This window comes from Micromonospora sp. 050-3 (assembly GCF_046549335.1).
GTDB classification, from domain to species: Bacteria; Actinomycetota; Actinomycetes; order Mycobacteriales; family Micromonosporaceae; genus Micromonospora; species Micromonospora trifolii.
In genome coordinates, this window is record NZ_JAJPVX010000001.1 from 2,232,161 (window position 1) to 2,458,650 (window position 226,490).

General features: G+C 71.3%; 217 protein-coding genes, 1 tRNA gene, 4 pseudogenes and 1 riboswitch (2 of these 223 running past the window's edge). Of the genes and pseudogenes, 83 read left to right on the top strand and 139 right to left on the bottom strand.

Going from position 1 to position 226,490, the window contains the following annotated elements; translation table 11 throughout:
• A protein-coding gene (locus ACLJOK_RS10020; RefSeq protein ID WP_410817819.1) for an FxsA family protein crosses the window boundary here: on the top strand, positions 1-64 show its end. The gene continues 467 nt to the left of window position 1, outside the view; the window shows 64 of its 531 coding nt (coding positions 468-531); its start codon lies beyond the left edge, outside the window; the stop codon is at positions 62-64.
• 86 nt (positions 65-150) lie between these two features.
• Here ACLJOK_RS10020 and ACLJOK_RS10025 read toward each other — a convergent pair whose 3' ends face one another.
• The 3 genes from ACLJOK_RS10025 to ACLJOK_RS10035 all read right to left on the bottom strand — a co-directional run bounded on the left by ACLJOK_RS10025 (position 151) and on the right by ACLJOK_RS10035 (position 3,263).
• The gene (locus tag ACLJOK_RS10025) at positions 151-492 is read right to left on the bottom strand and encodes an RNA polymerase-binding protein RbpA (protein WP_030489777.1); all 342 of its coding nucleotides are present in this window, start codon (positions 490-492) and stop codon (positions 151-153) included.
• Positions 493-723: 231 nt separating this feature from the next.
• On the bottom strand, positions 724-1,878 hold the full coding sequence (locus tag ACLJOK_RS10030; protein WP_410817821.1) for a hypothetical protein: 1,155 nt from the start codon (positions 1,876-1,878) through the stop codon (positions 724-726).
• A gap of 26 nt (positions 1,879-1,904) precedes the next feature.
• The gene (locus ACLJOK_RS10035; protein WP_410817823.1) at positions 1,905-3,263 is read right to left on the bottom strand and encodes an MFS transporter; all 1,359 of its coding nucleotides are present in this window, start codon (positions 3,261-3,263) and stop codon (positions 1,905-1,907) included.
• 57 nt (positions 3,264-3,320) lie between these two features.
• Here ACLJOK_RS10035 and ACLJOK_RS10040 point away from each other — a divergent pair, with 57 nt between their 5' ends.
• Genes ACLJOK_RS10040 through ACLJOK_RS10050 form a run of 3 tightly spaced genes read left to right on the top strand, consistent with a single transcriptional unit; the run spans position 3,321 to position 6,185 of the window.
• Positions 3,321-3,968, top strand: coding sequence for a TetR/AcrR family transcriptional regulator (locus tag ACLJOK_RS10040; RefSeq protein WP_410817824.1), 648 nt, complete (start codon positions 3,321-3,323; stop codon positions 3,966-3,968).
• Positions 3,969-4,023: 55 nt separating this feature from the next.
• Entirely contained in the window at positions 4,024-5,364 is a 1,341-nt protein-coding gene (locus ACLJOK_RS10045; RefSeq protein ID WP_410817826.1) for a flavin-containing monooxygenase, read from the top strand.
• Positions 5,361-6,185, top strand: a complete 825-nt coding sequence (locus ACLJOK_RS10050) for an SDR family NAD(P)-dependent oxidoreductase (RefSeq protein ID WP_410817828.1) — start codon at positions 5,361-5,363, stop codon at positions 6,183-6,185. Before ACLJOK_RS10045 ends, ACLJOK_RS10050 begins: the two co-directional genes overlap by 4 nt.
• A 9-nt stretch (positions 6,186-6,194) precedes the next feature.
• Here ACLJOK_RS10050 and ACLJOK_RS10055 read toward each other — a convergent pair.
• Positions 6,195-6,844 (bottom strand): annotated as a pseudogene (locus ACLJOK_RS10055) (LysE family translocator).
• A 229-nt stretch (positions 6,845-7,073) separates the two neighbouring features.
• Here ACLJOK_RS10055 and ACLJOK_RS10060 point away from each other — a divergent pair.
• From ACLJOK_RS10060 to ACLJOK_RS10070, 3 genes are all read left to right on the top strand, one after another.
• On the top strand, positions 7,074-7,565 hold the full coding sequence (locus ACLJOK_RS10060) for a DUF1992 domain-containing protein (protein ID WP_410817829.1): 492 nt from the start codon (positions 7,074-7,076) through the stop codon (positions 7,563-7,565).
• A 32-nt stretch (positions 7,566-7,597) separates the two neighbouring features.
• A complete protein-coding gene (locus tag ACLJOK_RS10065; protein ID WP_410817830.1) occupies positions 7,598-8,140 on the top strand; it encodes a GNAT family N-acetyltransferase in 543 nt (180 codons plus the stop codon).
• Positions 8,141-8,297: 157 nt separating this feature from the next.
• Positions 8,298-9,587 (top strand): MFS transporter, encoded by a 1,290-nt coding sequence (locus ACLJOK_RS10070; RefSeq protein WP_410817832.1) that lies wholly within the window; start codon positions 8,298-8,300, stop codon positions 9,585-9,587.
• A 156-nt stretch (positions 9,588-9,743) separates the two neighbouring features.
• On the opposite strand, the gene ACLJOK_RS10075 is transcribed toward ACLJOK_RS10070, so the two are convergent.
• The gene (locus tag ACLJOK_RS10075) at positions 9,744-10,319 is read right to left on the bottom strand and encodes a maleylpyruvate isomerase N-terminal domain-containing protein (protein WP_410817833.1); all 576 of its coding nucleotides are present in this window, start codon (positions 10,317-10,319) and stop codon (positions 9,744-9,746) included.
• Positions 10,320-10,422: 103 nt separating this feature from the next.
• On the opposite strand from ACLJOK_RS10075, the gene ACLJOK_RS10080 reads away from it, so the two are divergent.
• Positions 10,423-11,406, top strand: a complete 984-nt coding sequence (locus ACLJOK_RS10080) for a helix-turn-helix domain-containing protein (protein WP_410817834.1) — start codon at positions 10,423-10,425, stop codon at positions 11,404-11,406.
• Positions 11,407-11,422: 16 nt separating this feature from the next.
• Here the strand turns inward: ACLJOK_RS10080 and ACLJOK_RS10085 are convergent, their stop codons facing one another.
• The 4 genes from ACLJOK_RS10085 to ACLJOK_RS10100 form a co-directional block, all read right to left on the bottom strand.
• Positions 11,423-11,899 (bottom strand): hypothetical protein, encoded by a 477-nt coding sequence (locus ACLJOK_RS10085; RefSeq protein ID WP_410817836.1) that lies wholly within the window; start codon positions 11,897-11,899, stop codon positions 11,423-11,425.
• 90 nt (positions 11,900-11,989) lie between these two features.
• Positions 11,990-13,789 carry a serine hydrolase gene (locus ACLJOK_RS10090; protein WP_410817837.1) on the bottom strand — a complete coding sequence of 600 codons (1,800 nt, stop codon included), beginning with the start codon at positions 13,787-13,789 and terminating at the stop codon, positions 11,990-11,992.
• Positions 13,790-13,800: 11 nt separating this feature from the next.
• A complete protein-coding gene (locus ACLJOK_RS10095) occupies positions 13,801-15,090 on the bottom strand; it encodes an exo-beta-N-acetylmuramidase NamZ domain-containing protein (RefSeq protein ID WP_410817839.1) in 1,290 nt (429 codons plus the stop codon).
• 9 nt (positions 15,091-15,099) lie between these two features.
• A complete protein-coding gene (locus ACLJOK_RS10100) occupies positions 15,100-16,917 on the bottom strand; it encodes a glycoside hydrolase family 3 protein (protein WP_410817840.1) in 1,818 nt (605 codons plus the stop codon).
• Between the two features lie 203 nt (positions 16,918-17,120).
• Here ACLJOK_RS10100 and ACLJOK_RS10105 point away from each other — a divergent pair, with 203 nt between their 5' ends.
• From ACLJOK_RS10105 to ACLJOK_RS10115, 3 genes are read left to right on the top strand one after another with little or no spacing between them, the layout of a single operon-like run.
• A complete protein-coding gene (locus tag ACLJOK_RS10105) occupies positions 17,121-18,098 on the top strand; it encodes an ABC transporter ATP-binding protein (protein ID WP_410817842.1) in 978 nt (325 codons plus the stop codon).
• A 15-nt stretch (positions 18,099-18,113) separates the two neighbouring features.
• Positions 18,114-18,872, top strand: a complete 759-nt coding sequence (locus ACLJOK_RS10110) for an ABC transporter permease (RefSeq protein WP_410817843.1) — start codon at positions 18,114-18,116, stop codon at positions 18,870-18,872.
• Positions 18,873-18,903: 31 nt separating this feature from the next.
• Complete coding sequence (locus ACLJOK_RS10115; protein WP_410817845.1) at positions 18,904-19,686, top strand: ABC transporter permease; 783 nt, start codon at positions 18,904-18,906, stop codon at positions 19,684-19,686.
• Positions 19,687-19,755: 69 nt separating this feature from the next.
• Here ACLJOK_RS10115 and ACLJOK_RS10120 read toward each other — a convergent pair whose 3' ends face one another.
• Positions 19,756-20,202, bottom strand: coding sequence for an STAS domain-containing protein (locus ACLJOK_RS10120; protein WP_410817847.1), 447 nt, complete (start codon positions 20,200-20,202; stop codon positions 19,756-19,758).
• A gap of 306 nt (positions 20,203-20,508) precedes the next feature.
• Between ACLJOK_RS10120 and ACLJOK_RS10125 the strand changes: the two genes are divergently transcribed.
• The gene (locus tag ACLJOK_RS10125) at positions 20,509-21,234 is read left to right on the top strand and encodes a GAF and ANTAR domain-containing protein (RefSeq protein WP_410817848.1); all 726 of its coding nucleotides are present in this window, start codon (positions 20,509-20,511) and stop codon (positions 21,232-21,234) included.
• A gap of 52 nt (positions 21,235-21,286) precedes the next feature.
• On the top strand, positions 21,287-22,018 hold the full coding sequence (locus ACLJOK_RS10130) for a GAF and ANTAR domain-containing protein (RefSeq protein ID WP_410817850.1): 732 nt from the start codon (positions 21,287-21,289) through the stop codon (positions 22,016-22,018).
• Positions 22,019-22,036: 18 nt separating this feature from the next.
• Here the strand turns inward: ACLJOK_RS10130 and ACLJOK_RS10135 are convergent, their stop codons facing one another.
• Entirely contained in the window at positions 22,037-22,900 is an 864-nt protein-coding gene (locus ACLJOK_RS10135; protein ID WP_410817851.1) for an NAD(P)H-binding protein, read from the bottom strand.
• 84 nt (positions 22,901-22,984) lie between these two features.
• On the opposite strand from ACLJOK_RS10135, the gene ACLJOK_RS10140 reads away from it, so the two are divergent.
• From ACLJOK_RS10140 to ACLJOK_RS10175, 8 genes are all read left to right on the top strand, one after another.
• Positions 22,985-23,698: a TetR/AcrR family transcriptional regulator gene (locus ACLJOK_RS10140; RefSeq protein ID WP_410817852.1), complete on the top strand. Its 714-nt coding sequence runs from the start codon at positions 22,985-22,987 to the stop codon at positions 23,696-23,698.
• Between the two features lie 197 nt (positions 23,699-23,895).
• Entirely contained in the window at positions 23,896-25,374 is a 1,479-nt protein-coding gene (gene rox / locus ACLJOK_RS10145; RefSeq protein ID WP_410817853.1) for a rifampin monooxygenase, read from the top strand.
• 156 nt (positions 25,375-25,530) lie between these two features.
• Complete coding sequence (locus ACLJOK_RS10150) at positions 25,531-27,474, top strand: S9 family peptidase (RefSeq protein WP_410817854.1); 1,944 nt, start codon at positions 25,531-25,533, stop codon at positions 27,472-27,474.
• 384 nt (positions 27,475-27,858) lie between these two features.
• Positions 27,859-28,182, top strand: a complete 324-nt coding sequence (locus ACLJOK_RS10155) for a WXG100 family type VII secretion target (RefSeq protein ID WP_410817856.1) — start codon at positions 27,859-27,861, stop codon at positions 28,180-28,182.
• Between the two features lie 4 nt (positions 28,183-28,186).
• Positions 28,187-28,681: a hypothetical protein gene (locus tag ACLJOK_RS10160; RefSeq protein WP_410817858.1), complete on the top strand. Its 495-nt coding sequence runs from the start codon at positions 28,187-28,189 to the stop codon at positions 28,679-28,681.
• On the top strand, positions 28,674-29,243 hold the full coding sequence (locus tag ACLJOK_RS10165) for an endonuclease (RefSeq protein WP_410817859.1): 570 nt from the start codon (positions 28,674-28,676) through the stop codon (positions 29,241-29,243). The genes ACLJOK_RS10160 and ACLJOK_RS10165 overlap by 8 nt, the downstream gene beginning before the upstream one ends.
• A complete protein-coding gene (locus tag ACLJOK_RS10170; protein WP_410817861.1) occupies positions 29,240-29,779 on the top strand; it encodes a hypothetical protein in 540 nt (179 codons plus the stop codon). Before ACLJOK_RS10165 ends, ACLJOK_RS10170 begins: the two co-directional genes overlap by 4 nt.
• Positions 29,776-30,315, top strand: a complete 540-nt coding sequence (locus tag ACLJOK_RS10175; protein ID WP_410817863.1) for an SUKH-4 family immunity protein — start codon at positions 29,776-29,778, stop codon at positions 30,313-30,315. The genes ACLJOK_RS10170 and ACLJOK_RS10175 overlap by 4 nt, the downstream gene beginning before the upstream one ends.
• 650 nt (positions 30,316-30,965) lie before the next feature.
• Here ACLJOK_RS10175 and ACLJOK_RS10180 read toward each other — a convergent pair.
• A complete protein-coding gene (locus ACLJOK_RS10180; protein WP_410817864.1) occupies positions 30,966-31,433 on the bottom strand; it encodes an HNH endonuclease in 468 nt (155 codons plus the stop codon).
• A 134-nt stretch (positions 31,434-31,567) separates the two neighbouring features.
• Positions 31,568-32,533 carry a helix-turn-helix transcriptional regulator gene (locus ACLJOK_RS10185; RefSeq protein WP_410817866.1) on the bottom strand — a complete coding sequence of 322 codons (966 nt, stop codon included), beginning with the start codon at positions 32,531-32,533 and terminating at the stop codon, positions 31,568-31,570.
• A gap of 60 nt (positions 32,534-32,593) precedes the next feature.
• On the opposite strand from ACLJOK_RS10185, the gene ACLJOK_RS10190 reads away from it, so the two are divergent.
• The gene (locus tag ACLJOK_RS10190) at positions 32,594-32,995 is read left to right on the top strand and encodes a VOC family protein (RefSeq protein ID WP_410817867.1); all 402 of its coding nucleotides are present in this window, start codon (positions 32,594-32,596) and stop codon (positions 32,993-32,995) included.
• A 202-nt stretch (positions 32,996-33,197) separates the two neighbouring features.
• Here ACLJOK_RS10190 and ACLJOK_RS10195 read toward each other — a convergent pair whose 3' ends face one another.
• Both ACLJOK_RS10195 and ACLJOK_RS10200 read right to left on the bottom strand, forming a co-directional pair.
• Positions 33,198-33,812 carry a dihydrofolate reductase family protein gene (locus ACLJOK_RS10195; RefSeq protein ID WP_410817869.1) on the bottom strand — a complete coding sequence of 205 codons (615 nt, stop codon included), beginning with the start codon at positions 33,810-33,812 and terminating at the stop codon, positions 33,198-33,200.
• A gap of 66 nt (positions 33,813-33,878) precedes the next feature.
• Positions 33,879-34,163: pseudogene (locus ACLJOK_RS10200) on the bottom strand (helix-turn-helix domain-containing protein); the annotation flags it as partial.
• A gap of 88 nt (positions 34,164-34,251) precedes the next feature.
• On the opposite strand from ACLJOK_RS10200, the gene ACLJOK_RS10205 reads away from it, so the two are divergent.
• A complete protein-coding gene (locus ACLJOK_RS10205) occupies positions 34,252-34,644 on the top strand; it encodes a hypothetical protein (protein WP_410817871.1) in 393 nt (130 codons plus the stop codon).
• Positions 34,645-34,733: 89 nt separating this feature from the next.
• On the opposite strand, the gene ACLJOK_RS10210 is transcribed toward ACLJOK_RS10205, so the two are convergent.
• The 7 genes from ACLJOK_RS10210 to ACLJOK_RS10240 all read right to left on the bottom strand — a co-directional run bounded on the left by ACLJOK_RS10210 (position 34,734) and on the right by ACLJOK_RS10240 (position 39,682).
• Positions 34,734-35,294 carry a dihydrofolate reductase family protein gene (locus ACLJOK_RS10210; protein ID WP_410817873.1) on the bottom strand — a complete coding sequence of 187 codons (561 nt, stop codon included), beginning with the start codon at positions 35,292-35,294 and terminating at the stop codon, positions 34,734-34,736.
• A gap of 4 nt (positions 35,295-35,298) precedes the next feature.
• On the bottom strand, positions 35,299-35,787 hold the full coding sequence (locus tag ACLJOK_RS10215) for an SRPBCC family protein (protein WP_410817874.1): 489 nt from the start codon (positions 35,785-35,787) through the stop codon (positions 35,299-35,301).
• The gene (locus ACLJOK_RS10220) at positions 35,787-36,197 is read right to left on the bottom strand and encodes an ArsR/SmtB family transcription factor (RefSeq protein WP_410817875.1); all 411 of its coding nucleotides are present in this window, start codon (positions 36,195-36,197) and stop codon (positions 35,787-35,789) included. Before ACLJOK_RS10220 ends, ACLJOK_RS10215 begins: the two co-directional genes overlap by 1 nt.
• A gap of 184 nt (positions 36,198-36,381) precedes the next feature.
• Positions 36,382-37,995, bottom strand: a complete 1,614-nt coding sequence (locus ACLJOK_RS10225) for a serine hydrolase domain-containing protein (protein ID WP_410817876.1) — start codon at positions 37,993-37,995, stop codon at positions 36,382-36,384.
• 28 nt (positions 37,996-38,023) lie between these two features.
• The gene (locus ACLJOK_RS10230; RefSeq protein ID WP_410817877.1) at positions 38,024-38,299 is read right to left on the bottom strand and encodes a hypothetical protein; all 276 of its coding nucleotides are present in this window, start codon (positions 38,297-38,299) and stop codon (positions 38,024-38,026) included.
• A 3-nt stretch (positions 38,300-38,302) separates the two neighbouring features.
• A complete protein-coding gene (locus ACLJOK_RS10235) occupies positions 38,303-38,641 on the bottom strand; it encodes an ArsR/SmtB family transcription factor (RefSeq protein ID WP_410817878.1) in 339 nt (112 codons plus the stop codon).
• 108 nt (positions 38,642-38,749) lie between these two features.
• On the bottom strand, positions 38,750-39,682 hold the full coding sequence (locus tag ACLJOK_RS10240) for a LysR family transcriptional regulator (RefSeq protein ID WP_410817880.1): 933 nt from the start codon (positions 39,680-39,682) through the stop codon (positions 38,750-38,752).
• Positions 39,683-39,808: 126 nt separating this feature from the next.
• On the opposite strand from ACLJOK_RS10240, the gene ACLJOK_RS10245 reads away from it, so the two are divergent.
• Together ACLJOK_RS10245 and ACLJOK_RS10250 are read left to right on the top strand one after the other, a co-directional pair.
• Positions 39,809-41,206, top strand: a complete 1,398-nt coding sequence (locus ACLJOK_RS10245) for an MFS transporter (protein ID WP_410817882.1) — start codon at positions 39,809-39,811, stop codon at positions 41,204-41,206.
• The gene (locus tag ACLJOK_RS10250; RefSeq protein WP_410819302.1) at positions 41,121-41,636 is read left to right on the top strand and encodes a GNAT family N-acetyltransferase; all 516 of its coding nucleotides are present in this window, start codon (positions 41,121-41,123) and stop codon (positions 41,634-41,636) included. The genes ACLJOK_RS10245 and ACLJOK_RS10250 overlap by 86 nt, the downstream gene beginning before the upstream one ends.
• Positions 41,637-41,673: 37 nt before the next feature.
• Here the strand turns inward: ACLJOK_RS10250 and ACLJOK_RS10255 are convergent, their stop codons facing one another.
• Positions 41,674-42,414, bottom strand: coding sequence for an SDR family oxidoreductase (locus tag ACLJOK_RS10255; RefSeq protein WP_410817883.1), 741 nt, complete (start codon positions 42,412-42,414; stop codon positions 41,674-41,676).
• Between the two features lie 126 nt (positions 42,415-42,540).
• Here ACLJOK_RS10255 and ACLJOK_RS10260 point away from each other — a divergent pair, with 126 nt between their 5' ends.
• Positions 42,541-43,020: an RrF2 family transcriptional regulator gene (locus ACLJOK_RS10260; RefSeq protein ID WP_410817885.1), complete on the top strand. Its 480-nt coding sequence runs from the start codon at positions 42,541-42,543 to the stop codon at positions 43,018-43,020.
• A 29-nt stretch (positions 43,021-43,049) separates the two neighbouring features.
• Here ACLJOK_RS10260 and ACLJOK_RS10265 read toward each other — a convergent pair whose 3' ends face one another.
• Positions 43,050-44,603, bottom strand: coding sequence for an ArnT family glycosyltransferase (locus tag ACLJOK_RS10265; protein WP_410817886.1), 1,554 nt, complete (start codon positions 44,601-44,603; stop codon positions 43,050-43,052).
• A gap of 122 nt (positions 44,604-44,725) precedes the next feature.
• On the opposite strand from ACLJOK_RS10265, the gene ACLJOK_RS10270 reads away from it, so the two are divergent.
• Genes ACLJOK_RS10270 through ACLJOK_RS10280 form a run of 3 tightly spaced genes read left to right on the top strand, consistent with a single transcriptional unit; the run spans position 44,726 to position 46,866 of the window.
• Positions 44,726-45,757, top strand: coding sequence for an aldo/keto reductase (locus ACLJOK_RS10270; protein ID WP_410817887.1), 1,032 nt, complete (start codon positions 44,726-44,728; stop codon positions 45,755-45,757).
• The gene (locus tag ACLJOK_RS10275) at positions 45,754-46,260 is read left to right on the top strand and encodes a DUF664 domain-containing protein (RefSeq protein WP_410817889.1); all 507 of its coding nucleotides are present in this window, start codon (positions 45,754-45,756) and stop codon (positions 46,258-46,260) included. Before ACLJOK_RS10270 ends, ACLJOK_RS10275 begins: the two co-directional genes overlap by 4 nt.
• Positions 46,261-46,284: 24 nt before the next feature.
• Positions 46,285-46,866 carry a GNAT family N-acetyltransferase gene (locus ACLJOK_RS10280; protein WP_410817890.1) on the top strand — a complete coding sequence of 194 codons (582 nt, stop codon included), beginning with the start codon at positions 46,285-46,287 and terminating at the stop codon, positions 46,864-46,866.
• Between the two features lie 5 nt (positions 46,867-46,871).
• On the opposite strand, the gene ACLJOK_RS10285 is transcribed toward ACLJOK_RS10280, so the two are convergent.
• The 4 genes from ACLJOK_RS10285 to ACLJOK_RS10300 form a co-directional block, all read right to left on the bottom strand.
• The gene (locus tag ACLJOK_RS10285) at positions 46,872-48,113 is read right to left on the bottom strand and encodes an MFS transporter (RefSeq protein ID WP_410817892.1); all 1,242 of its coding nucleotides are present in this window, start codon (positions 48,111-48,113) and stop codon (positions 46,872-46,874) included.
• Positions 48,114-48,340: 227 nt separating this feature from the next.
• The gene (locus ACLJOK_RS10290; RefSeq protein WP_410817893.1) at positions 48,341-48,706 is read right to left on the bottom strand and encodes a hypothetical protein; all 366 of its coding nucleotides are present in this window, start codon (positions 48,704-48,706) and stop codon (positions 48,341-48,343) included.
• A gap of 26 nt (positions 48,707-48,732) precedes the next feature.
• Complete coding sequence (locus tag ACLJOK_RS10295; RefSeq protein WP_410817894.1) at positions 48,733-49,236, bottom strand: hypothetical protein; 504 nt, start codon at positions 49,234-49,236, stop codon at positions 48,733-48,735.
• The gene (locus ACLJOK_RS10300) at positions 49,223-49,354 is read right to left on the bottom strand and encodes a hypothetical protein (protein WP_410819377.1); all 132 of its coding nucleotides are present in this window, start codon (positions 49,352-49,354) and stop codon (positions 49,223-49,225) included. The genes ACLJOK_RS10295 and ACLJOK_RS10300 overlap by 14 nt, the downstream gene beginning before the upstream one ends.
• 88 nt (positions 49,355-49,442) lie before the next feature.
• Between ACLJOK_RS10300 and ACLJOK_RS10305 the strand changes: the two are divergent.
• Positions 49,443-49,595: pseudogene (locus ACLJOK_RS10305) on the top strand (XRE family transcriptional regulator); the annotation flags it as partial.
• Positions 49,586-49,777 (top strand): DUF397 domain-containing protein, encoded by a 192-nt coding sequence (locus tag ACLJOK_RS10310; RefSeq protein WP_410817896.1) that lies wholly within the window; start codon positions 49,586-49,588, stop codon positions 49,775-49,777. The pseudogene ACLJOK_RS10305 and the gene ACLJOK_RS10310, both read left to right, overlap by 10 nt.
• 134 nt (positions 49,778-49,911) lie before the next feature.
• Here ACLJOK_RS10310 and ACLJOK_RS10315 read toward each other — a convergent pair whose 3' ends face one another.
• Positions 49,912-51,396, bottom strand: coding sequence for a serine hydrolase domain-containing protein (locus ACLJOK_RS10315; protein WP_410817897.1), 1,485 nt, complete (start codon positions 51,394-51,396; stop codon positions 49,912-49,914).
• 178 nt (positions 51,397-51,574) lie between these two features.
• A complete protein-coding gene (locus tag ACLJOK_RS10320; RefSeq protein WP_410817899.1) occupies positions 51,575-52,807 on the bottom strand; it encodes an MFS transporter in 1,233 nt (410 codons plus the stop codon).
• A gap of 68 nt (positions 52,808-52,875) precedes the next feature.
• On the opposite strand from ACLJOK_RS10320, the gene ACLJOK_RS10325 reads away from it, so the two are divergent.
• The 8 genes from ACLJOK_RS10325 to ACLJOK_RS10360 all read left to right on the top strand — a co-directional run bounded on the left by ACLJOK_RS10325 (position 52,876) and on the right by ACLJOK_RS10360 (position 58,664).
• Entirely contained in the window at positions 52,876-53,391 is a 516-nt protein-coding gene (locus tag ACLJOK_RS10325) for a MarR family winged helix-turn-helix transcriptional regulator (RefSeq protein ID WP_410817900.1), read from the top strand.
• A gap of 74 nt (positions 53,392-53,465) precedes the next feature.
• Entirely contained in the window at positions 53,466-53,981 is a 516-nt protein-coding gene (locus tag ACLJOK_RS10330) for a DUF2087 domain-containing protein (protein ID WP_410817902.1), read from the top strand.
• Positions 53,982-54,033: 52 nt separating this feature from the next.
• Positions 54,034-54,510, top strand: coding sequence for a MarR family winged helix-turn-helix transcriptional regulator (locus ACLJOK_RS10335; RefSeq protein ID WP_410817903.1), 477 nt, complete (start codon positions 54,034-54,036; stop codon positions 54,508-54,510).
• 76 nt (positions 54,511-54,586) lie between these two features.
• A complete protein-coding gene (locus tag ACLJOK_RS10340; RefSeq protein ID WP_410817905.1) occupies positions 54,587-55,000 on the top strand; it encodes a DUF6069 family protein in 414 nt (137 codons plus the stop codon).
• Positions 55,001-55,241: 241 nt separating this feature from the next.
• Positions 55,242-56,927 carry an ABC-F family ATP-binding cassette domain-containing protein gene (locus ACLJOK_RS10345; protein ID WP_410817907.1) on the top strand — a complete coding sequence of 562 codons (1,686 nt, stop codon included), beginning with the start codon at positions 55,242-55,244 and terminating at the stop codon, positions 56,925-56,927.
• A 30-nt stretch (positions 56,928-56,957) separates the two neighbouring features.
• On the top strand, positions 56,958-57,452 hold the full coding sequence (locus ACLJOK_RS10350) for a GNAT family N-acetyltransferase (RefSeq protein WP_410817908.1): 495 nt from the start codon (positions 56,958-56,960) through the stop codon (positions 57,450-57,452).
• A gap of 4 nt (positions 57,453-57,456) precedes the next feature.
• Positions 57,457-57,594: a hypothetical protein gene (locus tag ACLJOK_RS10355; protein WP_410817909.1), complete on the top strand. Its 138-nt coding sequence runs from the start codon at positions 57,457-57,459 to the stop codon at positions 57,592-57,594.
• A 71-nt stretch (positions 57,595-57,665) separates the two neighbouring features.
• Positions 57,666-58,664, top strand: a complete 999-nt coding sequence (locus tag ACLJOK_RS10360) for a tyrosine-type recombinase/integrase (RefSeq protein ID WP_410817911.1) — start codon at positions 57,666-57,668, stop codon at positions 58,662-58,664.
• Between the two features lie 29 nt (positions 58,665-58,693).
• Here ACLJOK_RS10360 and ACLJOK_RS10365 read toward each other — a convergent pair whose 3' ends face one another.
• The gene (locus ACLJOK_RS10365) at positions 58,694-59,101 is read right to left on the bottom strand and encodes a RidA family protein (protein WP_410817913.1); all 408 of its coding nucleotides are present in this window, start codon (positions 59,099-59,101) and stop codon (positions 58,694-58,696) included.
• Positions 59,102-59,133: 32 nt separating this feature from the next.
• Positions 59,134-59,505: a VOC family protein gene (locus ACLJOK_RS10370; RefSeq protein WP_410817915.1), complete on the bottom strand. Its 372-nt coding sequence runs from the start codon at positions 59,503-59,505 to the stop codon at positions 59,134-59,136.
• An 88-nt stretch (positions 59,506-59,593) separates the two neighbouring features.
• Between ACLJOK_RS10370 and ACLJOK_RS10375 the strand changes: the two genes are divergently transcribed.
• The gene (locus ACLJOK_RS10375; protein WP_410817917.1) at positions 59,594-60,439 is read left to right on the top strand and encodes an LLM class flavin-dependent oxidoreductase; all 846 of its coding nucleotides are present in this window, start codon (positions 59,594-59,596) and stop codon (positions 60,437-60,439) included.
• A gap of 7 nt (positions 60,440-60,446) precedes the next feature.
• Here ACLJOK_RS10375 and ACLJOK_RS10380 read toward each other — a convergent pair whose 3' ends face one another.
• Positions 60,447-61,619: a PQQ-binding-like beta-propeller repeat protein gene (locus tag ACLJOK_RS10380; RefSeq protein ID WP_410817919.1), complete on the bottom strand. Its 1,173-nt coding sequence runs from the start codon at positions 61,617-61,619 to the stop codon at positions 60,447-60,449.
• A 31-nt stretch (positions 61,620-61,650) separates the two neighbouring features.
• Positions 61,651-63,354, bottom strand: coding sequence for an acyl-CoA dehydrogenase family protein (locus tag ACLJOK_RS10385; protein ID WP_410817921.1), 1,704 nt, complete (start codon positions 63,352-63,354; stop codon positions 61,651-61,653).
• A gap of 146 nt (positions 63,355-63,500) precedes the next feature.
• On the opposite strand from ACLJOK_RS10385, the gene ACLJOK_RS10390 reads away from it, so the two are divergent.
• The 3 genes from ACLJOK_RS10390 (at position 63,501) to ACLJOK_RS10400 (ending at position 68,380) form a co-directional block, all read left to right on the top strand.
• Positions 63,501-63,959, top strand: a complete 459-nt coding sequence (locus ACLJOK_RS10390; RefSeq protein WP_410817923.1) for a hypothetical protein — start codon at positions 63,501-63,503, stop codon at positions 63,957-63,959.
• Positions 63,946-65,148, top strand: a complete 1,203-nt coding sequence (locus tag ACLJOK_RS10395; RefSeq protein ID WP_410817925.1) for a low temperature requirement protein A — start codon at positions 63,946-63,948, stop codon at positions 65,146-65,148. The genes ACLJOK_RS10390 and ACLJOK_RS10395 overlap by 14 nt, the downstream gene beginning before the upstream one ends.
• A gap of 124 nt (positions 65,149-65,272) precedes the next feature.
• Positions 65,273-68,380 carry an AfsR/SARP family transcriptional regulator gene (locus ACLJOK_RS10400; RefSeq protein WP_410817926.1) on the top strand — a complete coding sequence of 1,036 codons (3,108 nt, stop codon included), beginning with the start codon at positions 65,273-65,275 and terminating at the stop codon, positions 68,378-68,380.
• Here the strand turns inward: ACLJOK_RS10400 and ACLJOK_RS10405 are convergent.
• Entirely contained in the window at positions 68,368-68,904 is a 537-nt protein-coding gene (locus tag ACLJOK_RS10405) for a calcium-binding protein (protein ID WP_410817927.1), read from the bottom strand. The two genes, ACLJOK_RS10400 and ACLJOK_RS10405, sit on opposite strands and share 13 nt — an antisense overlap.
• 190 nt (positions 68,905-69,094) lie before the next feature.
• Between ACLJOK_RS10405 and ACLJOK_RS10410 the strand changes: the two genes are divergently transcribed.
• Positions 69,095-69,943 carry a hypothetical protein gene (locus ACLJOK_RS10410; RefSeq protein ID WP_410817929.1) on the top strand — a complete coding sequence of 283 codons (849 nt, stop codon included), beginning with the start codon at positions 69,095-69,097 and terminating at the stop codon, positions 69,941-69,943.
• A gap of 63 nt (positions 69,944-70,006) precedes the next feature.
• Here ACLJOK_RS10410 and ACLJOK_RS10415 read toward each other — a convergent pair whose 3' ends face one another.
• From ACLJOK_RS10415 to ACLJOK_RS10445, 7 genes and pseudogenes are all read right to left on the bottom strand, one after another.
• Positions 70,007-70,723: a thymidine kinase gene (locus tag ACLJOK_RS10415; RefSeq protein ID WP_112586966.1), complete on the bottom strand. Its 717-nt coding sequence runs from the start codon at positions 70,721-70,723 to the stop codon at positions 70,007-70,009.
• 56 nt (positions 70,724-70,779) lie between these two features.
• Positions 70,780-72,174, bottom strand: coding sequence for an MFS transporter (locus ACLJOK_RS10420; protein WP_410817930.1), 1,395 nt, complete (start codon positions 72,172-72,174; stop codon positions 70,780-70,782).
• 17 nt (positions 72,175-72,191) lie between these two features.
• The gene (locus ACLJOK_RS10425; protein WP_238677996.1) at positions 72,192-72,959 is read right to left on the bottom strand and encodes a glycerophosphodiester phosphodiesterase; all 768 of its coding nucleotides are present in this window, start codon (positions 72,957-72,959) and stop codon (positions 72,192-72,194) included.
• 220 nt (positions 72,960-73,179) lie between these two features.
• A complete protein-coding gene (locus tag ACLJOK_RS10430) occupies positions 73,180-74,022 on the bottom strand; it encodes an SDR family NAD(P)-dependent oxidoreductase (protein ID WP_410817932.1) in 843 nt (280 codons plus the stop codon).
• 118 nt (positions 74,023-74,140) lie between these two features.
• Positions 74,141-74,518: pseudogene (locus ACLJOK_RS10435) on the bottom strand (serine hydrolase); the annotation flags it as partial.
• Positions 74,409-74,864 carry a serine hydrolase gene (locus tag ACLJOK_RS10440; protein WP_410817933.1) on the bottom strand — a complete coding sequence of 152 codons (456 nt, stop codon included), beginning with the start codon at positions 74,862-74,864 and terminating at the stop codon, positions 74,409-74,411. The pseudogene ACLJOK_RS10435 and the gene ACLJOK_RS10440, both read right to left, overlap by 110 nt.
• A 17-nt stretch (positions 74,865-74,881) precedes the next feature.
• Positions 74,882-75,655, bottom strand: coding sequence for a lysophospholipid acyltransferase family protein (locus ACLJOK_RS10445; protein ID WP_410819304.1), 774 nt, complete (start codon positions 75,653-75,655; stop codon positions 74,882-74,884).
• A 152-nt stretch (positions 75,656-75,807) separates the two neighbouring features.
• Between ACLJOK_RS10445 and ACLJOK_RS10450 the strand changes: the two genes are divergently transcribed.
• From ACLJOK_RS10450 to eis, 3 genes are all read left to right on the top strand, one after another.
• Positions 75,808-77,220, top strand: a complete 1,413-nt coding sequence (locus ACLJOK_RS10450) for a cytochrome ubiquinol oxidase subunit I (protein WP_410817934.1) — start codon at positions 75,808-75,810, stop codon at positions 77,218-77,220.
• Positions 77,221-77,234: 14 nt separating this feature from the next.
• Positions 77,235-78,233 carry a cytochrome d ubiquinol oxidase subunit II gene (cydB, locus tag ACLJOK_RS10455; RefSeq protein WP_410817935.1) on the top strand — a complete coding sequence of 333 codons (999 nt, stop codon included), beginning with the start codon at positions 77,235-77,237 and terminating at the stop codon, positions 78,231-78,233.
• 163 nt (positions 78,234-78,396) lie between these two features.
• Positions 78,397-79,584 carry an enhanced intracellular survival protein Eis gene (gene eis / locus ACLJOK_RS10460; RefSeq protein WP_410817937.1) on the top strand — a complete coding sequence of 396 codons (1,188 nt, stop codon included), beginning with the start codon at positions 78,397-78,399 and terminating at the stop codon, positions 79,582-79,584.
• Between the two features lie 148 nt (positions 79,585-79,732).
• On the opposite strand, the gene ACLJOK_RS10465 is transcribed toward eis, so the two are convergent.
• Positions 79,733-80,179 (bottom strand): hypothetical protein, encoded by a 447-nt coding sequence (locus ACLJOK_RS10465; RefSeq protein WP_410817938.1) that lies wholly within the window; start codon positions 80,177-80,179, stop codon positions 79,733-79,735.
• 97 nt (positions 80,180-80,276) lie between these two features.
• On the opposite strand from ACLJOK_RS10465, the gene ACLJOK_RS10470 reads away from it, so the two are divergent.
• Complete coding sequence (locus ACLJOK_RS10470) at positions 80,277-80,729, top strand: MarR family winged helix-turn-helix transcriptional regulator (protein WP_410817939.1); 453 nt, start codon at positions 80,277-80,279, stop codon at positions 80,727-80,729.
• A gap of 6 nt (positions 80,730-80,735) precedes the next feature.
• On the opposite strand, the gene ACLJOK_RS10475 is transcribed toward ACLJOK_RS10470, so the two are convergent.
• From ACLJOK_RS10475 to ACLJOK_RS10485, 3 genes are all read right to left on the bottom strand, one after another.
• The gene (locus ACLJOK_RS10475; RefSeq protein WP_410817941.1) at positions 80,736-81,419 is read right to left on the bottom strand and encodes a hypothetical protein; all 684 of its coding nucleotides are present in this window, start codon (positions 81,417-81,419) and stop codon (positions 80,736-80,738) included.
• 83 nt (positions 81,420-81,502) lie between these two features.
• Positions 81,503-81,964 (bottom strand): peroxiredoxin, encoded by a 462-nt coding sequence (locus ACLJOK_RS10480; protein ID WP_279636263.1) that lies wholly within the window; start codon positions 81,962-81,964, stop codon positions 81,503-81,505.
• 45 nt (positions 81,965-82,009) lie between these two features.
• Positions 82,010-82,843 carry a patatin-like phospholipase family protein gene (locus ACLJOK_RS10485; RefSeq protein ID WP_410817943.1) on the bottom strand — a complete coding sequence of 278 codons (834 nt, stop codon included), beginning with the start codon at positions 82,841-82,843 and terminating at the stop codon, positions 82,010-82,012.
• Positions 82,844-82,931: 88 nt separating this feature from the next.
• Here ACLJOK_RS10485 and ACLJOK_RS10490 point away from each other — a divergent pair, with 88 nt between their 5' ends.
• A complete protein-coding gene (locus tag ACLJOK_RS10490) occupies positions 82,932-83,660 on the top strand; it encodes an SDR family oxidoreductase (protein WP_410817945.1) in 729 nt (242 codons plus the stop codon).
• A 64-nt stretch (positions 83,661-83,724) separates the two neighbouring features.
• Here ACLJOK_RS10490 and ACLJOK_RS10495 read toward each other — a convergent pair whose 3' ends face one another.
• The 3 genes from ACLJOK_RS10495 to ACLJOK_RS10505 form a co-directional block, all read right to left on the bottom strand.
• The gene (locus ACLJOK_RS10495; protein WP_410817947.1) at positions 83,725-83,850 is read right to left on the bottom strand and encodes a hypothetical protein; all 126 of its coding nucleotides are present in this window, start codon (positions 83,848-83,850) and stop codon (positions 83,725-83,727) included.
• Complete coding sequence (locus ACLJOK_RS10500; protein ID WP_410817949.1) at positions 83,847-85,277, bottom strand: OFA family MFS transporter; 1,431 nt, start codon at positions 85,275-85,277, stop codon at positions 83,847-83,849. The genes ACLJOK_RS10495 and ACLJOK_RS10500 overlap by 4 nt, the downstream gene beginning before the upstream one ends.
• Before the next feature lie 184 nt (positions 85,278-85,461).
• Entirely contained in the window at positions 85,462-86,889 is a 1,428-nt protein-coding gene (locus ACLJOK_RS10505; protein WP_410817951.1) for a DHA2 family efflux MFS transporter permease subunit, read from the bottom strand.
• 92 nt (positions 86,890-86,981) lie between these two features.
• Between ACLJOK_RS10505 and ACLJOK_RS10510 the strand changes: the two genes are divergently transcribed.
• Positions 86,982-87,668, top strand: a complete 687-nt coding sequence (locus ACLJOK_RS10510) for a TetR/AcrR family transcriptional regulator (protein WP_410817953.1) — start codon at positions 86,982-86,984, stop codon at positions 87,666-87,668.
• 79 nt (positions 87,669-87,747) lie between these two features.
• Here the strand turns inward: ACLJOK_RS10510 and zwf are convergent, their stop codons facing one another.
• Positions 87,748-89,127 (bottom strand): glucose-6-phosphate dehydrogenase, encoded by a 1,380-nt coding sequence (zwf, locus tag ACLJOK_RS10515; protein ID WP_410817954.1) that lies wholly within the window; start codon positions 89,125-89,127, stop codon positions 87,748-87,750.
• Between the two features lie 213 nt (positions 89,128-89,340).
• On the opposite strand from zwf, the gene ACLJOK_RS10520 reads away from it, so the two are divergent.
• A complete protein-coding gene (locus tag ACLJOK_RS10520; RefSeq protein ID WP_410817955.1) occupies positions 89,341-90,939 on the top strand; it encodes a beta-N-acetylhexosaminidase in 1,599 nt (532 codons plus the stop codon).
• A gap of 177 nt (positions 90,940-91,116) precedes the next feature.
• Positions 91,117-91,842, top strand: a complete 726-nt coding sequence (locus tag ACLJOK_RS10525) for an alpha/beta fold hydrolase (RefSeq protein ID WP_410817957.1) — start codon at positions 91,117-91,119, stop codon at positions 91,840-91,842.
• Positions 91,843-91,963: 121 nt separating this feature from the next.
• On the opposite strand, the gene ACLJOK_RS10530 is transcribed toward ACLJOK_RS10525, so the two are convergent.
• Together ACLJOK_RS10530 and ACLJOK_RS10535 are read right to left on the bottom strand one after the other, a co-directional pair.
• Positions 91,964-95,230, bottom strand: a complete 3,267-nt coding sequence (locus ACLJOK_RS10530; protein WP_410819305.1) for an NACHT domain-containing protein — start codon at positions 95,228-95,230, stop codon at positions 91,964-91,966.
• A 227-nt stretch (positions 95,231-95,457) separates the two neighbouring features.
• Positions 95,458-96,015, bottom strand: coding sequence for a hypothetical protein (locus ACLJOK_RS10535; RefSeq protein WP_410817959.1), 558 nt, complete (start codon positions 96,013-96,015; stop codon positions 95,458-95,460).
• A 119-nt stretch (positions 96,016-96,134) separates the two neighbouring features.
• Between ACLJOK_RS10535 and ACLJOK_RS10540 the strand changes: the two genes are divergently transcribed.
• Positions 96,135-97,130: a tyrosine-type recombinase/integrase gene (locus tag ACLJOK_RS10540; RefSeq protein ID WP_410817960.1), complete on the top strand. Its 996-nt coding sequence runs from the start codon at positions 96,135-96,137 to the stop codon at positions 97,128-97,130.
• 6 nt (positions 97,131-97,136) lie between these two features.
• Here the strand turns inward: ACLJOK_RS10540 and ACLJOK_RS10545 are convergent, their stop codons facing one another.
• The 4 genes from ACLJOK_RS10545 to ACLJOK_RS10560 all read right to left on the bottom strand — a co-directional run bounded on the left by ACLJOK_RS10545 (position 97,137) and on the right by ACLJOK_RS10560 (position 101,914).
• Positions 97,137-97,826 (bottom strand): fasciclin domain-containing protein, encoded by a 690-nt coding sequence (locus ACLJOK_RS10545; RefSeq protein ID WP_410817962.1) that lies wholly within the window; start codon positions 97,824-97,826, stop codon positions 97,137-97,139.
• Between the two features lie 92 nt (positions 97,827-97,918).
• Positions 97,919-100,021, bottom strand: coding sequence for a M14 family zinc carboxypeptidase (locus ACLJOK_RS10550; RefSeq protein ID WP_410817964.1), 2,103 nt, complete (start codon positions 100,019-100,021; stop codon positions 97,919-97,921).
• A 205-nt stretch (positions 100,022-100,226) separates the two neighbouring features.
• Positions 100,227-101,027, bottom strand: coding sequence for an alpha/beta hydrolase (locus tag ACLJOK_RS10555; protein WP_410817965.1), 801 nt, complete (start codon positions 101,025-101,027; stop codon positions 100,227-100,229).
• 107 nt (positions 101,028-101,134) lie between these two features.
• The gene (locus tag ACLJOK_RS10560) at positions 101,135-101,914 is read right to left on the bottom strand and encodes an endonuclease/exonuclease/phosphatase family protein (protein WP_410817966.1); all 780 of its coding nucleotides are present in this window, start codon (positions 101,912-101,914) and stop codon (positions 101,135-101,137) included.
• A 183-nt stretch (positions 101,915-102,097) separates the two neighbouring features.
• On the opposite strand from ACLJOK_RS10560, the gene ACLJOK_RS10565 reads away from it, so the two are divergent.
• Positions 102,098-102,868 carry a sulfite exporter TauE/SafE family protein gene (locus ACLJOK_RS10565; protein WP_354942621.1) on the top strand — a complete coding sequence of 257 codons (771 nt, stop codon included), beginning with the start codon at positions 102,098-102,100 and terminating at the stop codon, positions 102,866-102,868.
• Here ACLJOK_RS10565 and ACLJOK_RS10570 read toward each other — a convergent pair.
• Together ACLJOK_RS10570 and ACLJOK_RS10575 are read right to left on the bottom strand one after the other, a co-directional pair.
• Entirely contained in the window at positions 102,865-103,374 is a 510-nt protein-coding gene (locus ACLJOK_RS10570) for a peptide deformylase (RefSeq protein WP_410817967.1), read from the bottom strand. The two genes, ACLJOK_RS10565 and ACLJOK_RS10570, sit on opposite strands and share 4 nt — an antisense overlap.
• 32 nt (positions 103,375-103,406) lie before the next feature.
• On the bottom strand, positions 103,407-104,627 hold the full coding sequence (locus ACLJOK_RS10575) for a chorismate-binding protein (protein WP_410817969.1): 1,221 nt from the start codon (positions 104,625-104,627) through the stop codon (positions 103,407-103,409).
• A gap of 123 nt (positions 104,628-104,750) precedes the next feature.
• Here ACLJOK_RS10575 and ACLJOK_RS10580 point away from each other — a divergent pair, with 123 nt between their 5' ends.
• On the top strand, positions 104,751-104,951 hold the full coding sequence (locus ACLJOK_RS10580) for a DUF5999 family protein (protein WP_007460326.1): 201 nt from the start codon (positions 104,751-104,753) through the stop codon (positions 104,949-104,951).
• A 149-nt stretch (positions 104,952-105,100) separates the two neighbouring features.
• On the opposite strand, the gene gcvP is transcribed toward ACLJOK_RS10580, so the two are convergent.
• The 3 genes from gcvP to ACLJOK_RS10595 form a co-directional block, all read right to left on the bottom strand.
• A complete protein-coding gene (gcvP, locus tag ACLJOK_RS10585) occupies positions 105,101-107,923 on the bottom strand; it encodes an aminomethyl-transferring glycine dehydrogenase (RefSeq protein ID WP_410817971.1) in 2,823 nt (940 codons plus the stop codon).
• A gap of 73 nt (positions 107,924-107,996) precedes the next feature.
• Positions 107,997-108,095, bottom strand: a riboswitch (glycine riboswitch).
• 75 nt (positions 108,096-108,170) lie between these two features.
• Positions 108,171-109,016: an NAD-dependent protein deacetylase gene (locus ACLJOK_RS10590; protein ID WP_410817973.1), complete on the bottom strand. Its 846-nt coding sequence runs from the start codon at positions 109,014-109,016 to the stop codon at positions 108,171-108,173.
• Between the two features lie 97 nt (positions 109,017-109,113).
• On the bottom strand, positions 109,114-110,181 hold the full coding sequence (locus ACLJOK_RS10595) for a MerR family transcriptional regulator (protein ID WP_410817975.1): 1,068 nt from the start codon (positions 110,179-110,181) through the stop codon (positions 109,114-109,116).
• Between the two features lie 120 nt (positions 110,182-110,301).
• Here ACLJOK_RS10595 and ACLJOK_RS10600 point away from each other — a divergent pair, with 120 nt between their 5' ends.
• Positions 110,302-110,958, top strand: coding sequence for an NAD(P)-binding oxidoreductase (locus ACLJOK_RS10600; protein WP_410817977.1), 657 nt, complete (start codon positions 110,302-110,304; stop codon positions 110,956-110,958).
• A 27-nt stretch (positions 110,959-110,985) separates the two neighbouring features.
• Positions 110,986-111,264, top strand: coding sequence for a DUF1905 domain-containing protein (locus tag ACLJOK_RS10605; protein ID WP_410817978.1), 279 nt, complete (start codon positions 110,986-110,988; stop codon positions 111,262-111,264).
• A 25-nt stretch (positions 111,265-111,289) separates the two neighbouring features.
• On the opposite strand, the gene ACLJOK_RS10610 is transcribed toward ACLJOK_RS10605, so the two are convergent.
• The 16 genes from ACLJOK_RS10610 to ACLJOK_RS10685 form a co-directional block, all read right to left on the bottom strand.
• Positions 111,290-112,156 carry an SAM-dependent methyltransferase gene (locus tag ACLJOK_RS10610; RefSeq protein WP_410817980.1) on the bottom strand — a complete coding sequence of 289 codons (867 nt, stop codon included), beginning with the start codon at positions 112,154-112,156 and terminating at the stop codon, positions 111,290-111,292.
• Between the two features lie 211 nt (positions 112,157-112,367).
• Positions 112,368-113,063, bottom strand: coding sequence for a DivIVA domain-containing protein (locus ACLJOK_RS10615; RefSeq protein WP_112587029.1), 696 nt, complete (start codon positions 113,061-113,063; stop codon positions 112,368-112,370).
• Positions 113,064-113,115: 52 nt separating this feature from the next.
• A complete protein-coding gene (locus tag ACLJOK_RS10620; protein WP_410817981.1) occupies positions 113,116-114,297 on the bottom strand; it encodes a globin domain-containing protein in 1,182 nt (393 codons plus the stop codon).
• A gap of 2 nt (positions 114,298-114,299) precedes the next feature.
• On the bottom strand, positions 114,300-114,698 hold the full coding sequence (locus ACLJOK_RS10625; RefSeq protein WP_410817982.1) for a group I truncated hemoglobin: 399 nt from the start codon (positions 114,696-114,698) through the stop codon (positions 114,300-114,302).
• 259 nt (positions 114,699-114,957) lie between these two features.
• Positions 114,958-115,554 (bottom strand): MerR family transcriptional regulator, encoded by a 597-nt coding sequence (locus ACLJOK_RS10630; protein WP_354942613.1) that lies wholly within the window; start codon positions 115,552-115,554, stop codon positions 114,958-114,960.
• 159 nt (positions 115,555-115,713) lie between these two features.
• On the bottom strand, positions 115,714-116,178 hold the full coding sequence (locus ACLJOK_RS10635; RefSeq protein ID WP_030327706.1) for a bifunctional nuclease family protein: 465 nt from the start codon (positions 116,176-116,178) through the stop codon (positions 115,714-115,716).
• 185 nt (positions 116,179-116,363) lie between these two features.
• Positions 116,364-117,065, bottom strand: a complete 702-nt coding sequence (locus ACLJOK_RS10640) for a MerR family transcriptional regulator (RefSeq protein ID WP_410817985.1) — start codon at positions 117,063-117,065, stop codon at positions 116,364-116,366.
• A 50-nt stretch (positions 117,066-117,115) separates the two neighbouring features.
• Entirely contained in the window at positions 117,116-117,568 is a 453-nt protein-coding gene (locus tag ACLJOK_RS10645; protein ID WP_007071101.1) for an FHA domain-containing protein, read from the bottom strand.
• A gap of 214 nt (positions 117,569-117,782) precedes the next feature.
• On the bottom strand, positions 117,783-118,163 hold the full coding sequence (gene gcvH / locus ACLJOK_RS10650) for a glycine cleavage system protein GcvH (RefSeq protein ID WP_091397961.1): 381 nt from the start codon (positions 118,161-118,163) through the stop codon (positions 117,783-117,785).
• A 60-nt stretch (positions 118,164-118,223) separates the two neighbouring features.
• Entirely contained in the window at positions 118,224-119,231 is a 1,008-nt protein-coding gene (locus ACLJOK_RS10655; RefSeq protein WP_410817988.1) for a DUF881 domain-containing protein, read from the bottom strand.
• 11 nt (positions 119,232-119,242) lie between these two features.
• Positions 119,243-119,575, bottom strand: coding sequence for a small basic family protein (locus ACLJOK_RS10660; RefSeq protein WP_030327710.1), 333 nt, complete (start codon positions 119,573-119,575; stop codon positions 119,243-119,245).
• Positions 119,572-120,516, bottom strand: coding sequence for a DUF881 domain-containing protein (locus tag ACLJOK_RS10665; protein WP_410817990.1), 945 nt, complete (start codon positions 120,514-120,516; stop codon positions 119,572-119,574). Before ACLJOK_RS10665 ends, ACLJOK_RS10660 begins: the two co-directional genes overlap by 4 nt.
• Entirely contained in the window at positions 120,513-121,145 is a 633-nt protein-coding gene (locus ACLJOK_RS10670; RefSeq protein WP_410817991.1) for a CDP-alcohol phosphatidyltransferase family protein, read from the bottom strand. The genes ACLJOK_RS10665 and ACLJOK_RS10670 overlap by 4 nt, the downstream gene beginning before the upstream one ends.
• Positions 121,146-121,441: 296 nt before the next feature.
• Positions 121,442-121,903: a MarR family winged helix-turn-helix transcriptional regulator gene (locus tag ACLJOK_RS10675; RefSeq protein ID WP_410819307.1), complete on the bottom strand. Its 462-nt coding sequence runs from the start codon at positions 121,901-121,903 to the stop codon at positions 121,442-121,444.
• 56 nt (positions 121,904-121,959) lie between these two features.
• On the bottom strand, positions 121,960-123,132 hold the full coding sequence (locus tag ACLJOK_RS10680) for a PP2C family protein-serine/threonine phosphatase (RefSeq protein ID WP_410817992.1): 1,173 nt from the start codon (positions 123,130-123,132) through the stop codon (positions 121,960-121,962).
• Between the two features lie 71 nt (positions 123,133-123,203).
• A complete protein-coding gene (locus tag ACLJOK_RS10685; protein WP_410817994.1) occupies positions 123,204-123,950 on the bottom strand; it encodes an SAM-dependent methyltransferase in 747 nt (248 codons plus the stop codon).
• A 112-nt stretch (positions 123,951-124,062) separates the two neighbouring features.
• On the opposite strand from ACLJOK_RS10685, the gene ACLJOK_RS10690 reads away from it, so the two are divergent.
• From ACLJOK_RS10690 to ACLJOK_RS10700, 3 genes are all read left to right on the top strand, one after another.
• Positions 124,063-124,944, top strand: a complete 882-nt coding sequence (locus tag ACLJOK_RS10690) for a universal stress protein (RefSeq protein ID WP_238677961.1) — start codon at positions 124,063-124,065, stop codon at positions 124,942-124,944.
• A gap of 99 nt (positions 124,945-125,043) precedes the next feature.
• Positions 125,044-125,256, top strand: coding sequence for a phosphatidylethanolamine-binding protein (locus ACLJOK_RS10695; RefSeq protein WP_088948250.1), 213 nt, complete (start codon positions 125,044-125,046; stop codon positions 125,254-125,256).
• Complete coding sequence (locus ACLJOK_RS10700; protein WP_410817995.1) at positions 125,253-125,729, top strand: hypothetical protein; 477 nt, start codon at positions 125,253-125,255, stop codon at positions 125,727-125,729. The genes ACLJOK_RS10695 and ACLJOK_RS10700 overlap by 4 nt, the downstream gene beginning before the upstream one ends.
• An 8-nt stretch (positions 125,730-125,737) precedes the next feature.
• On the opposite strand, the gene ACLJOK_RS10705 is transcribed toward ACLJOK_RS10700, so the two are convergent.
• The gene (locus ACLJOK_RS10705; protein WP_357187530.1) at positions 125,738-125,941 is read right to left on the bottom strand and encodes a hypothetical protein; all 204 of its coding nucleotides are present in this window, start codon (positions 125,939-125,941) and stop codon (positions 125,738-125,740) included.
• Between the two features lie 133 nt (positions 125,942-126,074).
• Between ACLJOK_RS10705 and ACLJOK_RS10710 the strand changes: the two genes are divergently transcribed.
• Entirely contained in the window at positions 126,075-126,725 is a 651-nt protein-coding gene (locus tag ACLJOK_RS10710) for a hypothetical protein (RefSeq protein WP_410817997.1), read from the top strand.
• Positions 126,726-126,730: 5 nt separating this feature from the next.
• On the opposite strand, the gene ACLJOK_RS10715 is transcribed toward ACLJOK_RS10710, so the two are convergent.
• From ACLJOK_RS10715 to ACLJOK_RS10735, 5 genes are all read right to left on the bottom strand, one after another.
• Positions 126,731-126,916 carry a hypothetical protein gene (locus ACLJOK_RS10715; protein WP_036410487.1) on the bottom strand — a complete coding sequence of 62 codons (186 nt, stop codon included), beginning with the start codon at positions 126,914-126,916 and terminating at the stop codon, positions 126,731-126,733.
• Between the two features lie 73 nt (positions 126,917-126,989).
• On the bottom strand, positions 126,990-128,267 hold the full coding sequence (locus ACLJOK_RS10720) for a hemolysin family protein (RefSeq protein ID WP_410817999.1): 1,278 nt from the start codon (positions 128,265-128,267) through the stop codon (positions 126,990-126,992).
• Between the two features lie 80 nt (positions 128,268-128,347).
• Complete coding sequence (locus tag ACLJOK_RS10725) at positions 128,348-128,545, bottom strand: hypothetical protein (RefSeq protein WP_030327722.1); 198 nt, start codon at positions 128,543-128,545, stop codon at positions 128,348-128,350.
• 58 nt (positions 128,546-128,603) lie between these two features.
• On the bottom strand, positions 128,604-129,344 hold the full coding sequence (locus ACLJOK_RS10730; RefSeq protein ID WP_410818000.1) for a hypothetical protein: 741 nt from the start codon (positions 129,342-129,344) through the stop codon (positions 128,604-128,606).
• A gap of 71 nt (positions 129,345-129,415) precedes the next feature.
• Entirely contained in the window at positions 129,416-130,024 is a 609-nt protein-coding gene (locus ACLJOK_RS10735; RefSeq protein WP_410818002.1) for a TetR family transcriptional regulator, read from the bottom strand.
• 95 nt (positions 130,025-130,119) lie between these two features.
• On the opposite strand from ACLJOK_RS10735, the gene ACLJOK_RS10740 reads away from it, so the two are divergent.
• Positions 130,120-131,160 carry an NAD(P)-dependent alcohol dehydrogenase gene (locus ACLJOK_RS10740; protein ID WP_410818003.1) on the top strand — a complete coding sequence of 347 codons (1,041 nt, stop codon included), beginning with the start codon at positions 130,120-130,122 and terminating at the stop codon, positions 131,158-131,160.
• 26 nt (positions 131,161-131,186) lie between these two features.
• Here ACLJOK_RS10740 and selB read toward each other — a convergent pair whose 3' ends face one another.
• From selB to ACLJOK_RS10775, 7 genes are all read right to left on the bottom strand, one after another.
• Positions 131,187-132,941: a selenocysteine-specific translation elongation factor gene (selB, locus tag ACLJOK_RS10745; protein ID WP_410818005.1), complete on the bottom strand. Its 1,755-nt coding sequence runs from the start codon at positions 132,939-132,941 to the stop codon at positions 131,187-131,189.
• A gap of 2 nt (positions 132,942-132,943) precedes the next feature.
• Positions 132,944-134,248 carry an L-seryl-tRNA(Sec) selenium transferase gene (gene selA, locus ACLJOK_RS10750; RefSeq protein WP_410818006.1) on the bottom strand — a complete coding sequence of 435 codons (1,305 nt, stop codon included), beginning with the start codon at positions 134,246-134,248 and terminating at the stop codon, positions 132,944-132,946.
• Between the two features lie 23 nt (positions 134,249-134,271).
• Positions 134,272-134,367: transfer RNA gene (locus ACLJOK_RS10755), tRNA-Sec, on the bottom strand.
• A 13-nt stretch (positions 134,368-134,380) separates the two neighbouring features.
• A complete protein-coding gene (gene nrfD / locus ACLJOK_RS10760) occupies positions 134,381-135,631 on the bottom strand; it encodes an NrfD/PsrC family molybdoenzyme membrane anchor subunit (RefSeq protein WP_410818007.1) in 1,251 nt (416 codons plus the stop codon).
• Positions 135,628-136,596, bottom strand: a complete 969-nt coding sequence (locus tag ACLJOK_RS10765; RefSeq protein WP_410818008.1) for a 4Fe-4S dicluster domain-containing protein — start codon at positions 136,594-136,596, stop codon at positions 135,628-135,630. The genes nrfD and ACLJOK_RS10765 overlap by 4 nt, the downstream gene beginning before the upstream one ends.
• Positions 136,586-139,858: a formate dehydrogenase gene (gene fdh / locus ACLJOK_RS10770; protein WP_410818010.1), complete on the bottom strand. Its 3,273-nt coding sequence runs from the start codon at positions 139,856-139,858 to the stop codon at positions 136,586-136,588. The genes ACLJOK_RS10765 and fdh overlap by 11 nt, the downstream gene beginning before the upstream one ends.
• A gap of 734 nt (positions 139,859-140,592) precedes the next feature.
• Positions 140,593-141,159, bottom strand: a complete 567-nt coding sequence (locus ACLJOK_RS10775; RefSeq protein WP_410818012.1) for a hypothetical protein — start codon at positions 141,157-141,159, stop codon at positions 140,593-140,595.
• Between the two features lie 696 nt (positions 141,160-141,855).
• On the opposite strand from ACLJOK_RS10775, the gene ACLJOK_RS10780 reads away from it, so the two are divergent.
• Entirely contained in the window at positions 141,856-142,197 is a 342-nt protein-coding gene (locus tag ACLJOK_RS10780) for a hypothetical protein (protein WP_410818013.1), read from the top strand.
• A complete protein-coding gene (locus ACLJOK_RS10785) occupies positions 142,194-142,853 on the top strand; it encodes a nucleotidyl transferase AbiEii/AbiGii toxin family protein (RefSeq protein ID WP_410818015.1) in 660 nt (219 codons plus the stop codon). Before ACLJOK_RS10780 ends, ACLJOK_RS10785 begins: the two co-directional genes overlap by 4 nt.
• A gap of 41 nt (positions 142,854-142,894) precedes the next feature.
• Here the strand turns inward: ACLJOK_RS10785 and ACLJOK_RS10790 are convergent, their stop codons facing one another.
• Complete coding sequence (locus ACLJOK_RS10790; RefSeq protein WP_410818016.1) at positions 142,895-143,797, bottom strand: SDR family oxidoreductase; 903 nt, start codon at positions 143,795-143,797, stop codon at positions 142,895-142,897.
• A gap of 185 nt (positions 143,798-143,982) precedes the next feature.
• Between ACLJOK_RS10790 and ACLJOK_RS10795 the strand changes: the two genes are divergently transcribed.
• Positions 143,983-145,773 carry a bifunctional metallophosphatase/5'-nucleotidase gene (locus ACLJOK_RS10795; protein ID WP_410818017.1) on the top strand — a complete coding sequence of 597 codons (1,791 nt, stop codon included), beginning with the start codon at positions 143,983-143,985 and terminating at the stop codon, positions 145,771-145,773.
• Between the two features lie 57 nt (positions 145,774-145,830).
• Here the strand turns inward: ACLJOK_RS10795 and ACLJOK_RS10800 are convergent, their stop codons facing one another.
• Entirely contained in the window at positions 145,831-146,076 is a 246-nt protein-coding gene (locus tag ACLJOK_RS10800; RefSeq protein WP_410818019.1) for a hypothetical protein, read from the bottom strand.
• 13 nt (positions 146,077-146,089) lie between these two features.
• Positions 146,090-147,250 carry a geranylgeranyl reductase family protein gene (locus ACLJOK_RS10805; protein ID WP_410818021.1) on the bottom strand — a complete coding sequence of 387 codons (1,161 nt, stop codon included), beginning with the start codon at positions 147,248-147,250 and terminating at the stop codon, positions 146,090-146,092.
• A 148-nt stretch (positions 147,251-147,398) separates the two neighbouring features.
• Here ACLJOK_RS10805 and ACLJOK_RS10810 point away from each other — a divergent pair, with 148 nt between their 5' ends.
• Positions 147,399-147,635, top strand: coding sequence for a hypothetical protein (locus ACLJOK_RS10810; protein WP_112587077.1), 237 nt, complete (start codon positions 147,399-147,401; stop codon positions 147,633-147,635).
• An 85-nt stretch (positions 147,636-147,720) separates the two neighbouring features.
• Entirely contained in the window at positions 147,721-149,160 is a 1,440-nt protein-coding gene (locus tag ACLJOK_RS10815) for an MFS transporter (protein ID WP_410818023.1), read from the top strand.
• Positions 149,161-149,290: 130 nt separating this feature from the next.
• Here ACLJOK_RS10815 and ACLJOK_RS10820 read toward each other — a convergent pair whose 3' ends face one another.
• The 4 genes from ACLJOK_RS10820 to ACLJOK_RS10835 form a co-directional block, all read right to left on the bottom strand.
• Positions 149,291-149,857: a hypothetical protein gene (locus ACLJOK_RS10820; protein ID WP_410818025.1), complete on the bottom strand. Its 567-nt coding sequence runs from the start codon at positions 149,855-149,857 to the stop codon at positions 149,291-149,293.
• 637 nt (positions 149,858-150,494) lie between these two features.
• On the bottom strand, positions 150,495-151,124 hold the full coding sequence (locus ACLJOK_RS10825; RefSeq protein WP_410818027.1) for a hypothetical protein: 630 nt from the start codon (positions 151,122-151,124) through the stop codon (positions 150,495-150,497).
• Between the two features lie 13 nt (positions 151,125-151,137).
• A complete protein-coding gene (locus tag ACLJOK_RS10830; protein ID WP_410818028.1) occupies positions 151,138-152,922 on the bottom strand; it encodes a DUF4012 domain-containing protein in 1,785 nt (594 codons plus the stop codon).
• Positions 152,923-153,010: 88 nt separating this feature from the next.
• The gene (locus tag ACLJOK_RS10835; protein ID WP_410818029.1) at positions 153,011-154,267 is read right to left on the bottom strand and encodes a glycosyltransferase family 4 protein; all 1,257 of its coding nucleotides are present in this window, start codon (positions 154,265-154,267) and stop codon (positions 153,011-153,013) included.
• 168 nt (positions 154,268-154,435) lie between these two features.
• On the opposite strand from ACLJOK_RS10835, the gene ACLJOK_RS10840 reads away from it, so the two are divergent.
• The gene (locus ACLJOK_RS10840) at positions 154,436-154,990 is read left to right on the top strand and encodes a low molecular weight phosphatase family protein (RefSeq protein WP_410818031.1); all 555 of its coding nucleotides are present in this window, start codon (positions 154,436-154,438) and stop codon (positions 154,988-154,990) included.
• On the opposite strand, the gene ACLJOK_RS10845 is transcribed toward ACLJOK_RS10840, so the two are convergent.
• On the bottom strand, positions 154,971-156,434 hold the full coding sequence (locus ACLJOK_RS10845; RefSeq protein WP_410818032.1) for a polysaccharide biosynthesis tyrosine autokinase: 1,464 nt from the start codon (positions 156,432-156,434) through the stop codon (positions 154,971-154,973). The genes ACLJOK_RS10840 and ACLJOK_RS10845 overlap by 20 nt on opposite strands.
• Positions 156,435-156,773: 339 nt before the next feature.
• Here ACLJOK_RS10845 and nhaA point away from each other — a divergent pair, with 339 nt between their 5' ends.
• Positions 156,774-158,132, top strand: a complete 1,359-nt coding sequence (nhaA, locus tag ACLJOK_RS10850) for a Na+/H+ antiporter NhaA (protein WP_410819309.1) — start codon at positions 156,774-156,776, stop codon at positions 158,130-158,132.
• Between the two features lie 104 nt (positions 158,133-158,236).
• On the opposite strand, the gene ACLJOK_RS10855 is transcribed toward nhaA, so the two are convergent.
• From ACLJOK_RS10855 to ACLJOK_RS10900, 10 genes are all read right to left on the bottom strand, one after another.
• Complete coding sequence (locus ACLJOK_RS10855; protein WP_410818033.1) at positions 158,237-158,434, bottom strand: hypothetical protein; 198 nt, start codon at positions 158,432-158,434, stop codon at positions 158,237-158,239.
• A 4-nt stretch (positions 158,435-158,438) separates the two neighbouring features.
• Positions 158,439-158,759: a hypothetical protein gene (locus tag ACLJOK_RS10860; RefSeq protein WP_410818035.1), complete on the bottom strand. Its 321-nt coding sequence runs from the start codon at positions 158,757-158,759 to the stop codon at positions 158,439-158,441.
• Positions 158,759-159,121 carry a DUF1622 domain-containing protein gene (locus ACLJOK_RS10865; RefSeq protein ID WP_410818037.1) on the bottom strand — a complete coding sequence of 121 codons (363 nt, stop codon included), beginning with the start codon at positions 159,119-159,121 and terminating at the stop codon, positions 158,759-158,761. Before ACLJOK_RS10865 ends, ACLJOK_RS10860 begins: the two co-directional genes overlap by 1 nt.
• A gap of 39 nt (positions 159,122-159,160) precedes the next feature.
• Positions 159,161-159,748, bottom strand: a complete 588-nt coding sequence (locus tag ACLJOK_RS10870) for a TMEM165/GDT1 family protein (RefSeq protein ID WP_328654264.1) — start codon at positions 159,746-159,748, stop codon at positions 159,161-159,163.
• Between the two features lie 217 nt (positions 159,749-159,965).
• Positions 159,966-160,931 carry an L-histidine N(alpha)-methyltransferase gene (gene egtD, locus ACLJOK_RS10875; RefSeq protein ID WP_410818038.1) on the bottom strand — a complete coding sequence of 322 codons (966 nt, stop codon included), beginning with the start codon at positions 160,929-160,931 and terminating at the stop codon, positions 159,966-159,968.
• Positions 160,932-160,951: 20 nt separating this feature from the next.
• Positions 160,952-161,728: an ergothioneine biosynthesis protein EgtC gene (gene egtC / locus ACLJOK_RS10880; RefSeq protein WP_410818039.1), complete on the bottom strand. Its 777-nt coding sequence runs from the start codon at positions 161,726-161,728 to the stop codon at positions 160,952-160,954.
• Positions 161,729-161,771: 43 nt separating this feature from the next.
• Positions 161,772-163,109, bottom strand: a complete 1,338-nt coding sequence (egtB, locus tag ACLJOK_RS10885; RefSeq protein WP_410819311.1) for an ergothioneine biosynthesis protein EgtB — start codon at positions 163,107-163,109, stop codon at positions 161,772-161,774.
• A gap of 140 nt (positions 163,110-163,249) precedes the next feature.
• Positions 163,250-164,485 (bottom strand): ergothioneine biosynthesis glutamate--cysteine ligase EgtA, encoded by a 1,236-nt coding sequence (gene egtA, locus ACLJOK_RS10890; RefSeq protein WP_410818041.1) that lies wholly within the window; start codon positions 164,483-164,485, stop codon positions 163,250-163,252.
• 159 nt (positions 164,486-164,644) lie between these two features.
• Complete coding sequence (locus ACLJOK_RS10895; protein ID WP_410818042.1) at positions 164,645-165,487, bottom strand: hypothetical protein; 843 nt, start codon at positions 165,485-165,487, stop codon at positions 164,645-164,647.
• A gap of 16 nt (positions 165,488-165,503) precedes the next feature.
• Entirely contained in the window at positions 165,504-166,136 is a 633-nt protein-coding gene (locus tag ACLJOK_RS10900; RefSeq protein WP_410818044.1) for an RNA polymerase sigma factor, read from the bottom strand.
• 536 nt (positions 166,137-166,672) lie between these two features.
• Here ACLJOK_RS10900 and ACLJOK_RS10905 point away from each other — a divergent pair.
• A complete protein-coding gene (locus tag ACLJOK_RS10905; RefSeq protein WP_410818046.1) occupies positions 166,673-168,040 on the top strand; it encodes a serine/threonine-protein kinase in 1,368 nt (455 codons plus the stop codon).
• A gap of 125 nt (positions 168,041-168,165) precedes the next feature.
• Positions 168,166-169,428 (top strand): nucleotide sugar dehydrogenase, encoded by a 1,263-nt coding sequence (locus ACLJOK_RS10910; protein WP_354944257.1) that lies wholly within the window; start codon positions 168,166-168,168, stop codon positions 169,426-169,428.
• Between the two features lie 92 nt (positions 169,429-169,520).
• On the opposite strand, the gene ACLJOK_RS10915 is transcribed toward ACLJOK_RS10910, so the two are convergent.
• The 4 genes from ACLJOK_RS10915 to ACLJOK_RS10930 all read right to left on the bottom strand — a co-directional run bounded on the left by ACLJOK_RS10915 (position 169,521) and on the right by ACLJOK_RS10930 (position 174,780).
• A complete protein-coding gene (locus tag ACLJOK_RS10915) occupies positions 169,521-171,995 on the bottom strand; it encodes an ABC transporter permease (RefSeq protein ID WP_410818049.1) in 2,475 nt (824 codons plus the stop codon).
• A 147-nt stretch (positions 171,996-172,142) separates the two neighbouring features.
• On the bottom strand, positions 172,143-172,808 hold the full coding sequence (locus ACLJOK_RS10920; RefSeq protein ID WP_091397823.1) for a response regulator: 666 nt from the start codon (positions 172,806-172,808) through the stop codon (positions 172,143-172,145).
• Entirely contained in the window at positions 172,805-174,025 is a 1,221-nt protein-coding gene (locus tag ACLJOK_RS10925) for a sensor histidine kinase (protein WP_410818050.1), read from the bottom strand. The genes ACLJOK_RS10920 and ACLJOK_RS10925 overlap by 4 nt, the downstream gene beginning before the upstream one ends.
• A gap of 47 nt (positions 174,026-174,072) precedes the next feature.
• Positions 174,073-174,780: a DUF305 domain-containing protein gene (locus ACLJOK_RS10930; protein ID WP_410818052.1), complete on the bottom strand. Its 708-nt coding sequence runs from the start codon at positions 174,778-174,780 to the stop codon at positions 174,073-174,075.
• A gap of 139 nt (positions 174,781-174,919) precedes the next feature.
• Here ACLJOK_RS10930 and ACLJOK_RS10935 point away from each other — a divergent pair, with 139 nt between their 5' ends.
• Positions 174,920-176,365, top strand: a complete 1,446-nt coding sequence (locus ACLJOK_RS10935) for an LVIVD repeat-containing protein (protein ID WP_410818053.1) — start codon at positions 174,920-174,922, stop codon at positions 176,363-176,365.
• Positions 176,366-176,440: 75 nt separating this feature from the next.
• Here ACLJOK_RS10935 and ACLJOK_RS10940 read toward each other — a convergent pair whose 3' ends face one another.
• On the bottom strand, positions 176,441-177,445 hold the full coding sequence (locus tag ACLJOK_RS10940) for a linear amide C-N hydrolase (RefSeq protein WP_410818054.1): 1,005 nt from the start codon (positions 177,443-177,445) through the stop codon (positions 176,441-176,443).
• A 72-nt stretch (positions 177,446-177,517) separates the two neighbouring features.
• Positions 177,518-177,691: a DUF1203 domain-containing protein gene (locus tag ACLJOK_RS10945; protein ID WP_410818056.1), complete on the bottom strand. Its 174-nt coding sequence runs from the start codon at positions 177,689-177,691 to the stop codon at positions 177,518-177,520.
• 276 nt (positions 177,692-177,967) lie between these two features.
• On the opposite strand from ACLJOK_RS10945, the gene ACLJOK_RS10950 reads away from it, so the two are divergent.
• The 6 genes from ACLJOK_RS10950 (at position 177,968) to ACLJOK_RS10975 (ending at position 182,479) form a co-directional block, all read left to right on the top strand.
• Positions 177,968-179,179 carry an SLC13 family permease gene (locus ACLJOK_RS10950; protein WP_410818058.1) on the top strand — a complete coding sequence of 404 codons (1,212 nt, stop codon included), beginning with the start codon at positions 177,968-177,970 and terminating at the stop codon, positions 179,177-179,179.
• Positions 179,180-179,342: 163 nt separating this feature from the next.
• Positions 179,343-179,498 (top strand): lasso RiPP family leader peptide-containing protein, encoded by a 156-nt coding sequence (locus ACLJOK_RS10955; protein WP_410818059.1) that lies wholly within the window; start codon positions 179,343-179,345, stop codon positions 179,496-179,498.
• A 27-nt stretch (positions 179,499-179,525) separates the two neighbouring features.
• Complete coding sequence (locus tag ACLJOK_RS10960) at positions 179,526-180,140, top strand: ATP-binding cassette domain-containing protein (RefSeq protein ID WP_410818060.1); 615 nt, start codon at positions 179,526-179,528, stop codon at positions 180,138-180,140.
• A complete protein-coding gene (locus tag ACLJOK_RS10965) occupies positions 180,137-181,003 on the top strand; it encodes an ABC transporter permease (RefSeq protein ID WP_410818062.1) in 867 nt (288 codons plus the stop codon). Before ACLJOK_RS10960 ends, ACLJOK_RS10965 begins: the two co-directional genes overlap by 4 nt.
• Before the next feature lies 1 nt (position 181,004).
• The gene (locus ACLJOK_RS10970; RefSeq protein WP_410818063.1) at positions 181,005-182,201 is read left to right on the top strand and encodes an asparagine synthase-related protein; all 1,197 of its coding nucleotides are present in this window, start codon (positions 181,005-181,007) and stop codon (positions 182,199-182,201) included.
• Positions 182,198-182,479, top strand: a complete 282-nt coding sequence (locus tag ACLJOK_RS10975; protein ID WP_410818065.1) for a PqqD family protein — start codon at positions 182,198-182,200, stop codon at positions 182,477-182,479. The genes ACLJOK_RS10970 and ACLJOK_RS10975 overlap by 4 nt, the downstream gene beginning before the upstream one ends.
• Here ACLJOK_RS10975 and ACLJOK_RS10980 read toward each other — a convergent pair.
• From ACLJOK_RS10980 to ACLJOK_RS11040, 13 genes are all read right to left on the bottom strand, one after another.
• The gene (locus tag ACLJOK_RS10980; protein WP_410818066.1) at positions 182,467-182,925 is read right to left on the bottom strand and encodes a lasso peptide biosynthesis B2 protein; all 459 of its coding nucleotides are present in this window, start codon (positions 182,923-182,925) and stop codon (positions 182,467-182,469) included. The two genes, ACLJOK_RS10975 and ACLJOK_RS10980, sit on opposite strands and share 13 nt — an antisense overlap.
• Positions 182,918-183,859 carry a nucleotidyltransferase family protein gene (locus ACLJOK_RS10985; RefSeq protein ID WP_410818068.1) on the bottom strand — a complete coding sequence of 314 codons (942 nt, stop codon included), beginning with the start codon at positions 183,857-183,859 and terminating at the stop codon, positions 182,918-182,920. The genes ACLJOK_RS10980 and ACLJOK_RS10985 overlap by 8 nt, the downstream gene beginning before the upstream one ends.
• Positions 183,856-184,734 carry a hypothetical protein gene (locus ACLJOK_RS10990; protein WP_410818069.1) on the bottom strand — a complete coding sequence of 293 codons (879 nt, stop codon included), beginning with the start codon at positions 184,732-184,734 and terminating at the stop codon, positions 183,856-183,858. Before ACLJOK_RS10990 ends, ACLJOK_RS10985 begins: the two co-directional genes overlap by 4 nt.
• 65 nt (positions 184,735-184,799) lie before the next feature.
• Positions 184,800-187,493: a fibronectin type III domain-containing protein gene (locus tag ACLJOK_RS10995; protein WP_410818071.1), complete on the bottom strand. Its 2,694-nt coding sequence runs from the start codon at positions 187,491-187,493 to the stop codon at positions 184,800-184,802.
• 387 nt (positions 187,494-187,880) lie between these two features.
• A complete protein-coding gene (locus ACLJOK_RS11000; RefSeq protein WP_410818072.1) occupies positions 187,881-189,470 on the bottom strand; it encodes an asparagine synthetase B family protein in 1,590 nt (529 codons plus the stop codon).
• 4 nt (positions 189,471-189,474) lie between these two features.
• Positions 189,475-190,443, bottom strand: coding sequence for a DUF5715 family protein (locus tag ACLJOK_RS11005; protein WP_410818074.1), 969 nt, complete (start codon positions 190,441-190,443; stop codon positions 189,475-189,477).
• Between the two features lie 145 nt (positions 190,444-190,588).
• Entirely contained in the window at positions 190,589-191,386 is a 798-nt protein-coding gene (locus tag ACLJOK_RS11010) for an isocitrate lyase/phosphoenolpyruvate mutase family protein (RefSeq protein WP_410818075.1), read from the bottom strand.
• The gene (locus tag ACLJOK_RS11015; protein WP_410818077.1) at positions 191,383-192,330 is read right to left on the bottom strand and encodes a cytochrome P450; all 948 of its coding nucleotides are present in this window, start codon (positions 192,328-192,330) and stop codon (positions 191,383-191,385) included. The genes ACLJOK_RS11010 and ACLJOK_RS11015 overlap by 4 nt, the downstream gene beginning before the upstream one ends.
• 158 nt (positions 192,331-192,488) lie before the next feature.
• Positions 192,489-193,232, bottom strand: coding sequence for an ArsR/SmtB family transcription factor (locus ACLJOK_RS11020; protein ID WP_410818079.1), 744 nt, complete (start codon positions 193,230-193,232; stop codon positions 192,489-192,491).
• A 97-nt stretch (positions 193,233-193,329) separates the two neighbouring features.
• On the bottom strand, positions 193,330-195,693 hold the full coding sequence (locus tag ACLJOK_RS11025; RefSeq protein WP_410818080.1) for a hypothetical protein: 2,364 nt from the start codon (positions 195,691-195,693) through the stop codon (positions 193,330-193,332).
• 123 nt (positions 195,694-195,816) lie between these two features.
• Positions 195,817-198,183: a hypothetical protein gene (locus tag ACLJOK_RS11030; RefSeq protein WP_410818082.1), complete on the bottom strand. Its 2,367-nt coding sequence runs from the start codon at positions 198,181-198,183 to the stop codon at positions 195,817-195,819.
• Positions 198,184-198,254: 71 nt separating this feature from the next.
• Entirely contained in the window at positions 198,255-198,680 is a 426-nt protein-coding gene (locus ACLJOK_RS11035) for a hypothetical protein (protein WP_410818084.1), read from the bottom strand.
• A complete protein-coding gene (locus tag ACLJOK_RS11040; RefSeq protein ID WP_410818085.1) occupies positions 198,673-208,554 on the bottom strand; it encodes a LamG-like jellyroll fold domain-containing protein in 9,882 nt (3,293 codons plus the stop codon). Before ACLJOK_RS11040 ends, ACLJOK_RS11035 begins: the two co-directional genes overlap by 8 nt.
• 784 nt (positions 208,555-209,338) lie before the next feature.
• On the opposite strand from ACLJOK_RS11040, the gene ACLJOK_RS11045 reads away from it, so the two are divergent.
• Positions 209,339-210,031 carry a hypothetical protein gene (locus tag ACLJOK_RS11045; protein ID WP_410818087.1) on the top strand — a complete coding sequence of 231 codons (693 nt, stop codon included), beginning with the start codon at positions 209,339-209,341 and terminating at the stop codon, positions 210,029-210,031.
• Here the strand turns inward: ACLJOK_RS11045 and ACLJOK_RS11050 are convergent.
• From ACLJOK_RS11050 to ACLJOK_RS11075, 6 genes are all read right to left on the bottom strand, one after another.
• The gene (locus ACLJOK_RS11050) at positions 209,979-210,953 is read right to left on the bottom strand and encodes an IS701 family transposase (RefSeq protein WP_410818089.1); all 975 of its coding nucleotides are present in this window, start codon (positions 210,951-210,953) and stop codon (positions 209,979-209,981) included. The genes ACLJOK_RS11045 and ACLJOK_RS11050 overlap by 53 nt on opposite strands.
• Positions 210,937-211,719, bottom strand: coding sequence for a DUF6082 family protein (locus ACLJOK_RS11055; protein WP_410818090.1), 783 nt, complete (start codon positions 211,717-211,719; stop codon positions 210,937-210,939). The genes ACLJOK_RS11050 and ACLJOK_RS11055 overlap by 17 nt, the downstream gene beginning before the upstream one ends.
• A gap of 686 nt (positions 211,720-212,405) precedes the next feature.
• Positions 212,406-213,038, bottom strand: a complete 633-nt coding sequence (locus ACLJOK_RS11060; RefSeq protein ID WP_410818092.1) for a hypothetical protein — start codon at positions 213,036-213,038, stop codon at positions 212,406-212,408.
• A 125-nt stretch (positions 213,039-213,163) separates the two neighbouring features.
• Complete coding sequence (locus ACLJOK_RS11065; protein ID WP_410818093.1) at positions 213,164-213,682, bottom strand: 2'-5' RNA ligase family protein; 519 nt, start codon at positions 213,680-213,682, stop codon at positions 213,164-213,166.
• A gap of 38 nt (positions 213,683-213,720) precedes the next feature.
• Positions 213,721-214,326, bottom strand: a complete 606-nt coding sequence (locus ACLJOK_RS11070) for a DNA-binding response regulator (protein ID WP_410818094.1) — start codon at positions 214,324-214,326, stop codon at positions 213,721-213,723.
• Positions 214,323-215,477 (bottom strand): sensor histidine kinase, encoded by a 1,155-nt coding sequence (locus tag ACLJOK_RS11075; protein ID WP_410818096.1) that lies wholly within the window; start codon positions 215,475-215,477, stop codon positions 214,323-214,325. The genes ACLJOK_RS11070 and ACLJOK_RS11075 overlap by 4 nt, the downstream gene beginning before the upstream one ends.
• A gap of 132 nt (positions 215,478-215,609) precedes the next feature.
• Between ACLJOK_RS11075 and ACLJOK_RS11080 the strand changes: the two genes are divergently transcribed.
• Together ACLJOK_RS11080 and ACLJOK_RS11085 are read left to right on the top strand one after the other, a co-directional pair.
• The gene (locus ACLJOK_RS11080; protein WP_410818098.1) at positions 215,610-216,539 is read left to right on the top strand and encodes a hypothetical protein; all 930 of its coding nucleotides are present in this window, start codon (positions 215,610-215,612) and stop codon (positions 216,537-216,539) included.
• A 105-nt stretch (positions 216,540-216,644) separates the two neighbouring features.
• Positions 216,645-218,378, top strand: coding sequence for a DEAD/DEAH box helicase (locus ACLJOK_RS11085; RefSeq protein WP_410818099.1), 1,734 nt, complete (start codon positions 216,645-216,647; stop codon positions 218,376-218,378).
• A gap of 45 nt (positions 218,379-218,423) precedes the next feature.
• Here ACLJOK_RS11085 and ACLJOK_RS11090 read toward each other — a convergent pair whose 3' ends face one another.
• The 4 genes from ACLJOK_RS11090 to ACLJOK_RS11105 form a co-directional block, all read right to left on the bottom strand.
• On the bottom strand, positions 218,424-218,828 hold the full coding sequence (locus tag ACLJOK_RS11090) for a DoxX family protein (RefSeq protein WP_410818101.1): 405 nt from the start codon (positions 218,826-218,828) through the stop codon (positions 218,424-218,426).
• 132 nt (positions 218,829-218,960) lie between these two features.
• On the bottom strand, positions 218,961-221,291 hold the full coding sequence (lon, locus tag ACLJOK_RS11095) for an endopeptidase La (protein WP_410818103.1): 2,331 nt from the start codon (positions 221,289-221,291) through the stop codon (positions 218,961-218,963).
• A 141-nt stretch (positions 221,292-221,432) separates the two neighbouring features.
• A complete protein-coding gene (locus ACLJOK_RS11100) occupies positions 221,433-222,302 on the bottom strand; it encodes a manganese catalase family protein (RefSeq protein WP_410818104.1) in 870 nt (289 codons plus the stop codon).
• Between the two features lie 83 nt (positions 222,303-222,385).
• Positions 222,386-223,117 (bottom strand): sensor histidine kinase, encoded by a 732-nt coding sequence (locus ACLJOK_RS11105; RefSeq protein ID WP_410818105.1) that lies wholly within the window; start codon positions 223,115-223,117, stop codon positions 222,386-222,388.
• Positions 223,118-223,182: 65 nt separating this feature from the next.
• Between ACLJOK_RS11105 and ACLJOK_RS11110 the strand changes: the two genes are divergently transcribed.
• Together ACLJOK_RS11110 and ACLJOK_RS11115 are read left to right on the top strand one after the other, a co-directional pair.
• Complete coding sequence (locus ACLJOK_RS11110; RefSeq protein WP_410818107.1) at positions 223,183-223,824, top strand: response regulator; 642 nt, start codon at positions 223,183-223,185, stop codon at positions 223,822-223,824.
• 144 nt (positions 223,825-223,968) lie between these two features.
• Entirely contained in the window at positions 223,969-224,316 is a 348-nt protein-coding gene (locus ACLJOK_RS11115) for a histone-like nucleoid-structuring protein Lsr2 (protein ID WP_357188650.1), read from the top strand.
• A gap of 125 nt (positions 224,317-224,441) precedes the next feature.
• Here ACLJOK_RS11115 and ACLJOK_RS11120 read toward each other — a convergent pair whose 3' ends face one another.
• Positions 224,442-225,704, bottom strand: a complete 1,263-nt coding sequence (locus ACLJOK_RS11120) for a hypothetical protein (RefSeq protein ID WP_410818109.1) — start codon at positions 225,702-225,704, stop codon at positions 224,442-224,444.
• Positions 225,705-225,999: 295 nt separating this feature from the next.
• Positions 226,000-226,490 carry the 3' portion of a hypothetical protein gene (locus ACLJOK_RS11125; protein ID WP_410818110.1) on the bottom strand. Its footprint extends 385 nt past the window's final position, so the window shows 491 of its 876 coding nt (coding positions 386-876); its start codon lies beyond the right edge, outside the window — the gene reads right to left on this strand; the stop codon is at positions 226,000-226,002.

A 226,490-nucleotide genomic window follows, 5' to 3' on the forward strand; every position in this document is an offset into this window, starting at 1 on the left:
GCCGGTGGTGGTCGACGGCGGTCGCGCCATCGAGGGCGAAATCGTCGAACCCGGCCGGCACTGAGACCGGGCCACCACCGGGCACAGACAGACACGACGGCGCCCCCGGGAAAAACCCCGGGGGCGCCGTCGTCGTGCGCGTCGTGCGGCTCAGGCGCGGCCGCGGCGGGTCCGAACCTCCTGCAGGCGCTCCTCCAGGATGTCCTCCAGCTCGGCGATGGAACGCCGCTCCAGAAGCATGTCCCAGTGAGTACGCGGCGGCTTGGCCTTCTTCTGCTCCGGCTCGTTGCCGTCGACGAGTCGGGCGACGCTGCCGTCGAACTTGCATTCCCAGGTCATCGGGACCTCGGCGTCGACGGCGAACGGCACCTCGAACTGGTGGCCCTTGGCGCAGAGGTACTCGCGGGTCTGACGCGGCGCGAGCTCCGTGTTGCGGTCGGATTCATAGCTCACCGCGCCAAGGCGGCTTCCGCGCAGCATACGCTCGCCCATGATCGACTTCCCCTCGTTCGTGGTGCTGGTCTTCTGGGTGTAACGGTGCGTCCCCGTCGAGCCATTCCCGCCCGAGGGCGTGAGGCGTCCACGGGTGGGCCGGGACCAAGGGTAACCGGCCGGGACGGTCACCCGGTGAGGTGATCCCCAGGCGGGTCGGGACAACGGTGTGTGTCCGCCGCCACCGGGGTGGTTAACCGCCCGAGCCTACCGAAGGTTGCGCCGCGATCATCAGGTGGCGTCGCCGGGAGTGGCGGCGCCGAGGCGGGCCAGCGCCAACGCCAGGTCACTGACCTGGTCGCCGAGCTGCGCCACCCGCCGCTGAGCCAGGTCCCGGTCGGTCTCGGCGGCGTCGAGTCGTACCGTCAGGGTGCTGCGGTGACCCTCGGCGGTCGCCGCGGCCTGCCGGGCCACGGTCAGGTCGGCGGTGAGCGTGTCGCGCTGGGCGGCCAGGGCCGCCACCTCCGCGCGCAGCCGCGCGGCCAGCTCCGCGGCTTCCTGCCGGGCGTCGTCGGCCTGCCGGGCGGCGACCTCGGCGCGGTCGCGGGCCCGGTCGGCCTGCTCGCGCGCCCGGGCGGCGTCGGCGGCCTCGGCGCGGGTCCGCGCCGCGTCGGCGCGGGACTGCTCAATCTGACGCCGGACGTCCTGCACCTCGGCCTGCCACCGCCCGGCCCGTTCGGTCGCCTCGGCGGCGGCCCGGCTGGCCCGTTCGGACTCGGCGCGCAGCGCGTCACGTTCCACGCTCAGGTCGGCCACCCGCTGCCGTTCGGCGTCGCGCTCGGTGCGCAGGTCCCGCGCCTCGGTGCGGGCCTGGTCGCGGTCGCGCTCGGCCTGGGCGCGCAGCGCCTCGGCGGCGCTGGCGTCGTGGCGCGCCTTGTCGCGGGCGGCCTCGGCGTGCTGGGCCCGTTCGTCGGCGGCGGTGGCCTGCCGCTGCGCCAGCTCGGCGCGCTGGCGGGCGTCGTCGGCTTCGGCCCGGGCGTCGCGGGCCTGCTCGCGGGCGCGCGCCGCGTCGGCCGCCGCGGTCTCGGCGTCGTCGCGGGCCTCGTCGCGTTCGGTCTGCGCCGCCGCGACCTCGGTGGCGGCCTCCGCGCGGACCTGCGCGACCTGCCGCTGCACACCCACCGGGGACAACTCGGCGTGCAGCGACTCGGTCAACGTCTCGACGATCTGGTCGAGACGGTCCACCGCCTCCCAGGTGCGGGCCACCTGCCCGGGCAGACCGGGGGCGTTGCGGTGCCGCATCCGGCTGTTGCGGGAGGCGCGCTGGCAGGCGCCGTCGTTGTCGCGGCAGTAGCGAAACGGTCGGCCGGCGCCGACCCGTTGCGGCACCGGCGCTCCACAGTGGGCACAGGGGCGGGTCTCGGTGGTGTCGGGCTGGGCGTCCATCGAGGGCGAAGTCTAGTGCCGGCCGGTCAGCTCGTCGCCCGGGCCGTCGCGTCGAGGGTGTAGCGGCGTTGCAGCAGCAGCGCCGCGAGCATCGCCACCGCCGGCAGCAACCCGAAGCCGTAGCGGACCGCCGCGAGCGCGGCGTCCGGCTGCACCGGCGACTCACCGGCCGTCGAGGCCACGAAACCACCCACGGTCAGGCACAGCGCGTACGCGTACGGGCCCAGGGCCGCGCCGGTGGCCTCGGTGGCCGTCCACACCCCGGTGTAGGTGCCGGCCCCGGTGGCGCTGGCGTTGCTGGCGGCGCGGATCACGTCGGGCAGCATCGAGAACGGCAACAGTTGCATGCCGGCGAACGCCACCCCGAGCACCGCCACCGCGGCGACCAGCACCGGCAGGCCGGCCGGTCGGCCCACCGCCAGCACCAGGGAGCCGATCGCGAACGCGCCCTGCGCGCCGAGCAGCGCCCGTTGCTTGCCGACGCGTCGGGCCACCACCAGCCAGGCCGGGGTGACCAGCAGCGCCGGCGCCACGAACGCGGCCACCAGCACCGTGGTCAGGCCGGGGGCGCGCAGCTCGTACTCGGCGTAGTAGGGCACCCCGGCGAGCACCAGGTGGGTGGTGGTGGACATCGCCAGGTACGCGGCGACCAGCCACCGGAACTGCCTGTCGCGCAGCGCCGTGCGCAACGCCCGCCACCCGCCGTGCCCGGACGTGGTACTGGCCGGCGCGGACCCGCGCAGCCGGGCGATGCCGGCGACACCGACCAGCATGGCCACCAGCATCCCCACGGCCAGGACCACGCCCATCCGCTGGTAGCCGCCCCGCGTCGCGGCGTCGCCGCCGGTGAGCAGCGGGGCCAGCAGCCCGGAGACCAGGATGCCGAGGGTCAGCACCACCATCCGGAACGCCATCAGCCGGGTGCGTTCGTGGTAGCCGATGCGCAGGTCGGCCGGGGTGGACAGGTAGGGGACCTGGTAGGCGGCGAAGAGCAGGTTGCCGGCGATGAAGAACACCGCCACCCACGCCGCGGCCGCCGCGCCGGTCAGGCCGCCGGGCACCGCGAAGAGCGCGGCGAACGCGACAGGCAGGGCGCAGCCGAGCAGCAGCAGGCGACGACGGTCGCCGCGTCGGGTCTGCTCGACGTCGGCGCGGTGCCCCACCCACGGGTGCAGCAGCACGTCGGCGATCTTCGGCAGCAGCAGCGCCAGGCCGGCCAGCCACGGCCCGACGGCCAGCACGTCGGTGAGGAAGTAGAGCAGCAGCAGGCCGGGCACTGTCACCCAGACACCCATGCCGAGCGAGCCGGCAGCGAAGCCCGCCAGGGGGCCGCGCGGCAGCGTCGCGTCGGTGGCGGCCGCGGGCCGCCGGTCCAGCCCGGTCATCGCCGCATCCTCTCCGCAATCCAACGGTTGCTGGATTCTAGGGGCAGAATGGCGGCCATGACCATGCCCCGCCGCCGCCCGGGTCGGCCCCGCCGCGACGAGACCCGGCCGACCCGCGAGGTGGTGCTCACCGCGGCGACCGCGCTCTTCGCCGAGCGGGGCTTCGACGCCGTCGGGCTGCGGGAGGTCGCCGCCGCCGCCGGGGTCGACGTCGCCACTGTCGCGCACCACACGGGTACGAAGGCAGCGCTCTACGACGCGTGCTTCGCCCGGGTGTTCGCCGCCGAACGGGACGTGCTGACCGAGGCCGCCGAGCAGGCCCGCGCCGCTCTCGACGACGGTCCGGACGCGGCACGACGGGCCCTGCACGAGCTGGTCGACGTCTTCGTCGACTTCCTGGAGGACCGCCCCGAGACCACCTCCCTGTGGCTTCGCCGCTGGTTGGAGCCACAGCGGCACGCCGAGCTGGACCAGCGCTACGCCGACCCGTTGTACCGGCTGGTCGCGGAGTTGCTCACCGCCGCCGCGGCGACCGGCGTCCTCGCCGAGCCGACCCCGCACATCACGGTGCGGAGTCTGGTGTGGGCGACGCACGGGCACGTGGTGGCGCTGGCCGCGGGCGCGCCCGGCGCTCGGGAGCGGCGCGAGTTCCGGGCGTTCGTGCATCGCCTGCTCGACGGGCTGTACGGATCACCGAGCACTTGACGGGCCGCCGCCGCGCGACGATTATCCATCGGACGTTGGATTAATGGGGGCGGCAATGGGCGTACCACAGCGGGTGGCGGTGATCGGGGCCGGCGCCGCCGGGCTCGCCGCGGTCAAGGCACTACGCGACGCCGACGTGCCCACTGTGGGCTTCGAGGCCGCCGAGCAGGTCGGTGGCCTCTGGGTGTACGGGGCACCCGACTCGCCCGCGTACCGCACGCTGCACCTCAACACCAGCCGTGGTCGCACCCAGTTCGCCGACCACCCGATGCCGAGCGACTGGCCCGACTACCCCGACCACCGTCGTGTCGCCGGTTACCTCGCCGACTACGCCGAGCGCTTCGGGCTGGCCGACACCATCCGGCTGGGCCACACCGTCGAGCGGGTCACCCAGCATCCGGGCGGCACCTGGACGGTGGCCGCCAGCGGCCCGAGCGGCCCGGTCGAGGTCACCGTCGACGCCGTGGTCGTCGCCAACGGGCACAACCGGGTGCCCCGGCTGCCCGATCCCGGCTACCCCGGCGCCTGCACCGCCGAGCAGATCCACAGCCACGACTACCGGGGCCCGGAGCAGTTGGCCGGCAGGCGCGTCCTGGTCGTCGGCGGCGGCAACTCCGCGATGGACATCGCCGTCGACGCGTCGTACGCCGCCACCCGCACCCTGCTGTCGCTGCGCCGGGGCGTCTGGGTGGTGCCGAAGTACCTGCTGGGACGCCCCTCGGACACCCTCAACGGGGCGTTGGCCCGCCGGCTGCCGTGGCGTCTGCGCCAACGCATCAGCCAGACGATGCTCAGCGCCACCGTCGGCAACCCCGACCGCTATGGGCTGCCCGCACCGACGCACGGCTTCCTCCAGGACCATCCGACGCTCTCCGACGGGTTGCTGTCGCGGCTGACCCACGGTGACGTCGAGGCCCGACCCGGCGTCGCCGCCCTCGACGGTGACCGGGTGGAGTTCACCGACGGCCGCAGCGACAGCGTCGATCTGATCATCTGGTGCACCGGCTACCGGGTGGACGTCCCGTTCCTCGACCCGGCGCTGCTCGCCGGAGGCGCCGACACCCTGCCGTTGTACCGGCACGTGTTCCATCCCGACGCCCCCGGGCTGAGCTTCGTCGGGTTGATGCAGTCCACCGGTTCCGCGTTTCCCCTCGTCGAGGCGCAGGCCAAGCTGATCGCGGCGCACCTCGCCGGCCGGTACGCGCTGCCGGACCCGGACCGGCAGCGCGCCGTCTGCCGGGCCGAACTGCGGGCTGCGACCGCCCGCTGGGGTCAGCGCCGGCCGGCGATGCGGGTGGACTTCGACGTCTACCTGGCCGAGCTGGCCCGGGAGTTGACCGCCGGGATGCGCCGCGCCGGCTCCGGCACGGGGTCCTCGGTGGGGGCACCCCGGTGAGCGGTCGGTCCCTGGCCGGTCGGCGGGTGCTGGTCACCGGGGCGAGCGGCACCTTCGGCCGGCACCTCGGGGCCGCGCTGGGTGCGGCCGGCGCCCGGGTGGTAGGGCTCGACCTGCACGCCCGTCCTGACGACGACGTGCCGGTGCTGGGCTGCGACCTGACCGACCCGGACGCCGTGCCGGCGGCGGTGCGGGCCGCCGTCGACCGGCTCGGCGGGCTCGACCTGCTGATCAACAACGCCGGGGTCGGTGGTCCCGCGCCGGCCGAGTTGCCGCCCGACGAGGTGGTCCGCCGGCAACTGGAGGTCAACCTGCTCGCGGCCTGGCGTACCACCGCCGCCGCGCTGCCCTCGCTGCTCAGCGCACGCGGACGGGTGATCTTCGTGGCCAGCCGGATGGCGGTCCTGCCCCTCCCGCTCGCCGCCGCGTACGGGGTGAGCAAGCGGGCCCTGGTCGCCTACGCCGACGCGCTGCGCCACGAGGTGGGCACGCACGTCGGGGTGAGCGTCGTCTACCCCAGCATGGTCGCCTCACCGATCCACGACAGCACCGCCGAGGCCGGGCTGTCCCTGCGGGGGGTGTCCCGCCCCGAGCCCGTCGAAGGGGTGGTCGCGGCGATCCTGCGGACCGCCACCGCCCGGCGGGCGCCCCGCGATGTGGCCACCACGGCACGCGGCCGGTGGGAGATGGCCGTCGGCCGGCACGCGCCCGCGCTGGCCGACCGGCTGGTACGCCGTACCCTCGCCGCCCGGCTCGCCGCCGGTGACCTGGACGCCGCGCCGCTGGCCGCCGGGATGCTCGACCGCCACCGCGGACGCTGACCGCCCGGGTCAGGGCGTGGCGACGGCCGCGCGCGAGCGGTCGGCGGCGATGCGCACGGCCAGCGCCGCGAGCGCGGTACCGGTCACCCACCGCTGCACCCGCAGCCACACCGGCCGGCGGGCGAAGAACCCCGCCAGCGCGCCGGCGCTGAGCACGATCAGCGCGTTCACGCTCAGGGCCACGGCGATCTGGGTCAGACCGAGCAGCAGGCTCTGCGTGGCCAGGTGCCCCCGCGTCGGATCGATGAACTGCGGTAGCAGCGACACGTACAGGATCGCGATCTTCGGGTTCAGCAGGTTGGTGACCATGCCCATGGTGAACAGCCGTCGGGGCGGGTCCGGCGGCAGCGGCGCGGGCCGGAACGGCGAGTGCCCACCCGGACGCAGCGTCCGCCAGGCCAGCCAGAGCAGGTAGCCGGCGCCGGCCAGCTTCACCACCGCGTACAGCGTCGCACCAGGACGAAGACGGTGGCCAGGCCGGCGACCGCCGCCGCCAGGTAGACGCCGAAGCCCGCGGCCACCCCGAGCAGTGAGACCAGCCCGGCCCGGCGGCCCTGCGCCACCGAGCGCGACACCAGGTAGACCATGTTCGGGCCGGGCGTGAGCACCAGCCCCAACGCCACCAACGTGATGCCCAGCAGTGCGCCAGTACTCACCACGACGCTTCCCCCGTTCGGTAGTCCCCACACCGACCGTAATCGGGATGAACATCCCGACCCAGGGCCACCTGGCAGGCCGTGGCCTGCGATCCGAGGTGATCCACTCGCGTTCGGCGCAACTGCAGCACCGTCGGCGGGAATGCTCACCGTCGCGGGCGTGCTGACCCCTGGCAAGTGCGTGTCGCCGGCCGGAGGCGGCGCGTTACGGTGGCCAGGGAGGTGCCGCACGGTGACCGAGGCGTGGCAAGCGTCAGTGGAGGCGAAGATCCAGGATGCCGTTCAGCGCGGCGAGTTCGACGACCTGCCCGGCATGGGCAAGCCGATCCCCGGTCGGGGGGCGCCGTATGACGAGGCGTGGTGGATCAAGAGTTTCCTGGAGCGCGAGGCGCTCCCCAGTGATCTGCTCCTGCCCACGTCGCTGCAGCTGCGCCGACGCATCGATCAGGTCCCCGACGAGGTCCGCGACCTGCCCACCGAACAGTCCGTCCGCGACTTCGTCGGGCAGTTGAACGCGCAGATCGTGGCGTGGCTGCGCTCCCCCGACGACGGCCCCCGGGTCGCGGTGCGCCCCGTGAACACCGAGGACGTCCTCCGCCGCTGGCGCGCCGAACGTGCCCGCCGCAAGATCACCTCGACCGTCACTGAACCGGCGACCGTCGTGACGCCGTCGCGCCGTCGCCGCCGCAGCTGGTGGCCGCTGTGGCGCCGCCGTCGGGGCTGACCCCCGGGGTACTGCCACGGCAGACTGTGCCGATGCTGATCGAATCGCGGACGCCCGGTACGCCCTCGACGCCGGGTGTCGCCCTGCGTCAGTGGTGCGCCGACGACCTGAATGAGCTGGTGCGGGCGTACCGGGATCCGGTCCTGCGCCGCTGGACCAGAGCCCCGGTGACCACCGCCGCCGAGGCCCGACGGTGGCTGGAAGGCACACTGCGCGACTGGGCCGACGGCCGGCGGTACACCTTCGCCGTCGTCGAGGAGCAGGCCGACGGCGCTCGGCTGGTGGGCAACGTGGTGCTCAAGGGGGTCACGCCGGAGCGCCCGGCCCCGGAGGTGGGCTACTGGACGGCGTCGTGGGCACGCGGCCGCAGCGTCGCCCCTCGCGCGGTCACCACGCTGAGCCGCTGGGCGTTCGACAGGTTCCCCGAGGTGGCGCGTCTCGACCTGCTGCACCAGGTGGACAACGTGGCGTCCTGTCGGGTGGCGCAGAAGTGCGGCTTCGTGTTCCAGGAGACCCTGCCGGCCCGGCCGCCCTTCCCGCTCGACGGTCACCGCCACACGCTCGACGCCGGCTAGCCGGGCAGCACGCTCGACACCTCCCGCCGGCTGTCCGAAGCTGGTGCGAACGGATCCGAACAGGTCCGAACGCCTGCTCCCGGCCCCGACGCCGCGAACGCGGATACGGTCTGGGCCGAGCGCCCAGACGACCGCCGGCGCGGGAGGGACGGGCGAGGTGACCGAGCGCGCCGCGACGTACGCCGAGGTGTTCGCGGTGCGCGAGTACCGCCACCTGTTCGGGGCGTACCTGCTGTCCCTGGCCGGTGACCAGCTCACGGCCGTGACCGTGGCGTACCTCGTCTTCAGCGAAACCGGCTCGGCCGCGCTGGCGGCGGCCGCCTACGCCAGTTCCTACCTGGCCTGGCTCACCGGCGGACCGCTGCTGTCCGGTCTGGCCGACCGGTTCCCCCGGCGAAGCGTGATGATCGCCTGCGACCTTGGCCGCGCGGCGCTCATCCCGCTGGCGGCGCTGCCGGACCTTCCCGCGCCAGCCCTGGTGGTGCTCCTCTTCGTGGTCAATTTGATGCGACCACCGTTCGTGGCGGCGCGGGCGGCGTTGATGCCGGAAGTGCTCGACGGCGACCGCTACGCCGTGGCCAACGGCGTGGACAACATCTGTGCCCAGGTCGTGCAGGTGGTCGGCTTCGCCGTCGGGGGGAGTCTGGTGGCGCTGCTGTCACTGCGCGGTGCCCTGCTGGTGGATGCCGGCACGTTTCTGGTGTCGGCTCTCCTGATCGGAATCGGCGTGCGTTCCCGCCCCGCGCCTCGACCACAGTCGAGCCCGACCGGCCAGGGCCGGGCTGTCGGTCTGCGGGTGATCTTCGCAGATGCCCGGCTGCGGTCCTACGTCCTCGTCCTGTGGATGGCCAGCGCCTTCACCTATGCAGCCGAAGGGCTGATGGCACCACTGGCCCGCCAGTACGGCGGCGGCGCCGGCACCGTCGGCCTGTTGCTGGCGGCGGCACCGTTGGGGATGTCCATCGGCGGGGTCGCGCTCACCCGCTTCTGTCCACCGGCGGCCCGGCCACGGCTCATCCTGCCGCTGGCCGCGATGTCGGCCGGGGTGCTGACGGTGGCGTGGCTCGTCCCTCCGTTGTGGTTGATGCTCCTGCTGTTGGTGCTGGCCGGCGCGGCGAGCGCTTTCGCCATCCCGCTGAACGCGTTGTTCGGCCGGGCGGTGCCGACGCGGTACCGGGGGCGCGCGTTCGGGGTGGCCATCACCGGTCTCAGTGGGCTACAGGGGACGGCGATGGTCCTCGCAGGTCTGGCCGCCGACCGGTGGCCGGCCACCACGGTGATCGGGTTCAGCGGTTTGTCGGGCGCGGTGGCGGTTCTCGCCGTCGTGCCGCTGTGGCCACGGCGGCCCGACTCCGCACCTGCGATGTTCGAGTCCGCCGTCGAACAAGCCCGAACGACTCCGAACGCCGACATCCCTACCGCCGAAGCAGGCCGTGGCCGACGCTGAGGTCAGCTGGCGGGCACGGGGGCCGTCACCGAGGGGAGAGGAGAAGGGCATGCGCAGCGTTCGCAACCGCGGCATCAGCTGGACCTGACCCTGACGCTCCAACCGGGTGGTCGCCCGGGGGCAGGCGACCACCCGCCCCCTCGACGCTGGTGCGAGTCAGTCGACTGCGGCCTGCCAGCTCCAGGAGGTGCGCTTCGCCCGGCCGGGCAGCTCGCCGCGGCCGGTCATCCAGAGCAGCACCTCGGGCGCCGCGCCGGGCGGGGCGTCCGGGAAGAGTCGCCGCAGCACCAGCGCGCTCAGGCGCTGCGGCGGCTGCCACGGCACGCCGAGACCGAGGGTGATGTCGTGGGTGTGCAGCAGTGTCTCGGCCACGCCCATGGCGGCGAAGCCGGCCGGATCGCACGCACCGAAGTGCCAGGCCCGCGCGGCCGGTGGGGTGGCGTCGACGGCGGCGGCGAGCAGACCGCCGCAGGCCCGCACCACTGTGAGCACCTGCGCCGGGCTCGCGTCGGGGGAGACCCGCAGGTCGTACGGCAGATAGCCGTCATCCGGGCGGCCGGTGACCTGGCCCGCGTACGCGAGGAGGTCGTGCGCGATGTGCGCCGCGGTGGTCCAGCAGCTCCAGGTCAGCGAGCCGGCCGGCACCGACCAGTCGCGATCCCGGTGTGGCAGCAGCACCCGGGTCGTCTCGTCGGCTGCCTCCCGCAGGTCGGCGCCGGTCACCGCGGACATACGCCAACCCGCCGGACAGCGCCGGGCGTGGGATTCGCGTCGTGGGTAAAGACAGTCGAGGCGTGCAAGAATCCATCCTCGCACATGCGGGGAGGCGAGCGGAGTGTTGCCCAACCTGGTGGTGGACACGACGGTGCTGCCCCCGGCGGACCGGTTCGCGTTCTGGTATGCCCTGGTCGCTCAGGAGACCGCGCCCGCGCACATCAGCAGCGGCCACCTGGACAACTTCGTGGCCTACGCGCAGGCCATCGATCTCGGCCGCATTCGGATGACCTCGTTGCGCTACCCGTCGCTGGACTCGATCCGGCCCACCACACTGGTCCGCCGAGCCGAGGGGGACGTGTATCAACTCGCGCTACCACTGACGGGTCGCAGCACCCTGATCCAGGACCGCACCGAGTCCACGCTGGAGGCCGCGAACCATTTCACGCTCCTGGACACCGCGCGGCCGCACGTTGCCCGGCACCGCGCGGACGGCCCCGGTCCCGCCACCACGATCACCGTGCAGATACCGCACGCGGCGCTGCCCCTGGCGCCGGACCGGCTCCGCCGCTTGCTGGCCACGCCGATGCCGTCGCACCTCGGCGTCGGCGGGCTGTTGGCCCACCACCTGCGAAGCATCGCGGCGCACCCGGAGCAGTTCGAGCCGGCCCAGGCCGAGATCCTGGGCGGGGTGGCGGTGGACCTGCTCGCTGCCGCGCTCGCTCAGTACCTCGACATCGAGGACACCCTGTCACCGGAGGCGCGGCACACCGCGCTGCGGGCCCGGGTCGTCGATTTCATCGACCGCCACCTCGACAGTGACGAGCTCAGCCCTCGCAGCGTCGCCGCCGCCCACCACATCTCGCTGCGCTCGCTGCACCGCCTGTTCGAGGCGGAGGCGACGACGGTTGCCGAACTCATCCGCGCCAAGCGTCTGGAGCAGTGCCGGCGTGATCTCGGCAACCCGCTGCTGCGGCAGCCGATCCAGGTCATAGCCGCCCGTTGGGGTTTCCCGGACAAGGCCCACTTCAGCCGCCTCTTCCGTGCCCACTACGGACGTTCGCCGCAGGAATACCGCACGGGCGTCGCTCGCCAGGACCGGTGACCCGCGCGACCGACCGTTACCGCCGGCGGTCGGTCGGATCGTCGTCGACGAAGTCACGGATCGCGGCGCGGATGCTCTCGCCGTACGGGTCGTCCGGTAGCCGCACCAGGTGTTCGCGGGCTCGCGCGAGGTGCTCCCGGGCCGGGCCGACGTTGCCCAGGCGTCGGTGGCAGTCGGCCAGGTTGAGGTACAGCGACGGCAGGAACGCCTCAACCTGGAGTGCGGACAGATACCGCTGGGCGCGTTCATCGGTCAGGTCGGACACGGCGGCCAGGGCACGCTCGTCCCAAGCCAACTCCGCCTCAGTGGAGTCCTGAAGATCGGCGAGGTAGTGCGCCAGGGTGCAGCGGTGCAGGGCGTCACCGGTGGGGCCGAGTTCGTCCCACAAGGCGGTGAGCAGTTCACGGGCCTGGGCAGGTGCGCCACTCTGGCCGAGTTGTACTGCTTCGATGATGCGGGTCATGGTCGGGTCGGCGGTCGCCTGGTGGGTCATGTCGCCGATGGTCGGGCCTCAACCCGGTCGAGGGTCAAACTGCTCTCGGGCCCGTACAGCAACCCGCATTCAGAAAACCACACCTCCGACTCAGCTCCGCGCCGATGACCACCCGTCGGCGACGAACCGGGAGGCGTCGGCACCCTCGCCGGAGAAGAGCATGCCGTGCCGGTCCGCCGCTTCGACCCGGTCGACGTAGACGCCACGCCCCTGGCCGGAGCCGTCGGTGCTGCTGCTAAACCGCAGGTGGGTGGCCTGATCGGGCAGTGCCACCGTGACCTGCCACCACACCCGACCTCCGTAGCCGGTGACCGTGCCGTCGGCGCTCCACCGCCGGGCGGCGTCGCGGAGCTGCATCGTCGCCGGCGCCCAGGTCTGACCACCGTCGGTGGAAACCTCGAATCGCGCGCTGTCGAAGCGGGGCTCGGTGTCGTACCAGAGCAGGAAGCTCGCCGCCCCGCCACGGCCGGTCCGACGCAGCGGCGCCGTGAGCGTGCTCGTCGCGGAGTCGCGTGGGTCGGCCCGCCAGGCGCTGGCCGAGCGCGGCCGTACCGGCATCGCCTCTGCGAGGTCACGCGCGACGGCCCGTCGGGCGACGTTGTTGCTGCCCCAGCCCCGGTCCGGGTGCACCCGGTTGCTGAGCATGACGACGAACGAGTGGGAGAGCGGGTCGATGACGATCGACGTTCCGGTGAAGCCGGTGTGCCCGAAGGCCACCGGAGAGGAGAGCCCCATCATGTACCAGTGCTTGTTCAGCTCGAAGCCGAGCCCGCGGTCGCTCTCCGGGTAGGCCGACTCGAGCGGCGCGTTGTGATTGACCAGCATCGCGCGCACCGTTTCCGAGCGCAGGATCCGCCGGCCGCGGTATTCGCCGCCATTGAGCAGTGACTGGCAGAGCACGGCCAGGTCCGCGGCCGTGGAGAAGACCCCGGCGTGCCCGGCCACCCCGCCGAGCGACCACGCGTTCTCGTCGTGCACCTCACCCCACACCATGCCGCGTCCGGCGTACGGCTGGTATTCGGTCGCGGCGATCCGCGACCGCCGCTCCGGGCCCGGGTTGTAGCCCGTGTCGGTCATGCCCAGCGGCCCGGTCACGCCGTCGCGGACCAGGTCGGCCAACGGCCGACCGGTTACCCGCTCCAGCAGGACGCCCAGCGCGATCAGTCCCAGGTCGGAGTAGACGTACTGGCTACCGGGCGTTGCCCCGGTGGTGAGCGGCGTGGCGAGCGCGGCGGCGAATCGCTCGGCCGGTGTCGGGTACCTGCTCCAGAGTGGTGTGAACGCGGGCAGACCCGATGTGTGGGTGAGCAGCATCCGCACGGTGACCGCCGCCTTGCCGCCGGCAGCGAACTCCGGGACGTACCGGATGACCGGCGTGTCCAGCTCCACCCGCCCCCGCTCCACCTGCTGCATGGCGACGATCGTGGTGAACAGTTTCGACACCGACGCCAGGTCGAAGATGGTGTCGCGCCGGGTCGGGATCTGCTGGTCGGCGGGGAGTTCCACACCGACCAGGTCGGGCGGTGGCCCAACTGCCGAGTACTTCACCGCGCTGCCCACGGCGGCGTGCTCAACGATCACACCGTCCTTGGCGGCCAGGACCACCGCGCCGGCGTACGCCGGGTAGCCGGGGTGCTCCGGGGTCGGCTGGAGATACGCCGCCAGGTCGGCGGACAGGCGATCCACCTGGTTGGGGAGCAGTCCGACCTGGCGGGCGCTACCGCGCCGCAACGTGTCGTGACGGAACTGGATGTCAGCGGGGGTGACGCTCGGCGGACCGGACGTAGGTGTCGCGGCGACCGCCCCGCTGGTGGGCAGCACCGTGCCCAGGATCACCAGAGCCAGGCCGAGCGCGAGTGAGCGGAGCGGACGACGGGTCGACCTGGTCATGACCGCACTCCTCAGTAGAGCAGGTAGGGCCGGCGACGCCGGTTGAAGGTGGCCAACTCCTCGGCCCAGGCGCCGACGACGTCGTCCACGTCAGCTCCGGCATCGATCTGGGTCCGCAGTCGCGGCGACCCCGTGAGCTTGTCGATCCAGTACGGACGCACGGTGTCCCACGAGTCGCGTCGCCAGGCGAACGCCGGGTACCTGTGCGCCTCCACGAGCATGGCCACTCCGGTGCGGATCGGGTCGTACACCGCCGGGTCGACGACCTTGACCTCGACGCCGGCGCAGAGCTTGTTGAGCAGGTCCGGCTTCTGCCCAACCGCGGTCGGCGAGAAGTACGCCTCGCGGAACTCGACCCCGGGCAGGTTCCGGGCGTTGAGCCGGTCACCCCAGTGGTGGTCGAAGTCCGTCGCCAGCCCGCCGATCAGCTCGAACGGGCGGCACGTGCCGCGCCCCTCGGTGATCGAGGCGACACCCTCGAACAGCCCGGTGCCCGGGTAGACCAGAGCAGTGTCCGGGGTGGGCATGTTCGGGCTGGGCATCACCCAGGGCACGCCGGTGTCGGCGGCGAGAGCGTCGCGCTTCCAGTGCCGGCACCGCACCACATGCAGGTCGACCGGTCGTCCCGCCTCGGCCGGCAGGAACGTGTCGTTGAAGAACCGGGCCAGCTCTCCGACGGTCATCCCGTGCTGCTGGATGATCTCCTTGAGACCCACGCCCGAGGTGTACGGGCTGGTCATCATCGGCCCGTAGGCCCGCCCGCCGATCGGGTTGGGCCGGTCCAGCACGACGTAGCGTTTACCGACCCGGGCCGCGGCGACCATCGAGGTGTACATCGTCCAGATGTAGGTATAGAAGCGAACTCCGACGTCCTGGATGTCGAAGACCACCGTGTCCGCCCCGGCCTCGGTGACCATCGCTTCCCACCGGGCCTGCGAGGCGCCGTACGCGTCGTACACCGGGATGCCGGTGCGTGCGTCGACGCCGGTTCCCTCGCTGCCACCGGCCTGGGCGGAGCCGCGGAAGCCGTGCTCGGGGCCGAACGCCGCGACCAGTTGCACCCGACCGGAGCCGTGCATCAGGTCGACGAGATGCCGGTAGGACGCATCGACGCCGGTCGGGTTGGAGATGACGCCCACGCGCTGACCGGCGAGTTCGGCGAACCCGGACGACACCAACTCGTCGAGGCCAGTGCGGACTCGACGGTCACGGGAGTTGGCCGCCGCCGGTCCGACACCGAGCGTCCCCGCCCCCAGCGCGCCCGCACCGACCGCGCCGACCAGGAAATTCCTCCGCTGCATGCTTGCCTCCTACCAGCTCAGGCCGTGGCCGTAGGGGTAGAGCACGGAGCCCGCCCCCTCGGCCGTGGGGATTGTGACGGGCAGCCGTCCGCTCGGGGACAACTCGCCGTGCAGCGCGCGGACGAGGGCGTCCATCGCCGCGCGGGTGTACGAGTACGTCGCGAGGTAGGTGGTGACACCCGGCAGGTACGCGATGTCGTACGGGTCGCGGACGGCCACGACGACCACGGGTTTCCCGGCGCCGAGCAGCGCCGCGACGAGGCGCTGCTGGGTGGCTCGCGGGTCGGTGACGGCGGTGTCCCACGCCTTGTTCACGAGCACGACGGTGAGGTCGTGCTCGGCGGCCTGGCTCGCCGTGGCGGTGATCGTCGCGTCCGAGGGCAGCGTCGCCGGTCGGGCGGTGACGCGGGCACCACGCGTGGTGAATCCGGCGGCGACCGTCGCGATCGGGGCGAAGGCGGCGCTGTCCCAGCCGGTGATCAGGACCGACCGGTCGGCGTGGGGCAGGGGCAGCACTCCGGCATCGTTGCGGACGGCGGTGAGCGTCGGGTCGGTGACCTGGGTGACGGCGGCGAGGTGCTCCGGAGCGCCGACGGTCCGGACGGCCTTCTCGACGTCGACCAGCGGCGAGCGGGCGAGTCCCTGGCGATACTTCACGCCGAGGATGCGCCGGACCGATTCGTCGATCCGACGCTCGGTGAGCTCGCCGGTGGCGACAGCCCGCAGCACCGCGTCCCGCGCCAGCGCGAGATTCGGCGGCATCAGGAGCTGGTCGGCGCCGGCCTTGAGCGCCAGTACGGGCACCCGCTCGTCGCCGTACTTCGCCCGCACGCCAGCCATGTTCAGCGCGTCGGTGACGATGACGCCCCGGAAACCGAGCTCACCGCGCAGCACGCCGGTGAGGATCGTCGGCGACAAGGTCGCGGGGTCGCCGGACGGGTCGAGCGCCGGGACCACGATGTGCGCGGTCATGATCGTGTCGACACCGGCGCGGATGGCACGCCTGAACGGCGGCGCGTCGATCCGATCCCACTCGGCGCGGCTGTGGTTGATCACCGGGAGACCGGTGTGGCTGTCGGTGGCCGTGTCGCCGTGCCCGGGGAAGTGCTTCGCCACGGCGGTCACCCCGGCCCGGTCCTGGAAACCGGTGACCTGGGCGGCGGTCAGGTCGGCCACGAGGGTGGGGTCGGCGCCGAAGGACCGCACGCCGATCACCGGGTTGCCCGGGTTGACGTTGACGTCGGCGATCGGCGCGTACGGCTGTCGGATGCCAACGGCGCGCAGCTCGCGTCCGGTGACCTCCGCCGCCGTCCTGGCGGCCCGGGGCGACCGCCCCGCGCCCAGCGCCATCGACCCGGGGAACTGGGCGGCGGGGGAGGGCATTCGCACCACCGCGCCCTGTTCCTGGTCGGTGGAGATGAGCAGTGGCACCCTGCCCTTTGCCCCGTCACCACGGGCAGCCCTCTGCAGTCCATTCGAGAGGGTCGCGACCTGCCGGGGGCTGTCCAGATTGTGCGACCAGGAGAAGTAGCAGACGCCGCCCAGGTGGTACCGCTCGATCACCTCGGCCGGCGTCTCCACACCGAAGGCGGCGAGGTTCGCGGTCCGGTCCGCGGCGCTGGGGTCCGTGGCGTCACCGCCGTGGACGTAGGTGGCGAAGAGTTGTCCGACCTTCTGCTCCAGGGTCATGTGTCGCAGCGTCGACGTGACCCAGCCGTGCTCGGCGGTCGGAGGGCGCACCGGCGTGGCGGCCTGGGCAGGCAGGGAAGCGAGGGTGGCCGCCAGTGTGGCCGCCAGGGCGGTCGCGGTAACGAGTCGGGTCTGCATAGACGCCTCTCAGTCCGGGTGGCTGAAACTTAGCTACACGTCAGCCGCCCGTCAAGAAGACAACCTACGAATTGCCGCTGGCCGACACGGGCCGCCCCCGGGAGAGTGCGCGAACGCCGCGAAGGGACATTCGTTCTTAGAGTCAAAAAATTACAAAGCTTTGCTCGAATCTTGCAGAGCGCTGTTCGTGTTCGTAAACTGCCGTGGTGAGCGAGCACCCTTTGGTCCAGGCGAGCAATCTGACCAAGATCTATCCGCCACGCGGGTCCACAGCGGAGTTCCGTGCGGTCGACGGCATCGACTTCGCGCTTGAGCGGGGGGAGTCGTTCGGGCTCCTCGGCCCCAACGGCGCCGGCAAGTCCACCACCATGCGGATGATCGCCGCCACGTCGCCGATCAGCGGCGGCAGCCTGCGGGTGCTGGGCATGGACCCGATGAGACAGGGGCCGGAGATCCGGGCCCGGCTGGGCGTCGTCACGCAGGACGACTACCTGGACAACGAGCTCACCGTGCGGGAGAACCTGCACATCTACGGGCGATACTTCGGCCTGTCGCGGGCCGTCATCCGGGACCGCGCGACCCGACTGCTCGACTTCGCCCAGCTTCAGGAGAAAGCCGGCGACCAGGTCGAGACGCTCTCCGGCGGCATGCGGCGGCGGCTGACCATCGCCCGCTCCCTGATCAACGAACCGGACATCCTGCTGCTCGACGAGCCGACCACCGGCCTCGACCCGCAGGCCCGACACATCCTGTGGGACCGGCTCTTCCAGCTCAAGCAGCAGGGTGTCACGCTCATCCTCACCACGCACTACATGGACGAGGCCGAGCAGCTCTGCGACCGGATCATCGTGGTCGACCACGGCCGCATCGTCGCGCAGGGCTCACCCCAGGAACTGATCACCAGGTACGCCACGCGGGAGGTTCTCGAACTCCGCTTCCGCCTCGACGAACGCGACACCGCGGCGGAGAAACTGCGCACGTCGGTGCTGGCCACCGGCGGCAACGACGCCGAAGGCCGCGTCGAACTGCTCCCTGACCGGGTGCTCGTCTACGCCGCCGACGGCGAGGCGGCCCTCGCCGCGGTGCACGCCATGTCGCTCACGCCGCTCACCGCACTGGTCCGCCGCGCGACGTTGGAGGACGTGTTCCTCAAGCTCACCGGCCGATCGCTCATCGAGTAGCAGGAGAGCTCACTGGTGTTTCGTGTATTCAGGTACTGGTTGACACGCTACCGGCGTACCTGGCGGGGGTCGATCGTGATCAACGTGCTGAACCCGTTGCTGTTCCTCATCGGCATCGGCGCCGGGCTGGGCGCACTGGTCGACGACAACGCACCCGCCCAGATCGCCGGCGTCTCCTACGCGGCGTTCTTCGCCCCGGGCATGCTGGCGGCCGCCGCGATGCAGAACGCGTTCCTGGAAGGGGCCGCGGGGGTCGCCCGCGCTGCCGGCTTCGGGGCGTACCGCAGTGCCACACCGACGCCGCTGAGACCGGAGCAGCTCGCCGCCGGGCACCTGCTGTTCATCACCTTCCGGGTCCTCATCGCCAGCGGCGCCTTCATCGTGGTGATGGCCGCGTTCGGGTTGATCGGGGGATGGTGGGCCCTCGGCGCCCTGCTCGGGGCGACGCTGACCGGGGTCGCGTTCGCGGCACCCGCTGCCGCGTGGGCGGTCGGTGTCCGCAAGATGCGCCACATCGACACGGTATTCCGCTTCGTCATCATGCCGCTCTACATGTTCTCCGGCACGTTCTTCGCCGTCTCGCAGCTACCCGAGTGGATCCGACCGGTGTCCTACCTGCTACCGCTGTGGCACGGGGTGGAGCTGTGCCGCACCCTCAGCCTCGGCACGGCGACGATCACCGGCAGCTCCGTCCACATCGGCTACCTGCTGGCACTCGCGATCGGCGGCTTCCTGGTCGCTCGGGTCACCTACCGCCGACGGTTGCACCCGTGACGGCCCACGCCCAGAGCCCCGTGGAGGCACCATGACCACCGTCGCCGTACCCGCCTGGACGAGACGCCGGGCCCTGGCCCTCATCGAACGCAACTTCATGATCTACCGCCGGTCCGTCACGCCGCTGCTCAACGCGCTCGTCGAACCGATCCTGTACCTGCTGTCGATCGGCGTCGGCGTCGGGATGCTCGTCGGCACGGTCCCCGGCGTCGATGTCCCGTACGCCGCCTACGTGGCGCCGGCGATCCTGGCGACCACGGCCATGAATACGGCGTTCAACCAGACGAGCTTCGGTGTGTTCATCCGGATGAGGGTCGAGAAGACCTACGAGGCGATCCTGCCGACACCGCTCTCCGTCACCGACATCGCCGTCGGCGAGGTGACCAGCGCGATGATCAACGGGCTGCTGACGTCGATCGGATTCCTCACCCTGATGGCCGTCGGTGGGCTGGTCACGTCGGCCTGGGTGCTGCTGGCCCTACCGGCGTCGGTGCTGATCTCGTACGCGTTCGCGGCCGGCGGGCTGGCCGTCACGACGTACCTGCGCGACTTCCCCGACTTCCAGTACATCCAGCTCTTCATGCTGCCGATGTACCTGTTCGCGACGACGTTCTATCCCCTGTCGGTCTACCCGGAGGCGGTGCGGCCCCTGATCCAGGCGCTGCCGCTCTACCACAGCATCGAGCTGGTCCGGGAACCCGCGTTGGGCCACCTCGGCTGGGAGCTGCTGATCCCGGTCGCCTACCTCGTCGCGTTCGGCTCGATCGCGATGTACGTCGCCACCCGTCGAATGACCCGGGCGATGCTGCGCTGACGACCACCGCGGCCCGGGGCGCTGTCCTCGACCCGGTCGACTGTCAACTCACAGTGGAGAATCTGGTCGTCAAGCAACCCGCTGATCGTCACACCGATCTGTCTGCCTGGGCCAGTGCGGTGCCAAGTCCTCGGGCTCCAGCCGTGGTAAGCCCTTGTTCGGCGGAGGACCAGGCGTCGGCAGACTGTCGCGCAGCGTCGCGATCTGGCCCACCCCGGTGAGATCGAACAACCGCCGGATCCTGTCTGTCGGCCGACAGACGACCAGCGCGGAGCGGTTGGGGAGGCTGAGGTGCACCCGGGCCAGGAAATTGGGCAACGTGGAGCAGGCGAAGCTGACATCAACCAGGTCGACCACGACCTCGGTCGGCGCGATGGTGGAGAGGCGGTCGACCACCTCCGACAACGCCGCGTTGGCGTCCAGGTCGATCTCGCCGGCGAGGTGCACCAGAGCGGTGGGGACATCTGTGGCGGCTAGCACGGTGATGGAGAAGTGGTCGCCGATTACCTGGGCCATAGCTCACCTCAGCATGGTCTGACTCATGCCGGGGTCTAGGGCAACGACCCACAACGGACCGCCCTCGGATGCTACCGCCTAGAAGCTCACTGTGCGAAAGGTCAGGCAATCTCGGCGGTTGCCTCATCCTGCGACGCAGTCGACTCGCAGCTAGGATGAGCCAACCGGATCTGCGAGTCCTGCTGCCCCAGCCCTCGGCGGCGCCTCATTTGGAAGGTGCCGCCGTGTCGCATCCAACGTCCGTGAACTCCTGGTTGTCACCTCAGTGTCGGTTCGCCGATGGCAGTCGTGACCTCGGTGCGAGCCATGGCTGACCGCACCAGAGCCATCAGAGACCTCATCCTGCGGCAGCCCGACGGACCTGGCGGCAGCGATGGCCTGCTGCGCCGGGTCTGCGGCGCCGCCGCGCAGGAGCTGGCAGCGTTCGGGGCTGGGATCAGCGTGATGACCGAGGACGGGATCCGTGGCGCAGCGGCCGCGTCCGACTCGGTCAGCGAGCGTATCGAGGAGTTGCAGTTCATGATCGGTGAGGGGCCCTGCATCGACGCCTTCGCCAGCCGTCGGCCGGTGCTTGTTCCTGACCTGGGCAATCTCGTGGACAGCGCAGACGGTCGTTGGCCGTTCTACGCACCTGCCGCCCATGAGAGCGGTCTACGCGCGGTTTTCGCGTTCCCGCTGCAGATCGGCGCTGCCCGCCTGGGTGTCCTCGACGTGTTCCGTGACCGTGTCGGCCCACTGACCGGTGGGGAACTTGCGGATGCTCTCACCTTCGCCGACGTCACCGTCACCGTCCTCCTCGACCAACAGGCGCAGCGGGCCAACGGCGCCATCCCCGACATCGTCGATGACGGGGCCGATTACCGTGCGGAATTGTTTCAAGCCCAGGGGATGGTCATGGTGCAGCTTGGGATCACCCTTGGTGAGGCGATGGCGCGGATCCGCGCCTACGCGTACGCGGAGGATCGTCGCCTCAGCGATGTGACCCGAGAGATCGTCGCCCGCCGGCTGCGGTTCGACCGCGACGAGCGGTAACTCAGTTTCCTATGACCGCGCGCATGAGGGCCGGACGAGCCGGGAGGCAAGCATGACCATCGTTTCCGCCGAACGGATGGCAACGATCTTTGTCGAGGTGGCCGACACCCTGGTGGACGACTTTGACCTGATCGATTTCCTGCACATGCTGACCGACCGGGCGGCCGACCTGGTCGACGCGGCCGCAGTCGGGATCCTCCTGGCCGATCAGCACGGCCGGCTCGAGTTCATGGCAGGCTCCAACGAGAACGTCAAACTGGTGGAGCTGTTCCAGCTACAGAATCACGAGGGTCCATGCCTGGAAGCCTTTCAGACTGCGGTGCCCGTCATCAACGTCAACCTGGGCGAAGCAGGGGAGCGGTGGCCCCTGTTCGCGCCACGTGCCACCGCCGCCGGATTTCACTCGGTGCACGCGTTCCCGCTGCGACTGCGCAGCCAAGTGATCGGAGCGTTGAATGTCTTCGGTGGCACCAAGGGTGGCGCCTTCGAGGGCACCGACGTGCCGGTGATGCAGGCACTGGCGGATGTTGCGGCGATCGGTCTCTTGCAGGAACGCGCCATCCGGCGGGGCGAGCTCCTGACCGAGCAGTTGCACGGCGCGCTGAACAGCCGCATCGTCATCGAACAGGCCAAGGGAGCGGTGGCGCAAGCCGCTGGTATTGACGTCGACGAGGCGTTCGCCGTCATCCGCAGTTACGCCCGCCGTCACAACCGCAAACTGACCGACGTCGCCCACGCCTTCGTCACCGACCCGGCCATGCTGGCTCGTATCCTCTACGCCTGAAGGCCGCCCCCGCACGCATTACCGCTGGGAAACGATGGCCTCGAGCACCGAGCGGACGGGCGTCGGACGACGACCGATGAGGGTTTGCAGCGTCGGGTCGGTGACGGCGAACTCTCCCCGTCGCGCTGCGCGGTACATCCCGACGGTGAAGTCGGCGGCGGCTGCGGGCATGCCGTGCGCGACGGCATTGGCCTTCCACTCCTCGTCGCCGACGACCACCCGGGTGATGGAGCGGCCCGTAATGTCGGTGAGGATTCCGGCCACCGCTTCGAGGTCGAGTGCCTCCGCCGCGGTCAGCGCCGGCGTGATGCCGTCGAGCAGGCGTTCCTCGGCCAGGGCGATGGCTGCGGCCTCGGCCAGGTCGGCGTGCGCGGTCCAGGACACCGGGCCGTCCGCCGGCGCCACGAGTTGCCCGGTCTCCAGCGCGGCGCCGATGGAGAAGCTGAGGGCGTTCGCGTAGAACCCGTTGCGCAGGGCGGTGAAGGGAACCCCCAGTCCGGCCAGGTGCTCCTCGGTCGCGGCGTGCGTGGGTTGGGCGGCGAAGAGCGAGTCCCGGGAGGCGGCCTGGTGGCTGGTGTAGAGGATCCGTTTCGCTCCCGCGGCGCGGGCGGCGTCGATGGCGGCGCAGTTGGCGACGATCGCGCCGGGGCCGCGGATAGCGGCGGACACGATGAGGACCTTGTCAGCACCCTCGAAGGCGTGCCCCAGCGTGCCCGGGTCGGTGAAGTCCGCGGCGCGCACCCGCACACCCCGCTCGGCGAGGCCGGCGGCCCTGTCGACGTCGCGCACGCTCACGCCCACGGCCTCGGGCGGCAGCCGGTCGAGCAGCCGGTCGACGATCTGGGACCCGAGCTGACCAGTGGCACCGGTGACGACGATCATGTGAAAACTCCTTGTTATCGGCGATACGGCTTTTACGTTAACACCGATAATTCGTGGATAACAAGGCGCTGTTAGCATCGGTTCATGGTGACGACGCAGGACACCCGCGACGACGTCCGTGCGGGCATCGTCGCGGCGGCGACCCACCTGCTGCGCGAGAAGGGCGCGAACGCGGTGACGACGCGCGCCGTCGCTCAGGCCGCGGGCGTGCAGGCGCCGACCATCTATCGCTTGTTCGGCGACAAGGACGGCCTCATCGACGCCGTCGCCGAGCACGTCATGGCCGCCTACGTCAGCGGCAAATCCATCGCAGCGGACGTCCCGACGGGCGACCCGGTTGCGGACCTGCGCGCCGGGTGGCGCGCGCACGTGGAGTTCGGCCTGACAAACCCCGAGTTGTACGCGCTGATCGCCGCGCGGGGGAGCGGCGCACCCTCGCCGGCAACGGTCGCCGGCCTCGATGTGCTACGTCGTCGCGTCCGGCGCCTCGCCACAGCCAGCCTCCTTCGGGTCGACGAGGAGCACGCTCTCCTGATGATCCACTCGGCGGGCAACGGAGTTATCCTCACGCTGTTGGGAATGCCCGCCGAACAGCGCGACCACGGTCTGGGCGAGGCCATGCTCGATGCCGTCCTCACCAGCATCCTGGCGACGACTCCGGCAACACCCGACACCACAGCGAGCGCGGTCGCGGTGACCTTCGCGACGGTGCTGCCCGACCTCCCGGGGCTCACCGCCGCCGAACGCGCGCTGATGGCCGAGTGGCTCCACCGATCGCTGACTCACCCGACGCCGTGATCACCTGGCGAGGAAACGACTCGACGGGATCGCGCTTGCAGAGATAGTTTGCACTTGACCGCGACACCGCCCGAGGAGGTGAGACCCATGAACGTTGTAGCGATGTGGGTGCTCCCCCTTGCCGTCACGGTCGGGCGATTGACGTAGGTGTCGCCGGGAGCGCCCTGCCAACACGGCACTCCTGAGAGGCAACACCTATGCAACCTGCGCAATTCACCGCCGAGCCGCCGTCGACCGATCGCACGCCCCGCACGTACGACGTGATCATTGCCGGGTGCGGGCCGACCGGCGCGATGCTCGCCGCCGAACTGCGGCTGCACGACGTACGGGTCCTCGTTCTGGAGAAGGAGACCGAGCCGGCGTCAGCCGTCCGCATCGTCGGCCTGCACATCCGCAGTCTCGAGCTGATGGCGATGCGCGGACTGCTGGATCGCATCCTTCCGCACGGAAGACAGCGTCCGGCCGGCGCCTACTTCGCCGCCATCCCCAAACCCGCGCCCCAGGGCCTGGACTCCCGGTACGCCTATCTGCTGGGTATCCCGCAGCCGGTCATCGAACGTCTGCTCGAAGAACACGCCATCGAACTGGGCGCGCGGGTCCGGCGCGGTTGCGCGGTCGCCGGTCTCGAGCAGGACGACGAGGGTGTGACCGTCACACTGGCCGACGGGGAACAGCTGCGGTCGCGCTATCTCGTCGGCTGCGACGGCGGGCGCAGCACGGTGCGCAAACTGCTCGGCGTCGGCTTTCCCGGCGAGCCCGCCCGGACCGAGAGCCTGATGGGCGAGATGGAAGTGGGCGTCCCGCAGGAGGAGATCGCCGTCACGGTGGCCGCGGTCCGCGAGACCCAGCAGCGATTCTGGCTCCGACCCGCGGGCATCGGGGTCTACAGCGTCCTGGTGCCCGCCGCCGGGGTCAGCGACCGCGTCGAACCGCCCACACTCGAGGACTTCAAACACCAGTTGCGCGCCATCGCCGGGACCGACTTCGGCGTGCACTCCCCGCGCTGGTTGTCCTGCTTCGGCGATGCCACGCGGCTTGCCGAACGTTATCGGGTCGACCGGGTGCTGCTGGCCGGCGACGCGGCGCACATCCATCCGCCCATCGGCGGACAGGGCCTCAACCTGGGCGTCCAGGACGCATTCAACCTCGGCTGGAAACTGGCCGCGCGAATCCGCGGCTGGGCGCCGGACGCCCTGCTGGACACCTACCAGGCCGAACGCCGTCCGGTCGCCGAGGAGGTGCTGGACAACACCCGAGCCCAGACGGAACTGCTGTCCACCGAACCGGGCGCACAGGCCGTGCGCAGGCTGCTCACCGAGCTGATGGACTTCGACGAGGTGAACCTGCACCTGCTCGAGAAGATCACCGCCATCGGCATCCGCTACGACTTCGGCGCAGGCCCCGACCTGCTCGGTCGCCGCCTGCCCGACATGGACGTGAAACAGGGCCACCTCTACGGTCTGCTGCACCGCGGCCGCGGCCTGCTGCTGGACCGCGCCGAACGCCTCACCGTTGGCGGCTGGTCAGACCGGGTCGACTACCTCGCGGACCCCACTGCGGCAGTGGACGTTCCGGGTGTTCTGCTCCGCCCCGACGGCCACGTCGCCTGGATCGGTCAGGACCAGCGGGACCTGGACGACCACCTCTCCCGCTGGTTCGGCAAGCCCGCCCACTGATCTCGGCTCGTCAGGGCCTCGGTGAGAAGCAGTCGCCATGCTGGCAACGGCGACACCTACCGACGCGCCGGCAGGCGGCCAGGTCGCCGTCTGCCGGCGCGTCACCAGTGAGCCAGCAGTGGATCGATCACCTGTTGATGCTGGCAGACTGATCGCATGACAGGTCTGAGCGCCGAACTCTTGGTCGATGGTCGTGGCCCGCAGACCCCGGCGCTCGCCCCGAACGGGCGCCTGCTCTGCTACGTCCTGGTGCCCGTCAGCCGGACCGGTGACCACCTCGACACCGAACTCTGGCTCGTACACACCGATGGCGCCGTCGCGTCACGCCGGGCGACCGCCGACGCCGCGACCGAGTCGCAGCCGCGCTGGTCGGCCGACTCGGCGACACTGTTCTTTCTGTCCGACCGCGCCGACCGCGGTACCACGCAACTGCACGGGCTCACCCTCGCCGACGGCACGGTAACCACGTTGACCAGTTGGCGCGTCGGTGTTCTCGACCATCTGCCGCTCACCGACTCCAACCTGGTCGCTCTGCTCGCCGAGGACGAACCCACCGAGCAGGACACCCGCCGCGCCCGCGACCGTGACGACGCCATCGTCGTCGGCGAGCACGAACCACGTGCCCGGTTACGCCTGCTCGACCTGCCCACCGGCCGGGTCACCACCCCGGAGGTGTTCGGTGACCGGCACGTCGTGGAACTGCGGCAACGCCCCGACGGCGGCCCACTTGCCGTGCTGACGTGGGCCAGCGCCGACAATGATCAGGGCCCGCGCAGCGGCCAACTGCACCTGTTCGACCCCACGACCGGGACCGCGGAGAACCTCGGACCGGTGGAGGTCGACGCACGATCTCTGGCCTGGTGGCCGGGCGAGGACGGTTGGCACCTGAGTTATATCGCGCTCACCCCACCAGTTCTGCAGGCCGGCACCGCCGTGTTCGACCTGGCCGTGGACAGCGGCGTCGTGCGCAACCGCACCGCCGGCCTCTCGATGTGCCCTACCGAACTCTGCCAGACCGATGCCGCCCCGCTGGTGGTGTTCGCCGACGGCCTGAACACGACAGTGGCCCTGCTCGATCCCACCGACCTCACAACCCTGTCGCATCACCCCGGACGACTCGACAACCTCACCACCACCCCTGCCGCCGACGAGATCGCTGTGCTCACCGGCACCCGATATCAGCCCTCGAACGTTCACATCGGAGCGCCCACCGGCCCGCTGCGAAGAATCACCAACACCCGCCCGGAGCTGGACGGCGTCGCACTCGGCACGCAACAACCGCTGGACTACCGCGCCGCAGACGGCCTCGACCTGGACGGCTTGCTCGTACTGCCGGTCGGAAGAACCGCATTGGAAGGCCCATTTCCGCTGGTCACGATCGTGCACGGAGGCCCGTACGATCGCTATGCCGATCGTTGTCAGTTGTTCTGGTTCCCCAGCGCGCAGTGGCTGGCCGCCGCCGGCTACGCGGTGTTGCTACCCAACCCGCGCGGCGGCCAGGGCCATGGCCACCAGTTCGCCGCCAGCGTCGCCGGCCGGGTCGGCCAGCAGGAGTGGACCGACATCCTGACCGGCATCGACCTGCTCGTCGCCGAGGGCATCGCCGACCCCGACCGGCTGGGCATCGCCGGCTGGAGCCACGGCGGCTACATGTCCGCCTGGGCCATCGGCCAGACCGACCGCTTCCGTGCCGCGCTGGTCGGCGCCGGCATCATCGACTGGGGCATGCTCGCAGCGACCGGCGAGAACGGCGAATTCGAGGCCGCGCTCGGCGGCAGCACCGGCTGGTCCGGCATCGGCCCACACCCGCATGACGCGGTCAGCCCGATCTCCTTCGCGAGCCACATCCGCACGCCGGTGCTCATCTTGCACGGCGCCGAGGACACCAACGTTCCCCTCGGACAGGCCGAGTTCCTCCACCGGGCGCTGCGCCACTTCGACGTCGAGCACGAGTTCGTGATCTACCCGAGAGAGGGCCACTCGGTCCGGGAACGCAACCACCAACTCGACGTCCTGCGCCGGACCCGCTCCTGGTTTGATCGCTGGCTGCGGCCAGGACCGGCACGCGGATCAGAGGTCGTTGCCTCCCCTGGTCGTTGATGTAGCTGGCCGACCACGCGGTCTCATCGAGCCGCGCCAGCCGGTGGCTCACAAGTAGGGGCGTCATCGCTGCTCCCCGCCCACCAACTACCGGCTCGGTCTTCCGGTCAGACGCGGGTGGACCGTCAGCGCTGGGCTGTCTCGCCTCAACGGGTGTCGATGAAGGACGGCTCGGTTGTATTCTCCGGTCGAACGGGGAGGACAGATGTCAATGGACCAATCGATGGGCGGGGGGTTCGCCCGCATGCTGGCCGCGACCGTCGGTCCGCTGCGAGCCGCCGGTTCTGCACCAGAGGATGACGAGACCGCGCGCCGCCCGCGGGCGGGCGAGTTCAAGCCGGCGTTAGCTGAGAGGCAGACGCGGATGTCGCGGGGTTGCGTCGGGTGAACGGCTTCGAGGTCGATCCGGCGTTGCTGCGGTCCGGCGGGGACGCCGTGATCGACGTCGCCAAAGGGTTCATCGGTGACCTGGAGAGTTTCGAGTCGCAGATGCAGGGCTTCGGCGAGCCGTGGGGCGCCGACGACATCGGGTCGCTGATCGGCGTGGCGTACACCACTGTCGCGGCCTGGGTGCTCGACTGCATCGGCGAGTCGGCCGAGGAGATCGGGTCGGCGGGCAGCGACCTGACGCTGATGGCCGACAACTACGAGGCCGCCGAGCAGGACGCGGCCGGCATGATCCAGTCTCTCCGCGGACAACTGGACTGACGGCATGGGACTCCAACTGCCGGGGGAACTGATCACCGCGCTCAGCTGGCTCGGGTACACCTGGCCCGAGGCCGACGAGGAGAAGATCTTCGAAATGGGCCAGGCTTGGCTTGCCTTCGGCGGTACCGTCGGGGCCGCCGCGGGCCAAGCCGGGTCAGCCGCGACCGCAGTCTGGTCGCAGCACAGCGCCGAGTCGGTGCAGGCGTTCCAGAAGTGGTGGACGGACGCCGAGAGCGGGCCGGGCACCCTGCCGAGCTACTCCCAGGCGGCGATGCTGATCGGCACCGGTCTGATGATCTGCGCGGCGATCGTGCTGGCGCTGAAGATCCAGATAATCGTGCAGCTCGCGATTCTGGCGTTTCAGGTGGCGCAGGCCATCGCGACGGCGGTCGTCACCTTCGGCGCGTCACTTCTCGAGATTCCGATCTTCCAAATCATCATGCGGGAGATCGTTGGCCTGCTGATCGACCAGGTCCTCTCGGAGCTGATGGATGCCTAGCCACAAGCCGAAGAGCTCGAAGCCACGCGGCGACGTGCCGAAGGCGAAGGTCGGCAAGCTGGTGGGCAAGGCGGTCGAGGCCGCCGCCACGAAGCCGAAGAAGCGAGCCGAGCCGGTCACCCGCAACAACGACCTGCCCGAGTTCGTCCTCAAGATCAAGCGCAAGCCGTTCTACAAGAAGGGGCCCTTCGACCGCAAGGTCAGAGCGCTGCAAAAGCTCAGTGACGAGGGCAAGCTGTTCAAGCAGGCCAACCCCGTCGACAAGGACCCCGAGCTCACCAAGGCCTACCGCAAACGCGTCCGGGACGCAATTCTCGCCAAGTACTGGCCACCGGGCGGCAAAGCCACCGAGGAGGGCAAGGCCATGGCGAGGAAGCTTCAGGCCCGCCTGGACTCTCTCGATGTCGATCATGTGTGGGATCCGCAGTTAGGCGGGCCGGACACCGTCGATAATCTGAGGCTTCTGGATTCCGACACGAACCAGGACATGGGCAACGAGTTCTGGCAGATGATTCGGAAGCTGCCCGACGGAACGCCGATCCGAATAGAGGTGATCCCATGAATCCCGACTTACGGGAACTCATCGTGGAGCTGCGCGCCGATCTGGAGGCAGACCAGCCCGCGACGTTGCTGTGGGCGCAGATCAATCAGGGCGCGCCGGTCGACAAGATCTCCGACGATGTGCCGCAGCCGGTCCGGGACCTGCTGGAGGTCGCCGACGGCGTCCGGGCCGGCGACTTCGAACTGTGGGGCACCGTCCACCTCGACTACCGGCGGGACATGCTCGGCCACATGCCTGAGTTCACCGGAGTGGCCGACGAGCCCGCCGAGTGGTATTACCTCGGCGTCCTGGCCCGGGAACCGGTGCTGCTGCGGCGCGACACCGGGGCGGTCTGGTGGTGCCCGCAGACCAGCAGTGACCCGTTCTATGTGCGGGAGGAGTTCGAGGAGCTGATGCCGAACCTCGAATATTTCCTCGCCGGCTACGTGTTCGGTCCCCTGTACGTCGATGTCGCAGGCGACGACGAGTGGTGGGGTTTTCTCGACGAGCACGGGCTCACCACCGCGGACGAGGACGACGAGGAACCGGACGAGTGACAGTTACGTACGAGCAGCTCATCGACCTGTGGGGCGCCGACGGGGTGCTGCACTTCCCGGTCGACCGGTTCGACGACATCCTCGGCCCGATCCGGCCGGAGACCTTCCCACCCAACGGCGCCTTCCCGACGGACGTCCCGATCCTGTTCACCGTCGACGTCGCCGTCCAAGGCTTGGAGCTGTTCTCGAAGCTGCGGATCGAAGTCGGCGACGCAGGGCCGCGCACCTACCTCGTCCTGGGCAGCTCTCCCGAGGACAGCCAGATGCTGTTCTGCCTGGACACGCTGGCCGGCGGCGTCGAGTTGCTGGATCTGGAATCACCGAACTTCGAGCAGGTCAACACCACGTTCGCGGCGTTCGTCGAGTTCCTCTACCGCCTCGGGCAGCTGATCGCGAACGACCCGGGCGGCCGGGAGCGTGCGGCCCGCGCTGCAGCTATCCGCGCCGACCTGACGATGGTGGACCCGTCCGCATTCGCCGACCCGGAGGCGTGGTGGAGCCTGGCCTTCGGTCAACTGGAGTCCACCGCCCACTGACGACCGGCGAGGGGCGCGGACGGTCACAGCCCGCATGAATACCTGTCCGCCACGTCGTTCGAGACGAAAGCACCTCTTTTGACGGGCTCGTGGCCGACAGCGAAGGCCACCCACGTCCTGACCTCGCCACGAAGTCCGCCCGCTCATGGCGTCTCCTGCGTTGACACGAGAAACCGACGGCCTTGTGCCGATGGCGACAAGGCATCCGCGTATCTCGTGCTGAGCCCCCCGGCCACCTGACGACTGCGTGGCACCGCACCTGCTCAGGCGTCGCGCGCCATGTCCTTCGAGCCTTCCGGACCCTCCTGACGGGATTGCTGAATTGTTGTTAACGATAATTTGATAAATACCTGCCACAAAAGGGGCGAAACGTATGCGCACCATAATGACAGTTCCTGTGCGTAAGGAATCAGGATGTTGTGTTGACGACCCTGCACGGCTCTGGCGGCCAGCTCACGTGCTTACTCATCCGCTCCGAACGGAAGCGGTGACGTGACGGCACATCGGCTACGCCAGCGTGTTCACCGCAATGACCTTGGTGTGGTGGTTGGGCATCGCCATCGCCTGTGCCATCTGGGCCATCGACGTCGTCCTCGCCATCAAGGCGTACTGCTCACCGAACTCGGCGTCCGAGACAGCGCCGTACGCGCTCAGTCCACCTGCCGCCCGTAAGCCGCCCGTGCTGCGGCAACCTCTGCGGCCTGGCGGACACGCCACCTCCTCTGGGCCTCGCTGTTGCACACACGACACACCTTGCGGTAGCGGCCACTCGCGGGATCGATCTCACGCTCGTGCCCATGGCGGCAACGCGGCTGCTGGGTGCGCTTGCGGCAGTTTTCGGCGTGTGTCACCTGCTGCAGATGAGTGGGTTCGATGCAGTCCGGCACGCCACAAAGGTGGTGCACGTCCAAACTCGGGTCGTAGCCACCCACGAAGACAACGTAGGCCGTGATGTGGGCCCAAGCCCTCCCGGCGACCTTCTGGTACACGCCCCGCTGGCCACCGTAGCCGCAGACGATCAGGCAGCCGTCGTCTCGACGAACAGACCGATCGATGAGGTGCGCCCGCAGAGTCTCCTCCGTGAAATGTCGGGACAAGCCCTTCACCTGCGACAGCATCTCACCAGGCTAGGTCAGTGCTCCGACATCTTCGACCTGCTGGTGCCCCGACCCGGCGGGCGCTCTGCCTGAGCAGGGCCGTGGCGACGGATGCCCCATGGTCGGGGTTGAGGAGGACACCTAGGTGTTGCTGGTCAGGACGTTGGCGACGGCGCATAGTGGTGGGCAAGGTCGGTGGCGAGGGCGCGGAGGTGAGCCCTGGCTTCGGTGGGGCCGTGCACGGTGATGGCGCTCCCGAAGGGCAGTAGTGCTCGCACGTCCTCTAGATGCAGGAAGCGGATTGTTACCTTGCGGCCGGTGGCGGATTCCTCATGGTCGTCCCGGACGAGTTGTAGGCCAAAGATCCGTTGCGCTCGCTCGATCTGCGTCTGGTCGATGGTGGCGCTGACCTCTATCCCGTGGTTGTGTTCCCACTGAGCAGTGAGCGCTGCAGCGACGGTGGCCAGGGTCTGGCTCTCGCGGAGCCGTCGTGGCTGGTCGACTTCTTTCCACGTCGTGATCCGTTCGAGTCGGTACATCCGTGGCACTCGGGCACAGTCGGCGACGAGGTACCAGATGCCAGCCTTGGCGAACAGCCCGTAGGGATCCACGACCAGGTCGCGTGGGCATGACTCGCGCGGGCTGTCGTACTCGATCCGTAGCCGGCGGCCTCGCCGCACTGCGCCGATCAGCGAAGCCGGCGTCGTGCCGGAAGCTCGTGCCTGACGCCAGGGACGGCTGTCCACGTGCACTACGTCGGTGAGCGGCAGGAGCTCATGAACTCGACGTGGCTGTGTAGCGGCGATCTTGGAGAGCGCGCGCTGGCTTTCGACCGATGCGTTGAGCTCCGCGCGTTGCTTCTCATCCAGTCCAATGAGCGAGAGATGATCACGCTCGCCAGGCGTGAGTCGCGTGAGGTCGAGCCCGGACCCGGGCAGCATGGTCACGCCGCCGAGGCGGCCCCGGTGCGCGGTCACCGGAAGGCCAGCATCGCGGAGCCAGTTCAGGTCTCGGGTGATGGTTCGAAGGGAAACCCCGAGCGTCGAGGCAAGTTCCTGTGTGGTCGCGCCATCCCTCGATTCGAGGAGCAGCATCAGGGTGAAGAAGCGGTCCGGGGTCACCCACCAAGTTTTTCAAGAAATTGCGACACGATGCGGCGCATATCCCGGTCAGGCTGGTGGATGCGTACCTACGACCTGTGCGAAGGAACAACCATGACCAGATCCGTCGTGTCCATCGTCTATGTGAACGACGCTCCCGCCGCAGCTCGTTTCTACGGCGACCTCCTCGGCCTGAGCCCTTCGTTCGAGACTCCGGGATACATCACCTTCGCCCTCGGGCCAGGCGCTGACCTCGGTCTGTGGTCTGGCCAGTTCGAGGATCTGTCGCCGGACGTCCCGCGTACCAGTGAGGTTTGCCTGGCCATCGGCGGTGGACGACCCGACGAGGTCAACGCGATCTTCAAGCAGTGGCAGTACAAGGGGGTCACGATCCTGCACGAGCCGCACGATGCGGGGTTCGGGCTGACCTTCCTCGCAGCCGATCCTGACGGGAACCGTATCCGGGTCGCACCGAAGGGCTGAAAGGCCACAATGCGGCAGGCGCGCACGTCACGTGTCGCGCCTGCCGTAGAGGACCACGAGTGCCCCACGTCGACGGTGTACTTCTCGGAGGTGTACGTCTGCGGGCTACGGCGATCTTCTCGGGGGGTCATCTTGTGGGGCCGGCCACCGTGGCGCGCAACAGATCAGCTACTGACATCCAGTGAGAGATGCGCGCTGATAGTCAGGTGAGAGGTCTCAGCGCTCGAGCGGAGCGCTCCTGGTGCACCCGGTAGCGCAGGTGAAGCACCCGGTTGCCCTGAATCACCACGTCAGGGTCCTCCAACAGGTGCTGCGCCTGGACCGACCCGAAGTAGCGCTTGCCGGACCCGAACACGACGGGTACGACGTCCATGCGCACCTCGTCGACCAGGCCCGCGGCAAGCACCTGGCCACCGACGTCGCCAGCGGCGACCTCGACGATGCGGTCACCCGCGAGCTCCTGCGCCTTGGCCACGGCTGCCTCGACGCCGTCGACGAAGTGAAACGGCGCCTCTGGGTCCCACCCCTCGGGCTGCGGCCGGTGCGTCACGACGACCGCGTGGTCGACCCCGCCCGGAGGCTTCCCGTCCCAGCCGTCCGTCATGTCGAAGACGTGGCGGCCGGCGATCGTGACTCCGATCTGGTCCCAGTACGACCGGGTGTAGTCGTAGGACGTCTGCGACACCTTCAGCACTGCGCTCTCGTCCAAGGAGACGTCACCGCTGGACAGCCAGTCGAACAGCGGTCCGGGCTGGTCGTTCTCGTCCGCGATGAAGCCGTCCACCGACACCGAGCCGTACATGACCACCATGCCCACGGGGCTCTCCTCTGCTTGGGGGTGCCCCCAAGTTAGCGTGTCGTGAGCTGTCGCTCTTGTAAGAAATCAATCGGCTGGCAGCGGCCAGCCGTCCAGCACGTGGCCGGGATGTTCGCGCAGGAACCGCCGCCGGACTTCGAGGTACCGGGTCGGCGTGAGCCCGGTGAACGCCCGGAACTCGTGGCCGAAGTGGGCCTGGTCGAAATAGCCCGCGCCACCGGCGAGGTCGGCCCAGTCGATCGGATCGGCGGGGTCGATCGCGAACACGGTGGCGACGAAGCGGTAGGAGCGGGCCAGCCGCTTCGGCGTGACGCCGATGAGCTCCTTGAACCGCTGCGCCAGGTGAATGCTGCTGACACCGGCTGAAACCCTCCGGCCGAGAGCACCGTGTCACCGTACCCACGTCCCGCCACAGCAGAGCTGCCGTAGCGTCGCCGGGGTGGGTCTGCTGTTGGTGCTGCGCGCTCCGCTGCCGCGTCGGAAGAGCCTGGGTCGGGCTACCCGCGCGCAGCGGCGGGAGCGCTATCGCGCCGACGCCGAAGAGTGGGCCACGGCGCGGGAGCGCGGCTTGCTGCTCGACGTGCCGGTGGAGGAGTTGCTGCCGTTGCTGAACGCGGCCGGCGGTAACCGACTTCCGATTTTGGGTCAGCTCAACCCGTGGTCAGATGGCGTACTCGTTCATGAAGATCTGCCGCAGCTCGATGCTGACGTCGACCGTCTGGGGGCGACGGCTGCTGACGACGCGGAGCGTGGGCTGGTGGCGGAGCTGAAGGCGTTGCTGGCGCGTTGGCGTGACGAGCCTGGCCTGGCGCTGCACTGGTATGGCGACTGACGGAGATGCGAAGCTCGCGCAGAGCGAGCTGGGCGAAGCCCCGTCGGCGTCACCGACACACGTCCGGGTCGGAGACGCCGACGACCGTCTCAGGTGCGGATGCCGTAGTGCAGGGACGCCACACCGTTGCTGAAACGGCGCTCGCTCAGTAGCTCCAGGCCGAGGCGGGTGCCGCTGGGCAGCCCGGGCTTGCCTCCGCCGGTGAGGATGGGGTGGATTAGCAGGTGGCACTCGTCGACCAGCCCGGCCCGGAATGCCTGCGCCGCGAGCTGTGCGCCCCCGATGGTGAGGTCACCGGTGGCCGAGGCTTTCATGGCGCGTACCGAGGCGGGATCGAAGCTCCCTTCGAGCCGGGTCCTGGCAGTCGACGTCGAGTCCAGCGTGGTGGAGTAGACGACCTTGTCCGCTGCCTGCCAGACGTCGGCGAAGTCGGCCCTCAGCTTCGACCCCGCGGCCAGGGCGGAGTCGGTCTCCCAGACAGCCATCGACTCGTACAGGCGCCGACCGTAGAGGTAGGTGCTCATGGGCCGCATGAGATCGGTGATGAACGCGAAGTAATCGTCGCTGGGTGGGGTCCAGTCGAAGCGGCCGTGTTCGTCCTCGATGTATCCGTCGAGGGACACGTTGGTCACGTAGATCAGCTTGGCCATGGCGCTACACCTCGACGTCGACGGCGACGGGGTGAGCATCCCGCAGTGTGGCGTCCAGTTTGGAGAAGGCCTCGTTCCAACCCTGGTTGGCGGGAGCGGCCAGCTGCTCGCCGAGCCACTGACGGATCTCGAGTCGCGTCCGTCCATCGGCCTCGTCGTGGAACTCGACCCGCATCCTTGTTTCGTGCGGCTCGATGCCGTCCGGCAGTTGCCCGGTGACGTGCGCGATGCCGTCGAGCAGTTCGCCGTCGACGACGTCGGTGAGGTCGATGTGGACCTCGACGCGAAGGCCGGGTTGGGTCGGGAAGACCTCGGTCCACCGCTGGTAGCCGCCAGGGCGGACGTCGAATTCCATCTCCTCTCGGGGCAGTGAGTTGCCGATCGGTCCCCACCATGCCGCCAGGTGGTCCGGGTCGGTGAAAGCGCGGTAGACCAGCTCCCGTGGCGCGTCCACCACGCGTGAGATGACGATTGGCGGCCTGTCGCTGTCCATCAGTTCTCCTTGTCGTATGCCCTGGTCGGGGATTCCCTGTCGGAGGTCGCCGGGCCGTGGGCTGTTCGGTCTGTTGCGCGACCGGCGGCCTGCACGGCCGCGAGGTGGGCGTCGAGGCGGGTGAGGGACGTGTCCCAGATCCGCCGGTACCGCTCGATCCACTCGGCCGCTTCACGCAGCGGGGCGGCTTCGATGCGACTCATCCGCAGCTTCCCCGACCGGGTGCGTGAGATGAGCCCCGCGCGCTCAAGCGCCTTCAGGTGCCGCGACACCGCCGGCATCGAGATCGGAAGCGGAGCGGTGAGCTCGGTGACCGTGGCGTCGCGTTCGGCCAACTCGGCGAGAATCGCCCGTCGGGTCGGGTCGGCAAGCGCCGAGAACACCGCGCTGAGTTGATCGCTGCCAGACACCGGGGCCTCCTATCACTTAACCAACACGTTAAATGTAGTGCCGCACAAACGCGTGTCAACACACGCCGAGACATCGCAGTGACCTTCGCGGTGGACGCAGCACGTCGACCGAATCCTCGACCTAGCTGAGAAGCGCGCCAGTGACGTCGTCCGACTCCGCCACCGCGATCGACGCGGCGTGGAGTTACCGGTCCGACAGGCCCGCCCGACGTCCGGTGGTGATGGGGTAGTCGTCGCGTACGCGCGCTCGTGCCGGGGGCATGATCGACGCTCGGGCGGTGAGTAAGGTGTGCACGCCCAGGCCCAGCCGGGTCAGCGCGAGTGCGGCTGCCAGGACGACCACGACGCGAATACCGTGACCGACGTCCGGTGCCCACAGCTGGAGCTTGGCCAGCCCGGCGCCCTCCCAGAAGGCCGGCACCTGCCAGGCGACGCCGACGGCCACCAGCGCGCAGGCACCGATCCAGATGGTGGTGGCGGTGATCGTTCGGCCACGGGAACGGGCCGGCGGGGCGCAGTCACCCCGGCGCCTGCGGAGGACGCGAGCCCAGGACCAGGCCAGCAGGGTGAGCAGCACCGCGGCGACCCCGAGCAGGCCGACCAGAGCCCAGACCTGCATCGGGTCTTCGGTGGCGGTAGCGGGTGAGCCGCCGTGCAGGATGCGGGCGAGGTTGAACGCCCCGGCGCTGAGCGGCGCGTCCATGTGCAGGCCGTAGATGTTGGTCATGATGATCACGGCGAGGTTCGAGTCGGGTGCCAGCACGATGTGGGTGAAGAAGTCCGGGGTCGCGCCGGCGTGCCAGACGATGCGGGTGCCGACGCCGTCCAGGGTGCTGTTCTTCCAACCGAACCCGTAGGTGCCGTGACCGGTGGTCACGGTGCCGGTGTGCAGCTGTCGTGTGCTCTGCGGTCCGAGGATGTGGGTGTCACCGTAGCGGCCTCCGCTGAGCTGTGCGACGGCGTAGTGAGACAGGTCGTCGAGACTGGCGGCGAGGAAGCCGTAGGGCACTCCGGCGGTGTCGAACGGCGCGGCGAAGCGCTGCGGACGGCCGAAGTAGTACCGGTGTCCGGCCGGGATGCCGACGGCGCGGGCCTCGTCGGCGGTGGCCGCGGAGTGCGTCATTTGTAGCGGGTCCAGCACGTGACGGCGTAGGTAGCCGCCGAAGGTGTCGCCTGTGACGTTCTCGACGAGCGCGCCGAGGATCATGTAGTTGGCGTCGCTGTACTGATAGGTCCGTCCGACGGCGGCGGTGGGTCGCACGCTGGCCAGGTCCCGTACGGATCGGGCCAGCGCGCCGGGACGGTTGTCGTAGCGGTCGGTCAGGTCGGTGCTCCACACCTGTGGCAGGCCGCTGGTGTGGGTCAGCAGTTGGCGGACGGTGATCGTCCGGGCGGTGTCCGCGCCGCCCAGCCGCAGCCACGGGAGGTACGTGGACGCGGTGGTGTCGAGGTCGACCCGGCCGGCCTCGACCAGTTGCGCCACCGCCAGTGCGGTGAACGACTTGCTTGTGGACCCGAGCAGGAACGGGGTCTGCGGGGTGATCGGTCGGCCGTCACCGTCGACGCCCCAGGCGCCTCGCTGAAGGACCTCGTCGCCGCGAATGACCGCGTACGCCAGCCCGGGTGCCTTGATCTGCTTGAGGTACGTGCGCAGGTAGCGTTCGCCGGCGGCGAGGTCGTCGACAGCCGCGGGGCCGGCCGCGACCGGGGCGGCCAGCCCCGCGGCGGTCACCATCAGGCAGCCGGCCACGGCGATGAGCCGTCGGGTCCGCGTCAGCGCGTCAGTCCAGGTGCTCATGTGGCGCGTCCTCCCTGTCGGTGGGCCGTCAGCCGATCTGACTCAGCAGCTTCTCGAGCGCGGCCAGGCGCTGCCGAACCTCGCCGAGCTCGTCCCGCACGCCCTTGATCTCGTCGGCCGTGGCCTGGGCGCCGATGGCGCTGCGCTCGGCCAGCACCCGGTAGCCCTCCTCCCGAGCCGCCGCGTACCGGGCGCGGTAGATGCCGGTCCCGATGAGACCGGCGACCACGATCACCGCCGTCACGATCACCACCGCGGCGATGGTGGAGGTCTGCGCGATGTCCAATGCCACCTGATGGGTCATTGCTCACTTCTCCTGTTCTGCGGCCGGCCCCGAGCCGGTCAGGTTCTGTGCGGCCAGTGCGATCGCGTCCAGGTCCAGGGCCACGGTGAACGGCACCGCCTGGACGTACTTCACCGAGCTGCCGTCTGGTGCCGTCACCAGCTCGCCGGTCACCAGGCCGGCCGCTTCCAATTTCTGTAGGTGCATGTAGAGCAGCGGCCGGTTCATCTGCAGCTGGCGCGCCAACTCGCTGACGTAGGTCCGCTGCCGGGCCACGGCGGCCAGGATTCGCAGCCGGTGCGGGCTGGCCAGTGCAGCCAGCAGCGACACGAGTTCGTCACCGGTCGGCGAGGTGCCGCTCATCCTGGTTTCCCTTCTCAATGAAGGCGTCAGATTTCTCTGACACCCCCTGTCAGGCAAGTCTGACAGGGGAGGGTCGCAGGTGTCAACGGACGCCGTGGCGCGCGCCGATCACTGACCCCAGGGCGGTAGCCAGACCTCGATGTCCGGTGTCTGTGCTCGCCGGGAGGCGAGGTAGTCGCGCAGTGCCCGCAGCGCGGGGTGCGGGTTGTCGTCGCGCCAGATGAGTGACATGGGATAGATGGGCGCCGGCTCCCGCACCGGTACGCGCCGCAGGTCGTAGCTGTCCGGCCACAGGTACCGGGTGCGTTCCCCGGCGAGGGTCGCCAGCTGCGCGGAGTCGGCTATCTCGGCCAGCAGCGCCTCGTTGCCGAAGACCGGCCCGACGAGGTCGATGGTGAGGCCGAACGCGGCGGCGAGTTCGTCGTAGTAGTCGGCCCATTCGGTGCCGGGGGCCAGGCCGGGCATCCAGATCCGGTGCTCGGCGAGCTGCGCGGGCGTGACGGTGCGGGCGTTGGCGAGCGCGTGGCGGGGGCCGACGAGCAGCTCGTGGTGCTCGTCGATCACGCGGGTGGCTCTGATCGCGGCGGGCAGGTGACGGGGAGCGACGGTGACGGCGTGGAAGGTGGCGTCGACCGTCCCCGCCTCAACGGCGGCCATCGCGGCGTGGACGTCGGCGTCGAGGGTGACGACGTCCAGCTCGATGCGGGGATGCGCGCGGTGGAAGTCCTGCAACAGCACCGCCGGTGCGATCCGTCGGCTGTGCACGTCGACGCGCAGTGCCCGTCGGCCGGGGCGCACGGAGGCGTCGGCGCGCGCCTCGGCCCGGAGCAGTTCACGGGCGTGCGGCAGGAAGGTCTGACCGTCGACGGTGAGGTGGGTGCCGCGCGCGGTGCGGGTGAACAGCCGTACCCCGAGGTCCTTCTCCAGTGCGGCGATGCGCTTGGAGACGGCCTGCTGGGTGATCGACAGCGCGGCGGCGGCGTCCTGGAACTGGCCGGCGTCGACGGCGGCGACGAAGGTGCGGACGGCGTCGAGATTCACCCGGCAACCCTACTGACACAACGTCTGGTTGTGGCTCGCCGCTCACGCGGTTGTTTGATCCCGGGTGAGCGGGGTTGCTTTGATCCTCACGGTCAACGCCGAGTTGTTGAGGCGGGAGGTGTGGGCGTGTCCGCGAGGCGATCCCTGGGGCGGCGGTTCGGCTTGTTGTGGGCGTCGTACGCGGTCAGCGCCTACGGCTCCGGGCTGGGTTTCGGGGCGTTGCCGTTGATCGCCGTGCTGGTGTTGCAGGCCAGCCCCGCACAGGTGTCCGTGTTGGCCGCGCTGGGGCCGGCGGTGGGCGCGCTGATCGCGTTGCCGCTCGGGCCGTGGGTGGAGTTCCACCGCAAGCGGCGGGTGATGATCGCGATGGACCTGGCCCGGTTCGTGGTGCTGCTGACGATCCCCGTCGCGTACGCCCTCGGCCGGCTCAGCTTCGGGCAGTTGCTGGTCGTCTCGGCACTGGTCGCCACCGCCAAGATCGCCTTCAACGCGGCCAGCGGCGCCTTCCTCAAGGCCCTCGTCCGGCCGGACGACCTGCTGGTGGCGAACGCGCGGTTCGAGTCGACGACCTGGAGCGCGATCGCGCTCGGACCGCCGCTGGGCGGGGCGGCGGTGGGCCTGTTCGGGCCGGTCGTCACCATCGTGGCCGACGCGCTCAGCTACCTGCTCTCCGCGCTGGGCCTCACCGCCATTCGCGGGCACGAGGACCACCCGCGGCGCACCGGCGCAGGCCGGGTCCGGGCCGGTGAGCTGCTCGACGGCTGGCGGCACCTGCTCACCCACCCCGGCCTGCGGGCGCTCTACCTCAACCAGCTGCTCGTCGCGGGACTGATCATGGCCACCGAACCACTGCTGGCCGTGCTCCTGCTCGGCGAGCTGGGCTTTCCACCGTGGCAGTACGGCCTCGCCTTCGCCGTGCCCTGCGTCGGCGGCCTCATCGGGTCACGCCTGGCCCGTCGCGTGGTGGCACGCTACGGCCCGCATCGGATCATCCGCACAGTGGGCACGCTCCGCGCGATCTGGCTGATCGGCCTCGCCTTCGTCCAACCCGGCGTGCTCGGTCTCGCCACCGTGATCGCCATCGAGTTCGCGATCATCATCGGCATGAGCCTGTACAACCCGGTGCTCGCCACCTACCGCCTTCAGGAGATTCCGAAGGATCGCATCGTCCGTACCCTCTCTGCCTGGTCGATCGGCAGCAGCGCGACCATCGCCGCCCTCAGCGCGCTCGGCGGGCTGCTCGCGCGGGCCACCAGCCCTCGTACGGCGATCATGGTCGCGGGGCTGATGATCTTCGCGAGCCCGCTGCTGCTGCCCCGGCGCCCGGACGCCGATCGACCGGCACCGGAGCGCCCCGCACGGGTCTCTCTACTATCGCGTGATGTTCCAGCCGACCTACCCGATCCGGACCGCACGGCTCGCCCTGCGCCCGGTCACGATCGACGACCTCGACGATGTGTACGCGTTTCAGCGTCGACCCGACGTCGTGCGCTGGATGCTCGGCGCGGAGCCGCGTACCCGTGAGCAGTCGCGGGTGTCGGTGCTCGCCATGGCAGGCGAGGACGCGTGGCGCGCGGAGGGTGACTGCCTGACGGTGGCCGTGGTCGCCGACGCCGGGGTGATCGGGATCGTGGAGTTGGTGTGGCGCAGCCAGCCCGACCGTACCGCCGAGCTCGGGTTCGTCTTCCACCCCGACCACGGCGGTCGCGGGTTGGCGACGGAGGCCGCCACCGCGGTGCTGGCGTGGGGGTTTGCCGAGTTCGGGCTGCACCGCGTCTACGGCCGGTGCCACTGTCGTAACGCCGCGTCGGCTCGGATGATGGCGCGACTCGGCATGCGGCAGGAGGCCCGCCATGTCGAGAGTTACCTGTTCAAGGGGGAGTGGGCCGACCAGCTCGTCTTCGCGATCCTGGCGCACGAGTGGCGGGCCGGGAACCGCACGCCGCCGTCGTGATCGTCTGCCACGGCGACGTGCGGATCAGGTCGACACCTCAGGCTTGGCGGCCGAGCCACTCCCGGTAGGCAGTGGGCGCGATGACGGCGTCGTCCTTGGCGATGAGGACGTCGTTGGGGGCGGCGGCGAACATGCCGGCGCTGTCGTCGGTGGTGACGGTGCGCGTGTCACCGCGGGCGGCGAGGGTGATCCGCCCCAGCTCGTCGAGGGCGAAGACGTCGGGCCCGGCGACGTTGCGGATGCCCTGCAACGGCGCGCCCATGCTGACCTCGGCGACGGCCTGCGCCACGTCGGCCGCGGCGATGGGCTGGACGGGAGCGCTGGGCAGCCGGACGGTGCTGTCGTCGGCCGTCCACGACATGATCGCCTCGACGAACTCGAAGAACTGGGTGGCGCGGACGATCGAGTACGGAATCGGACCGGCCGTGAGGATGTCCTCCTGGAGGGCCTTGGCGCGGTAGTAGTCCAGGTCGGGCACCTTGTCGACGCCGACGATGGAGAGGATCACCGCGTGGCCGACGCCCGCGCGAGCGGCGGCCGCCAGCAGGTTGTCCATGGTCGTCTGGAAGAAGGCGGGCGAGGCCTCGTCGAAGGTCGGCGAGTTCGTCAGGTTGACGACGACCTCGGCGCCGGAGAGCCCGTCGGACAGGCCCTGCCCGGTGAGCAGGTCCACACCGGTGGACGGGGAGAGCGGCACCGCCTCATGCCCCGTGGCCTGCAAGATCTTGACGACCTGTGACCCGATAAGACCGGTTCCGCCCAGTACGGCGATCTTCATGCCCATGCACCTTCCCGTGACTGTGTGGTCCGACTGCTGAGGTTCAGCCGATACTCGGACCTTCCTTGTCCGGGAACTATACTCGGACATAATGAGTCCGGGTAATGGGGTGGCTAGGGTGAGGTCATGAAGATGTCCGGCGGGGTCGAGTGGGCGCTGCACTGCTGCGTGGTGCTCACGACCAGCCACACGCCCGTTCCGGCGGCCAAACTGGCGGAACTGCACGACGTCTCCAGCAGCTACCTCGCCAAGCAACTCCAGGCGCTGGCCCGCGCCGGCCTGATCCACTCCGTGCAGGGCAAGTCGGGCGGCTACGTGCTGACCCGCGCGCCGGAGAGCATCACCCTGCTCGACGTGGTCCGGGCCATCGACGGGCCCGGCCCGTCCTTCGTCTGCACGGAGATCCGCCAGCGCGGCCCCTTCGCGACCCCGGCCGACGCCTGCACCACGCCGTGTCCGGTGTCCCGCGCCATGTGGGCGGCCGAGGACGCGTGGCACCAGGCGCTCGCCGCGGTCACGATCGCCGATCTCGCCCGTGACGTCGACGCCACCTCCGGCCCCGAGGCGCTGGTCGGCATCCAGGCCTGGCTGACCGGCGGAGCCTGAACCGCACCGGCAGACCCGGGTGAACACGATCAGCCGGTGTGGCGTACCTCGGTGTCCCAGATCTGCGCCCACGGACGCCGCAGCCCCCGGCACACGTGGATCGGGCCGCCGTTCTCGTCGTTCTCCACCTCGACGCGCTGGTCCACCTGCCCGGCGAGCGTGCACTCCTCGAACCAGGCGTTCAGCTGGTCGGGGCGCTCCCAGCCGACAGCGATGACCACGTCCGCGTCGGCGGCCGGCCGACCGAAGTCGACCATGCTGTTGTGCCCGGAGTACGCCCGGGGCAGACCACGGGCCGGCCCGTAGCGGGCCACCGCACCGGCCTCGCCGTAGTTGCCGGTGAGGACGACCGCCCGCGAACGCTCCTGCGGCGGCAGTCCGCGATGGACGGCGGCGAGAGAGTCGGCGAACTCCGGCCAACCGATCGTCTCGCCGGCGTCGTAGTTGACATCGACCACGAAACCGGGCAGCCGGTCGGCCGGCAGCACCGGCAGCAGCAGCACGACGTTGGGCAGCAGGAACGGCACCACGCCCAACGCGAGCAACCCCCGACGCCACCAGAGCGACCCGCGCGAGGCCCACGCCACGGTGACCAGCGCGCCGGCGGCGGTGAGGACCAGCAACAGCGGCGCGTCGTAGTAACCCTTGCCGCCGGCGATCAACACGATGCCGACCACCACCAGCCACGTCCAGCCCACCGCCCGGTAGGCCCGCCAGGCCGGCCGGCGCAGCAGCGCGACGAGGCCGGCGATCCAGATCGGTACGGCGTACGGGCTGATGATGACGAAATGGAGGGTGAACGCCTCGAACCGACCACTGTAGGAGCTGTCGCCGTCGGAGATGGACCCGGCTACACCGAGCTGCGGGAAATCGTTGGTCGCCTGCCAGATCAGGTTCGGTGCGGCCAGCAGCACGGTGATCCCGGCCGCGGCGAGCACCCACCGGTCGCGCAGCAGCCGGCGCGGCCCGGCGATGAGCACCCCGGCGACCAGGCCGACGGCCAGCAGCGCCGGCAGCAGCTTGCTGAGCATGCCCACACCGAGCGCCAGCCCGATGCCCAGCGCCCAGCGGCTGTCACCGGTGCGGAGCAACCGCACCGCACACCACGCAGCGACCAACCAGACCAGAAGGTCGACGGTGGTGGTGCTGAGCAGGTGGCCACTGGCGAGCACGATGCCGGAGAGCGCGGCGAGCACCGCCGCGAAGAGCTGCGCGCCCCGGCCGGCGCCCAACTCCCGGGCGATGGCGGCGACCAGCAGCACCGCGCCGCCGGCCAGCAACGCCGACGGGGTACGCAGCACCACCAGGTTGCCCGGCGCGATCGTGTCGAGCAGCCGGGCCAGCGCCGGGACCAGTGGCCCCTGATCGACGTAGCCCCAGTCGAGGTGCCGGCCGGCGAGCAGGAAGTACAGCTCGTCGCGGTGGTAGCCGTAACGGCCCGCGAGTAGCAGGAGCGTCACTGTGGTAGCGGCGGCCACCAGCCACGGGCCACGCGTTCGCGCGCTCGGCTCCGGTGGCACCGCCGACGGCGGCGTCCGGGTCGGCCGCTGAGGTCGGTCGATCTCGATCGCGGGCTCGCTCACCCGCTCATGATGACCGGCGCAGTGGCCGCGCGGGTGCCCGTACGGCGTTCGGCACAGTCCCGAATGCGGGTGGTCGGGACGGGTGCGAAGATCGGCTTAGTCACTCGGACCGAAAGGACGATATGCGCTATCGCACTCTGGGCAGCACCGGAACCGTGGTGTCGACCCTGTGTCTGGGCACGATGACCTTCGGCGCGGAGACCGACGAGGCCGGCAGCTTCGCCCAACTGGACCGGTTCGTCGAGGCCGGTGGCACCTTCATCGACACCGCTGACGTCTACTCCACCGGCATCTCGGAGGACATCATCGGTCGCTGGTTGCGCAGCCGACCCGCCGTGCGTGACCGCCTGGTGATCGCCACCAAGGGGCGGTTCCCGATGGCTCCTGGGGCCAACGACGCCGGCCTGTCCCGGGTGCACCTCACCCGCGCCCTGGACGCCAGCCTGCGCCGACTGGGCGTCGAGGCCGTCGACCTGTACCAGGCGCACGCCTGGGATCCGCTGACCCCGCTGCCGGAGACGCTGCGGTTCTTCGACGACGCGGTCAGCGCCGGCAAGATCCGCTACGCGGGGGTCAGCAACTTCACCGGCTGGCAGTTGCAGAAGGCCGCCCTGCTCACCCAGCACCTCAACCTCACCCCGATCGTGACCCTGCAACCGCAGTACAACCTGCTGGCCCGGGAGATCGAGTTCGAGTTGGTGCCGGTCTGCGAGAACGAGGGCATCGGCATCCTGCCGTGGTCACCGCTGGGCGGCGGGTGGCTGACCGGCAAGTACCAGCGCGACAGCACGCCAACCGGCGCGACGCGGCTCGGCGAGAACCCGCAGCGCGGCGTCGAGGCGTACGCGGGTCGCAACGCCGAGGAACGCACCTGGCGGGTGCTCGACGCGGTCCGCCAGATCGCCGAGGACCGGGGCGTGTCCATGTCGGCGGTGTCGCTGGCCTGGCTGGCGGCCCGACCGGCGGTCACCTCGGTGATCCTCGGCGCGCGAACCACCGAGCAGCTCGACGACAACCTGACCGCCGCCGACCTGGTCCTTGACGCCGAGCAGATGCGGTTGCTGGACGAGGCGAGCGCCCCGCTGGTGGGCGACTACCCGTACGGCGGCGCGGGTGTGCGCCAGCGCGCCCGTGACCTGCCGACCGGGTCATGACCGCGTTCCCCGAGCCCACCAACCCGGCCGGCAGCCGCACCGAGGTCTTCCTGCGCTACCTGGACTACTTCCGGGAGTCCGTGGTGGACAAGGTGTCCGCGCTGGCCGAGCCGGAGCTGCGGCGCAGCCGGCTGCCGTCCGGGTGGACCCCACTGGAACTGCTCACACACCTGCGCCACGTCGAGCTGCGCTGGATCGAGTGGGGTTTCCAGGGCCGGGACGTCGCCGAGCCGTGGGGCGACCGCCGCGACGACCGCTGGTACGTCGGCCCCGACGAGACCCGCGCGGATCTGGTGGCGGCGCTGCGGGCGCAGGGCGCGCACACCACGGCGGTGGTGACGGCGCACGACCTGGCCGATATCGGTGCGCCGGGCCCGCGCTGGAGAGGCGCGGACCCGGCGTCGCTGGAGCGGGTGCTGTTCCACCTGGTGCAGGAGTATGCCCGCCACCTGGGTCACCTGGACGTGGTCGCCGAACTCGCGGGCGGCCCGACCGGAGAGTGAGGCCGCCGGCTCGATAATGGGCTGATGCCGCTGCTCGTCGCACCAGCCCTGCCCGCCGGGAGCCTCGCCGCCCAGGAGCAACCCCACCTTCCGGTACGCCCAGGGTTGGCCCTGCGGCCGTGGCGCGACGACGACGCCCCGGCCGTCCGGGCCGCCTTCGACTGTCCGGCGATCCAGCGATGGCACGTGCGCCGTCTCGACAGTGGCGATGAGGCGCTGGCGTGGACGGCGCAGTGGGCCCGCCGTTGGCACGACGAGACGGCCGCCAGTTGGGCCGTCGCCGACGCCGACGACCGGACCGTCGGTCAGATCGGGTTGCGTGGTGTGCTGTTGACCGAGGCGTCGGCGCAGCTGTCGTACTGGTTGTTGCCCGCCGCGCGTGGTCGGGGCATCGCCACCGAGGCGCTGGGGGCACTGACCCGGTGGAGTTTCACGCGGGCCGGTCTGCACCGACTGGCCCTGGAGCACTCGACGGTCAATGCGGCGTCGTGCCGGGTGGCCACGCGGGCCGGCTTTCCGGTGGAGGGTGTGCTCCGGGGGTCGGTTCGCCACGCCGACGGCTGGCACGACATGCACCTGCACGCACGGCTACGCACCGACGCCTGATCCGATCAGATGGGCGGCCCGGATGGTGTCGGCGTCGCGCCGTCGGCGTCGGCGCGTCGCATCGCCCGTGGCAGTCGCAGCGCGACGACGCCGGTGGCCACCAGGCCGCCGACGCCCGCGACCATCAGGGTCACCGGGGCGGAGGTGGCGTCCAGCAGGACACCGCCGGCGAGGTAGGACGTCGCGGCGGCGACCCCGATCGCGCCGTACAGATTGCCGAAGACCCTGCCGAGCATGCCCGCTGGCACCGTGCGTTGCAGCAGCGTGCTGGAGGCCACGTCCATGGCCGCCAACCCGAACCCACGGACGGCTTGCAGGCCGATCGCGGCGGCGACGGCCCAGGCGAGCCCGGTCAGCAGGTTGCCGACACTGCTGACGGCGAAGCCCGCGATCAGCAGCAGCGGCATCGACGCCCGGGTGCCCCACCTGGACAACATGGCGTAACCGGCCACCAGTCCGACACCGACCGCCCCCAGCAGCAGCCCGACAGCGGATTCACCGACGTGGAAGGTCTCCTGGGCCAGCAGCACCAGGGCCACGTCGTCGACCCCGTTGAAGGCGACCACCGCAGTGAAGCCAAGGAAGATCACCCGCACCGTCGGAACACTCAACAGATAACCGATGCCCGCTCTGGCCTGTCGCAGCAGGGACGGCTGGCGCCCGTCGCCGGTTGCCGCCGGAAGTGAGGGGAGCGTCGCGAGCAGCACGGCCGACACCAGGAACGACACGGCGTCGACGAGCAGCACACCACGCAAGCCGACCAACGGGAACAGGGCCGCGGCGAGCAGGGGACCGACCGCCTCTGCGGCATTGGAGCCGAACCCGAGGGTGGAGTTGGCGGTCTCCAGGTCACGGTCACCGACCAGTGCCGGCACCGCCGCCCGGGACGCCGGTTGGAAGAGCTGCGACGCTGTGGCCCGAACCGCGACGAGAGCCAGCAGCATCGGCAGCGAGGGCATTGTCAGCACGATGACCAGCAGGACCACAGCTTGGATGAGTTCGCAGACGACCATCAACCGTCGGAGATTGAGCCGATCAGCGAGGGCGCCGGTGAAGGGACCCAACAGGGATGGGGCGAAATCTCCGACAAGGAGCAGCAGCGCGACTGCCAGTCCCTTACCCGTCGTCTCGGCGACGTGGAAGATCAGCGCGACGAGGCTGAGTGAATCGCCCGCGTACGAGACGAGCCTCGCCGAGAAGAGGGCTCGAAATGGCCTGTTGCGGCGAAGCAGCTGGGTGGGACGCAACGGCGCAGCGTCTGCCGTGGCGGTGGCTGCGCCGGACATCTCGAACTTCCCCTGTCGCTGAGGGCTGCGGTGCGGCGTCGTGCTGCCGATACCCGGGACGGGTTAACCAGCCTGTGGGTGAAGGTAGCCATCGAAGCGTCGGTGAGCGCGGTATTTACGGTTGTCGGGGAGCTGCGGCTCGCGCCGGTGGTCCGGGGTGGGGGTCGCAGCTGGTGGTCGGCCGGCTGTCAGTAGGGGCAGGTACGCCCGTCGCGCATCATCTGCGCGTACTCGGCGCCGGTGATGCGCAGCCGGTCGGTCTTCGTGCCGTCCTTGGCCCGACAACCGTCGATCGGGTTGAGGTAGACCCCGGCGTAGGCCGAGTCGTCGGCGCGCCCGGTTACCTCGAACGGTTTGTCGCCGGGTGCCGAGATCATCATTGTCTGGCGTCGTCCGTCGGCGAGGTAGTCCAGCTCCAGTCGCCATCGGCAGTGCTGCTTCGCGCTGAGCGCTCGTACCTGGATGACGTTCTTCTCACCCTTGGGCGGGGTGATCTTGTGGGTGGAGAAGAACGGGGCACCGGCGTCCTCGCCATCCGGGTCGTCGACGAGCATGCGGGGATTTGGTCGATCCACATGTGTCACGAGGACGACCTTCTGGGAGGCGCCCTGGGAGCGGTTGGGCTCCCGGATCCCGGTGAGCGGGGGCGGCAGGGCTCGACGAGAACGGGCCGGAGGTCGACAGTCTCGGCGGCCTCGTCTCGGGTGCCGACGAGGGTGATCTCCCAGGTGCTCCGTTCGATGTCGACAGCGCCGGCCTCGACGGTCGGATCGTCCGGCCGCTTGGCGTCCAGGCGTGCCAGGTCGGCGCCGGCGGGGTAGACGTAGTCGAGCGCACCCTCCTGCGGGTAGGGAACGTGCTTCAGGTCCAGGACGACGACAGGCCCCCGCCCGGCCAGCTGCTCGGCCAGCTCGTTCGCGGGCTTCCACTGGTTGATCGCGCCGAGAACGACGGCGCCGAGCCAGGCGGCGCCGGCACCGACCACGATCGTCAGCAGCCAGGTGACGGGGCGTTTCCACCAGGCGACGGTTGCCGGCGCGGGGGCCGCCTTACGGCGACGTGGGCGCTTGTCACGCGGGCTCATGGACCGGAGTCTCCTGCGTATCGGTGGACGTGTCGGTGTCGAGGAGCCGACGGGCCAGCAGCACGGGCAGCGCGACGAGCCAACCCCAGGCCGCGCCGAACCGCAGCGAGGAGGTCAATTGCGCGCTCAGGGACTCCCAGGGCGCGCAGCCGGTGGGGGAGTCCGAGATGGCGCAGCCGACGAGGACATCGGACGTCGCGGTCAGCGCGCACGTCGACAGCGCGGCACGGGCGCAGATCCTCGATCAAACGTCGGATCTTGTTAGCCTGGAACGACGGTGGGAGCGTATTCGCGGCGAGGCCCTGCCCCGAGGGCGTTCGTTGGACCTTCTCAGAGAAGCGGCAGCATCATGGACATGACCGGCGCGCGGTGGCGGAAGAGCACGAAGAGCGGCGGCAACGGCGGTGACTGCGTCGAGGTTGCCGACAACCTTCCGGGCGTGGTCCTGGTCCGTGACACGAAGGACCGCGACGGCGGCACGCTGACGTTCAGCCCGCAGTCGTGGCGTGGCTTCGTCGCGATGGCCCGCGACACCGACTGACCGACCACTGCGTACAAAGGCTCCCGGCTGACGCCGGGAGCCTTTGTCGTGGGCCGGGTATGACGAGCGCCCACGGCGGGCGGGTGATTGAGGAAACCACCCGCACCGCCGTTTCTCGTCGAGGGTCGCCGGGGCTATCCGGCGACGAGTTGGGCGGACGCTTCGCGGACCGGGGTCGTGCCGGTCGGCCGGCGCAGTCGTAGCAGGGCGACGGTGCGGGCACCGAGCACGCCGAGGTTCATCGCCGCGGCGACCGCCGTCCAGGTCACCCACGCCACCGAGAAGTAGCCGAGTTGGACATAACTGATGTCACGCCCGCCTCCGTAGAGGAGGCCGATCAGATCGGGCAGCGCCACCAACAGGGCAAGAGGTACGAGTCGGGGCAGGAGTCGCACCGCTGCTCGCCATGCGGGCCGGGTGGCCTGCTGCGTCGCCCACGCTTGCGAGCGCCGCAGGTTACGGACGCCGAGGAACAGGCTCAACAGGGTCAGCCCGGCAAGCGTCAGGTCGATGACCAGTCGTATCGGGGTGCCATCGGACGGTGTGGCGCCTTCCACGAGGCTGGCCAGCCCGTTTGCCAGTTGATCGGTTCCCTCGTTGCCGATGCCGATGCCGCTGTTGCCGATGACCGCGATGCCGTAGCCGGACGGGAGCAGGAGCTGGCTGGAGGTGTAGGTGAACCACACACCGTTGTGGCGGACCCGACCTTCCTGATCGGTGTTCCAGCCCATCCCGTAGGTCCAGCGTGGGTCCGACGAGGTGTGCATTGCCGCGATACTCGCGGCCGAGACCAGGCGCGTGCCGTTGGCGGCCTGGCCCGCGTTGTTCTGGACGATCAGCCACTGCGCCATGTCCTGGGCCGTGGTGATGATGCCGTCGGAGCCCTCGACGAACCGCTTCGGCTCGCTGACGGGAATCGCCGCCCCGTATGCGTAGATGTGCCCCGCACGCACATCGTCGGGCAGATCGCGAGGGGTCAGGTCGATCGTGGTGCTCGCCCGCATGCCGAGCGGTTCCAACACCTGACGTCGCAGGTACTGCGCGAACGGCTCACCCGCGACGACCTCGACCAGCCGTGCGGCGAGGTGATAGTTCGTGTTCGTATAAATGTGCTTGGTGCCAGGTTCGACGGCGAGCGTCGCGGCGCGGGCCCGCACGACGGCATCCGCCAGCGAGTCCGGCTGCGGCAGGCTCTTCTCGGGAAGCGTCCGGTCGGAGATTCCGGAGGTCTGGTTCAACAACTGCCGGACGGTGATTCGCGCCCCCTGGGCAGCGGCGATCCGAAAGTCGGGTAGGTAGTCACGCACCGGGGCGTCCAACGTCACCTTCCCGGCCTCCACCAACTGCATCACCGCGAGCGCGGTGAACGACTTGCTGACCGACGCCGCCGGCATCGGCGTCGTCGCGGTCACCGCCGCACCGGACGAATCGCGGCCGTACCCGCCGACGTGAACCACCTGATCGCCCTTGGTGATCGTGACCGCGATGCCTGGATAACCCCCCTGGTCGGCGAAGTCGGTCACCAACCGCTCGACCGCCGCCAGATCCAGCTCGTCGCTCGCGAACGCTGGGCCGGGCGCGGCGAGCGCGACCAGCCCCACCGTCGCCGCAACCACCACAACACGCCACCACACTCTGACCTGCCGCACGTCGTACCCCGATCATCTCGTTGACGCCCGCCAGGTTAGGAATTCCGGCTCCTCCCACACAGGACCCGAACGACAGGCACCACCCCCGACCTTCGTCAGGTGCGACCGGACGTGGCGGCGGCTTCCACCACCGGCGTCCGTGTCCTGATCAACGGACGGCGGCGGGGTCGGCCGGTTGCGGTTGCGGGGTCGCCGGCCAGGTGAGACGGCGTACGCCGGGAACGAGCGCGGTGCCCGCGCAGGAGGCGAGTACCAGCAGGCCGGCGACGGCCAGCGGCACGGGTGCGCCGAACGCGTCGGCGGCCAACGGCGCCAGCGCGTAGCCCAGCGGCATGGCGCCCAGCGACACCAGCCAGTCGTACGAGGTGACCCGGGCCAGGACCTCCGGCGGGAAGTGGTGCTGCACGACGGTCTCCCACACCGGGTTGAGGTAGCCGAGGGCGGTCAGCGCCACCGCGTAGGCGGCGATCACCGCGGGGGCGGGCGCGGCGACGGCGAGCAGGAACAGCGGCGCGGCGTAGCAGGCCAGCCCAAGGTTGGCCAGCAGCACCGGCCGGTGCAGCCGGATCCGGCCGGCCAGCAGCGATCCGGTGAGCATCCCGATCGCGCCGGCCTGCAACAGCAGCACCCAGGTCGTCTCGCCGCCCAGGCGGTCGATGGCGACGGCCGGCCCGAGGGTCATCAGCACGGCGGCGGCGCCGTTCCACACGCCGTGCCCGAGCAGGCTGGTCCAAAACCAGTCGCGCGCGCGTACCTCGCCGAAGCCGTGTCGCAGGTCGGCGAGGACGGAACGGCGGGGCACCGGCACGTGGCGGACCCGCACCAGCGCGAGCAGCGCGGCGCTGAGCGCGAACGACGCGCCGTCCAGAATGAACGCCCAGCCCGGCCCGGCGGCCCAGATCAGCGCGCCGGCCAGCGCGGGACCGGCGAGGCGGCTGGTGTTGGCGGTGATCCCCATCAGGGCGTTGGCCCGCTGCCGGTTGGCCGGTTCGATGGTGCCGGCGACCAGCGGGGACGCGGTCGGAATGGCGAACGCCGAGGCGGTGCCGCCGAGTGCGGACGCCACCACCACTGTGGTCAGTGACGGGTCGCCGCCGAGCAACTCCACGCCGACCGCGAGCTGCGTCGCGCAGCGGACCAGGTCGGCCAGGAGGGCGACCCGGCGGGCGTCGAACCGGTCGGCCACCACACCGCCGAACGGCAGCAGGACCAGCCGGGGGACGACCGCCGCGGCGAGGACGACGGCCAGCGCGCCGGTGGAGCCGGTGGCCCGCAGCACCGCCAGCGCCAGTGCGGCGGGCACCACCGCGTCGCCGAGGGCGGAGATGGTGCGGCCCAGGAACAGCAGTCGGAAGGAGTGGTCGCGCAGTGGGTGAGCCATGACCACAACATACTTCGACGTCGAATATTTCGGCAATGAATATTTCGGTGCTGAGGTAAGCTGGCACGGTGACCACCACTCCGGACGCCGTCGACCGGCACATCGAGCGCTGGCTGCCCGTGGTGCCCGACCTCGACGCAGACGTCGAGGGGGCGGTGACCAGGATGATCCGACTGACCCGGCATCTGCGGGCCGTCAAGGAGCGGGTCCTGGTCGACCTCGACCTGCCGGCCCACGAGTACGACACCCTGCACGCCCTGGCCGGTCGCGGTGGCCGGGCCGCACCCTCCGACCTCGCCGCGGACCTCACGATGGCCCCCGCCTCGATCACCGCGCGGGTGGACGCGCTGCTGCGGCGGGGCTTCGTCCGCCGGATTCCGTCGACAGTCGACCGTCGACGCGTCGACGTGGAACTCACCGAGGCGGGTCAGGCCGCGTGGCGCGGGGCGATGGAGGTCCAGGGCGCCGAGGAGCACCGCCTGCTCGGTGCGCTCACCACGACCGAGCGGCGACACCTCTCCGACCTGCTACGCCGGGTGCTGCTCGTCGCCGAGCAGCCGCGGAGCGCGCCGCAGGCCGACTGAGCGGACTGCCGACCGACTGGGCGGGCTGGAAATCGCCTGGCGGTCCGCGTACCGCTGATGCGAGGGTGACCGGCGTGACTACGCATGCGCTGGCCGGGGCCCTGGCCGACGACGGACGGCGACGGATCTTCGCGGCGATCGTGCTGGGTGCGACAAGCGCGACCGAGGTCGCCGAGCGGACCGGCCTGCCGGCGCGGGGGGTGCTCACCGGGGTCCGCCGGCTCCACGACGCGGGCCTCGTCACCGGCGCGGACGGCGCGCTCGCGGCCGACGAGGCGTCGCTGCGGGCCACCGCGCGTGACAGCCGCCCGGCCGACGACGCCGAACCCGGTCTCGACCCGGTGCTGCGGACCTTCCTGCGCGCGGGCGCCCTGGTGGGCCTGCCGGCGCAGCGGGGCCGGCGGCGGGTCCTGCTCGCGCACATCGCCGAGCAGTCGTTCGCGCCGGGCACCCGTTATCCGGAGCGGGCCGTCGACGACGCGCTCAAGCCGTGGTGCGCCGCAGGAGGGTCGGATCACGCGACGCTGCGCCGGTATCTGATCGACGAGCAGTTGCTCACCCGCGAGCACGGCATCTACCAGCGGCTCTGATCGTCGGTCGCGCGAACCGTCTCGTTGCGGAGGATCTTGCTAGCCTCGGCGCATGACCTCCTGCACGCCCTCCGATGGCCCGCCGGACCTGTTGTTCCTGCTCTCCTGGGCGAGTCACGCGTTGCAGACCGAGCACGCCGCCGGGCTGGCCGAGCTGGGCATCTCGCCGCGGGCGCACTACGTGCTGGCGCAGGCCCACACCGGTGAGCTGACCCAGCGGGAGATCGGCGAGCGGTGCGGCGTGGACAAGACCACGATGGTCGTGACGCTCGACCAGCTGGAGCGGGCCGGGCTGGCCGAGCGCCGCCCGGTGCCGACGGACCGACGGGCCCGGATGGTCGCTGTGACTCCTGCGGGGGAGCAGGTGCTGCGGCAAGCGCAGCAGGTGGTCCGGCGCATCCAGGAGGACCTGCTGGCCACCCTGCCCGAGCAGGACCGGGAGGTGTTCCTGCGGGCTCTCCTGGGGCTGGTGGGCGGACCACTGGCCAACACCTCCCCGTACGCGCCGGGGGCCCGCTCCGGCTGTTAGTTCCGAGAAAGATAGTTCCGAACAAGACTATCTGTTACGGTCGTACTCGTTCGTTTCCCCTGAACGAGGAGCCGTCATGAGTGCTGCGACCGTCACGACCCCCGCCCTCTCACCACTGCGCCGCCGCGCCCTCGGCGTCGCCGCCGCCGTCGCGGCACCCCTGGCCATCTGGGTGATCGGCGCGCTGGCCGGAGTCGACTACACGGTCGAGAGCCCGGGCCAGCCCGCCACTGTGATCGGGGCCGGCGCGATCGTCATGATCGCCCTGGGAGCCGCCCTGCTCGGCTGGGCGGCTCTGGCGCTGCTGGAGCGGTTCGCCAGCCGGGTCGCCCGACCGGTCTGGATCTCGCTGGCCATCGTCGTGACGGTGCTGTCCTTCGTCCCGGTGCTCAGCGTCGAGGCCACCGGCGGCGCCAAGCTGGCCCTCGGCGCGACGCACGTGGCAGTGGCTGTCGCGTTGATCGCCCTGCTGCCCCGCCCCCGCCGATAAGCGGCTGACATTTTCCCGCCCACCTCGTGTCGCGCTGACCACGGGGTGGGCGAAATCCTCGGGAGTTGATGCGCCGAGGTTGCTAACATCGCCGTCATGGCACGAGGTATCTGGTCGCAGAAGGTTCGCTCCGCCCGCTGACGGCGGCGCCCTTCCTCTGCTGAATTCGCGCTCGCCGTCCCGGTTCCCGCCGGGCGGCCGTCAGCTGCTGCCCGGCTCCATCGCGAGCTGCGGAGCACCGTTGAACCTCACCCCGAACCCCGAAACCACGTCCCGGCCCGTCGAGGCCGGAAGCGCACACGTGCGCGCCACCGACGTCACAGTGACCCGCGGGTCCCGTCGCGTCCTGACCGACGTCTCGATCACCGTCTCCGCCCGGTCGCGGGTGGCCGTCGTCGGCGAGAACGGCCGCGGCAAGACGACACTGCTGCACGTCCTCGCCGGGCTGATCACGCCGGACGACGGCACCGTGCAGCGGGCCGGCACGATCGGTCTGGCCCGCCAGGAGCTGCCCGCCCGCGACGGCGAGACGGTCGGCACCCTCACGTCCGAGGCGCTGGCCGCGTCGCTCGCCGCCCTCGCCGCGCTGGACGAGGCGACCCTCGCGCTGGCCGCTGGCGATCGGAGCGCCGAGGACCGCTACGCCGCCGCGCTCGACGCGGCTACCCGGCTCGACGCGTGGGACGCCGAGCGCCGCGTCGACGTGGCGCTGGAGGCCCTCGACGCCTGCACCGACCGCGACCGTCCCCTGGCGACACTGTCGGTGGGGCAGCGCTACCGGGTGCGGCTGGCATGCCTGCTCGGCGCGCGCCACGACGTGCTGCTGCTCGACGAACCGACCAACCACCTCGACGCCGACGGCCTGGACTTCCTGACCCGCCGGCTCCGTGAGCACGACGGCGGTCTCGCGATCGTCAGCCACGACAGGGCGCTGTTGCGTGACGTCGCGGACCGGTTCCTCGACCTCGACCCCACCCACGACGCGAAGGCACGGCTCTACGCCGGTGGTTATGACGCCTGGCAGGACGCCCGGCGACGTGAGCGGGAGCACTGGGAGCAGGAGTACGAGCAGCAGCAGGCCGAGCGTCGACGACTCCAGGACGCGGTGTCGAAGGCCCGCGACCGGCTCTCCACCGGCTGGCGGCCCGACAAGGGGACCGGCAAGCACCAACGCCAGTCCCGCGCGCCGGGCGTCGTGCAGGCCCTGAATCGGCAGCAGGACGCGCTCCAGGCACACCGGATCGACGTACCGAAACCACCGCCGACGCTGCGGGTGCCGGACTTCGGCGTGCGGCAGGGCGCGCCGCAGGTACGGGCGCAGGGCGTCGCCGTCGACGGGCGGCTCGCCGGCCCGGTCGACCTCACCATCGACGGCGGTGAGCGGCTGCTCGTCACCGGGCCCAACGGCGCCGGGAAGTCCACACTGCTCGCGGTGCTCGCCGGGGCGCTCGAACCCACCGACGGATACGCCTGGACGGCGAGGGAGGCCCGGGTCGCCCGGCTCACCCAGGAGACCGCCGGGCAGGCCCCCGACCTCACCGCCGACGAGGTGTACGCCCGGCAGGTGGGACGACTGGTGTCGCGTGGGATGCTGCCCGCCGCCGAGGCCGTGTCGCTCGGATCGCTCGGGCTGCTGGACTCCGCCGCGACGCGTACGCCCGTCGGGCGGATGTCGCAGGGGCAGCAGCGCCGCCTCGACCTGGCGCTGGCGCTGGCCGGGCGGCCCACACTGATCCTCCTCGACGAGCCGACCAACCACCTGTCGTCGACCCTCGCTGACGAGCTGACCGCCGCGATCCGCGCGACGAGCGCCGCCGTCGTCGTCGCCACCCACGACCGGCAGTTGCTGCGGGACCTGGCCGGCTGGCCGCTGCTGCGCATCGGCGAGCCGGCGACACCGGGTACGCGCACCCGGGCGACCGGATAAAACCGTTGACCGGGCGGTGATGATCAACAGGTGACCATTACCGCCCGGTCCGCCTGGACGACCAACACCAGCCGGCCCGACCACCCCGACGCGGTGCTGCTGCTGCGTGAGTACATGACCGAGATGGTGGTTCGCTATCACCGTCGCCCGGCCCTGCCCGGCGAGGTCGACGCGGCCCTGGCCGAGTTGCCCAGCGACGACCTGGCCGCGCCGAGCGGGCTGCTCCTGCTCACCCATCGCGGCCCCGACCTGGCCGGCTGCGCAGGGCTGCGCTGGCACCCGGGCTGGGCCGAGCTGACCCGGGTGTTCATCCGCTCCGAGCATCGCGGCGCCGGTGGGGGCGCCGCGCTGCTGGCCGCCGTCGAGGAGCGGGCGCGCGCGGCCGGGGCGGACCGGATCCGGCTCGACACCCGGCACGACCTGGTCGAGGCCCGCGCCCTGTACGCCCGGCACGGCTACGCCGAGATCCCGGCGTACTCGCAGGGCCCCTACGCCGAACACTGGTTTGAAAAGCGGCTGTCCTGAGCAGTTGACGTCGGCGCGATGCGTACCGACCCGTTCCGCGAGATCGACCGGCTCGCCGAGCAGTTCGGTCGCCGAGCGCGCCAAGCCCCGCCGGGTGACCATCCAGGCCAACGGCGCCGCCCGCCGAGAGATCAACGCCTGATCCGACACGGTGACGGATGGGATCGGCGCGCCTGCACGCCGATCCCACCCGAGGCTGAGAGCCTTTTTCACATGGTGTTCTCCGACGCTCCGGTGCTCGCCCGCCCGTCCGCGCCACCGGCGCTGCCGAGCGGGCCGGTCGAGGTCACCGAGGCGTGGCTGCGTAACCGGCGGCTGTCCGAGCACACTCGCGACGCCTACCGACGTGACGTCACCGGCTGGCTCAACTGGTGCGCCGGGCGTGACCTGGACCCGCTGCGGGCCACGTTCCTGCACGTCAACGAGTACGCCCGCGCGCTGGAGAGCAGCGTCGGCGCGCGCAGCGGCCGCCCACTGACCCCGGCGACCGTCGCACGCCGACTCTCGGCGCTGTCCAGTTGGTACGACTTCCTGGTCAAACTGGGCGCAGTGCCGGCCAACCCGGTCTCCGGCGCCGACCGCCCCCGCGTCGACCGGGACCACTCCGCCACCGTCGGGCTTACCCCCGAGGAAGTGGACGCCCTGCTCAGCGCCGCCGACGCGGACACCGGCGCGACCGCCGTACGCAACCGGGCGGCGCTCGCGCTCCTCGCCGACCTGGGTCTGCGGGTCGGGGAGCTGATCTCGCTGGACCTGACCGACCTCGGCACCGAACGCGGTCACCGCAGCGTGCGCTTCGTCGGCAAGGGCGGCAAACAACGTCGCCGCGCCCTCACCCCCGGCACCGGGCACGCCCTGGACGCCTACCTGGCCCAGCGGGCCGCCGCCACCGGCGTGCCGGTGCCGCAGCTCACCGGCCCCTTGCTGGTCACCGCCAGCGGTGCCCGACTGGACCGGCACTCGGTGTTCCGGATGGTCCGTCGGCTGGCCCGCGCCGCCGGCATACCGGCCTGGGCGAAGCTGTCCCCACACTCGCTGCGGCACGCCTTCGCCACCACGGCCCGCTCGGAGGGCGTGCCGTTGGAGGACGTGCAGGACGCCATGGGGCACGCCGACCCGCGCACCACCCGCCGCTACGACCGGGACCGGCACAACCTCGACCGCGACCCGGCCTACGCGGTGTGGGCGGCCCGGTCACGTCGCCGCGGCTGAGTGCTACAGACCCGACACCGGGTTGTCGATCAGTCGAGGACCGCAGTGGCTTCGACCTCGACGAGGAGGTCAGGCTCGCCCAGGGCACTGACACCCAGCAGCGTGATGGGCTTGACCAGGTCAACTCCCAGCTTCGCACCCGCCCGGGCGACGCCTTCGCCCAACAGGGGCATCTTGTCGGGCGACCAGTCGACGACGTAGATGGTCAGTTTCGCCACGTCGCCGAAGGACCCACCGATCTCGGCCAGGGCGGTGCCAATGTTGAGATAGCTCTGCTCGACCTGGGCGGCGAGGTCTCCGTCGCCGACTTTGCGCCCTTCGGCGTCGCGGGCCACCTGACCGGCGAGGAAGACCAGCTTGGACCCGGTTGCGATCGACAACTGACGGTAGACGTCCGGCTTCGGTAGCCCGTCCGGATTGACGAGAGTGATGGCCATGCTGACTCCTTTTGTCGTTGCGCCGGGCCGTCTCAGCTCTGCGGGCGGGGGCAGATGCAGAACGGCTGCCCGATCGGGTCGAGAAACACCACCCACCGCTCACCACCGGGCTGGAAGGCCGGCTTCGACGCGCCCGCGGCGACGAACTTCTCCTCCGCCGTCGCCAGGTCGTCGACGTAGAGATCCAGGTGGTAGCGCTGGTCGCCAGCCGGGTCCGGCCAGGAGGGCGGTCGGTAACCCTCGACCAGCCCGAAGCCGATGGAGACGCCACCGGAGCTGATCATCGCGTACTCCGGTTGGCTGTGGGTGACCTCCCAGCCCAGCGCCTCGTGGTAGAACGCGGCGTGGCCGGCGGGATCGGAACTGTCGAGGTTGACCATCGCGAGGTCGGCAGAAGCTGTCACGTCGGCAGTATGCCGCCGAGGCCCGACAACTCCGGCCCTCCGACACTCGCCGCGGCCGAGTGTCGGGCCCCCGCCCTACGGTCGGCGGATGAGACACGGTCTGGAGATTTCCTGCGGCGGGGCATCGGTCGCGGTGTCCACCCTGGTCGAGTTGGGTGAGCTGGCCGAGCGCGCCGACTGGGACGGCGTGTTCCTGGAGGACTATCTGATCCACTATTCCGGCGACGAGCCGTTCACCTACGACCCGTGGCTGGTCCTCGCCGCGATCGCCGGGCGCACCGGCCGGGTACGACTGGGCACCACTGTCACCGCGCTGCCCCGGCGACGCCCGGCGAAGTTGGCGCGGGAGGTCCTCACCCTCGACCACCTCAGCGCGGGCCGGGCCACAGTGGCCGTCGGTGTCGGCGACCCCGGCGACCGGGGTCTGGCCGCCTTCGGTGAGCAGACCGAGGTGTCCGTGCGGGCCGCGATGCTCGACGAGGGTCTCGACCTGCTGACCGGGCTGCTCAGCGGTGAGCGGGTCAGCCACCAGGGCACCCACTACCGCGCCGACGGGGTGTCGCTGCGGCCCGCGTCGGTGCAGTCCCCGCGGGTGCCGGTCTGGGTCGGCGGGAGCACCCAGGCCGGGGCGGTGCGCCGCCGGGCCGCCCGCGCCGACGGCATCGTGCCGTACAAACTCACCGACACCGACGGGTGGTCCGACTTCACCCCCGACGAGGTACACGACCTGGCGAACGCCCTGCCATCGACGCGCGCCGACGGTCAGCCGTTCGACGTGGCGGTCGGCGGCCGGCGGCGCCGTTCCGACGAGCGCACCGAACGGGCCTACCTCGGTGAGCTGGCCGCCGCCGGCGCCACCTGGTGGCTGGAGTTCGTCCCGGCCGGCGACCCGGCGACGATGCGGGCAGCCGTTGCCCGAGGCCCTCTGCGCTGACCCGGGGTCAGGGGGTGTCGAGGGGCCAGAACGTCCTACGGGCCGTGCCGTCGCGGCAGATCAGCCCGGCGCCGACCCGTCGGCAGTCGGTCACACCTGCCGGGAGCACCGCGGACACCCGATGACCGTCGCGTCCCACCGTCGCAACGAGGGAGCGCCTGCCGTCCGCCGCCATGCCCAGCACCACCAAAGGTTCCGTGGCGACCCGTGGGCCCCCCACGGTGCGCCAGCGCGCCCCGGCCGGCCACGTCCACACCCGCGCACCGGTGCCCGCGTCGATAGCCCAGCGTCCGTGCTCGTCCTGACCGCAGATCAGGCCCTGGCAGGGCCGCAGCGTCAACTCACCCGGCTGCGCCGGCGCCCGCCAGCGCGGAACCAGCCCAGGTAGGTCGTAGCCGGTCAGCGCCACCGCGGCGCCGTTCGGGTGGCGCAGCACCAGGTGCGCGCCGACGACCTGCGGATTGTCCGGGCCGTAGTCGGCCGGCGGAAGCTGTCCCCGCCCACGTTCGGTGCCGTCACGGGCGTCGAGCAGCCGGACCAGCCCGTCGTCCTGCACCAGCAGCACCCTCCCGGGCAGGCCGGGCAGCGCCCGCAGCACCGCCGTGGAGGGCAGCGGGACCGACCACCGGGTCGCGCCGGTGGCCGGGTCGACGCCGTGCACAGTGCCCTCGACCCGCCGTCCCGGTTCGGCGGCGCTGCGCACCTCCCTCACCGCGACCGCCTCGTTCCCGGCCGCGTACACCCGCTCGGGTCGCCGCCACAACGGCTGGCCGGTACGCAACGACCTCGCCGTGGTCACCCGCGCCCCGAGCGCCTGGTCGCGCTCGACCAGCAGCAACAGGTCACCAGCGACCTCGGCGGACCACCCGGCGGCGGGCGGCACGGTGACCCGCCACCGCGGCGGTCCGTTCGGCGCAGCCGAGTCGTAGGCGCTCAGCGTCGGCGGGTTCGGGTCGGGGTCGACGACCAGCAGCAGCGGCCCCGCGCCGAGCACTGTCGCCCGGGCGGGCACCGCGGGCCCGACCTGCGGCGTCAGGCCCGCGGCCGGCGCGGCGCCGCCAAGCAGGACACAGGCCGCCACCAGTGCCGCCACCCGCCACCGGCGGGACACCTGCGGCGGTGGCCCGCGCCCCTCCAGGGGCGCGCCCCGGTCGTCACCCAGCTCGATCAGCACCGACATGCGCGCCCACCTGTCCGCTCGCGTCGGCCGGTCAGCAGAGCAGGTCGAGGTGGTGGTGGGCGTCCTCGGCGATCTCCTCGTGCCGCAGCCAGCGGCGCGCCCACAGCCGGGCGGCCAACTCCGCCTGCTCGTCCCCCCACGCGGCGTGCTCGACGAGCAACGCGGTGGTCAGCGCGTACGCCAGGCGCAACGCCAGACCGCGGGCGCCCGCGAGCACCGCCGACGCACCCGGGTCGACGGTCACCGCGGTGATGGTCTCCGCCAACTGGGCGGCGGCGGCGGCAAGGGTGTCGGCCAGCACCGGCGACAGCGGCCGCGCCAGGTCGACGGCGGCGGCCAGCCGGCTCAGCAGCGGCGCCCCGGCGTCCTCCCGGGTCAACGCGCGCAGCACGTCCAGGGCCAGCACATTGGTGGTGCCCTCCCAGATGGGCAGCACCTGGGCGTCGCGCAGCAGCCGGGGCACGCCGGTGTCCTCCACGTAGCCGGCCCCGCCGAAGCTCTCCACGTACTCGCTGGCGGAGCTGACGGCGAGCCGTCCGGTGGCCAACTTCGCCAACGGCGCCACGATGCGCAACTCCGCCGCGGCCTCCGGGTCGGCGCCGACCTCGACCCGCCCGAGCAGGGCGAAGGCGTGCCCGGCGAGGGCGAACGCGCCCGCCGCGTCGACCGCGAGGGTGCCCAGGGTGGCCCGGTGCAGGGGCGAGGACACCAACGGGCCGCCGGCGACGTGCCGCACCTCGGCGTACGCGCGGGCGTAGGCGAGACCCCGTCGCATCCCACCGGCCGCCGCCGCGGCGTTGTGCACCCGGGTCACCACGACCAGGGTCATCGCCCGGACCAGACCGGGCACCGCCGGGTCACCCAGCGGAAGGGCGTACGCGTCGCTCAGGCCGATCTCGGCGGTGGGCAGCGCCCGGGTGCCCAACTTGTCCTTGAGCCGGTGCACCGTGACACCCGGTGCGGGTGCGCCCGGCGCCGCGCCGTCGGCCAACGGTGAGTCGACCGCGTACCGGGGAACGAGGAACGGGGCGAGCACCCGGCTGCCCCGCCCGGCGCCCTCCGGCCGGGCCAGCGCCACCGCCATCGCCGCGTCGGCGGCGGAGCAAAACCACTTTTCCCCGGTCAGCCGCCACGAACCGTCCGCAGCGGGTCGGCCGAGCGTGCCGGAGCGGCCCAGATCGGAGCCACCCTGCGACTCGGTCATCCACTGCCCGCTGGTGATCGCCGTGGCCGGGTCCGTGGAGACCAGCCGGGGCAGCCACGCGTCGCGGACCGTGGCGTCGACGTCGGGCATGCTGAGCAGCGCCGCCGCCCCGTCGGCCATCGCCACCGGGCAGGAGAACGTCGCCGACTCCGGCCCGTACAGGTGCAGCAGGGCGTGTTGCACCACCCGCGCGGCGGCACCCCAGGTGCCCCGGGCGTCCGGCAGGTAGGGCAGCGCGACCACGGCGTGTCGGGCGGCGGCGGCGCGTTGCGCCTGCCAACCGGCGGAGGTGTCGATGCGGTCGATCCGGGCACCCCACGGGTCGTAGCGGACCAGCGTCGGCGGGTGCGCCTCCGCGTCGGCGTGCGCCGCACGCAGCGGGCCGGTGACGTCGGCGGCCAGGTCCGCGAGACGGCCCTTCGCGGCGGCGTGCCCGCCCGGGCCGAGGTGACGCTCCAGCCAGGACCGCAGCAGGCCATCGCCGGCGTACGGGTCGACGGGGGGTGGTACCGGCTGCACGAAGCGGCTCATCAATCGGCTCCTGGCAATGCTCGGGGGTGTGCGCCGACCGTAGACGATGCGGGGCCGCCGCGAACAGGGCACACCCGCCCATCGGGCGCACCCAGTTTCCGGCTTGTCGCCCGTCGGCGCGAGCGTGTTCTCTACGGTCGGTAGTCGTGGGTGCGGGCCAGTCGTGGAGCCGACCGGCCCGGCGTCACCGCCCGATGCGCACCGGGTTGGCGTTCGCCGGGTTCGGTGTGGCGCTGTGCTGCGTGGGGGTGGCCGGGTTGGGTGCCTGGAACCTCCAGACCGTCCGGCAGGCCGCCGGCCCGATCCGGGAGACCGCCGACGATTTCTTCAGCGAGGTGGCCCTCGGCGACAGCGACCGGGCGTACGAGCGGCTCTGCGAGGACGCGCGCAGCCGGTGGAGCGCGATCGGCTTCACCAGTTGGGTGCGGACACCACCGATGGTCACCGACTACGAGATCACCGACGTGTCGGTCGCCACCCGCAGCGGACGACCGCACGGCACTGTGACAGTGAAGGTGACCCGCGACGGCGGGCTCAGCGAGGAACGTCGCCTGCCGGTGGTCCGTGAGGACGGGCACTGGCGGGTGTGCGGTGACCCCTTCTAGACCCCCGGTCGCCGCCCCGACACGCCCGCAGCTGCTGCGACCACGCGAGGGGGTGCAGCCGACCACCTCGACGGAACTCTTCTTCGACCTCGTCTTCATCTTCACCATCACCCAGTTGTCGCACTACCTGATCGCGCACCCGGACTGGCGGGGCGCCGGGCGTACCGGCCTGTTGCTGGCGCTGGTGTGGCTCGTCTGGGTCTACACCACCTGGCTGACCAACTGGCTGCAACCGGACCAGGGGCCGGTGCGCACGATGCTGATCGGGGTGGGGCTGGGCAGCCTGTTGTTGTCGGCGGCGATCCCGCAGGCGTTCGGCTCGACCGGCCTGCTCTTCGCGCTGGTCTACGTGATCGTGCAGGTGGGCCGCACCCTGTTCTCGTTGTGGGCGGTACAGGGCAGTCCGTGGTTGGTGGCCGGATTTCAGCAGTCGCTGCCGTGGATCGCCGGGACGTCGGTGCTCGTGGTCCTCGGTGGCCTGGCCGACGGCGCCGCCCGGGGCGCCCTGTGGGCGACGGTGATCGTCATCGAGGTGGTCGGCCTCTCGCTCGGCTATCCGCTGCCGCGACGGGGACGCAGCCGACCCGAGCGGTGGATGGTGGAGGGCGGGCACCTGGCCGAGCGGTGCGCGGCGTTCGTTCTGATCGCCCTGGGGGAGTCGATCCTGGTCACCGGCAGCACCCTCACGTCGCACGTGGACCTGGTGACGTCCGGGGCGTTCCTGCTGGCGTTCGGCGGTTCGGTGGCGCTGTGGTGGGTCTACTTCGCCCGCTCGGCCCCGGCCGCCACGGAGGTCATCGCCCACGCCGGGGAGCGCACCGGCGCGTTGAGCCGAGTCGCGTTCAACTTCCTGCACCCGGTGATCGTCGCCGGTGTCGTCGTCACGTCGGCGGCCGACGAGCGGTTGCTGCGGGAGCCCGGCGCCCCGGCCACCACTGTCGACGTGCTGCTCACCCTGGGTGGTCCCGCGCTGTTTTTGGCCGGGCACGCCGCCTACAAGGCGCTGTTGTGGCGGACCCTACCGATCAGCCGGGTCACGGCGGTGGTGGTCCTGCTGGCGCTGATGCCGGTCGGTGTGGTGCTGGGGGCGCCCGTCGCGGTGTGCGCCGCGGTGGCGTTGGCGGTGACGGTCGCCGTGATCCTGACCGACCGTTTCCGGGTACGGGCCCACTCCCGGCAGGCGTCCTGACCCTCCGGTCGCGTCGGGTCGGTTCTAGGACAACGGCACCGCTGGCGGCCCGGTGGGTGGTTAGCGTGGGTCACCGGCCCTCCGGGTGACCTTCCGCAGTGCTCGGACGAGCGGAGGCGACCCGATGACGACCGCGCAACAGACCTGGCCACAGCGATGGTTGGTGCTGGTCGCCGCCGCCGGCTACGGCAAGACCACCGCCCTGGAGACCATCGGCGGAGACGGCCCGACAACCTGTCACCGGGCGACCGACCTGATCGAAGCGGCCGCCCACGCCACCGGCCCGCCGACGACCACCCAGCCCCCGGAACGGGTCGCTGTGGACGAGGTGTCCGCGCTCGCCGAGGACGACCAACTGACCCTGGTGCGCCTGTTGTCCGCGCTGCCGGGTCAGCCGGCGGTGACGCTCGCGGCCCGGCAACCGCTCGCCGCCGCGACGCTGAGCGCCTGTGCCGTACCCGTCGTCGAGCGCGGGCCGGAGACGCTCGCCCTCAACCGGGACGCGGTCGCCCGGATCCTGCGCGACGAGCACGCGGTGCCCGACAGTGACCTGGCCTACCTGGTGTACGAGCTGACCGCCGGCTGGCCGGCGTGGGTGCACCTCGCCGGTGACGCCCTCGGCCGGCAGGGCGTCGGCCGGCGGGAGCTGCTCGCGGCCCTGACCGAGCCCGGCACCGCGGGCGGGCACTTCGCCCGCGACGAGGTCCTCGCCGACCTGCCACCGCCGGTGGCGCGGCTGCTCGGTCGCGTCCACGACCTCGACCCGATCAGCGCGCCGCTGTGTGCGGCCGTCGACGCCCACGCCACGGCCGAGGGCACCGTGGAGGCGCTGCGCTGGGCGACCCGCACCGGGCTGCTGGTCGCCCACCCCCGCCGGCACCCCGGTCGCACGCCGCCGACGTTGCAGCTGGTCCGGGTGCTCGCCGAGGTGTTGGCGCAGCAACCAGGCCGGCCCGAAGCCGCAGAACGCCGTCGGCTGGACGTCGCCGCCGACTGGTACCTCGCCAACGCGTACCCGCTGGCGGCGGCCCGAGCCCTGCACGACGCGGGTGACACCGCCAGGTGTGCCGACCTGATCGCGCGCCACGGCGGGGAGATGCTCGCCGCCGGCGGGGCGCCCGAGGTCACCGACCTGGTCACCGCGTTACCGCAGGCCGAGCAGAGCCCCGACATCCGGCTGATCCACGGTGAGGCGCTGCGAATGTCCGGCTCGGTGACCCAGGCGGCACGGGTCTTCGCCCCGCTGTTGGCGCAGGCCGACCAGGATCGTCGCTGGCCGGCACGATTGCTCTGGCGGGCGGCGATGGTGCCGTACCTGCGTGCCGACTACGCGGGCGCCCTGGCCTTGCTCGACCTGGTCGGTACACAGCCGACGGTCCTCCCGCCCGGCCCGGACGACGTGCTCGTGCTGGCCTGCCGCGCCAGCACCCTCGCCCAGCTCGGCCAGGTCGAGGACGCCACCACCACCGCGACCAGGGCGCTCGCCGCCGCGCAGCACCTCAACGAGGACGGCCCGTTGGCGGCGGCGCACATCGCTGCGGCACTGACCTCGTCCGGCACCCGCCGCGACGGGCACCTCGCCGAGGCCCTGGCCGCGGCGGAACGCGCGGGCGACCTGGTCCAGCAGGCGCGGGTCCTGGTCAACCAGGCGCACTGCCTGCTGCGGGAGGCCCGTTATCCGTCGGCGCTTGCCACCGCCGTGCGGGCCGTCCGCGCGGCGGAACTCGCCGGTCCGCCGGGTGTGCTGGTGACCGCGCTGCACAACGCCGGTGAGGCGCTGCTGCGGCTCGGACGCTACGAGGAGGCGACGCTGCACTTCAGCCGCTCCACCTCGGTCTCGCAACGGTTGGGGCTGCGCCGGGCGGCGGCCGGTGTCTACGGGATCGCCGAGGTCAGTCGCCGCCTCGACCGGCGGGAGGAGGCGTTGGCGGCCTTCGCCGAGGCGGTGGAGCTGGCCCGCGACGTGGGAGACCTCCAGGTGCTCATTCCGGCGCTGGTCGGCCTGGCGCGTCTGCGGTGCGAGGGCGTGGGCGCCGACCTCGTGGCCGCCCGCGCCGCCGCCGACGAGGCGCACCGTCTGGCACCGGCGTACCTGCTCTCGTCCGCGCTGGTCGCGACGGGCTGGGTGGCGTACGCCGAGGGTGATCTGGGGTTGGCCCGGCGGCGGGCGGCCGAAGCGGTCGGCGCGGCCCGGGCCGGCCGGCAGTCCGACGCGTTGGCGGAGGCGTTGGAGCTCACCGCCGCGGTCGCCGCCGAGCCGGCCGCGAGCCGCGCGGCGTTGCTGGAGGCCGCAGAGATCTGGCAGGCGGCCGGCGCGACCCCTGCCGCCCAGCAGACCGTCGTTCTGCTCGGCCGCATCCCGGGCGCCGACGGCGCACAGCGGTCGGCGGCGCAACTGGCCGCCGACCGGTTGGTGGCGCTCGGGGTCGAGACTGTCGACGGGCGGCAGTTGTCCGAGACCTCCGCCGGGAGCGGCGCCGTCGAGGTGCGGGTACTCGGCCGGTTCGAGGTCATCGTCGACGGGCGGGAGGTCCCGCTGCCGGCGTGGCGGTCCCGGCAGGCCCGTACGCTGCTGAAGATCCTCGTCGCCCGACGCGGCCGTGCCATCGGGCGGGCCGAACTGTGCGAGCTGTTGTGGCCCGACGACGAGCCGAGGCGCACCGCGCACCGCCTGTCGGTGCTGCTCTCCGCCGTGCGCACGGTGCTCGACCCGCCCCGCCGGTGGCCCGTCGACCGGTACGTCCGCGCCGACCTGACCGGCGTACGCGTCGACCTGACCCGGGTGGTCGTCGACGCTGAGCGCCTCCTCGCCGACGTGCCGCGGGCCGAGCGCCTCGGTCGCGACGGTGACCCGGCACGGGCCCGCGAACTGCTCGCCGAGGTGGACGCCGCCTACCGGGGCGACGCCTTCGCCGACGAGCCGTATGAAGATTGGGCCGACGGGCTACGCGAACAGACCCGCTCGGTGTGGTTGCGGGCGCTGCGCGAACTCGCCCGCCTGTACCGGCGCGACGGGCACGCCGACCGGGCCGCCACCACCCTGGTCCGGCTGCTCGACGCCGACTCCTACGACGAGTGGGCGCACCGCGCGCTGGTCGCGACGCTTGTCGGCGCCGGCCGGCACGGGGAGGCCCGCCGGGCGTTCGACAGGTGGTCCGGGGCGATGCGCGCGATCGACGCACCGCCCCCGGATCCGGGTGTGCTGCGCGGCCGGGCCGGTCAGCAGCTGTAGAAGTTCACGCTGCCCGCGTCGGTCTGCACGTACGAGTAGAAGATCGCGCCGAGGTCGACCTCGTCGTCCTCCGCGCAGGTGTCCTCCCCGGGCCCACCGTCGAGGGTGTCGCCGCCGGTGCCACCCGTGACGGTGTCGCCGGCCACCCCGATCAGCAGGTCGGCGCCGTGGGCGCCGGAGAGGACGTCGTTGCCTTCCAGGCCGGCGAGCAGGTCGGCGCCGCCGCCGCCGGCGATGAAGTCCCCGCAGCCCTCACCGTAGATGGTGTCGTCACCCCAGCCGCCGTGGATCGTGTCGACGCCACCGCCGCCGTAGATGGTGTCGTCGCCACCGAGCCCGTAGATCTCGTCGGGTCCGCCACCGCCGTAGATGATGTCGTCGCCGTCGGTGCCCATGATCGGGTCGCCGTCGGTGGTGGCGCACGGGTTCGCGTTCGGGTCGGCGTGCGCCGCGCCGCCGCCGACCAGACCGGCGCTGAGCAGTAGGGCGGCCATTACCGCCGCCACCGACGCTCGGGTACGCATGATGGAACCTCCTGTTCGTGGGCCCCGTCCGGAGCCCGGCGACGCCACGATGACGTCGCGCGCACTGTCGCAGCCACACGTCATCGTGGCGTCAGTACGACGCGCTGCTGACGCCCTCCTGACGACCGTGCGGAGCCTGATCCCACAGCCGTCGTCGACAGTCGACGAGGCAGTGCGGAGGGAAGATCCAATGAAGCGGAAACTGGCTGGTCTGGCAGTGCTGACCGGCATGGCGGCGGCCACGACGCTGCTCGCACCGGCGACCCCGGCGCAGGCGTCGGTCGGCCTGTACCGGGTCGCCGCCACCAGCGTCCTGGACGCGACGAACGCCAAGACGATGCCCATCTCCTGCAACGGCGCCGACCAGGTGGTCGGTGCCGGTGGGCGCATCAACGACGGTCAGGGCGACGTCCTGATGACCCGCGTGTACGCCGACGCCACCCTGCACACCGTGACCGTGCTGGGCGTGGAGGCCAACGCCACGAACGTGCCCTGGTCGGTGGACGCGTTCGCGGTCTGCGCACCGGCCGGGGCGGTGGCGGGCCTGCAACTGGTCACCACCACCTCGACGAACAACGCCCTCGACAAGGTGGGCATCACCGCCGTCTGCCCGGCGGGCAAGAAGACCTTCGGCGGCGGGTACCGGATCGACAACGCCAACGCCGCCGTGGCGATCGACGAGTTGGCGTTCACATCGGCGCTCGGCTCGGTGTCGAGCACGGCGTACGTGTTCGGCGCGCCGGGCAACTTCACCCTGCAGACCCAGGCGTTCTGCGCCAACCCGCTGCCGGCGATGGCGTTGACCGAGGCGACGAGCGCGTTCAACGCGAACGCGCCAAAGTCGGTGACCACGCCGGTCTGCGCGGCGGGGTCGCAGACCGCGGGGGTCGGTGCGGTGCTGACCGGGCTCACCGGGGCCGGTTCGGTGGCGACCCTGCTGCCCAGGGCGGCGCTGGACAGCGCGGAGTCGACCGGACGGGAGATCGTCGCGTTCGCCGCGGGGTGGAGCGTCAGGGCGCAGCAGATCTGCGTCGGCTGACCGACCCCGGAACAGGACCGGCCGTCCCCACCACGGGGGGCGGCCGGCCCTCGCGTGGACGCCTCAGTCGCGGGGGCCGAGGTCGCCGCTGCGGTAGTGCCGGCGGCAGAGCACCTGGTAGCGCACCTCGGCGGTGTCGACGGTGTCGCCGATGACGACCTGGGCGCCCTCACGGACGACCCGCCCGTCGACGACCCGGGCGTTGAGCAACCCTTCGCGGCCGCACCAGCAGAGCACCTCGACCTGGATGCGGGCCACCTCGTCGGCAAGCTCGAACAGGCGTTGCGCGGCGGGGAACAGCCGCGACCGGAAGTCGGTGGCCAGGCCGAACGCGAACACGTCGACGTCGTAGCTGTCGACCAGCTCGGCCATCTGCTCGACGTGCTCGACGGTGTAGAAACACGCCTCGTCGCAGATGAGGTAGTCCACGCGTACCCCGTCGGCCCACCGGCCGCGCACCAGGGCCCGCAGGTCCAGGTCGTCGGTGACCTCGATGGCCTCGTGGGCCAGGCCGATGCGGGTGGTGACCTGCGGTCCCAGCGACCGGTCGATGCGGGTGGTGACCAGCCCGCGGCGGCCCTGCCGGGCGTGGTTGTAGTTCATCTGCAACGCCATCGTGGACTTGCCGCAGTCCATCGGCCCCCAGAAGAACTTCAACGCCGCCGCGTGCACCGGACGCCCGTCGAGCCCGCGCGCGGCCGCGCACCCGGCCGGGGCGTGTGGCTGGCCGGGAAACGGGTGAGCCAGGCAGGTCGGGGCGGTGGCGGCGTCGTCGGTCACGGTCGGGCAGCCTAGCCCATTGACCGGCCCGGATCGGTCGGGCGAGGGACCCGTGCTCAGAGCACCCGGGGTGGGGTGTTGCCCGCGGCCACGATGGCACGGCGGATCGGCACGGCGGCGAGGAGCAGGAACCCGACCACGAAGAAGATCAGCAGTGAGACCAGACCCACCCGGTACGAGGCGGTGAGTTGGAACACCAGGCCGAAGGCGAGCGGGCCGAGCCAGCTGGTGCCCTTGTCGCTGATCTCGTAGAAGCCGTAGTACTCGCCTTCCTTGCCGGCCGGGATGAGCTGGCTGAACAGCGACCGGCTCAGCGCCTGGCTGCCGCCGAGGACCAGGCCGATGGCCGCGCCGAGGACCATGAACGGCACCGGCGCCTCGGCCGGCAGCCGGAACGCGCCGATGATCACACCGGTCCAGAGGACCAGGCTGAGCAGCACGGTCTTCCAGGCGCCGATGCGCTTGGCCAGCGCGCCGAGGCTCAACGCGCCCCCGAAGGCGAGGAACTGCACCAGCAGGATGGTGACGATCAGGGTGCTCTGGTCCAGCCGCAGCTCTTCGGTGCCGTACTGGCTGGCCAGGGTGATGACGGTCTGGATGCCGTCGTTGTAGACCAGGAACGAGAGCAGGAAGAACAGCGTCAACGGGTACGCCTTGATCTCCCGCAGGGTGCGGCCCAACTGCCGGAACCCGTCGGTGAGCACGTTGCCGCGCCGAGCCAGCGCCGCCGCCGCGCTGGGGCGTTCCCGCAGCCAGCGCAGCGGCACCAGGGTGAACACCGCCCACCACACCCCGGCGGAGACGATCGACCAACGGGCCAGGTCCAGGGTGCGCTGCGGGTTGTCGTCCTCGCTGAACAGGGTGACCGCGACCAGGTTGAACGCCAGCAGCAGGCCACCGCCCAGGTAGCCCAGCGCCCAGCCGCGGCTGGAGATGCCGTCGCGTTCGTCCGGGCCGCCGAGCTGCGGCAGGAACGAGTTGTACACCACGACGGCCGCGCCGAAGGAGATGTTGGCGACCAGGAAGAGTGCCCCGCCGAGCAGGTAACGGTCACCGGTGACGAAGATCATCGCGATGGTCGCGCCGGCGCCGGTGAAGGCGGCGCCGCCGAGCAGCCGCTTCTTGTGCGCCGACCGGTCGGCGATCGCCCCGATCACCGGCAGCACGAACACGGTGAGGAACACCGACAGCGAGATCAGATACGGGTAGTAGGACCCGGCCGCCACCCGGATGCCCAGCGGGTGCACGTACCCGTCGCAGGTGTCCGCTCCCAACTCGCACCCGGCGGCCAACTCGGCCACTGTGGTGATGAACGGGCCCAGGAACACAGTGATGACTGTGGTCTGGAACGCGGAGTTGGCCCAGTCGTAGATGTACCAGCCGCGCCGCTCCCGGCGGGTGCTCGCCGGAGGCGGGGTGTCGTCCACCGTGGGGGTCACGGTCTCGGCCATCGGGGGTCCTTCGATCCTCAGGCGGCCCAGTGGCCGCGGCTGCGGTAGACGTCGCGCAGCACGCCGACGTGATCGGTCATGATGCCATCCACGCCACGATCCAGTAACTCGTGCATCTGGGCCGGTTCGTCGATCGTCCAGACGTGCACCTGGAGGCCGATGCGGTGGCAGTAGTCGAGGAACCGGCGGTCCACCACCGGCACCCGCCCGTAGCGCGGCGGCACCTGCGCGGCGACCACCGACGGCGGCAGCCGCAGCGGACGCCCGTGCAGGGAGGCCAGCCGCAGCCGGGCGACGCCACGCATGCCCAGACTGGTGGCGACCCGCCCCTCGGTGAGCGCGCGCAGCCGGGTCAGCCGGGCGTCGCTGAACGAGGCGAGCAGCACCCGGTCGCCGGCGCCGGCCCGGGTCACTGTCGCGACCGTCGGCTCGACGCCGCCGTCGGCCTTCACGTCGATGTTGAAGCGGACCTGCGGCCACGCCCCCAACACCTCGTCGAGCCGGGGTACGACGGCAGCGCCGCCGACCCGTACCGAGGCGAGGTCCGCCCAGCTCATCTCGGCGATGCGCCCCGCCTCACCGGTGACCCGCCGCAGCGTCGGGTCGTGGAAGATCACCGCGACGCCGTCCGCTGTGGCGTGCACGTCGGTCTCCACGTACCGGTAGCCCAGCCCGATGGCCCGGGCGAACGCCTCGGTGGTGTTCTCGTCGCCCTCGGCGGCGCCGCCACGGTGGGCGAACGCCAGCGGCGCCGGCGCGTCGAGGTAGCCGAATCGGGTCAACACGCGACGCAGTATGCCTGCGGTTGGTGGCCGGCGGGTGGCCGGCCGGCGTCTGTCGCCCGCTCGCGCCGCCATCACGGCTCGTGACCGGCGTCAGGCCAGCCAGCTCATTGACCGGTCAGGACGGTGCCGGCCTGAACTCCCTTGGCCGCGACCTTACCGTCCGAGCGGTCCGTGTAGACAGGCCCGCGAGAGTCACCGCCGATGTGCACACCCCAGGGGTTCAGGCCAGCCAGCCGCCGGTCATCCGCGCCACTGCGGCGCCGTCGAGGTCGGCGAGCTTGACTCCGACGAACTGCCGGGCGCCGTCGGAGGTCTGCACCCGTACCGGCGGCGTCGGGTCGGTCAGCGTGGCGACCACGACCGCCGCGGCGTCGGCGGGGGACTGCGCGGCGGCGAACGCCTGCCCGGTGCGGGCCAGGTACGCGCGCAGCGCCGGCCCGTACACCCCGGCGGCGGTGCCGGCGGCGTCGGCGTCGATGCCGATATTGGCGACGAACTCGCTGGCCACCGCGCCCGGTTCGACGACGGTCACCCGTACGCCGGTGGTGGCGGCGAGCGGGGCGAGGGACTCCATGTATCCCTCGACGGCGAACTTCGCCGCGCAGTACGCCTCGTTGAACGGCTGCCCGACGATCCCACCGACGCTGGAGACGGTGACGAGCCGACCCCGGCTGGCCCGCAGGTGTGGCAGGGCGGCGCGGCTGACGTGCAGTACGCCGAAGAAGTTGACTTCCATGACCGCGCGAACGTCGTCGACGCTGTCCTGTTCCAGGGTGCCGACGTGACCGGCGCCGGCGTTGTTGACCACCGCGTCGAGCCGGCCGTACGTGCCGGCCACCTCCTCGACGCAGGCGGTCACGGAGTCCGGGTCGGTGACGTCGAGGCGGCGTACGTCTATCAGGTTGGCGACCCCGGCGGCGTCGGCGGCGGCGCGTAGCCGGTCGGAGCGGCCGAGGTCGCGCATGGTGGCGACGCTGCGCCAGCCGGCGCGGGCGCAGCCGAGCGCGATCTCCAAGCCGATGCCGGTGGACGTGCCGGTGATCAGCACCGTCTGCTCACTCATGATCTCCTCCTTCGTGGCGATTACTGCCCGGGCTGGCCGATCTCGGCGCCGTCCTCGGGCCGAGGCGAACGCCAGTGGCGCGGGCGCATCGAGGTAGCTCGCGCCACCGCGCTCACCGTCAGCCGCAGATCAGGTCGTCCAGCAGTGTCATCTGCCGCTCGATGATCGCCACCGCCGGGCCTTGGTCAGCCAGCTCGGTGGCCAGGTACAGAACCGTCGAGCGGCGCCCGTCCAGGCTGACCGCAGCGAGGGTGCTCATCCCAGGCATGGAGCCGACGTGCGCCCAGGAGCCGCCGCACCGGTTGGGTATCCACATGATGCCCAACCCGTAGCGGATGCCTGGCCGGATCCCGTGGAATCCGTCGGCCAGCACGGTCCGGTGCAGTTCAGCCACCTGTGCGGGCCGCAGGAGCTGACCGCGGCCGACCGCCTGCCAGAAGCGGGACAGGTCGGTGGGGGTGCTGACCAGGCCGCCAGCCGAGGCCGTCACCGTGGGATTGAAGACGGTCGTGTCGGCCCTCCGGGCACGAACTGCCGGTACCCGTTGGCGTGCGGCCGGCGACGAACAGCGGCGCGTGCCGCATCGCTGTCGCCACCTGCTGCGCCTCGGTGTAGTGGTCGAAACGGTGCGCCAGGAACTCGTCGGCCGATCGCGGGGCGGCGAGGTCGCCGGTGGCGTCGTAAAGGCCGCTGGTGTGCTGCAGGAGCTGGCGGACGCTGACGTACCGGCCGTCGTTGCCGTTGCCGGTGACGACCCCGGGCAGCCAGCGTTCGATCGGGTCGTCCAGTCGGATCCGGCCCTCGCCGACAAGTGATGAGGCGACGGTGCGACACGTGATCATTATCCCGGTTCCCGGTCTCAGGCCGAGTGGCGGCGGTGCGTCCGGGTGAGGTCGCTCGGGCGGCCGGGGTCGACGTGGCGGGGCAGGTCCGGCTCGTCGGGGCGCAGCGGGACGAGGGTGTCGGTGATCGCGTCGATGATCCGGTCGGTGGCGCGGCGGGCCGCGCCGGGGTTGGCGGCCGCCGTCTCACCCAGGTCGACGGGCGTGCCGAAGTGCACCCGGATCACCGGTCGACGCCACAGCGAGCGGGCGACGCCGCGCAGCATTCCGTGGGGCGCCTGGTAGGGCAGCACCTCGTGTGAGCCCCACTGGGCGACCGGGACGACCGGGGCGCCGCAGGCCAGGGCGAGTCGGGCGGCGCCGGTCTTGCCGCGTTCGGGCCACAGGCCGGGGTCCAGGCCGATGCGCCCCTCGGGGTAGATGAGGATCACCGAGCCACGGGCGACGGCCGTGGCGGCGTCGTCGAGGGCCCGATGCACGGCGCTGGTGCCCCGGTCGACCCGGATGTGCCCGGCATGGCGCATGGCGGCGCCGAACACCGGGACGCGGAACAGTCCGGCGGTCGCCATGATCCGCGGGGCGACGCCACGGGTGTGGCAGGCGGCGGCCATGACCACCGGGTCGAACGGGCTGATGTGGTTGGCGGCAAGCACCAGCGGGCCGCGACGCAGGTGCGCCGGGACGTCGCCGGTGACCTCGAGGCGGGCGAGCAGGCCGACCAGGCCCCGGGCCAGCAGCAGGGCTGCGCGCCAGATCAGCGGCGGCTGCCAGGCGGTGTGTGCGGTGTCCATCAGCGCGCCATCGTCGCACGCGTCGACGGGGCCGCGAGGGCGGGTCGGGGTGATCAGGGTCATTGGTCCCGGGAGGGTGCGGGCCGTCCAGCCTTCTACGACGAGCAGTAGTATTTACTACGTCTCGTAGTACGGATGGTTGGGGGTTTCAGGTGGACGCGTTGGACGTTGCCCGCTGGCAGTTCGGTGTCACCACCGTCTACCACTTTCTCTTCGTACCGCTGACCATCGGCCTCTCCGTGCTGGTGGCCATCCTCCAGACGATGTGGCACCGCACCGGCAACGAGCGCTACCTCAAGCTCACCAAGTTCTACGGCAAGCTGTTCCTGATCAACTTCGCCATGGGCGTGGTCACCGGCATCGTGCAGGAGTTCCAGTTCGGCATGAACTGGAGCGACTACTCCCGCTTCGTCGGCGACGTCTTCGGCGCACCCCTGGCCATCGAGGCACTCGTCGCCTTCTTCCTCGAATCCACATTCATCGGCCTGTGGATCTTCGGCTGGGACCGGCTGCCCAAGCGGGCGCACCTGGCCAGCATCTGGGCCGCCGCGATCGGCACCAACCTCAGCGCGTACTTCATCCTCGCCGCGAACTCGTTCATGCAGAACCCGGTCGGCTACCGGATCAACCCCGACAGCGGACGCGCCGAGCTGACCGACTTCCCGGCCGTGCTGACCAACAAGGTCGCCCTGATCACCTTCCCGCACACCCTGGCCGGCTCGTTCCTGGTCGCCGGGTCGCTGATCGTCGCGGTCGGCCTGTGGCACGTCATCCGCAACCGCGACTCCGCCGACACCGGCGCGTACCGCTTCGCCACCAAGTTCGGCTCCTGGGTGGTCCTGGTCGCCTCCGCGGCCGTGCTGTTCACCGGCGACATCCAGGGCAAGATCATGACGGACGTGCAGCCGATGAAGATGGCCGCCGCCGAGGGCCTCTACACCACCGAGAGCCCCGCCTCGTTCTCCGTGCTCACCATCGGCAGCCTGGACGGCAGCCGCGAGGTGTTCGCCATCAAGATCCCGTACCTGCTGTCGTACCTGGGCACCGGCGACCCGAACGGCACGGTGCACGGCATCAACGACCTACAGGCCCAGTACGCCACCCAGTACGGCGCGGGCAGCTACACCCCGATCATCCCGGTCACCTACTGGAGCTTCCGCTTCATGATCGCCTTCGGGATGGCGGCCGGCGCTATCGCCCTGCTGGTGCTCTGGAGCCAGCGCAAGGGCCGCACCCCGAGCAGCAAGTGGCTGCTGCGGGCCGGGCTGGCCATGCCGGTGCTGCCGTTGCTGGCCAACTCCTTCGGCTGGATCTTCACCGAGATGGGTCGCCAGCCGTGGATCGTCTTCGGCGAGATGCTCACCCGCAACGGGGTGTCCCGCAGCGTCTCGCTGGCCGAGGTGCTCACCTCGTTCACCGCCTTCACGCTGATCTACGCCACTCTCGCCGTGATCGAGGTCAAGCTGCTGCTGCGCTACGCCAAGGCCGGCGTGCCGGACGTCAGCGAGCAACCCCCCACCGACGACACCGACGACGCCGAGCGCCCGCTCGCCTTCGCCTACTGATCCCGGAGCCCATCGTGGAACTGACCACCATCTGGTTTCTCCTCGTCGCCGTGCTGTTCACCGGGTACTTCATCCTGGAGGGCTTCGACTTCGGCGTCGGCATGCTGCTGCCCGTGCTCGGCCGCGACGACCGGGAACGCCGCGTCCTGATCAACACCATCGGCCCGGTCTGGGACGGCAACGAGGTGTGGCTGATCACCGCCGGTGGCGCCATGTTCGCCGCGTTCCCCGAGTGGTACGCCACCCTCTTCTCCGGCTTCTACCTGCCGCTGCTGCTGATCCTGCTGGCCCTGATCGCCCGGGGGGTCGCCTTCGAGTACCGGCACAAGCGCCCCGAGGCGTCCTGGAAGCGCCGGTGGGACGCGGCGATCGTGGTCGGCTCGCTGCTGCCGGCGATCCTGTGGGGCGTCGCCTTCGCCAACATCCTGCGCGGCGTGCCACTGGACGCCGACCACGAGTACGTCGGTGGCCTGCTGAACCTGCTCAACCCGTACGCCCTGCTGGGCGGCGCGACCACCCTGGCGCTGTTCCTCACCCACGGCGCGGTGTTCCTCGCCCTGAAGACCACCGGCGACATCCGCGAGCGCGCGGGCGCGCTCGCCGTGCGCCTGGGCGTGGGCGCCGCCGTGCTCGCGGTCGGGTTCCTGACCTGGACGCTGACCATCCGCTCCAGCGCGGCCGCCGTCGTACTCGCCGTCGGCGCGGCCCTCGCCCTGCTCGGTGGGCTGGCCGCCGCCCGGGTACGCCGGGAGGGCTGGGCGTTCACCGGCACCGCCGTGGCGATCGGCCTGGCGGTGGCGACCCTGTTCGCGGCGCTGTTCCCGAACGTGCTGCCCTCCACCCTGGACGCGGCCGGCACGCTGACTGCCACCAACGCCGCATCCACCCCGTACACCCTGAAGATCATGACCTGGGTGGCGGTGATCTTCACTCCGGTGGTGCTGGCCTACCAGGGATGGACGTACTGGGTGTTCCGCAAGCGCATCGGCGTAGCCAACATCCCGCAGCACTAACCAGCGGGCCGCCCCCGTCGATCATGGACTTGTGGTGCCCAACGTGGGGCGTCGAGGGCGAATTGTCACCCACCACAACTCCATGATCGGCCGGGAGAGGGACGGTCGGTGGTCTGGCGGTATATCGGCTGTTGGCGCGGGACTGTCTCGCTACGGTGTGCCGATGCCCGCCACTGTGCACGTACGCGAACTCACCGCCGACGACCTCGACGCCGCCTGGGAGCTGGGCCGGTTCGCGTTCGGCTCCGACCCGCAGCGCCCGGCACCCGCGTCCGCGCCGGTGCCCGGCCTGACCCGTTACGGCGCGTTCGACGACGCCGGCCGGCTGGTCGGCAAGGCCGTCGACCTGCACCACGACCAGTGGTGGTCCGGGCGGGCGGTGCCGGCCGCCGACGTGGCCGGGGTGGCGGTCGCACCCGAGGCCCGCGGTCGTGGTGTGGCTCGCGCCCTGCTCACCGCCCTGCTACGCGGCGCCCGCGACCGTCAGGCGGCGATCAGCGCGCTCTACCCGACCGTCGCGGCTCCGTACCGGGCCTGCGGGTGGGAGACCGCCGGGGTGCTGCGCACCGTCGACCTGGCCACCGCCGCGCTGCCCCGACACCGGCCCGCGTCGCACCTCACCGTCCGGGCCGGCACACCCGCCGACCTGCCGGCCGTCGACGCCCTGTACGAGCAGGTCACCCGGCACCGCAACGGCATGCTGACCCGTCGGGGTGAGCTGTACGACGCCGCCGACCGCGGCCTGCCCGGCGACGGGGTCACCCTCGTCGAGGCCGACGGCGACCTGGTCGGCTACGCCACCTGGCAGCGGGGCCGCGGCTATGGGGCCGATTCCGTGCTCACCGTCGACGAGGCCCTGGCGGTCACCGCCGAGGCCGCCCGGGAACTCGTCGGGGTGCTCGGCAGTTGGGCCAGCGTCGCGCCGACCCTGCGGCTGTGCCCGCTCGACGGGGACGCGGTCAGCGCCCAACTGCCGTTGGAGTCGGCCCGCGAGCACGAGCGGGACCTGTGGATGCACCGGCCGGTGGACGTGGCGCGGGCGGTGAGCGCACGGGGGTGGCCCGCCCACGCCCGGGGCGCCGTCGACTTCCACCTCACCGACCCGCTCGCCGACTGGAACACCGGCACCTGGCGGTTGACTGTTGCCGACGGCGCCGCCGAGCTGACCCGCGTCGGTGCCGAGGCGGAGCTGCGGTTGGACGTCCGCGGTTTCGCGTTGCTGTACGCCGGGGCGGCGCAGGCCCGGTCGGTCGCGCAGGCCGGCCTGCTGCGCTGTGCCGGTGACGCCGACCCGGCCGCCCTGGACCTGCTGGGCGTCGGAGGCCCGGCGCAGTTGCTCGACTACTTCTGACCGACCGGGCCGGCACGTGGGCCGCCGACAGGCTGGTGCTGACCGACCGGACCCGCTGCGTGGGCCGCCGACAGGTTGGCAGGACCCGGTGCGCGGGCCGCTCACGCGCGGGCAGGACCGGGCCCGCCCACCGTCGTGCTCTTGTCCGTCAGGTCGGGGTCGCGGCCAGTTCGGCGTTGGCGCGCTGGGTGACCACTGTGAGCGCCCGGGCGGCGGCGCTCGCCTCGTCGGTGGGAATGTCCGCGTAGAGGCGCGCGCTGATGTTCGCCACGGCGGCGGCGATGCGGGCCTGTACGGCGTGACCGGCGTCGGTGAGCCGCAGCCGTGGCGCGTCGGCGTCGTGGTCGGCCTGGGCGAGGTTCGCGTCGACAAGGGTGGCGAGCACCCGTTGCACCTCCTGCTCGTCGACCTTGAGCGTGCTGGTGATCCGGTGCGTGAGGTGGGCGCGTTCGACCGCGCCGTTGGCGAGGACGTTGAGGGCGAGCAACTGGTTGAACTCGACGCCGAGGGGAGCGGTGGCCCGTTCGAGCAGGGCCCGGGTGGCGTAGTGGGCGTGGCCGATGACCTGGCCGTTGAGGGTGGGGACGGTGGACATGACGCCTCCTTCGATACGTTGGCTAAACCAACGTTGGCCGAGCCAACGTAGCACCCGATCGTGGGTCGCGCCAACGATTACTGGTAGGCTGCGCCGCATGGACAACGCGGCCCCGCAGTCGCCCGCCGGGCTCAGCACCACCCCGACCTGGCTGCTCAACCAGACCGCCAGCCACGCCGCCCGCCTGCTCAGCGAGGGCTTCGCCACGCACGACCTGCGCGGCTACCACTACCGGCTGCTCGCCACCCTGGCCGAGGACGGGCCCGCGAGCCAGGCCGACCTCGGCCGGCGCTGCGGCATCGACCGCAGCGACGTGGTGGCCGCCATCAACGACCTGGCCGGCCGAGGGCTCGTGGTGCGTGCCCCCGACCCGGCCGATCGCCGCCGCAACGTCATCAGCGCCACCGACGCCGGCGCCGACGAGGCCCGCCGGATGGGCGCGACCCTCGAGCGCGTCCAAGCCGACCTGCTCGCCCCGCTGTCCGCCACCGAGCGCGAGCAGCTGACGCGACTGCTCACCCGGCTGCTGCACCACCACAGCCGGCACTGACCCGCCTCAGCGGGCCTCGCGCAGCTCCGCCAGCCGGGCCTCGATCTCGGCCAGCTCGGCGCGCAGCTTCTCGGCCTGCTGCTCCGCCTCGGCCCGCTCGGTGCCGAGGATCTGCTCCACCGCCTCCTGCACCCCCGGCACGTCGACCAGGGCCACCATCTTCAACGCCTCCGCAGGCTTCACGACGTACGGCTTCGCCAGGGCCTTGCTGCCCTGCTGCGCGGCGACGGTCCACTCACCGTCGGCGTACGCCAGGGTCACGGTGAGACCCGCGAGGCCCTTCGGCTTGACGGCCTTGACCGCCCGCCGCGCCGGCGGCTTCTCCGTCTGCTCCACCTTCGGCTCCTCCTGTCGCTGCGCGGGCACCCGCGGCGTGTCCAACACGAACTCCGGAGCGGCCACCGCGGGCGCCTCGGGCTCGGGCTCCGGCTTCGGCTCCACCACCCGACGAGTGACGCCCTTGGGCGCCACGGCCAGGTCGGCGGGGGAGAACGGCAACTCGTCGCGACCGAAGCGCACCACCACGAACTCGTCGGACACCTCCGGGTCGGTCAGCTCGATCACCTGACCGACCTGACCGGCGATCTGCCCCGCCGCCGCGGTGAACACGACCCGCGGCTTACGCCCGGCCGCCAACGACTCCCGGATGCTCTGCACCTCGCTAGTGGACAAACCCTGGCCGGCATCCATCACAACCCTCTTCCGTACACCTGTTTGATTGCTGTCTTGATACCAGCCGACTGCGACACCCGCCGCACGGGGCTCACGCCCGCTCAGCCGCCCAGTGCCCGCAGCGCCCGGTCCGCGTGCTCGTTCATGCTGACCTCGCTATGGATCACCTCGATGACCCGCTGGTCAGTGCCGATGACGAAGGTCATCCGCTTCATGCTCAACGGCCCCAACGGCACCCGCCGCTTGACCCCGAACTGCTGCGCCACAGCGCCATCGGCGTCCGACAGCAGCGGATAGTCGAAGCCGTGCAGCTTCGAGAACTCGGCCTGCTTCGCCACCGGGTCGCGGCTGATGCCCACCCGCGTCGCGCCCAGCGCCGTGAACTCCGCCGCGAGGTCGCGGAAGTGGCAGCTCTCCGCCGTGCACCCCCGGGTCATCGCCGCAGGGTAGAAGAACAGCACCACAGGCCCGGCCGCCAGGAACTCCGACAGCCGCCGCGGCGTGCCCGTCTCATCCGGCAGCTCGAAATCCTGCACCACGTCGCCGACACCCACACCCGCCACCGCGCACCTCCATCGTCTGATCGACCGCGCGGTGAGCGTAAGCGATCACGCCCAGAGCGCTGCCACCTCGTCGGCCACCGCATCGGCCTGGGTCCGCCCGGCCCGCGCCGCGCCCGCCCGACGTGCCGGGTCCAGCACGTTGCGGCCGATCGCCGTACGCGCCGCCGCGTCCGGCGTGAGCACCACCACCCGCGACCCGGCCGCCCGCAACGCGTCCACCTGCGCCGACAGCCGTGGCATCGGCCCGAACGCCGCCGACGTCGGCGCGAGCACCAGCACACTGCGCGCGTCCGCCGCCAGGTCCGCGTTCACGCTCGAGCGCATCCCACCGTCGACGAAGCGGCGCGCGCCGATCGTCACCGGCGGCCACACCCCGGGCACCGCGCAACTCGCGCCCACAGCGTCCACCAGGGACACCCCGCTGTCGCAGTCGAACACCACGAACTCACCGGACGACGCGTCCACCGCCGTGATCAGCAGCCGCCGCTGCGGCCACTCCCGGTCCGGCAGACGGGCCTCGATCACCACCCGTCGCGACGCCTCCGACTGGGTACGCGCCGCCACCGCCATCGCCCCGATCCGGGCCCGCGAACGCACCGCGTCGCGGGTCCGCCCACCGGCCCAAATGAGCCGCGCCAGCGCCGCGAAGCCCAACCGTGCGGCCAGCTCACTCGACGGCGGCGCCAACTGCTCGGTGTAGAAACGCTCGACGGGCAACCCGGAGCACACCTGCGCGCCGACCATCGAACCCGCCGACGTGCCCACCACCAGGTCCGCCTCGGTGACCGGCACGCCCCGCTCGACCAACCCGGCCAGCAGCCCCAACTCCCAGGCAACCCCGGTCACCCCGCCACCGCCGAGCACCAACGCGCGCTGCATGTGACTCTCCTCTCGACGACCGACCCGCGCCGGTCACGGTAGCGTCGGCACGACCATCGCGCAGCCGTCAAACCCGCCGGGAGGCACCGTGGCACCCGTCACCGTCATCACCGGCGGCGGCCGGGGCATCGGCGCGGCCACCGCCCGCCGGCTCGCCACCGCCGGTCACCATGTCGCCCTGTGCTACCGCCGCGACGAGGCCGCCGCCACCGCCGTCCTGGCCGACCTGCGGGCCGCCGGCGCACAGGCCATCGCGGTACGCGCCGACACCACCGACCCCGAGCAGGTGCGCGCCCTGTTCGACGCGGCCGCTCAACTCGGCCCGCTCACCGGCCTGGTCAACAACGCCGGCGTCACCAGCCTGATCGGGCCCTTCACCGAGCTGCGCGTCGACGACCTGCGCCGGGTCGTCGACGTCAACCTCGTCGGCTACGTCCTCTGCGCCCAGCAGGCCGCCCGGCGGCTCACCGACGGCGGGGCGATCGTCAACGTCTCGTCGGCGGCCGCGACTCTCGGCAGCCCGGGGGAGTACGTGCACTACGCCGCCGTGAAGGCCGCCACCGACACCCTCACCGTCGGCCTGGCCAAGGAACTCGCCCCGAAGGGCATCCGGGTCAACGCCGTGGCCCCCGGCATCGTGCGCACCGACATCCACGCCGACTCCGGGGTGCCCGACCGCGCCGAGTCCGCCGTCGGTCGCATCCCGCTGGGCCGCGCCGGCGAACCCGACGAGATCGCCGCCGCCATCGCCTGGCTGCTCGGCCCGGAGGCCTCGTACGCCACCGGGACCGTGCTGCGCGTCTCCGGCGGTCTCTGACCAGGTGTCCGCGCGGTCGGAGACCGCCGGGCGTTCGCGCTGGTCGGAGACCGCCGGATCCGGCTCAGTGGGTGAACAGCTTCGCCGCGGTGATGACGGTCTGGGCGACCCCGTAGCCGAGCAGCGCCGCTACCACCAACCAGGAGATCCACAACCGGGTCTGCTGCCCGGATCGGCTGTCCTCACTCATCGCGTACCACTCCTCTGCGCCGTCGTGTCCTCGTCCACGTTCTGATCCTGATGGGCGTTCTGCTCCGTCGACGGTTCGTGGTAGCGCTGCGGCACCGGCCGCACCAGCAGGTTCGCCACGAAGCCCACGGCCAGCACAGCAACCATCGTGAACAGTGCCGGGCGGTACGCCGCGGCGGTGAGCGAGCCGGGCTCGCCCTGCGCGTCGAGGAACCCGTTGACGATCAGCGGGCCGGCGATCCCCGCCGCCGACCAGGCGGTCAGCAGCCGACCGTGGATCGCACCGACCTGGAAGGTGCCGAACAGGTCCCGCAGGTACGCCGGCACTGTCGCGAAGCCACCGCCGTAGAACGACAGGATCACGCAGGCCAACAGCACGAACAGGGCCGTCGAGGTCTGCCCGACGAGCGCCAGCAGCGCGTAGAGCACCATGCCGACACCCAGGTACACCAGATAGATCGGTTTGCGGCCGATGAGGTCCGAGGTGGACGACCACACGAACCGGCCGGCCATGTTGAACAGCGACAGCAGACCCACGAACCCGCCGGCCGCCGCGACGGTCACCGCCGAGGTGCCGTTGTCGCGGAAGAAGTCCTGGATCATCGGGCTGGCCTGTTCCAGGATGCCGATGCCGGCGGTCACGTTGCAGAACAGCACCACCCACAGCAGCCAGAACGAGCGGGTCTTCACCGCGTTCGCCGCCGACACGTTCGCGGTGGTGACCAGCGGCTTCGCCGCCACGCTGGTGGGGTCGAAGCCGGCCGGCCGCCAGTCCTGCGCCGGCACCCGCACGTTCGCCACCCCGAACATCATGATCACGAAGTAGCCCAGGCCGAGCGTCACGAACAGCCACACCAGGGCGCTGCCCGACGCCGTCGACCCCGCGTTGGCCGGGTCGTAGCCGGCGTCGTAGAACGACAGCAGTTGCCGCGACAGGGGAGAGGCGACCATCGCCCCACCACCGAATCCCATGATCGCCAGTCCGGTGGCCAGGCCCGGCCGGTCCGGGAACCACTTGATCAGGGTGGAGACGGGGGAGATGTAGCCGATTCCCAGCCCGATGCCGCCGAGCAGCCCGTAGCCCAGATACAGCAGCCACAGCTGCTTCGTGGCGATGCCCAGCGAGCCCACCAGGAAACCCGCCGCCCAGAAACAGGCCGAGACGAACATCGCCTTACGCGGTCCGTTCGCCTCCACCCAGGTCCCGGCGACCGCGGCGGACAACCCGAGCATCACGATCGCGATGCTGAAGATCACCCCGATCGCCGTCTGGCTGGTGTCGAAGTGGGCGATCAGGGAGTTCTTGTAGACGCTGGTCGCGTAGACCTGACCGATGCAGAGGTGGATGGCCAACGCCGCCGGGGGGATGAGCCACCGGCTGTAGCCGGGCGGCGCGACGGTGTGCCGACGATCGAGTGCGGAAAGCATGCGCTGCTTCCTCTCCGACGAGGACGAGAAACGTCGCACCCAACGTGCCCACACCACTCGTCAGCGGCAAACCTCACCGTCGCCGGACGGTCGTTCCGCTGAGCTGAGCGGTCAGTCAGCGTCCGCGCGCGGCGCGCGACCGTTGGAGGCCGGCGCGCGGCGGGCCTCCAACGGCGGCGCCGGCTCAGGCCGCGACCGCCGCCTCGGCGACCCGCTCGGCGTCGGGGCGCAGTTGTGGGGTGGCGAGGGAGATGGCCAGGTTGACGATCGCGAAGACGGCGGCGATCAACAGGCCCCGGTGGAACCCGTCGACCAGCGCCTGCTGCTGACCGGCGCCGCGACTGAGCGCGTCGGTGACGTGGGTGACCGACAGCGTGGTGACGATGGCCAACCCCAGCGCGCCGCCGACCTGGTACACGGCGGTGACCACACCGGACGCGGCGCCGGCCTCATGGTGCTCGACGTCGGAGATCGCGGAGATCTGGGCGGGTACGCCCAGCGTGGTGATGCCCAGACCGAACAGCAGCAGGCCGGGCAGCAGCTCGCTGGTGTAGGAACCGGTGGCGCTCGCCCCGCTGAGCAGCAGCAGACCGATCACGCTGAGCAGCGCGCCGATGATCTGCAGGGTGCGGGTGCCCAGCCGGTGCACCAGCTGGGTGGCGAGGGCAGCGCCGGCGATGGCCGTCGCGCCCATCGGCAGGAACTGCAGGCCGGCGGTCAGCGGCGAGGCGCCGCGTACCTGCTGCAGGTAGATCGCGGTGAGGAAGAACATCGACAGGAACGCGGCGCCGTTGAGCGCCAACGCCCCACTGGAGACACTCAGCGCCCGGGAGCGGAACAGCCGCAGCGGCACCAGTGGCGCGGCCGAGCGCGCCTCGACGCCGACGAAGACAGCGAGCAGCGCGACCCCACCGATGAGGGTGGCGAGCACCTGCGCCGAGCCCCACCCGGCCGACTCGGCCCGGACCACGCCGAACACGACGGCGAGCAGACCGGTGGTGCCGAGGACCGCGCCGAGCGCGTCGAAGGTCCGGGGGCCGGGCTGGGAGTGCCGCACGGCGGCCACGAAGGTCGGCACGATCGCCACGAGGGCGATGACGATGGGTACGTTGACGAAGAAGACCCACCGCCAGCTCAGCGCGTCGACGAGCAGGCCGCCGGCCACCACGCCCAGGGTGCCGCCGAGCCCGGCGAGGGCGCCCCAGATGCCCATGGCGATGTTGCGTTCCCGCCCATGCGCGAACGTGACGGTGAGGATGGCCAACGCCGCGGGGGAGAGCAACGCGCCGCCCAGGCCCTGCACGGCGCGCGCGGCGATCAGCAGGCCGGGCGAGGTCGCGAGTCCGGCGAGCAGGGACATCGCCCCGAACAGCACCAGACCGACGATGAAGATCCGGCGGGCGCCGAGCAGGTCGGCGGCGCGACCGCCGAGCAGCAGGAAACCACCGAAGAGCAGGGTGTACGCGCTGATCACCCATTGCAGGTCGTCAGCGGTGAAGCTCAGGTCGGTCTGGATGTTGGGCAGCGCCACGTTCACGATCGTCACGTCGAGAATGACGATGAACTGCGCCACCGACAGCACCGCCAGAGTTGCCCAGGGACTACGTCGCATGCCTATCCCATCGGAGAAAGGACGTCGCACGACGCGGTATACGCCGTACACCTACAACGTAGACTGCCATGTGTACGTAGTACACTGGCCTGGTGGTCAGTACGAGCAAGGACACCCCGCAGCGTCTCGACCCCACCGCGATCGTCGCGAGCGCACTGCGCATCGCCGACGCCGAGGGCCTGTCCGCGATCACCATCCGCCGGCTGGCCCAGGAACACGGCGTCACCCCGATGGCGCTCTACCGGCACTTCCGGGACAAGGGCGACCTGCTCGACGCGCTCGCCGCGCGAATGCTCGCCGACATCCATTTGCCCGAGCCGACCACCGAGCCCTGGGACGAGCAGGTCCGCGCCATCCTGGCCGCCTGCCTCGCCGCGCTACGCCCACACCCCACCGTCGCCGGGCTCGTCCCCACCCGCATCCTGCTGTCCGAGCCGGGCCTGATCCTGGTGGAGCGCATCCTCGCCCTGCTCCACGGGGCGGGCTACCCGCCGGAGCAGGCCACCGAGATCGGCAGCCAGGCCCTCTGCTCCCTGGTGACCCTCGTCGCCACCGAACCAGGCGCCATGGGGAGCACCGACCCGGACACCCGCGACGGCGCCATCCGCGCCAAGCGGGCGGCGCTGCAGGCGTTGGCACCTAAGCGTTTTCCGCACATCCTCGCCGCCGCCGACGCGCTCACGCTCTGCGGCGACCGGGAGGGTTACTACGACCTGGGCCTCGAGTTCGCCGTCGCCGGCATCCGCGGCATCCGCCCGGCGACCCGCACCACCGGATGACTCCACCCGCACCGCTCGCGAGCGGTGCGGGTGGGACCGGTCCACGAGGTGATAGCCCTGTTCCGGCCCGGGCCCGCCGCTACCGCAGATCCGGCAGGTGCCAGCCGCCGGCCAGCGCGTCGGCGTCCGCCGGACCCCAGCTGCCCTTCTCGTACGACTGCACCGCCGTCGGCAGATCCAGGATCGGCTCGACGATCCGCCACTCCTGCTCGATCGTCTCGGCACGCGCGAAACGCAGGTGCTGCCCGTCCATCGCGTCGTCGAGCAGCCGCTCGTACGCCTCCTGCCGACGACCGAGTGCGGAGCCGAAGTCGACGGACAGGTCCACCGGACGGCTCGCCACCTCGGCACCCGGGCTCTTCGCCTGGATCGACATCGTGATGCCGTCACCACGACCGAGGCGGAAACGCAGCAGGTTCGCGGCCCTCGCCGTGCCCCGCTCGGCGGGGATCAGCGAGCGCTGCGGCTGCTTGAACTCGACCACGACCTCCGTCGCCGTTCCCGGCAGCGACTTGCCGGTGCGCAGATAGAACGGCACACCCGCCCACCGGGGGGAGTCGACCGTCAAGCGGGTCGCCACGAACGTCTCCGTGTTCGAGGCCGCCGCCACGCCCGGCTCGTCGCGGTAGCCGGCGTACTGCCCCCGGACGGTGGAGTCCGGCGACAGCGGCGCGATCTGCCGCAGCACCGCGGCCTCCGCCTCCCGGAACGCCGTGGTGTCCTCGCTGGCGGGCGCCTCCATCGCGATGAGCGCGACGACCTGAAGGATGTGGTTCTGCAGCACGTCCCGGGTCGCGCCCACAGTGTCGTAGAAACCGGCCCGGCCCTGCGTGCCGAAACCCTCGGCGAGGGTCACCTGGATGTTGTCGATGTGCTCGTTGTTCCACAGCGGCTCGAACAGCCGGTTGGCGAACCGGAAGGCGTAGAGGCCCTCGACGGCTTCCTTGCCGAGGTAGTGGTCGATGCGGAACACCCGCTCAGGCGCGAAGGCCGCGCCCAGTGTGCGATCCAGCTCGCGGGAGGACTCCAGGTCACGCCCGAACGGCTTCTCCACGATCACCCGACCCCGGTCGGCCAGCCCCACGGCCGCCAGGCCCTCGACGACGGAGCCGAACACCGCCGGAGGGATCGCCAGGTAGAAGACCGGCCGCTCGGCGTCGCGCAGTCGCTCAGCCAGCCGCTGGTACGTCGTCGGGTCCGCGTAGTTGCCGGAGATCATCGAAAGGTTGTCCGCCAGCCGGTCGAAGGTCTCGTCGTCGATCTCGTCATTGGCCTCGGTGACCGACTTGCGGGCCGTGGTGACCAGCTGCTGATCATCCCAGGGGGAGCGGGCCACGCCGATCACCGGAACGTCGAGGCGCTCGCGTCGGGTCAACTCGTACAGCGCCGGAAACAGCTTCTTCGAGACGAGGTCTCCCGTGACGCCGAACAGCACTACCGCGTCTGAGCGCATGTGCATGGCACTTCCCATTCGATCATCCGAACCTGATCTTCCGAACGGACAACGGCACGACCCACTCCGAGAATTCCCCAGCGTGCGGCGTACGTGAGGTCGGCGACAACACTGTCTCGACGAGCCCTTATGTTAAGGAAGGTTTACAGTACAGGCGGAACGCCGGTAGCCTGCGACTCTAATCGACGAAGGTCGATCACGACGAGGCCTGGAGGTACCGTGCGTCGCCGAAACACCACCACACGGCTGCTGGCCATAGCCGCACTCGCGCTACCCATCATCCTGCCCGCCACGCCCGCCACCGCCGCGGCACCCACCGCACCAGCCCGGCACCTCAGCGACGTCATCCCCGCACCGGTCGAAACCCACCCCGACGCGCACAGCACCTTCCGGATCACCCCCCTGACCGTCATCCGCACCACCCCCGGCTCGGCCGCCGCCTGGCGCATCGGCCACCAACTCGCCACCACACTGCGACCCGCCACCGGCCACCCCCTGCCCGTCCTGCCCGTCCGCTCCACCCCGCTACCCGAGATCGCCCTGCTCATCGGGGGCGCCGACGACCGCATCGGCCAACAGGGCTACCAACTCGACGTCACCCGCCGCGGCGTCACGATCCGCGCCAACACCCCCGCCGGGCTGTTCGCCGGCACCCAGACCCTGCGCCAACTGCTCCCCGCCGAGATCGAGGCCCCCGACCGGCAGCGGACCACCTGGACAGTCCCCGGCGGACGAATCGTCGACTACCCACGCTTCGCCTACCGCGGCGCGATGCTCGACCTCGCCCGCCACTTCCACACCGTCGACGACATCACCGCCTACGTGGACCTGCTCAGCCAGTACAAGATCAACTACCTGCACCTGCACCTGACCGACGACCAGGGCTGGCGCATCCAGATCGACTCCTGGCCCCGCCTCACCACCGTCGGCGGCGGACCCGGCACCGGAGTCGACGGCGTCGGCCCCGGATACCTCACCAAGGCCGACTACAAGGCCGTCGTCGCCTACGCCGCCGCACGACACATCACGATCATCCCCGAGATCGACATGCCCGGTCACACCAACGCCGCCCAGTCGACGTACCCCGAACTCAACTGCGACGGCGTCGCACCGGCACCGCGCACCGACATGGCGGTCGGGTACAGCTCCCTCTGCATCAACGACGAGCTCACCTACCGCTTCGTCGAGGACGTCATCCGCGAACTAGCCGCCATCACCCCCGGACCATTCCTGCACATCGGCGGCGACGAAGCCCACGCGACCACCGACGAGGACTACCGCACCTTCATGAACCGGGTCCTGCCCCTGGTCGCGAAGTACGGCAAGCGCGCCTCCGGATGGAACGAGATCACCCAGGCCGACCTGTCCACCGACGTGGTCGCCCAGTTCTGGGGAACCGGCACCACCAACGCCAGCCTCGCCGCGGCCGCCGCGCGCGGCAACAAGATCATCATGTCGCCGGCGAACAAGTCCTACCTCGACATGAAATACGACGCCAACACCCGCCTCGGCCTGCGCTGGGCCGGCCTGATCGAGGTGTCCGACGCCTACGGCTGGGACCCCGCCACCCGCGTCACCGGCGTCGGCGAGAACGCCATCCTCGGCGTCGAAGCCCCACTGTGGTCCGAAACGCTGCGCACCCTGGACGACATCGAATACATGGCCTTCCCCCGCCTACCCGCGATCGCCGAACTCGGCTGGTCCACCTCCGCCAGCCACGACTGGGAATCGTTCCGAACCCGACTGGGGGAGCAGGCACCCCGCTGGCGACTGCAACAGGTCAACTTCCACCCGTCCCCGCAGGTGCCCTGGATCTGACCCGTACCCCGGGCACCCGCTGTTCGTGGGCACCGGCCGACCGGCCGGTGCCCACGCCCAACCTCGCCGGTCATGAGATGTTGGAGCACACCCGACCCATCTTCAGCTAGGACCTCCTCCATGAATCTGGCCTACGACCACTCAGCGGAAACCGGAGCGGCGGTGGTGTGCCTACCCATGTTCCGCATGAGCCGCGCCGCCACGGCCGCCGCCCTCAGCCCCGCCCTCGCGGGCACCGGCCTGCGGGAGATCTACCTGGACCTGCCCGGTCACGGAGACACCCCCGTGAACTGCCCACCCACCTCCCAGGCGGTGCTGGACACCGTCTGCGCCTGGCTCGACCACCACCTCGACGCGCCAGTTCTGCTCGCCGGCGGCTCCTACGGCGCGTACCTGGCCGCCGGCATCGCACGCCAACGACCCGACCTCGTCCGCGGCCTGCTCCTCATCTGTCCCGGCGTCACCATCGCCCGACACAGCCGGGACCTGCCCGACGAACCACCGCTCGAAGCGCCCACCGGCTGGCTCGACGCCGCCCCCACCGCCCTGCACGCACACCTCGACGCCGCCCTGGGCCACCGCACCCCAGCCGTCGTCGCGACGGTGCTCGCCGCACTGAACTCCGGTGGCCCCGGCGACCCGACATTCCAGCAGGACTTGCAGAGCGGCCCCGGCTACGCGCTACCCGACGAGACCACCGAGGTCATCTTCGACGGCCCGGTCAGCGTGATCACCGGCCGACAGGACCGAATCGTCGGGTACGCCGACCAGTTCCGCGCCATGCGCCACTACCCGCGCGGCACCTACACCGTGATCGACGCAGCCGGGCACTACCTGCCGTACGAACAACCCACCCTGCTGCGATCACTCACTCAGGACTGGCTGCACCGCACGCGCGACTGAGAGGTGCCAGTGGGGGAGAAGGCCCAGCTAACGGTAGGTCAGGACGCCCAGGGACCTCGTGGTACGTCGCCCCCTTAATGATCAAGTCAGCAGCGTGACAGGCATCGGAGACGTGGTGCGGTCAGAAGCGTCTGATGCGTACCCGGTCCGGGCGTGGGATGTCGGCGAGCTGAACGTGTCGCGCAAGGTGCACCGTCATATGTTTTCCGTGCAGTGGTGTCAGGTCGAGTCCCGGCACCGAGTCGCTGATCCTGAGATCCTTCAGCTCGGCCAGGCTGGCGAGCGGAGTGAGGTCAATCAACTGTTCCCTGTTGCCGATGGTTAGCCTGTCAAGGCGGGGAAGCCCGGCCAAGGGACTCAGGTCCGTGACGGGTGTCAGATCGATCCCGAGCTCGGTCAAGGTCTCGATCGAGGCGAGCGCGGTCAGGTCCGTCAGCCATGTGCAGGTGCTCAGCAACAGGTATGTGACCTTGTTCAGTTGACGGAGTCGATTAGCCAGCTCAGGGATTCCCCCGGAAGGCGCCTCCCGGGTGTACAGGGCCAGCTCTGTCAGGTTCTGTAGAGGATCGAGCATCGCCGGATCCCAGGCTGGGCCAGGACTAATATTCAGGTATGTCAGTGCGGCGAGGTCAGCCAGGAGATCTCCGCGAACCTGCACTCCGCTTAGGGTGAGCTCTTCTAGCTGCGTCATCTGGGCGAGGGCGGTGAGATCCTGGTCGGGGGCAAGGCCCCACAAGGTCAGGTCGGCAAGTTCGGGCAGCGCTTGCAGTGTTGAGAGGTTCAACCGTTGCTCGTTGACGTCCAGCTCGATGGTGCGCAGGTCGAGATGCTTGACCAGATGCTCCAGGGCGCCATCGAACCCATGTGGGGTGAGATGAACCTCGGTCAGGTGCGGCACGTCCGTCAGTTGAGCCAGGTCCACCTTCTGGTCGCTGCGGATGATCGTCTTGGCGAGATGACGCAGCCGGGGCAGCGCGGGGAGGAGGGCTGCGTGACGGATCGTCGCCTCGCCACCGTCAAGAGGTGCGTCAGCGAGAACTCGGTCGGCATAGTCGGTGGGGTCGAAGTACTCCCACGCCGTGATGAGCTGGTGCTGGACGCGAGGGCGGGGGTCGGTGCCGTAGCGGGCAAGGGTGGCAAGGGCGTCGGGCCCGTTCACCAGAGCGACGGCCCGGATGGTGGCTGCGGCCTGGGCCTCACTTAACGTGCTGAGATCGGCGGGCAGCTCTGCGAGCAGTGGTTCTCCGACAGCGGCCAGAGACCGGGCTTCGGCAACGGATCGCGGCAGCAGCTCGCGCAAATGTGCGCGGATCCGGATAAGTATCTCCGGCTCGACCGCAGGCGCGGTTTCCAGGCATGCCGCGGCGAGTAGCCGCAGCCTCCGGGCCTGTTTCGGACGCTCACCGGCAAGTGTGAGCAGGCCGCTCAGGAGTTGCATGCGGACAGGGGCGTTGGCATGACCGGCGGCCAGGATGATGGTCTCGCGCCAGGTATCGAGATGGGCGTGCTCGAGAAGGGCGCCGGTGTGTCCTTGGTCGGCGGCCTCACGGGCAGCCAGGTACTCCTGGAACGTGCGGTGGACGAAGTCGATGCGGTCGGGCACCGGCTCACGCAGCACGCCGCTGCGTTGGATCATGTGCTCGAGGACGGCGGCAACGGGAGCGGTGATGTGCCGGATCCCGGCCAGCCGATGGTCGAAGCGCTGTGTCGCTTCGGCGCGGGTGAGTTCGGTGCGGCTGTTCTGGGTCATCCACCAGGCGACTTCTTGAAGGAGTTGGGCTTGGTCGCGGCTGGTCAGCTCCGGCAGTTCGGTGGGGACGCCACGTTGGGAGTCGCGGCGGTGCAGCAGCATGTCGATGGCGGCCTGGTAGATGTCCATCCGGTTGCGGGGCAGGTTGCTGTCACGGTCCAGGTTCAGCGCGCACAGCATCGCGCAGAGCAGCGGGCTTCCTGCGAGGTTCTGCAGGTGGGCGCTGCCGTCGAGTTGGGCCAGCAGCCGTTGTTCGTAGCCGGGCAACAGATGGGGTTCGCAGGGCAGGTCGGCGGCACGACGGACGGCTTCGTGCCAGTGCCGGATCAACGCCTTGACGTCGGCCGGTCCCATCCGCTCCAGGAACACCGAGGTGAACCCTTCGGTGTCCAGCCAGCGGACGGACGCGGCGGCCGGCCGGGAGGTGACCACGACCCGTAGGTCGGGGTAGGCGGCCAGCAGGCCGTCCAGCCAGTCGCGGACCGTCCTCCGTTGGGCTTCGGGTACCTCGTCAACGCCATCGACGCACAGGATCGCCCCGGTGCCGAGTTGGCGGTGCACCCAGCCGGGCGGCATCAGCCCGGCGATCGTGGCGGCGATCAGGTCGAGGAAACGTTCCGGGGGAGGCAACGGCTGGGTGACGTGGTCACGCAGCCGGATCAGGAACGGGGTGCGCCCATTCCAGGTGGCGAGTTCTCCGGTGAAACCCTGCCGGGCCGCGGTGACCGCGATCCATTGCATCAGAGTGGTCTTGCCGGAGCCGGCGTCACCACGGAGCAAAACCCGCGCGGCGTCGCCAAGGGCCTGCTCGGTCCGCACCGAAGCGCTGTCACCACCGCTGTCCGCACGCAGCAGGCCGGGATCCCAGCGGGATCTACCGCGTCGCAGGCTGCGGGTGTTGCCGCCGGTGACGGCGAGGCTGATGTACGCGATGCTCAGCGGAGTTCGCAGCCGGTAGCGGTGCACGTCAACGCCGAACAATTCCAAATGGTCCAGCACGGTGAGCAGGTGGGACAGGTACCGGCCTCGGAACTGGGCGTCGTGACTGGTCCCGCTAGGGGCGTCCAGGCTGGTCACCGGTAGCCGTGCCAGAACCTGGGTGAGGCTGTCGGCCACCGTGGACAGCCGTTCCAAGGTCTGTACGGTGGCGCGCCCCTGGAACGGGGGGAGTTGCACGACCAGCTGGGTCAGGCAGGTGCAGCACTCGTCGAGGACTCCGCCGTACAGATGAGCGGCCGTCTCGCTCAGCCCTGCCCGCTCGGGAACGTCGGGTAGTTGGCGACGCAGTCGGGTGGCCATCAGCGCGGGGTCGACATTGTCGGCGAACACCGCAGCATCGGACAGATCTGCCTCCCGCAGCGTGTCGGCCACCGCGTTCAGGGCGGCGGCGACCTCGTTGTCGGGCAGCGCCTGCTCACCACGGCGGACTAACGGCTGCAAGCGTTCGTAGACGGTATCGACGATGTCGTCCAACCGCCGGCCCGCCCGGCGCAAGCCGAGGTCATCGGCGATCCCCGAGCCAATCAGCTCGATGAGCGGCGTTTCACGTTCTCGTTGTTCCCGGCGGCGTCCCAACCACCGTTTCACCGCCGGTGTCACCACCGAGCCCGCCAGGCGCAGCAACGCCGTCTCGACCATCCCCACGCCGCGTCTCCTCCTGGTCTCCTGCGAGATCTGACTGGTGCGCATGCTGGTAGCTGACGGAACGCCTCCTCCAGGTGTCGAACAGCGACCACCGATCAAGTTACGTCGCGGGTGGGATTCGTGGCTGTCCCATGTCCAGTCGGTGTTCTGACTACATTCGATAATGAACATTATGTAAAGTAGCGCCTTCCGGGGGTCCCCTCGCCGCCTCCCGACAGGGATCAGTCGCGCGTCAGGCCCGGCGGACACGCGTCCTCGTCCGGCCCGACGAGGCGCGCATTGACCAGCGGGTTGCGTCGCAGAGCCGTCAGTACGGCGACGCTGGCGCCGATGTCGGTCCAGGTGTCGTCCCACAGGGCCGAGACGAGCCAGGAGCGATCCGCCGGAAAGAACAGGTCAGGCAGCGCCCCGTCGCCATCGCGCATGTGACCGACGCGCCAGGCGAGGGCCTGTTCCGGCCCGGCCTCGACCAACACGTAGGGCCAGTCCCAGTAGAGGGACACTCTCGGGGCGTACGGGAAGACGACGTCGTGGGCGCCGGTGTCGAGAAAGCCCAGCCACCAGGGCTGATCCGGCGTGCACGACACCAACTCGTCGATCACCGCACGTTCGTGGGTGTCGAAGCCGACCCCGGCGGGCGGGTGGAAGGTGCCGTACGCCTCGAACACCGGCGGGATCGCCGTGGTGACCGAGAAACCCTGCGTGGTGCGCCCGGCGAGCCAACCGACGTCGCCGGCCGTGCCGATCCGCCAGGTGCGCCCGTCCTTGCTGACGTCCATGCCGCGCACGATACGTGCTTCTCGATCGGCTCCAGCCGTACGCGCGGCGGTCCGGGATGGGCCCTCTCCCCCTTGTCCACCGCTTCCCGGATACGCGAAAATGCTGCATAATATCCCTTATGCATGACAAACAGGACGAATCGCTCGCGGTGCTGATCGAGGAGTTCCTGACCGCGCGGGCCACCCGCAAGCCCTCCCCGCACACCCTGGCCGCGTACCGCAGAGATCTGCACACGGTCGCGGCTCTGGTCGCGGACGATGCCACCCCTCCCCTACCCCTGGACGCACTGTCGATCACCGACCTCTCCCCCCGGGTGATGCGCGCGGCCTTCGCCCGGTTCGCCGCCCCCCGGGCGCCCGCGTCGGTGCACCGGGCCTGGTCCACCTGGAACACCTTCTTCACGTTCCTGGTCGCTGACGGGTTCGTGGCGGGCAACCCGATGCCGGCCGTCGGGCGGCCTCGGGCGCTACTCCCCCAGCCGAAGCCGCTGCGCGGCGCGGACACCCCCGAGGTGCTGCTCGCGTCCGCCGCGCGCGACGACGGTCGGCAACGTGACCCGTGGCCGGAACGGGACGTCGCGGTGTTGGCGGTGGCGCTCTGCGCCGGGCTGCGCCTGTCGGAGCTGCTGGCGTTGCGCGTCGACTCGCTCGGCGGCCGGCCCGGTGAGCGGCGCGTCGAGGTGGCGGGCAAGGGCGGGCGGCCTCGGGTGGTGCCGATCGAGGCGGATCTGGACCGGGTGCTGCGGGACTACCTGGACAGTCGGGTGCGGCGCTTCGGTTCGCGGTCGGTACGCCCCGATTCCCCGTTTCTGGTGGATCGGCGGGGTGAGCCGTTGCGCCGTGGTGGCCTCCAGTATCTGGTCGAGTCGTGTTACCGGCGGGCCGGCATCGGCGACCGGGTGCCGCGGGGTGCGCGGCTGCACGCGCTGCGGCACACCTTCGCGACCCGGTTGGCGGAGGACGGTGCGAGCGCGGCGGAGATCATGCGGTTGTTGGGGCACGCGTCGTTGGCGTCGTCGCAGACGTACATCGAGGTGACGGCCGGGCAGCAGCGCGACGCGGTCCGCGCCAACAGGACCAACCGCGCGCTGGCGGGTCTGGTGCCGCCCCGGTGAGCGTGGTCAGTGTGCGCGGTGGCCGGTGCTGTCTGCGGTGACGGGCAGGGGGCCGAGGACGGCGTTGATGATGTGGATGCGGGCGTTGGTGGCCTGGTAGTCGGCGCAGACCGTGTCGGCGCGGTCGCCGAGGCGGGCGGTGGGCCCGGTGCGGGTGACGGTGACGGTGACACCGTCGAGGGTGGTGGCGGTGCCGGCGGCGGCGAGGTCGGCGATCGGGTGGGCTCCGGTGATGAGGTGGGCTTTCAGCAGGGTACGGAGCTGGTCGGCGTGGTGGGTCATGAGGTCGTCCCAGTTGTCCTCGGAGAACGTGGCGGCGAAGGCGTCGTCGGAGGGCGCCAGGAGGGTGACGCCGGTGCCGGCGGGCAGGTCGGTGAGGACGCCGCTGGTGCGCAGTGCCGCTTCGAACGTGGTGAGGGTGGGGATCCAGCGCAGCGCCTGGTCGACGGGTTGGCCGGCGAGGAAGCTCGGGTTGCCGGGTTCGGTGCCGGTGGGCAGGGCGGCACAGAGTGGCCCGGTGACCTGGGGTGCGGTGGCCGCCGCTGCGGCGTTCGTGCGGGGAGCTGCGGGGCTGGCGGTGCAGGCGGCCAGCAGCAGGGTCGGCAGGAGCAGGCCGAGCGTCCGTCGGACGCGCCGAGCGCCGTGCGGTCCGCGGGATCGTCGGGGTTGTCGCGGTGGGGTGGCGGGGTGCGACACGGCGGCCTCCACGCGTGCGGGGTTGCTGGTGAGGTGCCGGCGGCGCGGGTGTCGGGCCCGCGCCGCCGGCGTGACGGCTCGCTAGTTGTCGGTCACAGTGCCGCGCACTGGGTGGTGCGCGGGCCGTGCACGGTGTTGGCGATGCCGAGGTTGGTTGGGGCGGGGTTGTTGCCGGTGCAGTTGAGCGGGCCGCGGATGGTGGTGCCGGCCAGCACGGGTGCGTCGGTGCCGGTGGTGTTGCCGGAGAGGTTGACCGGGCCGGCGATCGTGACGTCGATGATGGAGATCGCGTCGGTGGTGCTGGTGATCTGCAGAGGCCCGTTGACAGTGGTGTCGGCGAGGAGGACGCCGGCGGCGCGGGTGGCGCTGACTGGTCCACTGATGGTCGTTGCGGTCGTGACGAGTGCCGCGCCGGCCCGGACGGTGACCGGGCCGTTGATGGTGGCGTCGTCGGCGCAGGTGAAGCCGGTGACGGTCAGGGGTCCGTTGCGGCGGCCGGTGAGGGTGGGATAGACGCGTTCGCCGTCGGTCAGCTTCTCCACGCCCTTGGCGTCGAGCAGCAGCGGGATCAGGCCGCGTTCGGGCTGGTTGAGGGGTACGTAGTAGCCGTCGCCGGTCTTGATGACTTTCCAGCCGTGGGCGGCGATGCGCTGGGCGACGGTGGTGCCGACGCCACCGGGTCCGTCGGTGCGGGCGCCGTTGTACTGCGCGTCGGTGAGTTTGTAGGCGCACGGCGCGTTGTCGAGGATCAGGTCGGCGGGGGGCGCGTCCAGCGGCGGTGGGCTGTCGCCGGGGTGCGGTGCCGGGTGGGCGGGGATGGGGCGGGAACCGCGGAAGACCAGCCTGCCGGTGTTGGCGGCTTGGGATTCGATGGCGTCGCTGCGGGCTGTCAGGATGTCGGCGCGGTCGGCGCGGTGGTAGTCGAGGAACTGCTGGAACGTCCACAGGGCGGAGTAGGTCTTGCGGCGTCGGTTGTTGGCGGTGTTGCCCTCGTCAGGGCGGGTCTGCCCGCCGGAGCTGCGTAGTTCCAGCAGGGAGTTGGTGACGTTCTTGAGGCCGAGGGTGTTGCGCAGGATGGTTTCCTCGCTGAGGCCGACGTTGCCGCCGCCTTCGCAGCCGTAGGGGCAGGCCCACCAGCCGGCTTCGGCGCCCTTGGCGTACATGTGGCCTTCGATCATGTCCTGGGACTGGTCGAAGATGGGTTGGGCGACGTTCTGGTGCCGTGGGGGCAGCATCGGTAGGTCGCCGGCGCGGGAGTTGCCGAACTCGTGGCCGTCGTAGCCGGCGACGGGTCGGTAGTCGCGGACCATTCTGATGTACGCGGTGGTTTCCGGCTGGCGGATCAGCGAGTAGTCGCGGTTGAGGTCCTGGCCGGTGGAGTTGCCGCGGGTGTTGTTGGCGCGGCCGTCTCCGTTGATGGTGGGGACGATCAGGACGGTGGTGTTGCTGAGCAGGTCGGTGATGCGGGGGTCGGTGCTGAAGGCGAGTTGGCGGGCCATGATGAGGCAGGCCTCGCGGTCGCCGGGTTCGTTGCCGTGCACGTTGCAGTTGATGGCCACGGGTGCGGTGGCGGCGACGGCTTCCGGTGTGGCCGCCGGGGTGGGGTGACCGATGACCATCATATTGATGGGTCGGTTCTGGACGGTGCGGCCGAGTTCGACGACGCGGACGCGGTCGCTGAGGGCGTCGATGGCGGCGGTGTAGGCGTACTCGTCGGTGTCGCTGGTGTACTGCGCGGCGTGGGTGGTCTCCCAGCCGGTGCGCAGTTGCTCGCCGGGGGTCGCGGGGTTGCCCCAGGGCGCGGTGGTGGTGGCGGTGACCGGGTCGGAGTAGGGCTGTTCGGTGGTGCCGGTACGGGCACGTACGCGCCATTGAAAGGTGTCGCCGGGGTTGTAGCCGGCGTCGGCAAAGGTGGGCGCGTGTTGGTTGATCTGGCGGTTGGGTCGCCAGATGCCGACGATGGTGGGTACGCCGGTGGGGGTGTTGTCGGCGTCGACGGGGGTTCGTTCGATCTGGTAATCGGTGGCGCCGTCGACGGGTTGCCAGGCGAGGGTGGTGTATCCGTCGGCCTGGTGGGCGGTGAGGGCGGTGACCTGCTCGGGTGGTGCGGCGTTGGCGGGGGTGGGTGCTGCGGTGGTGAGGGTGATGGCGATGAGGGTGGACACGGCGATGAGGGTGGGTCGCTGGCGTCTCATGTGGCCTCCGACGAGTTGATCGTGGCGCGTGTCGACCAGCATGATCGTCGAAGTCCGTCGATGCAATGATCTTGAGGGAATCTTGCGACTCGGTGGTCCGCTCCCCCGCCGACCCTTGATCGTCGGCTGTCAGGTAGGCGCGGTGTCCGGGGCACGGTGATGCCCCGCTTCTTCAGGAAGCCGAGGGCGGCGTCAGGCGGCGCGGTCAGCGGGCGTGGCGCAGGGCCCAGTCGAGGGCGACGTCGGCGATGCGCTGCCAGCCCTGCTGGGCGGGCAGCAGGTGCGCGTACCCCTCGAAGAGCTCGACCTCGGTGATGGTGTCGCCCTTGTAGTGCGCGGCGTTGGCGCGTTGCACGCTGGGCGGCATGATGTGGTCCTCCGAGCCGGAGATGAACAGCAGCGGCGCGCGCTGGTCGTTGTGGTAGTTGACCGCGATGTCCTGGGGGCCGGGCAGCAGGTTGGCCAGGACGCTGTCCCAGAGGATGCCGCCGGCGGCGGGGATGGCGTAGCGCTCGTACAGGGCGCGGGCGGTTTGCTCGTCGAAGGTGTTGGTGAACGCGTAGTTCCACTGCTCGAAGGTGAACCCGACGGCGCGGTGCCGGTTGGCGGGGTTGCGCAGCACTGGGAAGGTGGAGCGCAGCTGCGAGAAGGGGATGTTCTTGACGCCTTCGGTGGGTGCCGAGTTGAGCACGACCGCCGAGGCGCCGTAGCCGCGGTCGAGTAGCACCTGGGTGAACGCCCCGCCGGCGGAGTGGCCCATGAGGATGGGTGGCGTGGGCAGTGCGTCGACCACCGCGGACAGGTGCGCGATGATCTGTGGCGCGGTCAGCGTCTCCAGCGGGCTGGGGTCGGCGTTGATCGCCTCGACCTCGCCTTCCAGCCCCGGGTACGTGGGCGTGAGCACCCGAAAGCCCCTGTCCTGGTAGTGGGTGACCCAGTGTTCCCAGCTGCGGGGGGTGACCCAGAATCCGTGGATGAGGACGATCGTGTCCGGCGTGTCGCTCATGGTCAGCTCCCTGCGGTGTCGGGGGTGGCGATGGCGCGACAGCGTGGTGCCGGCGAGCCCACCCTAGACATTCGTGAGCCGCGATGCGGCCGGTTGGGCGATGATGCTCAGCCGAGGTCGACCAGCAGGGGGCGGTGGTCGGAGATGGTGGACGCCGGCGCGGTGACCGCGCGTACGGGTGGGAGCTGGTCGAGGGCGTGCCGGTCGGCGAGGATGTGGTCGAGTTGGACGCGGGGCTGCCCGGACGGGTAGGTGGGGCGTCGGCCCAGGGGTTGCCACCCGGAGATGAGCCGGGCCGCGCCGGCGGGCAGGTTGAGGTCGCCGAGCAGGACGCGGGGGCCCGGTAGCGCGCGCAGGGCGCGGACGGTCTGACGTAGTTGGCGGGCGTTCCAGCCGGGCACGAAGGACAGGTGGGTCGCGGCGACGGTGAGCGGGCCGTGCGGGGTGTCCAGGACGGCGGCGAGGACCACGCGGGGTTCGTCGTGCAGCAGGATGAGACCGCCGCGAGGGCCGGGCACGTAGACCGGTGAGCGCACCGGCGCCGGCTTGAGTCGGGTGACCTGCCAGCTGCGTACGGGGTATCGGCTGATCAGCCCGATGCCGTAGCAGGGTTCACCGTGGCCGTCGTCGTCGTGGCGCAGAGGGCGGAACTGTTCGCCGGGCGTACCGACGACGGCGGCGGCGAAGCGGTGATGCGGTGCGTCGAGGGCGCGGGCGGCGATGGCGGTGAGGTCCAGGTTGCCGCTGCGGCGTTGGTCGCGGTCGACCTCCTGCAGGGCGAGCACGTCGGCGTCGAGGGCACCGATGGCGGCGGCGAGTCGGTCGGAGTCGACGAGCCCGTCGGTGAGGGACCGTCCGTGCAGCATGTTGAAGGTGGCCAGGCGCACTCCTGCACCTTACGTGCCCGTGGCATGGTTGCCGGGTGGTGAAGGTCTTGCTGTGTTCGGTGCTGGTGTTCGTGGCGGTCGGCGCGTTGGGGGTGTGGTTGCGGCGTACGCGGGGTCGGTGACCGGGTGAGGCTGGCCACTCGGGTGCCGGTGAGGCGCGTCGGGTGGGGAGAATTGCCGCCCGTGGACGCCGTGACGCTGAGTACCCTGCTGGCCGCCGCCGCGATGGCCGGGTGGGTCGATGCCGTGGTCGGTGGTGGTGGTCTGTTGCTGCTGCCGGCGTTGCTGGTGGCCGCCCCGGGGTTGCCGGTGGCCACCGCGCTGGGCACGAACAAGTTGGCCGCGATCTTCGGGACGGCCACGGCGGCGGCGACGTACGCCCGTAGGACGACTGTCGACTGGCGGGTGGCGGGCCCGGCGGCGGGGTTCGCGGTGCTCAGCGCGGGCGTCGGCGCGGCGCTGGCCGGGGCGGTGCCGGCGTCGGCGTACCGGCCGGTTGTGCTGGTGGTGCTGGTGTCCGTGGCGGTGTTCGTGCTGCTGCGTCCCCGGATGGGGGTGGTGGCGGCGCCGGCGAAGCGCACTCCGGTGCGGGTGGCGGCGGTGATCGCGGTGGCCGGGGTGGGTATCGCCCTGTACGACGGGTTGATCGGCCCGGGCACCGGCACGTTCCTGGTGTTGGCGTTCACCGCCCTGGTGGGCGCGGACTTCGTACACGGCTCGGCGATGGCGAAGGTCGTCAACGCGGGGACGAACCTGGGCGCGCTGGTGGTGTTCGGGGTGACCGGGCACGTGTGGTGGCTGCTGGGCGCGGGCATGGCGGTGTGCAACATCGCCGGCGCGGTGCTGGGAGCGCGGATGGCGTTGCGCCGCGGCTCCGGCTTCGTGCGGGTGGTGTTGCTGGTGGTGGTGGTGGCGTTGGTCGCGAAGCTGGGCCACGACCAGTGGGTGAGCTAGCCGCGGCGGCTGGGTGAGTCGAAGCGCCCGGCGCGGATCTCGCGCAGCGCCCGGCGGCGGGTGTCGCCGCGCAGGGTGTCGACGTAGAGCCGCCCGCCCAGGTGGTCGGTCTCGTGTTGCAGGGCCCGGGCCAGGAACCCGCTGCCGGCGATCGTCAACGGCTCACCGTGCTGGTCGACGCCGTGGGCGGTGGCGTGCAGGGCCCGCACGGTCGGGAAGTACAGCCCGGGGATGGACAGGCAGCCCTCCTCGTCGTCCTGGAGCTCGTCGGACAGCTCCAGGGTGGGGTTGATGAGGTGGCCGCAGTGCCCGTCGGCGTCGTAGACGAACACCTGGGCGCTGACGCCGATCTGTGGTGCGGCGACGCCGGCGCGGCCGGGGGCACCGAGCAGGGTGTCCATCAGGTCGGTGACGAGGGCGCGCAGTTCGGCGTCGAAGGTGGTGACCGGTTCGCATCCGGTGCGCAGGACAGGGTCGCCGATGATCCGGATGGGCCGCATGGTCATGAGGTTCAGCGTATCGCCGTCCGGTGCTGCGGTCAGCGCCCGGCCAGGGTGGCGCGGATCGGGGTGGTCTTCGCGGCGGCCTCGGCGACCTCGGCGCGTGCGTCGCTGTCCCAGGTGATGCCGCCGCCGGCCCAGGTGTGCAGCCGCTGGCCGTCGGCGGCGGCGGTGCGGATGGTCAGGCCCAGGTCGACGTGGCCGGGGGCGACCCAGCCCAGCGCGCCCATGCTGGCGCCCCGGCCGACCGGTTCGAGGGCGCTGATCTGGGTCAGGGCGGCGAGTTTCGGGGCGCCGGTGACGGAGCCGCCGGGGCAGGTGGCGCGCAGCAGGTCGGCGAGGCCGAGGCCGTCGGCGGCGGCGGCGCGGACTGTCGACTCGGCCTGCCACAGGTCGCACCAGCGGCGCACGGCGAACAGCTCGTCGACGGTGACGGTGCCGGTGCGGGCGATGCGGGCGAGGTCGTTGCGTTCCAGGTCGACGATCATGATGTGTTCGGCGCGTTCCTTCGCGCTGGCGAGCAGCTCGGCGCGGCCGGTGGCGGTGGCCGGGCGGGTGCCCTTGATCGGTCGGGTGATCACCTGACCGTCGGTGACCTCGACGAGGGTTTCCGGGGAGGCGCAGCCGATGGCCCAGCCGTCGCCGGTGAGGACGCCGCCGTAGCGGGCGCCGGGGAGCGCGCCGAGGCGGCTCAGGGCGGGCAACGGGTCGCCGGTGTAGGGGGCGGCGGCGTGACCGACGATGTTGCTCTGGTAGACGTCGCCGCGGCCGATGGCGGCGCGGACCGCGTCGACGGCGGCGGCGTGCTCACCGGGGGTCCAGCTCTCGACCCACTCGCCGAGCCACCACGGCGGCCCTGCGCCGGGCCGGGCGACCCGGGTGGGGCCGTGCTGGTAGACGACGACGGCGAGGTCGGGCAGGACCGGCGCGGGTTCGGGCGCCCCGGTGCCGGCGCCGGCCAGCAGCGCCCCGGCGCCGGCGGACAGGTACAGCGCCGCGCCGCAGACCCCGGTGCCGTGCGGGGCGGTGGCGGGCCGGGTCAGGTCGTGCAGGGGCAGGCCGTGCGCGGCGAGGAACTCCTCGGCGAGGGCCGCGGGGTCGCCGCCGTCGCCGCGAGACCAGTGCAGGCGGGCGCGTTCGGTCAGCGCACCGCGGCACGCGGCCGGCGCGCCAGGCGCATCGACCAATGCGGCCGGGCCGCTGTCCTCGGTGCACACCCTTGGGAGCGTTTCCACGCCGTACGGTCCAACCTTCCTCATCCGTTCAGTGGATTTCCCGTGCACCAGGCGGGCACCTGCTCGATGCTGGACACTTTCGCTTGGTACTGTGCGTCACTGGTCATGTGAACCATGACACAGTGCCCCCACAGTCCGGAGAACCCGATGTGCCAGCACCAACCGACCTGCCCCTCCGCTGAAGCCACCGACCGGGAAGCCGCGCGGGTCCTTGCCTGCTTCCGTGAGCAGGGCTGGAGCCTGCTCTGCAACGGTGTCATCGTCTTCGAGGACACCGGCGAGCTGCTTCCCGACGGCAGCAGCATCGCACCGCACCGCGGCCCCGCCCGCCACGCCCTCGTGGCCTGACCGACCACTCAGCGTCACCGTTTCGCCGCCGTCGACCCAGGCTAGTCCCCCGGTAAGGGACGTCCCCGCCCAGGTCGCAGCGGCTGCCGGGGCAGGCCGTACCGCCCGCCCCGGCGCGCCGTCGTCAGTCTCGACCGGCTGCGGCGTTGTCAGTCCTCGAACGCCTCCGGCGACGGGCACGAGCAGACCAGGTTCCGGTCGCCGTACGCGCCGTCGATGCGCCGCACCGGCGGCCAGTACTTGCCGGCCCGGTCCACCCCGGCCGGGTACGCGCCCACCGAGCGCGGGTAGGCGTGCGACCACTCGTCGCCGCTGACCATCGCCGCGGTGTGCGGCGCGTTGGCCAGGGGGTTGTCTCCCGCCGGCCACGCCCCGGAACCCACCTGCTCGATCTCCGCGCGGATCGCGATCATCGCGTCGCAGAACCGGTCCAGCTCGGCCAGGTCCTCGCTCTCGGTCGGCTCCACCATCAGCGTCCCCGCCACCGGGAACGACATCGTGGGCGCGTGGAAGCCGTAGTCGATCAGCCGCTTCGCCACGTCGTCGACGCTCACCCCGGTCGCCTTCGTCAACGGCCGCAGGTCGAGGATGCACTCGTGCGCCACCAGGCCCTTGTTGCCGGCGTACAGCACCGGGAAGTGCCCCCGCAGCCGCGCCGCCACGTAGTTCGCCGCGAGCACCGCCACACCGGTGGCCCGGGTCAGCCCCTCGGCGCCCATCATCCGCAGGTACGCCCACGGGATCGGCAGGATCCCCGCCGACCCGTACTTCGCCGCCGAGATCGCCGGCGTGGCGTCCGCGTGCGCGCCCAGCGGGTCACCGGGCAGGAACGGCGCCAGGTGCGCGCGGACGGCCACCGGGCCCACCCCGGGGCCACCGCCGCCGTGCGGGATGCAGAACGTCTTGTGCAGGTTCAGGTGCGACACGTCCGCGCCGAACTTGCCGGGCTTGGCGAACCCGACCAGGGCGTTGAGGTTCGCCCCGTCGACGTACACCTGCCCGCCGGCGTCGTGGACCTTCGCGCACAGCGACGCGATGCCCGTCTCGTACACGCCGTGCGTCGACGGGTACGTCACCATGATCGCGGCGAGCGCGTCGCGATGCTTGTCGATCTTCGCGTCCAGGTCGACGAGGTCGACGTTGCCGTCGTCGTCGCAGGCCACCACCACGACCCGCATGCCGGCCATCACCGCCGACGCCGCGTTCGTGCCGTGCGCCGACGACGGGATCAGGCACACGTCGCGGTGCGTCTCACCGCGCGACGCGTGGTACGAGCGGATCGCCAGCAACCCGGCCAGTTCACCCTGCGAACCGGCGTTGGGCTGCACGCTCACCGCGTCGTAGCCGGTCACCTCGGCCAGCCACGACTCCAGCTGACCGATCATCTCCCGGTACCCGACGGTCTGCGCGTCCGGCGCGAACGGGTGGATGTTCGCGAACTCCGCCCAGCTGACCGGCTCCATCTCGGTGGTCGCGTTCAGCTTCATCGTGCACGACCCGAGCGGGATCATGCCCCGGTCCAGGGCGTAGTCGAAGTCCGACAGCCGCCGCAGGTAGCGCAGCATCGCCGTCTCCGAGTGGTGGCTGCGGAACACCGGGTGGGTGAGGAAGTCGCTGCCGCGCGCCAGGTCGACCGGCAGGGCTTCGTCCACGTGGCCGTCGAACGCGGGCACCCCGAACGCCTCCCACACCTGCGTCAGGTGCGCGTCGGTGGTGGTCTCGTCGCAGGACACCCCCACCCGGTCGGCGTCGACCAGCCGCAGGTTGACACCACGGTCCGCGGCGGCGGCCACCACCTCGTCCGCCGCGCCCGGCACGGTCGCGGTGACGGTGTCGAAGAACGCGACGTCCGCGACGTCCACCCCACCGGCGCGCAACCCGGCCGCGAGCCGCGCCGCCATCCGGTGGGTACGCGTCGCGATGTCACGCAGCCCGTCCGGGCCGTGGTAGACGGCGTACATGCCGGCCATCACGGCGAGCAGCACCTGCGCGGTGCAGATGTTGCTGGTCGCCTTCTCCCGCCGGATGTGCTGCTCACGGGTCTGCAACGCCAACCGGTAGGCCGGGTTGCCGTCCGCGTCGCGCGACACCCCGACCAGGCGTCCGGGCAGCATCCGCTCCAGGCCCGAGCGCACCGCGAGGTAACCGGCGTGCGGCCCACCGAAGCCCATCGGTACGCCGAAACGCTGGGTGGTGCCGGCGGCGATGTCCGCGCCGATCTCCCCCGGTGCACGCAGCAGCGTCAACGCCAGCAGGTCCGCCGCGACGGTGACGAGGGCGCCGACGGCGTGCGCCGCCTCCACGAGGCTGGCGTGGTCACGCACCGCCCCGGAGGCCCCCGGGTACTGAAGGTGCAGACCGAAGAACTCCGCCGGCAACTCGTCGCGCTGCACGTCGAGGACCCGCACGTCGATGCCGAGCGGCTCGGCCCGGCTGGTGATCACCGCGATGGTCTGCGGCAGGGCGTCGGCGTCGACGACGTACACGCCGCTCTTGCTCTTGGAGGCCCGCCTGGCCAGGGTCATCGCCTCCGCCGCCGCGGTGCCCTCGTCGAGCATCGAGGCGTTCGCGGTGGCCAGGCCGGTCAGGTCGGTGACCATGGTCTGGAAGTTCAGCAGTGCCTCCAGCCGGCCCTGGCTGATCTCCGGCTGGTACGGCGTGTACGCCGTGTACCAGGCCGGGTCCTCCAGCACGTTGCGGCGGATCACCGCCGGGGTGTGCGTGCCGTGGTACCCCAACCCGATCATGGAGACGGCGACGGTGTTACGCGCCGCGAGGGCCCGCAGCTCGGCGATCGTCTCGGCCTCGGTGGCCGGGTCGGGCAGGTCGAGGGTGCCGTGCCAGCGGATCACCTCGGGGATCGCGGCGTCCATCAGCTCGTCGATCGAGTCGTGCCCGACGACCTCCAGCATCCGACGCTCATCGTCGGGGCCGGGACCGATGTGACGGGTGGCGAACTGCTCTACGGTCATAGGGGCACTCCCGGGGCGAGGTCGACGTGTCGGCCTCCCCCTCTGTCGCACCCACAAGGGGCGCTCCACAGTGCCTGCCCACGAGGTCCTTTTGCCTGAGAGGTTCCGGGGAGGATTTGCCCCTTCGGCGCCGCCCTGCGTGCTGTCGGGCGGTCTCTCCCACGTGGGTGTTACCGGCGTGCTCAACGCTACCAGCGTTGGTGTTTCCGGCGGATGTCCTACCCCCCGGGCCTCGAGGGCCCTGCTGTCACACAGTGAGCGGCGCCGCGGCGCCGACCCGCGCGGCCAGTTGGGGCAGCAGCGCACCCAACGGCGCGTCGACGCACACGGTGGCGTGGCTGTCACCGCGGGTCGGCCCCTGGTTGACGATCGCGACCGGGATGCCCCGTTTCGCCGCCCGAATCACGAACCGGCGCCCCGACATCACCGTCAACGACGACCCGAGCACCAGCAACGACCGGGCCTGCTCCACGGCCGCGAAACACCGCGTCACCCGCTGCGGCGGCACCGTCTCACCGAAGAACACCACGTCCGGTTTCAGCATCCCGGTGCCGCAGATCCCGCAGTCCACCGGCCGAAACGCCGCCACCTGCTCATCGGGGAGATCAACATCACCGTCCGGGTTGACGGCGGCGACGCGGGCCACGAACTCCGGGTTGGCCTCGCGCAGCCGCCGGTGCAGCTCCTCCCGGGAGGTCAGGTTGCCGCAGTCCAGGCAGGTCACCTCGTCGAGGCGGCCGTGCAGCTCGATCACCGACGGGCTGCCGGCCGCACCGTGCAGACCGTCGACGTTCTGCGTGATCACCGTGTCGACCAGCCCGGCGTGTTGCAGCCCGGCCACCGCCCGGTGCCCGGCGTTGGGCGCCGCGCCCGCGATCAACCGCCAGCCCAGGTGGCTCCGCGCCCAGTAACGCCGCCGGGCCAGGGGATCGCGGGTGAACGCCTGGTAGGTCATCGGCGTGTGCCGCCGCGCCACCCCGCTGGGCCCCCGGTAGTCCGGAATTCCCGACTCGGTGGACAGGCCGGCGCCGCTGAGCACCACCACCCCACCACCGGCCACCAGCGAGGTCAACGCGTCGAAGCTCTCTATCACCTCTCCATGCTGCCTCAACCGATCCGCTAACGCCGAGCCCCGCGTCGGGTGGGCGGCCCCACCCGACGAGCAGTGGCATCGGCGGCGCAGACGACGGCTACACCGCGACGACGTCGGCGACGACGCAGGCGATGTTGTCCGGCGCCCCCTGCGCCCGCGCCAGGTCGATCAGCTCCCGCACCGTGTCCTCGGGATCGTCCGTCGCCGCCAACGTCACCCCCAGGGCGGCCCGGTCGACGACAGCGGACAGCCCGTCGGAGCACAACAGGTACCGGTCACCGGGCAGCGCGGTCCGCAGCGCCAGATCCGCCTCGACCTGCCGGCCGCCACCGAGGGCGCGCACCAGCACCGCCCGCTGCGGATGCGTCGCGGCCTGGTCCCGGTCGAGCCGGCCCTGATCGACCTGGGCCTGCACCCAGGTGTGATCCTGCGTGAGCAGCGACAGCTCACCGCCGCGCAGCAGGTAGGCCCGGGTGTCACCGACGTGCACCAGCGCCAGCCGGGAACCGCTGAGCAGCAGCGCGGTCAGCGTGGTGACCGGCTGGTCGGTGTCGGTGGCCAACCCGTGCACGGCGCGGTCGGCGTCACTCACCGCGCCGGCCAGCATCGTCAGCAGGTCGGCGGCCGGCACGTCGGTGAGCGCCAACGGCTTCAGGGCGTCGACGGCGGCGGCGCTGGCGGCCGCGCCGCCGGGCCCCCGCATACCGTCGGCCACGGCCAGCAACCGCAAGCTGGCGTACGCGGTGTCCTCGTTGCTGTCGCGCACCAGCCCGCTGTCACAACCGGCGGCGCAGCGGACGGCAACTGTGGGATTCGGGTCGGACATGGTGGCGCCCCCTTCAGACAGGTGATCCACGAGGAGGGTGGCGAGCCGGGCGCGCGCCGCGGTGTCGGCGCTGACCTGCCGCCAGTACGCGGTGACCGCCTCAGCCGCCGCCGCGGGCTCCAGGCCACACACCACCCGGATCGTCGCCAGCGGCATGCCGAGCCGCCGCAACTGGGCGACTAGCCGAGCCACCGGCACCTGAGCCGGGTCGTAGAGCCGATAACCGGACTCCGGATCGACAGCGGCCGGCACCAGAAGCCCCACCTGGTCGTACAGGCGCAACGCCTTCGGCGTCAGCCTCGCCGCCCGGGCGAACGCCCCGATGGTCATCAGCCCCACGTCGCCATCCTCCTCGCGCCGGTCACGGCGACCGGCACCCACCAGGCTCAGGGTTACCCGAAGGTCAAGGTCAAGCCGGTGGTCCCGCGCCCACACCCGCAGCGCCGGTAGGTTGGGCGCATGCGCGTCGTCATCGCCGGAGGCCACGGCAAGATCGCCCTACTGTTGCAACGCCACCTCGTCGGGCGCGGCGACACCGCCGTCGGCCTCATCCGCAACCCCGACCAGGCCGCGACGCTACGCGCCGCCGGCGCCACCCCCGTCGTCTGCGACCTGGAACACACCCCGCTCGCGCAACTGGCCGACCACCTCGACGGCGCCGACGCGGTGGTCTTCGCCGCGGGCGCCGGCCCCGGCAGCGGCGCCGCCCGCAAGGACACCGTCGACCGGGCCGCCGCCGCGCTGCTCGCCGACGCCGCCACCCGCGCCGGCGTCCACCGCTACCTGCTCGTCTCCTCCATGGGCGTGGACACACCACCCGCCCCCGGCAGCGACGACGTGTGGGCGGCGTACCTGCGCGCCAAACGCGCCGCCGAGGACGACCTGCGCGGGCGCGACCTGGCCTGGACGGTGCTGCGACCCGGCCGGCTCACCGACGACCCACCCACCGGGCGGGTCACCCTCACCCCATACGCCGGCAGTGGCGCGATCAGTCGCACCGACGTCGCCCACGTCCTCGCCGCCCTGCTCGACGAACCGCGCACCACCGGCGCGACACTGGAACTCGTCGACGGGCCCACCCCGATAGCCGAGGCCATCCGCGCCGCCGCCAGCTGACCGACCCGCAGCGCCGAGGAGAACCCCATGGACCCGCAACCACTCGACTACCGCTTCACCGCGCCCATCGAGAAGGACGGCGCGTTCGCCACCTACGTGACAGTGCCCGACTCCGCGAACCTGCTCGGCACCCGACGCGCCGTCAAGGTCACCGGCACCATCGACGGGCACCCGTTCAACGCCACCCTCATGCCCTCCGGCGCCGGCCCCCACTGGCTGCCCATCCGCGCCGCCCTCTGCAAGGCCATCGGTAAGAGCGCCGCCGGCACCGAGGTCACCTTCCACCTCGAACAACGGCTCAGCTGACCACCCGCCCCGCCGACGGCCGCCCTCACCCGCCCGGAAGGTGCGCGGCGACCAACACCGGCCCGCCGGGGACCGTCGGAAAACGCCGGACGTCACCCAACCCCGCCCCCGCCAGCACCTGCGCCATCCGGTCCGCGTCGAAGGCGTTGCCGCCGTTGCGCACGGCGTTCCACCGGTCGACGGCCGCCCGCAACGGGTCCCCCGCCGGCGGATTGGTGCCCGCCACCAGCCAGCCACCGGGTCGCAGCGCCTGCACCAGCCGGGGCAGCGCGAGCACCAACGTCTCCTGGGGAAGAAACGGCGCCGGCACCCAGACCAGGTCGTACCCGCCCGGCTCGGCCACCTCCGCGACGTCCTGACGGCGCACACTGATCCGATCCGCGACATCGCCCGCCTCGGCCAACTCCCCGCGGGCCAGGTCCAACGCCCGTTGCAGCACGTCGATACCCACCACCGACACCCGGGGCAACGCGCGGGCCAGGGCGACAGCCAACGCCGCCACACCGGTGCCCACGTCCAACACCCGGGCGTCCGCCGAGTCCAAACGCTGCGCCAGCCCCGGCAACTCGGGAACCACCCGCGCCGCCAACGCCCGACCCGTCGCCGCCGACGCCCGACCCTGATGCAGCAACACCTCGTCGTCCACCTGCGCCCAGCCGGCCCCACCCCCACCGGAAGGCTCCTGCGCCGCCGCGGCGACCGCCTGCCGCAGCGAACTCAACCGCGCCTGCACCGCGCTGCGCCCGGTCGGCCCGTCGGCAGGAACCAGAGTCGGGTGCGCGACCGGCACCCCACCCTCCCAGGACAGCAGACCAGCGGCCTCCAGCACCGCGCTGCGGTGCGGCGACGCCGCGAGGACCTCGGCCAGCGGGGCCGACAGGGCGTCACTCATGGTGCCGACCGCAGCCGCCAGCGCCCACGCCGACGCCTCCAACGCCGCAAGGGGGTCCGCAGACCCGCCGGACGGGGACGGTGATACCGACACGACGGCGCCTCTCCCGGGGGCGGGCCACCGGTCAGCCCCGCCTGACCCCTCCGACTATGCCACCGCCGCCAGCGCGCCGGGTGGGGTCCCCGTTAGCGAACCCCACCCCGGCGAGCACTCAGCGCTGCTGGTGCCGCGGCAACGCCGACTGGCCCACCACACCACCCACGAACGGCGCCCCCGGCGTCTCCGCCGCGATCCGATCCATCGTGCGCGCCAACTGCTCACTGCCGTCGTCGAGATGCCGCGCCGCCGCCTGCATGTGCGACACCATCATCTCGCCGAAGATCCGCAACGCCTCCCGGGTCGCCACCGTGTCGTCGAAGCTCGACCCCGCCGCGCTGCGGTACTCCGCCACCGCCCGCTCCGCCTCCTGCTTCGCCTCCGCCTCCGCCGCGTGCAGGTAACTCTCGTACTGCACCCGGGCGTACTCGGCGACCCGACGCGCGTAGTCATGCGCCTGCGCGATGATCTGCTCGGCCTCCCGCTGCGCCGCCGACAGCAGATTCACCTCCCGCGCCGCCGGGACCTTCGCCGCCGCCCCCGTACTCGGAATCACCCCGTGCCGGTGCAACTCCACCCGGTCGGTCAGCCGCTCGTTCTCCGCCCGCAACGTCGCGATCTGCGTCGCCAACAGGTCCAACTCGTCAGCGACCTGCACCCGGAACCGGTCCACGTCAGCGTTGTCGTAACCCCGCCGAGCGAACGACGCCGCCCCGAACTCCCACCGCCGAACCCGATCGGCGGTCATCCGCACCTGCACACCGCCGGAAACCTGCACCCCGTCATACCGACTGATCGGCGTCGCACTCACCTGTGCAGACCTCCGTTCGCGACTGCGGGGCCCGCAAGCCCACTCCTCGCGCTCACCTGTGCCCACCTCCCGAAGTATCACCCGCAGCCGGCTGCTGCACCGCCGTCCGCCACGCCGGGCCGTACCACTGCGCACCCAGGCCCTCGTGATGCACCTGACCCGCGTGGTAACCCGCCTGAACCAACGTCCGCACCGCGTGCGACACCATCTCGTCCGACCCACACACGAACACGTGCCGGGACCGCCAGTCACCGTCGGCCAACGCCCGGTCCACCGCCTGCACGAACTCACCCGGCCGGTGCACGTCGGCACCCACCACGTACGTCACCGTCAACCACGGATGCGACGACGCCAACTTGTCGATCGCGTCGCTGTCGTAGAACTCGCTACGGGACCGGGCCCCCACGTACAGGTCCACCCGCCGGCGGGAACCCTCCGCGGCCACCTGCTCCACCAACGCCTTCACCGGCGCCCACCCGGTGCCCGCGACCAACAGCAACAGGTCACTGGAGCCCGCCGACCACAACCCCAGCCGGTCCCCCACCGGCGCCGCCAGGTGGATCCGATCCCCCACCGCCGACCCGTACACCAGCCGCGACGACACCGCACCACCCGGCGCGGCCCGCACATGCAACTCCAACGTGCCGTCCGCGCGCGGCGCGTTCGCCGGCGAGTAGTACCGCCACGACCGCACCGACGGGTGCGACACCCCGATCGACTGACCCGGCGTGAACGGCAACAGATACTGCGGACGCACCGTCAACACCGCCACGTCGAACGCCCGCCGCTCATGCGCCACGATCTCCGCCACCCACCACGGCGGATTGACCGCCTCAGCGGCCTGCGCGGCCTCCATCATCACCTGGGCGACCAGCCCGTACGCGGCCGTCCAGTCCGCAGCCAACTCGTCGGTCCACTGCTCGGCGAGGAAATGCTGCAACGTCGCCACCAGCGCCTCACCGACCGCCGGGTAGTGCTCCGCGCGAACCGCGAACTTGCGGTGATCCGCGCCGAGATCCTGCAGGAAACCGACCAACCGATCCACCTGGTCCACGTTGGACACGATGTGACCCAACGCGGTCACGAGGCGGTCCCGCTGACCGGCCATGTTCGTGGGGAACATCTGCCGCGTCTCGGGATGAGCGAGGAACAACGTCGAGTAGAAGTAGAGCGGGACCTGGTCGCCGTGACCAGCGACCACCGACCAGCTCTGCTTGAGGCGAGCCGCGTCCACGCTCAGGCGCCCGACCTGTTCCCGGCAGACACCACCTGGCCCTGCACCTGCCCCAGCACTGTCTGCACATCGGCGAGGATGTCCGCCGGCACACCCAACTCGGCCAGCGTCACGGTCAGGTACTCGCCCACCTTCACGTAGTGCGCCACCGGGATGTTCAACGGCTGGTGCGCCTCGGCCAACCCACGGCCGGTGTACTCGTTCGGACCACCCAGCACCACGGTCAACATCATCGCCAGGTGCCGCCGCTGACTCGCCATGTCCACATCGGCGAAGTACGCCGCCGACACCGGGTCCGCGAGCACCTTGTCGTAGAACAGCTCAACCGCCGCCTTGACCGAACTGGCACCGCCAATGCGGTCGTAGTGCGAGGCGGGAGCGTTCTCTTCCGTAACCGTCACGGTCGTTCCTTCCGGGGGGTGAAGGGTCCAGAACCGTGAGGGACCATAGCGTGTCAACCGCCCCCGGTCAGCGCCCCCGTATCGGATTACCGACAACACGCCGCCACGGTGCGTCACCACTACCGATGGGTATCTCCACAATGGGCCACCGACACGACACCCACGGTATCCACAGTGGACCAACACGGCCGATGACGCCCTACCCCCGTCACCGACGGTCGCGAGAAAACAACCGGAAAAAATCCGAGAGACCGAACGGTCAGCCGGCGCGCCGCCGCGCCCGCCGCGCCGCCAACTCGTCACCCACCGGATCGGGCCCCGACGCCACCGCCGGCTCCGCCGGGCCGCTCATCGCCGGCTCCGCCGGCAGATGCGACAACGACCCCTGGATCTCCTTGAAGGCCCCACCGATCGCGATGCCGAAGACCCCCTGGCCACCCTGCAACAGGTCGACCACCTCCTCCGGAGACCGGCACTCGTACACCGTCGTCCCATCAGAGATCAGCGTGATCCCCGCCAGATCCTCCACACCACGCGACCGCAACGCCTCGATCGCCTTACGGATGTTCTGCAGGGACACCCCCGCATCCAACAACCGCTTCACAACCTTCAACACCACCAGGTCCCGGAACGAATACAACCGCTGCGTCCCCGAACCCGAGGCGTCCCGAACGCTCGGCACCACCAGCGTCGTCCGCGCCCAATAATCCAACTGCCGGTAACTGATGCCCACCGCGTGGCAGGCCGTCACACCCCGGTAGCCAACCGAACCGTCACCCTCAGTCGCCACACCTGGCGACGAGGCACCCGACTCGTCGAACCCTGCACCCGGATCGGAATCCCGCGGCTCGTGCATCCGGACAACCTCCCCGTCAGTGTGGCGACGCATCGTTTCCGGGACGCGCACCCCTCGACATGGAAACCCTATCGCCACCGTCAGGGGTAACCACGGAGGAACCGACGCGACACGCCGCGCAGCCACCGAGAAAGATCACCAACCGGGCCCAGGCACACCTCAGCCCGCGAAATCCTCCGGACGCACCTGCTCCAGGAACTCGCGGAACTTCTCCACCTCGTCCTCCTGCTCATCAGGGATAACGATCCCCGCCTCGCTGAGGACCTGCTCCGCACAACGAATCGGCGCACCGACCCGCAACGCCAACGCGATCGAATCGCTCGGCCGCGCCGACACCCGCACCCCATCGCCGATCAACAGATCCGCGTAGAAGACGTTCTCCTTCAGCTCGGTGATCTCCACCGCCTGCAAGGGCGCCTTCAACGCCGCCAACACGTCCCGCAGAAGATCATGCGTCAACGGCCGGGCCGGCTTGACCCCCTGCTGCTCATAAGCGATAGCCGTGGCCTCGACCGCGCCGATCCAGATCGGCAGATAGCGGTCCCCCTCGACCTCCCTGAGCAGGACGATCGGCTGGTTGCTGGGCAGCTCCACCCGAACTCCGACCACGCTCAGCTCGCGCACCGCCGCCTCCGTGTCGTTGTCACCTACGCCGCACCGCGCCCTTCCCTGCACGGTACACGGACCGCAACACGGCCGTCCCATGCGCTACAGCACCACGTCCGCGCCGAAAAGGGGTTACCCCGGCAAGCCTACGGCACGCTTCCCGGAAGAGATCTTTCCGCTCAGCCGCCACCCACCGGGCACCCTCACCGACCCAACGTCGACCGCAGACCCACCCGCACCAACGCCGCGTGCAACTGCTCCGACAACGCCACCAACTCCCGCGCCGTCTCCGCCGCCCGCGCCCGCGCCGCCGGATCACTCTGCCGCGCCAACGGCGCCACCAACTGCGCGAACAAACCGACCTCCCGGTCCGCCGCCGTCCGATAACCCCGCAGGTGCCGCGGCTCCAACCCGTACGCCGCCAACCCCGCCACCGCCGACGCGATGATCAACGCATCCGCGTCATACCACCCCGGCGGATCCGACACCAGCACACCGAGCCGCTCCAACTCCACCAACGTCGACTCGTCGACGCCACTGCGCGCCACCAGATCCGCCCGGCCGAGCCGCACCTGCGACGACTCGGCCGGCTCCGCCAACTCACGACCCGGCACCGCACCATCAGGACCAACCGCCACCAACGCCGGCCGCGACCGCCCCGACTGCTCACCGGACGAATCCCACTGGGCCAACTGCTCCCGGATCACCCGCAACGGCAGGTACTTGTCCCGCTGCGCGGTCAACACGAACCGCAACCGCGCCACATCGTCCCAGCTGTACTTCCGGTAACCCGCCGCCGTCCGCTGCGGCTCGACCAAACCCTCGGCCTCAAGAAACCGCAGCTTCGAAATCGTGGTATCCGGAAAATCCACCCGCAACTGCCCAAGCACCTCACCGATGCTCATCAGCGGCTCAGACCGAGCCGCCCCGGGTGACATGGAGGCCGCAGGCTCGTTCACCCCCGGCCGGCCTCCTCCTCCGGGCGCGGACCGGCGATGAACACCACCCGGAACTTACCGATCTGGACCTCGTCACCATTGCTCAACGTGGCCGCCTCAACCCGCTCACGATTGACGTACGTGCCATTCAGGCTGCCCACGTCCCGCACCGTGAACGTCCCACCATCACGGTGGAACTCCGCGTGCCGACGCGACACCGTCACGTCATCCAGGAAGATGTCACTGTCCGGGTGCCGGCCACTGGTCGTCACATCGTGGTCCAACAGGAACCGGGCACCCGCATTCGGGCCTCGACGAACCACCAGCAGCGCCATACCCGGCGGCAACGAACCGGACATCCGGCTCGGCACCACATCGGTATCCGGCCCCTCCAGCACTTCGTCGAGCGAACCGAGATTGAGCGTCGAAGTGACGTCGAGTGGGGGGAACTCGTCGTCTGGCCGCGTCATGGGACCACCTCACGGATCTGTTCGGTCGGCGTCGGGTAATGGCGGGTCTGGCCGCCGGGCACTTGAACACCCGGCGGCTGGCTCCCCGTGCCCGGGAAGGCAATTCCGCAACGCTCAACTATTGGGTTCTCGGTCGACTGGGCGAGCCTAGCCAGCGCCGAAATGCAGGGCAACCGGACGCGCGCAGACATCCCACGCACCGGATCAAGCACACTCAGCCTTCGGTGATCTTCTGATACGCGGCCGCCGTCAGCAACCCATCCGTCGCAGTCGGATCATTCGGCGTGATCTCCACCAACCAACCCTCACCGTACGGATCAGTGTTGATCAGCTCAGGCGTGTCAGCCAACGCGTCGTTGCGCGCCGCCACCGTACCGGCCACCGGCGCGTAGATCTCCGACACGCTCTTTGTCGACTCGATCTCACCCAACGAGTCACCGGCCGCGACCACCGCACCCGCCTCGGGCAACTGCACGTACACGATGTCGCCGAGCGCGTCCTGCGCGAAGTGGGTGATGCCGACCCGGACCGAAGCCGTGCCGTCACCCGCCACCCACTCATGCTCGGCGGTGTATCGCAGATCCTCGGGAATCACCAGACGCGTCCTTCATCCATCGGTGCCCCGGACCACCCGGGTCCGGCGCGGCCGCGCCGGTCAGGAGACCGGACGGGCGTGTTCCAACTTGATCGGCACGTGCAGCGCCGAAACCTCGGCAACCTCACGCTCCCCAAACGTCACGTTACCGCCGTCACCCCGGACCGACGCCACCACCCCACCAGGAATGTTCAACGCCGTCCGCATCGTCGCCGGATCACCGATCACCGTGATCGTGTACGGCCCCGACAACCGACGCCCCTCCACCATCAACGACCCGTTGTCCCCATCGAGGAAGTACGTCGACGCGATGATCCGCACCGTCGCCCGATCCCCACCAGAGATCTGCATCGCCTCGGCGCCCGCACCACGCAGCTCCTGCACCGCGTCCAACACCCGGTTCGCCGAGATCGGCTTCACCCCGGCATCGAACTGCACAGTCAACCCCGGGCCCACCGCCGGCAACGTCCCCGCCAGGATGCCCAACTCGTCCGCCCGCCGCGTCGCCTCGTCCAACGCCGCCTGACGACCCTGCTCACCCGAGCGCAACTGCCGCTGACTGTCCTCCAGAGCCCGGATGTCCTGCTGGAGACGATTCTCCCGCGCATCCAGGTCCGACAGGATCCGGACCAGGTCCTCCTGCCGGGTCGCCCCCAGCGTCGGGTCCGTCGACGTCGTCTTCAACTGCACGACCAACGTGAACCCCAGCAACGCCAACAACGCGGCGATCATCACCCCGGCCGTACTCCACCGGGACCGACCAGCCACCACCGGCGCCGCCGACTCCCCCACCGGCTCCGCCAAGCCGTCGGAACCCGCGACCGGCTCCCCCGACCGCGACACCGCGCTCAGGTCCACCGTCGCACCATCGTCGACCGGCTCCACACCCGGCTCCGCAGCAGGCTCGTCATCCGACGGCTGCGCCGGCTCCTGCGGCGCCAACGGACTCAACTCATCCGGATCCGGCGCATCAGGCCGCGGATCCGGCTCACCCGCCGGCCCACCCGGCCGCACCGGACCCGCCGGCTGCGGCCACCCGGTCCCCGTGTCGGTCTGCTCGTCACTCATCGCAACCCAACCTACGCCCGGAACAGGTGCCGACGGATCGCCGCCACGTTGCCGAAGATACGCACACCCAACACGACGACCACACCGGTGGACAACTGCCCACCCACCCCCAACTGGTCACCCAGATACACGATCAGACCAGCGACCAGCACGTTCGAAATGAACGACACCACGAACTGCTTGTCGTCGAAGATGCGGTCCAACCGGGCCCGCACCCCACCGAACACCGCGTCCAACGCGGCCACCACAGCGATCGGCAGGTACGGCTGCAACGCCGCCGGCACCGTGGGATCAAGCCACACGCCCAGCACCACACCGGCGAGCAACGCCAACACCGCGATCATCGGCCACCTCCGGAGGGGCTAACAGTGGTCGTCGGACCGGACGACCCGGGACTGCCGGACCGGACACCCGACGCGGAAGGGCTCGGACTGACCGACGGCTTGGCGTAGCGTAGCTGCGGCTCCGGCGCCGCCGGCAGGGTGAGGTCGTCCGCCTCCCGCACACCGAACGACAACCCTGTCCCCTGCGCGACCTTCCGCATCAGCGCCGCGTTCCGGCTGTCCTCGAAATTGCGCCGCATCGAACCCGGCCCGATCGCCGACACCTCGTACGGCCCGGTCACCGGCCGGAAATCCACGAGCATCGCCTCACCCGCCGACCGGATCGTCGACGTCGACGTCAACCGCTGCCCGTTGATGGCGATCGCCTCCGCGCCAGCACTCCACAACGCGTTCGCCACCCCCTGCAGGTCGCTGTAGAGCACCCGCGGCGGCCCAGCGCCGGCACCGGTGACCGCGTCCGCCTTGTCCGGCGCGTCCGCCAACCGCACCACCACACCGTCACCGCGCACCCGACCCAGCCCGGTACTCGCCTCCAGGTTGCGCAACCGGGCGGCGGCCGACCCGCTCAACGCCGCGTCCCGCTGCCGACTGACCTCCTCGCGCAGCTGATCCGCCCGCGTGGACAACCGATCGGTCTGGCTCTCCCGCTCCTTGATCTGCGCCACCAGACCCGAGCGCGCCTGGCTCCGGCCCGGCTCGTCCGCCATCGTCTGCCGGTACGCGACAGCGAACAGGAAACCGAGCATCACCACCACGACCAGGCTCACCGACCGCGCCGGCAAGGCCCGCCACCCGCGCGCCGGAGCGGACTCCGACGAGCGCCGACGGGCGGCAGCCGCGTCCGCGTACCCCGGATCCAGCGGGTTGCGGAACAGCTCGGTGAGGAAGTCCGGCGCGTACACCCGGTCCTGGCCGGGTTTCCCCAGCCGCGGCGCGCTCACGCCGCCGCTCCCGGGCCGCGCGCCGCGCGCACCAGCCGGGCCGCCTGCACGACGTACATCCCGCCGGCCACCCAGTAGAGCACCAGCCCCCACCAGGCCAACGCCCAACCGATGGCGCTCGCCGCCGTCGCCACGTCGGTCGCCGCGCTGGCCAGCAGCAGCACCGGGAACGCAGCGAGCAGCAGGAACGTGGCGGTCTTGCCCACGTAGTGCACCGGCGGCGGCCCGTACCCGTAGCGACGCAGCACCGCCAGCGAGGCGAGTAGAAGCACCTCACGGGCCAGCAGCGCCGCGGTGAACTGCCACGGCACCACCTCCCGCACGGTGAAGGCGACCAGGGTGGCGAGGATGTAGAGCCGGTCGGCGAACGGGTCGAGCAGCTCGCCCAGGCGGCTCACCTGGTGCAGGCGGCGGGCGATCCAGCCGTCGACCCAGTCGGTGGTGCCGCCGATGGCCAGCACCACGACCGCCGCCACGTCGGCCCGCGCCACCAGGAACAGGTAGAGGAAGAGCGGCACGCCCAGCAGTCGCCCGAAGCTGATCAGGTTGGGCAGGGTGAGCACCTGGTTGCCGGGAGTCTCGTCACCGGTGTCCCGCGGTTGCTCTGCCCGAGCTGGCCGACGCGACACCGATCCTCCTGTACGGCACGCGGGCCCCCGGCCGACGCCGGGCGCGGCTGAGGGTCGTACGCGCTGTCGGGCCGACCAGTGCCGGCTCTCCCCTGCGGCCCCGGGCGGGGCCCCTTCCCCTGATGCGGCCCGCGATCTCGTTGATCGCGGGCCGGGTAGGTGCGCTGCCACTATATCGGGCTTCCTCTCCCTGGCCGGGCGCCGCCGCCGGGCTGTCGGTGCGGCTGTGCCGCACTGTGGCGTGGATCACCACGCGTAAAGCGTCCTAGGATACTAGTGGAAGACGGGGATGACGCTCAGGCCGTCTGCACGGCGGGATCGGTCTGCTGCTCGGGCACCGAGGTCGCCGCCCGAGCGAACCCGGCCAGCGCCAACAGCAGCTCGTGCTGCATCCGCGCCGGCATCCGGTCCAGTACCGCCTGTAGCGCGCGCTGCCGCCGCTCGGCCAGCTCCCCCAACAGGGTCTGCGCCGCGGCGGTCGGCACCAACCGCACCTCCCGCCGGTCACGGGGATCGGCCACCCGACGCAACAGCCCGGTCGCCTCCAGCCGGTCACACAGACGGCTCGCCGACGAGGGCACCACGTCCAGCAGCTCCGCCAAGCCGTTTACGTTGGTCTCCGGTCGACTGCTGATCAGCGTGAGCACCCTCAGCTGGGTGGGCGGCACCTGGTGCCGCGACGCGGCCGACTCCAGTACGGCGATCAGCGTCCCGGCGGCCGCGTCGATCGCCGCGGCGAGATCCGCAGGTCGCTCCACCTGATGTCCCCTGCCGTCGTCGCGCTGGTGCCCGCCCGGCAACGCGGCGGCGAATCTCACCCCGTGCCCCGTTCGCGCGGACCGTGCCAGTCCAGACAGACCACGACGGCGTCGTCGCGCAGATCGGAATCCGCGTGATAGGCGTGCAGTTCGCGCATCACCGTACCAACCGCCTCGGCCGGTGGCTGCAGCCGCGTGGCGCGCAGGGAACGCGCCATCACCCGCTGCCCGTACGGCTCCTGACCCGGCGGCTCGGCGGCCCACACCCCGTCGCTGACCACGAAGAGCCGGTCACCGGGAGCGAGCTGCACCTCCTGAAGCTCGTAGCGGGTCTCGGCGAACATGCCCAGCGGCAGCTGCTGATCCAGCTTCATCGGCTCGACCGTGGACCCGCGCATCCGCAGCAGATGGGGCGAGCCCGCGTCGACCGCCCGCACCTGGCCGAGGCGAGTGTCCACCTCCAACAGCAGGGTGGCCACGTACCGGGCGCCCCGGTGTTGGTAGAAGACCGTGTCCGAGGCCAGCTCGGCCTGTTCCACGAGGCCGCCACCGGAGCGCCGCGCGTTGCGCATCGCGTTGACAGTGACGGCTGTCAACAGGGACGCCGCCAAGCCACTGCCCTCGCCGTTGAGCACCGTCACGGTGAGACGGTCGCCGTCCAACGACCAGTCGAAGTGGTCGCCGCCCACCGTGTACGCCGGTTCGAGCTGACCAGCCAGATCGAACGCGTGGTGGGACACACCACGACCGGGCAGCAGGTCCCACTGCATCTCGGCGGCCATCGTCAGTCGCTCCCGGCGACGGGCCCGCCGGTAACGGTCGGTCTCCCGGTCCGCCGCGCGCATCGCCACCGCCAGGGTGCCGGCGATGTCCGTCGCCCGACCGGTGACCGCCGCGTTCGGTACGGTCGGAAGCTCGATCAGCAGCACACCCAGTCGCTCCCCCCACACCGTCAACGGCAGGTAGAGCCGGCAGGGGCCCTCACCGTCGCGTACCGGCTGCTGGCTGCTGAAGCAGCGCTGCGCCATGGTGTGGCAGGCCAGGAACCCGCCCGCCGGCAGGTCCGGGTCCAGCACCGGCCAGAGGCCGCTGATCCGGTAGTCGGCGACGAAGACGTCCGTGCGCAGCGCGCCCATTGCCGACCGGATCGCCCGGTCCGCCGCCTCCGCCAACTGGTCGGGCGGGGCCTCGCGCAACGCGCGCGACACCACGTCCGGCGCGTCTACCATCGTCGTCCTCCCCCGAAGCTTGCTATAGGGCAAGCATCATACGGACGCTCCCGGACCGACGATCGGCGCGGTCAGTCACCCGGGCGGGCCGCGAGTACACCGTGGAACGCGTCGGGCACCCGTGCCGGCGCGCCTTCCGGCCGCCACTCGGCGACCGGGACGATCCCGTCCGCCGTCGGCGCCCACCGACCGAGCAGAGGCGCGAACGCCGCCGGTGGACGCATCCGGAACTGCGGTCCCATCATGGCCAGCGCCTGCGGGTGGCCGGCCAGCTCCTCGGTGTCGAAGTCCAGAGCGAGCAGACTGCCCGGCGCCGCGGCAGCGTACAGCTCGTCCAGGGTGCGGGTCAGCGTGGCGTCGTCGAGGAACGCGGCCAGGCCGAGGAAGACCACCCCGACCGGCCGCCGACCCCAGCCCGGCACGAAACGGTGCAGCTGAGCCGGGTCGACAGTGCCGATGTCGGTCGCGTCGCCGAAGCCGTAGCCGGCCCTGTCGCTGCCGGCGAGGATGCTCTGTCCCAGTCGGATGGTGACCGGGTCGACATCGGTGTAGAGCACTGTCGCGTCGGTGGCGACCTCGTGCACGTTGCCCATCGTCGGCACCCCGGCGCCGAACACCAGGAACCCGTCCACGCCGTGGGCGGCCATCGCCCGCACCGCCCGGCCCAGGAACGCCCGCAGCTCACGGAACACCGGCGCGCACGGCCCGTACGCCTGCTCGAACGCGTTGGCGGCGGCCACGTCCACGGGAAAGTGGTGCTGCCCGCCGAGCCAAAAATCGATCATGCGAGCGGTGCTCGGCTGGTCTGGTTCACCCATCGGCGGCGCTCCCTCCCCGGTCGTCGCCAGCGTACCGACCGGGACGCGCTCAGCGGTATCGCGGCGCGAGGGCGTCCGGGCCCGCGATACTGGCCGCGAGCGGAGGTGGGCGGTGAACTCGGCGAACAACGCGGCGGTGGTGGTCGGCGTCGACGGCTCGGAGTCGGCGCTGCGCGCCGTGCGTCTCGCCGCGACCGAGGCGGCGCGCCGGCACCGACCGCTGCGGGTCGTGCACGGCTTCATCTGGCCGCTGCTGCACGTACCGGTCTCCCCCGCCCCGGACGCGCCACCCGGCGGTGGGCTGCGCCACCGGGCCGAGGAACTCGTCGAGGCCGCGGTGCGCGAAGCCGAGGCGACAGTGCCCGGCTTGTCGATCTCCGGCGAGATCATCGACGGGGAGGCCGCCGCGGTGCTGGTGGGCGAGTCCCCCACCGCCGCGCTCATCGTGCTCGGCGACCGCGGGCTGGGTGGGTTCTCCGCGCTGCTGGTCGGCTCGGTCGCGGTGCAGGTCGCCGCGTACGCCGACTGCCCGGTGCTGGTCGCGCGCGGCACGCAACGACCCGACGAGCCGGTGCTGGTCGCCGTGGACGGCTCGGACGCCTCCCGGCGCGCGGCGGACTTCGCCGCCGAGACCGCCGTGTCGCTCGGCGTGCCGCTGGTGGCGCTGCACGCCTACCGACACCCCGGCAGCAGCGGCCCGGGCGACATGCAACCCCTGGTGTACGACGAGGCGAAGCTGCGCGGCGAGCAGGAGCGGATGCTCGCCGGGTGGCTGACCGGGCTCACCGAGGACCACAGGGGTCTGCGGTTGACCTGCCAGGTGGTGCATGGCCGACCCGGCAGTGTGCTCGCCGAGGCGTCCCGCTCCGCCCAACTGGCGGTCGTCGGCGGGCGCGGGCGCGGCGAGGTGACCGGGTTGCTGCTGGGGTCGGTGAGCCAGTCGATGCTGCACCACGCGCAGTGCCCTGTCGTCGTGGTCCGCGCGCCCCAGTAGCGCGCCGGGGTTGGCCCGCCGCCAGACGGGTAGACGGCCGCGGTACGCCCAGCGGACGGTGGGCAGCACCAGGTGCCCAGACCGACGAAGGAGGCACAGATGCCAGGACCACGGCCGGGCAGTAACGCGTACGACAAGCAGCGCGCGCGGTTGCGCAACGCGATCGACGACTCCGGGCGCCGAGTACCCGACGGCAAGGCCAACCAGGTCGCGAACCGGATCCTCCAGGAGGATCGCGGTCAACGAGGCGTGGTGCGCGGTGAGCGGACGTACGGCCCGAAGAGCGAGCGCGAACCGGGCGACCCGAAGTGAGGAGGGTCGACGTGGCCGACGGCGCGATCGCGGGCGCCGTCGGCAGCACCGCGCTGAACGTGGTCAGCTACCTCGACATGGCGCTACGGGGACGACCGGAGAGCGACGTCCCCCAGGAGACCGTCGACCGGCTGGCCGGGATCGCGCACGTGGACCTCGGGAACGGGGCCCGGGCGGCCAACCGCCGCTCGGGCCTCGGGCCGCTGATCGGTTACGGGCTCGGCGTCGCCGCGGGCGTCGGGTTCGCGCTCTACGCCGGTGGTCGACGCCAGCCGTTGCCGGTGGCCACCAGCCTGCTCGGCGCGGGCGTGATGACCATGACCGACGGGTCGATCACCGTGCTCGGGATCAGCGACCCGCGTACGTGGCGGCGCTCCGACTGGATCTCCGACATCATCCCGCACCTCGCGTACGGACTGGCGGCCGCCGCCACCTGGAACAGGTTGCGGCGGCCGCCAGCCCGCGGTCGTTAGCTCACCGGTCAGCGGGTGTCGCTGTCGTCCTCGGCCACCGGCTCACCGGCCGGGCCGTACGGCGACACCTGCCCCTTGGGCACCGGTCGACCCTCGTCGCCGCGCGACGTGCCACGGTTGGCCGGATGCCCGCCCGGGGCGGGGCCCTTGTTGTCCTGGCTGGTCGCGCCCAGCGCGTTGCGGCGCAACTCCTGCTGCTGCGGGTTCGTCACGGGGTGTCTCCCTCCGGTACGGGGGCGGCATCGACCGCCTCCACGCCTCGGCATACCCGCCCGCCCCGGTGGCATTCCGGCCACGGTCGGCGGTGCGACGGCTAGCGGGTCCTCAACTGGGTAACCCGACCGGGTGGGCAATGACCGAAGTGTGGTGCGGGTGCTGCTGGACCGGCGTGGCCGCACGTACGCGGAGGAGGCCGGCATCCGGCTCTCCGACCGGCCGGGGCCGCTGTATCAGCTGCTGGTGCTGACCACGCTGCTGAGCACCCGGATCCGCGCGTGCGTGGGGGTGGACGCCGCGCGGGAGCTGTTCGCCGCCGGCTACCGCACCCCACAGGCCATGGAGGCGGCCAGTTGGCAGGAGCGCGTCGACGCGCTGGGCCGGGGCCACTACCGCCGCTACGACGAACGGACCGCCACCATGCTCGGCACCGGTGCCCGGCTGTGCCTGGACCGCTGGCACGGTGACCTGCGACGCCTGCACCGGGAGGCCCAGGGCGATCCGGCCGGGCTGCGGCGGCGGCTCACCGAATTCCCCGGCATCGGCCCCACCGGCGCGGACATCTACCTGCGCGAGGCGCAGACGGTCTGGTCGGACGTGCGCCCGTACGCCGACCGTCGGGCCCTGGCCGGGGCGAAGCGGCTGGGCCTGCCCGGGTCCCCGGACCGACTCGCCGGTCTCGTCGACGAACCGGACTTCGGCCGACTCGCGTCAGCGCTGGTTCGGGTGGCGCTGGGTGAGGAGTCCGCCGGTGAGGTCACCCGCGTCGCCGCCCGCTGAGGCTCTCACTTGACCGTCTTGTCCCCGGGGCGGGTCAGGTGCCACACCAGCAGCGCGGCGAGCAACGCCAGGACGACCACCCCGCCGGAGATGCCACGGCCCTCCTCGGGGCTGCGGCCGGCGCTGCCGAAGTAGATCACCGCGAGGCCGGCCAGCACCGTGACGAACGTACGCAACCCTCGGTCCTTCACGTCTGGCACGGTAGGCGGGCCGCGGTTCCCGCTTTGGCGATTTGGACCTTTTGTTACCCTTCTGGGTGAACGGTCAGCGCTCGGTGACGAACCCGCACAGCCGCACCCGGCGCACCGCCCGGTCGGCGACCTCCACCACCTCCAGGGTCAGCCCGGGCAGCCGCACCGTCTCACCCGGGGAGTCCGGCAGGTGCCGCAGTCGGGCCAGCACCAGACCAGCCACCGTCGTGTAGTCCCGGGACAGCGGAAAGCTCAGCCGCACCCCCAGGTCGGGCAGGTCGTGCAGCGGGAAGTCACCGGGCACCAGCAGCGACCCGCCCGGTTCCCGGATGACCCCGCGCACGTCGCGGTCGGTCTCGTCGTACAACTCGCCGACCACCTCGGCCAGCAGGTCCTCCATGGTGACCATGCCGTCGATGCCCCCGTGCTCGTCGACCACCAGCGCCAGTTGCTGATGCTCCTGGCGCAGTTGACGCATCGCGTCGGCGACCGGCAGGGTCACCGGCAGCAGCAGCGGCGCCCGGACCCGCTCGCCCACCGGGGCGGTGCCGGCCCGCACCAGGTCACGGATGTGCACCACCCCGAGCACCTCGTCCAGGCCGCCGGGGCCGGTGACGGGAGCGCGGGACCGCCCGGCGGCGGCGAGCCACCGGACCCCCTCGTCGGCGGCCAGGCCGGCCGGCAGCGTGGTCACCTCTCGCCGGGCCACCAGGATCTCCCGCAGCGTCCGGCCGGCGATGTCGAACGCGCCGGTCAGGATCTCCCGCTGCTGGGCCGACAGGCCGCGCTGGCTGGCCAGCATCTCCCGCAGCTCCTCCTCGGTCATCTCCTCCCGGTTGGCCCGCGGGTCACCCCCGGCGAGCCGCACGACAGCGTCGGTGGCCCGACTGAGCAGCCACACCGCCGGCCGCGACACCCGGGCCAACAGATCCAACGGGGCGGCGCTCAGCAGCGCCCAACGCTCGGCCCGCTGCATGGCCAGCCGCTTCGGGGCCAACTCCCCGAGCACCAGCGTGACGAACGTCAGCAGCACGGTCACCAGCAGCACCGCGGCGGGACGCGCCGCCCCGCCGAGGAAGCCCAACGGCCCGACCAGCGGCCCGGCCAACGACACCGCGGCCGCCGCCGAGGCCAGGAACCCCGCCAGGGTGATGCCGAGCTGGATCGTGGCCAGGTAGCGGTTCGGGTCGCGGGACAACTGCACCAACCGCTCGCCGGCGCGGCTGCGCCGGCCCAGCCGCCGCAACTGCCCCTCCCGCAGGGTCACCAGCGCCATCTCGCTGCCGGAGAGCGTGGCGTTGACCAGCACCAACACGGCCACCAACGCCAACTGCCCGAGCTGACCGCCCATCGCGCACCCCCGTCCGCCGTCTGAGGTCACTCAACCGCAGCGGGGGGCACCGCGGGCCCGGTTTGCGACCGCGCCCCCGCTCAGTCGACCTCCAGGTCGTCCAGCGAGATGGCGTGGGTCATCAGCCACCGGGCCAGTGCCGACATCCCGAACAGCCACAGCGGCACCGACTCGGTGGGGCCGTTGGTGGCGTAGATGGCGAAGCGCAGGTCCGGCGCGCGGTACGCCTCGATCCGCCACCGGTGCTGGCGGTCCCGCCAGACCGCCGAAGGGTCCATGGCGTCACCGTAGGTGACCGTCGCCGAGCTCGGGGCCGGTTGGCCCGGCACCACCGGCTCAGCCCGGCACCACAGTCGTTCCAAGCACGCCACGAGCGATCGACACCAGCAGGGCGATCCCGAACCCGGCGAGCACCAGCCAGCCGACGCCACGCCACCCGGAGGCACGGTCGAGCACCGGCGGCGACGGCGGCCTCCACAGCTCCCGGTAGGTCCACGCCAGCACACCCGCCCCGAACGGGATCAGCCCGACCCAGAACCAGAACCACCGGGTGCCCGCCAGCGGCGGCGCGCCACCGATCAACCGGCCCAGCCAGATCAGGGTCAGCACACCGGCGAGCAGACCGGCGGTGCCCGCGATCCGGTGCGCGAGGGCGCCGTCGGCCTGCCACGGGTCGGCCGCGGCAGCGAGCCGCGCGTCCTGCCCGGCGTTCGTCGACAGGTCCGGCTCACCCGGGTACGAGGCCGAGACGGGCGGGTCGACGAAGGCGTACCGGGTCTGGCCGTTCGGCACGGTCCACGCCAGGATCGCGCCGTCGGCCGCGTACCGGAGATCCGGTCGACTGCCCCAGTACGCGTCGTCGTCGGCCCAGCCCTGCGCCCGTTGGAAGGTCACCACCCTGCCGGCCGCGAGATCCCGGTCGAGTTGGGCCTGCGTCGACTCGCGCGGTTCGACCCACCACGCCAGAGGCGCCCACAGCACCCACAGCACCGGCAGCGCCCAGCGCAGCACCACCGGGACGACCGCACGCCACCGGCCGCCGGAGGACCGCGACCGGGTGGGGATCGTCTCGACCATCAGATCACCGTCGCACCCCGGCGCAATGCTGTCAGCCCCGGATCGGCCGCGAGTGACGGCCGTACGGCGGGTCAACGGCCCGGTTGATCCTGGTCGGTCGGGACGATGGCGCGTTGGACGCAGTCGCGGAGCAGAGCGCGACGTTGACCGTGGACGTCATCGGCTTCCTGGTTGCTGGCCGCGTAGACATTGCTGACCGGCGACCAGGCCATGGACATGGCGATGACCAGGGCCATGATGTCGAACGGGTCACCGGCGCGCACCCGCCCGGCGGCCTGCGCCTCGGCGATGGCCGTGAGCTTGCGATCGTCGTAGTGCTGGTGGGTCTCGACGAGGTGCCCGGCAGGCCGGCGCTCCAGTCGTGTCCAGGTCGCGAGCCGGATGAGGTCGGGGCGGCGCAGGTATTCGTCATAGAGGCGGACGGCCCAGTCCGCGAGGTCGTCGGCGTCGATCGGCACGACGTTCGTGATGCGCTCCAGTGAGCTGAGAAAGATCGCGTCGAAGAGTCGTTCCTTGTCGCCGAAGTAGGCGTAGAGCTGCGCCTTGTTGGTGCGCGCTGCGGTCACTATGCGTTCGACCCGCGCTCCGGCGATGCCGTGCTGGGCGAACTCCTCGGTGGCGGCGTCGAGGATGCGCTGGTAGGTCGCGGCGCCTCGCGAGGTCAGGGGCTGCTCCGGCATACCCGCACTCTAGCAAACAGAACGGTTGGTTTGCGGTGCACCGCAGTCGGGTCTACGGTGAAACAGACCGAACAGTTTGTTTAAGGAGCTCACCGATGCGGACGACCACCGGATGGCAGGCGACCAGCCCCACGACGCTGCGGCGGACGTCGCTGCAACGCCGCGACCTGCGCCCCGACGACCTTGCGGTACGGGTCGAGCACTGCGGCGTGTGCCACAGCGACCTGCACGCCCTGAACGACCACGACCAGCGCGCGGACGCGCCCCTGGTGCCCGGTCACGAGTTCACCGGCGTGGTGACCGAGACAGGCCCCGAGGTGACCGCCTTCACGGTCGGCGATCGCGTCGCCGTGGGCAACATCGTCGACTCCTGCGGCGGGTGCGCGATGTGCGCGGCGGGACAGGAGAACTTCTGCCACTCCTTCCCGACCCTCACCTACGGCGGCACCGACCGGCAGGACGGTTCGACCACCCTGGGCGGCTTCTCCCGCGACTACGTCGTCCGCGACGCCTTCGCCTACCCGCTGCCCGCCGGCCTCGACCCGGTCGCGGCCGCCCCGCTGCTGTGCGCCGGCGTGACCGTCTGGGAACCGCTGCGCGCCCTCGGGGTGGGCCCCAACAGTCGTGTCGCCGTGGCCGGGCTCGGCGGCCTGGGCCACCTCGCGGTCAAGATGGCCGTCGCACTCGGTGCCACCACCACCGTCATCAGCCGCACGCGAGACAAGCGCGACGACGCCCGCCGGCTCGGCGCACACGACCTCATCGCCTCCACCGACACCCGGCAGATGGCGACGGCACGAGACACCTTCGACATCGTCATCGACACCATCTCGGCACCGCATGACCTCGCCCCCTATCTGAAGCTGGTGGCGATCGACGGCACCCTCAGCCTGCTCGGGTTCCTGGGCCCGGTCACCGTGCAGGCCACCGACCTGCTTGTCGGCCGCAAGAAGCTCAGCTCCGCCGGCAGCGGAGGCCGTCGCTCGACAGCCGAGATGCTCCAGTTCTGCGCCGACCACGGCATCGCCGCGGACGTCGAGGTGCTCCCGTCGGCGCAGGTGGAGACGGCACTCGACCGCCTCCGGCGCAACGACGTCCGCTACCGCTTCGTGCTCGACATGTCCGACCTCGACTGACACAGCGATTGGCCGGGTCGCGGCGCTCAGGTGACGACGATGCGGGCGTCGTCGGGCAGCCGACGGGTCGCGCCCCGCCGGTCCAGCAACTCCAGCAGGGGCACCGCCACCCGGCGGGTGGTGTCCAACGCCTGCCGGGCCGCGGAGAGGGTGAACGGCTGCGGCAACCCGGCCAACACGCGGACCGCGTCGTCGAGCGCGTCGGGCAGCAGCACCACGTTGTCGGCCAGCCGCAGCAGAGCGCCGGCCCGCACCGCCGCGCCGATCTCCCGGGGGCCCAGGCCGAGGTCGACGAGGCGGTCCGCCTCGGGGGCCCGGAACGGCCGGTCGCCGTACTCGGCGCGGACCCGCTGCACAGCCCGGGCCACCGGTTCAGGCAGCGCGTTGGCGCTCGCCGCCCCGACCCGACCTGCGTGGATCCGCAGCGGCGGCCGGACCAACGCCTCGACCAGCACCCGGTCGGGCAGGTCAAGGCGCTGACGCAGCGCGTCCACCGGCATCCCAGGCTCCAACGGGTGCTCCCGCGCGTGCCGGGCGACCTCCTCGGTCAGCCGCTCACCGAGCCACCGCCAGTGCGCGGGGTCGGCCAGCCAGTCACCGGCCACCGGCTCGGCGTACACCGGCACACCCATCCGGATCAACGCGCCGGCCCGGATGAGCCGGCGACGGCGCAGCTCCCCCGCCAGGTCGGGCCGACCGTCCAACTCGGTGAGGACCTGGGCGCGGGCGGCGGCCGCGCCCCGTCGGCCCAGCGGTGGGGGTGCCACGTCCAGCACCCGCACCCCGCCGCTGACGTGATGGCGGCCCGGGTCCCGCAGCAGCGCCCGGTCACCCACCAGCAACGGCAGCGGGCGGGCCAGCCGCAGCCGGACAGTGTCCGGGCCGAGCGGGCGCACCCGTACCGGCACCGCCGCCGACCCGACGTGCAGGGTGAGGGTGGCCGGCAGGTCGGCGGCCGGGTCGCCGGCGAGCCGGACGTCGACCAGGTCGGTGTGGTGAAACCGGCCCGGGGTGAGCAACGCGTCGCCCCGGCCGAGCCGGTCGCGGGGCGTACCGCGCAGGTTGACCGCCACCCGGGCGACCGCCGCCGCCTCCGGGCGGGCCTCGCCCAGGGAGTGCAGGCCACGGACCCGGACCGGTGCGTCGGCGCCGGCCAGCTCCAGTTCGTCGCCCACCCGCAGCCGCCCGGCGCCGAGAGTGCCGGTGACGACTGTGCCACTGCCCCGCACCGTGAAGCTGCGGTCCACCCACAGCCGGACCGGGTCGTCCAGCACCGGCGCGGGCAGTTGGGCGGCGAGCCGGTCCAGGGCCGCCCGCAACTGCGGCAGGCCGGCGCCGGTCAGGCCACTGACCGCCACCGCCGGCACCGCGCCGAGGCTGGTCGCGGCGATCTCGGCGCGGGCACGGGCCGTCGCCGGCCCCGGATCGGCCAGGTCCGCGCGGGTCACCGCCAGCAGGCCGTACGCGACACCGAGCGCATCGAGCGCGGCCAGGTGCTCGGCGGACTGCGGCATCCAGCCCTCGTCGGCGGCCACCACGATCAGCGCCGCCGGGACCGGGCCGACGCCGGCGAGCATGTTCGGCACGAACCGCTCGTGCCCGGGTACGTCGACGAAGGCGACGGTGCCGCCGGACGGCAGCGTCGTCCAGGCGAAACCCAGGTCGATGGTCATCCCCCGGCGGCGTTCCTCAGCCCAGCGGTCGGGTTCCATTCCGGTCAACGCCCGGACCAGTGTCGACTTGCCGTGGTCGACGTGCCCGGCGGTCGCGACGACGAACACGCTCAGTCGTCCCCGGGTACACGCAGCACGGCCGCGCGGACGGCCTCGTCGGCGTCGGCGGGCACACAGCGCAGGTCGAGCAGCAGCCGCCCGCGCACCACCCGACCCAGGACCGGCGGGTCTCCGACGCGCAGCGGCGCCGCGTACCGCTCGGGCAGGCTCAACGCCCACGAGCCCAGCTCCACCCCGGGGGCGCCGCCCCCGCCGACCACCGCGACGGCCGGCACCACCTCCGCCTTGCGGCCGTCCACGCCGAGCCGGTCGCGCAGCCGCTCCACCCGTTCGCGCAGGGCACCCGGGTCGGCGTGCAGCGCCGTCCGGGTCGGGGTGTCCGGTTGGTGCAGGGTGGCGGCCAGCGCGGCCAGGGTGAGCTTGTCCACCCGCAGCGCCCGGGCCAGTGGGTGGCGACGCAACCGGTCGATCACCTCGACGTCACCCAGCAGCAGCCCCGCCTGCGGCCCACCGAGCAGCTTGTCGCCGCTGGCGGTGACCAGCGCGGCCCCGGCACGCAGGGTGCTGGCCGCGTCCGGTTCGTCGGGCAGCAGCGGGTCCGCGTCGAGCAGCCCGGAGCCGATGTCCGCGACCACCGGCACCCCGAGCGTGGCCAGTTGCCGTACGCCGACGGCGGAGGTGAAGCCGGTGACCTGGAAGTTCGACGGGTGCACCTTGAGCACGAAGCCGGTCTGCGGGCCGAGCGCGGCGGCGTAGTCCGCGAGGGTGGTGCGGTTGGTGGTGCCCACCTCGCGCAGCCGCGCGCCGGTGCTCTCCAGCAGGTCGGGCAGGCGGAAGCCGTCGCCGATCTCGACCAGTTCGCCCCTGCTGACCACGATCTCCCGGCCGGCGGCCATCGCGGTGGCGGCCAGCACCAACGCGGCGGCGCCGTTGTTGACCACGTGCACGGCGCCGGCGTCGGGCACGGCGGCGGCCAGCGCGTCGAGCGCGCCCCGGCCGCGGCGGGCCCGTCGGCCGGTGGCCAGGTCCAACTCGACGTCGGTGTGCCCGGCGGCGGCCACCACCGCGGCGACCGCGGCGGACGACAACGGCGCCCGACCCAGGTTGGTGTGCAGCACGACACCGGTGGCGTTGAGCACCACCCGGGGGCGGGGCGTGGGCAACGCGGCGACCGCCGCGTCGCGTACCTCGTCGGGGTTGAGCTCACCGCGGCGGGCGCGGCCCTGCGCGTGGGAGACGATCGCCTTGACCTGCTCCCGGCCGAGGGTCGCGGTGGCGGCGGCCAGCACCGGGTCGGCGAGCAGCGTGTCCGTACGGGGCACCCGGCGTCGCGGGTCCACCGGGCCGTCGCCCATCACGTCATCTCCTGCAAGCGGTGTGGCGGAGACGGACGGGAATCGAACCCGCCTGGCCCGGGTCCCGGACCACTCCGGTTTTGAAGACCGGGAGGGGCACCAGCCGCCTGAACGCCTCCACCGGACATTCGATCACACCGCGGGCGGGACCGCCCGGTCAGCTGGAAGTTCCATGCCGGTTCGCCGCGCCTCGACCCGTTCGCGCTGCGGCACCACTGTGTAGCGGGGGTCGCGGGCCGAGGCGACGCCGCCGTAGAAGATGCCGAACCGGGTCAGCACCGACGCGGCCAGCAGCGCGGTCCCCGAGAGCGCCCCGACCACCCGGCTGCGCCGGCCCAGCAGCGCACCCGCCACCCCGCCGGCGGTCAGCAACCGCCCGGCGCGCAGCAGCCGACCTGGCCGATCCAACCGGTAGGGCTCGCTGAGCAGGCCGAGGCGGGTCTCCACCCGATGCGCGCCGTACAGCTCCAGGGCCGCGCCGGCCACCGCCATCCGGCGGGCCGGTCCGGCCTGGGCCGGCGGCGCGGCGAGCAGACCCACGCCGGCGCCGCTGGCCAGCGCGCTGCCCGCGAAGATCACCGGCAGCTCGGGGTACGCCTCATGCCAGGACGGCACCGCCGTGTCGGCCAGCAACACCCCGGTGTACGTGGCCAGCGCCGGCGCGGTGCCGGCGGCGAGCAGCCCCGCGGCGTGCCCGATCGGCGGCAACGCCCGGCCGGCCAGCCCGAGCAGACCGTGCCGGGGCAGCACACCGGCCGCCTCGGCGATCGCGGCGACGCCCGCCGCCGGCCCGTACGCGGTGAGGATCCAGGTACCCATCGACATCGGCGAGGTCGGTTTGGCCACCCGCAGCATGTGGTGGAACCGGGCCGGCCGGCCCAGGTCCTTCACCAGGAAGACGGCGCTGGCACTGACGGCGGCCAACGCGCTGACCCGACCGGCACGCCGCAACGCGGGCCGCCCGGTGAGCTGCCCGCCCGCGGCAAGCAGCGACGAGCCGGCGGCCAGCCCGCCGGTGAACAGGTACGCCGCGACGTCCCACTTCCAGACCGGCCCCTTGAGAACGGGCCGACCGTAGTAGGACGTGAACTCGGCCTCCGGCACCCGCAGTTCCTCACCGCCGCCGCGCCGCCTGCCCCGCCGGCCCTGCCGGACCCCGGCTTCGGTGCTCCGCCGCGCCGTCAGGTCGCCCCGGCGGCTGCTGGCGGCCTCGTTACCGCCGGCCGTGCCCCTGTCGGTCGGGTGGTCGCCACCGCTCGTGGCCTGCGCACCGCTCGCGGTGCTGGGTCGCTCGTCGCTCACCCGGGGCTGGTCGCCGCTCTCGGCGGCGAGCCGCTCCCGGAAGCGACGGAACCGGTCGCCCACGGGGCCCGGTGGGGTCATGAGGAACCTCCGACGAACGCGGCGACGGTCGCCGCCGCCATGGCGAGAGCCGCGAGGCCGGCACGCTTCCACATCTTCGGCAGGTCACGGGTGGTCACGACCGGGTCGGGCGGCAACCCGTACACCTCGGGTTCGTCCAGGAGCAGGAAGAACGCCCCGTCACCACCCACGCCGTCGTTCGGGTCGTGCCCGTACAGGCGGGCCTCGGGGACCCCCCTGTCGTGCAGTGTCGCCACCCGGGCGGCAGCCCGTTCACGCAGCTCCCCCAGGGGCCCGTACTGGATCGACTCGGTCGGACACGCCTGCGCGCACGCCGGCGTCATCCCCGCGCCCAACCGGTCGTAGCACAGCGTGCACTTCCACGCCCGGCCGTCGTCCTTACGCTGATCGATCACCCCGTACGGACACGCCGAGATGCAGTACCCACACCCGTTGCAGATGTCCTCCTGCACCACCACGGTGCCGAACTCCGTGCGGAACAGAGAACCTGTCGGGCAGACGTCCAGGCAGGCCGCGTGGGTGCAGTGCTTGCAGACGTCCGACATCATCAGCCACCGGAAATCCGTGCGCTCCTCGACGCCCGTGCCCCGGCCCGGTGGCTGGGCCCCCGGCATCCCCAGGAACTGCGGTCCCGCGTCGACCGGCCGGACCGGGCCGACGTCGACCGGCGCGCCGAGAACGTCGGCCGGTGCGGCGCCATGCCCGGCCGGGCGGGGCTGCTCGATGAACGCGACGTGTCGCCACGAGTTCGCTGTCAACGCGCCGGTGTTGTCGTACGACATGCCGAGCAGATCCAGGCCGCTCTCCGGAACGCCGTTCCACTCCTTGCAGGCCACCTCGCACGCCTTGCAACCGATGCAGACGCTGGTGTCGGTGAAGAACCCCATCCGCGGCGGCGCGTTCTCATAGCCGGCGTCGGGTGCCGGGTCCAGCGGACCGTACAGACTGTTCGGGTCAGGAAGCACCGTGCTCCTTCCCCTCATTGTCGATGGTCACGGCCGGCGCGTGCTGGCCCGGGACGATCCCGGCACGCCGCTGGTAGTCGGCCACCAGCTCGAGCAACGCCGGGCCGATGGGACGACGGCCCGGCCGCACGTCGCAGGTGCCGACCTTGCTCTCCTGGATCAGCACGTTCGGGTCCAGGCTGATACCGAACAGGTCGTTGGCCGAGTCGCCGGTGACCAGGCCCTCGAAACCGAAGTGATACGGCAACCACACCTGGTGGATGATCCGACCGTCCACCCGCAACGGGGTGAGCCGGTCAGTCACCAGCACCTTCGCCTCGATCACCGCACGGCCGCTGACCAGGTGCGCCCACCCCAGATGCGTCAGCCCGACCTCACCGGCCAGGGCCGGGGACACCTCGACGAACATCTCCGGTTGCAGCTCGGCCAGCGGTGACACCGTCCGGCTCATCGCACCGGCGGTGTGGTGCTCGGTGAGCCGGCTGACAGTAAACACATACGGGAACACCTGACCGTGCTCCTGCGGCGGGCTCGGGTTCACCGAGTTCACCGGGTGCGCGTACATCTTGCGGGTCGGGTTGGCCTGCTGACCGTAGAGCGGATTACGCACCGGCGACTCCACCGGCTCGTAGTGCGTCGGCAGCGGCCCGTCCAGGACACCGCTGGGCGCGTACAGCCAGCCCTTGCCGTCGCCCTGCATGACGAACGGGTCGTCGCCCGCGATGCCCTCCGGCCCGGACGCGCCGGCTGGCGGCCGGTACGACGGTGGTTTGGTCTTCTCGAAGTCCGGCACGTCGTAACCGGTCCACTCGGCCTTCTCCGCGTCCCACCACACGTAACGCTTGCGCTCACTCCACGGGTTGCCGTCCGGGTCGGCGGACGCGCGGTTGTAGAGGATGCGCCGGTTCGCCGGCCACGCCCAACCCCACTCGGCGGCCACCCAGTCCTGCTCGTGCCGGGACTTGCGCCGGGCCGCCTGGTTCACCCCGTCCGCATACACCCCGCTGTAGATCCAACAACCGATCGCTGTGGAGCCGTCCGCGCGGGCCTCGGCGAAACCGGACAGCGGGCGGCCGGTCGCCACGTCGTACCCGTTGATCTCGCGCAGCACCGCCTCGGCGCTCGGCTCCGCGTGCGGACCATGCGTAAGGTAGTCCCAGGTGAGGTCGAGCAGCGCCCGGTCGCGCGGCAGCGGCGAGTCGGCCAGCTTCTCCCGCAGTTTGCGACCCAGGTGATAGAAGAACCACAGCTCGGAGCGGGCGTCGCCCGGCGGCTCGACCGCCTTCTCGCGCCACTGCAACAGGCGCTGCGTCTGGGTGAACGTGCCCTCCTTCTCCACATGCGACGCTGCGGGCAGGAAGAACACCTCCGTACGGCACTCCTCCGGCACGATTTCCCCGTTGGCGACCTCGGGTCCGTTCTGCCAGAACGTCGCGCTCTCGATCATGAACAGGTCCCGGACCACCAACCAGTCGAGGTTGGCCATCCCGAGCCGCTGCGCCCGGCCGTGCGCCGAACCGACCGCCGGGTTCTGCCCGAGCAGGAAGTACCCCTTGATCTTCCCATCGATCATGTTGAGCACCTGCTGGTACGTGCCGTGATCACCGGTCAGCCGGGGCAGGTAGCCATAGCAGAAGTCGTTCTCCGGCGTCGCCGCGTCACCCCAGTACGCCTTGAGCAGGCTGGCGGCGAACGACCGCGCGTTACCCCAGAACCCCTTCTGCCCCGGGTGACGGATGCTGTCCACCCACTCGTCGAAGCTCGGGTGCTCGGCGTGGTGCGGCATCGGCAGATAACCGGGCAGCAGGTTGAACAACGTCGGGATGTCGGTCGAGCCCTGGATGCTGGCGTGCCCGCGCAGCGCCATCACTCCGCCACCCGGGCGACCCATGTTGCCCAGCAACAGCTGGATGATCGCACCGGTGCGGATGTACTGCACACCCACACTGTGCTGCGTCCACCCGACCGAGTAGATCAGCATGCCGGTGCGGTCCCGACCGGAGTTCGCCGTCCACGCCCGCGCCAACTCCAGGAACTGCGCCTGCGAAATGCCGCAGACCCGCTCCACCATCTCCGGGGTGTAGCGGGCGAAGTGTCGCTTGAGGATTTGGTAGACGCAGCGCGGGTGCTGCAACGTCTCGTCGCGCCGGGTCTGCCCGCCCACCTGCGCGCCGTGCGACTCGTGCGCCAAGCCCGCGGCGCTGTCCCGCTCCTGAGCGGTGTGCCCACTACCCGACGAATCCTCGTGCCCCTCGTACTGCCAACTGTCCTGCACGTAGGTGTTGGTCTCCGGGTCGAAGCCGGAGAAGAAGCCGTCGCCGTCCTCGGTGTCGGTGAACTCCTCGCTGACGATCGTCGCCGCGTTGGTGTACGAGAGCACGTACTCCCGGAAGTCCAACTCGTTGTCCAGGATGTAGCGCACCACCCCACCGAGCAACGCGATGTCCGTGCCCGCCCGGATCGGCAGGTACTCATCCGCGACCGCACTCGTCCGCGTGAACCGCGGGTCGACGTGGAAGACCTTCGCCCCCCGACGCTTGGCCTCCATCACCCACTGGAAACCCACCGGGTGCGCCTCAGCCATGTTCGAACCCTGGATGACGATCACGTCAGCGTTGGCGATGTCCTGCTGGAAATCCGTCGCACCGCCACGACCGAAGCTGGCCCCCAGACCGGGGACGGTGGCGGAGTGTCAAATACGGGCCTGGTTCTCGATCTGGAGCGCCCCCATCGCGGTGAACAACTTCTTGATGAGGTAGTTCTCCTCGTTGTCCAACGTCGCCCCACCCAGGCTGGAGATACCCAGCGTCCGGTTGAGCGGCCGGCCCTGCGTGTCGACGTCCTCCCAGGTCTGCTCGCGGGCGGCGAGGATCCGGTCGGCGATCATGTCGAGCGCGGTGTCGAGCTCCAGATCCTCCCACTGCGTCGCGTACGGCCGGCGATAGCGGACCGTGGTCTGCCGCAGCGGACTGGTCACCAGGCTCTTGCTCGCCGAACCCTTCGGGCAGAGCCGACCCCGCGAGATCGGGCTGTCCGGATCACCCTCGATCTGACTGACCTGCCCGTCCTTCACGAACACCCGCTGACCACAACCCACAGCGCAGTACGGGCAGACCGAACGGGCGACGCTGTCGGCGGTCTCGGTGCGGGCGGTGAGCGCACGAGACCCGTCGGACTTCGCCGCGGCGCCCCGGCCCAGCGGGTCCGTGCCGGTGAGCTGGCGGTAGACCGGCCAACCCTCGATAAAGGTCCGTAGACCCAACCCCGACACCCCCTCCCACGCGAGCGACCCTCTGAACATAGGTCAACTGAGACAGGTTCGCGAACCGGGGATGCAGACAGCGCCGCCCCCGGCCGGTAGGACGGGGGCGGCGCTGGTGTCGGTGTGCAGGTCGCCTCTCGGCGAGTGGCACGACGCGGCTCCAGCCGAACGGTATTCCGCGAAGGCGATATTAGGTGAGGCCCGGGGACACTGAGTCACACCGACACCCCCCACAACCAGCCCGCACCTCACGTTGTTCCCCAGCCCGCCCTGACCCGCCCTGCCCACCGTTTCGATCGCCCCGCCGCACCGCCGCACCGCCGCCCCGCCGCACCGCCGCCCCGCCGCACCGCCGCCCCGCCGCACCGCCGCCCCGCCGGGCCGGGTGCCGTCAGGCTCATCGCTGCACCGCCGGTCGCCTTACGACCACGACACGACACCCGCCATCGCGCCGCGATTCGGCCATGCCCCGCGAGATCTTGGACAGTTTCCGTTCGTGCGGAACGGAAAGTGTCCAAGATCTGCAGGCAGCCACCGACCGGAACGCGGCATCCGCTTGCGGCGGGCACCCGGCGGCGCGGCATCCGCTTCCGGCACCCGGCGTCGCCGCATCCGCGACCAGCAGCCAGCGGCCAGCGGCTATGTGCCGGCCGCACGGACACGGAAACGCCGCTGGCCGGCACCCCGGTGTTGCGGGTGCCGGCCAGCGGTCGGTGTCGTGCGGGTGGTGTGGGTCAGCTGTTCCAGTGCTGGGCGACGAGGTCGGTGGCCTGCTGCTCCCACTGGGCGTAGGCGTCCGGGTAGGCCGACACCTGCACGGTCTGCGCGGCGTCGGTCAGGGGCATGTCCTGCCACCCGTCGACCTGCTTGAGGCCCTTGAGGAACGCGGTGGTGGAGTACTCAGGGTTGGTGATTTGCTCCGGCGTGCCCCAACCCGAGCTCGGGCGCTGTTGGAACAGGCCCAGCGAGTCGTGGTCGTTCATGTCGCCCAGGTGGCCGAGGTTCTCCAGCTTGGACTCCTGCAGGCTCGTCGCGATCGAGATGACCGCGGCCCGCTCGGGCAGGCCGGCCTTCTTCGTGGCGGCGATGATCGCCTTCACGTTCGCGGTCTGCTCGTCGTTGAGGCTGATGTGGGACTGGTCGCCCTGCGGCTTCGGCGCCGACTGCTGCACGGCCACGGCGACGGGCTTGGCGTCCACGGCCGGGGTAGCGGCGTGGGCGGCGATCGGACCGGCGAACACACCACCGGCGAACGCGAGACCAGCAACAGACAGCATGCTCTTACGGAAGATCGTGTTCATGGGGGTAGCTCCTTCGGGGGTAGAACACCCGCACACACCGATCGGGGGAACGGCAGTCACGGGTGTGAGCACCTCGTCCGGCGCTGCACTAACAGGGGGAAAGTCTGGGGGGTGACGCCTGTCGGGCGTCGGGTCGGCGGCCTGGCGAGCGGGGGCTCGTGGCGCCGGGTCCATGTGTAACGACCGGGGGGCCGGGGTCATTCCGGGGGTGGCCCATCCGTTGGCACCCTCGTCGGGGCGGTGCCCGTCGGTCGTTCGTGGGGACTGTAACGACCGGGTGCTGGCTGGCATTCCCACCTGCGCGACCAGCCCCCAGCGCTCGGGCGGCGGGTCGGTGGTACTGCGATCGTCAGGGTATGTAACGACCCCGACCCCGCCAGGATTCCAGCCTGAGGGTGCGCCCGGTCACCGGCCCAATCGACACCCCAGCGGACAAACCGCCCACACGGCCCCGCCAGCACGGCCCCACCCACCCCAGACGGGGCCGATCCACTCGGGTTCACGGAAGTCGGGGCATCCCGGAGCCCCGGACACCCCGACATCAAGGAACCCGAGTCAATCGGGACCGACCGAACGCACCAGCCCAGACAAACCGGACAGACGTCGCCGCCGGTCGGGGACATGCCGGCGCGCCTGGAGCAGCGCTCTGGGATCGACCTGAGCGACACCGGCTCTGGTGGGCGTTACCCTGACACCATGCAGGCCGTCTCCCCCACTACGACCGGCGTGGCCTTTCTGGCCCGCCCGGGTCGCCCCGCTGTGGTGGCGCGGACGCTCGCCGAGCTGGCCGGCCCCACCCGAGGTGTGGTGGAGCTGCCGGTACGGCTGATGTGGAACGCCGAGCGCACCTTCGACCTCGGCGACCCCGACCAGCTGCTCTGGATGTACGAGAACGTGCTGCGCGAAACCACCCGGGCCGAGGATCTGCGGGCTCTGATCAACGGGCGGACGCTGCGTCGGGTATGGCGACTGCTCAACCTGCCTCGGGGCGTACGCCAGGCGTGGGAGAGCCGCCACCGCGGCCTGCGCTCGGCGTGACCGAACCACATCTACACGGTTTCTACCGGGAGGTGGCCCGGGTGGCGCTGGCCGCCGCCGGGCCGTACCGGTTCGTTCTGGGTGGTGGGGTGGCGTGGGCGGCGCACGGGTTGGTCGCCCGACCGACGGAGGACGTCGACCTCTTCGCGGACGTGGAGGGCGCTGCGGCGGCGGCGTCGGCCGGGGTGCGGGTGGCCCTGGAGCGGGCCGGGTTCATCGTCAGCGACGCCGACCCGGACAGTGAGCTGGCCGAGTTGTTCGACGGGTACGAGCAGGACATGAAGGATTTCGTGGTGAGCCGCGACGGACGGCAGATCCGGCTCAGCCTCGCCCGATTGGACCGCCAGCAGAGCCCTGTGGTGATGGACCTCGGCCCGGTGATGGACGTCCGTGACCTGGTGGCGAACAAGATCGCCGCGTTGGTCAACCGGCGGGAGGTCCGCGACTTCATCGACGTGGCGGCGGCCCTCGACCACTACGACGTGACCGAGTTGTTGGTGCTGGCACGGCAGGTCGACCCCGCGCTGGACCCGGACGACGTGCGCGCCGCCGGCCGCTACCTGGACCGGCTCTCCGACCAGCGTTTCGGCAGGTACGGCCTGGGGGCCGCCGACGTCGTGAAGATCCGACAACGCTTCGCCGCCTGGCCCCGCTGACCGGGTGGGCGCCACCAGCGGACGCCCACCCGGTCAGCGGGTCACTTGGTCGGTCGACCGCCAGTGACCCCCAGGATCTCGCCCGTCACGTAGCTGGACTCCTGCGAGGCGAAGAAGACGTACGCGGGCGCCAGCTCAGCCGGTTGCCCGGGACGACCCTCCGGGGTGTCGGTGCCGAACTGCTTCACCTTCTCCTCCGGCATGGTGGACGGGATCAGCGGCGTCCACACCGGGCCCGGTGCGACAGCGTTGACCCGGATCCCCTGCTCGGCCAGGTCGGCGGCGAGGGCCTTGGTGAAGTTGGCGATCCCCGCCTTGGTGGTGGCGTAGTCCAGCAGTTGCGGCGACGGGTCGAACGCCTGGATCGACGACGTGTTGATGATCGCCGACCCCTCGGCCAGGTGCGGAATGGCTGCCCTGCAGAGCCAGAACATCGCGTACAGGTTGGTCTTGAACACCCGGTCGAACTGCTCGGTGCTGATGCCGAGGATCCCCTTGTCCTGCGACATCTGGTACGCCGCGTTGTTGACCAGGACGTCGAGGCCGCCCAGGTCGCGCACCGCCCGATCGACAAGCTCCTGGCAGTGCGCCTCGTCGGTGATGTCGCCGCGTACCGCGACGCCCCGCCGGCCGGCGGCCTCGACCAGCCGGATGGTCTCCCGGGCGTCGGCGTCCTCCTCCTCACCGAGGTAGGAGATGAGCACGTCCGCACCCTCCCGGGCGAAGGCGATCGCTACCGCCCGGCCGATCCCCGAGTCACCGCCGGTGATCAGCGCCCGCTTGCCGTCGAGCTTGCCGCTGCCCCGATACGACTCCTCCCCGTGGTCCGGCTTCGGGGTCATCTCCCCGGTCGAGCCGGGCGCTGACTGCTGCTGTGCGGGCTGACCGGACTGCTGGCCGTACTGGCTGGTCGGGTCCTGCTGGGTGTGCTGGTCCTCGCTCACCGATATCTCCTCGCTGCGCGCGGGAAGCCGGGCTCTCCCGCGAATGTTGTCACCGGCCGCCCTACCCTGCGTCCGCCTGCGGAAACCGCTGCAACGATCGGGGCTGCCGTGGCAGGAGTGCCAGGTGCTGGTTATGGTGCGCAAGGCGCTCACGAGGCGCGTCCACCCCCATGGAAAGGCACGTCATGACCTCTCCCTCCGGCCCGTCGCGCCGCCAGGTGCTCGTCGCCGCGGCGGCCGCGGCGACCACCCCGCTGATCGCCGCCGCGCCCGCGCAGGCGGCCGGCCCGGCCCGGCCGCGCACCTGGGACCTCACCCTCCTGGGTACGTCGGACACGCACGGCAACGTCTACAACTGGGACTACTACCGCGACGCCGAGTACGACGACAGCAAGCAGAACGACATCGGCGTCGCCAAGCTGGCGACCCTGATCAACCAGATCCGTCGGGAGCGGCGCGGCAAGGCGACGCTGGTGCTCGACGCCGGCGACACGATCCAGGGCACGCCCCTCGCGACGTACTACGCCAAGCAGGAGCCGATCACCGCCACCGGTGAGAAGCACCCGATGGCACGGGCCATGAACGTCATCGACTACGACGCGGTGACCCTGGGCAACCACGAGTTCAACTACGGCCTGCCGTTGTTGGACCTGTGGATCCGTCAGCTCGGCTTCCCGGCGCTCGCCGCGAACGCCGTCAACGCGAGGACCGGCAAGCCGGCCTTCCTGCCGTACGTCATCAAGAAGGTCTCCCTCGGTTTCGCCGCGCCGACCCTGCGGGTCGGCATCCTCGGGTTGACCAACCCCGGTGTGGCCATCTGGGACAAGGGCAACGTCGAGGGCAAGCTGCGCTTCGACGACATGATCGCGACCGCCGCGAAGTGGGTGCCGATCATGCGGGCCCGCGGCGCGGACCTCGTGCTGATCTCGGCGCACGGCGGGGACAGCGGCACCTCCAGCTACGGCCCCGAGCTGCCGAACGAGAACCCGGTGGCGCTGATCGCCCAGCAGGTCCCCGGGATCGACGCGATCCTCTTCGGTCACGCGCACAACGAGGTGGTCGAGCGGTTCGTCACCAACGAGCGCACCGGCACGCAGGTGCTGCTCTCTGAGCCGTCGAAGTGGGGCCAGCGGCTCACCCGGATGGACTTCACCCTCACCCGTGAACGTGGCCGGTGGACGATCACCAAGAAGGCCGCCACCATGCTGAACACCAACACTGTGGTCGAGGACCCGAAGGTGCTCGCCGCCGTGCGGGCCCAACACCAGAAGACCGTGGCGTACGTCAACCAGGTCGTCGCCACGTCCACAGTGGAGTTGTCGGCGGCGGAGTCGCGGTACAAGGACACGCCGATCCTGGACTTCATCAACCACGTCCAGACCGAGGTGGTCGGCGCGGCGCTGGCCGGCACCGCGTACGCGGACCTGCCGGTGCTGTCGATCGCGGCGCCGTTCAGCCGGACCGCGGTCTTCCCCGCCGGCGAGGTGAAGATCCGCGACGTGGCCGGCCTGTATGTGTACGACAACACCCTCGAGGCGGTAGTGCTCAGCGGGGCCGAGGTGCGCGCGTACCTGGAGTACTCGGCGAAGTTCTTCCGCACCCTCGCGCCGGGCGCCCCGGTCGACCCGGAGCAGATCACTGACCCGGCCGTGCCGGACTACAACTACGACGTCTTCTCCGGCCTGGACTACGACATCGACATCTCCAAGCCGGTCGGGCAGCGGATCACCCGTCTGGTGCTGGCCGACACCGACACTCCGGTGGCCGACAACGCCCAGTTCGTGGTGGCGGTGAACAACTACCGGCGCAGCGGCGGTGGCAACTTCCCCGGCATCGTGAAGACCCAGGTCTACAACGCGCAGCAGGAGATCCGTCAGCTGCTCATCGACTGGGCGCAGGCCAAGGGGACCATCGACCCGGCCGACTTCTTCCAGCCCAACTGGCAGTTGGTGCGCGAGGGCGTGCCGGTCTTCTGACCGAACCGCATCACGAACGGGCCGTGGGTGGCGACACCCGCGGCCCGTCGCGCGTTCTCAGCCCTGCACGTTCCAGCGGATCGGGTCCTCGGACTCCTCCGGCCGGTCGCGCCCGGGATCGGTCTCGGTCAGGGCAATCCGCTCGTCGGGACGGACGGCGGGCGGCAACTCTCCGAACCGCGCGTGGCGCAGAAACGCGTACTCGTCGTCGGTGAACGGCTGCTCGGTCATCAGCGCCTCCTCCTGCTCCGCTTCCGATTGTCCGGCGGCCGGGCCGGTCAGCACCAGTAGCTGCGCACACACGCTGTAAGGCGTCCTAGGATCCTGGGTGAGCGGTGGTGGCCTGGCGCGACGTGCTGGAGAACCGGTCGAGCACCGCGAGGGCGGCCCGGATCGGGCGACGGCGCAGCATCTCGTCGAAGCTCGCCCGCCCCTGGCAGAACTGCACGAACATCCGCCAGCCCGGCGGGGTCGCCAACAGGGCGTGGAACACGTCCGGGCGGCGGGTGAACACGTCGAGCAGCCGGAACCCCGCCCGCATCTCCGGCAGCAGACGCTCGGCCACCGCCCGCTCGTACCCGGCCAGGTCACCGCCCGCTACCGCAGCCCCGGCCAGCTCGCCGGAGCGCAACGCGAAGCTGATGCCCTCCCGGCTCCACGGCTCCAGCAGCCCCGCCGCATCCCCCACGACCAGCACCCGGCCGTTGCGCAACGGCGAATCCTCCGCCCGGCAACGGGTCAGGTGACCGGAGTCGTGCTCCGCCGGCAACCCGGTCAGACCCAACCGGTCGACAAACCGCCGCAGATAGTCGCGGGTCCCCTCCCCCGCACCCCGCGCAGCGATCACGCCGACGGTCAGCCGGTCACCCTTGGGAAACACCCACGCGTACGAGCCCGGCATGTCGCCCCAGTCCAGCAGCAGCCGACCCCGCCACCGCTCCTGCTCGGCGGGCGGCACCGGAATCTCCAGCTCCAGACCCAGATCCACCTGCCGGTACCGAACCCCGACGTGCCGGCCGGTCACCCCCGACGAGCCGTCCGCCCCGATCACGGCACGAGCCGCGATCGTCGTACCGTCGGCCAGCCGCAGGCGTACCCCCTCGGGGTCCTGCTCGATCGCGCGGACCGCGACCCGCTCCCGCAGCTGCGCGCCGGCGGCGACCGCCGCCGCGCGCAGCCGGTCGTCGAACTCCTCGCGGCGCACCATCGTCACCACCGGACTGCCATTGCGGCGGGTGAACTCCCGACGGCCGTCGCGGGTGAACGTCACCCGGTCCACCCGGTCGTGCGCGGGCACCTCGATCCGATCCTGAACGGCCGCCAGCGAGGTGCCGATCAGGCCACCGCCGCAGGTCTTGTACCGCGGGTGCACGGCTCGCTCGACGACAAGGGTGGAGATGCCCGCACGGGCAGCGGCGTGTGCCGCGGACAGCCCCGCGGGGCCAGCGCCGACGACGACGAGATCCCAAACGATCACGGAAGCAGCCTAGGGCACCGCCCCGGCCCGACCGCCGGACCCGCCCGCCGTCGCGACCGCCCGATCGGGTGTGCATCTTCGGGCACCGAGGGGGTAACCGGCGCACGGCAACCGCCACCGCAGTGGCGGACGAGCACAAGGAGGAACCATGCAGCAGGTGCAACTGTCGGAGGCCGAGCAACGGGTGTACCAGGCGGTCACCACCCTCGAGGCACGCGGGCAGGTGCCCTACCCGGACCTGATCGCCGAGGAATCCGGGCTCACCCAGGAGCAGGTGGGCAGCCCCCTGCACCTGCTCACCGAGAAGGGCCTGCTGCACCGCGAGGACTCACCGATGGCCGGCCTCGACTTCGGTCCCCGGTTCTGCGCCCGCCAGATGGCGTGACCCGCGGAACCAACCGGCACGGTTCGCCCCCCGAAGACCCGGGTAGCGGTCAACCATGCACGACCGAGGGTCGACGGGGGGCACGATGAGCGCGGCACAGACGCCGCAGCCGGTTTCCGCGGCCGAGAACCGACGACGCTGGCAGGCGGTCGGCGTCGGACTCGTCGCCGCCTTCATGACGCTGCTCGACGTGAGCATCGTCAACGTGGCGGTGCCGTCCATCGACCGGGCGCTGCACGCGTCGTCGAGCGACCTGCAGTGGATCCTGTCCGGCTACGCGCTCACCTTCGGCCTGGCACTGGTGCCCGCCGGCCGCTTCGGCGACGCCCGCGGTCGACGCAACGCGTTCGTCTTCGGCATCGCGCTGTTCACCATCACCAGCGCGCTCGCCGGCCTCGCCACCTCCCCGACCTGGCTGGTCATCGCCCGTCTGCTGCAAGGCGCCGCCGCCGGCATCGTCAACCCCCAGGTCATCGGGCTGATCCAGCAACTGTTCCGCGGGCCCGAACGCGCCCGCCCGTTCGGGCTGCTCGGCGCCACCATCGGCATCTCCACCGCCGTCGGGCCGCTGCTCGGCGGGCTGCTCATCGCCATCGGCGGCGAGGAACACGGCTGGCGATGGGTCTTCTTCGTCAACGTGCCGGTCGGTGTCCTCGCGGTGATCCTCGGCTGGCGGCTGCTGCCCGGCCGCGCCACCGGCCAACGCGGCTGGCATCGACTCGACCCCATCGGCGTCCTGCTGCTCGGCATCGGTGTGGTCCTGGTCCTGCTGCCACTGGTGCAGGAGCAGCAGTGGAAGACCCCGTGGAAGTGGGCGCTCATCCCGGCCGGCCTGGCGGTGCTGGTCGCCTTCGGGCTCTGGGAACGCCGATACGGACGCCACCACCAACCCCTGTTCGACCTTCGACTGTTCAGCTTCCAGTCGTACACGCTGGGCTCGATCCTGGCGCTCGTCTACTTCGGCGGCTTCACCGCGATCTTCTTCATCTTCACCCTGTTCCTTCAAATGGGGCTCAACTACAGCGCCCTCGTCGCCGGCCTGGCCATCACCCCCTTCGCCCTGGGCTCCGCAGCCGCCGCCGTACTCGGTGGCCGCATCGTCAACCGCTTCGGCCGACCACTGGTCGCCATCGGACTGCTCACAGTGGTCGTCGGACTGGCCGCCACAGTGATCGCACTGCACCTCTTCCCCGACGCCCCGGCGCCCTGGGTCACCACCGGCCCGCTGCTCGTCGCCGGCATCGGCAGCGGGCTGGTGATCGCCCCCAACCAGACGATCACCCTCTCCGAGGTGCCGGTCGATCAGGCGGGCAGCGGCGCGGGCATGCTCCAGACCGGCCAGCGGATCGGCGCCGCCGCCGGCATCGCCGCCGTCGGCTCGCTGTTCTTCTCCACGCTGGCCGACAGCCGCGGCGACTGGACCACCGCCTTCGAACAGTCCCTCATGCTCGCCACCGGCATCATCGCGCTCGCGCTGATCGCCGCGCTGATCGACATCTGGCACACCCACAACCACAGGAGCTGACCGGGGTACGCCGCTGGCCGGCACCCCGGTGTTGGGGGTGCCGGCCAGCGGTCGGTGTCGTGCTGCGGTGCTGCGGTGCTGCGGTGCTGCGGTGCTGCGGTGCTGCGGTGCTGCGTGCTTATCGTGTGGGTCAGCTGTTCCAGTGCTGGGCGACGAGGTCGGTGGCCTGCTGCTCCCACTGGGCGTAGGCGTCCGGGTAGGCCGACACCTGCACGGTCTGCGCCGCGTCGGTCAGCGGCATGTCCTGCCAACCATCAACCTGCTTCAGACCCTTCAGGAACGCGGTCGTCGAGTAGGCGGGGTCGGTGATCTGCTCCGGCGTACCCCAACCACTGGACGGGCGCTGCTGGAACAGGCCCAGCGAGTCGTGGTCGTTCATGTCGCCCAGGTGGCCGAGGTTCTCCAGCTTGGACTCCTGCAGGCTCGTCGCGATCGAGATGACCGCGGCCCGCTCGGGCAGGCCGGCCTTCTTCGTGGCGGCGATGATCGCCTTGGCGTTCGCGGTCTGCTCGTCGTTGAGGCTGATGTGGGACTGGTCGCCCTGCGGCTTCGGCGCCGACTGCTGCGCGGCCACGGCGACGGGCTTGGCGTCCACGGCCGGGGTGGCGGCGTGGGCGGCGATCGGACCGGCGAACACACCACCGGCGAACGCGAGACCAGCAACAGACAGCATGCTCTTACGGAAGATCGTGTTCATGGGGGGAGCTCCTTCGGGGGTAGGACACCCAACCGCCAAGGGGGGCGGCGGCAGGGTGTGAGCACCTCGTCCGGCGCTGCACATACAGGGGAAAGTCTGAGGGGTTGACGCCTGTCGGGCGTCGGGTCGGCGGCCTGGCGAGCGGAGGGCTCGTGGCGCCGGGTCCATCTGTAACGACCGGGGGGCCGGGGTCATTCCGGGGTTGGCCCATCCGTTGGCACCCTCGTCGGGGCGGTGCCCGTCGGTCGTTCGTGGGTACTGTAACGACCGGGTGCTGGCTGGCATTCCCACCTGCGCGACCAGCCCTCAGCGCTCGGGCGGCGGGTCGGTGGTACTGCGATCGTCAGGGTATGTAACGACCCCGACCCCGCCAGGATTCCAGCCTCAGGGTGCGCCCGGTCACGAGCCCAATCGACACCTCAGCGGACAAACCGCCCACACGGCCCCGCCAGCACGGCCCCAGACGGGGCTGATCCACTCGGGTTAACGAAAGTCGGGGCATCCCGGAGCCCCGGACACCCCGACATCAAGGAACCCGAGTCAATCGGGACACGGAGGCTGAACAGGCTGGCGCCCGTCGGAATGTTCCGACGGGCGCCAGCTTCAGTGCAATCCGGGCGCAGCCCGGTGGTGTGGATTAGTGCGCCGCACCACCGAAGCGCTGGCGGCGACGCCAGGCCAGGGTCAGCAGCAGCATCACCGCTCCGGCGCCGACCAGGCCGCCGCCGAGCTTCATGGGCGTGCCGAGGCTGTCACCCGTGACCGGCAGCGGCTGCTTCTTGTGCAGCACGCGCAGCTCGGTGCTGGCGGTACGGCCGGACTCCCGGCCCGTGGCGGTGAAGGTCAGCAGACCCGTCACCGACGGCTTGTAGTTCTTGGTGAAGCGGCCCTGACCGTCGGTGTACGCCGTGAAGCTCAGGGGCGCGCTCGCCTGGTAGGCCACCGGAGCCATGGCCACGGTGCTGCCATCGCTGCGGCGAGCCGGAGCCGCACCGCCGGCCGGAGCGGCCTGCGGAGTGACAGTCACGTTGATGTCGACGGTCTCGTTCGGGCCGAAGTTGGTACCGGTCAGCACCACCGTCTCGCCGAGGTAGATCGTCGGCCGGTTGACGGTCAGCGACGCGGCGGTCGGCGGGTACGGCGGCGGTTGCGGCGGGTCGGTGGTCGCGCTGGGCGTCGGCTGCGGCTGTGCCGCCCCCGCTGCCGTCGGCACGGCCACCACGGCCAGGCCGACCGTGAGCGCCATGATGATGCGGGATAGCCGCATGATTGGTTCCCTCCTACTGATCACAGCTTGGTGCGGAATGAACTTGGGTGGTCCAGGGGCTGGCGGTGGGGGTCAGCCACAGCTCGGCCTGTCCGACGCCGGTCTTGGCCGTCAGCACGGTGACCTCCAGCGCCCGCTCGACGCCGGGGCCGACGTCGACGCTGGCCGTCGCCACTTGACGGCGGCGTTCAGTGCCGCTGCCAAGTGCCGTCTCGGCCCCATCCAGCCGGGCCTCCAGCACCGCTCCACCAGCCGGACTGAAGACCGACACCAACGTGCGGGCGGTGTACGGATCGCCAGCCAGGCCGAGGCCGAGCACGGATTCGCTAAGTCCGGACTTCGGCGCCGTTGAGCGCAGGGTCACCCGCAGCCGGAGCTCACGGCGGCCGTCCGACCGGCATTCGCCGACCGTGAGGTTCGCCGTCGGCCGCAGGTAGTAGCCGAGCTTCGCGCCGCTGCCGTCGTTGAGGAACACGCCGACGGTCGGCACGGTGTCCTGTTCCGGAAGCGTCCCGGCCATCCGGCTCTCGCCGAATGTCCGCTGTTCCTCAGGTCGGGCACTCCAGAACAATATCCGTCGTTCGGTGATAGCACGGTCAAATGCGGACAACAACACCCGCGGGTTGACATTCTTCTTGAAGAAGGCGTCGAAGACCGAGGCAGCCGACGCCGCGAAGAAACGGTCCTGCTCTTTGACGCCGAGCCGCTGGTAGCTGTCGTTCAGCAGGGTCTGCACGACCTTCTCGCTGGCGAGCGGCACCCCGCCGGGCACCAGGACCGGACCGGTCGCCTTGAGCAGGTACGACAGCACCACCGGGTCGACGGCGAGCACGCCGTCGACAGTGGTGCCGGTCTTGCGGCGGAACATCTCGCGGTAGAGCGCGGCGGCGGTCGGGAAGTGCGGGGACAGGTTGACGTCGGCGGGGTAGATGCCGGGCAGGTCGGTCCAGAGCGCCCGGGTCTCGGCGGGCACCTTCAACGCCGGTGTGAACTGGCCGAGCGAGGCGCTGCTGCCCTGCTCGCCCATCTTCACCGCGCCGTCCTTCGCCTCCATCATCGCGTAGGCGCCGAACATGCCGCCGGTGGCGCGCAACTCGGCGAGGTTCTGCGAGACCAGCAGGTACCGCCGCGGGCCGTTCGCGCCGAGCAGCGGCGGCAGCAGGCGGGCAGCCTGGTCGGCGGCCGTGGTGAGGCTGGCCAGTCGGTCGATTTCGCCACGCAGGTCGGTCAGCGCCTGTCGGACCTGGCTGACCAGGCGGTCGGCGGGCACCGCCGCAAGATTCTGGCGCGTCCGTCGCACCGACACGTCCGCCCGGGACAGCTCGCCGGAGACGGCGGTGAGCCGGGCAAGGTCCAGTCGACCACCGGCCGGCACCAGGCTGGTCAGATCCGTCCGGAGCAGAGTCGGGAATGCCTGCCGGGCCAGCTCGTCGATGGCGACAGCGATCTGCTGGACGGCGTCGAGGTCGTCGCCGGCCATCGGCGTGTGCCGGCCGAGTTGCCAGCCCGGGTCCGCCGTCGCGGCTCGGGCCGCGCGCGACTGCTCCTGAAGGGCGGCGAGAGTCCGCAGTGCACGGTCAGTGTCGCCACCGACCACCTGGGCGCTCAACTCCCGGGCCAGGCCAGCGGCGTTGAGCAGGTGAGCGCGCGCCTGCCACCCACGGAAGCCGACCCACCCACCGGCAGCCAGCAGGAGCGAGCCGACCACCAAGGCGCTGAGCAGGGCCCGTCGCAGTCGGGCTCGCCGACGACGCCGGGACCGGCTTCTCCGCCGGATCGGTCGTTCGCTCTCCGTCACTCCGCACTCCCGTTCGCTGAACCGGACAGAAGGTCAATTTCCCTGACGTTTTTAGCACACGCCAGGAAACTTCGTACTGTTCTTGCATTTACGACTTTTTAGGCGAGATTCCCTCGCGATTGTGGGAGGACTTCGCAATTCGCCCGGCTGCCTCGTGCAGCAGCCGCTCGATCTGGTCAACGCCGAAGGGCAATGACATCTCCCGCAGGTACGCGGCCCGACCCCGGCGACCCATCTCCGTGCGGCTCGGTGGAGGAATGGTGGCGGCCAACCAGAACCGGTCGGCCAACGCCGCCCAGTCCTCCGGCGGGCAGGACAGCCCAGCCCGAGCCCGTTCGACCAGCTCGGCCGTGTCCCCGCCGGCCGACGCGATCACCGGCGCGGCACAGGAGAGTGCGGCCTGGAGCTTGCCGGGCACGGTGCCGCGCAGCTCCGGAAGATCGCGCAACATGACCAGTTGGTAGTCGGCAGCGGCGTACAGCTCGGGCATGTCGATCGGCGAGCGTCGCTCCAGGAAGCGGACGTTCTCCGCGCCCAGCTCGGCGGCAAGCCCCCGCACCTGCCGCTCGGCCGCGCCCGAACCGACCAGGACCAGGTCCATCGTCCGGTCCAGTGCCGCGGCCGCCCGGACCGCGGTCTCCAGCCCCTGCCGCGCCCCGATGGTCCCGGCGTGCATCACCACGCACCGGCCGTCCCGGCGAACCAACTGACGGGCCGCCGCGCCCGGCGTCGCCGGGTAGAAGATCCGCTCGTCGGTCCAGTTCAGCACCAACCGAACCCGGGCCGGGTCCGCGCCGGCGGCCACCACCAGGTCCCGCATCGACGGCGCGGCGACCGCGATCCGCGCCGCGGTCCGGTAGATCCGGGTCATCGCGCTGCCCATCCGCGCCGCCCAACGCCCCTCGCCCGCCTCCTCTGCGCCGTCCCGGGTCCAGACGTCCTGTACGTGCAGCACCGCCGGCACCTGCCCGAGCAACCGGAGCACGCCGGCGGCGGCGAAGGTCGTCGCCGGCAGTTGGAAGACGTAGAGCGCGTCCACGCCACCGAGGAACCGGCGCGCGGCCAGCGTCGCACTGCCGGCGAAGGAGAGATAGCTGGCCATCCGGCCGCCGACGGAGGCGGCGCCCCCCGGGTACCGGGGTACCCGTCGGACGCTCAGCCGTTCGCTGTGCGTCTCGTGGTGCCAGCGCTGCCGCCAGCCGGGATAGACGTGACCGCCGGGATAGTCCGGGAAACCGGTGAGCACCCGAACCTCGTGCCCACGTGCGGCCAACTCCTCGGCGAGGCTCCCGGGGATGAACGCCGGCTCGGGCGGAAAGTGGTACGACAGGATGCCGATCTTCACCGGTACGCTCCCGTCCGGCAGAGATCGCCGAAGGCCGGCGCGGCACCACGACCGGCCGGCGTGCGGCCCGCGTACGATGCCGACAACCCCTCCCCGCGCGGCCACCGGCGTCGACGCACCACTCTCACGGTGCGAGCGCCCGTGTCCGCACCGATGAGAGGGGCACCGATGGCTGATCGCGTGTTGTTCGTCTGCCACGCCAACCTGTGCCGGTCGCCGATGGCCGAGTACCTGGCCCGCCGGCTGCTGGCCGACCGACCCGTCGAGGTGGCCAGCGCCGGCACCGACGCGGTCGACGGGCTGGCCATGCATCCGTACGCCATGGAGGTCGCGACCGAGAGCGGCACGGACCCGGCGGAGTTCCGGACCCGGGTGTTGCGAGCCGAGTACCTGGCCGACGCGACGCTCGTGCTGACCGCGACCCGACGCCAACGCTCGGTCTGCACCTCGTTGGCGCCGGGAGCGCTGCACCGGACGTTCACACTGCGCCAGTTCGGCCGGCTGGCCGCGGCGGCCGAGCCGCCCGCCGACTCGGCCGACGACTCGTTGCGGGCGGCGATCGCAGCCGCTGCCCAAGCCCGGGGACGGCTGCAACCCGCCGGCCCGGACGCGGACGACCTCCGCGACCCGATCGGCGGGACCGCTGCCGACTTCCGACGCTGCGCCGAGGAGATCGAACGGTCGCTGCGACCCCTCGCCGCTCTCATCGGGGCAGCCGGGTGAGTTCCTGGGTGTGGTCGGCGACTCCGTTGACGCCGTCGGTGGTCGCGCTGTGCCGGCCGGACGCGGCCCGGTCGGCCGGCACCGACGCCGTGGACGTCGAGGCGACCACCCGGTAGGCCTCGTACTGGTACGCCTCGGCCTTCGCCACCTTGGCCATGTTCAGCACGCAGCCGAGCAGCCGGACCGAGACCGAGTGCAGTGCACGGGCCGCCGCGGCGACCTGGGTCCGCGAGGTACGGCCCTGCTGCGTCACCAGCAGCGCACCGTCGGCCTGCACGGCCACCACCACGCCGTCGGTCACCGCGAGCAGGGGTGCCGTGTCGATGATCACGATGTCCGCCGACTCACGCAGCGCCAGCAGCAGGTCCGACATGGCCTTGGAGCCGAGCAGCTCGCTCGGGTTCGGCGGGGCCGAGCCGCTGGGCAGCACCAGCAGCGACTTGTCGCCCCAGCGCTGCACGACGTCACCCACCTTCACGTCGCCGACCAGCACGTCGGTGAGGCCGACACCAGCGTCCAGGCCCAGGTAGTCGTCGACTTTCGGGCGGCGTAGGTCCGCGTCAACGAGCAGCACCCGCCACCCTGCCTCGGCCAACGCGATGGCCAGGTTGCAGGAGAGCGTGGTCTTGCCCTCCCCCTGCAGGGCGCTGGTCACGGCGATGACCCGGGCCGGCTCGTGGACGTCCACGAAGCGCAGGTTCGTCCGCAGCTTGCGAACCGCCTCGGCGCGCGCCGAGGTCGCGGCGTCGCCCACGATCAGCGGTGCGGTGCGGGCGCTGGCCTCGAACGGAATCTCACCGAGCAGTGGGCTTCCGGTGGCGCGTTGCAGGCCGGCGGCGTCGCGTAGCCGCACGTCGGCGATGCCGCGCAGGATCGCCAGGCCGACGCCGAGAAGCAGGCCGACCAGGCCACCGAGGGTGAGGTTGCGAACCGGCAGAGGCGAGACGGGGCTGGCGGTCACCCGTGGGCCACTGACCACTTCAATCTTGATGGGCGTCTTGCCCTCGGGCGCTGCCTCGACCTTCTGCACGAGTTCGACGAACTTCGCGGCGAGGATCTCCGCGACGCGCAGCGCGCGGGTCTGGTCGGTGTCGTTGATCGACGCCCGCAGCAGAACAGTGCCCGTCTCGGTGGAGGTGCTCACCATGCGCTGCACCTCGTCCGCGGTGAGGCCCAACTGGGAATCGGTCACCACGCTCTGCGCCAGCCGGTCGCTGCTGAGCAGGTCGGCGTACGACTTGACACGCTGCTGAAGGAAGAGTCCGCCCTGGTAGGCGTCGCTGATGCCCGAGTTGGGGGCGGTGACGAAGAAGGTCACCGAGGCGACGTAGCGGGGTTGGGCCCGTACGGTCACGAACGCCGAGACGCCGAGCGCCACCATGACCGTCATCAGCGGGATCCACCAGTGCCGACGCACGTGGCGCAATTGGCGGAGCAGGTCCATCAGGAGCGCCTCCGTGCCGGTCCGGTTACGCCAAAGAACTTCACGAAAACCCCCAAGGTCGTCTCTAAACTCGTGAAACCATTAAAGCGGTTCATGCGGCTTATGTCCGGAGTTACGCCTTTTCCGACGGCGAGATGTGCGCCCGCATGACCAACCCGACAAACGCCCATTCGGCAGCGGCGACAACGGGGAAAAAAAGTCGAAGGCCGATCGGACGGCGTCCGATCGGCCCAGCGGTCGCCGGCGACCGCGCCGCCGGATAGGGTCGACAGGGTGTGCCGGGAAGTCTGGTCGGCGAGTGGATTCCCGCCGTCCCGACTCCTGTAGGTGAGCCCGAAGTTGACCTCCCCCACCCCACCAACCGGCCCGCGTCCGCCAAAGATCCGACTGTTCTCCCGATCGTCCTGGCCGCAGGCCCGGCACCTGGCCGACGTGCTGCGTACCGAAACCGTCGGTGGCGCGCTGCTGCTGGCCGGCGCTCTGATCGCGCTGATCTGGGCCAACTCCCCGTGGTCCGACTCGTACACCCGGCTCGGCGACGTGGTGCCCTGGCCCGGCGCGCCCTGGCACCTCGACCTGAACCTGGCCGCCTGGGCGGCCGACGGCCTGCTGGCAATCTTCTTCTTCGTGGTGGGCCTGGAGCTCAAACGGGAGTTCGTCGCCGGTGACCTCCGCGACCCCCGCCGGGCCGCGCTGCCGATGGCGGCCGCGCTCGGCGGGATGCTGCTGCCGGCGCTGATCTACGTGGCGGTGGTACTGGGCGGGGGCGGGGAGGGCCTGCGCGGGTGGGCCATCCCGACCGCCACCGACATCGCATTCGCGCTCGCCGTGCTCGCGGTGGTCAGCTCACATCTGCCCCAGGGCCTACGCGCATTCCTGCTCACCCTCGCGGTGGTCGACGACCTGTTCGCGATCACCATCATCGCGATCTTCTACACCGCCGACTTCCAACCCGTACCGCTGCTGGCCGCGTTGGCGCCGATCGCGCTCTTCGCGCTGCTGGTCCAGCGGGGGCGCACCTGGTGGTGGGCGCTCATCCCCCTCGCGATCGCCGCCTGGACACTGATGCACGCCTCGGGCGTGCACGCCACGGTCGCCGGTGTCCTACTCGGCTTCACGGTCCCGGTGCTCGCCCGCCGACCGGTCGGCGGCGACCAGCCAGCCACCGCCAACACGCAGGCGGGCGAGGGCGGGCTCGCCGCCCGCCTGGAGCACCGCTGGCGGCCGGTGTCAGCCGGCTTCGCGGTGCCGATCTTCGCGCTCTTCGCCGCCGGGGTCACCCTACGCGGCACCGACCTGGGCGCCCTGCTGAGCGACCCGATGGTGATCGCCATCGTCGCCGCCCTGGTCTTCGGCAAGAGCATCGGCATCTTCGGCTCGACGTACCTGCTAGCCCGGTTCACCCGCGCCGAACTGGACGAGGACATCACCTGGGCCGACCTGCTCGGGATCGCCCTGCTGGCCGGCGTCGGCTTCACCGTCTCACTGCTCATCGGCGACCTGGCGTTCGGCGCGGGCAGCACCGCCGACGACCGGGTCAAGGCAGCCGTGCTGCTCGGCTCGGTGATCTCCGCCGGGCTGGCCGCCACAGTGCTCAGCCGCCGCAACGCGGCGTACCGGAGGGTGGCGGAGCGGGAACGGCTCGACGCCGACGGGGACGGCGTACCCGACGTCTACCAACACCCCGACGCCCGCTGAACGCGCCGGCGCGACCCGGGCGAACGCGAAGCGCCGAGGGGCCGCGCGGCGCGCGCGGGTTCGCCGTCTTGCGGCGCCGCCGCACCGACCGCGCGGGCTCGCGCTCAGTGCCGACGGTCGGCGGGCGGCAGGTCCTCGGTCTCCTCGACCAGCGCCTCGGCCGCCGGCCCGGTGAGGTCGTCGCCCGGCACCGCCACCGCCTCGACGCGATCCTGCTCATCAGGCTTCCCGCCGGGCGGCGGCTCCGGGGCGGTGCCATCGCCGGCAAAGCCGTACTCGTTCGGTTCGTCATGCCGGCTCATGTGGTCATCCTCCCGCTTTTCCCGTTTCACCTGTCGAGGCCAACGGTAGGTGGTGATCGTCCTCGGCGCAGCGCGCCAGGGATTGTCGGCCGGACCATGGTGGTGGGCGGCTGAGCGCCGCCCCGAGCAGCTGACGCAGGGCGATGATCGCCACAGCGCCCGCCAGGCCGTTCCAACCCGGCTCGCCAGCGAGCCGGAGCAGGCCGGCCGCGGTGAGCAGGTCCAGCAGCACCCGGACACCGCTGCGCAGCGCCCCGGTGGTGAGCGTGGTGAACACCCCGGCGACCAGCGCCAGGGCGGTCACCGCCGTGACCAGGGCACCCATCACGGTCGGCGCTCCCCCTCGGCCACCTGACCCTGCTCCTGACGGATCTCGCGGCCCAGGAAGTAGTTCAACGCCGTTCGGATCGTCGCGATGGCCGCCAGTTGGCCGATCTGCGTGAACGACGGGGACACCGCAGTGCGCAGCACGTCGGCCGCCAGCTGGAACTCCAGGCCGAGAGTCAGAAAGCGGCCCAGCGAGAGCCGGATCGACGTGAAGCGGGCGGCGCTGCGGTGTCGCAGCCCATCGACCACGAACCGCACCGCCGCCCACACCGCGCCAACGAAGATCACCAGCGCGCCGGCCACCTCCACCACGGCAACCAGCACCTGGTCGCCCTGGCGCAACAACTCGGCCGGCTCCACCCCGGGCCGTTACCCGCCCTCCGGGCAGCTAGTCGGCGCTCAGGTCAGCTCGTTCACCGCTTCCAGGATCAGCCAGAGACCGGAGATGGCGAAGAGGATCGCGGCGCCGTACTTGATGGTCTTCTCCGGCAGCCGCCGACCGAGCATCCGGCCGACCAGGATGGCCAGCGCGTCCGCGGCCACCATGCCGATGGTGGAGCCGAGCCAGGTGCCGAACCAGCCGTACTTGGTGGCGAGCGTGATCGTGGCGAGCATCGTCTTGTCGCCCAGCTCGGCGAGGAAGAACGCCACCGACACCGCCACGATCGCGGTCTTGCTGGTCTTCTCCGCCTTGCGCTTCTCCTCCTCGGTGAGCTTGTCCCCGCGTAGCGTCCACGCACCGAACCCGAGGAACGCCACGCCGGCAACCAGGGAGATCCACTCAGTCGGCAGCACAGCCCCGAGACCCACGCCGATGGCGACCGACGCCAGGTGCACCACAGCTGTGGCGACCGTGATGCCGATCAGCACCGGGATCGGTTTGAACCGCGTGGCGAAGGTCAGCGCCATCAGCTGGGACTTGTCCCCCAGCTCGGCGACGAAGATGACGCCGAAGCTGACGACCAGCGCGGCGAAAAATCCCTCCATGACGTCCTTCCCGTTCACGCCGGGAGGAGGTACAGGGGCGCCCTCGACCCGGCTGCAACAGCCTGAGTCGAAGGTCTCGCCCGCCCCGAGAAAACCGGGGCCGCGTGGCCGGATGCGGAACGCACCAGTATGTCGACCACGACATTGGGGGCTACTCCCCTTCGCGTGATCAGCCTATCGGATCACCGCCCGGCCCGGTCGAGCCGGGTGAACAGGCTCACCGCGCCCGCGCCAGCGTGACGCCGAAGAGCGTGTCCGGATCGGTCCAGAACTCCGCGGTGGCGAAGCCGGCAGTGGCCAACTCCGCGGCGATCCCCTCCCGGCGGAACTTCGCCGAGACCTCGGTACGCAGTTCCTCCCCCGCCGCGAAATCGACAGTCAGACCCAGCACCCGCACGCTCATCGGCCGGGTCGCCCGCAACCGCATCTCGATCCACTCGTGGTCGGGATCCCACACGGCGACGTGCGCGAACGCCGCCGGGTCGAAATCGGCGCCCAACTCCCGATTGATCACGTGCAGCACGTTGCGGTTGAACTCGGCGGTGACCCCGGCGGCGTCGTCGTAGGCCGGCACGATCACCGACGGGTCCTTCACCAGGTCCGTACCGAGCAACAACCAGTCGCCGACCTCCAGCGCGGCGCGCATCGCCGTCAGGAACTCGGCCCGCTCAGCGGGCAACAGGTTGCCGATGGTGCCCCCGAGGAACACCACCAACCGCCGGCCGCCGGTGGGCAGCCGGTCCAGTTGCCGGGTGAAGTCCCCCACGATGCCCCGCACCCGCAGACGGGGATAGTCGGCCGCGATCTGGGCGGTGGAACCGCGCAGCGCACTGACCGACACGTCGAGCGGCACGAACGTGCCCAGCCCACCCCGGCGGGTGAAGGCGTCCAACAGCAGCCGGGTCTTCTCCGACGAACCGGAGCCCAACTCGATCAGCGTCTTGGCCCCGGTCAGCGCCGCGATGTCGGGAGCGCGTGCGGCCAGCACGGCCCGCTCGGCCCGGGTCGGGTAGTACTCGGGCAGTCGGGTGATCTCCTCGAAGAGTTCGCTGCCCCGAGCGTCGTAGAACCACTTCGGCGGCAGCCACTTCCGCCCGGCGCTCAGCCCCGCCCGGACGTCGTCGCGCAGGCCACGCTCCAGGTCACCCTCTTCGAGGTAGATCTCCAGGGGTTCCGCGGTCATCGGTTCGCTCCTCTGTTCAATCAACCGTTGCGTGCCTGCCCGGCGCGGCTCACCGGGGTCGGCAGTGGACGTACCAGCACCTCGCCCGCGGTGGCGACGACGAGGTGCCCCTCCGGCACCGACCGCCACCCGGGATCGTCGTCGTGTGGCTCGGAGGCGAGCAGCACCGAACCCGGCGTCTCGCGGACCGACAACGCGTGCCCCGCCACGCTGGCCACCACCCGGTGCCCGTCGGACAGCAGCAGGTTGAGCCGCGACCCGGGGGCGGCGGCGGCGACGTCGGTCACCGTCCGCCCGACCGCCTCGACCGGATCGACGCCAGCACGCAACCGATGCCGCACCAGCGCCCAGAGCAGCGCCGAGTCGGTGGTGGCGTCCAGGGTGAGCAGGTCACGCACCGGAAGACCGGCGGCGAGCGGCACCACGGCGTCCGGCCAGCCGCGGACCAGACCGTTGTGGCTGAACAGCCACCGCCCCTCGGCGAAGGGCGCCGCCGCGCCGTCGAGCACCGCCATCCCGACAGTGGCCGAACGCACCGCCGCCACCACCGCCGCGCTGCGGGTCACCGCCGCCAGTTCGGCGATGGTCGGATCACTCCAGATCGGCTGCGCCCGCCGGTACCGCACCGGCTCACCCTCGCCCGGGTACCAACCGACACCGAACCCGTCGGCGTTGATCGTGCCGCCGCCGCGCATGTCGCGGGGCGCCCAGGACTGCCGCACCAGCGAGTGCGGAGGGTCGAACAACAGCTCGGCCAGGGTGACCGGCGGCCCCAGGTAGGCCAGGTGGCGACACATCAGCGCCCCCGGCCCGCCGCCGGGCCGCCGGTCGTGCGGCGACTCACCGGTACGACTCGCCCGGTCGCGCGTCCCGCGCGCAGCGGAAACCGCTGAAGATCTGCCGGCGGATCGGGTAGTCCCAGTTACGGAAGGTGCCCCGGCAGGCAGAGCGGTCGGTGCCGAACGAGCCACCGCGCAGCACCCGGTGGTCGCCGCCGAAGAAGACCTCCGAGTATTCGCGATAGGGGAACGCGGCGAACCCCGGATGCCCGCCGAACGTTGTCGAGGTCCACTCCCAGACGTCACCGATGAGCTGGTGCACACCCAACGGCGAGGCACCGGCCGGGTACGCGCCCACCGGCGCCGGCCGCAGATGGCGCTGGTCGAGGTTGGCGTGCGCCTCGGTCGGGTCGTCGTCCCCCCACGGGTACCGACGCGACCGCCCGGTCGTCGGATCCCACCGGGCCGCCTTCTCCCACTCCGCCTCGGTCGGCAGCCGCTTGCCGGCCCACGCCGCGTACGCCTGCGCCTCGTACCAGCACACGTGCACCACCGGCTCGTCGGCACGCACCCGCGCCCACTGACCGAAGCGCCGGTACGACCAACCGTCGCCGTCCGGACGCCAGTGCATCGGCGCGCTGAGCTGCTCCCGAACCCGATGCTCCCAGCCCGCCGGGCTCCACCAGCGCTCATCGGTGTAACCGCCGTCGGCGATGAAGGCCGCGTACTGGCCGTTCGTCACCGGGGCGGCGTCGATGACGTACGCCGGGAGGTCGACCCGGTGCGCCGGACGTTCGTTGTCCAACGCCCACGGATCGGTGTCGGTGCCCATGGTGAACTCGCCGGCCGGCACCAGCACCTCCGCGCCCAACCGGACCGACGGCTCGGGCGGCGCCGGGGCGCGCAGCACCGCCGGCCCCGAGCGCAGCTGATGGGTGGCGAGCATGGTCTCGTCGTGCTGCTGCTCGTGCTGCACGATCATGCCGAAGGCGAACCCGTCGGCGACCAGCGGCCGCTCGGTGAAGGCCACCGCGTCGAGCAGGTCGTACACCTTGTCCCGAACGGTCGCCAGGTAGGCGCGCGCCTCCGCAGGCGGCAACAGCGGCAGCGCCGGGCGGTCCCGGCGCGGCTGCTTGAACGCGTCGTACAACTCGTCGATGTCACACCGGACCGGCTCCCGGCCCCCGACGTCCCGGACCAACCAGAGCTCCTCCTGGTTACCGACATGGGCAAGGTCCCAGACCAGCGGCGACATCAGCGGTGAGTGCTGGCGCGTCAGGTCGGCGTCGTCGACCACCTCGGTCAGCAACGCGGAGCGGGACCGGGCCCGCGCCAACTCCACAGCGATGCGGTCGCGCAACTGCTCCCCGTCGAGCCGCCCCGTCTGCGGAACTCGCAACCCCGGCTCACTCCTCGCGCTCACCGAGCCGCCTTCCGTTCGCGACTGCGAGGCTCGCAACCCCGGCTCACTCCTCGCGCTCACCGAGCCGCCTTCCGTTCGCGACTGCGAGGCTCGCAACCCCGGCTCACTCCTCGCGCTCACTGGTCTCTCCTCTCTGCGGCGGCCAGCCGCTGGCGTACCCCTCGCTGGATCTCGTCGTGGGTGCTGGCCGGCAGCTCCAGTCGGGGCAGCGTGGTCAGGGCCAGGTCGAGCAGGGCCGCCGCGGCGGCGGCCAGCGCCGGGTCGGCCAGGCCGTGCCGGGCGGCGGCCGACCAGCGGTGCGCCACCGGCGTGGCGATCGTGTACGCCTCGCGCACGGTGCCCGGGTCGCCGAACAGGGCGGTCAGCACCGCCAGTGGGAGCCGCCAGTCGCGATCGGGTTGGGCGTCCAGGTAGCGCAGCTCCAGGTAGCCGCGCGGCCGCACCGGCGGAAAGAGGGTGCTGACGTGGTAGTCGAGGTCATCGGTGGTGGGCTGTTGTGGCAGCGCCCCGTCGAGCCAGTCGGCGAAGGTCACCCCGGGCGGCGCGGCCCAGTCGGCGCCGTGCCGGCGCAGACAGAGCAGCGGCGCGGCGAGCACGTAGCTGACCCAGGCGTCGGTCGGATCGTCTCCGGCCCGCGTGGGCGACCAGACCGGGCGGGTCCGAGCCGGGTCGATGGCCAGCCAGGCGGCCATCCGGGCGGAGGCCCAACCGGTGCGCCGCCCGGCGTGTCGAGCGGCGGAGGCGAACGCCGCGAGCAGTGGGGGCCCGACCGCGTGGGCTGCGGCCCAGCGGTCGGCGATCTGGTCCGACTCACCGGCGTCGAGGCAGATCTGCAGGCCGGCCGTGCTGTACATCATCGTGCGGCCGGCCGGGCCGTGGCGGTCGAAGGCTCCGCGCATCGCGCGGTAGCGGGGGGTTTCCACCACCGGGCGGGGCCGTCGGTGGGGGTCGATGCCGCTGCGGCCGAGGATCAGCCCGGCGGCGGCCAGCAGGTCGGTGACCTGGGCGATGTCGGCTTCGGTGGCGCGGATCAACGCGGCGACCGAGGGGCGGGGCGGGGTGGAGATCTCCAACTGGCCACCCGGCTCCAGGGTGACCATGCCGCCGTGTCGCAGCGGCTCGGCTGGGCTGGTGGCATCCAGCGTGGCGGGGCTGTGCCGCCCCAGCGCCGCCCGCAGCCGCGTCGCGTCGACGGGGCGGGCGGGATCGGCGGCGTCGTGCACGGTCCATTCCAATTCGACGCCGGTGTGGGTGGGTGGGCCGGTCTTGAAGCAGATCCGGGCGAGGTGTCGAACTGCGGCTGCGGACTCGCGCAGGATGGCGCTGCGGTCCAGGTCGGATGACGTTACCAAGGGTCGGGCTCCCTTCTCCCGTGCGCCGGGTCCGGCACACTGTGCCACCGTAAACCCACCCACCGACACCGTCGGGGCGCGTGCACGGCACCACCAACTTCTGTCTAACAGAGGAATTTCCGGAGCAGGGCGGAACCAAACCGCTCCAAGGCCGACCGGTCAGCCGCCGGCGGGGTGGCCCGGTCGCGAGGGTGACGGCGCTGCCTTCGCCGATTTGGACGGCTTGCCCTTCGCCGACTCGGAGGGCGTGACCTTCGCCGGCTCGGACGGCTTCTTCTCGGGCACCAGCCGCTGGCAGTACGCCTCGACCTCGGCGGGGCCACCGGCGGCTGTCACCAGCTTCTGGAAGGCCGGCGTGCGTAGCGCCTTCTCCCGCTGCTCGGGCTTCTTGGCCTGCCACGCGCGGCACAGGCCGTGCACCTGGCCGACGGCAGCGGGGCTGGCCGGCGGCGTGGCGGTGACTGGCGACGGCGCGCCGGGCGATGGGGTGCCGGGCGACGGGGTGCCCGGGCCCACCGACCGACCGGGCTCGGCCGACCGGGGTGTGCCGTCGTGGTGCGGCGAGGGTGACGGGTGCAACGGTGCCGGTGCGACCGGGTCCGGCGCTCGGTCCCGGGTGACCGCGGCGAAGGCGGCCCCCGCGGTGGCGGTAGCTGCCACCGCGCCGATCCAGGCCACCGCGCCGGTGGTCAACCGGCGACGGTGTGGCCGCTGCGGCACGGCCGCCGCCGGGTTGGCGCGGGCGGCCCGGAACGCGGCCACCGCGGCCTCCTCCCCGCCCAACTCGCCCGGGCGGGCGGGGGCGGACGCTGCGGCGAGCAACGCGGCCACCGGCTCGACCGCGGGCACGTTCGGAGCGCTCAGGTGCACCTCGGGTGAGGACGCGCCCGCTTCCGTGGGCGAGGTGGGGTGACCCTGATTCAGCGTGGCGTCCGCCCGGGCGTGGGCCGAGTCGAGCAGCCGCTCGGTGTCGGCATGGTCGGCCCGCCGGAACGGGTTCATCGGGAGTCCCCTCACGTCAGCCGTCCGCCGGTTCGACGTGCGATGCCCGCAGGGCGGGGCCGTTCCCCGCACGCGGCGGTGGCACCCCCTCGACCCCGACCGACGACTCGGTCAGGCTCTGCCGCTCCAGCAGAACCGCGAGCCGGCGCAGGCCGCGGTGAGCGGCGGTCCGCACGGCACCGGCCCGACGGCCCAGCACCCGGCCGGCGGATCCCGCGTCCAGCCCGATCACGGCCCGCAGCAGGACGGCTTCGGCCTCCCGGGGCGGGAGGGTGGCGATCAGCGCGAGGGCGGTCTCGGTACCGATCGTCTCGCTGGCTCGCTCGGCGGTGTCCGCGTCGCTGGCGAGCTCGACGAGCGCCTGCACCGGGACCGGGAGCGAGGGGCGGCGGCGCATCCGGCGCAGGTGGTCCATGGCCCGGTTACGGGCGATGGTGACCGCCCAGGCGCGGAACTCGCCCCCGGTGAAGCCGGGCAGGTCACGGGAGATCTGGAGCCAGGCCTCGGAGGCGACGTCCTCGGCGTCGGCCCCGACGAGCGCGGTCAGGTACCGCAGCAGCCCGGGCTGGAGGCTGCGGTAGAGGAAGCGGAACGCCTCCTCGTCTCCGGCCTGCGCGGCGCTCACCACCTTCGACAGGTCGGCGGTCATGCGCGGCCCACGCGTCGTTCGGGGCGTGCCGGCCCGACCAACCGGGCTGGCGCACGCCACGCGGCATGAGTCGTCCGCCCGATCAGCACCCGCACCGCACCGCCCTCCACCGCTCTGATTGTGCCCGCGACCACGATTGTCGGGGCGGCGGGTCCGGGGCCAACGCCAGGGTGGTCGATCGGCGCGCTGCCCGCCGAGGTAGCCGGAAGGGCACGAGCCGGGCTAACGCTAAGAGGGGGCTCACGACGCGACAAGTCGGCGTCGTGTCACGGAAGAGTGACAATTATCAACTCGGCCCGGCGGCGCGTCGTCGTAACGGCCGGTGCGCGGCAGACGCCAACCACGTCTGAAGGCGGTTTCTTGCCACCATCGACGACCGGACGACGGAAATAGTCGCTTTTTGTGACACTACAAATCCGCAGCGTCACAGAGGTTGAGCGTCCACACAGGTCAGGCCGGATCAGCCAGTCTTTACGGGCCGCCCGGTGGCCCTGCCACGGCGCGCCGCCCGTCGCCGCTCTAGGTACGGTAATGCGGTGTTGTCATCGGAGGTCGTGCTCAGCGGTCGCTACCGCTTGGACGAACGTGTCGCCACGGGCGGCATGGGCGACGTTTGGCGTGCCTCCGACCTGATCCTCGGCCGGCAGGTCGCGGTCAAGGTTCTGCTGCCGGCGCTGGTCTCCGATCCCGACTTCATCGCCCGGTTCCGCGCGGAAGCCCGGATCATGGCGGCGCTGCGGCACCCCGGCATCGTGCAGGTCTTCGACTGCGGCGCGGACGACCTCCCCGACGGCGGGCGGGCGGACTACCTCGTCATGGAGTTCGTCGCCGGCGAGCCGTTGGCCAAGCGGATCGAGGCGGCCGGGCGGCTCGACGTGGCCGAGACGATGTCGATCGTGGCCCAGGCGGCCGCAGCGCTCAACGCGGCGCATCGCGGCGGCATCGTGCACCGCGACGTGAAGCCCAGCAACCTGCTGGTGCAGGAGGACGGCACTGTCGTCCTGGTGGACTTCGGCGTGGCCCGCTCCACCGACATCACCAGCATCACCAGCACCAACGCGGTGCCGGGCACCGCCCTCTACATGGCTCCCGAGCAGGCCGCCGGTCGCCCGGTCAGCGGTGCCACCGACATCTACGCGCTGGGCGCGGTCACCTACTGCTGCCTCACCGGCAGTCCGCCGTTCACCGGCGACAATCCCCTCCAGGTCGCCGTGCGGCACCTGGACGACGAGCCGCCGGAGCTGCCGCACGACATTCCGGAGGCTGTCCGCGCCCTGGTGTCGCGGGCCCTGGCCAAGGATCCGCTGGAGCGGTTCACCAGCGGAGCGGCGATGGCCGAGGCTGCTCGGACGGCGGTCACCGGCGGCGAGCCGCCGACGGCGATGGCCGGGCCGGTCGCGCTGCGTGACGCTGGGCCATACACCCGCACGGACGTGCCGGCCGGCGCCGCGGTGGCAGACAGGCGCCAGCGACGGCGGGGTCCGCTGGTCGGCGCGGCGGCGGCCATGCTGGTCGCGCTGGTCGGGCTCGGCGCGGCACTGGCCGCGACGCGCAACGCCAGCGATGACCCGGCGGTCAATCTGCCGACCACCTCGCCGACGGTGGCGCCGAGCGGCCCCGTCGACCTGCCGGCGGCGAACGAGCAGATCACCAGCGTCGAGCCGGGCCGGCCGAACCGGCCGAACGCCCCCGGCAACTCTCCGTCGGCCTCGATCTCCGCCACGCCGAGCCTGGAACCCAGCCAGACGGTCGGCCCACCGACGCCAACTGTGGGCGTCACCACGGCCCCGCCGACCAGCGCGGCGCCCACGACGGGTGCGCCGCCGACGACCGCCCCGCCGCCGTCTGATCCACCCCCCACATCCACCGCGCCGGTCGATCCGGAGGTCCCGGCGGGCGGTTGAGCCGACCGCTATCACCGACCCCCGGCAGTCCCACCAGCACCGATATCCCCAAAACGGACTTACGACGCCGAAGACGCCTCTAGGCTCTCAGCAGGTCATTTACACCATCTGCTGCGGGAGCCTGGGTGAGCGCTGAAAAGCTGGTCGTGATCGGTCAGGGTTACGTCGGACTGCCGCTGGCCATGCGGGCCGTCGAGGCGGGGCTCGACGTGGTCGGTCTGGACGTCGACGCCGACCGGGTGAAGCGTCTCGCCTCCGGCGAGTCGTTCGTCGAGGACATCCCGGCCGACCGGCTCGGCCGAGCGTTGGGCAGCGGCCGCTACCACCCCAGCACTGAGTACACCGACGCTGACGGGTTCGACATCTGCGTCATCACGGTGCCGACCCCGCTGCGCGACGGGACCCCGGACCTGAGCTTCGTCGAGCAGGCCGGCATCGGTATCGGCCCGTACGTGCGCCCGGGCTGCACGGTGATCCTGGAATCGACCACGTACCCGGGCACCACCGAGGAGCTGCTGCGCCCGCTGTTGGAGTCGGCCAGCGGGCTGACCAGCCCCGGCGACTTCCACCTCGGCTACAGCCCGGAGCGGATCGACCCGGGCAACCCGACCTGGCGACTGGAGAACACCCCGAAGGTGGTCTCCGGTGTGGACCCGGCGTCGCTGGTCCGGGTGGACGAGTTCTACCAGCGCCTCGTGGAACGCACCGTACCGGTGGACTCCACCCGCGTCGCCGAGCTGACCAAGCTGATCGAGAACACTTTCCGCCAGGTCAACATCGCGCTGATCAACGAGCTGACCATGCTCTCGCACCACCTCGACATCGACGTCTGGCAGGCGATCGACGCCGCCTCGACCAAACCGTTCGGCTTCCTGCCGTTCCGGCCCGGCCCCGGCGTCGGCGGGCACTGCCTGCCGATCGACCCGTGCTACCTGTCCTGGCAGGTCAAGCGACGTCTCGGTCGGCAGTTCCGCTTCATCGAGCTGGCCAACGACGTCAACCACGAGATGCCCGAACACGTCACGCAGCGGATCATGGGAGGCCTGAACCGGGACGGCCGGGCCGTCAGCGGCGCCCGACTGCTGCTACTCGGTCTGGCGTACAAGAAGAACACCGGCGACATGCGCGACTCCCCCGCCGTGGACGTGGCCCGCCGGTTGCAGGCCCTCGGCGCCGAGGTGCACGCCGTCGAGCCGTACGCCGAGGCGCACCAGATCCCCGCCGGGGTCACAGTGGTCGGGCTCACCGAGCGGGAGGTGCGCGCGGCCGACGCGGTGGTGGTGGTCACCGACCACGACACCTTCGACTACGACCTCGTGGTCAAGCACGCCCGCTACGTCTTCGACACCCGCAACCGGTGCGTCGGCCCGATGGTCGAGCGCCTCTAGACCCGGCACCGCTGGCCGGTCCCGCCGCCGGGGAAGATGGCGGGACCGGCCGGCGGATGTCCGTCTGCCAGCAGGGACGTGACCCGGCAGGGTCACTGGTCGGCGAGCGCCTCGACGACCGGGCGGGACAGCGCCCGGCGGGCCGGCAGCACCGAGGCGAGCAGGGCGGCGAGCACCGCGACGCCGAGGATCAGACCGAGCTGGCCGAGCGGCAGCACGACGTGGAAGTCACCGCCGAGGCGGTCCAGCAGGGCCATCGCGGACGCGCTGACTCCGGTGCCGAGCCCGACTCCGAGCACCGCGCCGACCAGCGCCATCAGCACCGCCTCGACGGCGAGCACCGCCCGCATCCGTCCTCGGGTGAGCCCGACCGCCCGCAGCACGGCGTTCTCCCTGGTCCGTTCGACCACCGACAGGCTCAGGGTGTTCGCCACGCCGACCAGGGCGATCATCACGGCCAGGCCGAGCAGCGCGGTGACGAAGGCGAGCAGCATGTCCACAGTGCCGGTGAGCATCTTCTTGTACGCGCCCTGGTCCATCAGGTTCACCGTCGGGTAGCGGCCCAGCACCGTGGTGATCGCGTCGCTGGCGCGCTCGGGGCTCACCCCGGCGGCGGGGTCGATTTCGGCCAGGTAGCCGCGCTGGGCGGGGAAGAGCGCGGCGAAGTCCTGGTCGGACAAGTCGATGACGTGACCCGTGGGCGCGTCGCGGCCGGGGGTGTCGTCGGTGACCACTGCGGCCACCCGGAACGACCTGCCCCCGACGGTCACCGGGGAGCCGACCTGCCAGCCGCGGGCCCGAGCCAACTCGCTGTGAACCAGCACCTGCCCCGGCCCGACCCGCTCGGCGTCGCCGGCCAGCACCCCGCTCAGCGTCCGGCCGACCAGCGCCGGGTGGGCCGCGCGGATCTCGACGTCGTCGACGATAGTGCTGCGCTGCTCGTGCACCACACCCAGCTCGGGGCGGGAGGCGAGCTCACCGACGAGCGCTGCCGGCAGATCCTGACCGATTCCGCTGACCACGAAGTCAGTTCCGATCTGGGCGTCCACGCTGCGTTCGATGCCGTCCTTGGTGCTGCGCGCGCCGACCATGAACGCCGAAACGAGTCCGATACCGATCACCAGCGCGGTGGCCGTCGCGGCGACCCGCCGTGGGTTGCGCACCGTGTTGTTGACCGCCAGCTCTCCGATGGTGCCGAGCACGCGACGTACCGGCCAGCCGAACACCCGGGCCAGCGCCGGGACGAGTACCGGCCCGAACAGCACGATCCCGAAGAAGGTGAGCACCCCTCCGACCGCCACCAGTAGCAGCTGACCGGCGCTGGCGGCACCGGCCAGCGCGGCCACACCGACCGCGAGGACCACCGCGCCGACGCTCAGCCGAACCCGACCAGCACCCCGGCTGGGCTGCACCGCGGCGTCGGTGAGCGCGGCCACCGGGGCGATCCGCGTCCCCCGCCAGGCCGGCAGCAGGGCGGCGCACACGGTGAGCCCGGTGCCCAGCAGCAGGCCGGTGAGCACTGTCGAACCGGTAACGGACAGGCCACCGGTGACCGGCACGTCCAGTCGGGGCAGCAGCAGCCGCAACCCGGCGGCGAGGGCCACCCCGAGCAGCACCCCGAGCGCGGAGGCGACCAGCCCCAGCACGGCCGACTCCAGCAGTGTGGACCGGAAGACCTGCCCCCGGGTGGCGCCGATCAGGCGCAGCAGCGCGGTCCGCCGGGTGCGCTGGGCCAGCACGATCGCGAAGGTGTTGGCGATCACGAAGCCGGCCACCACTATCGCGACCCCCACGAAGATCAACAACAGCATGCGGAACTGGTCCACGTTGCGGACCGCGTCCTCCACGGCCTCGTCGAGGATCTGCTGGCGACTCTTCACTGTGGCATCGGCGCCGGACACGGCGCGCACCTGCTCGGTCAGCGCCGCGACGTCGACGCCCGGTCGGGCCGCCACCATGATCCGGCCGTAGCCCCGTTCCCCGGTGAGGGCCAACGCGTCCGGCCCGACCAGGCCGACGAACGGACCGCCGACGTCGCGGGCGGTGCCGGCCACGTCGACGGTGCCGACCAGTGTGTACGGGCGGGCCGCCCCGCCGGTGGCGCCGATCCGGACCGCCGCGCCGAGCCCGAAGCCCTGCTCGGCCGCCGTCGGCGCGTCGAGCACCATCTCCCCGGCCCGGTCAGGCAACCGGCCGGCCACCACGTCGTACGAGCGCAGCGCGTCCTCGGTGGGAATGGCGACGAGCATGGTGAAGCCGAGCACCGGCCGACCGTCGGCGCCGACGATCCCGGCGGTGTTTGTCAGCTCACCGGAGGCGGCGGCCACCCCATCGACCGCCCGCACCCGGTCGACCAGTGCCGGGGGCAACACCTCGCGGCCGGCCGAGTAGACGCCCAGGTCGGTGTGGCGGTCGAAGGTGCCGGCCCGCTCGTACGCCCCGGAACGCATCCCGTCGACGAAGATCATCGTGCCGGCGACGAACGCGACGCCGAGCACGACGGCGAGCGCCGAGAGCAGCATGCGCAGCGCCTCGGCGCGCAGCGAACGCAGGGTCAGGCGGATCATGCGGGGCTCCCGGTGCAGGTGGCGGATCGGACCCCTCCGACGCTATGGCCGGCACCGGTCTGCCGATCTCCACCTGCGCGCTCGACCTGCGTGCGCCCCGGGTCGCGGTACGCCCGCCGGCAGCTACGACCCAGGTCGTACGCGGTGTCATCCGCCGGGCGTGACCAGCCCGCTCTCGTACGCCAGGACCACCGCCTGGACCCGGTCGCGCAGCTGGAGCTTCGCCAGGATCCGCCCGACGTGGGTCTTCACCGTCGCCTCGGCCACGTGCACCCGGGCGGCGATCTCCGCGTTGGACAGCCCCTGGGCGACCAGCAGCAGCACCTCCCGTTCCCGTTCGGTGAGCTGCGCGAGTCGAGGGTCGGCGCTCGGGGCAGCGCCGAGCTGACCGGCGAACCGGTCCAGCAGGCGCCGGGTGATCGACGGAGCCACCACCGAGTCGCCCTGGGCCACCACCCGGATCGCCGCCAACAGTTCCTCCGGCGGGACGTTCTTGAGCAGGAATCCACTCGCCCCGGCCTGGAGCGCCGCGAACGCGTCCGCCTCGGTGTCGAAGGTGGTCAGCACCAGCACCCGGGGCCCGCCCGCGGGCCGCTCGGCGCAGAGTCGACGGGTCGCCTCCACCCCGTCCATTGTGGGCATTCGAATGTCCATCACGACCACGTCGGCCTCGGTGCGGGCGAGCACCCGCAGGGCGTCCGCGCCGTCGATCGCCTCCCCGACGACCTCCAGGTCGGGCTGGGATTCCAGCACCATCCGGAACCCGGCGCGAACCAGCGCCTGGTCATCCACGATCACTACCCGGACCGTCATGCCGCGATCACCTCCGTTGCCGGCTCTGACGGTAGCGGCAGCTGAACCTCGACCTGCCAGCCCCCGGTCAGCCGTGGGCCGGCGGTGAGGCTGCCGTCGTACACCGTCACCCGCTCCCGCATGCCGAGCAGGCCGTGACCGCCGGACGGCGCAGGGCTGACCAGCGGGCGGCCGCGACCGTCGTCGACCACCCGGACCACGACGGCCTCGGCGGTGTACGACAGGACGACCTCGACGCCGGCGCCGACGCCGGCGTGCTTGAGCGCGTTGGTCAGCGCCTCCTGCACCACCCGGTAGACGGTCAGCTCCAGGCCCGGCGGCAGGGCCGGTGGCGCACCGGTGACGGTGCTGCGGACGTGCAGACCGGCGTCGTCGAACCGGGCCAGCAGGTCGGGCAGCTCGGCCAGCGCGAGGCGTCGGTGCTCGGGGTCGGCCGCCACCGCCAGACCGTCGGCCCCGTCCGAGTCGGCCGGGCCGGCGTCGCGCAGTACGCCGACCAGGCGGCGCATCTCCTCCAGCGCCTGCCGGCCGGTGTCCGCGACCACCTTCACCGCGGTGCGCGCCTGGGCGGGGTCACGGTCGAGCATGAACCGGGCCCCGTCCGCCTGGACGATCATCACGGCCATGCTGTGCGCGACGACGTCGTGCAGCTCACGAGCGATCCGGGTGCGCTCCTCGGCGACCGCCGCCCGGGACTCGGCCTCCCGCTCGCGTTCCAGGGTGGTGGCCCGCTCCTCCAGGCTGAGCACGTAGAGCCGGCGGGTCCGCACGTTCAGCGCGACCAACCACACCGCGCCGGTGACCAGCGCGTACCACAGCGCGGTCGCCCACCACTGGATGACGTTGGGGGTCTGTGCGGCGGCCAGCAGCACGCCGACGGCCGCGACCGCGCCGGCCAGGACGCCGTCGCGCAGCCGCCGGCCGTACTTCACCACGCTGTAGAGCGCGATCAGGACGGCCACGTCGTAGATGAGCGGACCCCAGCGGGCGATCACCTGGACCAGGGCGAGAACCGCGACCGCCACCGTCACCGCGCTCGGGCGGGTGCGGCGGAACAGCAACGCCACCGCCATCCCCATGCCGACCGCCGTGGCCGCCCAACCGCCCGGCTGGTTCACCGCCGCGGCCAGGGAGACGAGGACCACCAGCGCGGCGACGGCAACGTCGAAGGCGACGCCGCGCAGCGGGCGACCGAACACTGTGCGTCTCACGGTCACCCAGCGTACGTGTCGCGACGCTCGGCCCCCGCGCCCCGCGCCCGGGGTCAGCCGCCGAGGACCTGGCGCATGCGGTCGATCTCGACGGTCTGCTCGGTGGCGACGGAGTTGGCGAACTCGTTGAGCGTCAGGTCGGAGCCGACAGTGAGCAGGTTGGTGGCCATCTCGATCGCGCCCTGGTGGTGCTCGGTCATCATGCGGACGAAGAGCCTGTCGAAGTCAGCGCCACGGGTCGCGGCGAGTTGGCGCATCGCCTCCGGCGACTGCATGCCGCGCATGGTGCCGTGGTCGTGCCCCTGCACCTCCGCCGGGAGGCCACGGGTCTGCAGCCAGCCGCGCATCATGCCCATCTCCGGCCCCTGGCTGGCCCGGATGCGCTCGGCGATGGCGCGGACGTCGGGGTCGGCGGCCCGGTCGGGGGCGAGCTCCGCCATCGCCAGGGCCTGCGCGTGGTGCGGGATCATCATCCGGACGAACCAGACGTCCAGCGAGTTGTGCGGGGCGGGACCGGCGTCGCGGACCTCGTGCGCCGGGCGGGTGGCCGCCGTCTCGCCCGGACGGCCGGGCGCGATGACGGTCAGGTCGGTGGGGACGGGGCTGGCCGTCGGCGACGCGGCGGAGGTGGCGGGCGCGGAGACCGGCTGCGGCGCGCTCGTACCGGTGTCGCCGTCGAGGCGGATCACCATGAACACCACCAGCGGCAACGCGAGAGCCAGTGTGACGACCGTCAGGATGCGTGCGCGCCGGTTGGTCATGGGCCACTCCCTGCAGTCGAGGTCACCGCGATGTTATCTATTGAAGAACCCGCTTTCATGTGATCCAGCTCACATCGACGTTCTTCGTCGGACGGTAACGTGTCAACCATCGTCTCCCCCTTGCGAAGGGCCCCCGCCGATGATCAGATTCCACAAGCCACGGTTACGACAACTGCGTGTCGTGGCGCTCGCCACGACCGGCCTCCTCGTCGCCAGCGCCCTCGTCGCCCCGGCGAGCAACGCCCAGACGGTGTCGCAGGCGGCCCCGGCCCCCGCGCTCACCAACACGATCCCCGGCGTCGACCAGATCGTGAGCAGCCCCAACCTGCGCCAGATCGCCAACGTGCCCAAGGTCGCTCCACTGGACGCGACGAACAGCGACATCGCCTTCCAGGGCAAGTACGCGTTCGCCGGCAACTACAACGGCTTCGTCATCTACGACATCTCGCGGCCCAGCGCCCCGACGGTCAAGGCCCGGGTGCTCTGCCCGGGGTCGCAGAACGACATCTCCGTCCACGGTGACCTGCTGTTCCTCTCCACCGACTCGTCCCGCAGCGACGACTCCTGCAACAGCACCACGCAGGGAGCGGACGTGAAGGGCTCGTGGGAGGGCATCAAGGTCTTCGACATCAAGGACAAGGCCAACCCGCGCTACATCAAGTCCGTCGAGACGGCGTGCGGCTCCCACACCCACACCCTGGTGCCGGGCAAGGACCGCAAGGCCGTCTACCTGTACGTCTCGTCGTACAGCCCGCGGGCCGAATTCCCGGACTGCCAGCCGCCGCACGACTCCATCTCCATCATCAAGGTGCCGGTGAAGAAGCCGACCGACGCGGCAGTGGTCGCGACGCCGAACCTCTTCCCGGACGGCGGCTTCCCCGGCAGCCAGACCGGCTCGGCGACCACCGGTTGCCACGACATCACCGCCTACCCCTCGAAGGACCTGGCCGCCGGCGCCTGCATGGGTGACGGCATCCTGCTCGACATCAAGAACCGCGAGGCCCCCCGGGTCATCAACCGGGTCCGGGACGAGGTCAACTTCGCGTTCTGGCACTCGGCCACCTTCAACAACGCCGGCACCAAGGTGATCTTCACCGACGAGCTGGGTGGTGGCGGGGCGGCGACCTGCAACGAGACCGTCGGCCCGAACCGCGGCGCGGACGCCATCTACGACATCGCCGGCCGCGGCAACGCCCGGACGATGACCTTCCGCAGCTACTACAAGATCCCCCGGGCGAACGCCGACACCGAGAACTGCGTGGCGCACAACGGCTCGCTGATCCCGGTGCTCGGCAAGGACATCATGGTCCAGGCGTGGTACCAGGGTGGCATCTCGGTGTTCGACTTCACCGACTCGGCCAACCCGAAGGAGATCGCCTTCTGGGAGCGCGGCCCGCTCTCGGCCGACACGTTCGTCGGCGGCGGCACCTGGTCCGCGTACTACTACAACGGCCACATCTACTCGAACGACATGGTGAAGGGTCTGGACGTCCTGGAGCTGAACGACTGGCGTACCTGGTCGGCCAAGCTGACCCGCTACCAGGAGCTCAACGTGCAGACCCAGCCCAGCTACCTGGGCTGGTAGGCGCCGCGCACCACACCGGGCCCGGTCCCCGATCGTCGGGGGCCGGGCCCGGCCACGTCCGGGAGAGCCGACCCGTCAGCTCATCGGCAGTCGGTAGCGCCGCTCGCCCGCACCGGTCGCGGTGACCAGCCGGACCTCGCCGCTGCGCAGGCCGTACGTGACGGACCAGCGGGTGTGCCCCTGACGGACGGTGGCGAGCAGCCGGTGCGCCGCGGCGACGTCCAGCACCCCGCCGGCGTCGGTCAGCGCGGCGGCGATCTGCCCGTACCGGCGGTCCGCACGCCGCCGCTGCTCGGGCACCCCGACGACCGGCACGTTCGTCAGTGCCTGCCAGCCGCCCGCGCCCCGTTCCACCCGCAGCTCACCATCGACGAACTCGATCACCGCTGACGCTCCGGTCGCGTCGGCCAGCAGGTAGTGCAATGGCGGCCCGCCGTCGAAGTCGAGGTTGTGCCCGGTGAAGACGGCGATCGCCTCGTCGACGGTGGCGGCCCGGTCCAGCACCAGCCGCAGGATCCGGACCGAGCCGACGGTGGGTTTGCCCGGCACGGGGCGGGCCGTGGCCGCGTCGTCGGCGGCCAGCCCCACCGCGAGGCCCCGCTCGTTCATCCCGTCGAAGGGCAGCAGCGGCGCGTTGAGCAGCCGACGGTCACCGGCCGGGTCCGCACCGACCCCGAGGTAGGAGATGTCGACAAGCGAGAGGGACGCGTACCCGTCCGGCGGGTCGGTCCGCAGCACCAGCGCCGGGTTGGCGTCCCAGTCGAAGTTGCGGGCGAACACCGGCCGGTCGGGGTCGCCCGCGGCGACGAACAGCGAGCACCCGAACGGGCTGGGTGGCGGCGCGTCGGTGCCCACCGTCGGGTCGTACGCCCCGACGTAGGTCATCTCGTACAGCGGCAGGTCGTCCACCCGGCGCAGGCTGGCCATGGTCCGCTCGGCCTGCTCCGGGTCCTGGCGGGAGGCGGCCGGGGTGGCCGACGGCGGGCCGACGCGCGACGGCTCCGGCGGCCCCGGCGGCTCTGACGGGGCACAGGAGGTCAGGGCAAGCAGGAGGGCCGTCGCGGCGGCCGGCAGGGTCATGCGCATATCCATAGGACGCGATGGGGCCGATCGACGGTTGCTCGCCTGCGCCGCCCGGTGCGGCTGGTGGCGTCACCTGTCGGCCCGCTCCACGGCGAACATGAAGCAGCCGTACACCACGTTGCGGCTGTGCAGCTGGTGCACCGCCGCGTCGGCGAACAGCTCGCTGATCACCGCCTCCGGGTCCGTGCCGTCGTGCAGCCGGCCACCGTGGATCCGACCCTGCCGGTCGTACGCCCGCAGCACCTGGGTTCGCCCCCGGCCAGGCGGGTGGGTAGCCGCCCGCGTCGACCGGACCCGGTCAGGCGACGGCGTGCGCGAAGATCGGGCCGACCTCCCGGTACGGACCGGTGGCGACCGGTGGCGCGTAGCCGAAGAGCGACGGCTCCCCCCTCTGGCGTTGCCGGACGTGACGGGCCCGGATCGGGTGTGACAACGAGTTCTCGGGCGAAACCGTGGGGCCCGTCACCAGGACGGGGGTTGCGAAACGGCTGGCCAGGCCCTGTGCCAACGTGAACAGACGTGACAGTTGCCGCCCCGCCCGAACCGACCACGCGCTGGCGACCCCACCCGCTGGACCTGGTGGCGGCCGTCCTCGCCGTGGTCGGCGCGGCCTGCGCGCTGAGCGGGCTGCTCCCCCGCGCGGAGACCACCGCCACCCTGCACCGGATCCTGCCGCTGCTGCTCTTTCTCGGCACCGTGATCGTGCTCGCCGAGCTGACCGCCGTGGCCGGTGTCTTCGACGTGCTGGCCAGCCGACTGGCCATCGCCTCCCGGGGCAGTTGGGCAGCGCTGTTCCTGCTCTGCGGCGGCCTCGCCACGCTCACCACCCTCGTGCTCAACCTCGACACCACCGCTGTGCTGCTCACCCCCGTGCTGCTCGCGCTGGCCCGGAACCTGCGGATCCCCGCCGCCCCGCTCGCCGTCACCACGGTCTGGCTGGCGAACACCGCGAGCCTGCTGCTGCCGGTGTCCAACCTGACCAACCTGCTCGCCGCCGACCGGGTCGGGCTGGCACCCCTGGCGTACGCGGCTCGGATGGCGTTGCCGCAATTAGCCGCCGTGGCGGTCACCATGGCCCTGCTCTGGTTCGGGTGGTGGCGGAGGGAGCGGCCCCTCGGTGGGCGTTTCGTCCCGCCGACCCGGCACGTGCCGGCCGACCCGGTGCTGCACCGTACGGCGCTCGCCGGTTGCCTGATCTTCGTCGCCGGCATCCTCGCCGGCGTGGAGATCGAGATCGCCTCCACCGTCGGGCTCGCGCTGGTACTGGTCGGCTTTCTGGTCCGCTCCCCCGCCACGCTGCGCCCGGGGCTGGTCCCGGTGCGCCTGCTGTTCTTCGTCACCGGCCTGTTCCTGGTGGTGCAGACCCTCGGCCGGCACGGGCTGGACGACCTGGTCGGTGCCCTGGTCGGCGCCGACGGTGGCGCGCTGGGCGCCCTGCGCGCCGGTGGCACCGGAGCGCTGCTCGCCAACGCGGTGAACAACCTGCCCGCCTACCTGGCCGGCGAGTCGGTGCTGCCGACCGGTGACCACACCCGCCTGCTGGCCCTGCTGATCGGCACCAACGTCGGCCCGCTGGCCGCTCCCTGGGCGTCACTGGCCACTTTGCTGTGGTTCGAGCGCTGCCGGGCGGCCGGGGTGGCGGTGCCGCTGACCCGGTTCGTGCTGACCAGCACCCTGCTCGCGGTCACCGCCACGCTCGCCGCGGTCGGCGCGCTGCTACTGGTGAGCTGAGCAGCACGTGCTCCAGGAGCCGGCCATACGCCGCCGAGCCACACACCGGTCGAAGGAATTTCGGACTTCTGCGAGTTTGAACCCTCCACGTCGTGTTATGGCCAAGCTGGGGTAGATGACCGCTTATGCTGGCCAAGACACCGATATGAGCAGGGGAGAACCAATGACTTCGCATCGCGAGCTGGACACCGCAGAGACGACCGTCCCGGACTATCGGCCGCCGACGATCCAACGCCTGGGCACGCTCGCCGAACTGACCAAGGGCGGCACGGTGGGCCCCGACGACGGCCTGGGCGGCGGGGGCGACGGCTCACTCTGACCGGCCTTGCCAGTGGGATCACCGCCGATGCTGGCGATCCGTCGGGCCCAGCGTCGATTCGGCCGTCGGGTGATTTTCGCCGACCTCGACCTCGACGTCCCGGTGGGTGCCCGGCTCTTTCTGGGCGGCAGCAACGGATCCGGCAAGACCACTCTGCTGCGGTGCCTGTCCGGCACGCTGACTCTCAGCGCCGGGCAGGCCACCGTCGGCGGCCACCCGGTCGGCTCGCTGCCCGCTCGCCGCCTGACCGGCGTCTGCCTCGCCCCGGAGCAGGGCCTGTACGAGAAGCTGTCGGCACGGGAGAACCTGGCTCTCATCGCCCGGCTCCGGCTGCCGCGCCGAGCCGTCGGCCCGGCCGTCGCCACCATGGAGCAGGAGCTCGACCTGACCGGCTACGCCACCCTGCCGATGGAACGCTGCTCGGCGGGGATGCGGGCACGAGTGAGCATCGCGCGATCCCTCGTGGCCGGGCCCGCCCTGCTGCTGCTCGACGAGCCGGGCCGGTCACTTGACGACCGGGCACGGCTACTGCTGTGGGAGGCGCTGGGCCGACGACCCGAGATGACCTGCGTGATCGCGTCACACGACGCCGACGACCGGCGCCGGTGCGATTCCGCCGTGACACTCGCGGTGGCGCCATGACGCCGACGGCCCCGGCCGCGATTGCCAGCCGCGCCACCGACCGTCGGGCCGGCAGGGCGGGCCGGGCCAGCGCGCTCGGCATGGTCCTCTCCCTGATTCGCCGCGACCTCGGCGACCCTCGGCAGTTCCGGCTACCGCTCCTGCTGGACCTGGCGTTCGGGGTGGTGAACCTGGTCGTCTTCCTGTTCATCTCGCGGGTGTTGACCCCGTCCGTCGGCACCGACCTCGCCCGCTCGCCCAGCTACTTCGACTTCGTGGCGGTCGGCATCACCTTCCTGCTCGTCCTTCAGGCGGCCAGCACACAGTTGACCAGTCGGGTGATCCGGGAACAGCGCAATGGGACGCTGGAACTGCTGGCCGCCCAACCCGTCCCGGTCTGGGCGCTCGCCATCGGAACCGCCGGCTACCCGTTCCTGTTCGTCCTGCTGCGCTCCGGCGTCTACCTGACGATCCTCGGCACCGTGCTCGGCCTGCGCACCGAGCACGCCGACTGGTGGGGCGTGCTGGTGGTGCTGGTCGCCGGCAGCGCCGCCATGATGGGCGTCGGCATCGCCCTGGCCGCGTTCACCATCGCGGTCGGGCACGGCGACGGTGCCGCTCGACTCTTCGTCGTCGGGCTCGCCTTCGTGTCCGGCACGTACTTTCCGGTCTCCGAGCTACCCGGCCCACTGCCCGCGCTGACCGTCGTGCTGCCCAGCCGGATCGCCCTGGACGGGCTGCGCTCCGCGCTGGCCGGCGGCGAGTGGGCCGCGACGGCCGGCGCGCTGCTCGCGACCACCGTGCTGTTGCTGCCGGCGGCGAGTTGGGCGTTCGGTCGGGCGCTACGGATCGCCGCCCGCCGCGGCACCCTGAAGCGGGATTGAGGTGACCGTGCTCCGCCCGACCCCTTTCGACATCTGCACCGGAACGGTGCTGGGCGTCGACGCGCCAGCACCGCGCCGGCCCCTGCCGAGCGGTCTGCCCGACCCACTCGGCGCGCTCGACGCCGCGATGCTCGCCGGCCTGTCCCGGCCGCCGTGCGTTGTCAGCTTCTCCGGCGGGTTGGACTCGTCGCTGGTCCTGGCGGTGGCCGTCCGGGCCGCTCGCCGGGAAGGGCTGCCGGACCCGGTGCCGGTCACCTGGCGGTTCACCGGGGCGCCCCGGGCCGACGAGTCGGACTGGCAGGAGCGGGTGATCCGAGCGTTGCGGGTCGGCGAGTCGTGGCAGATCCTCCGGGCCGAAGACGAGCTGGATCTGGTCGGGCCGGTGGCCCGCCGGCTGTTGCGCCGGTACGGGGTGGTCCATCCGGTCAACCTGCACCTGCACCTACCTCTCGCCGAACTGGCCACCGGCGGCTCGCTGCTCACCGGCGGGGGCGGCGACCAGGTCCTGGCCGGGTGGCGCCGCCCACCGGCAGCCTCGCTCCGTGCCCGCCTGGGGTGGCTACGGCACGCGGCGCGTACCAGGCGGCGGCCGACCGAGGTGTTCGGCTGGCTGCGTCCGGAGGTGGCCCGGAGCGTGCACCGGGCGTCCCGCGCGGAGGAGCGCGCCGAGCCGCGCCGGCTGCGGCAGCGGATCTACTGGCACACCCGGCGCCGAGATCTGCTGATGACCTGCTCGGCGCTGGCCGCCCTGGCCGCCGATCATCAGGCCACGGCGATTCAACCGCTACTCGACGAGCGATTCTTGGCCGCACTGGCGCTGCACGCCGGCGATCGCCGCGGTGTCAGCCGGGATGAGCTGCTCGCGGAGATCGTCCGGGATCTCCTGCCGGCCGTGGTCATCGCGCCGCGCCGGAAGGCCCGGTTCCGTGAGGTGTTCCTCCGGGAGCCGACGCGGGAGTTCGTGCGCTCCTGGGACGGCACCGGCGCCGACACCGATCTGGTGGACCCGGACACGCTGCGCGCCCTGTGGTCCCGCTGGCCGATCCCCGGGGGTACCGCCAGCCTGGTGCAACAGCTCTGGCTGGCCGCGAACCCGGGCGGCGCCACCGAGCCGGCCAACCCCACCCGGCTGACCGGTTCACTGACCCGGCCGGTCCATCCGGCGGGTCCCGACATCGACGTGGAGGTCAGGTCGTGACGCAGCAGGAGATCGTGCACCGGGTCGACCTGGATCGGGTCGCCTGGCGGGTGGCCGGCGACGAGGTGGTGGTGCTGGACACCGGAAACTCCGTCTACTTCGGTTTGGCGTCCTCCGGCGCGCTGCTCTGGCAGCGGCTGGTGGCCGGTGCCACCAGCACCGAGCTGGTCACCATGCTGGTTGATGCCACAGCTGTGGACCGGGAACGGGCCGATGCCGACGTGGCCGCCTTCCTGGATGACCTGCGCGGGCACGGGCTGCTGCTTCAGCGCGCCTGACCGGGCCCCGCCAGCCAGTGCTCGGGCGTCGGACGGCGCAGGATCTCCGTCATCTCCTCCCGCTCGGCGTCGGTCTCGCCGTCCAGCCAGGCGTGGGCGTGGAAGCCGGTGCTGGGCGGTGTCACTCCGATCACCACGGCGCGGCGGATCCGCTGACCGGCGTACCAGCGTTGCAGCACGAGCGACCGTTGCAGGCAGTTGGCGTCAGTGCGGCGCAGCACGCCCAGCACGACCTGGCGGTGGGCCCCCGCGCCCGGCGGTGCGGCCGGCAGCCGAACGGACGCCAGATCGCGCCGGGTGAGCTGGCGACGAACCGAGCGCACCGCGAGGCCCGTCCACAGTGCGGTCCGCACCGCCGGCAGCCCGCCTCGCCGGACCAGGCGCACCAGAGCGCGCAGCGCCGATCCTGTCCGGCCGGCCGCCGTGGCTGCCCCGGCGTCAGCCACCGTCGCTCCCCCGCTGCCGAAGGCGCTCCGCGTCGCGCAGCTCGGCCACCGCGGCCGGGAGCCGCCCTGCCTTGCGGGCCAGCCGGGCCAGGTACGCCACCAGCAGCCCGATCGGGCCGTGGCGGGCCACCCGGCTGCCGTGCCGCATCGACGCCGACGTCGGAAACAGTCGCGGACCGAGGTGGCGCATCCGACCGCGCAGGGTGGGCAACTCGGCGAGCTGGGCCATCACCACAGCCTCGGGTGATGCTCGGTGGGCCCGCAGCCACAGCGCCGCCGGGCTGACCCCGGGCAGGCCCAGTGCCACACCCAGCGCCGCGCCGGCCGGCGCCAGGCTCAGGCCGAGCGCGAACGACGGGACGGCGCCGGTCCCTGCGGCCAGGGTGGCCGCGGCCCGCCAGACGTCGGCGGGAAAGACGTCCAAGGCCCGCAACAGATCAGTACGTGGCCGGTCGGACCGCCCCGGCGCGGCGGCGTGCAGCGCCACCAGCAGTGCGGCGCCCGCCTCGTCCGGTACGACGACGGTGCCGCCGGCCAACGCGATGCGCTCTGCCGAGCCGGCCAGTACGGTCCACAGCGCCTCGGCGTCGGCCACTCCGTGAAACCCCCGGTGCAGATCGACGGTGAGCGGCAGAGCGCCGGGCAGCCGCCAGGGTTGCTCGTACCACTGCGACCGGCGGTCGGGGCGTCCCTCCGGGAATGCGCTGCGGCAGCCCAGATCGGCGAGCGCCCGCTGGGCCCGATCGAACGTCGCGGGGGCGACGAGTAGGTCGACGTCGGTGTAGACCCGGTGCCGCTCCTGGCCCAGCCGGTGGGCCAGGCCGGAGCCCTTGAGCAGGATGGCTTCAACGCCCCGCTCGGCCAGCGCCGCGCTCACGGTCACGGCGGCCGCGTCGAGGTTCAGGCAGCGGATCGCCTGCGGCAGCCCGGTCACCGGGGCGCCCCCACGGTCTGGCCAGCGAGAATGGTGTCGGCGAGCAGCCGATGGGTGTCATCGAGAGCGGCCCAGTCGCGCGGGCGGGTCAGGTCCCACGCCGGCAGGGCAGCGATCGACAGCAGCGCGGCTGGATCGGAGCGCAACTGACCGAAGGACCGTTGCCCGGCAAGCCGGGCCAGCAGGGTGGTCCCGGACAGTCGGGTCAGGGTGACCGCTCCACCCCAGCGCAGGAAAAGCCAGCCGCCCAGTGGAACGCGGGGCTGGATCGGGGGCAGCCCGACGCGCAGCCGGTCGCCGGCCCGGACCGGCCAGGTGGGCAGCGCCGCGCCCGGCACGGGCTGCCGCAGGTCGACGCAACGGGGTCCGGCGAACGCTTCGGCGCCGTCGACGACCAGGATGTCGTCGGTCAGGATCGGCACGCCCCGGGCGGCCAGGGCGGCGAGCAGGCTGCTCTTGCCCGCGGTACGCGGGCCAAGCAGCGCCCAGGCCCGCCCGGCGAGCACGAACGCTCCGCTGTGGAACGTTTCCCGCCCGGCCCACCGGTTGACGGTCGTCGCCACCGGCGCGAGGTACGGGTGGGCCAACACGTCCGGGGTGAGCGCAGGGCCATAAAAGGTGGCGGTGCCCCCCAGCCGGTCGAGGGCGAGGGTCCGCCCGTCAGCGAGGACCCGGGTGCCCCGTCGGTCGTCGAGCGGCACCGGCGGCGGTGGCGGCGCGTCGAGTTGGCGGATCCGCACGGTGGGCCACCCGAGCGCGGCATCCTCGGCCGGCAACAGCTCGGACACCTTGTCCAGGCCGTGCACCCTCAGCCCGTAGACGCCTCGTCCGGGTGTCGACATGGTCTCCCCGCTCATCGACTGCTCAACGATCATGGACAGCGGCACGGTGCGGGTGGCGCTCGTGATGACGCGCCACCCGCACCCTAAAACGACGAGCGTCAGCGCAGAGTGCCGCTGTCGACGCTCAACCTGCGCGACTCCGCCAGCCGCTTGGCGTCCGCCGCCCGCTGCTTCGTCGCCTTGGCACCCTTCGCCGAGGGAGCCACTCTCGGGACCGTTCCCCCGCCGATCGCGTCCACGTCGTACGCCACCCACCACGATCCGGGTGTGTCGACCGCGAAGCTCAACGCGATGTGGATCGACGCACCCGGCGCCAGACCACCCAGGTCGAACGGAATCGTCAGCGTCGTGCCCAGCCCACCACCTGGCGGGGCGGTCGCCGGTGAATCCATGGACAGATTCCGGGACAGGAGCGTCCGACCGTCACTGATGATGATCGGCGTGGTCGGGTTGACCGGGTTGACCAGCCGGAGGTTGGAGTGCACCACCGGCGACGGAGCACCGGGGTACGGCGCCCCGTTCTCCGCGCTCAGTGAGGTGATCCGAATCCGGGCCTGAGTGATGGCGGCGTTGGACCGGTTGGTCAGCGTCCGCCGGATCACCAGGCTGTTCGGCGTGCGGACCCGGTTGGGAGCAGCCGACACGGCCACGTTCGGGTCGAACAACGTCGACTGGAGGGAGGCGTTCTGCTGGTAGGTGCCGAGCGTGTTCTGTGGCGACGGGCTGCCAAGCGTGGACGGGACCCCGTTGATCGGCCCGAGCACGGTGGCGACCAGCCGGAAGTCGGCCACGTTGTTGGCGGTGTCCTGGAGGTTGCTGGCGACCCGGAGCCGGTTCCAGGAGTGGGGAACGAACGGCGGTGCGTTGAAGGCCGGCAGTGGCGGGCCCTCGGAGAAGCCCGGCGTCGAGCCCGCCCGGTCGGTGACCGTGCTCGCCGCGTCCGGCGCGACCAGCCGCAGCCCGCCCTGGCCGAGGCTGGGGACGATGAGGTCGGGTTGGATGTTGTTCAGCGAATAGTTGGCTGCCGCGATCAGATAGCCCCGTCGGGGCGCCAACGGCCGCGCCGAGCCCGGGATGGTAATGGACAAGCCGCCCGGCGCCTCGACCCTGAAACCGGCAATCGGCAGGTTGATCGAGGTGCTGTTGACCACCGAGACGAACTGGTCGCTGAGGCCGCTGATGCCGGACTGTGCGAACTGGTCGATGACCACCTGTCGGGGCGCCGCCGAGACCTCGATAATGACCTCGTTGGACACCGCTTCACCCAGCGGAGCGGTCCCGTCGTACTGCGCCCGGAATCGATTGTGCCCGAACGCCGGCACGTATAGATCGAAGGAAGCCGTGTTGAGCACCACGGGGAAGGTACCGAGCGGGGTCTCCACCCCGTTGGGCAGCTCGTCGATGAGGGTGACGCTCCCCTCGGCGACGCCGGGGCCGACGATGACCTCGAAGTGCACCGGGGTGCCGAAGGTGGTGACGTTCGTCGACGCGGTCAGGATGGCCACGCTGGCCGCCTGGACCAGGATGCGGATCGCCCGGGTGGCAGTTTGGCCGTTGGCGTCGGTCACCCGGACCGTCGCCGGGTAGGCACCCACCTGGGTCGGCCGGCCGGACAGCAGACCGCTGGCCGAGTCGAGGGTCAACCCGGGCGGCAGTGCGCCGGTGGCCAGCGACCAGGTGAACGGCGCGGTGCCGCCGATCACGTTGAGCTGCTCCGCGTAGGGAGCGCCGACCTCGCCCAGCGGTGGCGGCGGGAAGCTCAGGACGGGCGCCTTGTTGACCACCAAACTGATCAGGCGGGTGCCGGTCTGGCCGTTCGAGTCGTTCACGCGGATCACCACGGGATAGACCCCTGCGGTGGTCGGGACGCCCGAGATACCGTTGGTGACCGGGTTGAGCAGGAGACCGGGCGGCAGAGTGCCCGAGTCGACGCTCCAGACATACGGTGGGACCCCGTGGGTGACGTTCAGGGTGGCGACGTACGCGATCCCGACGGTCGCCTGGTCCGGGTGATCGAACAGCAGCGTGGGCGACAGGTTCGCGGTCACCGGGTCCGACAGGGCGGAGTCGGGACCGGTGCCCTCGGCGGTGCGGGCGGCCACCGTGAACCGGTAGGTGGTGGTGGGAACCAGCCCGGTCACGGTGTTGTTGGTGGACGGCCCGAACGTCTGCGCGGGCTGACGGATTCCGCCGACCCAGGGTGTGACGATGTAGTTGGTGATCGGTGAGCCGCCGTTGGGGCCGGGGGTCCAGCTCAGCAGGGCGGTGGCGGTGTCGGCGGTGACCGCGATGACGGTGGGCGCGCCCGGCAACGCCATGATCTTGGCGGCCTTGGAGCGCTTGCTGGCCGGGCCGGTGCCCTCCGCGTTCTTCGCCGCGACGGTGAAGGTATAGGTGCCCTTGGCGGTCAGACCCTCGATCTTCTGGCTGGTCTTCGACGCGTCGAAGGTCACCGCCTTCGCCTTCTTGCCATCGCGGTACGGCGTGACCACGTAGCCGGTGAGGGCCGAGCCGCGGTCAGCGGGCGCCTTCCAGTTCACCGTCGCCGTGCCGGCGCGCCAGGAGGCGGTAGGGGCGGGCGGGGCCGCCGGTGGCTGCGCCGGGGCGGCCGCCTCGGCGATCCGCTCCATGGCGACGGCCGGCGCTGCCACCGGTGCCGACGCGGGTGTGGGGGCACGACTGGAGGCGCGGGCCGAGGCCGTGGTGGGGGCGACTAGCAGGCTGACGAACAGCGCCAGGATGGCGGCGCATGCCGTGACGGCCCGTGGACGGGCACGGATCACTGGGGACATGGATGTTTTCTCCCTCTCCCGAGGATGAGGACCACAGCGGACGGGGAGAGGAAGACAGGCGACCGACTGATCGTGCGTGGCGGCCACGCGCCTGCTACCCCCGGCCGCAGGGCGACTGGCGGAAATCGGACCGTCACGCACGGAACGGCGTTCACGTGTTGAGTGACGGACCTCTATCCACTCCTACCAGTTTTCCCAGTTCAGGCGATATTCAGGTGCGGAAAGTGTCCTGCCATGGGCAGAGCCTGTCCGGATCCCGACTGCCGTCGCGTCCTTCGTGCGTCCGACGCGACGGCAGGTCCACCACCGCCACGTCGACAGCCTCTTCGACGGTCGCGCCCTCCTGGTCCAGGGTGAGACCCGACTCCTTGAGGGCGACACAAACCGTCAGTGCCGGGCCGGGCGCGGGCCGACCAGCCGGCGGACCATCGGCGCGGCGTTCCACTTGGCCGCGCCGACCAGGTCGCGGGCGTGCTCCAGGACCGTGTAGTCGGGTCGGCTCAGCCCGTCGGCGATGGCCCGGTCCAGGTCGTTGCCGCAGCGGCTGAGCACGGTGTCGAAGTCTCGACGGACCGGCTCCTGGAGGTCGTAGCCGAACGAGCGGTGCAGCCGGGCGAAGAGCGGCTTGTAGAGCCGGACCCGCTCGTGCAACCCCGTCGAGTACGACATCGGGTTCTTCGGACGGCGGAGGATGTAGTCGGGCAGCACGTCGGCGAACGCCCGCCGGACGGTCCACTTCTCCTGCCCGTGGCGTAGCTTCAGATCCACCGGCAACCGCATCGCCAGCTCCACCACGCTGAGGTCGAGGAACGGCACCCGGGCCTCCACGCCGTGCGCCATGGCGGCCCGGTCGACCCGCTGCAACTCGGTGCGGCACAGGTTGCGGATCCGGTGCAGGAACAGTCGGCGGGCCGCCGCCGGGGCGACCTGGTGGTACATCGGGTACCCGCCGAACAGCTCGTCGGAGCCGTCGCCGGTCAGCACCACCTTGATGCCCAGGTCGCGGAGCCGCCGGAAGATCGGCACCGAGACGACCGCGTTGATGATGTCGCCGTACTCGGTCAGCTCGGAGATCCGGATGGCCTCGCGGACGTCGGCGAGCCGGATGTCACGCGGTCGCAGCTCGACCACCACGTGCGGCACGTCGAGGTCGGCGGCGAGCCGACGCGCGTACGCCACGTCGGGGCTGTCTGCCACGCCGACGGTCACCGCTACGCAGTCCGGGTGGATGTCGCGCACCTGCCGCAGGGTCAACGAGCTGTCCAGCCCTCCGGAGAGCACCACCCCGACGGTCAGGTCGGTCTCCACCCGCATCCGGATCGCGTCGCTGAGCGCAGCGCGGACCAGCAGCGCGGCCTCGTCCGGGTCGTCGACGACCGGCAGGCCATCGCCGATGGTGAGCAGGTCGACGTACGGGCTCAGTCGCACGTGCCCGTCCGCCTCCGCCCACCCGTGGTGCCCGGGCGGCACCTCGGCGATCGGGGCACCGTGCCCGACGAGCGCCTTGACCTCGGAGGCGAGGTGCAGGCAGCCGGGTCGACGGGACCAGTACAGCGGCTTGACGCCGAGCGGGTCGCGGGCCAGATATGCCCGGCCGGTGGCCCGTTCGACGACCACGAAGGCGTACTCACCGCGCAGCCGGGTCACCGCCGCCTCGCCCCACTGCTGAAACGCCGCGAGCAGCACCTCGGTGTCGCTCTCGGTGCGGAAGGCCTGACCCAGGCGGGTCAGCTGCGCCCGCAACTCCCGGTAGTTGAAGATCTCGCCGTTGAAGCAGAGCAGCCAACGCTCGTCGGTCGACGTCCACGGTTGCACCGCCCGGTCCCGGTCGACGACCCGCAGCCGGCGGGTGCCGGCGAGCAGCCCGCTCTCGGAGCGGGTCTCGGTGACCTCACCGCGTGGGGCCAGGGCGGCGAGCATTCGCCGGAAGGTAGCCGGGTCGGCCTCGGGGCCGATGCTCAACGCGATGCCGCACACCGGCTCAGGCCCCCATCTCGGCCTCGTACGCCCGGCGTAGGCGACGCCGGGCGGTGGGCGCGAGACACAGGTGCCAGGCCTGCCCCTCGTTGATCACGTTCAGCTCACCGGCCTCCTGCCGGCTCAGCAGCAGCTCCGCGAGGGCGTCCCGGGCGCCGAAACGCTCGAACCAGGCCAGCTCGACGTCGGCCGAGTAGCCGAGGCAGTGCCCGCTGGGCAGCATCGCCGCGTAGCCCAGGCGGCGCAGCCGGTACTGGTGCTCGGCGCTGCGGACCAGGCTGGTCACCCAGAGCGGCGGGGTGGCCGGGGGCGCGACGGCGGTGAACTCCCGGCCGATGTCGTTGAGCAGCGCCACCACCTCGCGTCGGGCGCGGCGGAACAGCAACCCCGCGGTGCGCGGGGTGGCGTCGGGTCGCAGCCGGCGACGCAGCCCGCGGGCGGCCCGGCCCAGCATGGTGGCGGGCTGCTCCTGGTAGCGGAAGCGCAGCAGGTCGCGGCGGCGCAGCCACTCCAGGTCGACCAGCTCGGCGCTGCCGTTGACCTGGTCGTCGGTGACGAAGGTCGGCGCGTCCTGCCACCACAGCACGTCGATGCGGGAAAGCAGGTAGATCCGGACCAGTGCCTTGAGGTCACCCGCCGAGGTGCGGTCGTTCGGTTGGTAGCGGGCCATCTCCAGCAGCAGCGTCTCGCGCGCGCCGATCAGCCCCTGCGGGGTGGCGTCGAGGACGGCGGCGAGCGACGGCTCCCGCAGCCGCTCGTCGATGAGCACCTGCCGGGCCCGGGTGCTCGCCGCGTCGGCCAGGGCGCCGACCTCGACCAGCAGTTCGGCGACGGCGGCCCGGTAGGCGGGCAGGTCGGGGGCAGGGGCGGGAACGCGGCGGGGGGTAGCGCCGGAGGGTCGACGGCGGGCCGGAGCGGTGGGCGACGGAGGCGAACCGGGCTGCTGTCCCGGGCTACGGCTGGGCACTCGCATGACGGGTCCCTCTCTCCGGTCACGGCACTGGGTGGTTCGCCCTGAAACACACCGTAATCATCGGGACCGGAACGGACCGAACATTCCTCCTATCTCCCCCCGAACGGAGCGTCGACGACGCACCCGCCCGGGGTGTGACCGTCCGTCAGTCGCCGTCCGCCGGCACCAGGGCCTGCACCTCGGCGTACGACGGCAGTCCCGCCGGTGCGGTGAGCCCGCCGTCGCGCACCCCGTCGGCGGCGGCGACTACGGCGGCCAGCGCGGCCCGGAACAGCAGCGAGCCGGTGCTGACCCGGGCCACCCCGGTGCCGCCCAACTCGGCCAGTCCTGGGCCGCCCGGCTGGTACAGCGCGTTCACCGGAGCGTCGATCCCCTCGGTGAGGATGCGCAGGGTGACCAGGTCGACAGTCCCGGGCACGAAGATCCCGTCGGCTCCGGCCACCCGGTAGGCACGAGCGCGAGCGAGGGTGCGCCGCAGCGGGTCGTCCACCCCGAGCCACCAGGTGTCGGTGCGGGCGTTGACGAACAGCTCCGGCACAGCCGCCTTCACGGCCGCGACCTTGGCAGCGGTGACCTCGGTGTCGGCGAGGGTGCCGTCGGCGCGCCCGTCCTCCAGGTTGATCCCGACCACGCCGAGTCCGGCCAACTCCGCCACGTACTCGGCGACCTCCGCCGGGTCGTCGCTGAACCCGGCCTCCACGTCCACTGTGAGCAGCACCGGCAGCCGGGCCAGCCGGCGGGCCAGGGCGAGGGTCTCCGTTGCGGTGGCCGCCGCGCCGTCGGGAAGGCCGGCGGTCGCGGCGACCCCGAGGCTGGTGGTGCCGATGGCCGGATGTCCACGCGCGGCGAGCGCCGCCACCGAGGCGTGGTCCCACGCGTTGGGCAACAGCAGGGGACGCCCGGCGCGGTGCAGGGCGTGGAACGCGGCACGACGGTCGATCATCGGACGCTCACCTCCAGAGTTGTCGGCACCCGCAGGGTCGGGTGCGGCTCGTGGCGCACCGGGGTCGGGCCGCGCCGGCAGCGCTCCCGCAGCACGTCGAGCACCCCGCTGGCCAAGGCCAGGGCGTGCCGGTCGCCGGGGCAACCCCGCTCCCCCGTCCCGAAGGTCAACAGCCCAGCGCCGTGCCGACCGGGCTGGAACGTCGCGGGTTCGGTGAACGCCTGCGGGTCACGGTTGGCCGCGTCGAAGCGCAGCAGCACCGGGCTGCCCGCCGGCAGATCCCGCCCGCCCAGCCGTAGCCGGTCGACGGTGACCCGTCGGGTGGCCCGGACCGGCGGGTCGAGGCGCAGCACCTCGGCCAGCAGGTCGGCGGTCCGTGCCGTGGCCGCCGTTCGCGGGGTGGCCGGGGGCAGCAGGTGGTGGGCAGCGGCGCCGATCAGGCCGGCAGTGGCGTCGCACGCCTGAACCAGCAGCCCGATCAGGTTCGCCAGTACCTCCGGCGGGCCCGGCGGCGCGAGCGCCAGCAGCGCCGCCACCGCCCGGTCGGCCGGCGCTGTCAACGCCGGGTCCACCCCCGGGTGGTACGCCGCCGCGGCGACAGCGACCGCCGTCCCGGCGGCTGCCGGATCAGCGAAACCGAGGCGATCGGCCAACGCCCGCAGCGGCACCGGCCGGGCCAACTCCCGCATCACGTCGACGCGATCGCCGACGCGGTCGAGAACGGCCCGGGTCAGCCGCGCCGCGTCGTGGCGCAGATCGTCCGGGGCCAGCGCGGCCAGCGCGCTCACTGCGACCGCCCGACGGTCGGCGTGCCGTCGTGGTGGACTGAACCGGCTGACAGTGGCGCGCAGCCAGGCGAGGGTGCCGGGCGGACCGGGATCGACGGCCGGCACCTGGAACGCCGGGTCGGTCAGTGCCGCCCGCACGTCAGCGTGCCGGGTCACCCACCAACCGCGTTCCGGTTCGAACGAGGGCGGCCCACACGCCGGTGTTCCCGGGGCGGGCGCAATGTGTGGCCAGTTGTCAGTCACCGCCCGACCGTAGGGCGCAAACCGTTCGCCCCGCACCGAACGATCCCGGCGCGGTCACCTGCGGTCGCCCGTCAGGCGCGGCCGCTCGTGGGCGGCGGGGCTGCCGGCGGGTCGAGGGCGTGTTCGGAGATGGCCAGCGCCGCGGCCAGGCCAGGTCGGCCGGTGGGAGTGAGACGGACGGCACGGCCGGTGCCCTGGCTGATCCAGCCCAGGTCAGTGAAGCGGCGGCAGAGCGCCGCGCCGAGCGCTCCGGCCAGGTGCGGGCGGCGTTCGGTCCAGTCCAGGCAGTCGCGGACCACCGGGCGACGGGCGGCGCGCAGCACGTCAACGGGTACGCCCAACCCGGCCGCCCAGGCCCACCCGTCGGGTGTGAGCGCCAGCCCGCTGGCCCGGTCGAGCCGCCGCTCGGCCAGCAGCGCGTCGTACATCAGCACGCCCAGCCGCCCGGCGAGGTGGTCGTAGCAGGTCCTGGCGTACGCCAGGGAGGCGGTGGCGGTCGTCGCGCGCAACGACCCGGTCGGGGTGGATGTGGCCGGGGCGTGCCCGGCCAGGTCCTCGATGAGCTGGGCAACGGACGGCCCGGCCAGCCGCAGGTAGCGGTGACGGCCCTGCCGTTCCTCGACGAGCAGGCCACCGCGGACGAGTCGGGTGAGGTGGTCGCTGGCCGTCGACGGCGCGACACCGGCGCGCCGGGCCAGCTCACCGGCGGTCCACGCCCGCCCGTCGAGAAGCGCCAGGCACATTCCGGCGCGGGTGCCGTCGGCCAGCAGGGCCGCCAGCTCGGCCATCCCCCGACCGTCGGTGCCAACGCTCATCGCCCCAGTCTAGGAAGGCTGGTGACGCACCGATGAACAGCGACCCGGGGGCCTCCGTCACGTTGACGAAGACCCCCGGGGCTGGTGGTGCCGAGGATCAGGCCGGTGGCGTCGGGATGAGGTGCGCGGTGAAGCTGACCGCCGACGGGCTCACCTTCGCTGCCGCCATCCCGCCGGGAGCGGCGAACCGCCGGTCCAGCGCAATGGTGGTGTTGTTCCGGTTGCGGTAAACCACCACGAAGCCGGTCCCGCCGCTGTTCTGGATCGGCGCGATCGTGGGATCGGTGGCGGCGGTAGCGGCGGTCGGGTCGCCAGGGTTCTCGTACAGGCGCAACCAGTCACCCCAGGTGCCCGAGCCCTGCTCAGTCTCGTACACCCGGTACATCTCGTTGTCGGACCCGCGGGCGACGACAACGATCCGGCCCAACGCCGGGTCGAGGATCGCGGCCGGGGAACCGGCAGCGGTGAACGTGCCCACCGTCTGCCAGGTGACCGGCCAGGCCCCACCCAGCTCCTGCTTCTTCATGACCAGCGAACCGTCGGCCGCACGCGCCACCACGGCGGTGCGCGGACCCTGGATGAGGAAGGCAGCCGGCACGCCGGTCACATTTCCGCCCAGATCCGTCCACCCGGTGAGGGCGCCATCGGTCGAGTAGACCGCGGTCTTGATGGTGCCGGTGCTGGTGGTGGCGACCAACTGAACCCCGTTGCCCAGCGCGACAGTGGTAAGGCCACCGGCGAGGTCGACGTCACCCAGGCTCTTCCACGATGCGGTCGCCCCGGTCTGACGGTAGTGCCAGAGGCGACCGTCGGCGTCCACCGCGAAGATCACGCTGCTGCCGTTGGCGAGAGTGACCGCGACCGGCGGGGCTGCCATGGTTCCGCCGTAGTTCCCGGTGGTGCCCCAGGTCGCGGCGTTTGCCACCGTCTGGGCACCGGCCCAGACCGTACCCGTGGTGTGCAGGGCGCTGATCTGCATCTGCTTGCTGGCGCCCAGCACGTTGAGTGCGGGCTGTCCGGTGAACGCCTCCGCGCCGAACTGGGGGATGTGCTGGACGCTGGCGAAGTCGTCGGGGTTCGCCTGGTGGACGACCCGCACCTGCCCGGTGTTGTCAGTGTGCGCGTAAACGATGGTCCCGAGCGCGCTGCCGTCGCTCGGCTCTCCCTGCCTCGCCACCGACCGAGAGAAGGATTGCACCGGCAGGAACGGAAGCGGGTCGGCGAACCAGCCCTGCAGGTCGACCAGGATGTGCGCAGTACCGCCGCTGACGTTCTTGATCCGAACTTTCCCCTCGGTGCCCAGCTTGGTCACCACGAGGCTCGATCGGGTGATGTTGCTCCCTGCGGGGAAGTCGGCAGTCGAGGTGGGGTTCGGAGTGCCGTCAAGCGGCGTGACGGTGAGATACCCGGCGGCCGCTGGACCGACCACGTGCACGTTGAGGACGGCGGCGGCGATGCCCCGAGTCGGCAGGCCGTTGGTGCCGCCCACCGCGACGTCGACGGAGCCGCCCGCGGGCACCGCTTGGGCGCCGGTGGGCAAGCGGCTGTCGTACAGCCTCGTCGCCGGGATCGGACGCAGACCCGCGCCGGTGGTCGGGCTGCTGGTCCAGTACCCCTGGACCGTGATGGCGACGTGCACGGCGGGCCCGCGAGCCTCCAGTTGCACGTTACGGCTGCCATCGGAGTTGAGCTTGACCGCCATCACCATGGACGTGGTGGCCTTGACGTAGTCGATGCCGACCTTCGCGGTCGCGCTCGACCCGACCGTCACCCAACCGTTGCCGGTCGAACCTGTCACGACCACGTCGAGCAGGACCGCCTTCGCGGTGCTGGGCACCAGCCCGCCACCGGAAAGGTTGGCAGTGCGGGTCCCGCTGGTGGGTAGGGTGCCGGTGGCGATCCCCAGCCCTACTCGGCTGTCGACCACGCGCGTGTGGTTCACCGGCACGAAGCCAGAGCCGACGCTGCCCGTGGCGGTGGTGTAGTAGCCCGCCACGTCCACTTTGATGTGCAGACTGCCGGTCAGGTTGTAAACCGCAATCTTGCCGTTCGCGCCCGGCTTGACCACCGACGAGTTGGTGATCACCTCGCCAGCGGCGGCATTCAGCTCCGAGGTCGTCCGGGTCGTCTGGTCCGGGTAGACAGACAGGAACGTGTTCGCGGTCGGGCTGATCGCCGTCACGTCCACCATCAGCGCGCTGACACCCGTGGCCGGAACGCCGCCGATCCCCAGGGCAGTGAATGAGGTGACCGATCCGGCGCCTCGGGTGCCGGTGGTGCTGCCGACACCCGTGCGGGTGTCGAGCAGGGCGACGGTGTCGATCGGTACGTAGTCACCACCCCTGCCCGCGGCGTCGGCATGGGCTGGGGTCGGTGAGACAACCATTGCCAGCACGACACCAAGGGCAGCTAATCCACTACCGACACGGGCGCGCAAACGTGAGGTTAACAATTCTTGCATGCAAATTCCTTCTAGAGGAGGCAACTGCGGAGGTGGTCGGAAACCGCTGATTGCAGAAACTCTCGGACGCTCGGGGGCCTCCGTCGCGTGGACGAAGACCCCCGGGGCTGGTGGTGCCGAGGATCAGGCCGGTGGCGTCGGGATGAGGTGCGCGGTGAAGCTGACCGCCGACGGGCTCACCTTCGCTGCCGCCATCCCGCCGGGGGCGGCGAACCGCCGGTCCAGCGCGATGGTGGTGTTGTTCCGGTTGCGGTAAACCACCACGAAGCCGGTCCCGCCGGAGTTCTGGATCGGCGCGATCGTGGGATCGGTGGCGGCGGTAGCGGCGGTCGGGTCGCCAGGGTTCTCGTACAGGCGCAACCAGTCACCCCAGGTGCCCGAGCCCTGCTCGGTCTCGTACACCCGGTACATCTCGTTGTCAGACCCGCGGGCGACGACAACGATCCGGCCCAACGCCGGGTCGACAATCGCGGCCGGGGAACCGGCAGCGGTGAACGTGCCCACCGTCTGCCAAGTGGCCGGCCAGACGCCACCCAGCTCCTGCTTCTTCATGACCAGCGAACCGTCGGCCGCACGCGCCACCACGGCGGTGCGCGGACCCTGGATGAGGAAGGCAGCCGGCACGCCAGTCACGTTCCCGCCCAGGTCGGCCCAGGCGCTGAGGGTGCCGTCGGTGGAGTAGAGCGCGGTCTTGATGGTGCCGGTCATGGTGGTGGCGACCAACTGAACTTCAGTGCCGACCGCCACAGTGGCGAGGCCACCGGCGAGGTCGACGTCACCCAGGCTCGTCCACGACGCGGTCGTTCCGGTCTGACGGTAGTGCCAGAGGCGGCCGTCGACGTCCACACCGAAGATCACGCTCGTGCCGTTGGTGAGGGTGACCGCGACCGGCGGGGCCGCCATGGTCGCGCCCAGGTTTCCGGTGGTCGCCCAGGTCGCGGCGTTCGCCGCCGTTTGGGCACCGGCCCAGACCGTGCCCGTGGTGTGCAGGGCGCTGACCTGCACCTGCTTGGTGGCGCCCAACACGTTGAGCGCGGGTCGCCCGGTGAACGCCTCCGCGCCGAACAGCGGGATGTGCTGGACGCTGCTGAAATCGTCCGGGTTCTGCTGGTGGACGACCCGTACCTGCCCGGTGTTGTCGGTGTGCGCGTAGACGATTACTCCGAGCGAACTGCCGTCGCTCGGCTCCCCCTGCAACGCCGTCGAGCGGGAGAAGGACTCCGTCGGCAGGAACGGAAGCGGGTCGGCGTACCAGCCCTGCAGGTCGACGACGATGTGCACCGTACCGCCGCTGCTGTTCTTGATCCGGACCTTGCCCTCGGTGCCCAGCTTGGTCACCACGAGGCTGGACCGGGCGACGTGCGCGGCGGGGAAGTTCGTCGTCGACGCGGTGTTCTCGACGCCGCCCAGGGGCGTGACGTTGAAGAACCCGTCGACCGTCGAGCCGACCGCGTGCACATTGAGGACGGCCGCGGCGATGCCACGGGTCGGCAGGCCGTTGGTGCCCGCGACCGCGACATCGACGGTGCCGCCGGAGGGCACCGGCTGGGCGCCACTGGGGAAACGGCTGTCGTACAGGGTGGTCGCCGGAACCATGCGCAGGCCGGCGCCGGTGGTCGGGCTGCCGGTCCAGTAACCCTGGACCGTGATGGCGACATGCACGGCCGAACCGCGGTTCTCCACCACCACGGAGCCGCCGGCACCGGGGTTCAGCTTGACGACCATCCCCAACGAGGTGGCGCCCTTGGCGTAGTCGATGCCGGTCTCCGCGGTCGCGCTCGACCCGACGGTCATCCAGCCGTTGCCGGTCGCGCCGATCACCACGACGTCCAGCATGACCGCCGTCGCGGAACTGGGCACCAGCCCACCGCCGGAGATGTTGGCGGTACGCGTTCCACGGGTCGGCATCGTGCCGGCGGTGATCCCCTGTCCAGTCCGGGTGTCGACCACCCGGGTGTGGTTCACCGGTACGAAGCCGGAGCCGGCGCTGCCGGTGGCGGTGGTGAAGTAACCCACCACGTCCACTCTGATGTGGACGTTGCCGCCCGCGTTGCGTACCGCGAGCTTGCCGTTGGTGCCGGGCTTGACCACCGCCGAGTTGCTCATGACTTCACCGACCGAGGCGTTCATGGCCGAAGCCTTCGGGTCCGTCAAGTCCGGGTAGATGGTCAGGAACGTGTTGGCAGTCGGGTAGATCGCCGTCACGTCGACCATCAACGCGCTGACCCCACTGCTAGGGATACCGGCGATGCCGACGGCGTTGAAGGTGGTGACTGACTTGGCGCCCCGAACGCCGGTCGTGCCGCCGGTGCCATCCCGGGTGTCCAGGAGGGCGATGCTGTCAATCGGTACGAAGTCACCACCCCTGCCGGCAGCGTCCGCGCTGACAGCGGTTGGCGCACCGGCGATCAGTCCGGCGGACAGAAGAGCAACGAGTGACGACGCGATCAACTTCTCGGGTCGCAGCCATTCTCGGATCCGATGGAACAAATCCTCATCCTCATCTCTAATCAAAGACTTTGACGACAGATCGGCAACGACGATCTCGACTAGCCATTCCGTCAGGCAAAGAACATCAGGTCAGGACTCCCGGAAACCTCGCGTTCCGCCAGCAACGGCGATGGCTCAGCCGGCGAGATACCGACTTCGGCCCAATAGACGCGACCAGCGACGACGTAATCGGTGTCCCGATCGTGCCGGAGAAGGAACATCGTCAGATCAGGCCACGCCTTCCCCAGGCGCGCCTCCTCGGCGGCCTTCTGGTCGGGCGTTGCCCTTCGAAGATCGAAATCGCGATACACGTCCGACACACACGTGCGCGATACGTCATGGAACACCAGATCCAGGACCCGGAGGTCGTCGATCTCAGGGTCGCCGACGAGGCCTCGAAGGTGCAACCTGCTGTGGCCCACAGCTATCGACCACGGTTTCACAAGCCCTTCGATTCGCAGGGGCAAATTTGCTCGAACGAGCCGCTGCTCAGCCAACTTTCCTCCAATCACCGAACCGACGGTTGTATCGGAAGAAGTTAACCTTGTCCATCATGCCCGCAGCGTCAACCTGAAGCAGTTCCCACTGCGTGTCAAGCCGTAACCCTTCCTTTGTGGCGCGTGCATTCGCGAGGGCCTTGCCAACACCGCCGTTGCCGCCAGGAAGGCCGTCGAGCATAAAGGAAACCTCCCCCTCACCGCGCGAGGCACGGCCAATCGCGGAAGTAACTTCGTCACGCCAGGTAGCACTGCGCGCACCCAATAGATGCCGGGCCCCCACTTGATCGGCGAAGTCCTTCAACCCGAAGTCACGCCGCCCGAGAGCCACGTGGTCCAAGGGTCCGATAAAGTCGCCGCAGTTGTGCACCAGGATCGGCAGGTCGACTGCAACCACGTAGTACGTGTGGAGGGCGTCGACCGTGAGGTTGTATACCTGGCGCTGTTCGGTCCACTTGCGAGTGGCAACCACAGACGCTGGCCGGTGGTCAGCCGTCTCGAAGACAGAGCCGCTGACCAGATCCTGCGCCTCGACCCAACGGCTCTGATCGGCGACCCAGAACGGGTGACCGCCCGTAGCGGTCAGCCTCTCCGTTCGATCGCCCTTCTTGCCGTCAGAGTCGACAGTGATCTCGACGAGGTCCTTGGTGCCCGCACCAAGGATGAGTGCGGTAACCGCACGTTCCTCGGTACGTCCGGTCGTGGGGTCGGTCGCGAGGACCCTGTCCCCGACCCGCACCTCGTCGATGCGCTTGGAACTGCCGTCCGCCATCAGAACCCGGGTCTCGCCGGTGAAGCTGTTGGGGCACTTGCCGAGCAGGCCCCGACCAATGCTGCGGGCCTCGCCCATGCCCGCGTTCAGCGCCTTGCTGCCCGCAGACCGGAGACCGCCGCCCAGCCCTCGGATGCCGGCACCCAGCGCCTGGCCGCCGATGGAGCCGAGCGCACCTCCACCGGCACCGAACAGACCGCCCATGGCGGTGGCGCCGGCGAGGTCCCAGCCGCGCTTGCCGTCCATGTAGCCGGTGACCGCCGAGCCGACCGCCCCGGCGAGCGCCCCGCAGGCCACCGCCCCGACACCGGTCCAGCCGATGGCCGCACCGCAGCCCAGGCCGACGACCGCACCCACGGCGAAGCCGACGATCTCGGCGGAGTGCTCGTCAACGAACTGGGTCGTCTTGTCCCAGATCTTGTCGGCAGTCTCGACCAACGGCGCCAGCCGTTGCGTCGCCGCCAAGAGCAGGTCTTCTTGGAACTTCTTCGGGTCCTTGATGGCCGTTGTGACCAGCGCGACGACGCTTGCCGGTGCCTTGAACCCGGTCGACACCACCTCCTTCAGTTTCAGCAATGGCTTGGTGAGGGCTTGGACCACCGGCAGCTTGGTGAACTGGACGGCCTTCTTGATGGCGCTCTTCGCGGCGGCGGTTACCGCGACCTTGGCCCGATAGATCTGTTGGGCTACCGCCCTCGCCTGTTGCTTCGCCCAGTCCTTGGCGCGGCCAATCTGATCACCGGCGTATTTGAGCGCGTTGCCGACAGCATTTATGGCACTCTTCGCCTTGTTGACAATGAAGTTCGCGGCATTGGAAAGGACGTTTCCCACCGCCCTGACGGCGGACTTGGCGAAGTCCCAGGTAGCGGCCGCCCAGCTCTTGGTCGTGTTCCACGCTGCCGCCCCCCAGCCGGAGACGGTACTGACGGCACTGGAGGCGACATTCTTCACGAAGTTCCCAGCGCGCTTCATCCAGCGCGGCAGGTGCCCGTCCGGGTCGTCGAAGTCCAGCGGGGCGCCAGCACCATAGGTGTAGCGGTTGGCCAGGATCGAGTCGCCGGTGGTGTAGTCGAGGCTGTCCCGCGAGGTGAACGTGCCAGTGCCGGGCTGGTACCAGCGAGCTCCCATGTCGACCTGCCCGGTGGCCGGGTCGGTCCAGTCCCCCTGGAAGCCCAACCGGCCGGTATTGCCGGTGCTGGTCACCTTCTTGCCGAACGGGTCGTACGCGGTGGAGTCGTTGAGGGTGGACAGTTGCGTGTCGGCCGGGTTGAAGGCCGCCACCACGTCGCCGTGAGCGTCGGTCAGCGACAGCCGCTTGTCGGCGCCCTGGGCGGTGGCGAGCAGTTCGTCGCTCGGGCCGCGGCCGTAGTACTCGTACCCGTCGTGCACCACCTCGTCGCCCAGACCGGCGTAGACGAACGAGTTCCCGGTGCGAGACGCCACCCGGTCCAGGCCGTCGTAGGTGTAGGTCTGGTCCTGCGCCCCGGTGAGCCGGTCGAAGGCGTCGAACGAGAACTGCTCGGCCAGGCCCGAGCTGGTACGGGTCCGCAGGGTGCCCCGCGGGGTGTACGCGTAGGTGTAGTCGCCGTCGGAGAGCAGCCGGTTGCGTTCGTCGAAGGTCGCGGACTTCGACCCGGCCCGAACCCGGTTGCCGCTGGCGTCCCAGGCGTACGTGACGGTCCCGGCCGGGCTGGTCCAGGAGATCAGCCGGCCGGCCTTGTCGTAGTCGTAGGTGTTGTTGCCGGCCCCGGCGGTGCCGGTGGTGTTCTTGCTGGTGAGGTGGCCGTTGAGGTCGAAGCCGTAGGCGACCGAGGCCACCGTCTGACCACCCGCGTTGCGCAGCACATCGCTGGCAACCCGCCCGTAGTCGTCGTACCCGAAGGTGCGGACGCGGCCGGCGCCGTAGTCGACGGTCTTGACGTCACCGGCGGCGTCGTAGCCCAGCTTCTGCTGCTGGCCGGTGATGCTGTCGGTGAGCGTGTCGAGGCGACCCTTGACGTAGCCGAAGGTGGCCGTGCCGGTCAGGTCGGTGCGGCTGGTCACCTGGCCGTCGTCGTTGTAGTCGAAGCTCGCCGTGCCGGACGGGCCGGCGGTGGACAGCAGCCCACCCCTGTCGTTCCAGTTGTACGTGTTGCTGCCACCGGGGGCGTTGACGCTGGTCAACCGTCCGCCCTGGTCGTAGTCCAGGGTCCGGGTCGCGGTCGGGGTGTCGCCCCCGGAACCGGTCTCCACCGTCAGTCGACCGGCCGCGTCGAACGTCCGCGTGCGGCTCACCCCACCCGGGGCGCTGAGTCGCACCGCGTTGCCGTCAGCGTCGTACGCGGCCGTCCAGGTGCGGTCCGCGGCGGCCGGGTGGCTCGCCGTGGACGGCTCGATCGCCGACTCCGGCAGGCCCAACGTGTTGTAGGTGTAGATGGTGGAGTTGTTGCGACCGTCGGTGTAGCGGGTTCGGTTACCGGCCGCGTCGTACCCGAAGGTGGTGGTGATCGCCTCGGCGTCGGTCGGCTCGACCTGCTTGACGAGCTGGTCCGCCGCGTCGTACTCGTAGGTGGTGACGGTGTTGTAGGGGTCCTTCGACGAGGTCATGTTGCCGGCCACGTCGTAGCCGTAGCTCTGGGTGCGCAGGACCGTGCCGTCGGCCTTGAGGTTCATGGTGTTGACCCGGTTGCCGAACTGGTCGTACCCGATCCGGGTGGTACGGCCGAGGCCGTCGGAGACCCGGACCTGCCGGCCGGCGAAGTCGTACCCGAAGATCGTGGCCTCGCCGGTCGGGGCGGTGCTGCGGGTGATGTCACCTGCCCCGTTGAAGGTGTTGACAGTGGTCGCCCCGGTCGGGGACGCCGACGAGGTCAGGTTGCCCGCGTCGTCGTAGGCGAGCTTGCTGACCAGGTTGCGGGTGGTCGGCCGACGCTCGACGACGGTCTGGGTGACCTGCCGGTCGAGGTCGTCGTAGGTCGACTCGACCCGGGCGCCGGTCGGGCCGGTGACCGAGAGAACCTCACCGGTGCGGGTGTAGGTGTAGCGGGTGAGCGCGCGGTCGTCGTTGGTCTTCGACGGTTCGTCCCGCACGGTCAGGCGGTTGAGCTGGTCGTAGGCGTAGCTGGTGATACCGGCCGGGTCGGTCTCCTCCAACACGTTGCCCAGGGCGTCGTAGCGGCGCTTGTGCTCGGGAGTGACCGTCTGGGACACCCCGGGTGCCTGGTACGTCGGCGCGAGGCTACGCACCACCCGCCCCAGCTTGTCGTACTCGGAGGTGGAGATCCGCCCGAGCGGGTCCTTGACCGCGACCTGCTCGTCGAAGGTGTTGTAGCCGACCGAGCTGGTCGGGTTGGTGGAGACGGCCGCGTTACCGTCGCTCTCGGCCAGCACGGTCGGGCCGCTCTGCCCGATCTGCCGGCCGAGTTCGTCGTACCGGAAGGTGCTGGTGTACTTCGCCTTGTCGGCGCCGGAGACGTTGCCGCGCGGGTCGGTGACCGAGGTGCGCAGGCCGCGCCTGTCGTACGTGTAGCTGGTCACCCTGGTTTCGCTGCCGGCGGTGACCTTCTCGGTTGTCACGTTGCCGGCGTCGTCGTAGATGTAGTCGACGACCTCGGAGGTGGCCAGCACCTCCCAGTTCAGGTTCGACGGGTTGCCGGTCCGGACCGTCTGGGTGACGTTACCGTTCAGGTCGTAGGTGAAGGTGTTGGTGCGGCGCAGCCCGCTGGGGTCGAGCACGGTGCTCTTCACCTTGCCGGTCTTGTCCGGCGTGTGGTCGGTGATCTGGGTGCCGTTGGCCCCGACCTTGCGGGTGACGTTGCCGGCACCGTCGTAGGTGTTCTCCTCCACGACGTAGTCCCGCTTGGAACCGTCGGGGTTGCGGAAGTCCTTGAGGGTGATCTTCTGGAGCAGGTCGTCGCGGTAGTACTGATACTCCAGTCGCCGGCCCATGGCGTCGGTGTCGCTGGCCAGCCTCCCGGCGAAGTCGTACGAGTAGGAGTGCAGGACCAGGTAGTCGCCGGTGCCCGTGCCGGGGGTGCCGGCCGGGTCGCTGCGCCAGTCCCGCAGTCGCACCTCGGCCACCTTGTTCTGTGCGGTGTACGCCCAGTCGTAGCGGTTGCCGTTGGCGTCGGTCATTGTCGTCTTGTTGCCGAACCGGTCGTAGCCGTAGCTGGTCTCGTTGCCCTCGGGGTCGACGACCCGGACCGGCCGGCCCTCGTCGTCGTACTCGGTGCTGGTGACCCGCTCGGGGTCACCGCCGAGCAGGTCGGAGACAGTGACCTTGGTGGGGCTGCCGTCCGCGTCGTACTCGTTGACGGTCCGGCTCTGGTGCTGCTTGCCGGCGACGACGTCGGTGGTGACCGGGCCGGTGACGGTGGCGACCCGCGAGTGCCCGTCGTAGGTGATCGTCGTGGTGACGCCCGAGGGATAGGTGTCGGAGATGACCTTCTCGGTGATCCGCCGGCCGAGCGCGTCGTAGGTGTACTCGGTCACCAGCCCGGACGGCTCGGTCACCTTGTGCAGGTCACCGTTGGCGTAGTACGCGTAGCGGGTCACCTTGGCGCGCCCGTCGGAGCTGGTGGCCAGCATCCCGGGCGGGATGATGCCGTTGATGCCGACTTCGCCGCCGGTGGTGTAGGTGTGGTTGACCGTGCTGCCGTCGGGGTTGCCCTGGCTGAGGAGCTGTCCGGTGGGGTGGTACGAGAAGGTGGTCCGGTAGGTGTTGTCGGTAGGGCCGCTGGAGCGGCCGTCGCGCTGCTCGACGGCCAGGTCGATGCGTGGGTCGAACTGGTCGGTGATGGTCGTCGAGTAGGTGTAGTAGTTCGTGAAGCACTGCGTGGGCGTACGGCAACTCTTGCGGGTGGCGAGACGACCCCTGCTGTCGTACGTCATCTCGACCGTGTCACCGTTTTCGTTGGTGACCTTGCTCTGCTGGCCGTCCTCGTTGTAGGAGAACGAGCGGATTGCCATGCCGTCCAACGGGTGGCGCACGAAGATCGGCCCACCGGCGTCGCCGGGAATCACAGTGCAGAAGGCCGGGTCGTTCGGGTCGGGCTGGGTGCAGACCTCGGTCGGCGGTGGGCTCGGCGTCGGGCTGGTTTGCCCGGGCCGGTCCTCCTCGCGGGTCTCCAGTCCGAGCGGGGTGCCGGAGCGCAGCAGACGACCGGCCAGCGCGTCGTACTCGTACAGGTAGGGGCGGTTGGCCGGGTCGAGGACCTGGACGCTGCGCCGCAGATCCGTGTCGCCGCCGTAGACGGTGGGCTGGCCCACCTTCCAGGTGCCGCCGTTGTCGTCGGTGTACTCCTTGACCCGGTCGGTGGCCGTGTCGTACTCGACCTCGGTGGCGACCCGGCCGCTGGGCAGGGTGACCCGGGTCAGCTGTTGGGCGGCCGGTTTGGCGTACCGGAAGTGCGCCTTGGCCGTGTCCGGGCCGATCGGGTGGGAGTAGACGGCGACCTCGTCGATGGTGCCGGCGAAGTAACGCTGTGCGGTGCTGCCCCAGCCCGGCCACGAAGTGGGTGAGGTCGCCGAGGCGAGACCGACCTGGTTGAAGGTCAGCAGCGAGTGCTCGATCGGCTGCCCGGTCTGCCCGGCCGGATTGGTGACCTTCTCACCGTCGAGGTACATGGTCTGGGTGTTGGCCATCGCGGACAGCACCACGTGGTGCCACTTGTTGTCGTTGACGGTGCTGGCCGAGGTGATCGGTGCGATCGTGCCGTTGGCGAACTGGCCGCGCAGCTTGCCGTCGGTGCCGGTGTAGAGCAGGGGCGCGCCGCTGGTGGCGGCGGTGCCGACGGCCTTGTCCTGGTAGCCGATGAGCGGGCCGCCGGTCTGGGTCAGGCCGATCTTGAACCACAGCTCGACGGAGACGTCGCGGCTCTTCTTCACCAGGCCCTTGGGCAGTTCCAGGTACGCCGAGGTGCCGTTGAAGGCGGCGGCGGTGCCGTTGGTGCCCTCCACCACACCGGGCTGGCCCAGGGTGACGTTGTTGCGGTAGGTGCCGGCGTCCTTGCCCAGGTTGATCGCCACGTCGCTGGCCGCGCCGGTGCCCTCGGCCTCGCCGAGGTGGTAGTAGGAGTCGGGCTTCGCGTCGAGAACGGCGGTGCGGTAGTGCGAACCGGCCGCGTAGGCGTAGTTGGTGCAGGCGGACTCCGGGCCGCAGACAGTGGTCAGCAGGTCACCGTTGTAGGTGTACCTCCAGGTCAGTGCCGCGCCGTTGACCTTGTCGGTGCTGACCGTCTCGATGTGGTTGCCGTTCCACGTGAAGATCAGCGACCGGCCGGCCGTGTTGCTCTGGCTGTTGGAGACCTGGGCCCGAGCGAGTTTGCCGGTCATCGGGTCGAGGGTCAGATTCACTGAGCGCCCGGATTTGTCGCTGATCTTCTGGAGCTTGTAGAGCAGCGAGAACTGGTACGTGCTGCCGGAGCGGTCGACCAGCTTCCAGTTGCTGCTGTCGACGGTGAGCTTTGCGACCCGGCCCGGCGGCGGCGCGTACGTGCCGTCCGGGTTCTTGCCGAACCGCACCTCCTGGCCGTCCGGGTAGCGGACCACCACGTTGCCGGTGCCGTCGTTGTCGGGGACCAGCGTCATGTCGTACCGGCTCGACCAGCCGGCACCGAAGACGCCGGACGTGCGGGGGTCGAGGCTGTTGTAGGTGCGGACGAGGTTCAGCTCCGGCCCGACGGTCACCACAGTGGCGTCCACCGCGGAGGTGGCGAAGTTGCCGGTCTGCGCGTCGAACTCGCGGCCCTGCTCGGCGTTGGGTGAGGTGGCGATCCGGGACAGCAGGTCCGGTTGCGGCACCGACGTGAGCATCGTCGAGTACGGCGAGATGACCTCGTTGGCGCTGTCCTTGACGAAGGACCGCCACAGGTAGCTCTTGCCCCAGACCATTCGGCCTGCGGGCACCACCCAGGACTGCTTGGCCTGGTAGCCGGAGTTGGTGCAGTTGGTCGCCGCGCCGGCGTCGGTGCGGTCGCAGATCTCGAACTTGAACGACAGGGTGGCGCCGGGTGCCGCGTCGGTGTCCACGGCCCGGGCCCAGAGCAACGGGGTGAGCGTGGGTGCCTGGTAGCCGTTCTCCGGGTAGAGCTCCTGCACCACCGGCGGCACGTCGAACACCTGGAGCACGATCCGACCGGGTGGCACCTGGTGGTCGGTGAAGACCGCCCCACCGGTACGCACCATTGTGAAGTCGAGGAAGTAGTTGCCGGGCTCCAACCGCTTGACTGTCGCGTCGAGGGTGACCTTCGCGCCACGGGCGAGCGTGGTGGGCAGATTTGCCGCCCGCTGCTGGGTCACCGCGGCGCCGGTCTGCGCGTTGTAGACCCGGTAGGCGAGGTAGTAGTTGGCCGGCGTCCAGGCCTCGGCGCCGAGGTTGGTGACGGTCACCTTCACCTTGCCGTCCTGGTTACGCAGGACTGCCGGCTCCGGGGTCGGCTTCGGGATCGCGTACCCGGCGTTGTACGGGCTGTGCGTGACGTAGAGCGCCGGCGGGTTGGCCGTGTCCGTTCCGGCGAACTTCTTCCACGCCGAGGTGTCGGTGGTGGACGCCCGCAGCGAGAGACCGTTGTTGGCCTGCTGGCCGTTGGCCCACCGCTGCACCAGGTTACGGCCGGCGACACCGAGGTCGAACATCTCACCGGCCGCCGGGCAGGCGGACTGGGACTGACCGAAAGCAACGTGCCCATGGGCGAACGAGCGGCTGACCAGCGCGCCACCCACCGACGGGCCCGGGTACGAGTAGCCGGCGCCGGCCGACCACGACCCGGTGACCGGGTGGACGGTGACCGCGCGCGCCTTGCAGGAGGCCGCGTCGAAGTTGACAGCGGAGAGCGCCGCGCCGTGGATGGTGTGGTTCTGGAGTCGGCTCACAAGGTTGCCGAACTTGAGGTAGGCCGCCGCGTTGCTATCACCGGAGCGACCGACGAGCAACTCGTCCTTACCCTCGACCGAGCGGCCGCCGTGCACGTACATGCTGCTGTCGGCGTTGACCGCGTCGACCGGCGGACCGACGGTCGGGTCGACCTCGACCGGGTACTGCCGGGCGGGGTCAGCCAACCAGGCCCGGTCGGGAGTGACCTTCAGCGCCGTCTGCCCACCCGTGGTGACCAGCTCGTACGCGACCTTTGTGGAGGTGGCGGGAGCGGCCTTGGCCGAGCCGGCGTCCACCATGTAACCCGGCGGGATGATTCCGCGCTGCTGCCCGTTCCGGTCACTGAGGACGACCTGGCCGTCGACCAGCTTCGCGGTGAGGTTGCGCAGGTTCAGCGGGAACACGTACGACGTGGGCGCCTCGACCGAGTGCAGGACCAGGGTTTCCTTCACGCCACCGGCTCGGGGCTCCAGGCGCAGGTCGACGTCGGGGCGTACGCCGGGGTAGGTGACGGCGGTGCCGTCCACCCGGCCGGGCGCGTTGGTCGCCTCGGCCAGACCGAAGCCGAACTCGGTGTCACCGTCGAAGCTCAGCCGGGCCACCTGGTTCGCGGCGCCGTTCCCGGCGAGGCGCAGCCCGACCGAGTCCGCGGTGGTCCCCCACCCGTCGGCGGCGGGCACCAGGGTGTGGTCGATGGGCGCCCAGGTGCCGTCCGGCTTGCGGTAGTTGATGGGGGCGGAGGAAAACTCGGTGGTCTGGGTGCCGTCGGCGTTGTCGAAGACCCGCTGGTCGGCACCGCGCTCGGCAGGTCGTTCCCGGCTGGTGCGCTTGTCGAAGCCGCGGGTGTCGTCGACGGGTGCGGTGGCCACTGACGCCTTGTTGCGTCCGGGGGCGGGCTTGTCGGCGAGCTTGTGCGGTGGGTACTGCCCGCGTAGCGACTTCGGAAGGTCACGGTTGGGTCGTCCGGACGTGACGTGCGCCTTGCCCGCCGCCGAGCCCCATGCCTGCTTCGGCTTCGCGCCGCCACCCCGCCCGGTGGAGGCGACACCGTCGCGGTCCCGGGCGCCGCCCGCCGGCAACGCGGTCACCCCGCTGCCACCCAGGTTGAGCATCAGCACGCCGGCCAGGGCCGCCGCCAGGAGGGACCGGGTGGTGCCGGAGCCGAACACCGAGCGTTGCCGGGGTAGCCGACCACGCAGATCGGTCAGCCGACCACGCGGGTCGGGCAGACGCCGAATGCTGAAGGACATGGTTGGTCACCCCTGGATCGAGGACGGGCGGAGAGGCGGGGACAGGCGTGCGTGGGCCGCGAGACCTGCGAAGGCCCCACGAAGCCGGGTCTGCGATCGCCGATACCCCTTTAGGGGCACGGCGGTACGGCGTCGACTTATCGGTCGACGAAAATCTCAGGAGATACGAAGAGGCAGCTCGGGTGGACGGAATTCACGCCGGAACGGGTCGCCCAACAACACAAACATCGCCTCGGCACGGCAAAATGCCGCCAAGTCAGCGGTCACAGCTTCACACCCCCGTGTGCTGCTACTCATCGATATGCCGCTGTAGGTTGCAGCACGGTCAATCGGCTGTCAAGCCACGGCGGCCACGGGCGTGCGGATCAGCACTGCGACCTGGGAGGATTACTTTCCGTCAAGACACAGGGCGTTTGATCACTTAGGTCCGTTTGCTACTCGCACCGACGCCGCCTCCCCGTCCATCGTGGACGCCGTCAGACTCCACGAGCCGGGCCGCACCTCCGTCCGTCGAACGCCCTCGGCAGCCGATCCACGGCCGTCCATGACGACCGCATCCATGGCGAATGAATGCAAGCGCCGAACAAGGTACGCAGCTCGCGAACTAGCCGGAAATCGAATTCACTTAGATCCATAATTGTCAATTTAGTTATTATTGATGCGGTAACGCGAACGGGACGAGCCGCATCGGCTTGCCTGCTGCTCTACTCTGAAGGGAGCCGCGGCGCCACTTCGGCAAGTCGAGGCCTCAGCGCCTGCACCCCGGGCGGATAGAAGCAACCGCATGATCTGGACGAAGTTCAGAAGCGACCGCACCCCTCGCCGACTCCGCGCCGTGTCCGAGCTGCGGTTTCCTGCCAGCGGGCGCGAGCACCTACGAAATCGGTATCCCCACCTCAGTGACGGTGACATCGTTCTCGTCGAGACCGCGACCCGGCAGTGGTTCCGGATCATCGCCCGCCAGCCCAACGCGAAGCTGTCGATGCCCTCGGTGGTCGTGAACGATCTGTGGCAGGAGTTGACCCTGCATTCGCGGGACTACGCGACGTTCTGCGACACAGCGTTCGGGCGCTCCCCGCAGCCTGAGCCAAGGTCCGCGACAGGCGGCAACACGACCGACGACAATCGACGGTCCCTGCTGCTCACCACGCTGAGCCACGGCCGCCGGGACGAAGCTTGCGGTCCGAACGGCCTTCCGCTGCTGTTCCGGGTGGACCAGGAACTGCACATCCACGATGGCAATCGCTACCTGGCCGACTGCGGAGGCCGAGGCGAATGCTTCCCGGTTTCCGGCCGGGTCTGCCTGCAACACCTCGCAGGGCCGGGCAAGCGACCCAAACCACCCGGCATTCGCGGCGATCTGCCCTTCAACGACGGCCGTCACGGCTACGCCGGCGGTGCAGGCGGCGGCGGTGGCGGCGAGTTCAGCGGCGGGGGCGATGGCGGAGGCGGCGATGGCGGTGGGGGCGGCAACTGAGGCCCGGCCCGGCCACCTGGGACGGTCGGCACTGCCTAGTACTCCAGCCGGGACGTAGTTCGTTGACGGTCAGCGCGATCAGCCCGGTCGGGTCGGGACGGCTGCGGTGGTTGGTCGCGGCGGCGAGGAAGGCGTGGGCGAGGATCGCCAGGGTGGTCCATCGGTGCCAGGACGTCCAGCGGCGGTTCTGGTGCTGGACCAGGCCGGATCCGGTCTTCGCGGCTTGGAACGACTCTTCGATTTCCCAGCGGCGGCCGGCTACCAAGACGAGGTTGCGGAGCGGGACGGGTTCGGGTGACCAGCAGCGGTAGAAGGCCAGCTCACCATTGCGGCGGTTACGGCGAATCAGCAGCCAGTGGTGCCCGCCGTGGGCGTCGGGGGCGTGCGGCAGTGCGGTGAAGGACCAGTCGTAGTAGCGGTGTCCCTTCGCGCCTCGACCCGCGGACACCCGCTGCCAGGCGGTGGCAGGAAGACCGGCGGCGAGGGCGTCAACGCGGTAGATGCGCACCTGCTCAGGGACACCGGCCTCGGCGCGGCGTTCGGCGTCGTCGCACCAGGACTTCGGCAGGTAGAGCGCCGTGTCGAGCATCGCGTGACCAGCGTCGGTGGCGTAGACGAGGTGCACGGCGACCTGACAGTTCTCGATCTTCCCGGCGGTGCCCGAATACTGCCGCTGGACGCCGACGGTGTGCCGGCCCTTCTTCAGATCGCCCGTCTCGTCGATGACCAGTACCGCCGCGGCATCACCGAGGTGGTCGCCGACGAACTCGCGGACATCGGCGCGGACATCGGCATCGTCCCACTTGACCCGGGTCAGCAGCTCCTGCATCCCGTCCGGACCCGTGTTACCGGCATGCTCCGCGATCGCGTCTACCCTGTAGCCGGCAGCCACCGCCGCGTCATGGTCAGTCCACACAACCATCCATGCTCGATGGTGGCTGCGCCCGCTCCGGCCCCGGATGAGCCCTCCCCCGGATCAGACCAACTCCTCTGGCTGGAGTACGAGCTGATCGCAGCCGGCGCCACACCAGGCCCGCCGAGATACTCGCCGCAACGCCGATGACGACGCAGTTCAATAGACGGGCGGCCGCTGGGACGGAACTTCGGACGGGACTGAGGCCATCTTCAGGCCCCGCTGCGCGCACTCTCGGTTCGGTCAACAAAGTTCTGGAATGCTCCTCATCAATGATGAGGAGAAAGCGTCGTCCTCGTCTCGTCCCCGCCGTACTCGCCGCCCAGGCCCCCCGAGCCATCGGCCAGAAACGCCGAGCGACGTCGCCACGAAACATGCCGCCCAGCATGTCCCGAAGCAGCGGTTCCGAGATGGTGCCAATCTCGTAGCCCATCCAGGCGTACTGCAACAGCAGGTTGGTGTAGACGTGCTGCCGCTTGGCGGTGTCATCGGGCAAGTCCAGCGGACCCCAGCAGGGCAGGTAAAGAGGTAGATCATCGAGTTGCATCCGGATCAGATCCGCGTGGAAACCGCGGATGGCCTGGATCCGTTCCGCTCTGGTCTGGCGGGCCTGGAGCAGCAGCGACGCCGCTACGCCTCCGAGCGCAAGTGCCGACAAGACCGCCGACGTGGCTCCGTAGGTCTGGCCGATATCACTCAACCGGCCCCAGTCTTCCGCCTCTCCCAGGCTCACAGCTCGCAATGCGATGGGCGACAGGATCACCAGCCCCACCACGACAAGGACTACAGCGACTGCGGCCGACGCTTGGCCGACGCGACGGGCCAGGCTCCGCCCTCCTATCGCCGGGCCTGGCACCGAAGCGCTACCGACACTGCGTCCGTCTGCACGGTCCTGGGCCCTGGTGCTTCGATGCATCCCGGCATTCTGCCGTCCCGTGCTGCTCGCCTGCTGACCCATGACGATGGCTGGGATGTGCGCCCCAGTGCTGCTGTCGTGCCACCAGCGGAAACGGCACGAAGGCTCCGACCACGATCTCCGGCTGGGGTACTAGCGGGCGTGGCGTTCTGCGGCCGCATGCCACCAGGCGGGCGGGCTAGGGTCGGTGACCGTCGCGCTCGGCTGGTCAGGGTGCAGGCCGAGTCCACGTAGTGCGGCAGCCTCGACACGAATGCCAACCCAGCCGTGCCATCGACCGTCATCGCCGACGCCACAGGCCAGATTGACGGAGATCGCGTTCGCCTCGAAGGGCATCCAGTCGATGCCCCGATCACGTAGTCAAGCGCGTACGGCGGCCATCGGCTGCGGGCAACCCCGGGTGTTCGCATAGGCCGCGATGGTGACCCACTCAGTTTTCAGAGCGTCCATGGCGACCATGATCCCTGATGTCACCCGGCTCCGGAAGTGGGATCCTGGCCCGTGTCGGCGATGCCCACCAACCAACTCACGGCAGGCGGTGGCGGTCATCGTCGCCGCCGCCGGCCCGCCGTCGCACGGACGGCCTCCCGGCAGGCGGCGACCACATCGGCGTCGAGGTCAACGGCGTGCCGAGCCAGGTACTCGGCCGGCATCGACACCTTCCGTTCCTCGGATGCGACTCGCTCAACCCAGCCGCCCCGGAGCACGTGCGGCGTGAGCACCTGATCCGCGCTGTCCACGTCCTCAAGGAGCTTCGGCAGGTCGATCCGGTCCTGTTTCCCGCTGCGGAGCCCTGCGAAGATCGTCTCGTACGGTCCGCCCTCGAAACCGACTGTCGACGAGACAGCCAGCAGAACCCGCCCATCGGCCGGCGGGCCGACAGCAGGTGGGACATCGCCGGCCTGGACGACGTGGAACGGGAGCTGGGCGAACCACCCGTGCGCCGACCACAGAACGAAAGTCCTCGCTCGCGGGCTGACATGGACCCGCCACGCGCCGCCGTCGACGCCCGTCCAGTCCGGCCACCGGCGGCAGAAGTAGTCGCTGGAACCACTCGCCCATCGTCGACCCAGGCCCGACTCCCGCAGACACCTGAGGTGGCACTGGCCGGACCGGTCGTCAGTGCCGGACCGGTCAGGGCCGAGAGAGTACGGAGCCAGATAGAAATCCTGACCCACCAGACCAAGGGACAGTCGGCCGCAGAAGCAGCATCGTTCGGGGATACCCGCGTCGCGGAACTGAACGTCGTGGGAGCCGATGTCCCGCACCCTGATCCCCCCGCTCGGACAATGCGGCGCTGACCCTAGCGGAGCCGGGTCAGCGCGGTCACCGACCGGTCCGTGCCGTCGTAGCTGCGCGCGGCGTCGAAGTCGCCCGTCGGGCGCTGCCCACCGGCGACGGCACGAGCCAACCGCAGGTCCGCGTTGCGGAACCGCAGGGCCAGGCTCAGGTGCGGCACCCATGCGTCGGGCGCATGCCACGGGCGGTGTCCGTCGGCCTCGGCGAGAACGTCCCAGACGGCTGCGTGCAGCGCGGTGAGCGTCGGAGTGGGTCGGACGAGCCAGACCAACGGAGCGCTGCCGTCGAGGACGACGACCCGGTCGAGCGTCACCGGCACCGGCAGCGCAGCGTCGAACAGTTCGGCCAAGCGGTGCTCGACCCCCGGCGGGAGCTCGTCGACGGCGGCGAGGGTGAGGTGCGGCCGGTTGGTCGGGTGGATGTTGCGGGCCAGGCTGGGCAAACCGGCGGCGGCCAGACGGACCCAGACCGCCCGGACCGCGACCTCCAGGCCGGGCGAGCAGACCAGTTCTACCGTACGCACGCGCCCACGCTAGCCGACGGACACGCTGGTGAAGGTGGTCAGAGCCAGCCGTTGTCCCGGGCGGTGCGCACCGCCTCGGTCCGGTCGGCGGCGCCGAGCTTCTGCACGGCGGCGGAGAGGTGGTTGCGCACGGTTCCGGTGGACAGGTGCACCCGACGGGCGATCACCGCGACGGGGGCACCGACCTCCGCCAGCCGGAGCGTCTCCAGTTCCCGAGGGGTCAGCGGGCACGGGGGCAGGGTCAGCGCGTCGGCGGCAAGCGTTGGGTCGACGTACCGACCTCCGGAGTGCACCCGGCGGATCACGTCGGCGAGCGCCCCACCCGGCGAGCCCTTGGGCAGGAACCCCCGGGCGCCGGCGGTTAACGCCTGGCGCAGGTGCCCGGGACGACCGTGCCCGGTCAGCACGACCACCGCGCAGTCGGGTCGGACCCGGGTCAGCTCGGCGGCTACCGCGATGCCGTCCAGGCCGGGCATCTCCAGGTCCACCACTGCCACGTCCGGGCAGTGCGCCAGCGCCGCGGTGACGGCTGTCTTTCCATCGGCGGCATGGGCCACCACCTCGATGTCCGGTTCCAGGCCGAGCAGCGCGCCGACGGCGACCCGGATCAAATCCTCGTCGTCGGCGAGCAGGACGCGGATCACGACGGCGCCGGCACTGTGGCTTCGAGGGTGAAGATCGCGCCCTCCCGGCGTACCCGCAACTCGCCGCCGGCGGCGGCGAGTCGGTCGGCCAGCCCGCGCAGGCCGTGGCTGTGCGCGTCCGGGCCACTGTCGTCGGCGCCGTCGTTGGCCACCGTCATCCTGGCCACGTCATCCTCCCGATCGATGTGGATCCGGCACCAGTCGGCCCGGCTGTGCCGCAACACGTTGGTGCTCGCCTCGCGCAGCACCGCCGCCAGTTCGATGGCGGCGGGCTGCGGCAGGTCCGCCGGCAGTGGCAGGACCGTGCACCGCACCCCGCAGGAGCGCAGCACCCCGACCACCGCGGTGAGTTGTTCGTCGAGGTCGACGGCCCGATAGCCGTGCACGGTCTCCCGTACCTCGCTCAGCGCGGAGGCGGCCAACCGTTGCACCTCGGCGGCTTCGCGCCCGGCCCGTTCCGGGTCGACCGGGGCGAGTCGGGCGGCGAGTTCGGCCTTCAACGCGATCACCGTGAGGTGGTGTCCCAGCACGTCGTGCACGTCGCGGGCGAAGCGCAGCCGCTCCTCGGCGGCGGCCAGCCGCGCCTGGGCGGCCTGGCCCTGCCGGGCCTCCACGAGCAGGTCCCAGAACCAGACCTGGAACCCGTTGACGGCGGCCACGGCCACGCCGATCCCACCTGTCACGGCGAGGTGGCGCGGGATGGAACCGCCGGTCCACCAGGCCACCGCGACCGCCACCGCCAGGACGCCGACCGCGACCGCCAGCGCGGCCCGCCAGCGCACCAGCAGCGGCGTCATGCCGATCAGCGCCGCACCGAGCCAGGCCCAGGTCGGCCACCTGCCGGCCGCCACGGGGCCCACCAGAGGAACGGTCAGCACCGCCACCCCGACCAGGCTCAGCTCGGCCCGACGCCGCCAGCGCGGGTCGAGCCACGGCGTCACGGCCGCGTACAGGACGACGGTCTGGGCGATCACGAAGGCGAGGATGCCGACCGCGCCGAGGGTCACCCGGCCCGGGTCGGGCTCGTGGGTCAGGCCGACCGCGGGTAGCAGGACGCTCGCCCACACGCCGGTGGCCAGCGACACCAGCGTTGCCCGCCGGGCGCGGCGCAGCCGACGGTCCGCCCGGGGAGTCACCGCCTCGCTCGCCACGCCCCGATCCTAGGGCCGCCCGGCGCACGGTCCACCCGTGCGAACTGTCACGGTCGGGCCGTGCGGTCCGCACGGTTTTCCCGTGACGAACGGGTCTGCCGGGCACACCGGGGATACCGGCAGGGTCAAGGCATGGAAAACAACCAGATGTACGCGGACAGCCTCACCGCCGTACCGTCGCCCGCGCCCCTGCCCACCGACGAGCCGGCACCCTCGGCCGCGACACCTACCACCGCGACACCGGCCGCCGCGACACCGGTCAGCAGTAGCCGGCGGCTGCTGTGGCATCTGGGCGAGATGGCCCTGGCGATGGTCGCCGGGATGCTGCTGCTCGGGCCGTTGTGGGAGCTGGCAGGCACCGCTCTGGGGGTCGGCGACGCGCTGGCCCGGCCGGAGGTCGCCGCACTGGTGATGGCCACGAACATGACCGTCGGCATGACTGTGGGGATGCGCTACCGGGCGCACCGCTGGCACGCGGTCGGTGAGATGGCCGCCGCGATGTACGTCCCGTTCCTGCTGCTGTTCGTGCCGTTTCGGGTCGGGCTGATCGACGCCGACGCGCTGCTGCTCGGCGGTCACCTGCTGATGATTCCCGCGATGGTGCTGGTGGCGGTCCGGCACCGACACGAGGCGTCCGCGCCGGTACGCCGACACCGGGTCGTGGTGGCGCTCGCCCACCACTGGCCGGCCGGGTTGGCGCTGCTGCTGACCGTGGACATGTGGGTCGACCCGGGCGTGCTCAGCCCGTGGACGATGCTGGTGCTGCCCGGCGGCTACCTGGTGATCGGCATGGCCCGCCGCACGCTGGGCGGGCGGGGCGTGCTCGCCGCCCAACTCGCCGGTTTGGCCATCTGGGTCGCCCTGACGCTGGTCGCGGTGCTGGCCGGCGGGCGGACCGCCGACTGGCTGGTGGCGTTCGGGTGGTTGGCGCACGCGGGCTGGGACGTAGTGCACCACCGCAACCGCCGGGTGGTGCCGCGCGGCTACGCCGAGTTCTGCGTGGTGCTCGACGTGGCCCTCGCCGCGGTGATGGTGCTGGCCATCCTGACCACCGACGCCTGACCGAGGCCGCCGCCGGGATCTTGGAACAGCCGCAGCACGAGCCCGAAGACAGCTCTTGTGGCGGTCGCCGCAACGGCCCGGACGGCGTGATGAAAGGCTTGGCACATGAGTTCCGCACCTGCACAGCACGACGCACCGATCGACGCCACCCCCGACGGCACCGACGAGGTGAGCGCCTTCACCGAGCTCGGGCTCCGCGCCGAGCTGCTGGGCGCCCTCGCCGCCCTCGGGTACGAGGAGCCGACCCCCATCCAGCGGGAGGCTATCCCACCGCTGCTGGAGGGTCGCGACCTGCTGGGTCAGGCGGCCACCGGCACCGGCAAGACGGCTGCGTTCGCGCTGCCACTGCTGAACCTCATGGCGGCACACCGCCAAGGGGGCGACCCGGTGGCGCTGGTGCTGGTGCCGACCCGGGAGCTGGCGGTGCAGGTCTCCGAGGCGTTCCACCGCTACGGCAAGGACCTGGGCGCGCGGGTGCTGCCGATCTACGGCGGGCAGCCGATCGGGCGGCAGCTGCGGGCACTGGAATACGGTGTCGACGTGGTGGTGGCCACCCCGGGGCGGGCCCTCGATCACATCGCCCGGGGCACCCTGCGCCTCGGTGGGTTGACCACGGTGGTGCTCGACGAGGCCGACGAGATGCTCGACATGGGCTTCGCCGAGGACATCGAGGCGATCCTGGAGCACGCTCCGGCAGAGCGTCAGACTGTGCTCTTCTCGGCCACCATGCCGTCGCGCATCGACGGGATGGCCCGCCAGCACCTGCGGGAACCGGTGCGGATCGAGATCGGCCGCGAGCAGACGGTAGCGGGTGAGGCGCCCCGGGTGCGGCAGAGCGCGTACATCGTGACCCGGGCGCACAAGCCGGCCGCGCTGGGTCGGGTGTTGGACGTGGAGTCCCCGACCGCGGCGATCGTGTTCTGCCGCAGCCGGGAAGAGGTCGACCGGTTGACCGAGACGATGAACGGTCGGGGCTACCGCTCCGAGGCGCTGCACGGCGGAATGAGCCAGGAGCAGCGCGACCGGGTCATGGGCCGGCTGCGGGCGGGCACCGCCGACCTGCTGGTGGCCACCGACGTGGCGGCCCGTGGGCTGGACGTCGAGCAGCTGACGCACGTCGTCAACTACGACGTGCCGTCCGCCCCGGAGTCGTACGTGCACCGGATCGGTCGGGTGGGTCGGGCTGGCCGCGAGGGCGTGGCGATCACCCTCGCCGAGCCGCGTGAGCACCGGATGCTCAAGACCATCGAGCGGGTGACCGGCCAACGGATCAGCATCGACAAGATCCCCACCGTGGCCGACATGCGTACCCGGCGGCTGGAGCTGACCCAGGCGGCCCTGCGGGAGAGCCTGCTGGAGGACGACCTGGACCCGTTCCGGGTGATCGTGGAGACCCTGACCGACGAGTTCGACCTGATGGAGGTCGCCCTCGCCGCCGTGAAGCTGGCTCACGAGGTGACGTCGCCGGGCTCCGACGACGAGGAGGAGATCCCGCAGGTTCCGGTCCGTGGGCCGCGCGAGGGTCGGCCGGAGACCGGCGGCCGTGGCGGCGACCGGCGGGGCGGGGGCCGGCCGCGCTCTGGCGGTGGCAACACCGTCCAGGTCTTCGTCGGCCTGGGCCGACGCGCCGGGGTCCGCCCGCAGGATCTGGTCGGCGCGATCACCGGGGAGACCGGCATCCGCGGCCGGGACATCGGCTCGATCGAGATCGCCGACCGGTTCTCCCTGGTGGAGGTGCCGCAGGGGGTGGCCGACGAGGTTATCTCCGGGCTGCGGCAGAGCACGATCAAGGGCCGCAAGGCCACCGTCCGCCGCGACCGCGGCGGCGACGAGCGCTGAGCACGCCGTCGGCGACCGCCGGAGTACGGCGGTCGCCGACGCGGGTCAGAGGGCGTACGGGCCGAAACGGCCCCAGGCCACCACTGCGGCGAGGACGAGCAGCACCGCGCAGGCGATCGCCCCCTGGATCTCGGTGCGACGCCCGTCCTGGGTGGTCTGCTGCTTGCGGTCACGCAGGTGCACCAGGATGCCGCCGATCATGACGATGACCAACCCGACGGCGGCGAGCGGGGTGAGCACCGTGGCGATGCCGGTGACCGCGGGCAGCACGAGCCCGGCGGCGGCCAGCAGCTCGACCGCGCCGAGCGCCTTGACCTGCGACGGCGGGACCGGGTCCACCCACCGCATCACGTCGCGCAACTTCTCCTTGGGCTGGCTCAGCTTGGCCAGCCCGACGCCGGCGAAGACGGCGGCGAGCAGGATCTGAATGATCCAGAGCACCACGTTCACGGGGGTTCCTCCAGGGGGCCCGCCTCGCGGCGGAGAGGTGGTTGACGGTGCAGACGAGACAGTAGACCTCCCCCCGCGTACCGAAAGGGCCCCCGCCGTCACAAGACGGCGGGGGCCCGGACGGTCGGAGCGTCAGACCGCGAAGAGCGCCGGACCATCCAGCGTCTTCACGTCGGCTGGGCGCAGCGCCAATGCGAGCACGTCGGCCACGTCGGCCAGGGTGTGCACTGTCAACGCCTCGCGCACCTCGGCCGGCAGGTCGTCCAGGTCGGGCTCGTTGCGCGCCGGGATGATGACCTCGGTGAGGCCGGCCCGGTGCGCGGCGAGCAGCTTCTGCTTCACCCCACCGATCGGCAGCACCCGACCGGAGAGCGTCACCTCACCGGTCATCCCGAACTCGGGGCGGACCGGGCGACCGGTGACCAGCGACGCAAGGGCCGTGACCATGGTGATGCCGGCGCTGGGACCGTCCTTGGGCACCGCACCCGCCGGGAAGTGGACGTGGATCCGACGTCCCGCCAGGGCGTTCGGGTCGATGCCGAACCGCCGCCCGTTGGAGCGCAGGTAGGAGAGCGCAATCTGCGCCGACTCCTTCATCACGTCACCGAGCTGGCCGGTCAGGGTCAGCCCCGGCTCGCCCTCCATGCTGGTCGCCTCGATGAAGAGCACGTCCCCACCGGCGCCCGTGACGGCCAGGCCGGTGGCCACGCCGGGCACTGCGGTGCGCTCGGCCGATTCCGGGGTAAACTTCGGCCGACCCAGGTAGCCGGTGAGGTTGTCGGTGCCCACGCGTGCCGGCGTCGGGTCCGTCGCCAGCGTCACCGCCACCTTGCGCAGGATCTTGGCCAGGGCCCGCTCGAGCTGCCGGACGCCGGCCTCCCGGGTGTACTCCCCCGCGATCAGCGCGAGAGCCTCGTCGGCGACGCTGACCTCGTCGACGGTCAGCCCGGCCCGCTCCCGCTGTCGGGGCAGCAGGTGGTCGCGGGCGATGGCGACCTTCTCGTCCTCGGTGTACCCGTCCAGGGTGACCAGCTCCATCCGGTCCAGCAGGGGGCCGGGGATGGACTCCACCACGTTGGCGGTGGCCAGGAAGAGCACGTCGGACAGGTCGAGGTCGACCTCCAGGTAGTGGTCCCGGAAGGTGTGGTTCTGGGCCGGGTCGAGCACCTCCAGCAGGGCGGCGGCCGGGTCTCCGGCGTAGCCGGCGGCCAGCTTGTCCACCTCGTCGAGGAGCACGACCGGGTTCATCGAACCCGCCTCGCGCAACGCGCGGACGATCCGACCGGGCAGCGCCCCCACGTAGGTGCGCCGGTGCCCCCGGATCTCCGCCTCGTCGCGGACGCCGCCGAGCGAAACCCGGACGAAGTTACGCCCGAGCGCCCGCGCCACGGACTCGCCGAGGCTGGTCTTGCCCACCCCGGGAGGGCCGGCGAGGGCGAGCACAGCGCCGGAGCCGCGACCGCCGACCACACCGAGGTTGCGCTCGGCACGCCGGTTGCGCACCGCCAGGTACTCCAGGATGCGGTCCTTCACGTCGGCCAGGCCGGCGTGGTCGGCGTCGAGCACCGCCCGGGCCGCGGCCAGGTCCGTGTTGTCCTCGGTACGCGTGCCCCACGGCATCTCGAGCACGGTGTCCAGCCAGGTACGGATCCAGCCCGCCTCCGGGGAGGCGTCGCTGGCCCGCTCCAGCTTGCCGACCTCGCGCATGGCCGCCTCGCGTACCTTGTCCGGCAGCTCGGCGGACTCGACCCGGGACCGGTAGTCGGCGGAGCCGTCCGGCTCGTCCTCGCCCAGTTCCTTGCGGATCGCGGCCAGCTGCTGGCGCAGCAGGAACTCGCGCTGGGACTTCTCCAGTCCCTCGCGGACGTCACTGTTGATCTGCTCGGTGACCTCCTGCTCGGCCAGGTAGTCCTTCACCCAGCCGACCAGCAGGTCCAGCCGGGCGGTGACGTCCGGCGCGGCGAGCAGCTCGTTCTTCTGCTCCAGCGTCAGCCAGGGCGCGTAACCGGCCGAGTCGGCCAGCTCGGAGAGGTCGGTCATCCGCTCCACAGCGTCGATGACCTGCCAGGCGCCCCGCTGCTGGAGCACGGAGGTCACCAGGGCGCGGTACTCGCGGGCGAGTTCCCGGGCCCGACCGGCGTGGGCGGGTTCGTCGAGTTCGGTCGCCTCGACCCAGAGGGCGGCGCCGGGGCCGGGGACGCCGGAGCCGATCCGGGCCCGGGACAGGCCACGGATGACGGCGGCGGGCTCACCCTCGGGCAGCCGGCCGACCTTCTCGATGGTGGCGACCACGCCCACCGGGCCGTACTCGCCGTCGATGCGCGGCACGGCCAGCAGCTTGCGGTCGCCGGTCGCCCGCGCCGCGTCGATCGCGGCCTGGGTGGTGGGGTCGAGGGTCACCGGGATGACCATGCCGGGCAGCAGCACGGCGTCGGTCAGGGGAAGTACCGGAAGAGTTGCCATCGAACACCTGCTATCGCGTTGAGTTGAGCGTGTCTCACTCAAGTAACAAAGCGTTCCCCTTGTTCCGACCTGTGACCCAGACCACTCTTCCGCCCGGTCCGTCGGGTCGCCCGGGACCGGCGGGCGACCCGACGATGCACCTCAGGTGAGCTTGCTCTTCACCGTGTTCACCACCGAGCCGGCCACCCCCGGGTTGGTGCCGTACAGCCGAGGATCACCCGGAGGCAGCACCGGTTCCGGCGCGTTCGCCCGCGGGTTGTCGTCGTACCGGAACTCGCCCTTGCCGTCCGGCGAGGGCCCGGACGCCCAGCGACCCTGGGCGGCGTCGGTGCCCGAGGAGAAACCCAGGTAGGTGTAGCCGTACTCCGCGGTGAGCTCACCCGAATCCGGGAACGCCTCCGGCACCGGCATCTCCTCCAGCCCGTCCTCCTTGAGCTGCTCGATCGCCGCCAGCCACATGTTCTGGTGCATCGTGTCGCGGGCCAGCAGGAAGCGCAGCATCTGCTTGACGCCCGGGTCGTCGGTCATGTGGAACAACCGGGCGACCTGGAGCCGACCCTGCGCTTCGGCGGTGACGTTGAGCTGGAAATCGGCCAACAGATTGCCGCTGGCGGTGATGAACGCGCCGTTCCAGGGCACCCCATTGGAGTCGGTGGGCAGGGCCCCACCGCCGCCGTGGATGAAGTGCGCGGGGTTCTCGCCGGCGTAGGTCGCGGCGCCTCCGGGGTCCTCCGCGATCCCCTCGGTCAGCGACAGCGGCGCGTTGTCCAACAGCCGGGTGATCATCGTGACGATCATCTCGACATGGCCCATCTCCTCCGTGCCGACGTCGAGCAGCAGGTCCTTGTACTTGCCGGGCAGTCGGCAGTTCCAACCCTGGAAGAGATACTGGTTGGCGACCGTCATCTCGCCCCACTTGCCGCCCAACACCTCCTGCAAACGGCGGGCGAACGCCGCGTCCGGGCCGTCCGGCTTGGCTTCGAACTGCAGATCCTTGACGTGGCTGAACATCCAACCTCCTCGGTACCGGAAACAGGTAACGAGGCCGTTCCCGCCCCGATGACCCGGGCGGGCCAACCGGTGTCCCGCCCGGGTCAGCGCACCGGGCGAGCCATCGGCAGCAGCACCTCCAACGCCACTCCACGGGGCCGTAGCCGGTGTGCCCGCACCGCTCCCCCGTCCGTCGCGACGAGCTGCCGCGCGATCCACAGGCCCAGACCGGACATCCCGACGGCCGGCGCCGTACGCCGTAGCGCGACCAGCAGGGCCTCGTCGACCCGACCCTCGTCGGTGACCAGGATGCTCAGGCTGGGGCCGCGCACTGTGGCGTAGAGCCCGACCTGTCCGTCCGGCGGCCCGTGCCGCAACGCGTTCTGCACCAGGTTGACCAGTACCTGTCGGGTTCGTCCGGCCGGCACCGGGCAGGAGGCCGCCCCCCGGGTGACCCGCGCCCGCCGACGGCCGACCGGCACCAACGCGGCGGCCTCCCGCAGGATGCCCGACAGCGCGACGGCCGGCTCCGGCTGCGGAGTCGGCGTCAGCACGCCGGTGCCGGCGGTCGCGTCGCGCAGCAGGCTCTGGAGATGGGCAGCCTGGTCGCGGGCCAGCTCACTGAGCGCCCGCCGGTCGTCCCCGGTCAACTCGCGGCGCTCGTCGGCCAGCGCGCGGGTCAGCGAGGTCAGGGTGCTGATCGGCGTCCGGAACTCGTGGCACAACACCCGCAGCAGCAACTCCGAATCGGCCGCCGGCGGCCGCCTCTCGCCCGGTGTCGGCTCAATGGGGCGCAACCCTCGCAGCAGGTCCCGCAAACCGTGCCGTACGCGCATCCACCCGACTCCTCTCGTTCGGTGCGAACCCGCATGATCGGTACCCGCTGGGGAACGGCGCAGACATGCTGGGAGCCTCCACCTTGCGACTCGTCGTCGTGGACGATCACCCCCTTTTCGTCCGCGGCCTCGAGTTGCTGCTCCCGATCACCACCAACGGTCGCGCCGAGGTGGTCGCCTCGACCGGCGACGCCGCCGCGGCGGCGGCCCTGGTCAACAACTGCCGCCCCGACCTGGCCCTGGTCGACCTGCACATGCCGCCGCCCGGCGGCATCCGGGCGGTGGCCGCGATCCGGCGGACCACCCCGCGGGTACGGGTGGTCGCGATGTCCGGTTCCGCCGACCCCGGGCCAGCGGTGGAGGCGCTGCGGGCCGGCGCGGAGGGGTTCCTGCCCAAGACCAGCGAACCGGAGGAACTGCTGCCCCCGCTGCTGGCCATCCTCGACGGCTGGGCGGTGCTGCCGGCCGAACTGCTGCGCGCCATGCTGCGGCCCACGCGCTCCGCGCCCGTCGACCTGGACGGCGAGGAACAGCGGCTGTTGCGGGCGATCGCCGCCGGCCGCAGCACCGTCGACATCGCCGAAGAACTGCACGTCTCCGAACGGACGGTGAAACGGATGACCGCCGCGTTGCTGCGCAAGTTGCGGGTCTCGAACCGGGCCGAGGCGGCTGCCATCGCCGGTCACAGCGGCATCCTCGGAGAATGAGGCCCCGCCACCGAACCGATTCACGGTTTTGCTCGGTAACGGAATCGCGACGCGCCGAATGAATGGAAGGCATATTGTTGCGGATTACCGGGGTGATAGGTCAGACTTTGGACACATCCCGCCGCACACAGGGAGTAATCGGCAATGGCGAGAAAAGTAATCACGGTCCTGACCGACGACCTCGACGGTGGGAAGGCCGACCGGACGGTTGAGTTCAGTCTCGACGGCGTGGCCTACACGATCGATGTCTCCGACGAGAATGCCGGCGTCCTGCGCAAGACGCTCGATCCGTACATCAATGCGGGTCGGCGGATCGGGCGCGGCCCGGTGGAGAGCGCCCGTTCAGTCCGGCGGCCGGGGCGACCCGCCGGCGCGGGAATGGATCGGGAGCAGAACCGGGCCATCCGGGAATGGGCCGTCAAGAACGGCTACAAGATTTCCGAGCGCGGCCGGATCCCGGTTGAGGTCGTCGAGGCGTACAAGAGCCGCTGACGCGACTCGACGGGGCCCCGCCGGAAACGGCGGGGCCCCGTCGTTTGTCCGGGCGCCCGAAGCGAAGCGGCGGCCGGCCACCCCGGGTTGTCGCCCCGGGTGGCCGGCCGCCGTTGTACGTCAGCTCAGTTGACGTCGATGCGCACCGAGTCGAAGGCGGGGGTCTGGTTGGCCCGCTCCATCATCGGCAGGCGGTGCGAGCCGTCACCGGCCCAGACGGAGCACTGGGCGGTACCGGACTCCGGCAGGCCCGGAATCTGGATCGTCACCTCGTCGGGCTGGGCGCCGCCGCGACCGTCCTCGGTCGCGACGAAGAAGGCGGGCACCTCCTGCGGCTCCGGCGGAGCGGTCAGGCTGTCCAGCATCCGGCAGGCGGTGTGGAAGTGACCGCGGACCAGGCCCTGGTCGTTGAGGAGCGAGCTCTCCACGTAGTAGCCACCCTGACCGGCGGCCAGGAAGCGGTCCCGGACCAGGTTGCGGGTGCTGACGCGCAGGGTGAAGGCCTGGTTCTGGCCGACCTGCTCGGGGAACTGGGTGATCAGCAGCGACGGGTTGTTGGCCGCCGCCCCGACCTCACCGAACTCGGTGCTGACGCAGCGGTCGCCTCTCTGAAAGCCGTCGTGCGGCTGGAGCCGACTCTCGTCGCAGTCGTTGGCGAGCACGCCGAGCCCGGCGCCGGGCTCGGTGCCACCGCCGTTGTTGCCGCCACCGCCGTTGTTGCCGCCGCTGGGAGTGGTGGTGGGCGTGGTGCCGCCACCGTTGTTGCCGCCCGTGCCGCCGGTGGGCTGCACCTGGCACTCGGCGAGCTGCGCGAGGCCCTGCGGCCGGGGTCCGACCCGGTCGATGGCGGTCGTGATCCGGTCCAGCACGGCGCGGCGCTTGCCGGCCAACGGCTGGAGGATCGCGCTGCGGATGAACGCCTCACCCTTGTTGCCCTCGGCGGCAAGTCGGCGGTCCGCCTCGGCGATCTGGGTCTGCAGCTGGGCGAGGTTGCGGTCCACCTCGGCCCGCGCCCGGTTCGGCACCTGCGGCAGTTTGGCCGCCACGTCCGGACAGGCGATGGCCGTGCCGGTGCCCACAGTGCCGTCCTTGCCGTCCTCGCACTCGGGGACCGACTGCTGTCCGTCACCCCAGTGATTACGCACCCACCGACCGTTCTGCCAGGTCCGGCTGGTCGAGCCGCCGCCAGTCGGCGCGGTCGCACCCGGGCTCGGCTCCACGCACTGCCCGGAAGCCGGACGTGGCTTATTTGTCCGCCGGTCCTGGGCCGACGAAATCTGAGTCACGGCGACAACTCCGCCGAAGACCGCGAGCGTGCCGACAACTGCCAGCAGACGCTTGCTCCGCGCGTTGCCGGAAGGCCGGCGCGCCCGAGTGGACCTGCGCATCGAATTGCTCTCCTTCTCGATCCGGTAGTGGATTTCTGCCCTCGGCGGACCGACGGATGTGAGTTGGCACGCCGCGGTGGCGACCCACCGTGACCTACCCGGTAATGCGTCGATGGCCGACGATGCCCTTTCCGCACCGTCTCCCGCGCCCGGTGGACGCGGATGGGGAGATCCTGTTCATTCGCGCAGGAGTACGGGGCGGCGGCCGGGAAGGTTCAACAGACGCACAGGAAATTGCCGCGACCCGACACGGAGCCGGTGCGGAGCAGGGATCAGCAGGTGAAACGGGCGCTGGTCAGTCGGCGCAGAGGTGGTCGAAGGCGAAGCCGCCGACCAGTTCGTGGCGGCGCTGGCTCAGCGCGGCGATCTGCGCGGTCCACTCGGCGCGCGACGGCAGGTCGGCGACGGAGTTGTCCCGCAGTCGTTCCCCCACGGCGACGGCGGCGAGATCCTCGGCCAGCCGGGCCGCGTCGATGCCGCAGGAGAATCGGTGTTCGGTCACCGAGACCTGCTCGATGAGGCACGCGTCGGGGCGTACCTGCACCCAACTCCACCCCTGTGCCGGCCCGTCCACCCAGCGGACGTGCAGCCCTCGCACGATCGGGTCGGCCACCTGCCCGGCCACGTACGCCTCGACCGCCGCCGCGCGGGTCAGCGCGCCGAGGTCGTTGACCGGCCCGGTACGCCCGTCCGGCAGCCGGCCCAGGATGTCCCGGAAGCCCACCGGCGCCGGCTCGGTCCCGGCGGCGGTGGACCCGCCCGCGGCGTAGGCGCGCGCGTCGATCA

Coding starts and splice junctions, on each gene's coding strand:
- ACLJOK_RS10025 (WP_030489777.1), bottom strand. CDS start 492: ATGGGCGAGCGTATGCTGCGCGGAAGCCGCCTTGGCGCGGTGAGCTAT.
- ACLJOK_RS10030 (WP_410817821.1), bottom strand. CDS start 1,878: ATGGACGCCCAGCCCGACACCACCGAGACCCGCCCCTGTGCCCACTGT.
- ACLJOK_RS10035 (WP_410817823.1), bottom strand. CDS start 3,263: ATGACCGGGCTGGACCGGCGGCCCGCGGCCGCCACCGACGCGACGCTG.
- ACLJOK_RS10040 (WP_410817824.1), top strand. CDS start 3,321: ATGACCATGCCCCGCCGCCGCCCGGGTCGGCCCCGCCGCGACGAGACC.
- ACLJOK_RS10045 (WP_410817826.1), top strand. CDS start 4,024: ATGGGCGTACCACAGCGGGTGGCGGTGATCGGGGCCGGCGCCGCCGGG.
- ACLJOK_RS10065 (WP_410817830.1), top strand. CDS start 7,598: ATGCTGATCGAATCGCGGACGCCCGGTACGCCCTCGACGCCGGGTGTC.
- ACLJOK_RS10075 (WP_410817833.1), bottom strand. CDS start 10,319: ATGTCCGCGGTGACCGGCGCCGACCTGCGGGAGGCAGCCGACGAGACG.
- ACLJOK_RS10085 (WP_410817836.1), bottom strand. CDS start 11,899: ATGACCCACCAGGCGACCGCCGACCCGACCATGACCCGCATCATCGAA.
- ACLJOK_RS10090 (WP_410817837.1), bottom strand. CDS start 13,789: ATGACCAGGTCGACCCGTCGTCCGCTCCGCTCACTCGCGCTCGGCCTG.
- ACLJOK_RS10095 (WP_410817839.1), bottom strand. CDS start 15,090: ATGCAGCGGAGGAATTTCCTGGTCGGCGCGGTCGGTGCGGGCGCGCTG.
- ACLJOK_RS10100 (WP_410817840.1), bottom strand. CDS start 16,917: ATGCAGACCCGACTCGTTACCGCGACCGCCCTGGCGGCCACACTGGCG.
- ACLJOK_RS10115 (WP_410817845.1), top strand. CDS start 18,904: ATGACCACCGTCGCCGTACCCGCCTGGACGAGACGCCGGGCCCTGGCC.
- ACLJOK_RS10120 (WP_410817847.1), bottom strand. CDS start 20,202: ATGGCCCAGGTAATCGGCGACCACTTCTCCATCACCGTGCTAGCCGCC.
- ACLJOK_RS10125 (WP_410817848.1), top strand. CDS start 20,509: ATGGCTGACCGCACCAGAGCCATCAGAGACCTCATCCTGCGGCAGCCC.
- ACLJOK_RS10130 (WP_410817850.1), top strand. CDS start 21,287: ATGACCATCGTTTCCGCCGAACGGATGGCAACGATCTTTGTCGAGGTG.
- ACLJOK_RS10135 (WP_410817851.1), bottom strand. CDS start 22,900: ATGATCGTCGTCACCGGTGCCACTGGTCAGCTCGGGTCCCAGATCGTC.
- ACLJOK_RS10140 (WP_410817852.1), top strand. CDS start 22,985: ATGGTGACGACGCAGGACACCCGCGACGACGTCCGTGCGGGCATCGTC.
- rox (WP_410817853.1), top strand. CDS start 23,896: ATGCAACCTGCGCAATTCACCGCCGAGCCGCCGTCGACCGATCGCACG.
- ACLJOK_RS10150 (WP_410817854.1), top strand. CDS start 25,531: ATGACAGGTCTGAGCGCCGAACTCTTGGTCGATGGTCGTGGCCCGCAG.
- ACLJOK_RS10160 (WP_410817858.1), top strand. CDS start 28,187: ATGGGACTCCAACTGCCGGGGGAACTGATCACCGCGCTCAGCTGGCTC.
- ACLJOK_RS10165 (WP_410817859.1), top strand. CDS start 28,674: ATGCCTAGCCACAAGCCGAAGAGCTCGAAGCCACGCGGCGACGTGCCG.
- ACLJOK_RS10170 (WP_410817861.1), top strand. CDS start 29,240: ATGAATCCCGACTTACGGGAACTCATCGTGGAGCTGCGCGCCGATCTG.
- ACLJOK_RS10180 (WP_410817864.1), bottom strand. CDS start 31,433: ATGCTGTCGCAGGTGAAGGGCTTGTCCCGACATTTCACGGAGGAGACT.
- ACLJOK_RS10190 (WP_410817867.1), top strand. CDS start 32,594: ATGCGTACCTACGACCTGTGCGAAGGAACAACCATGACCAGATCCGTC.
- ACLJOK_RS10210 (WP_410817873.1), bottom strand. CDS start 35,294: ATGGCCAAGCTGATCTACGTGACCAACGTGTCCCTCGACGGATACATC.
- ACLJOK_RS10215 (WP_410817874.1), bottom strand. CDS start 35,787: ATGGACAGCGACAGGCCGCCAATCGTCATCTCACGCGTGGTGGACGCG.
- ACLJOK_RS10225 (WP_410817876.1), bottom strand. CDS start 37,995: ATGAGCACCTGGACTGACGCGCTGACGCGGACCCGACGGCTCATCGCC.
- ACLJOK_RS10230 (WP_410817877.1), bottom strand. CDS start 38,299: ATGACCCATCAGGTGGCATTGGACATCGCGCAGACCTCCACCATCGCC.
- ACLJOK_RS10235 (WP_410817878.1), bottom strand. CDS start 38,641: ATGAGCGGCACCTCGCCGACCGGTGACGAACTCGTGTCGCTGCTGGCT.
- ACLJOK_RS10255 (WP_410817883.1), bottom strand. CDS start 42,414: ATGAAGATCGCCGTACTGGGCGGAACCGGTCTTATCGGGTCACAGGTC.
- ACLJOK_RS10260 (WP_410817885.1), top strand. CDS start 42,541: ATGAAGATGTCCGGCGGGGTCGAGTGGGCGCTGCACTGCTGCGTGGTG.
- ACLJOK_RS10270 (WP_410817887.1), top strand. CDS start 44,726: ATGCGCTATCGCACTCTGGGCAGCACCGGAACCGTGGTGTCGACCCTG.
- ACLJOK_RS10275 (WP_410817889.1), top strand. CDS start 45,754: ATGACCGCGTTCCCCGAGCCCACCAACCCGGCCGGCAGCCGCACCGAG.
- ACLJOK_RS10280 (WP_410817890.1), top strand. CDS start 46,285: ATGCCGCTGCTCGTCGCACCAGCCCTGCCCGCCGGGAGCCTCGCCGCC.
- ACLJOK_RS10290 (WP_410817893.1), bottom strand. CDS start 48,706: ATGCTCGTCGACGACCCGGATGGCGAGGACGCCGGTGCCCCGTTCTTC.
- ACLJOK_RS10295 (WP_410817894.1), bottom strand. CDS start 49,236: ATGAGCCCGCGTGACAAGCGCCCACGTCGCCGTAAGGCGGCCCCCGCG.
- ACLJOK_RS10310 (WP_410817896.1), top strand. CDS start 49,586: ATGGACATGACCGGCGCGCGGTGGCGGAAGAGCACGAAGAGCGGCGGC.
- ACLJOK_RS10320 (WP_410817899.1), bottom strand. CDS start 52,807: ATGGCTCACCCACTGCGCGACCACTCCTTCCGACTGCTGTTCCTGGGC.
- ACLJOK_RS10335 (WP_410817903.1), top strand. CDS start 54,034: ATGACCTCCTGCACGCCCTCCGATGGCCCGCCGGACCTGTTGTTCCTG.
- ACLJOK_RS10340 (WP_410817905.1), top strand. CDS start 54,587: ATGAGTGCTGCGACCGTCACGACCCCCGCCCTCTCACCACTGCGCCGC.
- ACLJOK_RS10360 (WP_410817911.1), top strand. CDS start 57,666: ATGGTGTTCTCCGACGCTCCGGTGCTCGCCCGCCCGTCCGCGCCACCG.
- ACLJOK_RS10365 (WP_410817913.1), bottom strand. CDS start 59,101: ATGGCCATCACTCTCGTCAATCCGGACGGGCTACCGAAGCCGGACGTC.
- ACLJOK_RS10375 (WP_410817917.1), top strand. CDS start 59,594: ATGAGACACGGTCTGGAGATTTCCTGCGGCGGGGCATCGGTCGCGGTG.
- ACLJOK_RS10380 (WP_410817919.1), bottom strand. CDS start 61,619: ATGTCGGTGCTGATCGAGCTGGGTGACGACCGGGGCGCGCCCCTGGAG.
- ACLJOK_RS10385 (WP_410817921.1), bottom strand. CDS start 63,354: ATGAGCCGCTTCGTGCAGCCGGTACCACCCCCCGTCGACCCGTACGCC.
- ACLJOK_RS10400 (WP_410817926.1), top strand. CDS start 65,273: ATGACGACCGCGCAACAGACCTGGCCACAGCGATGGTTGGTGCTGGTC.
- ACLJOK_RS10405 (WP_410817927.1), bottom strand. CDS start 68,904: ATGCGTACCCGAGCGTCGGTGGCGGCGGTAATGGCCGCCCTACTGCTC.
- ACLJOK_RS10410 (WP_410817929.1), top strand. CDS start 69,095: ATGAAGCGGAAACTGGCTGGTCTGGCAGTGCTGACCGGCATGGCGGCG.
- ACLJOK_RS10420 (WP_410817930.1), bottom strand. CDS start 72,174: ATGGCCGAGACCGTGACCCCCACGGTGGACGACACCCCGCCTCCGGCG.
- ACLJOK_RS10430 (WP_410817932.1), bottom strand. CDS start 74,022: ATGAGTGAGCAGACGGTGCTGATCACCGGCACGTCCACCGGCATCGGC.
- ACLJOK_RS10440 (WP_410817933.1), bottom strand. CDS start 74,864: ATGATCACGTGTCGCACCGTCGCCTCATCACTTGTCGGCGAGGGCCGG.
- ACLJOK_RS10445 (WP_410819304.1), bottom strand. CDS start 75,655: ATGGACACCGCACACACCGCCTGGCAGCCGCCGCTGATCTGGCGCGCA.
- eis (WP_410817937.1), top strand. CDS start 78,397: ATGCCCGCCACTGTGCACGTACGCGAACTCACCGCCGACGACCTCGAC.
- ACLJOK_RS10465 (WP_410817938.1), bottom strand. CDS start 80,179: ATGTCCACCGTCCCCACCCTCAACGGCCAGGTCATCGGCCACGCCCAC.
- ACLJOK_RS10470 (WP_410817939.1), top strand. CDS start 80,277: ATGGACAACGCGGCCCCGCAGTCGCCCGCCGGGCTCAGCACCACCCCG.
- ACLJOK_RS10475 (WP_410817941.1), bottom strand. CDS start 81,419: ATGGATGCCGGCCAGGGTTTGTCCACTAGCGAGGTGCAGAGCATCCGG.
- ACLJOK_RS10485 (WP_410817943.1), bottom strand. CDS start 82,843: ATGCAGCGCGCGTTGGTGCTCGGCGGTGGCGGGGTGACCGGGGTTGCC.
- ACLJOK_RS10495 (WP_410817947.1), bottom strand. CDS start 83,850: ATGAGTGAGGACAGCCGATCCGGGCAGCAGACCCGGTTGTGGATCTCC.
- ACLJOK_RS10500 (WP_410817949.1), bottom strand. CDS start 85,277: ATGCTTTCCGCACTCGATCGTCGGCACACCGTCGCGCCGCCCGGCTAC.
- ACLJOK_RS10505 (WP_410817951.1), bottom strand. CDS start 86,889: ATGCGACGTAGTCCCTGGGCAACTCTGGCGGTGCTGTCGGTGGCGCAG.
- zwf (WP_410817954.1), bottom strand. CDS start 89,127: ATGCACATGCGCTCAGACGCGGTAGTGCTGTTCGGCGTCACGGGAGAC.
- ACLJOK_RS10525 (WP_410817957.1), top strand. CDS start 91,117: ATGTTCCGCATGAGCCGCGCCGCCACGGCCGCCGCCCTCAGCCCCGCC.
- ACLJOK_RS10530 (WP_410819305.1), bottom strand. CDS start 95,230: ATGGTCGAGACGGCGTTGCTGCGCCTGGCGGGCTCGGTGGTGACACCG.
- ACLJOK_RS10535 (WP_410817959.1), bottom strand. CDS start 96,015: ATGGACGTCAGCAAGGACGGGCGCACCTGGCGGATCGGCACGGCCGGC.
- ACLJOK_RS10540 (WP_410817960.1), top strand. CDS start 96,135: ATGCATGACAAACAGGACGAATCGCTCGCGGTGCTGATCGAGGAGTTC.
- ACLJOK_RS10550 (WP_410817964.1), bottom strand. CDS start 100,021: ATGAGACGCCAGCGACCCACCCTCATCGCCGTGTCCACCCTCATCGCC.
- ACLJOK_RS10555 (WP_410817965.1), bottom strand. CDS start 101,027: ATGAGCGACACGCCGGACACGATCGTCCTCATCCACGGATTCTGGGTC.
- ACLJOK_RS10570 (WP_410817967.1), bottom strand. CDS start 103,374: ATGACCATGCGGCCCATCCGGATCATCGGCGACCCTGTCCTGCGCACC.
- ACLJOK_RS10575 (WP_410817969.1), bottom strand. CDS start 104,627: ATGAGGAAGGTTGGACCGTACGGCGTGGAAACGCTCCCAAGGGTGTGC.
- ACLJOK_RS10580 (WP_007460326.1), top strand. CDS start 104,751: ATGTGCCAGCACCAACCGACCTGCCCCTCCGCTGAAGCCACCGACCGG.
- gcvP (WP_410817971.1), bottom strand. CDS start 107,923: ATGACCGTAGAGCAGTTCGCCACCCGTCACATCGGTCCCGGCCCCGAC.
- ACLJOK_RS10600 (WP_410817977.1), top strand. CDS start 110,302: ATGCGCGTCGTCATCGCCGGAGGCCACGGCAAGATCGCCCTACTGTTG.
- ACLJOK_RS10605 (WP_410817978.1), top strand. CDS start 110,986: ATGGACCCGCAACCACTCGACTACCGCTTCACCGCGCCCATCGAGAAG.
- ACLJOK_RS10610 (WP_410817980.1), bottom strand. CDS start 112,156: ATGAGTGACGCCCTGTCGGCCCCGCTGGCCGAGGTCCTCGCGGCGTCG.
- ACLJOK_RS10630 (WP_354942613.1), bottom strand. CDS start 115,554: ATGCACGAGCCGCGGGATTCCGATCCGGGTGCAGGGTTCGACGAGTCG.
- ACLJOK_RS10640 (WP_410817985.1), bottom strand. CDS start 117,065: ATGAGCATCGGTGAGGTGCTTGGGCAGTTGCGGGTGGATTTTCCGGAT.
- ACLJOK_RS10645 (WP_007071101.1), bottom strand. CDS start 117,568: ATGACGCGGCCAGACGACGAGTTCCCCCCACTCGACGTCACTTCGACG.
- ACLJOK_RS10655 (WP_410817988.1), bottom strand. CDS start 119,231: ATGAGTGACGAGCAGACCGACACGGGGACCGGGTGGCCGCAGCCGGCG.
- ACLJOK_RS10660 (WP_030327710.1), bottom strand. CDS start 119,575: ATGATCGCGGTGTTGGCGTTGCTCGCCGGTGTGGTGCTGGGCGTGTGG.
- ACLJOK_RS10680 (WP_410817992.1), bottom strand. CDS start 123,132: ATGGTAGACGCGCCGGACGTGGTGTCGCGCGCGTTGCGCGAGGCCCCG.
- ACLJOK_RS10685 (WP_410817994.1), bottom strand. CDS start 123,950: ATGGGTGAACCAGACCAGCCGAGCACCGCTCGCATGATCGATTTTTGG.
- ACLJOK_RS10695 (WP_088948250.1), top strand. CDS start 125,044: ATGCCAGGACCACGGCCGGGCAGTAACGCGTACGACAAGCAGCGCGCG.
- ACLJOK_RS10720 (WP_410817999.1), bottom strand. CDS start 128,267: ATGGGCGGTCAGCTCGGGCAGTTGGCGTTGGTGGCCGTGTTGGTGCTG.
- ACLJOK_RS10725 (WP_030327722.1), bottom strand. CDS start 128,545: ATGGACCCTTCGGCGGTCTGGCGGGACCGCCAGCACCGGTGGCGGATC.
- ACLJOK_RS10730 (WP_410818000.1), bottom strand. CDS start 129,344: ATGGTCGAGACGATCCCCACCCGGTCGCGGTCCTCCGGCGGCCGGTGG.
- ACLJOK_RS10735 (WP_410818002.1), bottom strand. CDS start 130,024: ATGCCGGAGCAGCCCCTGACCTCGCGAGGCGCCGCGACCTACCAGCGC.
- ACLJOK_RS10740 (WP_410818003.1), top strand. CDS start 130,120: ATGCGGACGACCACCGGATGGCAGGCGACCAGCCCCACGACGCTGCGG.
- selA (WP_410818006.1), bottom strand. CDS start 134,248: ATGGGCGACGGCCCGGTGGACCCGCGACGCCGGGTGCCCCGTACGGAC.
- nrfD (WP_410818007.1), bottom strand. CDS start 135,631: ATGACCCCACCGGGCCCCGTGGGCGACCGGTTCCGTCGCTTCCGGGAG.
- ACLJOK_RS10775 (WP_410818012.1), bottom strand. CDS start 141,159: ATGAACACGATCTTCCGTAAGAGCATGCTGTCTGTTGCTGGTCTCGCG.
- ACLJOK_RS10780 (WP_410818013.1), top strand. CDS start 141,856: ATGCAGGCCGTCTCCCCCACTACGACCGGCGTGGCCTTTCTGGCCCGC.
- ACLJOK_RS10795 (WP_410818017.1), top strand. CDS start 143,983: ATGACCTCTCCCTCCGGCCCGTCGCGCCGCCAGGTGCTCGTCGCCGCG.
- ACLJOK_RS10810 (WP_112587077.1), top strand. CDS start 147,399: ATGCAGCAGGTGCAACTGTCGGAGGCCGAGCAACGGGTGTACCAGGCG.
- ACLJOK_RS10815 (WP_410818023.1), top strand. CDS start 147,721: ATGAGCGCGGCACAGACGCCGCAGCCGGTTTCCGCGGCCGAGAACCGA.
- ACLJOK_RS10820 (WP_410818025.1), bottom strand. CDS start 149,857: ATGAACACGATCTTCCGTAAGAGCATGCTGTCTGTTGCTGGTCTCGCG.
- ACLJOK_RS10825 (WP_410818027.1), bottom strand. CDS start 151,124: ATGCGGCTATCCCGCATCATCATGGCGCTCACGGTCGGCCTGGCCGTG.
- ACLJOK_RS10840 (WP_410818031.1), top strand. CDS start 154,436: ATGGCTGATCGCGTGTTGTTCGTCTGCCACGCCAACCTGTGCCGGTCG.
- ACLJOK_RS10845 (WP_410818032.1), bottom strand. CDS start 156,434: ATGGACCTGCTCCGCCAATTGCGCCACGTGCGTCGGCACTGGTGGATC.
- ACLJOK_RS10855 (WP_410818033.1), bottom strand. CDS start 158,434: ATGAGCCGGCATGACGAACCGAACGAGTACGGCTTTGCCGGCGATGGC.
- ACLJOK_RS10860 (WP_410818035.1), bottom strand. CDS start 158,759: ATGGGTGCCCTGGTCACGGCGGTGACCGCCCTGGCGCTGGTCGCCGGG.
- ACLJOK_RS10870 (WP_328654264.1), bottom strand. CDS start 159,748: ATGGAGGGATTTTTCGCCGCGCTGGTCGTCAGCTTCGGCGTCATCTTC.
- egtD (WP_410818038.1), bottom strand. CDS start 160,931: ATGACCGCGGAACCCCTGGAGATCTACCTCGAAGAGGGTGACCTGGAG.
- egtC (WP_410818039.1), bottom strand. CDS start 161,728: ATGTGTCGCCACCTGGCCTACCTGGGGCCGCCGGTCACCCTGGCCGAG.
- ACLJOK_RS10895 (WP_410818042.1), bottom strand. CDS start 165,487: ATGAACCCGTTCCGGCGGGCCGACCATGCCGACACCGAGCGGCTGCTC.
- ACLJOK_RS10900 (WP_410818044.1), bottom strand. CDS start 166,136: ATGACCGCCGACCTGTCGAAGGTGGTGAGCGCCGCGCAGGCCGGAGAC.
- ACLJOK_RS10915 (WP_410818049.1), bottom strand. CDS start 171,995: ATGATCCGCCTGACCCTGCGTTCGCTGCGCGCCGAGGCGCTGCGCATG.
- ACLJOK_RS10920 (WP_091397823.1), bottom strand. CDS start 172,808: ATGACGGTCCGGGTAGTGATCGTGGATGACCAGGCGCTGGTTCGCGCC.
- ACLJOK_RS10930 (WP_410818052.1), bottom strand. CDS start 174,780: ATGACCAACCGGCGCGCACGCATCCTGACGGTCGTCACACTGGCTCTC.
- ACLJOK_RS10935 (WP_410818053.1), top strand. CDS start 174,920: ATGATCAGATTCCACAAGCCACGGTTACGACAACTGCGTGTCGTGGCG.
- ACLJOK_RS10940 (WP_410818054.1), bottom strand. CDS start 177,445: ATGACCCTGCCGGCCGCCGCGACGGCCCTCCTGCTTGCCCTGACCTCC.
- ACLJOK_RS10955 (WP_410818059.1), top strand. CDS start 179,343: ATGACTTCGCATCGCGAGCTGGACACCGCAGAGACGACCGTCCCGGAC.
- ACLJOK_RS10960 (WP_410818060.1), top strand. CDS start 179,526: ATGCTGGCGATCCGTCGGGCCCAGCGTCGATTCGGCCGTCGGGTGATT.
- ACLJOK_RS10965 (WP_410818062.1), top strand. CDS start 180,137: ATGACGCCGACGGCCCCGGCCGCGATTGCCAGCCGCGCCACCGACCGT.
- ACLJOK_RS10990 (WP_410818069.1), bottom strand. CDS start 184,734: ATGATCGTTGAGCAGTCGATGAGCGGGGAGACCATGTCGACACCCGGA.
- ACLJOK_RS10995 (WP_410818071.1), bottom strand. CDS start 187,493: ATGTCCCCAGTGATCCGTGCCCGTCCACGGGCCGTCACGGCATGCGCC.
- ACLJOK_RS11005 (WP_410818074.1), bottom strand. CDS start 190,443: ATGCGAGTGCCCAGCCGTAGCCCGGGACAGCAGCCCGGTTCGCCTCCG.
- ACLJOK_RS11010 (WP_410818075.1), bottom strand. CDS start 191,386: ATGATCGACCGTCGTGCCGCGTTCCACGCCCTGCACCGCGCCGGGCGT.
- ACLJOK_RS11020 (WP_410818079.1), bottom strand. CDS start 193,232: ATGAGCGTTGGCACCGACGGTCGGGGGATGGCCGAGCTGGCGGCCCTG.
- ACLJOK_RS11025 (WP_410818080.1), bottom strand. CDS start 195,693: ATGCAAGAATTGTTAACCTCACGTTTGCGCGCCCGTGTCGGTAGTGGA.
- ACLJOK_RS11040 (WP_410818085.1), bottom strand. CDS start 208,554: ATGTCCTTCAGCATTCGGCGTCTGCCCGACCCGCGTGGTCGGCTGACC.
- ACLJOK_RS11045 (WP_410818087.1), top strand. CDS start 209,339: ATGATCTGGACGAAGTTCAGAAGCGACCGCACCCCTCGCCGACTCCGC.
- ACLJOK_RS11050 (WP_410818089.1), bottom strand. CDS start 210,953: ATGGTTGTGTGGACTGACCATGACGCGGCGGTGGCTGCCGGCTACAGG.
- ACLJOK_RS11080 (WP_410818098.1), top strand. CDS start 215,610: ATGGAAAACAACCAGATGTACGCGGACAGCCTCACCGCCGTACCGTCG.
- ACLJOK_RS11085 (WP_410818099.1), top strand. CDS start 216,645: ATGAGTTCCGCACCTGCACAGCACGACGCACCGATCGACGCCACCCCC.
- lon (WP_410818103.1), bottom strand. CDS start 221,291: ATGGCAACTCTTCCGGTACTTCCCCTGACCGACGCCGTGCTGCTGCCC.
- ACLJOK_RS11100 (WP_410818104.1), bottom strand. CDS start 222,302: ATGTTCAGCCACGTCAAGGATCTGCAGTTCGAAGCCAAGCCGGACGGC.
- ACLJOK_RS11105 (WP_410818105.1), bottom strand. CDS start 223,117: ATGCGCGTACGGCACGGTTTGCGGGACCTGCTGCGAGGGTTGCGCCCC.
- ACLJOK_RS11110 (WP_410818107.1), top strand. CDS start 223,183: ATGCTGGGAGCCTCCACCTTGCGACTCGTCGTCGTGGACGATCACCCC.
- ACLJOK_RS11115 (WP_357188650.1), top strand. CDS start 223,969: ATGGCGAGAAAAGTAATCACGGTCCTGACCGACGACCTCGACGGTGGG.
- ACLJOK_RS11120 (WP_410818109.1), bottom strand. CDS start 225,704: ATGCGCAGGTCCACTCGGGCGCGCCGGCCTTCCGGCAACGCGCGGAGC.